Raw genomic sequence first — 223,648 nt, forward strand, 5'->3', positions numbered from 1 at the left:
GTTCTGCGCAGCGGCACTCGGCCACCGGCTGGCGGCAGTCGGGGCAGAGCGCGCCATGTTCGGTGGAGTAGACGAGACCGCGCAGCTGGTCCTGGAGTGAGGGCATGACAAGGCTCCCTGGCGGGTGGGTGGCGGTGGCTGAACATGTGCAGGGCGATGATAGCGGCCGCGGGCGCTGCCTGCATGTGGGACGCTCGGTGGGGAGCGGCCTCAGCGGCTGGCGCTGCGGCGCGAGGCGGCGGCCTCCAGGGCAAGCCTGGCCACCACGGTGGGCAGCTGGAACATGCTGGTGATCATGATGGCGCCCTCCGGGGTCTCTTCCACATCCGGGTAGCGGTTGAGATGAACCACGATCATGCCCGCCTCCAGGGCGGCGCGAACGCCCACCACCGAGTCCTCGATGGCCAGGCACTGCCCCGGGACATAGCCCATCTGGCTGGCCGCGTGGCGGTAGAGGCCGGGGTCTGGCTTCCAGCAGTTGGCCTCGTAGGCACTGAACAGCCGTTCGCCGAACAGGTCGGCAAGGCCGGTGGCCTGCAGGGAGGTGCGGATCTTGTTCACCGGCCCGTTGGAGACCACGCCCATGGGGTAGGCGTGGAGGGCGGCCAGGGCCTCGGGGGCGCCATCGATGGGGGTGAGCTCGGTGGCCAGCCGCTGGTTGAGGTTGGCCCGCATGGTGGCCTCCAGGGGCTCCAGCGCCTCGGGGTCGACGCTGCCGTGGCGGCACTCGAGGGCGGCGACGATGCGGCGGAAGCGGGCCCCGCGGAATTCGCCGATGTAGTCGGTGGGCTGGAAGGGCAGGCCCACGGCGTTGAGCGCGGTGGCCATCTCGTCGGCGAGCAGCGGCTCGCTGTCGACCAGGGTGCCGTCGCAATCGAAGAGCAGACAGAGGGGGCCGGCCATCACCTAACCTCGCGGAGAGTACAGGGCGTGATCACCCTTATATTAAAGCCCAGTTTCACGACTTTGTGAACAGTGTTTCCGTTGGCGGCCTCCGGGGCCTCCCGAAAGGTGTCGCCCGGCTGTGTCGGCGGGCCCCATGTGCCAGATTTCACCATGCCCGGCGAGGGTCATGGCATGCATCCGGCACGCCGCGATTTTTTGCAGTCCATTGATATTGAATATCTTTTTTAAAAGTTGGCCGGGTGTTGGCCCGCCGCCTGCACTGCTCAGGGTGAGCAGGAAGCGACGGCGCCACGCACTATCCGGCCCGTCGATATGGAGGCCACAGGCTTCCTCAAGGATGGAGGCCGCAGGCTTCCTCACAGGAAAACTCAAGTTCAGACCCCATAGGAGGCGCGAACATGATGTCCAAGGAATTCCTCAAGAAACTCGGTATCGTCGGTATCACCTTCGGCCTGGCCGCCAGCCCGCTGGCCTTCGCCGACTTCCACGACGAAGAGCCGCAGGATCCGGTGCCGCAAGAGGAGCCGGCTCCCGATGAGAACTACGGCAGCGCCGGTGCCGACGACACCTTCGAGAGCACCGACTTCGAAGCCTCCGAGTACGAGGAAGAGGAGGAAGAAGAGGAGTGGACCTTCGACGAGGAGGAGGAAGAAGAGGAGGAGTGGGAGACCCCTGACGAGGACGACGAGGAATCCACCTGGTAATCGCCTCGCACCCACCTCCGAGGAAGCTGCTTCCTCGCTGCCGCCCCCGGCCCTGGCCGGGGGCGGCGTCGTTGGTGGGTGCGGAAACGATGGGTACGGAAACGACAAGGGGCGGCCCCTGGGCCGCCCCTGCTGTCGCCTGCCTGATGGGCAGGCGTCAGTGCCTTACTTGACCTTGGGCGCCAGCTCGCCGCTCTCGTAGCGGGCGACCATGGCCTCGAGGCTGATCGGCTTGATCTTCGAGGCGTGGCCGGCGGTGCCGAAGGCCTCGTAGCGGGCGATGCAGATGTCGCGCATGGCGGAGACGGTCTCCTTGAGGAACTTGCGCGGGTCGAACTCGCTGGGGTGCTCGGCCAGGAAGCGACGTACCGCGCCGGTGGAGGCCAGGCGCAGGTCGGTGTCGATGTTGACCTTGCGCACGCCGTGCCGGATGCCCTCGACGATCTCCTCGACCGGCACGCCGTAGGTCTCGGGGATCTCGCCGCCGAAGCGGTTGATCACCTCGAGCCACTCCTGGGGCACCGAGGAGGAGCCGTGCATCACCAGGTGGGTGTCGGGGATGCGGGCGTGGATCTCCTTGATGCGCTGGATGGAGAGGGTGTCACCGGTGGGTGGCTTGGTGAACTTGTAGGCACCGTGGCTGGTGCCGATGGCGATGGCCAGGGCGTCCACGCCGGTGGCCTTGACGAAGTCGGCGGCCTCCTCCGGGTCGGTGAGCAGCTGCTCCATCTCCAGCTTGCCCTCGGCGCCGATGCCGTCTTCCTCGCCGGCCATGCCGGTTTCCAGGGAGCCCAGGCAGCCCAGCTCGCCCTCCACGGAGACGCCACAGGCGTGGGCCATCTCCACGGTGCGACGGGTGACGTCGACGTTGTAGTCATAGTCCATCGGGGTCTTGCCGTCCTCGCCCAGCGAGCCGTCCATCATCACCGAGGAGAAGCCGAGCTGGATGGAGCGCTGGCACACCGCGGGGCTGGTGCCGTGGTCCTGGTGCATGCACACCGGGATATGCGGGAACTCCTCCACCGCGGCCAGGATCAGGTGGCGCAGGAAGGGGGCGCCGGCGTACTTGCGGGCACCGGCGGAGGCCTGGACGATCACCGGCGAGTCGGTGCGGTCGGCCGCTTCCATGATGGCGCGCATCTGCTCGAGGTTGTTGACGTTGAAGGCCGGAACGCCGTAGCCGTACTCGGCGGCGTGGTCCAGCATCTGGCGCATGCTGATCAGTGCCATGGGGTCACCTTTTGCGTGGTCGCGGCGCCTGGCGGCGCCGCGAGTCGGTCGTGGGGGAGATGGGGTAATGAGTGCCTGGAGTCTATCAGGCCCGCTCGGCGGCTGCCTCGAGGGCGGCCACCGCCGGCAGGGTCTTGCCCTCCACGTACTCGAGGAAGGCGCCGCCGCCGGTGGAGATGTAGGAGACTCGCTCGGCGATGCCGTACTTGTCGATGGCGGCCAGGGTGTCGCCGCCGCCGGCGATGGAGAAGGCGGGGCTCTCGGCGATGGCCCGCGAGATCACCTCGGTGCCGCGGCCGAACTGGTCGATCTCGAACACGCCCACCGGGCCGTTCCAGAGGATGGTGCCGGCGTCCTTGAGCATGGCGGCCAGGCGTGCGGCGGTCTCGGGGCCGATGTCGAGGATCATCTCGTCATCCGCGACCTGGTCCACCGGCTTGACGGTGGCGGTGGCGGACTCGGAGAACTCGGTGGCCACCACGACATCGGTGGGCAGCGGAATCTCGACCTTCGCCATCAGGGCCTTCGCCTGGTCGATCAGGTCGGCCTCGTGCAGCGACTTGCCGACGTTGTGGCCCGCCGCGGCGATGAAGGTGTTGGCGATGCCGCCGCCGACGATCAGCTGGTCGCACTTCTCGGAGAGGGCGTTGAGCACGTCGAGCTTGGTGGAGACCTTGGAGCCGCCGACGATGGCGGTCATGGGGCGCGCCGGGGTGGCCAGCGCCTTCTGCAGGGCGTCGAGCTCGGCGGCCAGCAGCGGGCCCGCGCAGGCCAGCGGGGCGAAGCGCGCCACCCCGTGGGTGGAGGCCTGGGCGCGGTGGGCGGTGCCGAAGGCGTCCATCACGAAGATGTCGCACAGGGCGGCGTACTGCTGGGCGAGGGTCTCGTCGTCCTTCTTCTCGCCGCTGTTGAAGCGCACGTTCTCGAGCAGCACCACCTCGCCATCGGCCAGGTCCAGGGCGGCGTCCAGATAGTCGCTGATCAGGGTGACCGGGCGGCCCAGCAGCTCGCCCAGGTGCTCGGCCACCGGCGCCAGGGAGAACTCCTCGGCGGGCTCGCCCTCGGTGGGGCGGCCCAGGTGGCTCATCAGCATCACCTTGGCGCCGGCATCGCGGGCGGCCTGGATGGTGGGCAGGGCGGCGCGCAGGCGGGCATCGCTGGTCACCTTGCCGTGCTTGACGGGCACGTTCAGATCCTCGCGGATCAGCACGCGCTGGCCACTGAGGTCGAGGTCGGTCATCTTGCGCACGTTCATCGGGGCGTGGTCCTCATCTGGAAACCGGAAGGGGTCAGGGGGTCTCGAGGGGCATCGCGGCCAGGCGCCGGCCGACGTCGAGCATGCGGTTGGCGAAGCCCCACTCGTTGTCGAACCAGCACAGCAGCTTGATCAGGCGGCCGCCGGCCACCCGGGTCTGGGTGGCGTCCACGATACCGGAGCGCGGATCGTGGTTGAAGTCGACCGAGGCCACCGGCTCCTCGGTGTAGCCGAGCAGCCCAGCCAGGCGCCCGCGGCTCGCCTCGGCGAGCAGGGCGTTGACCTCGGCGGCGCTGGTGTCGCGGTTCACCGTGATGGCGAGATCCATGGCCGAGACGTTGATGGTCGGCACCCGCACATGGAGGCACTCGAAGCGCCCGGCCAGGTGGGGCATCAGGCGGTTGATGCCCAGCGCCAGGCCGGTGTCCACCGGCACGATGGAGTGCATCGCCGAGCGGGTCAGGCGCAGGTCGGTCTGGTGGTAGGCGTCGATCACCGGCTGGTCGTTCATCGCCGAATGGATGGTGGTGGTGACGCCATGGGCGATGCCCAGCGCCTCGTCCAGCACGGTGAGCACCGGCACGAGACAGTTGGTGGTGCAGGAGGCCGCGGAGACGATGCGCTGCCCGGGGGCGAGCTCATGGTCGTTGATGCCGGTGACGATGGTGGCATCCACGTCACTCTCCGCCGGCTGCGAGAAGAGCAGGCGGCCGGCGCCGGCGGCCAGGTGGCGTTCGGCGGTGGCGCGGTCCTTGAAGCTGCCGGAGCACTCCAGCACCAGGTCGATGCCGAGCTCCCGCCAGGGCAGGCGGTCGGGGTCGGGTTCGCTGAGCACCCGGATCTCGCGCCCGTCGATGACCAGCCCCGCGTCACCCTGCGCCACCGCCGCGGGGAAGCGGCCGTGGGTGGTGTCGTAGCGGGTCAGGTAGGCGATGGTGGCGAGGTCGGAGAGCTCGTTGATGGCGACGATCTCCAGCGCCGGCCCGCTCCCCTGCTCGGCTCTCTGTTGCTCAATCAGAGCGCGCAGCACGCACTGGCCGATGCGGCCGTAACCGTTGATGGCGATGCGGTGGGCCATGGCGGTGGCAGGGGCTCCTGGTCGCGAGGGTGGCGAAGGAAATCAAGGCCGCGATTCTAGCGCACTTCAGCCGACGAGTCCCGGCAGCCGCCAGGCCAGCGGCAGCAGCAGGGCGGTGAGGATACCGGTGAGGCTCATGCCCAGGGAGGCGAAGGCGCCGGCGGTGGGGCCGATCTCGAAGGCGCGCACCGTGCCCAGCGCATGGCCGTTGATGCCCAGGGTGAGCCCGAGCAGGCGCTCGTCACGGATGCCCAGCCAGCGCGAAAGCAGTTCCACCCCGGCGATGGCCACCACGCCGGTCAGCAGCAGGCCGCCCATCATCAGCGCCACCGAGCCGCCGAGCTGCTCGGTGATCCCGATGGCGATGGGCGCGGTGACCGACTTCGGCGCCAGCGAGGCGAGCACCTCCGGCGAGGCCCCCAGCAGCCAGGCGATGGCCACTGCGTAGAGCGCGGCCATGCCGGCGGCCACCGGCAGGCAGACCAGCAGCGGGCGCCACAGGTCGCGGATATGGCCCATCTGCTGATAGAGGGGCAGCCCCAGCGCCACGGTGGCCGGGCCCAGCAGCAGCATCAGCCAGCCGGCGCCCTCCCGGTAGTCGGCGTAGTCGATGCCGGCCAGTGCCAGCACGCCGGCCAGCAGCAGGGCGGCCACCAGGATCGGCGGGCACCAGCTCGGCGCGCCGATCAGGCGGAACAGCCGGTCGCCGGCGAAGTAGGCGGCAAGGGTCAGAGCGATGGCTAGCAGTGGGGTGTCCAGCAGGTGGTCGAGGAGCTCACTCATGGTCGAGGCCCTCCCTGCCCATCAGGCGGCGCATCAGCCACAGGGTGGTGAAGACGCTGAGCAGGGTGCCCCCCACCAGGGCGCCGAGGATCGCCGCCCACTGCCCGCCGAGGGTGTCGAGGATGAAGAAGACGCCGACGACCCCGGGCATGATCAGCATGGCCAGCACGCCGATCAGTGGCCGGGCGGCGGCGGCGATATCGCTGGATACCGTGCCGCGCAGCATCAGCCAGGCGGTGAGCAGCAGCATGCCGGCCACCCCGGCGGAGACCGGCAGGCCGGCGAGGGTGACCAGCACATCGCCGAGCAGCAGGAAGCCCAGCAGCCAGAGAAAACCGCGCAGAACGGCCATCGATGATCCTCGAGAGTGACAACGGCAGAGATCGAGCATGTTAGCACGCTAGCGGTGTGTCGGCCGCGATCCGCCGTCGCACCTGCGGCCGAGGCACCGGCCGGGAGCGGTCGCTAACCGCGGGGCCCTTGTCCTCTGCTGGCGACAGGTTGCAAGGCCCGACCCGCGGTGGGTACGGTCATCCACTACGCTGGGAAGAGCGACGTCAACCCGACCAAGGAGAGGAACGCCATGACCGATATCGCCAACTGGCTCGGCGACGAGGCCGAGTCCCTGCTGACCCACCAGTGCCGGGGCATCCCTCGGGAGAGCCTCTATCTGCCGGGGCCCGACTTCGTCGGCCGGGTGGTGGCCGACAGCGACCGCGGCCCCGCAGTGATGCGCAACCTGCAGGCGCTGTTCGACCACGGCCGCCTGGCGGGCACCGGCTACCTCAGCCTGCTACCGGTGGACCAGGGCATCGAGCACTCCGCCGGGGCCTCCTTTGCGCCCAACCCCGCCTACTTCGATCCGGCCAATATCGTCGAGCTGGCCATCGAGGGGGGCTGCAACGGCGTGGCCTCGACGCTGGGCGTGCTGGCCTCGGTGGCGCGGCGCTACGCCCACCGCATCCCGATGATGCTCAAGCTCAACCACAACGAGACCCTGAGCCATCCGGCGATCTACGACCAGACGCTCTTCGCCCAGGTCGAGCAGGCCTTCGACATGGGCTGCGTGGCGGTGGGGGCGACCATCTACTTCGGCTCCCACGAGAGCCGCCGCCAGATCATGGAGATCAGCGAGGCCTTCGCCCGGGCCCACGAGCTGGGCATGGTCACGGTGCTGTGGGCCTACCTGCGCAACCCGGCCTTCAAGCACGAGGGCACCGACTACCACGTGGCGGCGGACCTCACCGGTCAGGCCAACCATCTGGCGGCCACCCTCAAGGCCGATATCGTCAAGCAGAAGCTGCCCGAGACCAACGGCGGCTACCGGGCCGTCGGCTTCGGCCACACCCACGATCGGGTCTACGACGCCCTGACCACGGATCACCCCATCGACCTGGCCCGCTACCAGGTGGCCAACTGCTACATGGGGCGCGCCGGGCTGATCAACTCCGGCGGCGGCTCCAAGGGGGCCTCCGACCTGGCCGAGGCGGTGCGCACCGCGGTGATCAACAAGCGCGCCGGTGGCATGGGGCTGATCTCCGGGCGCAAGGCCTTCCAGAAGCCCATGGATGAGGGCGTGGCCCTGCTGCACGCCATCCAGGACGTCTACCTGGATCCGACCGTCACCGTCGCCTGAGCGCCGCCTCGACCCCACGGGCATGAAAAAGGGCACGGCCTCTCGGCCGTGCCCTTGATGTTGCGTGCCTCGCGACGCTCAGCCCTCGAGCAGCTCGCTCGCCTGCTTGACCACGTTCTCGACGGTGAAGCCGAAGTGCTTGAAGAGATCGCCGGCCGGGGCGGATTCGCCGTAGGTGCTCATGCCGATGATGCGCCCCTCCAGGCCCACGTACTTGTGCCAGTAGTCGCGGTGGCCCGCCTCGATGGCGAGGCGCTTGGTCACGGCCCTGGGCAGCACGCTCTCGCGGTACTCGGCCTCCTGGCCGTTGAAGCGGTAGGTGGAGGGCATGGAGACCACGCGCACAGCGCGGCCCTTGGCCGCCAGCTCGGCGGCGGCGTCCATGGCCAGGCCGACCTCGGAGCCGGTGGCGATCAGGATCAGCTCCGGGGTGCCCTCGCAGTCCTTGAGCACATAGCCGCCGCGCTGGATGTTGGCCAGCTGCTGTTTGGTGCGCGCCTGGTGGGGCAGGTTCTGGCGCGACAGCACCAGGGCGGTGGGGCCGGAGTTGCGCTTGAGGGCGGCATCCCAGGCCGCGGCGGTCTCGGCGGCGTCGCAGGGGCGCCAGGTCGAGAGGTTCGGCGTGGAGCGCAGGCTGGTCAGCTGCTCGATGGGCTGGTGGGTCGGGCCATCCTCACCCAGGCCGATGGAGTCGTGGGTGAAGACGTAGATGGCGCGCTTGCCCATCAGCGCCGCCATGCGCACGGCGTTGCGCATGTACTCCATGAAGATCAGGAAGGTGGCGCCGTAGGGGATGAAGCCGCCGTGCAGCACGATGCCGTTCATGATGGCGCCCATGCCGAACTCGCGCACCCCGTAGTGCAGGTAGTTGCCGTCCGGGGTCTCCGGGGTGATCGCCTTCGCGCCGTCCCAGAAGGTCAGGTTGGAGGGGGCCAGGTCGGCGCTGCCGCCGAGCAGCTCGGGCAGCTGCGGGCCCAGCTCGTTGAGGCAGTTGAAGGAGGCCTTGCGGCTGGCGATGGTCTCGCCCTTCTGCTGGGCCTGCTCGATCAGCGCCTCGCTCTTGAGCTCGGCGGGCAGCTTGCACTGCATGCGGCGCAGGAACTCGCGAGCCAGCTCCGGATGCTCCGCGCGGTAGCGCTCGAAGCGTGCCTGCCACTCGCTCTGGGCGGCGCGGCCCGGCTCGCGAGCGTCCCACCCCTGATAGATGGGCTCGGGGATATGGAAGGGCGCGTGGGGCCAGTCGAGCTGCTTGCGGGCCAGGGCCACCTCGTCCTCGCCCAGCGGGGCGCCGTGACACTCCTCCTTGCCCTGCTTGTTGGGAGAGCCGAAGCCGATGATGGTCTTGCAGATGATCAGGCTCGGCCGGTCGTCGTGGCTCTTCGCCAGCTCGATGGCGGCCTTGATCTCCTCGGGCTTGTGGCCGTCGACGTTGGGCACCACGTGCCAGCCGTAGGCCTCGAAGCGCTTGGCGGTGTCGTCGGTGAACCAGCCCTCGACCTCGCCGTCGATGGAGATGCCGTTGTCGTCGTAGAAGGCGATCAGCTTGCCCAACTGCTGGGTGCCGGCCAGGGAGCACACCTCGTGGGAGATCCCCTCCATCAGGCAGCCGTCGCCGAGGAAGCACCAGGTGGTGTGGTCGACGATGGTGTGGCCCGGGCGGTTGAACTGGGCGGCCAGGGTCTTCTCGGCGATGGCCATGCCCACGGCGTTGGCCAGGCCCTGGCCCAGGGGGCCGGTGGTGGTCTCGACGCCCGGCGCATAGCCGAACTCCGGGTGGCCGGCGGTCTTGGCGTGGAGCTGGCGGAAGCTCTGCAGCTCCTCGAGGCTCAGGTCGTAGCCGGTCAGGTGCAGCAGCGAGTAGAGCAGCATGGAGCCGTGGCCGTTGGAGAGCACGAAGCGGTCACGATCGGCCCACTTGGGGTCTTCCGGGTTGTGCTTGAGGTAGTCGTTCCACAGCACCTCGGCGATGTCGGCCATGCCCATGGGCGCGCCGGGGTGGCCGGACTTGGCCTTCTGGACGGCATCCATGGAGAGAGCGCGAATGGCGTTGGCCAGTTCGAATCGTGACGGCATTGGAGAGCTCCTCGCCTGCGGCAGAATAAGGGTAATGGCCACCGCCGGCGGACAGCGGGGCATGCAGTCTGGCTGGGTGAGTCGCCGCGGGACGCGTGCGGCGCGATGGAATTCGGTGTCATATTGTCGCCGACTTGACGCCCGGCATCAAATCGTGGATGCCCCGCCAGGCCCCAGCGTGTAGACTCTTGCCCCCTAAAGACTGCTTCACACTCGGTCGAGGACGCCATGAGCGAATACTCCCTGTTTACCTCCGAATCCGTCTCCGAGGGTCATCCCGACAAGATCGCGGACCAGATCTCCGACGCGGTGCTCGACGCCATCATCGCTCGCGACAAGCAGGCCCGGGTGGCCTGCGAGACGCTGGTCAAGACCGGCGTGGCCATCGTCGCCGGCGAGATCAGCACCTCGGCCTGGGTCGACCTCGAGGCGATCGTGCGCGAGGTGATCACCGGCATCGGCTACACCTCCTCGGACGTGGGGTTCGACGGCGAGACCTGCGGCGTGCTCAACCTGATCGGCAAGCAGAGCCTGGACATCGCCCAGGGGGTCGACCGCAGCAAGCCCGAGGATCAGGGCGCCGGTGACCAGGGGCTGATGTTCGGCTACGCCACCAACGAAACCGACTCCTTCATGCCGGCGCCGATCCACTATGCCCATCGCCTGGTGGAGCGCCAGGCCGAGCTGCGCAAGCACGGCCTGCTGCCCTGGCTGCGCCCCGACGCCAAGAGCCAGGTCACCTTCCGCTATGACGACCGGGGCAAGCCCTGCGCCGTGGACGCCGTGGTGCTCTCCACCCAGCACGATCCGGGCATCGACCAGGACGAGCTGCGCAAGATGGTCAAGCGCGAGATCATCGAGCAGGTGATCCCCGCCGAGTGGCTCTCCGAGCACACCCGCTACCACATCAACCCCACCGGCAAGTTCGTGATCGGCGGCCCCGTGGGCGACTGCGGCCTGACCGGGCGCAAGATCATCGTCGACACCTATGGCGGCATGGCGCGCCACGGCGGCGGTGCCTTCTCCGGCAAGGATCCCTCCAAGGTGGACCGCAGCGCCGCCTATGCCGGCCGCTACGTGGCCAAGAACATCGTCGCCGCGGGCCTGGCCGACAAGTGCGAGATCCAGGTCTCCTACGCCATCGGCGTTGCCGAGCCCACCTCGGTCTCGGTCAACACCTTCGGCACCGGCAAGGTGGATGACGAGCGCATCATCGCGCTGGTGCGCGAGCACTTCGACCTGCGCCCCCATGCCATCACCCGCATGCTCGACCTGCTGCATCCCATGTACCAGCTCACCGCGGCCTACGGCCACTTCGGTCGCGAGCCCTTCGAGACCTCCTACCGCTGGACCGACCCCCAGGGCCAGGAGCACATCGAGACCTTCACCGCCTTCCCGTGGGAGAAGACCGACCGCGCCAGCGCCCTGCGCCAGGCCGCCGGCCTCTGAGCCTGGCGACGTGCTTCGACCCCCTCTGACGCCCGGCCTGCGCCGGGCGTCGTCGTTGTGGCTATAGTGAAGATCACCCCATTCCCTGCGAAGAGGTGATCCATGAACCAGCCCGCCGTGACCACGCCCGCCCGCCAGGACTTCAGGGTGGCCGACCTCGCCCTGGCCGAGTGGGGGCGTCGCGAGATCCGTATCGCCGAGACCGAGATGCCGGCGCTGATGGCGATCCGCGCCAAGTATCACGATGCCCGGCCGCTGGCGGGGGCGCGCATCGCCGGCTGCATCCACATGACCATCCAGACCGCGGTGCTGATCGAGACCCTCATCGACCTGGGCGCCAGCGTGCGCTGGTCGTCGTGCAACATCTTCTCCACCCAGGACCACGCCGCCGCGGCCATCGCCGCCGCCGGCATCCCGGTGTTCGCCTGGAAGGGGGAGACGGAGGCGGAGTTCTGGTGGTGCATCGAGCAGACCGTGGCGGGCCCCGAGGGCTGGACCCCCAATCTGGTGCTGGACGACGGCGGCGACCTCACCGCCCTCTTGCATGACAAGCGCCCGGACCTGCTCGACGCCATCCACGGCATCAGCGAGGAGACCACCACCGGGGTGCATCGGCTCGAGGAGATGCTGCGCGACGGCCTGCTGCGGGTGCCGGCCATCAACGTCAATGACGCCGTCACCAAGTCGAAGAACGACAACAAGTACGGCTGTCGCCACTCGCTCAGTGACGCCATCAAGCGCGGCACCGACCACCTGTTGGCCGGCAAGCAGGCGCTGGTGGTGGGCTATGGCGACGTGGGCAAGGGCTCGGCGGCTTCGCTGCGCCAGGAGGGGATGATCGTCAAGGTGGCGGAAGTCGACCCCATCTGCGCCATGCAGGCCTGCATGGACGGCTTCGAGGTGGTCTCGCCCTACCGGGAGGGCGTCAACCGCGGTCGCGAGAGCATCGACCGGGCGCTGCTCGGCCGCATCGACCTGGTGGTCACCGCCACCGGGAACATCGACGCCTGCGATGCCCCCATGCTCGAGGCGCTCAAGCCGGGGGCGGTGGTGTGCAACATCGGCCACTTCGACAGCGAGATCGATACCGCCTTCATGCGCCGCCAGTGGCACTGGGAGGAGGTCAAGCCCCAGGTGCACAAGGTCTATCGCGACAGCACGCCGGGGGATTTCGACCCCGAGAGCCGCGACTACCTGATCCTGCTCGCCGAGGGGCGGCTGGTGAACCTGGGCAACGCCACCGGCCACCCGTCTCGGGTGATGGATGGCTCCTTCGCCAACCAGGTGCTGGCGCAGATGCACCTCTACCAGGGGCGCTTCGCCGACCTGCCCGAGGAGGAGAAGCCCGAGGCGCTGGCGGTCACGGTGCTGCCGCGCCACCTCGACGAGGAGGTGGCCCGCTACATGGTGGAGGGCTTCGGCGGGGTGATCACCCGCCTGACCCCGGCCCAGGAGACCTACAGCGGCGTGCCGGCCGAGGGCCCCTACAAGCCCGACAGCTATCGCTACTGATCACAACCCGGCCAGGCGCATCATCAGCGTCAGGTAGAGCGGTATCAGCAGCGGCGCGGCCAGGGTGGTGGCCAGTACGGCCAGCGCCCCCTTGGCCGGGGCAATGCCGAGCTCCATGGCCACCACCACCACGTTGGCGGCCATGGGCACCACCCCCAGCAGCAGGATCGCCAGCGCCAGCTCCGGCGACAGCGGTGCAAGCGCCTGCAGCCCCAGCACCGCGGCCAGCGCCAGCAGCGGCCAGGCCACGCAGCGCACCGCCACGCAGGCCCCGATAAAGCGCGGATCAATCTCGCGGATGGTCACGCGGCCGAGGGTCATGCCGATGATCATCATCCCCAGCAGGGTGTAGGTGGCGGGGAAGACCGCCAGTCCCTCCATGGCCGCCGCCGGTACCGCAAGGCCCAGGCCGCTGACCAGCAGGGCCGCCAGGAAGGCGTAGACCAGCGGCAGCCGCAGGATCTTGGCCAGGCTCTCGCCTACCGAGAACTGGCCGCGGGCGGAGAGGTAGAAGCCCACGGTGAACTCGTAGAGGGTGATGCCCAGCACGCAGAAGAGGTAGAGGGTCACCCCCTCGGGGGGCAGCAGCACCATGGCCACCGGCAGGCCGAAGTACCCCGTGTTGCCGGTGCCGGCCGAGAAGGCCAGCAGGGCGCTCTCCTGGGGGGCGAAGGCGCGGCGCGTCAGGCGGTGCACGATCACCGCCAGCAGGCTGGCGGTGGCGAAGGCGGCCAGGGTCAGCAGCAGGTATCCGGGCGTGGGGCCGCCCAGCACCAGGCCGCGGAAGAAGGTCAGCGGCGCCACCAGGTAGATGAGCAGGGTCGCGATGGGGCGCGGATCCACCGAGAGGCGGCGGGCGGCCAGCCAGCCCAGCAGGATGTAGGCCAGCAGGGTCCAGAGCGGGCCCATCAGCGTGGTGGGATCGAGCGCGGTCATCGGGCCTCCCTATCGGTTGTCGGCATCCCTGTCAGAGCGCATCATGCCTGCCGATGGCGTCGCTGTCAGCGACCCAACATGAATGAAATTGATACAGGCCCGCCGGAACTTTCATTGGCCGACGGCGCCGGCGCTCGTCAGAATGGTGGCCAATCACGACCTACGACACAGAGGTGGCATCATGAGCGCGCAGGAACATCCGCTGGGTATCAGCTTCGAGTTCTTTCCCCCCAATACCGAGGCGGGGCGCGAGAAGCTGGCCGGCGTGCGCGATGCCCTGGCGGCCCGCGGGCCGCGCTTCTTCTCGGTCACCTATGGCGCCGGTGGCTCCACCCAGGACCGCACCCTGACTACCGTGCGCCAGGTGCGCGAGAGCGGCATCTCCACCGCGCCGCACCTCTCCTGCATCGGCAGCGAGAAGCAGCCGCTGCGCGAGCTGCTGGCCCGCTACCGCGAGGAGGGCATCGATAGCCTGGTGGCCCTGCGCGGCGACCTCCCCTCGGGCATGGGGGGCATCGGCGAGCTGCGCTATGCCAACGAGCTGGTGGAGTTCATCCGCGAGGAGACCGGGGACCACTTCGAGATCGCCGTGGCCGCCTACCCGGAGTCTCATCCCCAGGCGCCGAGCTTCGAGCGGGACCTGGAGAACTTCGCCCGCAAGATGCAGGCCGGCGCGAACCTCGCCATCACCCAGTACTTCTTCAACGCCGACGCCTACTTCCACTTCGTCGAGCGGGCCCGCGCGCTGGGGGTCGAAGCCCCCATCGTGCCGGGCATCATGCCGATCACCAACTACGCCAAGCTGGCGCGCTTCTCCGACGCCTGCGGCGCCGAGATCCCGCGCTGGATCCGCAAGCAGCTCGAGGCCTACGGCGACGACAGCGCCTCCATCGCGGCCTTCGGCGAGGAGGTGATCTCGCGCCTCTGCCAGCGCCTGCTCGACGGCGGCGCCCCGGGCCTGCACTTCTACACGCTGAACCAGGCCGAGCCGAGCCTGAAGATCCTCGACAATATCGTCGGCTGAGCCTCGGCTCGTCGGCTGCCAACGCAACGGGGCCCCGCCATGGCGGGGCCCCGTTGCGTTTCCGGCAGGGTTGGCGGAAGGCCGCCCCGCAGGGCGGCAGCAGGGTCAGCCGCTTTCGGCCGCCTGCGGTGCGCCACTGCCGTGCAGCTTGCGCTGCATCATGAACAGCGCGGCGCCGATGGCGAGGCCGGCCACATCCGTGTAGATGCCGCCATAGATCATGAACATGGCGCCCACGAACATCACCAGGCGCTGCCACAGCTTCACCGGCCCGAAGAACCACGCCTGCACCACGCCCGCCAGCAGCACGATGCCCAGGGTGGCGGTGATGCCGACCCGCAGGATCTGCGGCCAGGTGCCTTCCATCAGCATCGCCGGGCTGTAGAAGAACATGAAGGGCACGATGAAGGCGGCCAGGCCGATCTTGAAGGAGGCCACCGAGGTGCCCATGGCGTTGTCGCCGGAGATGCCTGCCGCGGCGTAGGAGGCCAGCGCCACCGGCGGGGTGATCGCCGAGACCACCGCGAAGTAGAACACGAAGAAGTGCGCCACCAGCGGCTGGATGCCGATGTTGATCAGGCCCGGGGCGACCACCGAGGCGGCCACCGCATAGGCCGCCGTGGTCGGCATGCCCATGCCCAGCAGGATCGAGATCAGCATGGCGAAGATCAGCGCCAGCAGCTGGCTGACCCCGGCCAGGCCCAGCAGCAGCGAGGAGAAGCGCGCCCCGACGCCGGTCAGCGAGATCACGCCGACGATGATGCCCGCACAGGCGCACACGGCGATGATCTGGATCGACATGGTGCCGGCCAGCTGCAGCGCCTTGAGGATCTCGCGGATGCCCATCTTGTTGGGGGAGATCCAGCTCACCACGGCGGCCGCGGCGGTGGCCAGGGTGCCGGCGCGGATCACCGAGTAGCCCATGAAGAGGGCGGCGATCAGGATGATGATCGGCGCGAACAGGTAGACCTGCTTGACCAGCTTCGAGAACAGCGGGATCTCGTCCTTGCGCATGCCGCGCATGCCCTTGCGGGCCGCCTCGAAGTCCACCATGCAGTAGACCGAGAGGAAGTAGAGGATGGCGGGGATCAGCGCCGCGACGGCGATCTCGGTGTAGGGGATGCCGGTGATCTCGGCCATGATGAAGGCGCCGGCGCCCATGATCGGCGGCATGATCTGCCCGCCGGTGGAGGCGGCGGCCTCGATGGCCCCGGCGCTACGGCCCGGATAGCCCACCTTCTTCATCAGCGGGATGGTCAGCGAGCCGGTGGAGACCACGTTGCCGGCGCTGGTGCCGTTGATCATGCCCATCAGGCCGGAGGCGAAGATGGAGACCTTGGCGGGGCCGCCCCGGGCGCGGCCGGCCGCGGCGAAGGCGAAGTTGACGAAGTAGTCACCCACCTTGGAGGCCTGCAGGAAGGCCGCGAAGATGATGAAGAGGATGATGTAAGTCGACGAGACCGCGGTGGTCGGCCCCAGTATACCGGTGTCGGTGTAGAGCTGGCTGAAGAAGCGGTTGAACGACAGCCCCGGGTAGCCCAGGAAGCCCGGCAGGTAGGGGCCGGCCCACACATAGGCCAGGAACAGCGCGGAGATCACCACCAGCGCCATGCCGGCGACGCGGCGGGTCAGCTCGAGGATCAGCAGCGAGCCGGCCAGGGCCGCATAGGAGATGCCGATGGGGGCGAAGGAGGTGCCGGTGGAGGCGCGCAGCGGCGTGCCGAAGATCAGGATCAGGTAGCCCGCAACGCCCATGGCGCAGAGCATCAGCACCAGGTCAGGGGGGGAGAGGCGCTGGCGCACCTGGCGGTAGGTCCAGGAGAGCAGGATGGCGGCGCTGGTGGCGAAGATCAGCGGATAGCCGTAGTGCCAGGCCTCGATCGCCGGGTCGATGCGCATGGCGCCGCCCGCGATCATCTGGTTCATGCGCCAGACCTGGAAGAGTGCATAGCCGGCGGGTATCAGCAGCGCGTAGCTGATCCAGCCGAGCCAGACCGGCGACTGCTTGACGCTGCCCTCGCCGGCGAAGCGGGTGCCGGTGTAGAGCGCGAAGCCGAGGATCAGCGCACCGGCGATGTGCACGATGCGGAACGACCAGGTCTCCATCGGATAGACGTTGAGCGAGACCAGGTGGAAGGAGGCGTAGATGATGGCCAGGGCGCCGAACAGCAGCCACTGCCAGCCGACGTAGAGGCGCCGGTTGGACTCGACGATTTCCTCGTCGATGCCCTCGGCGATCGTCTCGGGCGCGTGAGCGGCGGGGTCCTCGTCGCCGTGGCGCGGGTCGGGAGTATGGTTCATGGGACGTTTACCCTTGGATGGGGACGGCTTGGGGACGACAAGCCCCGCGCCGGCACTGCCGGGGCGGGGCGGGATGTGCCAGTGGGCGGGCTTAGTTGATCAGCGACTCGTCGATCTCGTAGCCGTTCTCCTGGTACCAGCGCGCCGCACCCGGATGGAAGGGCAGCACGGTGTTGTGCACGACGTTCTCCGGGATGGAGGTCTCGGCGGAGCGGTGCACGTTACGCATCTTGTCGTTGTTCTCCATGGTCACCTTGGTGACTTCATAGATGAAGTCCTCCGGCAGATCGCAGCGGGAGATGGCGAAGTTCCACATGGAGACGGCGCGGGCATCCTCCTCCAGGGTGCTGTAGGTGCTGGCGGGAATCCAGAACTCGGAGACCGGGAAGTTCTCCAGCACGGTGTCCATCTCCTCCTCGGTGAACTCGATGATGTTCACGTTGGTCTGCACCTCGAGCTGGCTGACGGCCGGGATCGGGATGCCGGCGGCAAAGGCGATCACGTCCAGCAGGCCGTCCTGGAGCTGGCCGCCCAGGTCGGACCAGCCGCCGTTGCGGCGCTGGAAGTCGACGCCCAGGGTCTCGAGGATGGCCGGGAAGTAGGTGTCGGAGGTGGAGGCCGAGGGGCCGAAGCCGATGCGGGCGCCATCCGGGATGTCGGAGATGCTGGTGATGCCGGTGCTGGACAGCGCGGTGATGGAGAACGGGGTCTCGTACATCGGGAAGAGCGCGCAGACGTTGTCCATGGGCACGCCGGGGGCCAGCGGGCTCTCGCCCTTCACCGCGTCGGAGGCGGGGCCCATGGTGGTCAGGCCGAAGGAGATGTCGCCGGTATGCACCAGTGCCAGGTTCTGGGTCGGGCCGCCGGTCACCTCGCCGCCGCCGGAGATGCCCAGCTCGTCGGCGACCAGGTTGGCCCAGCCGGAGCCGTAGACGTAGTAGGTGCCGCCTTGGCTGGCGGTGCCCACGGTGAAGTTGGAGGGCCAGTCGCTGCGGTCGGCCTGGGCGGCCGCGGCGGCGACCAGCAGGGAACCGGCGACGGTGCCGGCGAGAAGCTTGGTGGAGAGGTGACGCATGGCGTGACTCCGTTGCATGTTGTCGTTGGTAAACCTGGCCCCGGGGCCCGGAAGGGTGCCTGTAGTCTGGCAGCTCCTCCGGTACCCGCCGGTGCCGGGCGGGGTGTTCATTCAACGATATTCATGGCAAGCGGTGGGCCATTGGCTGGAAAGAATTTCTATTTCAATTACTTGAAATCTTCGCCTTCGACCATGGTCGAAGCGCCGCGGAGGTGCCCAGGCTGGAAAACCGCACGCCGGGCGGGGTGAGCATGTGCGGAAATCCGCACAGCGGGTTCAGGCGGGGGCCAGGGCCCCCATCAGGCGCGTGGCCTGGTGCAGGTCGTTCATCAGCGAGGAGGCCAGCCAGGGGTCGAGGCGGTGCTGGCGCAGGCGCTCGGCCAGGGCCTGCTGCCAGTGCTGGCGAACCTCGTCGATGGGCGAGGTGACATCCGCCGAGTCGGGGGCGGCGGCCAGGCGGTTGAGGCCCTGGGCCAGGGCCATTCGGATATCGTCATGGGCCTCGCGCAGGGGGCTGGCCGGGGCGGCATGCCGCATCAGGCTGCGCTGCAGCACCTCGCCGAAGCGCACCGCCTCCACCATGCGCAGGGTGCGGGCATAGAGGCTCTCGAGCCTGGCCTGCTGCGCCTCGGTGAGCGGCATGTCGAGCCGTGCGTAGAAGTCGAGGATCTCCGCCATCAGCGGCTTGATCTGCTCATGGTAGCGGGCGTTGACCATCGGCCAGGCGGTGGTGTCGATCCGCGCCTTGACCACCTCCCGAGAGGGCGGATGGCCGATCACCTCGGCGCTGGGCATCAGGATCGCCGAGCAGAGCAGGTGGTAGGCGCGGCGGTTGAGCCGCTGGCACTCCTGCTCCATGGCGGCCAGTGCCGTGTCGGCGTGCTCCAGGGCGTTGGTGTTCAGGTAGCGGGCCTGGGCGGGAGGGATCCGCGAGGGCTCGGGGAAGAATCGCTCCAGGCGTGCGGCGAGCCGTGGGATCAGCGGCAGCATCAGCACGATGCCGAGCAGGTTGAAGAGGGTGTGGAAGAGGGCGAGCTTGAGCGGCCAGGCATCCGTGGCCAGGCCGATCAGCTCGCCGAGCTCGTCCACCAGCCAGGCCAGCGGCACCAGCAGTGCCAGGGCCACGGCGGCGGTGGCCAGGTTGAACACCACGTGGGCCCCGGCCAGCCGTCGCGCCGCGGCACCGGCGCCCAGCGCCCCCAGCACCGCGGTGACGGTAGTGCCGACGTTGGCGCCGATGGCGATGGCCAGGGCCGGCAGGTAGGGCAGCTGTCCTCCCGCCAGGGCCGCCAGGGTGATCAGCAGGGTGGCGTGGCTCGACTGCATCACCACCGTGGCCACCACCCCGAACAGCACGAAGAGCGGCCAGTGCCAGGCGCTGTCGCCGGCCAGGCCGTCCAGGGAGAGGCCGTCCTGCCACGCCTCGAAGCCCAGCTTCATGAAGTCGATGCCCAGAAACAGCAGGCCGATGCCCAGCAGCACCCCGGCCGCTGCGGCGCGGCCATCCTTGAGCACCCGGGAGCCGAGCAGCCCGAGGGCCAGGAAGGGCATGGCGAACTGAGCGAGATCGAAGCGCAGGCCGAAGCCGGCGATCAGCCAGGCCCCGGTGGTGGTGCCGAGGTTGGCCCCGAACAGCAGGGCGATGGCGCCGGGCAGGGCGACGAGGCCCGCCCCGACGAAGGAGAGCGAGAGCAGGGTGACCAGGGAGCTCGACTGCACCAGCGCCGTGGCGGCGGCCCCCACCCCGATGGCGCGAAGCGGGTGACGGGTGGCGGTGTGCAGCCAGCGGTCCAGGGTGCCGCCGGAGAGGCGCTTGATGGCGTCGCCCAGGTGGGTCATGCCCCACAGGAAGAGGCCCAGGCCGGCGGCCAGGGTGGCGAGATCCAGCCGTGCCAGCAGCAGCGCCGCGGCCGCGGCCAGCCCGAGCAGCTCGAGATGATGGCGCCGCGACAGCAGCGCCTGTGCCACTCCCTGGCGGGTCAACTCAGTGGCCCTTGGGGTCGAGGATCTTCACCGGCTGGAAGTCCTGGCGGCTCTGATCCTCGCGGGCCTGGTTGACGCGGGTGGCCAGCTCCGGGGCGGCCTCGTCCTCGATGGGCAGCTGCTCGAAGAAGTCGCAGCTCACGCACTCCCGGTAGCGGATGCCGTGCTGCTCCCAGCTGCGGATGCGGTCCAGCTCGGCACAGCGCGGGCAGATCGCACCGGCGATGAAGCGTTTGGCTTGGGCCATGTTCTCTCCAGGGGGTCAGGAAGCCAGGTGTCAAAAAACCAGAGTATCAGGAAGCGGTGCCGCCGAGCCCGGCTCGGCGGCAGGGGGCGGCTCAGGCCGCGCGGATGCCGCTGTGGCGCAGCAGCGGTTCGACGCTGGGCTCGCGGCCGCGGAAGGCGCGGAACAGCTCCGCGGCATCCCGGGCGCCGCCCTGCTCGAGGATCTCGGTGCGAAAGCGCCGGCCGGTCTCCGGGTCGAAGATACCCGCTTCCTCGAAGGCGCTCCAGGCATCGGCGGAGAGCACCTCGGCCCACTTGTAGCTGTAGTAGCCCGCCGCATAGCCGCCGGCGAAGATATGGCCGAAGCCGTTCTGGAAGCGGTTGAACTCGGCCCGCGGCACCACCGAGACGGCGTCGTGCACCGCGTCGAGCAGCGCCTGGATCTCCGCCGCCGAGGGCGCGGCCAGCTGGTGGTGCAGGCGCAGGTCGAAGATCGAGAACTCCAGCTGGCGCACCATGCCCATGGCGGACTGGAAGTTCTTGGCCGCCTGCAGCTTCGCCAGCAGCTCGGCGGGCAGCGGCTCGCCGCTCTCGACGTGGCCGGCGATCAGGTTGAGGCCCTCGCGCTCCCAGCAGTAGTTCTCCATGAACTGGCTGGGCAGCTCCACGGCGTCCCAGGCCACCCCGTTGATGCCGGAGATGTCGGCGACGGTCTGGCGGGTCAGCATATGGTGCAGGCCGTGGCCGAACTCGTGGAACAGGGTGGTGACCTCGTCGTGGGTCAGCAACGCCGGCTTGTCGCCCACCGGGCGGGTGAAGTTGCAGGTCAGGTAGGCCACCGGCAGCTGCAGGGCCTCGCCCTCCAGGCGGCGCACCCGGCACTCGTCCATCCAGGCGCCGCCGCGCTTGCCTTCGCGGGCGTAGAGGTCGAGGTAGAAGCCGGCGATGGGCTCGCCCTGCTCGAGGATGCGGAAGAAGCGCACGTCCTTGTGGTAGCGCGGCGCCTGGTCGTCCTCGGCGAAGGTGACGCCGAACAGGCGCTCCACCACCTGGAAGAGGCCGTCCACCACCCGGGGGGCGGGGAAGTAGGGGCGCAGCTGCTCCTGGGAGATGGCGTGGCGCGCCTCGCGCAGCTTCTCGCTGGCGAAACCCACGTCCCAGGGGGCGAGCTCGCCCATGGCCAGTTCGTCCCGGGCGTAGGCCTCGAGCTCGGCGAACTCCTCCTTCGCCTGGGGCACGGCGCGGCGCGCCAGGTCCTCGAGGAACTCGAGCACCTGGGCCGGGGACTCGGCCATCTTGGTGGCCAGCGAATAGTCGGCGTAGGTGGCGAAGCCCAGCAGCTCGGCGAGCTCCCGGCGCAGCGCCAGGGTCTCCTCCATCACCGGGGCGTTGTCGTACTGGTCGGCCAGGGGCCCCTGGTCGGAGGCGCGGGTGACGAAGGCGGTATAGACCTCGCGGCGCAGCTCGCGATCCTCGGCGTAGGTCATCACCGGGAAGAAGCTCGGGAAGTCCAGGGTGATGCGGTAGCCGGCCTGGCCCTTGGCCTCGGCGTTGGCGCGCAGGGCGGCCAGTGCGCTCTCCGGCAGGCCGGCCAGGCGGGACTCGTCGGCCAGGTCGAGGTGCCAGCCCTGGGTGGCGTCGAGCAGCTGGTTGGAGAAGGTGTTGCCGAGCTCGGAGAGGCGCGCCTTGATCTCGCCGTAGCGCTGCTTCTTCTCCGCCGGGAGGTCGACCCCGGCCAGGCGGAAGTCGCGCAGGGTATTGTCCACGGCGCGGCGCTGGGCATCGTCGAGCGCCGCCCAGGCGGGGCCCTCCTTCAGGGCCCGCCAGGCGCGGAACAGCCCCTCGTGCTGGCCCAGCCAGGTGCTGTACTCGGAGAGCTTGCCCAGGCAGGCCTGGTAGGCCTCGCGCAGCTCGGGGCTGTTCATGGTGCCGTTGAGGTGGGAGACCGGCGACCAGGCCCGGGAGAGTCGGTCGTTGAGGGACTCCAGCGGTGCGGCCAGGCTCGCCCAGCTGGGTGCCTCGTCCCCGGCGCGGGCCACCAGCGCCTCGATGGCGGTGCGGTTCTCGGCCAGCAGTTCCTCGATGGCCGGCACCACGTGCTCGGGACGGATCGCATCGAAGGGGGGAAGCTCATGGGGTTCGAGCAGCGGGTTGCGGGACATGCGCACCTCGGGGGTCGGGGGAGTGTAATGACGCTTAGATGCGGGCGCCGGGCCCGGGTTTCAATGCGGGCGTTTGGCCGGCAGGGGCGGGCCTGCTAGGCTTGCCGCCTTTCACGATGGCCCGGCAGGAGGGCAGACCATGAACGAGACCCTGGAGCGCTGGAGCACGCGGCGCGCCTTTATCCTGGCGGTGACCGGTGCCGCCGTGGGGCTGGGCAACATCTGGCGGTTTCCCTACATCACCGGCGAGAACGGCGGCGCCGCCTTCCTGCTGCTCTATATCGGCTTCGTGCTGCTGCTGGGCCTGCCGGTGATGATGGCAGAGATCATGGTCGGCCGCGCGGGCCGGCGCAGCCCGGTGCAGTCACTGGGCCACCTGGCCGCCCAGGCCGGGGCCAGCCGCCACTGGCGGCTGCTGGGGCTGTTCGGCGCCTTCACGGTGTTCTGCATCCTCTCCTTCTACTCGGTGGTCTCCGGCTGGTCCATCGAATTCCTGGTTACCTCCATCAACGGAGGCTTCGTCGGCGCCGCCCCCGCCGAGATCGGCGCCGGCTTCGACGCCTTCCTGGCCGACCCCGCCAGGATGACCTTCAACCACACCCTGTTCCTGGCCATGACCATGCTGGTGGTGGCCGCCGGTGTGGCCAAGGGGCTGGAGCGCCTCAACAACCTGCTGATGCCGCTGCTCTACCTGCTGCTGCTGCTGCTGGCCGGCTACGCCGCCACCACCGAGGGCTTCGGCCCCGCCCTGGCCTGGCTGTTCATGCCGGATCTCTCGGCGGTGACCCCGCTGGTGGTGATGCACGCCATGGGCCACGCCTTCTTCACCCTGGCGGTGGGGGCCTGCGCGCTGATGGCCTATGGCGCCTACATGCCGGACCACCAGAGCCTGCCGCGGGCCGCCGGCGCCGTGGCGGTGCTGGACGTCTCGGTGGCGCTGCTGGCCGGCATCGCCATCTTCTCGGTGGTCTTCGCCCAGGGCATGGACCCGGGCGAGGGGCCGGGGCTGATGTTCGTCACCCTGCCCATCGCCTTCGCCCAGCTGCCCTGGGGGGCGCTGTGGCTGAGCATCTTCTTCCTGCTGCTGCTGCTGGCCACCTGGACCTCGTCGATCAACCTGGCCGAGCCCATGGTGGCGACCCTCCAGGGCATCGGCCTCAAGCGCGGCCATGCGGCGGCCCTGGTGGGGCTCGCCGTCTGGCTGGTGGGCCTGCTCACGGTGCTCTCCTTCTCGACCCTGGCGGAGTGGCGCCCGCTGTTCGGCATGAACGCCTTCGAGCTGGTCAGCACCATTCCGCCGGAGATCTTCCTGCCCCTCGGGGGCCTGTTGATCGGCATCTTCGCCGCCTGGGTGATGCCCGAGGCGGCGGCCCGCCGGGCGCTGGGGGTGGGGCACGGGGGCTTCACCCTGTGGCGTGGCCTGGTGCGCTGGGTCGCGATTCCGCTGACGCTGGTAGTATTGGTGGCCGGCCTGGTCTGAACCGACACGAGGATTTCACGATGAGCGAGACGACGGCGATCCGCCCCTGGAAGGGCACCACCCCCACCCTGGGCGAGCGGGTCTATGTGGACCCCGCCAGCCTGGTGCTGGGCGACGTGACCCTAGGCGACGACAGCTCGGTGTGGCCCATGGCGGTGGTGCGCGGCGACATGCACCGCATCCGCATCGGCGCGCGTACCAGCGTGCAGGACGGCAGCGTGCTGCACATCACCCACGCCAGCGACTTCAACCCCGGCGGCTTCCCGCTGACCATCGGCGACGATGTCACCATCGGCCACAAGGCGATCCTCCACGGGGCCACCCTGGGCAGCCGCATCCTGGTGGGCATGGGCGCTATCGTCATGGACGGTGCGGTGGTGGAGGATGAGGTGATCATCGCCGCCGGGGCCGTGGTGACCCCGGGCAAGCGCCTGGAGAGCGGCTACGTCTACGCCGGCAACCCGGCCAAGGCGCTGCGCCCGCTCAAGGAGAAGGAGCGTGCCTTCTTCCCCTATACCGCCGGCAACTATGTCCGGCTCAAGGAGGAGTACCTGGCGGCGATGGGCGCTTAGCGGGCCTAACCCGGCCCGAGGGGCGGTTACGACGCCGAAATACCTTCCTAACCCATTGTTTCGCCATGCCGTGACGCGCGATAATCTGGTGATTTATCCAGTGCATGTTTCTCCAGTACATCGAGGGCTCGCCCCGGCATGGCCGACTTCCGCACCCATCTTGGCGTGGCCGCCGCCGGCGGTGCCGTGGTCGCCCATGGCGGCTGGCAGGCGGGCCTGTGGACGGCCTGGGAGGCCCTGCCGATGCTGGCGCTGGTGACCTTCGGCGGCATCCTGCCCGATATCGACGCCGACCGTTCCAAGGCGATCCGGCTGATCTTCAACCTGCTGGCGGTGCCCGGGGTGGTGGCCGGCGCCCTGCTGCTGCAGGGGCGGCTCGACGCCGGCGGCCTGCTGCTGGCGTGCGGGGCGATCTATCTCGGCGTGCGCTACCTGGCCGGGGCCCTCTTCTCGCGTTTCACGGTGCATCGTGGCCTGTGGCACTCGCTGCTGGCGGCCGCCCTGTGCGGCCTGATCAGCGTGGCGCTCAGCCAGCGGCTCTTCGCCCAGCCCGATACCCTGGCCTGGGCCCACGGGCTGGCGGTGGCGCTGGGCTTCGTCATCCACCTGCTGCTCGACGAGCTCTACAGCGTCGACCTCACCGGGGCGCGCATCAAGCGCTCCTTTGGCACCGCCCTCAAGCCCTTCGACTGGCGCTCGCCGGGCAACTCCCTGGTGATGCTGCTGGCGGCGGTCAACCTGCTGCCCTGGCTACCCCCGCTGGCGCCGCTGTGGGCGCTGCTGGCTCAGGGTGCTGCGCTCTGGCGGTAGTCCTCGGCCTTGAGGCCGTACTTCCTGAGCTTGTCGTAGAGGGTCTTGCGGGGCAGGCCGAGCTGCTCGGCCACCTCGGTGACCCGGCCGCGCTGACGCGCCAGGGCCTGGTCGATCAGGCTCTTCTCGAACAGTTCCACCTGCTGGGGCAGGGGCAGCTCGCCGGCCTCGCTCTCGGCGCCCTCGAGCAGCGCCTGCAGCCGGTAGTCGAAGGCGGCGCCGAGCAGCACGTAGCGCTCGGCGAGGTTGCGCAGCTCGCGCACGTTGCCCGGCCAGTCGTGGGCCAGCAGGGCGCTGATGCCGGCGGCGTCCAGGGGCGGCGCCTCGAGGCCGCTGCGGTTGGCGGCCACCACCGCGAAGTGCTGGAAGAGCAGCGGGATGTCCTCACGGCGCTCGCGCAGCGGCGGGATCGGCAGGGTCACCACGTTGAGCCGGTAGTAGAGGTCCTCGCGGAACTCGCCCGCCTCGGCGGCGGCCTTGAGGTCGACCTTGGTGGCGGCAATCACCCGGATGTCCAGGGGCACCGGGACGTTGGAGCCGAGCCGCTCCACGCTGCGCTCCTGCAGCACCCGCAGCAGCTTGACCTGCAGCGAGAGCGGCATCGACTCGATCTCGTCCAGGAAGACGGTGCCACCGTCGGCGTGTTCGAACTTACCGATCCGCCGCTCCACCGCGCCGGTGAAGGCGCCCTTCTCGTGGCCGAACAGCTCCGACTCGATGGTGCTCTCGGGCACCGCGCCGCAGTTGATGGCCACGAAGGGCCGCGGCGCGCGGCGGCTGCGCTCGTGGATGGCGCGGGCCACCAGATCCTTGCCGGCACCGGTCTCGCCGAAGAGCAGAACGTCGGCCTCCACCTGGCTGATGCGCTGCACCATGGAGGCGAGCCGCTGGATGGCCGGGGTGCGCCCCACCAGCCGCGGGCCCAGGGCCGACTGCTGGGCCTCCAGCTCCGCCTTGAGCTCGCGGTTCTCCAGGCTGAGCCGACGCTTCTCCACGCCGCGGCGCACCACCTCCACCAGCCGCTCGGCGGCGAAGGGCTTCTCGAGGAAGTCCCAGGCCCCCTCGCGCATCGCCTCCACCGCGGTGGAGATGTCGCCGTGGCCGGTGATCAGGATCACCGGCAGGTCCGGGTCGCGCAGCCGGACCTCGCGCAGCAGCGCCATGCCGTCCATGCCGGGCATGCGGATGTCGCTGACCACCACGCCGGGAAAGTCCGGGGCCAGCTGCTCAAGGGCCGCTTCGGCGCTGGCATGGGGCTCGGGGGCATAGCCGGCAAGCTCCAGGGTCTGGCCGGCGGTGATCCGCAGATGGGGTTCGTCATCGATGATCATCACCGGGATGGCGGCCGGGTCATGCATGGGGGAGGGTCTCCTGATCGGGCTGGGCGTTCACGGTGCGCCGGCCTTCGTCGCGGGGCAGCCGAATGGTGAAGAGGGCGCCGCCCTCGGGGCGGTTGGCGGCACTCAGGCGCCCGCCAAGGTCGTCGACGATCCGCGAGGAGATCGACAGGCCTAGCCCGAGCCCCTTGCCGGATGACCTGGTGGTGAAGAAGGGTTCGAAGATGCGGGTCAGGTTCTCCTCGGCGATCCCCGGCCCGTTGTCGGCCACCCCCAGCACCACCCGGTCGTCCCACACCTCGACGCTCAGCTCGAGGCGCGGGGCAGGGGTGTCGGCCATGGCCTGCAGGGCGTTGCCGATCAGATTGACCAGCACCTGCTCGAGGCGCACCAGGTCGGCGCGCACCCAGGCCTCCTGGTCGGGCCAGCGGCGGATCACCTCCAAGTCGCTGTCGCGCAGCCGGGTCTGGAACAGTCGCAGGGCGTAGTCGAAGCAGGCGACGGGGGAGACGGCGGTGAGCGTCTCGCCGCTCTTGCGCGAGAACTGGCGCAGCTGGGCGCTGATCTCCGACATTCGTGCGGTCAGTTCGACGATCTGCTCGAGGTTGAGGTCGACGCTCTCCAGGCGCTGGCGGGCCAGGAAGGTGCGGGCGTTCTCGGCATAGGCGCGGATCGCCGCCAGGGGCTGGTTGAGCTCGTGATTGATGCCGGCGGCCAGCTGGCCGAGCACGGCGAGCTTGGCGGCCTGGATCAGCTCGTCGCGGGTCTGGCGCAGGCTCTCCTCGGCGCGCCGGCGCTCGTCGATCTCGGCGGAGAGTCGGCGGTTGGTCTCCAGCAGGTCCCGGGTGCGGCGCTCGACGTTGCGCTCCAGCTCGTCCCGGGCGCGGGCCAGGGTCTGGCGCTCGCGCTCGGCGAACTGCTCGCGTTCGCGGCGCAGGCGCAGGCGCTGCCAGCCGATGCCGCCGCCCAGCAGCACGATGCCGTAGAGCCCGCCGGCCAGCAGCGCCGAGACCCATTGGGCCTGGATCACCGGGCTCACCGACTTGAGGATATGCATCTCCCAGCCGAACTCCTCCAGGGGGCGGGAGACGGCCAGATAGCGGGGGCCGGACAGGGGCCCTCCGCGGAAGCCCACCAGGCGGGTGCGCTCGCCGCGGCGCTCGAGCAGCTCGACCCCGGAGTGGGTCAGGGGCTCATCCGCGTAGCGACGAGTGGCCAGCAGCGCCTGGCGCTCCTCCTCGGAGAGCGGGTGCAGGGAGGTCATGCGCAGCTCTTCCCGGCTGGCCATGAAGATGATCTCGTCCTTGTCGGTGACCAGCAGCTCGGCGTCCTGGTCGGCCCAGCTCTCCTCGACTTCATCCAGCAGCACCTTGACCACCATCACGCCGTCGGGGCTCGAGTCGGGCTGGGTGTCATCCAGCCAGACCGGCGCGGAGAAGTAGTAGCCGCGCTCCAGCGACTGCACGCCGAGGCCATAGAAGCGCCCCTGGCCGCCGGCGATGGCGTCGGTGTAGTAGCTGCGAAAGGCGTAGTTCTGGCCGATGAAGGTGTTGGGCAGGTGCCAGTTGCTGGCGGCCAGGGTGTCGGCGTGGCGGTCGAGCAGGTAGACGTCCGAGACGTCGGCGGTGGCTCGGAAGCGGTCCAGCAGCAGGTTGAGGGGCATGGCGTCCTGGCTGTGGGGGGAGGCCAGGAAGCGCTGCACTCCTTCGCGGGTGGCGAGCAGCCGGGGCAGGTAGTCGTGGCGGGAGAGGTGGCCGATCAGGCCCGCCGCCGAGAGGCGCAGCTCGTTCTCGGCGTCCTGCTCGAGGGTCTGCAGCGCCTGGTCCCGGGCCACCTGGGCCGCCTGCCACATCACCAGAGCCAGCCCCAGGGGGGCGGCCAGCAGCAGCAGGGCCCGCCAGCGTCGAGGCCGTCTCACGAGGCGGCTTCTCGCCGCGTCGCGGGCATCGCCTGGGCGCGGCGCAGGGCGCGCTGGGCGCGGGTCTCGGCCCGGGCCAGTTCCAGCAGCCCCTCCTCCACGTAGACCAGGTGCTCATGGGCACGGTCTCGGGCGTCCTCGGCGCGTCCCTCGAGGATGGCGTCGAGCAGGGCGCGGTGCTGGGCCATCAGCTTCGGGCGCGACTCGGGGTTCTCGAAGAGGTGGGCCAGGTTGTCGACGATGCTGCGCTCCAGAAGGTGGAAGATGCCGCGTATGGTATGCAGCAGCAGCACGTTGTGGGCGGCCTCGGCGATGGCCAGGTGGAAGGCGGCATCGGCCTTGGCCTCGCGCACCGGGTCCTTGCCCTGGAAGCAGGCGTCCAGCTCCTCGAAGCGCTTGATCAGCAGCGCCCGGTCGGTGGGGGTGGAGCGCAGCGCCGCGTAGTAGGCGGAGATGCCCTCCATGGCGTCGCGAAACTCGAGCAGGTCGAGATGGAACTCTCCGTGGCGAGAGAGCATCTCCAGAATGGGGTCGCTGTAGCCGCTGGTGAGCGCCTCGGAGACGAAGGTGCCGCCGCCCTGGCGACTGATCAGCAGCCCGCGGGCGGAGAGCTTCTGGATCGCCTCGCGCAGCGAGGGGCGGGAGACGCCGAACTGCTCGGCCAGCTCCCGCTCCGGGGGCAGGCGCTGCCCGGGCTTGAGGCTGCCCTCGAGGATCATCGCCTCGATCCGCTCGGTGAGCACGTCGGCGAGGCGGGGTTGGCGTACGGGGTGATAGGCCATGGGGGGAACTCCGGATCGATGGTGCCGGTGTCAGGGTACGACATTGAATTGGTAATACCAATATCTCCGCCGTGGCGCCGCACGGGGGCGTGTCATTGTGCGCCAGGCATGGCGCGTAGCACCGATAGGTGCTGTTCCCGAGGGTGGTGCCTCGGGATGACTTGGGGGTGAAAGTCCCCTGCGGACCCTGATAGCGGGAACCGCTAGCCGAACAGCAAGGGTGTCCGCCGCGAGGCGGAATCTGAAGGAAGCTGAAGGCAAACTCCCGGCCTGACGAACAGGAATCGCATATGAGGCAGCCACATCTGGGCGAGAGGGCAATGACACTCGAAGCCCAATAGCTATCCGGAAGATGTGGAGGTAAATGCGGCGGGTAGATGGGAGGAAGGTCGCGCGTCTTACCCTGGGAGGTCTGGTGGTCTGCCACGGTGCTACCGGCGCCGAGAGGCGACGGGATGGGCCACCAGACGTCAGCAGAGGCCATAGTAAGTGCTGGTTCACCGCGGCACCAAGGGCCGAACATGAAGAACCGCGAGTAGGCGATGATGTCTCGAGGATCGATCATGAAGGCAGAAAGTGGCGCTGATACCGCCACCCACCCAGAGGGGCAGGGGCGGAACCCCGAGTCCCAGCCGGTGGGCGTCGAGACGATCCCGGCGTCGTCATCGTGGACGAAAGCGGAGCCCGCCCCGCTCATGGAGGCCGTGGTAGATAAGGCCAACATGGAGCGGGCTTACCGAAGGGTGGTCGCCAACAAGGGGGCGCCGGGTGCCGACGGCATGACGGTCCACCAGCTGGCCGACCACCTGAAGGAATGCTGGCCAACGCTGCGCGAGCGGTTGCTGGCCGGTGAGTACCACCCCAGTCCAGTCCGAGCCGTCGAGATCCCCAAGCCCAAGGGCGGGACGCGACAGCTCGGCATCCCCACGGTCACTGACCGGCTGATCCAGCAGGCGCTGCTGCAGGTGCTGACGCCGATCTTCGATCCGGGGTTCTCCGCATCGAGTTATGGCTATCGGCCCGGGCGCAGTGCCCAGCAGGCCGTCTCGGCGATGAAGGCCCATGTCACCGCCGGCCACCGCTGGGTGGTCGACCTCGACCTGAAAGCCTTCTTCGACCGGGTGAATCACGACCTGCTGATGGCGCGGGTCGCGCGCCGCGTCCGCGACAAGCGAGCGTTGCGCTTGATCCGGCGCTATCTGGAAGCCGGGATGTTCCAGGACGGCCTGGTCGCGCCACGCCGGCAGGGCACGCCCCAGGGCGGACCACTCAGCCCGCTGCTGGCCAATATCCTGCTGGATGACGTGGACAAGGAACTGGAACGCCGCGGCCACCGCTTTTGCCGCTATGCCGACGACCTGCAGGTGTATGTCAGGAGTCGGCGAGCGGGCGAGCGCGTCATGGCCAGTCTGAGTGATTTTCTCGAGAGCTCACTCAGGCTGACGGTCAATCGCAACAAGAGTGCGGTGGATCGACCCTGGCACCGGGGGTATCTGGGCTACACGCTGACCCGGCACAAGCGGCCGAAGCTGACGCTGGCCAAGACCAGCCTGCAGCGCCTGATGCAGCGTGTCCGCGAGATCCTCAAGCGTGGCAGGGGGCGCAACATACGGCGCGTTATCGAAGAGTTGACCCCGGTCCTGCGGGGCTGGGCCAACTACTTCTCCTTCGTCGACGTAAAGCGCCCGCTGGAAGTGCTGGAGGGTTGGATACGTCGCCGACTGCGTTGCGTGATCTGGCGGCAATGGAAACGCCCGCGGACACGGCGCCGCAAGCTACGGGCGCTGGGTCTGGACGACCATCGGGCGTGGAAGTCAGCGGGAAACGGGCGAGGCCCTTGGTGGAACGCCGGCGCCTCGCACATGAATCAGGCCTTGCCACGGAAATGGTTCGAGCAGCAGGGCCTGATCTCGGTACTCGATACGGTCAAGAGGGCTTAGTCGTTCTTCGTGAACCGCCGTGGTACGGAACCGTATGCCCGGTGGTGTGAGAGGACGGGGGAGGCGACTCCCCCTCCTACTCGATTTCTTTCCGGCTTTCAGTAGGTTGCCGTGGAGGGCAAATGCCCCACTACCAAAGTATAGCGCTGTGGGGCAGGAAAAAGGCCCGTCCAGGTTTGACACTGTCGGGGTGCCCCTCCTAAGGTGCGCCCATTCGCCTGCTGTAAATTGGTTTGACCAATTCATTCAGCGCCGCCGTCCTGTCTGACGAGGATTCTGCCGATGACGCCAGTCAAGTGCTACCCGCCCAGGCCGGAGAAGGTCTACTTCTTCGGTACCTGCCTGATCGACCTCTTCTATCCTGAAGCCGGCCTGGACGGGATTCGCCTGCTGGAGCGGGAGGGCATCGAGGTGCTCTTTCCCCAGGACCAGACCTGCTGCGGCCAGCCGGCCTACACCTCCGGCTACCAGGAGGAGGCGCGGGCGGTGGCGGCGGCACAGCTTGGTCTCTTCCCCGAGCCCTGGCCGATCATCGTACCCTCCGGCTCCTGCGGCGGCATGATGCGCACCCACTACCCACAGCTCTTCGCCGGCACCCCTCAGGAGGCAAAGGCCAACGAGGTGGCCGGACGCATCTTTGAACTGACCGAGTTCCTGGTGCATGTCTGCCACCTGAAGCTGGAGGATCGCGGTGCGCCCGAGAAGGTGGCCATGCACACCTCCTGCAGCGCACGCCGCGAGATGGGCCTGGCCGAAACCGGCCCGGCGCTGCTGGCCCAGCTCGGCCAGGTGGAGCTGGTCGAGCAGGCGCGTGCCGCCGAGTGCTGCGGCTTCGGCGGCACCTTCGCCGTGCGCCACCCGGAGGTCTCCGCCGCCATGGTGGAGGACAAGACCCTGGCCATCGAGGCGGCCGGGGCCGAGCGCTTCGTCAGCTCCGACTGCGGCTGCCTGATGAACATCGGCGGGCGCTTCGCGCATCAGAAGAAGGCCGTGAAGGGCGAGCACATCGCCAGCTACCTGTGGCGGAGAACCTCATGAGCGTACAGACTTTCACCCCCCGGGAGTTCCACCGCCAAGCCCATGACGCCCTCGGCAATCCGCAGATTCGCGGCAACTTCCGTCGCGCCATGGACGGTCTGATGGCCAAGCGCCGCGACGCCTTCGCGGACTGGGACCTCGAGACCCTGCGCGAGCTGGGTGCCAACATCCGCCTGCGGGCGCTGGCCAGGCTGCCCGACCTGCTGGAGCAGCTGGAGGCCAACTGCCAGGCCAACGGCATCCGGGTGCACTGGGCCGAGAATGGTGAGGAGGCGTGCCGCATCATCCGCGAGATCTGCGAGTCCCACGGTGCCAGGTCGGTGATCAAGGGCAAGTCCATGGTCTCCGAGGAGATGCACCTCAACGCCCACCTCGAGGCGGCGGGCATCGAGGCGCTGGAGTCGGACCTCGGCGAGTACCTGGTGCAGCTCAACGAGCAGACTCCCTCCCATATCATCATGCCGGCGATCCATCTCAACACCGATGAGATCTCCGAGATCATGCACGAGAAGACCGGCACCGAGCGCACCCGGGACGTCGACTACATGACCGCGGCGGCACGCCAGCAGCTGCGCGAGCGCTTCATGGCCGCCGATGTGGGCATCTCCGGGGTCAACTTCGCGGTGGCCGAGACCGGCACCCTTTGCCTGGTGGAGAACGAGGGCAACGGGCGCATGACCACCACGGTGCCGCCGGTGCACATCGCCGTGACCGGCATCGAGAAGGTGGTCGAGCACCTGCGCGATGTGCCGCCTCTCTATGCGCTGCTGACCCGCTCCGCCACCGGCCAGCACGTCACCACCTACTTCAACATGATCAGCTCGCCGCGGAAGGCGGGCGAGCACGATGGGCCGAAGGAGGTGCATCTGGTGCTGGTGGACAGCGGCCGTTCCCGTATCTATCAGGACGACGAGCTGCTCGACACCCTGCGCTGCATCCGCTGCGGCGCCTGCATGAACCACTGCCCGGTCTACACCCGGGTGGGCGGCCACACCTACGGCACCACCTACCCGGGCCCCATCGGCAGTATCCTCTCCCCGCACATGATGGGGCTGGAGGAGACGAAGGACCTGCCCACGGCGTCGAGCCTGTGTGGCGCCTGCGGCGAGGTCTGCCCGGTGAAGATCCCGATCCCCGACCTGCTGGTGCGCCTGCGCCGCGAGGCGGTGGGCGAGGGGCGCGGCAACGTGCCCGGCGCCGGCATCAAGCGCACGAAGAAGGAGGCCGCCGCCTGGAAGGGCTTCCAGTGGCTGGCCACCCATCCCGGCGCCTGGCGCAGCGGCACCGCCCTGGCCGGCAGGCTCAAGGCGCTGATGCCCTCGAAGCTGGGCGCCTGGAGCGACTACCGTGTCGCCCCGACGCCCGCCCGCAGCTCCCTGCATGCGCTGATGAAGCAGCACCAGGCCATCAGGTCCTCGGCCGACCCGTCCCGCACCGAGTCCACCCACGAGGAGGAGCGCCGATGAGTGCCCGCGATGCCATTCTCAAGCGCCTGCGCGAGCGCACCGATGGCCCCCTGAGCGCTCCCGGGAGCGATTTCTCCGTGGTCACCCAGCGCGGCTGGAGCCTCGATGAACGCCTGGACCGCTTCGAGCAGTGGATCACCTCGGTCCACGGCGAGGTGATCCATACCGCCCGCGCGAGCTGGACCGAGGCCCTGGCCCGGGTGCTGGTCGACAAGGGCGTGCGCCGGCTGGCGCTGGGCCGCGAGCACCCGGTGGCCGTCGAGGCCCGCCAGGCGCTGGCCGATGCCGAGGTCGAGCTGGTCGACGTCGACCGCGATATCGAGGGCTGGCAGCAGGAGCAGTTCGAGCGCGTCGATGCCGGCCTGACCTCGACCCGCGGTGCCATCGCCGAGACCGGCAGCCTGTGGCTCTGGCCGACTCCCGACGAGCCGCGCCTGATCAGCCTGGTGCCGCCGATCCATATCGCGGTGCTGGATGCCGACACCCTCGAGGACACCTTCTTCGACGTGGTGGAGGCTCACGGCTGGGCCAGCGGCATGCCCACCAATGCGCTGCTGATCTCCGGGCCCAGCAAGACCGCCGATATCGAGCAGACCCTGGCCTATGGGGTCCACGGCCCGCGCGAGCTGGTGGTGATCGTGCGCCATGACCAGGCTTCGGCCCGGGAGGGAGCATGAGCACAGCCCTGGCCGAGCGCATTCAGGTGCTCAAGGCGGCGCTGGCCGAGACCCTTCCCGCCGAGCGGTTGATCGATGACCCGCTGCGCACCCTGGCCTACGGCACCGACGCCAGCTTCTATCGGCTGATACCCAAGCTGGTGGTGCGCCCGGAGAGGGAGGACGAGCTGCAGCGAGTGCTGGCCGAGTGCCGCGCGCGGCGGATTCCGGTGACCTTCCGGGCTGCCGGCACCTCGCTCTCCGGCCAGGCGGTGACCGACTCGGTGCTGATCCAGCTGGGCCGCGGTTGGCGCGGCCACGAGATCCTCGATGCGGGGCGGGCGATCCGCCTGCAGCCCGGGGTGATCGGCGCCCGGGCCAACCAGCTGCTGGCGCCCTTCGGGCGCAAGATCGGGCCGGATCCGGCCTCGATCAACAGCTGCATGATCGGCGGCATCGCCGCCAACAACGCCTCGGGCATGTGCTGCGGCACCGCCCAGAACAGCTATCGCACGGTGCGCGACCTGCGCGTGATCCTGGCCGACGGCACCCTGCTGGATACCGCCGACCCGGCCAGTCGCGAGGCCTTCCGCCGCTCTCACGCCGGGCTGGTCGAGGGCCTCGAGGGCCTCTCGGCCGAGACCCGCGCCAACGAGGCCCTCGCCGAGAAGATTCGCCACAAGTACCGGCTGAAGAACACCACCGGCTATGCCCTCAACAGCCTGGTCGACTTCGAGGATGGCATCGAGATCCTCAAGCACCTGATGATCGGCTCCGAGGGCACCCTGGGCTTTATCAGCACCATCACCTACGACAGCGTGGTGGACGAGCCCTGCAAGGCGGCGGCGCTGGCCTTCTTCCCCGACATGGCCACCACCTGTCGCGCCACCATCGCACTCAAGCCCTCGCCGGTCTCCGCGGTGGAGCTGATGGACCGTGCCGCCCTGCGCTCGGTGCAGGACAAGCCTGGCATGCCGGAGTCCCTGCGCACCCTCCCCGATGGGGCCGCGGCGCTGCTGATCGATGTGCGCGGCCACGACGAGGCGGACCTCGAGTCGCGCATGGCAGAGGTGCAGGCGAGCCTGGAGGGCATCCGCACCCTGGAACCGGTCACCTTCACCCGCGAGCCGGCCACCTACGAGCTCTACTGGAAGATCCGCAAGGGGCTCTTCCCGGCGGTGGGTGCGGTGCGCGATACCGGCACCACGGTGATCATCGAGGACGTGGCCTTTCCCGTTGAGCGCCTCGACGAGGGCGTGCTGGCGCTGACCGATGTCTTCCATCGCCACGGCTACCCGGAGACGATCCTCTTCGGCCACGCCCTGGAGGGCAACCTGCACTTCGTCTTCCCCCAGGGCTTCGAGAAGCCCGGCGAGGTCGAGCGCTACCAGGGGCTGATGGACGAGGTCGCCCAACTGGTGGGCGTCGAGTACGGCGGCTCGCTCAAGGCCGAGCACGGGACCGGGCGCAACATGGCGCCCTACGTGGAGCTGGAGTGGGGCCCCGAGGCCTATGCCCTGATGTGGGAGATCAAGGCGCTCTTCGACCCCGAGAACCTGCTCAATCCCGAGGTGATTCTCAGCCGCAACCCCACCCTGCACCTGGAGAACCTCAAGCCGCTGCCGGCCGCTCACGAGATCGTCTACAAGTGCATCGAGTGCGGCTTCTGTGAACACGTCTGTCCGTCGAAGGATCTCACCCTGACGCCGCGCCAGCGCATCGTCATCGCCCGCGAGATGGCCCGCCTCGAGGCGCTGGGTCAGGCGGCCAGCGGCGAGGAGGCCGAGCGCCTGGTCGCGCTGCGTGCCGATTACGGCTATGCCGGCGACGAGACCTGCGCCGCCGATGGCCTCTGTGCCACCCAGTGCCCGGTGGGCATCAATACCGGCGACCTGGTGCGCGAACTGCGCCACGAGCGGCTGGCGAGCCGTGCCGGCCTCGCCAAGCGGGTGGGGCGTCACTTCTCCGGTGCGACCCGCCTGGCGCGGGGCGCCTTGAACGTCGCCGGGGCGACAAGCCGCGTGCTCGGCGATGACCTGATGGAGAAAGCCAGCGGCGGGGCACGTCGCCTGAGCGGCGGGCGCCTGCCCCAGTGGACGCCGGCGTTGCCCCAGGCCGCGCCGGTCCGCGTGCTCAAGCAGCCGCCTTCGGGCCAGGGTCGCGACAAGGTCGTCTACCTGCCCAGCTGTGCGACCCGGGTATTCGGCGCCAGCCGCCAGGATGACGAGGAGACGCGTTCGGCGATGGAGGTCACCCTGGCGCTGCTCGAACGGGCCGGCTTCGAGGTGATCATTCCCGAGATGGTCGGGCACCTCTGCTGCGGCATGGCCTTCAACTCCAAGGGGCAGTTCGAGGAGGCGACCCACAAGGCGCGGGAGCTCAACCGCGAGCTGCTGGTGGCGAGCCAGAACGGCCGCTATCCGACCCTGATGGATACCAGTCCCTGCGTGCTGCACCTGCAGGCGCGCCTGGACAAGCGGCTGGCGGTCAGCGAGCCGGTGGCCTTTGCCCATGATCACCTGCTGGAGCGCCTCTCCCTGGTCCCGCTGGACGAGAAGGTCGCGGTCCATGTGACCTGTTCGAGTACCCATATGGGGCTCGGCGAGAAGATGGTGGCCCTGGCCCGCGCCTGTGCCCGGGAGGTGGTGGTGCCCGCCGAGATCACCTGCTGCGGCTTCGCCGGCGACAAGGGCTTCACCACGCCGGAGCTGAACGCCTCGGCGCTGGCGGGGCTCGCCGTCCAGGTGAAGGGATGCAGTGCCGGCTACTCCAACTCGCGTACCTGCGAGATCGGGCTGGCGCGACATGGCGAAATCCCCTATCGCTCCATCCTCTCCCTGCTGGATCGGGCGAGCCGACCGGGCTCCTGACACTTTTTTATCAAAAGGGCTTGCCCCGGGCCGGGGGAAGCCGTAAAGTACGCATCCGCTGCCGGTGACCAGCAAGGTTGCAGGCGGTGAAAGGTGGTAGAAGTGGTTGTTCTGCTTGGGATTTTTGAAAGTTTCGAAAATCTTCTCGCTTGACACTCACCGCGGATTCGCTGGAATGCGCACCACTTGTTCTGCAGGGCTCGCTGAGGGCTCTATTCGCAGCGCCTCGGCAAGATGAGGTGAGCAGTCAGCGAAAGTCGGACGGGGTGCCACGCACCGCCAACCGCCGCTTGACACGCTGAAGCGAATCGGTAGAATACGCCTTCCTCGCAGGGCGCTGGCGATAGAGAGTTCACTCTCACCGACAGCAAGCGAGACGCTCCACTCGAATGTCGAGACGGGAGCCGCTCTTTAACAATCGATCAGGTAATTCATGTGGGCGCTTGTCGATGTGTCGGTGACCAGTCACTGAAACATCAAGGCAAGCGACTCGTCAAAGATCCTCGGATCTTTTTGAGAACGTTTGAACCTTGAGCCAAGTTTGGTCCGCTTCCTTCTTCGAAGGGTAAGGACTATATGATCTTAAACTGAAGAGTTTGATCATGGCTCAGATTGAACGCTGGCGGCAGGCCTAACACATGCAAGTCGAGCGGCAGCACGGGAAGCTTGCTTCCTGGTGGCGAGCGGCGGACGGGTGAGTAATGCATAGAAATCTGCCCGGTAGTGGGGGATAACCTGGGGAAACCCAGGCTAATACCGCATACGTCCTACGGGAGAAAGCAGGGGATCTTCGGACCTTGCGCTATCGGATGAGTCTATGTCGGATTAGCTTGTTGGTGAGGTAATGGCTCACCAAGGCGACGATCCGTAGCTGGTCTGAGAGGATGATCAGCCACATCGGGACTGAGACACGGCCCGAACTCCTACGGGAGGCAGCAGTGGGGAATATTGGACAATGGGCGAAAGCCTGATCCAGCCATGCCGCGTGTGTGAAGAAGGCCTTCGGGTTGTAAAGCACTTTCAGTGGGGAAGAAAGCCTTGGGGCTAATACCCTCGAGGAAGGACATCACCCACAGAAGAAGCACCGGCTAACTCCGTGCCAGCAGCCGCGGTAATACGGAGGGTGCGAGCGTTAATCGGAATTACTGGGCGTAAAGCGCGCGTAGGCGGTCTGATAAGCCGGTTGTGAAAGCCCCGGGCTCAACCTGGGAACGGCATCCGGAACTGTCAGGCTAGAGTGCAGGAGAGGAAGGTAGAATTCCCGGTGTAGCGGTGAAATGCGTAGAGATCGGGAGGAATACCAGTGGCGAAGGCGGCCTTCTGGACTGACACTGACGCTGAGGTGCGAAAGCGTGGGTAGCAAACAGGATTAGATACCCTGGTAGTCCACGCCGTAAACGATGTCGACTAGCCGTTGGGCTCCTTGAGAGCTTTGTGGCGCAGTTAACGCGATAAGTCGACCGCCTGGGGAGTACGGCCGCAAGGTTAAAACTCAAATGAATTGACGGGGGCCCGCACAAGCGGTGGAGCATGTGGTTTAATTCGATGCAACGCGAAGAACCTTACCTACCCTTGACATCGTGCGAACTTTCCAGAGATGGATTGGTGCCTTCGGGAACGCACAGACAGGTGCTGCATGGCTGTCGTCAGCTCGTGTTGTGAAATGTTGGGTTAAGTCCCGTAACGAGCGCAACCCTTGTCCTTATTTGCCAGCGAGTCATGTCGGGAACTCTAAGGAGACTGCCGGTGACAAACCGGAGGAAGGTGGGGACGACGTCAAGTCATCATGGCCCTTACGGGTAGGGCTACACACGTGCTACAATGGCCGGTACAAAGGGTTGCGAAGCCGCGAGGTGGAGCTAATCCCGAAAAGCTGGTCTCAGTCCGGATCGGAGTCTGCAACTCGACTCCGTGAAGTCGGAATCGCTAGTAATCGTGAATCAGAATGTCACGGTGAATACGTTCCCGGGCCTTGTACACACCGCCCGTCACACCATGGGAGTGGACTGCACCAGAAGTGGTTAGCCTAACTTCGGAGGGCGATCACCACGGTGTGGTTCATGACTGGGGTGAAGTCGTAACAAGGTAGCCGTAGGGGAACCTGCGGCTGGATCACCTCCTTATCGACGACGTCCCGACACGCGGCAAGTGCTCACAATGAATTACCTGATCGACCAGAGCAAAGACTGTTTGGGTCGCGGACCCAGTGGTTGGAGCCGGGTCTGTAGCTCAGTTGGTTAGAGCGCACCCCTGATAAGGGTGAGGTCGGCAGTTCAAATCTGCCCAGACCCACCATTCTCTGAACGACCGGGCAGCTCAGTTGGTTAGAGCGCACCCCCGGAAGTTCTGTGAAGAGAAGGGTGAGGTCGCGGGGTTTGTTTCAAATCTGCCCAGACCCACCAAATTTTGATCCAGTCCTGCGTTATTTCTGTGACTCGCATAGCAGGCTATGCGTCGCCACGAAAATGCCTTGGTCTGAATAAAATTGCCCAGTGTTGGGTATCAGTGGGGCCATAGCTCAGCTGGGAGAGCGCCTGCCTTGCACGCAGGAGGTCAGCGGTTCGATCCCGCTTGGCTCCACCATCCTCCCCCACCACAGTCATTACCTGATCGGATCCGCAGTCATAAGCCATCCTTGCACTTTTCGCAATGACCGGTTTATGACTGTCGATTGACAGTCTGCTCTTTAACAATGTGAATCATGCTGACAAACGTTCCTTCCTGGAGAGATTCAGGAAGAACATGAGATACGTCTCAAGCGTATCCGGCAATTGTCAAACTGTCATCGCGGATCAGACCCCTTGGGGTTATATGGTCAAGCGATGAAGCGCACACGGTGGATGCCTAGGCAGCCAGAGGCGATGAAAGACGTGGTAGCCTGCGATAAGGCTCGGCGAGGTGGCAAACGACCTGTGACCCGGGCATTTCTGAATGGGGAAACCCACCCTGCATAAGCAGGGTATCCCACACTGAATACATAGGTGTTGGGAGGCGAACCGGGGGAACTGAAACATCTAAGTACCCCGAGGAAAAGAAATCAACCGAGATTCCCCCAGTAGCGGCGAGCGAACGGGGACCAGCCCTTAAGCATGTGACTGATTAGACGAACGCGCTGGGAAGCGCGGCCATAGTGGGTGATAGCCCCGTAGTCGAAAATCTGATCATGTGAAATCGAGTAGGTCGGGGCACGTGAAACCTTGACTGAATATGGGGGGACCATCCTCCAAGGCTAAATACTCCTGGCTGACCGATAGTGAACCAGTACCGTGAGGGAAAGGCGAAAAGAACCCCGGAGAGGGGAGTGAAATAGATCCTGAAACCGTGTGCGTACAAGCAGTGGGAGCAGACTTGTTCTGTGACCGCGTACCTTTTGTATAATGGGTCAGCGACTTATTTTCAGTGGCGAGCTTAACCGTATAGGGGAGGCGTAGGGAAACCGAGTCTTAACTGGGCGACCAGTCGCTGGGAATAGACCCGAAACCGGGCGATCTATCCATGAGCAGGTTGAAGGTTGAGTAACATCAACTGGAGGACCGAACCAGGATCTGTTGAAAAAGATTTGGATGACTTGTGGATCGGAGTGAAAGGCTAATCAAGCCCGGAGATAGCTGGTTCTCCTCGAAAGCTATTTAGGTAGCGCCTCACGTATCACCGCCGGGGGTAGAGCACTGTTTCGGCTAGGGGGTCATCCCGACTTACCAACCCGAGGCAAACTCCGAATACCGGTGAGTGCAGCGTGGGAGACACACAGCGGGTGCTAACGTCCGTTGTGAAAAGGGAAACAACCCAGACCGTCAGCTAAGGCCCCGAAATCCTGGTTAAGTGGGAAACGAGGTGGGAAGGCTCAGACAGCTAGGAGGTTGGCTTAGAAGCAGCCATCCTTTAAAGAAAGCGTAATAGCTCACTAGTCGAGTCGGCCTGCGCGGAAGATGTAACGGGGCTCAAACCAGGTGCCGAAGCTACGGGTTCATCCTCTGGATGAGCGGTAGAGGAGCGTCGTGTAAGCCGATGAAGGTGGATTGAGAAGTCTGCTGGAGGTATCACGAGTGCGAATGCTGACATGAGTAACGACAAGGGGAGTGAAAAACTCCCCCGCCGGAAGACCAAGGGTTTCTGTTCGACGCTAATCGGAGCAGAGTGAGTCGGCCCCTAAGGCGAGGCCGAAAGGCGTAGTCGATGGGAAACGGGTCAATATTCCCGTACCTCACTGTATTGCGATGGGGGGACGAAGAAGGCTAGGTGAGCCAGGCGTTGGTTGTCCTGGTGAAAGCCAGTAGGCTGGGATCTCAGGCAAATCCGGGATCCTAAGGCCGAGAGGCGAGACGAACTGACCACGGTCAGGAAGTCATCGATGCCACGCTTCCAGGAAAAGCCTCTAAGCTTCAGATACAGTGGGACCGTACCCCAAACCGACACAGGTGGTCAGGTAGAGAATACCAAGGCGCTTGAGAGAACTCGGGTGAAGGAACTAGGCAAAATGGTGCCGTAACTTCGGGAGAAGGCACGCCGCGTTAGTGTGAAGGGACTTGCTCCCGGAGCACGAGGCGGTCGAAGATACCAGGTGGCTGCAACTGTTTATTAAAAACACAGCACTCTGCAAACGCGCAAGCGGACGTATAGGGTGTGACGCCTGCCCGGTGCCGGAAGGTTAATTGATGGTGTTAGCGCAAGCGAAGCTCCTGATCGAAGCCCCGGTAAACGGCGGCCGTAACTATAACGGTCCTAAGGTAGCGAAATTCCTTGTCGGGTAAGTTCCGACCTGCACGAATGGCGTAATGATGGCCACGCTGTCTCCACCCGAGACTCAGTGAAATTGAAATCGCAGTGAAGATGCTGTGTACCCGCGGCTAGACGGAAAGACCCCGTGAACCTTTACTATAGCTTCACACTGGACGCTGATGTTGCTTGTGTAGGATAGCTGGGAGGCTTTGAAACCCGGACGCCAGTTCGGGTGGAGCCAACCTTGAAATACCAGCCTGGCATCATTGGCGTTCTAACTCAGGTCCGTTATCCGGATCGAGGACCGTGTGTGGTGGGTAGTTTGACTGGGGCGGTCTCCTCCCAAAGCGTAACGGAGGAGCACGAAGGTACCCTCAGCACGGTTGGAAATCGTGCATTGAGTGCAAGAGCATAAGGGTGCTTGACTGCGAGACAGACACGTCGAGCAGGTACGAAAGTAGGTTCTAGTGATCCGGTGGTTCTGTATGGAAGGGCCATCGCTCAACGGATAAAAGGTACTCCGGGGATAACAGGCTGATACCGCCCAAGAGTTCACATCGACGGCGGTGTTTGGCACCTCGATGTCGGCTCATCACATCCTGGGGCTGAAGTCGGTCCCAAGGGTATGGCTGTTCGCCATTTAAAGTGGTACGCGAGCTGGGTTTAGAACGTCGTGAGACAGTTCGGTCCCTATCTGCCGTGGGCGTTGGAAGTTTGAGAAGAGCTGCTCCTAGTACGAGAGGACCGGAGTGGACGCACCTCTGGTGTTCCGGTTGTCACGCCAGTGGCATTGCCGGGTAGCTATGTGCGGACAGGATAACCGCTGAAAGCATCTAAGCGGGAAGCCCCCTTCAAGATGAGACTTCCCTGAGGCCTTGAGCCTCCTGAAGGGCCCAGCGAGACCAGCTGGTTGATAGGTCGGGTGTGGAAGCGCTGCAAGGCGTTGAGCTAACCGATACTAATTGCCCGTGAGGCTTGACCATATAACACCCAAGTGGTCTGTCGATGACAGATGACAGCGGATACGCAAGAGACGTCTCGACGTCAGCATGATTCACCGTTTTTCGCCTGACGACCATAGCGTGCGTGAACCACCTGATCCCATGCCGAACTCAGCAGTGAAACCGCTCAGCGCCGATGGTAGTGTGGGGTCTCCCCATGTGAGAGTAGGTCATCGTCAGGCACTTATATAGAAAAGCCCCGATCATCACGAGATGGTCGGGGTTTTTCGCATGGCGGCAGCATAGCGAGCCAGGGGTCTCCCCATGGAGAGTCCCGGAGCGCCGGCCGGATCATCGTCAGGCACTTTTAGAGAAAAGCCCCGATCATCGTAAGATGGTCGGGGCTTTTCGCTGCGTGGGCAGAGGCGTTTAACCGCAGAGGGTCTCGAGGGTCTCCACCAGGCTCTCCATCTCATCCTCGGTGCCGATGGTGATGCGCAGGTAGTCGCGCAGCGCCTCGGTGTTGAAGTGGCGTACCAGGATGCCGCGTTCGCGCAGGCCGGCGAACAGCTGGGCGGCGTCATGCGCCGGATGGGTCACCAGCACGAAGTTGGCCTGGGAGGGCAAGACCGTGAAGCCGAGCCTCTCCATGCGGGTCCGGGTGCGCTCCCGGGTGGTGATGACCTTCTCTCGGCACGCCTCGAAGTGCTCGTGGTCCTCCAGGGCGGCGATGGCCACGGCGCTGGCCAGGCTGTCGATGGGGTAGGAGTTGAAGGAGTCCTTGACCCGGGTGAGTCCCTCGATCAGCTCCCGGGAGCCCACCGCATAGCCCAGGCGCAGGCCCGCCAGGCTGCGCGACTTGGAGAAGGTGCCGGTGACCAGCAAATTCGGATGCCCTGCCACCAGGGGGATGGCGCTCTCGCCCCCGAAATCCACGTAGGCCTCGTCCACCAGCACCACGCTGTCAGTGACTCGCCCGAGCAGCTCGGCGATCGCTTCACGGCCGTGGCCATGGCCGGTGGGGGCGTTGGGGTTGGCGAAGATGGCCCCGCCGCTGTCGCTGGAGAAAGCGGCGAGGTCCACCTCGTGGTCGGCGGTCAGCGGCAGGGGGCGTCGCTCCACGCCATACAGCCGGCAGTAGACCGGATAGAAGCTGTAGGTGGTCTCCGGCATCTCCAGCGGCTGCGGCTGGCAGAAGAAGGCCTGGAAGGCCAGCGCCAGCACCTCGTCGGAGCCGTTGCCCACGAAGACCTGATCGACCTCGACGCCGAACTCCCGGGCCAACGCCTCGCGCAGGGCGCGGGACTCAGGGTCCGGATAGAGCCTCAGGTGATCGGTGGGGAAGTCGCGAAGCACGGCGCCCACGCCCGGGGCCGGCGGATAGGGATTCTCGTTGGTATTCAGCTTGATCAGGCGCTCGCGTGGCTGCTCGCCGGGAATGTAGGGCGTCAGCTCGCGTACCCTGGGACTCCAGAACTTGCTCATGGTCACTCGCTTGTTGGCAAGAGTAGGGGACTCGGCTCATGGTGACCTGCCCGGGGCAGCCGCGCAAGCCGCCGCCGTGCTAGTCTGGGGGCACTTCTGCAGATTCGAATTCAATGGGGCCCCCATGACCGCCCAGATCCTCGCCACCCTGCTGCCGGTGTTCCTGATCGCCGGCTGCGGGACCCTCTATGGTCGCTTTCGCACGCCGGATATCCGCAGCATCAACACCCTCAACATGGAGCTGTTCGTGCCCATGCTGGTGTTTGCGGTACTGGCCGATGGCCAGGCACCGCTGGAGGAGTATGTCGGGCTGGCGATCGGAGGGGCGGTGATCGTCGTAGGCTCCGGGGTGCTGCTCTGGCCGCTGGTGAAGTGGCTGAAGCTGAACCCGAAGACCTTCCTGCCGCCGATGATGTTCAACAACTCCGGCAATATGGGAATTCCGCTGCTGCTGCTGGCCTTCGGTGAGGCGGCGCTCCCGGCGGCCATCGTACTGTTCATCGTGGAGATGCTGCTGCACTTCTCGCTGGGGCTCTGGATGCTCAGTCCCGCCACGCCGCTGTGGCGGATCCTGCGCATGCCCATCGTGCTGGCCAGCATCGCCGGCCTGGCGGTCAACCTGGCCGGGGTCGGGCTCCCCGGCTGGCTGCTCGAGGCGCTGCACATGCTCGGCGGCGTCTGCATTCCCCTGCTGCTCTTCGCACTGGGCGTACGGATGCTCGACATCGACTTCGGCGACTGGAAGACCGGCATGCTCGGGGCGCTGCTCTGCCCGCTGTCCGGCCTGGTGCTGGCCGTCCCGCTGATCTGGCTGCTGGGGCTCTCCGGTATCCAGGCGGCGGCGCTATGGGTGTTCGCCGCCTTGCCGCCGGCGGTACTCAACTACCTGGTGGCCGAGCAGTACCGCCAGGAACCCCACAAGGTGGCCTCGCTGGTGCTGATCGGCAACCTGGGGGCGCTGGTGGTGATGCCGGTGGTGCTGGCCCTGGTCTTCGGGTATGTCTACCCTGGCGCGGGCTGAGGAAGATGGCGCGATATGGCAGACTGTCCGCCAGTAGCCTGAGAGGTTATGCTGTCAAACAGGCCGCCGTGAATGACGGTGTCATTGCCCACTGTTCAGGAGGACACACATGCAAATCAGGACCTTGCTTGCGGGATCGGCCATGCTCGCACTGCTGGCCGGCTGTGCCGCTGGCCCGGCTCCGGGGCCCGAGGCGCCCGGCGTCGAGGTCGGGGAGGAGCGCTATCAGGGCACTCTGCCATGCCGCAACTGCGATGGCATCGACCTGGATGTGGTGCTGATGGGAGACGAGCAGAGCCAGCCGGAGGAGCGTACCTTTACCCTGCAGGCCTCCTACCGTGCCCATCCCCAGGATCCGCCCGATGAGAACTATGCCGGCAACTGGGAAGTGCTGGATGGCACCGCCACCGAGCCGGATGCCACCGTCTACGAATTGACGCCAGACGGTGAGGGCCAGATCTACTACTTCCTGCGCCTCGACGAGCAGACCCTGGAGCTGATTGACCCCCAGCGTCGCCGCTTCCAGAACAGCGAGATGCTGCAGCTGCGTCGTCAGTGATCGCGAGCCCGACGCTTGCAGAGGGCGGCCACAGGGCCGCCCTCTGCGTTTGATACCCCCAGAGGCGAGGAGCCATGGCCAAGGCAAAGAGCGCCTTCGTCTGCACCGAGTGCGGTGCCGAATACAGCAAGTGGCAGGGGCAGTGCACCAGCTGCCAGGAGTGGAACACCCTGAGTGAGGTGCGCCTCGCCGCGGCACGTCCCGGTGCCGCCAGTGGTGGCGCCGGCAGCGGCCGCAGCGGCTATGCCGGGGCCCTGACCCGGGAGGTGGTCGATCTCGCCAACGTCGACCTCTCCGAGGTACCTCGGCTCTCCTCCACCTTCGGCGAGTTCGACCGGGTGCTGGGCGGCGGCCTGGTGCCGGGCTCGGCGGTGCTGCTGGGCGGCCATCCGGGGGCCGGCAAGTCGACCCTGCTGCTGCAGACCGCCTGCAAGCTGGCCCAGTCGCGCCGCGTGCTCTACGTCACCGGTGAGGAGTCGCTCTCCCAGGTGGCGATGCGCGCCCACCGCCTGCAGCTGCCGGTCCAGGGGCTGAAGATGCTGGCCGAGACCAGCGTCGAGACGATCCTCGCCGTGGCCGAGCGCGAGCGTCCCGAGATCCTCGTGATCGACTCCATCCAGACCATGCACCTCGAGGATATCGCCTCGGCGCCGGGGGGCGTGGCCCAGGTGCGCGAATCCGCCGCGGCGCTGACCCGCTTCGCCAAGCAGACCAACACGGTGCTGCTGCTGGTCGGCCATGTGACCAAGGACGGCACCCTGGCAGGCCCCAAGGTGCTCGAGCACATGATCGACGCCTCGCTGCTGCTGGAGGGGGGCGCCGACTCCCGCTTCCGCACCCTGCGCGGCCAGAAGAACCGCTTCGGCGCGGTCAACGAGCTGGGGGTCTTCGCCATGCTCGAGCACGGTCTCAAGGAGGTGAAGAACCCCAGCGCCATCTTCCTCTCCCGTACCCAGGAGCAGTCACCGGGCAGCCTGGTCATGGTGGTCTGGGAGGGGACCCGGCCGATCCTGGTCGAGGTGCAGGCGCTGCTCGACGACTCGGCGCTGGGCAACCCGCGCCGGGTCGCCGTGGGCCTCGACCCCAACCGCCTGGCGATGCTGCTGGCCGTGCTGCACCGCCACGGCGGGCTCTTCACCGGGGACCAGGACGTCTTCCTCAACGTGGTGGGGGGGGTGAAGGTGCTGGAGACCAGCGCCGATCTCGCCGTGCTGCTGGCGGTGGTCTCGAGCCTGCAGAGCCGCCCGCTGCCCCGGGAGCTGGTGGTGTTCGGCGAGGTGGGGCTCTCCGGCGAGATCCGCCCGGTGCCCAGCGGTCAGGAGCGCATCGTCGAGGCCGCCAAGCACGGCTTCACCCGTGCCATCGTCCCGCGCGGCAACGCGCCGAAGACCTCGCCACCGGGCATGGAGGTGGTCGCCGTCGACAAGCTGGCCGAGGCCCTGGAGGCGCTCTAGGCCCCTGCCGGCGATGTGGGGCCGAGCCGGGCTACACCACCGTCCTCGGGGCCTGCCGCCTTGAGGTAGAATGCCAGCATCAGATACCGAGGAGACTTCGATGAGTGCCATCCGCCTGACCCAGTACAGCCACGGCGCCGGCTGTGGCTGCAAGATCGCCCCCGACGTGCTCGACGGCATCCTGGCCAAGGCCGGTCCGGGCGCCACCCATTCGCAGCTGATCGTCGGCAACCAGGGGCGCGAGGATGCCGCCGTCTACGACCTGGGCGATGGCCGCGGCATGATCGCCACCACCGATTTCTTCATGCCCATCGTCGACGACCCCTTCGACTTCGGCCGCATCGCCGCCACCAACGCCATCAGCGACGTCTTCGCCATGGGGGGCACCCCGGTGCTGGCCCTGGGCATCCTCGGCTGGCCGCTGGACAAGCTGCCCGCCGAGGTGGCGGGTGACGTGCTCGCCGGCGCCCAGGCCGTATGCCGGGAGCTGGGTCTGGCCCTGGCCGGCGGCCACTCCATCGATGCCCCGGAGCCGATCTTCGGCCTGGCGGTCAACGGCCTGGTGGAGCTCGAGCATCTCAAGCTCAACAAGGGGGCGAAGCCCGGCGACCTGCTGTTCCTGACCAAGCCGCTGGGGGTGGGCATGCTCACCACCGCCGAGAAGAAGGCGCTGCTGGAGCCCGGCCACCAGGGGCTGGCCCGGGAGACCATGCTCAGGTCCAACCGCATCGGCGTGGCCCTGGCGAAGGTGAAGGGGGTCAACGCCATGACCGACGTCACCGGCTTCGGCCTGGCCGGCCACCTGGCCGAGGTGTGCGCGGCCAGCGGCGTGGCGGCGCGGGTCGACTTCCGCCGCCTGCCGCGACTCGCCGAGGCGGAGGCCTACCGCCGCCAGGGCGCGGTGCCCGGCGGCACCCTGCGCAACCGCCAGGCGTTGGGCGAGAGCCTGCCGGAGATGGATGAGGTGCACTGGCAGTGGCTGTGCGACCCCCAGACCTCGGGTGGCCTGCTGCTCTCGGTGGACCCCGCCTGGGAGGACGACGTGGAGCGCATCGGCCGCGAACACGGCATCGTGCTCACCCCCTTCGGCGAGGTAGTCAAGGCTGAGGGTCCCGCGCTGATCGAGGTGAAGGGGTGAGCGAACTGCCGCTGATCGAACCGGATCTCGCCCTGCTGAGCGAGGGGCGTGTGCTGATCGACGTGCGCGCCCCGGTGGAGTTCGCCCAGGGCGCGCTGCCCGGAGCCATCAATCTCCCGCTGATGGACGACGAGGAGCGCCGCCTGGTCGGCATCGAGTACAAGCAGCGCGGCCAGCAGGCGGCCATCGAGCTCGGCCAGCGGCTGGTCAGCGGTGGCATCAAGGCGGCCCGCGTCAGGGCCTGGATGCAGGCCCTGGAGGCTCATCCCGACGCCATCGTCTACTGCTTCCGCGGTGGGCTTCGCTCGCAGATCGCCCAGCAGTGGATCAGCGAGGCGGGCGTCACCCGCCCGCGCATCCGCGGCGGCTGGAAGGCGATGCGCCAGGCGCTCTGTGCGCGCATCGATGCCGCCGCCGAGCGGCCGCTGCTGGTGGTGGGCGGGCTGACCGGCTGTGCCAAGACCGCGCTGATCCAGGCCCTCGACAACGGCCTGGATCTGGAGGGCTGCGCCCGTCACAAGGGCTCGGCCTTCGGGCGCCACCCGCTGCCAGCCCCCAGCCAGATCGACTTCGAGCACGCCATGGGCCGGCGCCTGCTGGCCCTGCCCGGCCCCGTCGTGGTGGAGGACGAGTCGCGTCATATCGGCACCGCCAACCTGCCGCTCACCTTCTGGCGGGCCATGGAGCAGGCGCCACGCCTGCGCGTGGAGATGCCGCTGGACTGGCGCCTGGCGCAGATCCACAAGGACTACATCGACGACCTCTGGGAGGTCTACCGGCAGCAGTGCGGCGAGTGGCTGGGCTGGGCGCTGATGCGCAAGCAGCTGTCGGGTTCGCTGGCCAGGCTGCGCAAGCGACTGGGGCGCGCCCGGCTCGATCGGCTGCAGCGGCTCCAGCAGCTGGCCTTCCGCGAGCACGAGCGGGGCAATCGCCAGGCCCACGAGGCCTGGCTGGCGCCGCTGCTCACCGAGTACTACGACCCCATGTACCGCTACCAGCTGGAGAAGCACCCCGAGCAGCGCTTCCTCCATGTGGGTGACTGGGAGAGCTGTCTGGCCGCGGCCCGGGAGTGGAGCGCCGCCCAGGCCGCTCCCTAGGCGATTTGCAGGCGCTCAGGCCGCCTGCGGGCGCAGCCACTGGCTGAGCAGGCGGTCGAGCAGGGGGGCCAGCCGCACGAAGCGCTGGGGGTCGGCGAGCATCGCCTCCGCGGGCTGGGCGTGGGGGCTCCGGGCAGTGCCGTCGGGGAGCGGGCCCCGTTCGAGCAGCGCCGCCACGCTCTCCGGCGTCACTTCCAGGTGGCAGAGCAGGCCCACCACCCGGCCGGCGTCCCAGCTGAAGCCCTGCAGCGGGCTCGCCTCGCTGCCGCCCAGCGCCACGGCGTCCTCTGGCAGTGCGAACACCTCGCGGTGCCACATGAAGGCATCGAACTGCTCGGGCAGGTCCAGCGGGCTCTCCGGCGCCAGGGTGACCCGATGCCAGCCGGTCTCGGCAAAGGTGCCGCGGGCCGCCACGGCGCCCAGCGCCTCGGCGATCAGGCGCGCGCCGTAGCCGATGCCGAGCAGCGGCTTGTGGCTGTCCAGGGCGCGCTCGATCAGCCGACGCTCGCCCTTGAGCCAGGGCTGGCTGCCCTTGTCCAGCGGGCCGACGGGGCCGTCGAGCACCACCAGGGCATCGCAGTCGGCGAGGCGCGGCGGCGTCTCGCCGGCGTCCAGATGGAACACCGTATGGCTGTGGCCCATGCTGGAGAGCCAGTCGGCCAGGCGCGCCGGCCCCTGGTGGGGGCTGTGCTGGAGCAGGTGAAGGTGCATGGGAACCTCGCCATCGATGGGTAACGACCTGACAGGGGGCGCAAGGGTACATGAAGCCGGCGTTGCGTGAACAGATACTGACGGTGCTGGCGGCCATCCCGGCCGGGCGGGTGACCACCTATGGGCGCATCGCCGCGATGACCGAGGGGGCGACGCCCCGGCTGGTAGCCCGCGCCCTGCGCGAGCTGCCCGAGGATCACGGCCTGCCCTGGTACCGGGTGATCACCGCCTCGCGCAAGCTGGCCGACCATCCCGGTGCGGCGGAGCAGCGCGAGCGGCTCGCCGCGGAGGGCGTGGTGCTGGATGGCCGGGGCCGTGCCCCGGCCGAGCGCCTCTGGCCATGAGACATTGAGATGTCAAGGAGAGTCCATGAGCGGTTTCTTTCAGCGCCTGCAGGAGCTCGAACCCCGCTCCCAGCAGGCCTTCATGGCGGCGCTGTGCGAGCGCCTGCTGCCCAACTACGGGTTCTACTGCCAGGCGCTCGACGCCCAGGGCGCCGGTCACGGCAACCCCCAGGCGCTGCGGGCCATCCTCGACCTGGTGTGGGAGCGGCTCTCGGTGAAGGGCGCGAAGATCGATTTCGCCCTGCAGGCGGAGAAGCTGGCCGAGCAGGCGCCCCCGCCGGACGACGACAGCTTCGGCGCGCGCCGCGCCTCCGAGGCGGTCGCGGCCCTCTCGGCGCTGCTGGATACCCTGCAGGGTGAGGCCCCCGAGGCGGTGCTGGAGGTGAGCCGCGCGTCCCGCGGAGGTGTCAGGGCCTTTATCGAGCTGACCGAGGGCGAGGAGGACGGCGAGCGGCTGGCCGCCCTGGTGCGCGACCACCCGCTGATGGCCGACGAGAACGACTTCCAGGACGCGGTGCTCGAGGCCGTCGAGGGGCCGCTGGGCCGCGACGAGCTCAAGGCGCTGCGTCGCCTGGGGCGCAACGACGGCGTCAGCAACCTTGGTCTTTCCCTCGACTAGCCCTGGCGAGCCGTGCGGGCGCCGGGCTAGAAACGCACCCCGGCGCTCACCATCAGGCCGGCGGCACCGAACACGATCAGGTCGGCCTCGAGGCGCTTCCAGCTGACGCCCAGGGTGGGCAGGATGGCCGGGGCGATCTCGTAGCGGTTGAAGGGAATCTTGTCGCGATACTCGCCGCGGTAGCCGTGCAGGGCCCCGGCGGAGAGCTTGGCGCGGATGCGGGTATCGCCGGACTCCCACATCGGCAGCTCGCGGCCCACGTAGAGGTAGATGGAATCCTGGTTGAAGGAGTTCTTGAAGCGCGCCGCGCCAGTGAACCAGAGATCGGGGTTGTGCAGCTCCACACCGATCAGCCGCTGGTTGTTGGTGTGCTCCGGGTCCGGACTGAAGTGGTCGGTATAGAGGCTGGTCTGCACCAGCACATGGCTGAGCTCCAGGGCCGGCGGCCAGTCGAGCCGCTCCCGCCAGCCGCCGGCCTCCTCCGCCAGGGCGGCGGAGGGGGCCAGCAGCGGCGCGAGCAGCAAGGCCGTGGCGAGTCGATTGCGCAGCGACATCCGGTCGTCCCTCACGGTGTTCAGAGGCGCATCTCGATGCCGCGCTCGGCCATGTAGCGCTTGGCCTCGGGGATGGTGTATTCGCCGAAGTGGAAGATGCTGGCGGCCAGCACCGCATCGGCGCCGCCTTCCAGCACGCCCTCCACCAGGTGGTCGAGGTTGCCGACCCCGCCGGAGGCGATCACCGGCACGCTCACCGCGTCGGCGATGGCGCGGGTCACCCCCAGGTCGAAGCCGACCTTGGTGCCGTCGCGGTCCATGCTGGTGAGCAGCAGCTCGCCGGCACCGTACTCCACCATCTTCTTCGCCCACTCAACGGCGTCAAGCCCGGTGGGGCGGCGCCCGCCGTGGGTGAAGATCTCCCAGCGCGGCGCCTCGCCCTCGGCGGAGACCCGCTTGGCGTCGATGGCCACCACGATGCACTGGCTGCCGAAGCGCTCGGCGGCCTCGCGCACGAACTCGGGGTTGGTCACCGCGGCGGTGTTGATGGAGACCTTGTCGGCGCCGGCGTTGAGCATGGTGCGGATGTCATCGCAGGTGCGGATGCCGCCGCCCACGGTGAGGGGGATGAACACCTCGCCGGCGATGCGCTCGACCATCTCCACCGTGGTGCCGCGATCCTCGTGGCTCGCCGTGATGTCGAGGAAGGTGATCTCGTCGGCGCCCTGCTGGTTGTAGCGCTGGGCGATCTCCACCGGGTCGCCGGCGTCGCGGATACCGATGAAGTTGACGCCCTTGACCACGCGCCCGGCGTCGACGTCGAGGCAGGGGATGATGCGCTTGGCGAGTCCCATGGTCAGCTCCCCCCCTGGCCGGTGAGCTGGTCGCACAGCCGCTGCCCTTCGGCGACATCCAGGCTGCCTTCGTAGATGGCGCGACCGGTAATGGCGCCGAGGATGCCCGGCTCGCCGGCGGCCACCAGGGCGCGCAGGTCGTCGAGGTTGGTCACCCCGCCGGAGGCGATCACCGGCAGGCCGCCGTCCCGGGCAAGCGCCGCGGTAGCCTCCACGTTGACGCCGTTCATCATGCCGTCCCGGGCGATATCGGTGTAGACGATGCTGGAGACGCCGTCGTCGGCGAAGCGCTTGGCGAGATCCACCGCTTTCACCTGGGAGACCTCGGCCCAGCCGTCGGTGGCCACGAAGCCGTCGCGGGCGTCCAGGCCGACGATCACGTGGCCCGGGAAGGCGCGGCACATCTCGCCGACGAAGTCCGGCTCCTTGACCGCCTTGGTGCCGATGATCACGTAGCTGACGCCGGCGGCCAGGTAGTGCTCGATGGTCTCGGCGGAGCGGATGCCGCCGCCGATCTGGATCGGAAGCTCGGGCCAGCGCCGGGCGATGGCGGTGACCGCCTCGCCGTTGACCGGCTTTCCCTCGAAGGCGCCGTTGAGGTCCACCAGGTGGAGACGGCGGGCGCCGGCCTTCACCCAGCGCTCGGCCATGGCCACCGGGTCGTCGCCGTAGGTGGTGGCGTCGTCCATGCGGCCCTGCTTCAGGCGCACGCACTGGCCGTCCTTGAGATCGATGGCGGGAATCACCAGCATGTCCAGCTCCTCTTGGGTGCCTCTGCGGGCCCCGGTTGAAAGTCGTGGGGCGGCGCGGCCGCCCGGTGCGGCGCCAGCGCCTGGGTCTGTGCGAACCTCAGGGGCCCGGGTGACCCGGGCGCGGCTCAGGGCGCCCAGGTGACAAAATTCTCGAGCAGCTTGAGGCCGGCCCGGGAGCTCTTCTCCGGGTGGAACTGCACGGCGAAGGTGGCGTCGCGGCCGATGGCCACGTGGGCTTGGATGCGGCCGTAGTCGGTGGTGCCGAAGACCGTGGCCTCGTCGGCGGCTTCCACGTAGTAGCTGTGCACGAAGTAGAAGTGCTCGTCCTGGTCGATGCCGGCCCACAGCGGGTGTTCGCGCTGCTGGTGCACCAGGTTCCAGCCCATGTGGGGGACCTTGAGGCGCTGACCGCGGTCGTCGTGCATGTCGCCGGGGAAGCGTTTCACCTCACCGCCGAGAAAGCCCAGGCAGCCGATGCCGCCGTTCTCCTCGCTGTGGTCCAGCAGCATCTGCTGGCCCACGCAGATGCCCAGCAGCGGCTTCTCCTGGCTGGCCAGCAGCTCTTCCACCAGGCCGCGCAGCTCGGTCTTCTCCAGCTCGCCCATGCAGTCGCGAATCGCGCCCTGGCCGGGCAGCACCAGGCGGGTGGCGCCCAGGATGCGGCGGGGGTCGCGGGTGACCACCACATTCTCGTGGGTGACGTGCTCCAGTGCCTTGGCGACGGAATGCAGGTTGCCCATTCCGTAGTCGATGACGGCAATGGTCATGGGGCGCTCCTCGTGTGGTCGTGCGGCGGCCTCACAGGCAGCCCTTGGTAGATGGCATCTGGCCGGCCATGCGCTCGTCGGGCTCCAGCGCCATGCGCAGCGCGCGGCCGAAGGCCTTGAAGATGGTCTCTGCCTGATGGTGGGCATTGAAGCCCTTCAGGTTGTCGATGTGCAGGGTCACCATGCCGTGGTTGACGAAGCCTTGGAAGAACTCCCAGAAGAGCTGGGTATCCAGGCGGCCGATGGTGGCACGGGTGAACTCCACGTCCATGAAGAGCCCAGGGCGTCCGGAGAAGTCCACCACCACCCGCGAGAGCGCCTCGTCCAGCGGCACGTAGGCGTGGCCGTAGCGGCGGATGCCACGCTTGTCGCCCACGGCCTTGGCGAAGGCCTGGCCCAGGGTGATGCCCAGGTCCTCGACGGTGTGGTGGTCGTCGATGTGAAGATCGCCTTCGGCCTTGATCTCGAGATCGATCTGGCCGTGGCGTGCCACCTGGTCGAGCATGTGGTCGAGGAAGGGCACGCCGGTCTCGCAGGCCAGCTTGCCGGTGCCGTCCAGGTTGACGGTCACGGTGATCCGGGTTTCCTGGGTGTCACGGCTGACCGTGGCGATACGCTCGGACATCGAAGCCTCTCCAGCGCCTGGGCGCATGTCGAATGGGGCCACCGGCGTGCAGTGACCCGAAAAAACGAGTGGACGGCGGGTCTCGCCCGCGGCCGGAAAGCTGCCATTATAGAGAATCGGCGACCCCATCCGCTACAATGCACCCCACTGCGCGGCGGCGACCCTCGCCGCCCCGGCCCAGGGAGACCCATCAATGCCGGTGACACTCCATCCCGTCGACCGCGCCGCCTGGGAAGCGGATGCCCAGGCGCAGCTCGACCTCGCCCGTATCTACGCCGATGCCCCGACCGAGCGGCTGCCCGCGCCGGTGGACGCCTTCATCCATGATCACCTGGCCGATGGCCATCGCTTCCTCTGCGCCCGCTTCAACGATCGCCTGATCGGTGCGGTGGCCCAGCGCGACGATGGCGAGGCCTGGTGGCTGTCGCACTTCTGCATCCGCAAGCCGACCCGCCGGCGCGGCGTCGGCACCCGGCTGCTGACCCTGGTGGGCCAGGCGGCCCAGGCCGAGGAGAGGGCCCTGCGCGCCGAGCTGGGGCAGCTTCGGCTGGCCGATCAGGTGCTGCTGGTGCGGCTGGGCTTCCGGCTCGAACAGCACGAGAGCTTCCATGAGCTGCTGATGCCCGAGAGGAGCCAGTGATGCGTCGCCTTCTGAGTACCCTGCTGGCCGCGATCGGGATTCTCGCCGTCCTGGCCGTGGCCGCGGTGGTCTATGTGACCACCTTCTTCGACCCCGAGGACCTCAAGCCGCGGCTGATTGAGGTGGTGCGCGAGCAGAGCGGCCTGGAGCTGGCCCTGGAGGGCCCCCTGACCTGGTCCTTCTATCCGCGACTCGGCGTCGGCGTCGAGAAGGCCGAGGCCTGGCTGCCCGAACAGACGGTGAGCGAGGAGACCTCCTTCGTGGCCTTCCGGCGGGCCGAGGTGAGCCTGGCCTTCACCCCCCTGCTGCGCGGCGAGATCGCCATCGACGGCATGACCCTGGATGGCATGCGCCTCAACCTCGAGCGGGACGAGGCGGGGCGCGGCAACTGGGAGGCGCTGATGGAGCGCCTCGCCGAGCGCAGCGAGGCCGCCGAAGAGGTGCTGGCGCCGGCAGGCGCCTCCGCCGGCCCGGTGCCGGATGGTCAGGGCGGCCTGGCCGTGGCGCTCAACATCGCCAACGTGCAGGTGCGTGACGGCGAGGTGAGCTATCGCGACCTGGGCGCCGGTCATGAGCTGCGCCTGGAATCGCTCGGCATCACCGGCAGCAACGTCAACCCGCGCAGCGCCTTCCCGATCCGCACCAGTTTCCGCCTGATCGGCCACGACGACCTGGATCCGGAGGCCCAGGAGAACACTCCCAGGCTGACCAGCGACGTCTCCCTCGAGGGCCGCGTGACCCTGGGGCTGGCGGAGCGCCGCTACCAGCTGGAGAACCTCTCGCTGACGACCACCAGCCGTCTGGCCGCGGTGGAGGGCGAGCAGAAGCTGGTCCTGAAGGGCCGCGAGCTGCACCTCGACGCCATCGAGCGCCGCCTGCACCTGGCGGAGGGCAGCCTGGACGCCACGCTCAACCACCCTGCGCTTGGCGATTCGCCGCTGCCGCTCTCCCTGGCCTTCGCGCTGGAGGCGGATCTCCTCGAGGAGACCGCCCACCTGCGCGACCTGGTGCTGAGCGGCGAGCACGGCCTCAGCCTGAACGGCAACCTCAATGTCGACCACCTGCTGGAGGCGCCGGCCTACGAGGGCCAGCTGCGCCTCGCCGCGTTCTCCCTGCGCCCCTGGCTCGAGCGCTTCGACAGCCTGCCTGCCATGGCCGATGACGAGGCCCTCACCGAGGTGGTGCTGACCACCCCCGTGCGGGGCGACATGTCGCGCCTGGAGCTCGCCGGGCTGACCCTGACGCTGGACGGCAGCACCTTCACCGGCCGGCTCGCGGCGGGGCTCGACGGCGGGCTGCTCGACTTCGACCTGCAGGGGGATCGCCTCGACCTGGATGCCTACCTGCCGCCGGCCGCTCCCCAGGGCGAGGCGGCCTCGCTGGGCGGGCTGCCCGGGATCCGTCGGGCCCATGCCGACGACCCCGGTACCCTGGTGCCGGCCGAGTGGCTGGCCGGATTGCGCCTGGACGGCGAGCTGGGCCTTGGCCGGCTGCGCCTGGCGGGTCTCGACTTCGGCGACGTCGACCTGGCCCTGCAGGGCGCTGACGGGCGCCAGCGCCTGACCCGCTTCGCCTCCGGCTTCTATGAGGGCAGCCTTGCAGCCGAGGGGGAGCTGGATCTGACCCGCGACCCGATCCGCTGGCAGTTGGAGCCTCGCATCGAGCGGGTGCGCACCGACGAGCTGCTCGAGGCCCTGGGCGACGAGCCTGCGCCGTTGCGCGGGCGCCTCTCCGCCGAGGGGGAGCTGACCTCCCGGGGTAATACCTGGCCGGCCCTCAAGCGCCATCTGGATGGCCGCCTGGCCGCCCATATCGATGACGGCGCCATCCTCGACGTCAATGTCTCCCGGGAGCTGTGCACCGCCGTGGCGGCCCTGGAGGGGCGCGAGACCAGCCGCGACTGGCACCCGGATACCCGCTTCGAGCGTGCCGAGGCCACCTTCGTGATCCGCGACGGCACCCTCAACAGCGACGACCTGCTGGTGGCCATCCCGGGCATCGAGCTGGGCGGCGAGGGCTGGCTCGACCTCATCAGCGAGCGCTTCGAACTGCGCGCCGCGGCGCGGGTGGTGGACACCGCCGATGCCGCCTGCCGGGTGAATCCCCGCCTCGAGCGGTTGCCCTTCCCGGTGCGCTGCGAGGGCAGCCTCTCGGGGGATAGCGCCGAATGGTGCCGCTTCGACCGCGAGGCCTTCCAGTCCGCCATCGGCGAGGCGCTGCGCGACGAACTGGGTCGCCGGGTCGGCGAGGAAGCGGAGCGCCGCCTGGAGGGCACCCTGGAGCGTCTCGACGAGCGGCTCGGGGAGGGCAGTGGCCGGGAACTTCGCGATGCCCTGCGCGGTCTCTTGAATTGAGCAACGTCAGTCCCTGCGCCGACATCCGTGTCGGCGCTTTTTTGTGGAGTCGCGATGAGTGAGATGCCCTCACCCGTCCTGTCCGCCGCAGAGTTCCAGCGGCGACTGCTGGCCTGGTTCGATGTCCATGGCCGCCACGACCTGCCCTGGCAGCAGGAGCGCACGCCCTACCGGGTATGGGTCTCCGAGATCATGCTGCAGCAGACCCAGGTGGCCACGGTCATTCCCTACTTCGAGCGCTTTATGGCGCGCTTCCCGACGGTGCGCGAGCTGGCGGTCGCGCATCAGGACGAGGTGCTGCATCTGTGGACGGGGCTTGGCTACTATGCGCGGGGGCGCAACCTGCACAAGGCGGCAGGCGTGCTCCTTGACGAGCACGGCGGTGACTTCCCCATGGACACCGAGGCGCTGGCGGCGCTGCCCGGCATCGGGCGCTCCACCGCGGGGGCGATCATCGCCCAGAGCAGCGGGGAGCGCGCGGTGATCCTCGACGGCAACGTCAAGCGCAGCCTGGCGCGCCTGCATGCCGTTGAGGGATGGCCGGGGCGTCCCGCGGTGGAGCGCCGGCTGTGGGCCCTGGCCGAGCACTACACGCCCCACGAGCGCCTGGTCGATTACACCCAGGCGGTGATGGACCTGGGGGCGACCCTGTGCCGGCGCGGCACGCCCGAGTGCGGACGCTGCCCCTTCGCCGATGTCTGCCTGGCCCATGCCCGGGGCGAGGAGCGCCGCTTCCCGGAGTCGAAGCCGAAGAAGTCGCTGCCCACCCGCACCACCCGCATGCTGCTGCTTCGCGATGCGCGGGGCCGCGTGCTGCTCGAGCAGCGGCCTGCCAGCGGCCTGTGGGGCGGGCTGTGGAGCCTGCCGCAGTTCGATGACGAGGCGGCGCTCACGGCCTGGCTCGACAGCCATGCGCCGGGCAGCGCGATCGAGTCGGCCGGAGCGCCCTTCCTGCACGTGTTCAGCCACTTCCGGCTGGAGATCACGCCCCAGCCGGCCCGCGTCGAGCGCCTCGATGCGGTGGGCGAGACCCGCCGCTGGTACGACCCTGAAAACCCCGATGCCGTGGGCCTGGCGGCACCGGTCAAGTCGCTGCTGACCAGCCTGGCGCCCTTTGCCTTGGATGCCCCGCCGGGACCCTACACCCACGAGGAGATCGACCCATGAGTCAGACCGTCTTCTGTCGCAAGTATCAGCGCGAGCTCGAGGCGCTGCCGTTTCCCCCCCTGCCCGGCAAGAAGGGCCAGGAGCTCCAGGCCAGCGTGTCGAAGCAGGCCTGGACCGAGTGGCAGGCCCTGCAGACCCGCCTGATCAACGAGAAGCACCTCAACATGCTCGACCCCGCCTCTCGGGAGTACCTGATGGACCAGATGGAGCGCTTCCTCGACAATCGCGAGACCGATCAGGCCGAGGGCTATGTGCCTCGGGAATCGTGATGCCGATCCCCCGATCCTTTCCGGCCATCGTTTTGAAACGGAAGGGGTTGACGGCGAAACGCCGCTGAGGTTTAATACGCACCGTTGGCAGCGGCCAGATAGCTCAGTTGGTAGAGCAGGGGATTGAAAATCCCCGTGTCGGGGGTTCGATTCCCTCTCTGGCCACCACACTGCTGGGGTATCGCCAAGTGGTAAGGCACCGGTTTTTGGTATCGGCATTCCCAGGTTCGAATCCTGGTACCCCAGCCATCGCCAACCTTGATTCCGAAAGGCCGTGAACATGGGTTCACGGTCTTTCTCGCTCAGAGGAGGCCACTCCTCCGCGCTGGTCCAGAGCGACGCATTGCCGGCATAGCTCAGTTGGTAGAGCAACTGACTTGTAATCAGTAGGTCCCGGGTTCGACTCCTGGTGCCGGCACCATCAAACAGTACGCGAAATCAGCAGCTTACGAGCAAGAGTGGAACCCCCGCCTGGCGTGTCAGTAGACCTGACAGCTTCGTGAAATAGAGACAGATCATCAGCCTCACACTTGTTTCCATCTGGAACCGAGGTGAGGTTATGCGCGTTGTATCCGTTATTTCGACCAAGGGCGGGGTCGGCAAGACCACCGTCACTGCCAATCTGGGCGGCCTCCTGGCCGATGCGGGCCTCAGGGTCCTGTTCATCGACCTGGACAGTCAGCCGACGCTCTCCAGTTACTACCCCCTCCGCACCGAAGCCCCCGGCGGCACCTATGAGCTGATCGCGCTTAGCGACACGGCTCCCGACCGCGTCATATCGCAGACGGCCCATCCCAATCTGGATGTAGTGATCTCCAACGATCATGCCGGCCAGCTTCCTCAGCTGCTGCTCAACGCCCCGGACGGCCGTTTCCGGCTTGCCCAGCTGCTCTCCAATCTGTCGGGCTATGACCTCATCCTGATCGACACCCAGGGGGCGCGCTCCATCACGCTGGAGATGGCGGTCCTGGCTTCCGATCACGCTCTCTCTCCCATCACTCCCGAGCTGCTCTCTGCCCGTGAGTTCGTGCGTGGCACCGTTGGCCTGCTGCGCGATCTCGAGGCGCTCAGCCAGTTCACCCACCTCTCCGTTCCCCCCGTTTCCGTACTCGTGAATCGCCTGGATGAAACCGCCGATGCGCGGGGCATCCACCAGACGCTGGCAGAGATGTTCGCCGCCGGCGAGCAGGGCGTCACCGTCATGCAGAGCACCATCCGCGCCGGTGTCGCCTTCCGACAGGCGGCCAGCGCGGGGTTGCCGGCTCACCAGTTCGAGCCGCGCAAGCCCGCCGGCCGCAAGTCGCCCGCCGCTGCCGACCAGGTCAAGACGATGGCCTGTGAGCTCAACCCCGACTGGCAGCCGCTGATCGACGCCATGGTCAGCACCACCGCCATGCAGGGAGGCTGCCACGATGAGTGCCATTGAGAACCTGGTCGAGCTTCGGGTGGCCGAGGAGCGCCCGGAAGCCGGTTATCTGCCTCCCCACAGCCTGGAGGCAGAGCAGTCGGTGCTGGGTGGGCTGCTGCTGGATAACGCCATGTGGGACGAGGTCGCCGACCGCCTGGCCCCTGTCATGTTCTATCAGCAGGCCCACCGCCTGGTGTTTCAGGCGATCCGGGAGCTGGCAGATCGCGACCAGCCGATGGATGTGGTGACCGTCTCCGAAGCGCTGGAGGAAGCCCACCAGCTGGAGCAGGTGGGAGGGCTCGCGTTTCTGGCTGAGCTGGCCCGCAATACGCCCAGCGCGGCCAATGTGGCGGCCTATGCCGAGATCGTGAAGGACCGCCATGCGCTGCGGCAGCTGATCCACACCTGCTTCACGCTGAACCAGCAGGCCCTGAACGCTCAGGGCCGCACGGCCGCCGAGCTGATCGAGGAGGCCGAGCAGAAGCTCTTCGCCCTGACGGAGGAGCGCCACGACCGGCTGAGCTCCATGAAGGAGATGCTGGGGGAGGCCATCAACGTCATCGATCAGGCCTTCAATGCGCAGGGTGGGGTGACGGGGATCCCGAGCGGCCTGAGCGAGCTGGACGCCATGACCGCGGGCTGGCAGCCGGGGGATCTCATCATCCTGGCCGGCCGCCCCTCCATGGGCAAGACCGCCATGGGGCTCGGCTTTGCGGAGCATGCCCTGATGGCAGAGGAGGCTGCCGGTCCGGTCTTTATCTTCTCCCTGGAGATGCCCGAGTCGCAGCTGATGCTGCGGCTGATCGCCAGCCTGGGCAATGTCTCCCTGCAGAAGCTGCGCACCGGAAAGATGGAAGACGGGGATTGGCCCAAGGTAACCGCCGCGGTCAGTCGGCTCACCCAGCTGGACGGGAAGCTCTTGATCGATGATGCCTCGGGAATCACCGCTTCCAGCCTGAAGGCCCGCGCTCGCCGCATGACCCGCCGCTTCGGCCGCCCCTCAATGATCCTGGTGGACTACCTGCAGCTGCTTCAGGAGCCGGGCAGCGAAAACCGCACCCTCGAGGTGGGCAAGGTCAGCCGCATCCTCAAGGAAACCGCCAAGGAGCTGCGCACCCCGGTGATTGCCCTGTCGCAGCTCAACCGCTCCTTGGAGACCCGCCCCAACAAGCGCCCCTGCATGGCCGACCTACGTGACAGTGGCGCGCTGGAGCAGGATGCCGACGTCATCGCCTTCATCTACCGCGACGAGGTCTACCACCCCGACAACGAAGACAGCCACGGCCTGGCCGAGTTGATCCTGGGCAAGCAGCGCAATGGGCCCACCGGCACCGTGCACCTGGCGTTCCAGGGGGAGTCGGCGCGCTTCAAGCCGTTGGCCTGGCAGCATCAGGAGGTGACCCCATGAGCCAGTATCGCGTGCGCACACCCGAACCCCGTTCCCGGCTTTCTCAGGCGTTGGCTCAGGTCATGAACGAGACTCGCCAGCGTCAGCTTGAGGCTGAGCAGCAGGGGCTCTCATCTCTCGAGCATCTGATCTGCGTGGCTCAGGGACACAGCGGCCAGTCCCATCACCTGCGCCGCCTACTCCTCGCGCTCTACAACGGCGACAGCTGGCCTTTCGAGATGCAGCGGCTGCGCGGGCTCGACCCTGCCCTGCAGGCAGATGCCCTCGCGGTGATCCAGATGGCCACCTACAGCGGCCACGAGATCCACACCTTCATCGAGGGTGGTGATGCCTTGCTGAAACGCTTCTGGGAGATCGAGGAGGCCAAGGATGAGTAAGTCGCTGTCGGCAGCACGAGGGTGCAAGGGGATGCAGCGTCTGGTGCGCTATGCCGCCACCCGGGGGTGGGAGGTGCAGCGTACCAGCGGTGGGCACCTGCGGTTCAGCAAGCCGGGTTGTGCGCCGGTCTTCACCTCCTTTACCACCAAGGACCGCCGCGCCGAGCTCAATGCACGCTCCCAGCTGCGCCGCGCGGAGGGGCAGCAGAGGGGCCGCCATGAAGAGTGATTCCACTGTCATCAGCACCCAGGCGCCGCATGGCGGTGCCGCCTCCGTCCGCTTCGTCACCGAGGAATACCGCCGATGAAACGCCCGAGCGACCAGCAGCTTCGTGAGCGCCTGATGCAGCCCAGCCCCAAGCGTCAGGGGCAGCCCGTGGATGCCATGACACCGCCCGACCAGGAGATGGCCGTCTGGGTCACCCTGGACATGCTCAAGCCCTACGAGCACAACCCCCGGCAGGTCCAGAACCCCAAGTACGAGGAGATCAAGGCGTCGATCCGTGCAGCGGGCCTCAAGCACAAGCCCCCGGTCACCCAGCGGCCGGGCGAGAAGCACTACACCATCTGCGACGGTGGCAATACCCGCCTGCAGATCCTGCGCGAGCTCTATGAAGAGACCGGTGAGTCGCGCTTCCACGCCTTCTATGCCCTGTACCGACCCTGGCAGTCGGAAGTGAAGATGCTGACGGGGCACCTCAGCGAGAACGACAACCGTGGCCAGCTGCTTTGGATCGAGCGAGCCAAGGGCGTGATGGACGCCAAGGCGATGTACGAGGAGGAGAGCGGCGACACGCTCTCGCAGCGTGAGCTGGTCAAGCGCCTTGCGGAGGACGGCTACCAGGTGGCCCAGAGCCATATCAGCAAGATGCTCTATACCGTCGAGCATCTGCTGCCCACGCTGCCCAATACCCTCTACAGCGGCCTGGGACGGCCGCAGGTCGAGAAGCTGATCAGCTACCGGGAAGCCTGCCGGCTGATCTGGGAGCGCTGCACCCAGGAGGTCGAGCCCCAGGGCTTTGCCGATACCTGGCACCAGACCATGGCCTGGTTCGATGACGAGGGCCAGACCGAGATGAACTGGGGCATCGTGGTGGATCGGCTTTGCGGCATGCTGGCCGACTACACGGGCGTGCACTTCAACGTCTGCGAGCTGACCCTCGACAATATCGTCACCTATCGCAAGCGGCGCTGGGACCTGGAAGAGCATCAGGCCTTCGAGGCCCTGGACGTTGAGTTGCAGCAGATGCGTGACCCCGACGCCCAGCCGCCCTCTCTCTATCCACCGCTGCCCGAGCCCGCCACGGGCGGTGCGCCGGTGGTGAAGGTGCCCGCTTCAGATCCTGGCCGTGAACCTCAATCTCAGCCGCAGACCGACCCTCAGGCCGAGCAGCTACCGTCGCCTCGGACCCTTAGCCGAGACGCGCCTACCGACGATGAGAGAGCAGAGAGCGCCGAGCTGCTTCGGCTGCGTGAGCAAGTAGCCGCGCTGGAGCGCGAAAAACAGCAGCTGAGCGAGTCACCGTCTCCCTCGGTGCCGGTATTCAGCGAGTCGGCATCGGAGGCTGACTCAGGGCCCATGGCGGCACCCGCAGAGGAGGCGGATGACTGGCCAGAGGGTGCAGCGCGGACGGAGGCCGAGCGGGCTGCCCGCCTCGAGGGGCTGACCCAGTCCCGCTGGGAAGAGACTCCAGGGAAGCGCGGCTACCGTCACCATCTGGCCAGCGAGCTCGGCGTGCCCAGCTTCGACTTCGAGCAGCTGGCTCCCCTGGCGGCACCGGTGCTCTCCGGTGAGACCACCCCGCCCATTGCCGACGTCTGGTTTATCGAAGGCGTCGAGGATGAGCCTCGCTCACTGCGTATTCGTATCCGTGAACTGGTGCAGGTCATCGCTCGCTGGGGCGGCTTCGGCGGCAGCGACGTGGTGATCGCCGATGACGACGGCATCGGCTTCGACCTCAACCCACTGCCCGAGGCGGCCGACCGCCGTGCCCGCTTCGCCTGGCAGGCGCTGGCCAGCCTGCGCGGCGAGCTCAATCCCGAGTACCCCGCCGATGCCACCCTGTGGGGAGCGCTGCTGGGCACCCATCGGGAAGAGGGCGCTGAGAACGCCTGGGACGATGCGGTACTGCTTCGTTTCTTCCGTCTGGTGCGGCTGATTCGCCGCCTTCGTGAACACCTGCAGGGACAACAGGAGGCCCAGTCATGAGCTCTTCATCCGCCAACCTGAATCAGGCGCTGCTCAGCCAGGTCATGGGGTTTCTTCGTGAGGGCAACATGCGCCGTGCGCTGGCCCTCGGCTTCAGTGAGGATGAGCTGCGCACCCTGCGGCGACTGAGAGCGAGCGATATCGACTCGCTGGCCTGCGCAGGACCGGTGGTAGCGCGCTTCTCGGTGGATCACGCCGCACTGCGCGGCGTCCTGGCGCGCATCGATCGTGACCAGGACCGTGAGACCTTGATCGACCGCTGCCTGAGGCTGGGGGCCAGCGTCAGCATGATGGGCGCCTTCTTCGGCCTGACCGGCAACGACTGCTCGACGCGCCGTCAGCTGTTGGGCATCGCGCCGCGCCAGGGGCGGCTGGCGATGCCGCCGGAGCAGGCTGAGCACGATGCCTGGGAGCGCTGGCAGCATATCGCCCTGGACCCCAAAGCGACCGATGACCTGCAGGGTATGGTGACCCTCGCCGAGGAGACCGATATCCCGCTGGCGGTGGTGTGGCACCTGGTCAAGCAGTGGGTCGACCCCGGCCAGCCGCGCACGGCGCCGCCGGCCGAAGAGTGGGCGTCACCTGAAGGAGAGCGGTGATGGTGCAGCTTCGTGATGCCACTCGGAAGGGGCTGGATCGCCTGATTGGCCAGGCGGCTTCCGAGCTGACCCAGCGCCGGGGCGAGTCCCCGGCGTCCTCCGTTGTGAACGGTGAGGTTGGGCAGTCTGGAGAAGCCGCATCCTCGGGCCTCGATGGCCTGCTGTTCTTCGGGAACCCCCATGAGACCGTGCCGCGGTCGTTGCTGCTGGATCCGCGCCTCGGGCACGTTGACAAGCTTGGCTGGCAGATGATGCGCATGCTGGTCAATCCGGACCGAACCACCGCGGTGCCGACCTACGACGAACTGCAGCCCTTGCTGCGGGGGGCGCCGGGCCAGAAGGCGTCGCGGGCCACGGTCGCCCGGGTTATCGCTGTGCTTCGCCTGACCCGCTGGGTCAGCCTCGGGCACCGGGCGCGCAACGCGCAGAACGGCCGAATTATCGGCAACGTCTATATCCTGCACGACGAGCCACTTTCGCCCGCAGAAGCTTCGGTGCTGGATGCCGACTACGTTGAGTATGTGTGTCGCTGCCTTGATCACCAGAACAAGGTGGTCAAGGCCGTCGCTGCCATGGTGCTCGAGGAGCTCCAGGAAGCCGGTGCCCTGCATGAGCTGCCGACGCGTCTCGATACCATGGCCTCTCGCTCCCGGCAGGCCCGGAGCCGGTCGCTTGCCAGGCATGACGCTGCCCAGTTCTCTACCGTGACTGACCAGAAGAACCAGGGCAGGCAGCCGAGTTCTCATCGAGAACCCGGCCGAGTGCATCGAGAGAACTCCCCTGGTTTTCAGAGAGAACCAAGCATGAAATCAAAGGCTTATCGGGCTGTCGAGGCAGTTCTCGATGAAAACTCGGGCAGTTCTTCCCGTACAGTACGTACTTCACACTGTGTAAAACCTACAGGTACCTCAGCCGTGAACCTGCACTGGCCGGCATGTCTCGCGATGGATGAGAGCGAACGCCAGGCGACTCAGCTGCTGATGGCGGAGCTGGCCGGCGACACCCAGCAGGCGATTCTCGATGAGGCGGCAGGGCGCGTGAGCAGTGGCTCGGTGCGAAACCCCAAGGGCTTCCTGCGAGGGCTGATCAAGCGAGCCATCGGCGGCGAGTTCGTGGCGACCGGCTATGCCCAGGCTCAGGCGAAGCGCCGGGTGGGGAGGGCGCCACAGGGGGCTTCCGCCGCCGCCGAGCGGCCGGCAGCTCGAAGCGTACCGCCGTCCTCCCCCTGGACAGCGGAGCCGCCGATTGCCGAGCCGAGCACCACCTCGCCCGAGGAAGCCCAAGCCGCCCGAGAGCAGTGTCTGCGCTCGCTGGGGTTGTGGCCATCGGCCGGGAAAAACCCACTCAGCGGCCATTAACGATTCCCCTGTCTTCCCCGCATCAACTGATTGACAGTGCCTGCCGTACCGCGGACACACATCAGCATGAGGGCAACGCGACATGGCCGTTGATCGCCTGGGAGCACTGCGCAGCAAGATCGAGCTGACGCTACACACCCATCACGCAGCACGGATCTGGAAGGGGCGAGGCGTCGAGACAGGGCGTCCGCAGATTATCGGCATGCGGCAGTTTCTGCTGATCTGCGGTGCGATCAAGCAGAACGCCGCCAAGGATGACCCCTATGCGGATCACTGGCTGCTGCAGCTGGATGCCAAGCTCGCCGAGACGCGAGCTCAGCTGGACCAGCGCCTTCAGGAGCTGGATAACCTGCTGGCTCAGCTGCCGCCAGAGCTGGACGTGGAAGAGAATCTCAACCAGCAGCCCCTCAAGATTCCCGTCTATACGGGCGGCCAACACGGCTGGCTCGCTCTGCGCCTGCTGATCGATTTCGACCGCTTCGTCAGGCGCGTCATGCTTGCTCACCATATCGCCCTGATTGGCCGGCGACAGATGGAGGAATACGTCCGGGTGGGGGGGCACCTCCTGCGCAGCCTGTGCGCGAGCACCCAGAAGTACCCCGGCTTCAGCGGTGCCACCCGGGATGACTTTGCCGCCAACAATGCCAAGGCTCGAGACGCCATCGAGAAGTTCGGCGCACTCCCTGACGATGTGCTCTCCGGCAAGCGGCGCAGCGAGTTTGCACCGCCAATTGCCAAGCCAGCTGAGGCCGCGAGGGCCGGCAGCGACGGCGAGTCGAAAGGAGACTCACCGCCTTCCGCTGGGGAGCCAGGAGACGCTCCCTCGACGTGATTCCACTGGAATCACTTGATCGGCGGTGCCGGGGAGAGCTCCGGGGGTGATTCCACTGGAATCACCTGGGCGGCGGTGCCGAAGAGGCCTCCGGGGTGATTCCACTGGAATCATCTGGGCGGTGGTGCCGGAGGAGGCCTCCGGGGTGATTCCACTGGAATCATCTGGGCGGTGGTGCAGGGGAGGCCTCCAGGGTGATGCCAGTGGCATCACTTGGTCGGTGGTGCCGGAGGAAGCCTTGGGGTGATTCCAGTGTAATCACCTGGGCGGTGGTACCGGGGAGGTCTCTGGGGTGATTCCACTGGAATCACTTGGGTGGCGGTGCAGGGGAGGCCTCCAGGGTGATGCCAGTGGCATCACTTGGTCGGTGGTGCCGGGGAGGGCCCCGGGGGTGATTCCACTGGAATCACCTGGGCGGCGGTGCCGAGGAGGCCTCCGGGGTGATTCCACTGGAATCATCTGGGCGGTGGTGCAGGGGAGGCCTCCAGGGTGATGCCAGTGGCATCACTTGGTCGGTGGTGCCGGGGAGGCCTCCAGGGTGATGCCAGTGGCATCACTTGGTCGGTGGTGCCGGGGAGGGCCCCGGGGGTGATTCCACTGGAATCACCTGGGCGGCGGTGCCGGAGGAGGCCTCCGGGGTGATTCCACTGGAATCATCTGGGCGGTGGTGCCGGAGGAAGCCTTGGGGTGATTCCAGTGTAATCACCTGGGCGGTGGTACCGGGGAGGTCTCTGGGGTGATTCCACTGGAATCACTTGGGTGGCGGTGCAGGGGAGGCCTCCAGGGTGATGCCAGTGGCATCACTTGGTCGGTGGTGCCGGGGAGGGCCCCGGGGGTGATTCCACTGGAATCACCTGGGCGGCGGTGCCGAGGAGGCCTCCGGGGTGATTCCACTGGAATCATCTGGGCGGTGGTGCCGAGGAGGTCTTCGAGGTGATTCCAGTGGAATCACGGCAAGTGCATGAGGGGGCAGCTTGGATACCGCATCGAACAGCTATGGCAATGATGCATTCAACAGCTACGCAAAGGGTTTTTTAAAACCCTTTAAGGGTAAGGGGGAGCTGATTCGGCTCCGTGATGAGTTGGAGGAGTCGGCAAGAGCGGCGCGGCAAGAGGCGATCGATATAGCCTCGCAGGCGAATGGGGGGTTGCTGAAGTCGACTGATCTTTGGCTGACCCCATGGGGTAAATCAGGCGTTCCTGCCAGAACGCTGCAGTGGCGCGATAACAGGCAGAGGAGCATGGGGCTTTGGCTGCTGGAAACGTTCCTGTCTCGCGACGACATATCCGAGGCGATGCGGCAGTCCGTCATCGATCTCGAGGTGCAGCGCTGCGTGTTCAATGCCAAGGCGGCCACGATCAACTGGTCGATCAAGCGAATCGGCAAGGCGCTGGCCGATATCGAGCATGCCGTCTCATTTCAGCGATAACGACCAAGGAGGATACCCATGGGCACCCGCTTTTACGGTGAGGGAAATATCGGCAGCGATCCGGAGGTTCGGACATTCCCCGTGCGTGAGAACCAGCCGCCCCGCACGCTGCTCAGGCTAAACGTGCGATTCGATAACCTGGTCCCCAAGGATGGAGAGATCGTGGATCGTGGTGGCTTCTGGGCCGATGTGGAGTGGTGGCACCGTGATGCCGAGCGCTGGTCCCGACTGTACCAGCGGGGCATGCGGATTGTGGTAGTGGGCAAGATGGTTCAGGACAGCTGGGAGCAGAGCGGCGAGACGCGAACGGCGTTCAAGGTGCAGGCAGACCGGGTCGCTATCTTGCCTCACCGGGTGGCTCAGGTAATCATGGATGCCCCCCATAGCCATCAACAGCCGGCTGAGCAAGACAACAGCGGCGCAGAGGCCAGCCAGGAAGGCTACGGGGGCTAGCCGCTGAGTGATCATGGATGAACCAAGGAGAAGAGCGATGAAGGGAGCCAGGGGAGTTCTGTGTTGGGTGAGCCTGGGTGCTGCTGTGACCTTGGCAGCGGGCTGTGCCACACAGGACCATCTCTACTCTCAAGGGCGCTGCCTGACCTGTATCAACAATCCGGTGACCGGGGAACCAGTCAATTACGACCCCGGGCAGCAGCCTGCTATCGAAAAGGATGCTGAGGCAGCCAGCAGCGGCCAGGAAGTATCGGCAAGCAGCCGGCATGGGCGCTTCAGCATGGCATCGCCGCTTGATGTGGATACGGCCTATGCTCGGGTGCGTTCCGAGTTTGGATTCCGCTCCGATGCGGACTTCAATCCGAACAGCAACTCTGACCAGTGGGCGATGATGGACAACGCCTGGCACTTCGATGCTACGCCCGGCGCTTTCTATCAGATGAGTGACTATGCCAGGCAGGCCGTCAACGGGGCCGAGCACTCCCTGGTGCTGAAAACTCAAATACAGCGCGACGGCAGTGGTTCTCGTATCAACGTAGAGTACCTGCCAACGACCAGTGCCGGGTACGATGGGGATGCCATGGGTGAGGCGCTTGAGGAGCGTTTCCGTATGGCGCTCCGTTAGCGCAGACAGGAGGGCATTCGGTGACATCGCCAGCACTGAGAAAAGAGCGGATCGGCATCACTCATGCAGCGCAGCTGCTGGGTGTTCGTGTCACCGAGCTCAAGGATGCCCTTCGGCATGGACGCGACCTTCGCGGCCATGCGCCACCCCAGCCCATTGTCAGAGGTGCCGGCTCGTCCGGCACCCAGATGCTGTTCCTCCTGGGGGACGTGATGGACGTCGCCGAGCTGATGGCCAGCTCTTGAAGGCGTCGGTGCAAAGCCGTTTCGCTGTCGTTCCCTTTCTTGCTTCGCTCCCTCCCACTGCCTTGCCATGCTGCCCTCCACGCTTATGAGGGAGGTGTGCCAATGCGTCTATTCCTGTGCGAGAAGCCTTCGCAGGCCCGAGATATTGCCCGCGTGATTGGTGCCGGCCAGCGCAGCGAGGGCTTCTTGAAGGGCGAGGGGTGTGTCGTGACCTGGGGGTTCGGGCACCTGCTCGAGCAGGCTCCGCCGGAGCAGTACGATCCAGCGCTCAAGCGCTGGTCGCTGGAAGCGCTGCCGATTCTGCCTTCGACCTGGAAGATGGAGGTCAAGAAGAGCGGCCGCAAGCAATTCGGTGTCGTGAAGAAGCTGCTGGGCCAGGCGACCGAGGTGGTAGTGGCCACCGATGCCGACCGGGAAGGGGAAACCATCGCCCGCGAAATCTTGGATCACTGCGGCTATCGGGGGAAGGTCTCCCGCCTGTGGCTCTCGGCCCTGGATGATGCCTCGATCCGCAAGGCCCTGGCCGGCATCAGGCCCGGCGAGGCGACCTACCCGCTATATCTGGCTGGGCTCGGGCGTAGCCGGGCCGATTGGCTGGTCGGGATGAACCTGACCCGGGCCTATACGGTGCTGGCCCAGCGACAGGGCCATCAGGGAGTACTCTCGGTGGGGCGTGTGCAGACGCCTGCGCTGCGCCTGGTTGTGGATCGCGACCGGGAGATTGCCAACTTCGTTCCCCAGCCCTTCTGGGAAGTCGTGGCGCATCTGCAGGCGTCGGGCGGGACCTTTCAGGCGAAGTGGCAACCGAGTGATGCCTCGATCCAGGATGCCGCGGGGCGCTGCGTCAGCGAGGAAGCCGCCCGGTCATTGGCTCAGCGAGTCACCGGGCAGCAGGGGCGTGTCAGCCACCTCGAGACGAGCCGCAAGAAGGAGGCGGCGCCACTGGTGATGGATCTCTCATCGCTGCAGCAGGAGGCGTCGCGCCGCTTTGGTTACGGTGCCCAGCAGGTATTGGATATCGCCCAGGCGCTCTACGAAGTCCACAAGGCGACCAGCTACCCGCGAACCGACTGTCGGTATCTGCCGGAGTCGCAGCGCGATGATGCCGAGCGCATCGTGACGATGCTGCTGCACTCGGATGAGGTGCTGTCACCGCTTCGCCAGCGGCTGGACACGAGCCGCAAGAGCCGTGTCTGGAACGACAGCAAGATTACCGCCCACCACGGCATCATCCCGACCGCGGCCTGCGACCTGGCCAAGTTGAGCGATGACGAGCGCAACGTCTACGACCTGATTCGTCGCCACTACCTGGCCCAGTTTCTGCCGGCTCACGAGTACGATCGGACCGAGGTGCGGGTAGACCTGGAGGGCGAAGCGTTTGTGGCCTCAGGGCGGCAGGTGCGTGTGGAAGGGTGGCGCGAACTCTTTCCCCGGGCGGCGGTTGGAGATGGCGGCGACGAGGAGCGGGAAGCGCCCCCGCTGCCGTCGCTGAGCGAGGGGGAGTGCTGCCAGGCCCGTCAGCTTGAGGTGCTGGCCAAACAAACGACACCGCCCAAGCCCTTCACCGAGGGCACCCTGGTCGCCGCCATGAAGCATGCCGCTCGGTTCGTGACAGACGAGCGCCTGAAGGCGCGTCTCAAGGAGACGGCAGGGATCGGCACCGAGGCAACGCGAGCCGGCATCATCGAGACCCTGCTGAAGCGGGGCTTCATCAAGCGGCAGAAGCGGGCCCTGGTTTCGACGCCGACCGGCCAGAAGCTGATCGATGCGCTGCCTACCGTCATCACCAATCCCGGCATGACGGCGCTCTGGGAACAGGCGTTGGATGACGTCGCGGCAGGGCACCTGGCGTTGCAGGAGTTCATGGGCCGTCAGGCCGGGATGGTAGAGAAGCTGGTGCAGCATGCGCGCGAGTCCACGGTGACGATGCCTCAGTCGAAGAGCAAGACGCCAGGAAAAGGCGCTGGCAGCCGGCGCAAAGCGTCATCATCTTGACCCTAAGAGGGGTAGGCTCAATAATGAGAGCCGTACCCCGTTGGTTGCTGACGGTCATCACGCAACGCCCTTTGAGCGCCAACGCTCAATCCCCCAAAGTATTCGCACCTCGCGAGACGAATACGCCCCATCCCGCCTATACGGCTCACACTGCATCATCAACAGTCGGGGTTCGAGGTTCATTAGTCCCAGGCCAACTTGGTTGGTTGGCCACCTATCTCATACGACGACCGGCCTGCCGGCTACCTTGATCCAGGGTGGCGGCCAGGCCGGTTGACGTTTCCACGCTGGAAACGCCTGCCCTTCTGCGGAGCCCGCCGCATCACCAACGGGAGCCCTTTGTGCAGGGATCTGTGCTTGATCGACCGAATGCGTCCGCGAAGAGATTCGGGTGCCACCGTGAGCGAAGCATGACAACGAGGGACATGCCTTGGCTCCAGTTGCATGGCGGACATCCTGGTACTTGTCGATACGGCGACGACCCTGTTGATGCCCTCTATGGTCTTCAATCCCAAGACGTGGCGTGCCGCGTCTTGCGAGTGGGGATATCGAGGAGACGCTGCCCAAGCAATGAGCAGCCTTCCAGTGGGCAAGTGCCGCCGCTGGCGGCCCGGTGGTCTCGACCGGTTCCAACCGAGACACCCCAGGCACCCAGGCGTTTCAAGGGTGCGCCGCTTGGCGGTACGCCGTCACCCAAGGCCTCGCGCATCCCGAGACGAGGCCGCCCATTCGGGCTGGATGCCACTGCGATTACAACCCATTCGGGGAGATGCCTCCCCAGGGGGGCGGACCCCCTGGAACCTGGAGGAAGACCCCATGGCCACGATTGTCGACGACCATGTCATGGTCTGTGACGACTGCCTGATGATCATCGCCAATGACGATGCCACCGGGCTGGATCACTTCCTGGATGAGGAGAGCGCTGCCGCCCGAGAAAGGGAGGTGCGTGATTCCATCTACGCAGCGCAGCGCGACGGGAACACCCTCGTCGTCGGCGATAGCGAGTACGACGAAGCGTTCTCGACCTCATCCTGCGACTGCTGCCACACCCACCTGGCGGGCGCTCGGCACCACTGCGTGCTGATGGGCTGAGCCAGCGTCTGAAACCACCTATTGCCCACCCGGGAAGCCACTCGACTTCCCAGAGGGGGCGAGTGTCTTCCGGGCGCACACCGCAACCCACCGAGGAGACACTCCATGACGAACTCCACTCACCAGAGTGCCACCACTGGCTTCTTCGATCTGCATATCACCGGCCTTGGCTATCTCAACCGCATCCGAGAGGTCAGGCCGAAGCGTGGAGACGCGTTCTGGGCATGCGATATCGCCGCCCTCAATGGCCCCGCGGACGATGTGGGCTATACCCGCTTCGACTGTCGGATCAGCGGCCGTGAGGCCGAAGCGCTCGTCAAACGCTGCCGCCAGGCGGTGTATCAGGGCCGCAAGGTGCTGGTGGGCTTCAAGCTTGGCGACCTCTGGACGGACACCTTCGTCTACTCCAGAGGCGACAAGGCGGGCCAGACCGGCGTCAGTCTCAAGGCGCGCCTGCTGTTCATCAGCTGGATCAAGGTGAACGGCGAGATGGTTTACCAGGCGCCCCGCCGCGACGAGCAGACTGCCGGCAACGACAGATCCGCTGCCTCAGCGGAGCCGTCTGAAACCGGCAATGGCTACGCCGCTGCCCATGCGGGAGAAGCGGCCGGCTCCTTCGATTCGCCGGCCATGCACTGATCCACAGCGCTTCCATCAACCTACCCAGCCGGGGATTTACCTCCCCGTCGGGGAGGTTCTTCTCGGCGATGACAGTCCGCTGGAGAAGACAATGCGAGTGGAAGTTAACCAACTGCTCTACGATCCGCGAGATCCGATCTGCTTCTACATCCTGAGCGAGAGTGCCGGGAGGCTGTACGCCTTCGTGCAGTGCATCGATCGGGGCATGGATCTCAAGGCTCACTACCGCGCCCGCTATTGGGGCGAGTATAGCCACGACGACCCGGATGGCAGCATCCGTCTCATCCTGACTCACGGGGGTAAATGGCCAGGCCTGCCCCTCGACTAACCACATTGCCCATCACCACCCAGCCGGGGAAATGCCTCCCCGCTGGGAAGGTTCTCCCCGGCGTTGTCATGAACGGGAGAACCACGATGGAACACTTTGTCCCTAATCCCTATGCGGTCGAAGGTGCGCTGATTCGGGAGGCGGTGCTGCGCGAGCAGTTTCGTCTCACGGTGCATGGCACGCGCTGGGAGTATGACGATACCGCTCCCTCGGACCCCTGGTTCGAGGAGACAACCGTCATCGACGCTGGCAGCTTTGCGACGGTCACCGAGATCGTCCATGCAGAGCCCGACCTTCTGGCGCATATCGGCCCGGAGGTCATGCTGTCTCACGCCGAGGTGCGAGACCGGTACGGTCGCCTTGTGGCAGCAGCACGCTTTACGACGGGTGCCTTCGAGTGGCTCATGCCGCCCACCGTTCAGGAAGCGTCTGCGCTACGCGAGCGCGAGCAGGCACTGGAGCAGCGGGCCAGGGAGGAGATTGCCCTGGCAGACAACGTCAGCGCAGCGCGCTGGCTTCGCGAGCAGGCGGCAGGCGTGCGGCTGCAGCTGGCTCTGGACCACTACTATCGACCCTATGTGCGCCGAGAGCTCGAGGCGCTCAGCGTCATGCCAAGGCACTGACGATTCCCAACCTGCGAAAAACGCCCCATTCCGGGGCGTTTTTCCTTTCCCCGCCTGATTACGCTTTCCAATCGACCCGCCCCCGCAAACCCGAGAACCTCCTGCCTCAACGCCATTGAATGGACTCCTTGAGGCAACGCATGCTCAACCTTTCCACCCTCTCGACCGCTGCGCTGATCGCCACCACGCTGCTGGCGGGCTGTGCGCATCAGCCGCAACAAGCTCCTGAACCCTCGAACGCCGACTCTCTGGTGCTTTCGCTGCCGTACTTCGACGTGGACGGCGAGCGGCATCGGGCCGTGGTCACCGGCCCCAACCCGCCGACGACCGAGGCCGTGACTCCGGACATTTACAGCGACGAACTGCCCTCCGTTGAGGTCATTCGCACCGGGCGTTACCAGCTGGTGGCCACTCAGGCCTCGCTGGGTCAGCGCTACCTCCTGGAGCAGACCATCGACGTGCGCATTCCGGCATCCATGACCACCACTGTGGAGGATGCGCTGCATCACACCCTGCGCCATACCGGCTATTCGCTCTGCCCCGCGCCCGGCCCCGCTCAGCGCACGCTCTACCGCAAGCCGCTGCCGGCGGCCCACTACCGGCTGGGCCCGATGCCGCTGCGCGAAGCCCTTCAGGTGCTGGGCGGCGACGCCTGGGAGCTGGAGGTCGACCCTGTCGCCAGAGAGGTCTGCTACCAGGTGCGGGATATCCGCTATGCGCCGGGGCACGGCGACGACAGCCGTGACGAGAGCGCTGCAGCGGTGGCGGAGGTGAGCGATGAGTGAGCCTACCGAGCTGTCGCCCGACCACAAGCCGACGGAGCCGCAGCATCGCCGCAAGCGCGGGGCAGGGAAGGGCAGCAGGAAGACCCTCTACGGCCTGCTGGCGGTCAGCCTGGCCGGTGCCGTGGTGTCGGGGGCTCTGCTGTTGAGGCCGGCGCCTGAGGAGGTGCCGGTGGAATCCCTGGTGCAGTCCCAGGTGCAGCAGGCGTTGGTACCGCTGGAGGAGGCGCTCGCCCGAGTGGAATCGCAGCAGACGGTGCTGGAGCAGCACCTGGCGGAGCTGGACCAGCGTCTCGAGCGAGCCGAGCAGCGTGGGCAGGAGAATGCCGCCAGCATCACCGCCGCACAGGCCCAGCTGGAGCAGCTGGATCCGCTCGAGCCCCGCCTGTCTGAGTTTGCCGAGACGCTGAGCCACCTGGATAGCGAGCTCAACCTGCGCGTCACCGCCCAGAACGAGCAGATCCAGACGCTGGAGAAGCGCCTCGAGCAGAGCCGGCAGGCGGCACCACGCCCGGCACCTTCCCGCCAGGCGCCGCGGCCAGCGGCCCCGCCGTCGCCCCCGTTCCAGGTCACCGGCGTCGAGTCCCGGGGCGGGCGCCCCTACGTTGGCGTTTCGCCCAACGGCCTGTCGAGCCTGCGGGATATCCGGCTGCTGGGCGTCGGGGATCGCCAGGATGGCTGGGAGCTGACCAGTATCCGCGGCACCCGCGCCGTCTTCAGCCGCAACGGCCGCGCCGTCGACGTCCAGATTCCCTGAGCCCACCGGAGATCCTGCGATGACAAACCCGAAACCTGCTGTGCTTTCCGCGATGACCGTTGCCGTGGCGCTGCTGGCCAGCCAGGCCGCGGCCCAGTCCACCCCGGAGCATCGCCCCGATGCCTCCGCCGTGATTCAGGAGGCCCAGCGGCTGCTCGAGAGCGAGCGCACTACCACGCGCATGCAGCGGGCCGAGGCCTGGAGGCTGACCGAGCGCGACTGGGAGCGCTACGAGACGCTGATGGAGGGGCCGCGGGGAATCTGGTCGCCCAATCTCGATCCCATCACCGCCCTGGGCGTGGAGGCGCGCAGCGCCGAGGAGCGCCGCCGCTATGCGGAGCTGCTGGTGGCCGTGGAACGCGAGCGCACCGAGCGGGAGCTGGCGTTTCAGCGAGCCTATGACGAGGCCTGGCAGCGTCTCTATCCCGACGAGATGCCGGTGGATGAGTTCACCTTGCGGCCGCGCAACGCCTTTCACTTCACCGACGAGGGTGCGCTGCAGGCGCGGCTGACGGTGTATGTGGCGGTCGAGGCGTGCGAGCGCTGCGACAGCACTGTCAGCGAGCTGTTGGTCCAGGGCGCTCAGATGGACATCTTTGTGCTCGACAGCGACGGCGACGACGCCGTGATACGCGACTGGGCCAGCCGCGTGGGCGTGCCGGCGGGTCGCGTGCGGGCGCGGGACATCACTCTCAACCACGGCCAGCCGGACCCCGAGCACGGCATCACTATGGGGTCGCTGCCCCAGGTCTACCCGAGGTGAGGAGGGGGCATGAGGCTGACAGCATGCCGACGCTGGGCAATGAGCTGCGCGCTTGCCTGTGGCCTGGCATGGGTATCGTCGCTGGCCAAGGCGAGCGCGGTGCCGCCGGCCTATTTCGATGCGGCAAGCCTGCATCAGGTCCCGCCCGAGGTGCTCTATGCGGTGGCCACGGTGGAGTCAGTGGTCAGCCTGAAGGCGGCTCGCCGGCCCTGGCCCTGGACCCTGAATGTGGCGGGGGAGGGCTTCCACTTTGCGACTCGCCAGGCGGCCTGCGATGCCCTGGTGCTGGCCCTTCAGGAAACCCGCGTCGTGGACGTGGGCATCGCCCAGCTCAACGTGCGCTGGCAGCCGCAGCTGTTCGGCGCCGGCAAACGCTTTCCGCACCCCTGCGATGCCCTGGATCCCTACGCCAACCTGGAGGAGGCGGCGCGCCTGCTGCGCGGCCACTTCGAGGCTACCGGCGACTGGGTGCAGGCGGCCGGGCGTTACCACCGTCCCGCTGGCGGAGAGCCGGCGGCCCGCTACCGCCGCCTCGTCGCCGCGGAGCTCGAACGGCTGCAAACGTCTCGCCAGCGGCAGCTGGCAGCCAACTAAGGAAGAGTCGACCGATGGTGAAACGTGATCGCTGCCGCTGGATGTTACCCGCTCTGGTGGGTGGGCTCCTTGGGCTGTTTGCCGCCATTGCCCAGGCGGAGACGATGCCCCAAATGTCCCTGGCCGAGCGGCCTGCCCTGGAGGTGCTCGCCGATCATGGCGGGGAGCCGGCCCGCCCCTACTTCGTTGCCATCGGCATGGCCGACGTGCCGGAGGAGGAGGGCTATGCCCCGGATACGCGTGCGCCGGTGGCGTTCAGCGAGGCGGATATGCTGCCGGTGACCAGTGAGCGGCTGTCGCCCGGCGAGGTGCGCTTTCGTCCGCTGGATCTGCCGAGCCGCATGACGCCCTTCTTCCTGGTCGGTGACGATGCGCTGTCGCTGCGCTGGCTGGAGGCCCGCGGGGAGACCCTGCGCGAGCTCAACGCGGTGGGGCTGATCGTCGAGGTGGCCACGCCCGAGGGGCTTGAGCGCCTGCGCGAGGCGGCGCCGGGGCTCGAGCTTCGCCCCACGCCGGGGGACGACCTGGCCGGTCGGCTGGGCCTGGCCCACTACCCGGTGCTGGTGACGGCTCAGGGGCTGGAGCAGTAGGAGCGCACGATGAACCAGACACACCCTCTGGAGGCGCTGCTGCGCCCGGCGGTAGAGCTCAACACCGCCCTGGTCTGCCTGGCCTGTGCGGTGCTGTGCGTCATGGCGCCCTGGTCACTGGCCCTGTCGCCCAGCGTGGGCTACGGCATGGCGGCAGGCTTTGCTGCCTTCGGGCTGTGGCGGGCTCGGCAGGCCTGGGTGGTGCTGCGCTACCGCCGCAATATGAAGCGCCTGCCGCGCTTCGCGCTGCGCAGCCGGCAGATCCCGGTCAGTCAGCGGCTGCTGTGGATGGGCAAGGGCTTCAAGTGGGAGGCGCGCCACACCCAGCGGCTGCATGAGAGCCAGCAGCCTCACGTGCAGCGCTATCTGCGCCCGGGGCCCGCCTACCGCCTGGCCCGGGAGCTGGAGAACCGGTTGGAGCGCTATGGGGCCGGTCGGCCGCTGGTGAAGCTGCTCGCCGCGGATGTGCCCTGGAATCCTGTGCGCCCGCTGCCGCCGGTGGGCGGCATGGCGGCACTGCACGCCGTGGAGTGGAAGGAGCGCGACGTCTACCTGCCCCTGGGGGAACGGGTGGGTCACACCCTGGTGGAGGGCACCACCCGGGTCGGCAAGACCCGGCTCGCCGAGATCCTGATCACTCAGGACATCCATCGCGGCGACGTGGTGATCGCCTTCGATCCCAAGGGCGACGCCGACCTGATGATCCGCATGTATGCCGAGGCGCAGCGGGCGGGCCGCGGCGATTCATTCTACGTCTTCCACCTGGGATGGCCGGATATCTCGGCCCGCTACAACGCCGTGGGCCGCTTCGGGCGCATCTCCGAGGTGGCCACCCGGCTCGCCGGTCAGCTCTCCGGGGAGGGCAACAGCGCCGCCTTCCGCGAGTTCGCCTGGCGCTTCGTCAACATCGTGGCCCGGGCCCGTCATGCCCTGGGGCAGCGCCCCACCTACGAGCAGATCCTCTCGGACGTGGTGAACATCGACGGCCTGATGATCGAGTACGCCCAGCAGACCCTGACCCGCCACGACCAGCACGCCTGGGAGCGCATCACCACCATCGAGGGCAAGCTCAACGACAAGAACATCCCCCGCCAGTTTCAGGGCCGCGACAAGCGGGTCGTGGCCATCGAGCAGTACCTGCAGCAGGTCAAGGTGGTGGACGCGGTGCTCGAGGGGCTGCGCAGCGCCGTGCGCTACGACAAGACCTACTTCGACAAGATCGTGGCGAGCCTGCTGCCGCTGCTGGAGAAGCTGACCACCGGGCGCATCGCCGAGCTGCTCTCGCCGGACTACGACGACATCGAAGACCCTCGGCCGATCATCGACTGGCAGCAGATCATTCGTAAGCGCGGCATCGTCTACGTGGGCCTGGATGCCATGTCTGATTTCGAGGTGGCCCAGGCGGTGGGCAACTCCATGTTCGCCGACCTGGTCTCGGTGGCCGGCCATATCTACAAGCACGGCATCGATGACGGCCTGCCGGCGGTGAACGGCAAGCGCATGGGCAAGGTGCCGATCAACCTGCACTGCGACGAGTTCAACGAGCTGATGGGCGACGAGTTCATCCCGCTCATCAACAAGGGGGGCGGCGCCGGCATTCAGGTCACCGCCTACACCCAGACCCTCTCCGACATCGAGGCGCGCATCGGCAACGCCGCCAAGGCCGGCCAGGTGGTCGGCAACTTCAACAACCTGGTGATGCTGCGGGTGCGCGAGGAGAAGACCGCCGAGCTGCTGACCCGGCAGCTGCGCCAGGTCAACGTGGCCACCCGCATGCTGGTGAGCATGGCCTCGGATTCCAGCGACATCGCCAACGATATCGACTTCACCAGCTCCGGCGGCGACCGCATCAGCACCGTGCAGGTGCCGATGATCGAGCCGGCGGACGTGGTCTCGCTGCCCAAGGGGCAGGCCTTCGCCCTGCTCGAGGGCGGCCAGCTCTGGAAGGTGCGCATGCCGCTGCCGCTGCCCGACAGGCACGAGGACATCCCTGGCAGCATCGCCGAGCTCGCCGAGCGCATGAAGCGCGACTACACCACAGGCGAGCAGTGGTGGACCGCGGTGATGCCGCCGCCGGTGAACCTGGAGCTGGGCGAGCTAGGGGCTGAGCTCCCGGTGCGGGCTCGCGATGCCCAGGAGCCGCCGCCTGCGCAGGCAGAAGCCCGAATTGAGGAGCAAGACAAGGACGAGGCCAAGGCGCGCCGGCAAGGGGAGGAGGCCGAGGACCAGCTGCTCGACGAGTGGCCGCTGGCTCAAGAGATGGAGAACCGTGATGAACATCGAGACAACGCCCATGACGCCTGATACCGCGGCAACCGCCATCGTCTCCAGCGTCGCCTTGGAGAGCGGCTCTTTGAGTGAGCTGCCGCCGGCCCTGTACGGGCTGCTCGACTACGTGGTTATCGGCATCGACCGCGTCGAGCTGACCCAGCGCGCCTACCGCAAGGGGCTCTCGCCGGTGTGGGAGCAGGGCGAGCACCCCCATGAGGGGCGGCTGATCCTGCACTACCACGATCGCCGCTGGTCGCTGCTCTGCTCGCTGACGCCAGTCAGGGTGCACTGAGATGGCCACGGCAGAGCGCGCCCAGGAAACCCGACGCGGCTGGTTCTCCACGCTGTTCGGCCTGCCGTTTCAGGTCATGGCGGTGCTGGTGGTCTCGCTGCTGATGTCGGTGCTGATCGAGTGGGCGGGGATCTACTGGCAGTGGTGGAGCCAGCCCGGGGCCCAGCACGCCCTGGAGACCCTGGAAGCGGAGGTGGCCCGGCTGGATACCACCTTTACCCGCTCGCTGCTGGTCTCTGACCCGGTCGCCTTGGCGACGGGGGCGGTCAGTCGCGCCTACGACTGGCTGTTCGTGAAAAGCGGGATCTCGGCTTGGCTCGAGACCAGCGCCCATCACGGCGGCTGGCTCGGCACCCTGCACGTCTATGTGCAGGCGGCGCTCTACGTCACGCTGATGACCCTGACCCGGGTGGTTATCCTGCTGCTGACCTCGCCGCTCTTCGCCCTGGCGGCCCTGGTCGGCTTCGTCGACGGCCTGGTGCGTCGTGACCTGCGCCGCTTTGGCGCGGGGCGCGAGTCCGCCTTCATCTACCACCACGCCAAGAGGGCCATCACGCCGGTCTTCGTGGTGGGCTGGCTGTTCTACCTGAGCGTGCCCTTCGCCATCCATCCTAACGCCTTCCTGCTGCCCTGCGCGGCACTCTTCGGCCTGCTGGTCAGCATCGCCACGGGGAGCTTCAAGAAGTACCTCTGAGGTCTCACGTCGCGGGCCTTCCGCGGCCTCGCGGCTATCGTCCGGAGCCTGTGCGGGCTCCGGCGCTTGCGTGTCCAGGGTATTGAGCGGACACAGATAAACGTCGTGTGCGGCGCTTATGGTTTCCTGCTGCGCTGCACCCCGGCGGGCGACAGGATGACGGCAATGCCAGCCAACGGATGGACTGTCTTGCCATGACGCTTCGCCGCTTGCCACGGGCCCTGTCGCCCCTGCTTCTGATGCTGCTGACCGCCCAGTTCGGTACCGCCTATGCCGCCGAGCGCGACGGCGTGCGCGATGAGATCGCCCGCCAGGACCTTGCCCTTATCCAGGACCAGCTGGCCCAGATTCAGCGCATCGTGGACCGGCTCGAGGGTCGCGTTGGCGAGTTCGACCCCCACACCACCCGCGTCTTTCTGGACGTGCCGCGTCTGCGCCGTGACCTCGAGGCGGTGGCCGAGGGCATCGACGACGTGCTCGAACCGCCTCGCCTGCCGCCCCGCCAGCCGGCGCCGCTCGCCGGCGACTACCTGCGGGAGCGGTACTGATGGAGGCCTTCGCCGCCGGTGCCGGCTTCGAGGCGCCTCCTCTGGGCATCCTGATTGCCGGGGTGGGCTGCACCGTGGTGCTGCTCTGGGCGTGTTGGAGCGCCATCTCCTCCTACCGAGGCTACGCCAAGGGGCGCGTCAGCGGCGACGACTTCGGCTTTGCCGCCCTGCGCGCCGTCTTTCTGGTCGTGGTGATGTTCTGGATTTTCCTCTGAGGCCGCAGGCCTCGCCTTTTCGTCATTCAGCAATTCGACGTTCAGTAATTCGTCATTCAACAAGGAGCTCGTTATGACTGTCGTGCGTTCACTCTTTTCTCGTGCCCGTGCTCATGCCCAACCCTGGGGCTTTGCCGCCCTGGCCGCGGCGGGGCTCTTGCCGGCCCAGGCCATGGCACAGGGGCTGCCCACCATGGAGGCGCCGTCGCGAGGGGAGGGGGAGGGCCTGCTTACCACGCTGCAGAACTATCTGTTCGACTTCGGCGCCCTGGGCGGCCTGATCCTGGCCACGGTGGCCTTCCTGATCGTGGCCATCGCCGCCATCGCCACCTTCAACGAGGCCCGGGTACGCGGTGAGTGGTCGAAGTTCGGCGTGGTGGTCGTGGTCGGAGTGGTGCTGATCATCGCCATCATCTGGCTGGCCACCAAGGCGGCGGAGATTCTCTGATGGCCAACCGTCTCGACTTTCTGCCGACCCGCCTGAACGCCGCGCCGGTGGTGTTTCGGGGGATGACCGGGCATGAGGTTGGGATGATGGCCCTGGGCGGCCTGGCCGCGGGCCTGCTGCCGGGCGCGATCGGCGCCTGGCTGCTGGGGGCCATCGCCATGGTGCCCACTGTGGCCTTCGCCTGTGCCGGCATGGCGCTCTACTTCGGTGGCGCCGTCATGCGGCGGCTGCGTCGCGGCCGTCCCGCCTCCTGGCTCTATCGCAGCCTTCAGTTCCGCCTGGCCCGGCAAGGCATACGCCTGTGGGGCGGCGAGACCCTGATCACCCGCTCCGGCCCCTACTCGCGGCGGCGGATGCGCTACCAGCCGGGAGGACGGCCATGAGTCGCTTTCGTCACGCCCTGAGCGCCCGGGATGCCCATATCACCACCCTGCGCCTGGTCATCGCGGTGCTGGCCCTGCTGAGCGCCGGCCTGTGGTGGGGCTGGAAGTCGGCCCCGGAGAACCTGACCATCCACAATCCGCCCGACCTGCGCTCCGGCAGCACCCGCGCCTGGTGGGAGGTCGACCCGTCGAGCGTCTATGCCTTCGGGTTCTACGTCTGGCAGCAGATCAACCGCTGGCCCGCGGACGGCCAGAGCGACTATCAACGCAACCTACAGGCCTACTCGCCCTTTCTCACCCCCTCCTGCCAGCGCTACCTGGACAACGACTACGAAACCCGCAACCGCCGCCAGGAGCTCTCCGGTCGCGTGCGCGGCATCTACGAGATCCCCGGGCGCGGCTATCGCGCCAGTGCCGTCGAGGTGCTGAGCCGCGATGCCTGGATCGTGACCCTGGATATGGCCATCGACGAGCAGTATGCCGGCACGCCGGTGCGCGACCTGTTCATTCGCTATCCGCTGCGCATCGTGCGCGCCGACGTGGATCCCCAGCGCAACCCCTGGGGCCTGCAGGTGGACTGCTTCGAGGGCACCCCGCAGCGCCTGGCGGTGCCCGGCCGTGAGGAGGAAGGAGACCCGCTATGAAGCGCGTGATACTGGCCTGCCTGGCGAGTGCGATGCTGGCCGGCGACGCCCTGGCGGTGGAGATCATGCACTGGGAGCGCCGTCCCCTGGAGATCCCGCTGCCGGTCGATGAGGAGCGCATCGTCACCCTGGACCGCAACGTGCGGGTGGGGCTGCCGCCGGCCCTGGCCAACCCCGAGGTGCTGCGCGTCCAGAGTGCCGGGGGCGTGCTCTACCTGAAGGCCTTCGAGGCATTCGAGACCCAGCGCGTGCGGGTACAGGACGTGGAGAGCGGGGATGTGCTGCTGCTGGACCTCTCGGCCCGCGAAGGGGCCAGCGGCGAGGAGATCCTGGTAGTGGACAGCCGCGAGGCGTCGCCGGCCAGTGGAAATGCTTCATCGGGTTCGTCCACGGGAAGCAGCGGGGCGCAGGCGTCAGAGGCGTCACGGCCTTCGGCTCAGGCGTCAGGCGGTGACGCTCAGCGGGCCACCGCCACGCCGGTGCCCGTGCTGCTGACCCGGCATGCCGCCCAGTCTCTCTACGCGCCACAGCGGACCATCGAGCCTCTGCGCGGCGTCTCGCGCGTGCCCATGCGGCTGCCCGAGTCGCTCGGCACCCTGCTGCCGTCGCTGCCGGTGACCGCCACGCCCCTGGGCGCCTGGCGGCTCGATGGCTGGACGGTCACCGCGGTGAAGCTCGAGAACAACGACCGGCGACGCGCCTTCGAGCTCGACCCGCGCTGGCTGCAGGGAGACTTCTACTCCGCGACCTTCATGCACCCCTACCTGGCCCCGCGGGGCTCCGTGGAGGACACCACCACGGTCTTCCTGGTCACCCGGCGCGGCGGCCTGGACAGGGCGCTGATCCCGCTGGAGGAGACGGATAAGGCCGAGGAGGGCACCTCATGACTCTGCGCAGCAACACCCTGCTGAAGGTGCTGGTCCCGGCGCTGCTGGTGGTCGTGCTGCTGATCGTGGTGCGCGGCCTGAGCGGCGGCGGTGATGCCGGCACGGACGCCGAGACCGGGGAGGCTGACCCGACGCTGACCCTGAGCGACGACGAGCTGCAGGCGCTCGGCATCGAGGGGGATACCCCGCGGGACACCGTGGCCACCCTGGTGGGCCACGTGCAGGCCATGCGTCGCGACCTGGAGCAGGCCCAGGCGGAAACCCAGGCGCTGCGCGATCAGAACGAGCGGCTGATGACCCGCAACCAGGACATGGACGGCGCCATCGACGAGGCGCTGCGCCGCGAGCGCGAACGGCTGCGTCAGGAGATTGGCCAGTCCCAGCCGGACAGCTCCATGCTGGGCACCCTGCAACGGCAGCTGGATCAGCTGCGCCGCCAGGTGGACGGGCAGCGCGACGACGACCTGCCCATCGGTCTGGGCTTGGAAGGTGGCGGCGGTCCCAGCGGAACGGCCTACTCGGGCTCCGGCTCGGCGCAGGCGCTGACCTGGGTCGAGCCCCTGGACGCCCAGGAGGACGAGCGTGGGCGCGGCGAGACCACCTTCCCGACCCGCTTTGGTGAGGCCGCCGGTGAGCTGAGCGAAGCGGCTCGGCGCGCTTCCAGTGCGGTGGAGAGCCGGGTGACCGGACGCCCCGATGCAGCCAGTGTAGAGCCCGTCTACACCCTGCCGGAGAACTCCACCCTGATGGGCTCGGTGGCCATGACGGCGCTGCTGGGCCGGGTGCCCATCGACGGCACCGTCAACGACCCCTACCCGTTCAAGGTGGTGATCGGCCGCGAGAACCTCACCGCCAACGGCATCACCCTGCCTGAGGTGGAGAGCGCCATTGTCAGCGGCACGGCGACAGGGGATTGGACGCTCTCCTGCGTGCGCGGCCAGGTCAACTCGATGACCTTCGTCTTCGAGGACGGCACCGTGCGCACCCTACCGGCCCCGGAGGACGTCAATTCCGGCGACGGCTCCGGACGCACCACCATCGGTTGGCTCTCCGACCCGCGGGGCCTGCCATGCATCCCCGGAGATCGCAAGACCAATGCCCAGCAGTTCCTGTTGACCAGCTTCATCCTCGGCGCCGCCGAGCAGAGCGCCAATGCCGTCGCCATGGGCGAGGTCACCACCAGCGTCGACAGCGGCGGCGTGGTCAGCGGCCTCACCGGCAGCTCCGGCCGCTATGCGGCCAGCCAGGCCCTGGCCGGCGGCGTCTCCGACGTGCGCCAGTGGGTGCAGGAGCGATTCGGCCAGACCTTCGATGCCGTGTACGTGCCGCCCGGCCAGCCGGTGGCCATCCATATCGAGCGGGAGCTGCCCATCGACTACGAGACACAAGGAAGGAGGGTGCGATATGACCGCACGGGCTCGGATGTCCTCGATCTGCCGTAATGCAGCCAATAGTACCTGGAATAGCGCTGTGAGAAGTGCTGTAAAATGCGCCGCCAGGCCGTTGGTGGCGCTGATGGCCACCCTGCTGGTGGCGGGCTGCGCCACCTCTCAGGAGGAGCTGATGCCGGTGGGCGATACCACCATGATGGAGATCTGGCAGAACCAGGCCGGCCACAGCACCGGCGAACGCCGCCTGCTGGACGTGCGCAGCGAGCTGCGCCGGCCCCTGGAGAGCCCGGAGTTGGTCAGCGAGCAGCTGCGCTACAGCCGCGACGCCAGCAACGAGATCTACAGCCAGTTTCGCCGCCTGCCCAACCCGGACCTGGTGATGTACGTCTTCCCCCATCTGGCCGGGTCCGAGCAGGTACCGGTACCTGGCTACTCCACGGTGTTTCCCCTCTACCAGCGCACCCAGTACGCCATGCCCGGCGAGAGCGCTCGCCCGAACGCGCTGCTGGAGGGTCGGGGTAACGAGGGGAGGGCGCGCTGATGTCCAAGTTCGACGACCTGATGAACCGGCTGTTTGGCAGCGCCCCGGCCGGCGACAGCGATCCGGGCCAGACGCAGGAAGCCGTGCTTTCAGACAGGGATGAGGACGAGCAAGGCGAGACGCAGGCGGCCGAGCCGCAGGCGCTGGCCGCGCTCAACAGCGACGTTCACGGCCGGCCGCTGGCCCTGCCCCGGGGCAAGGCGCCTTCCGTGGCCGAGCTGCGCGCGCACTTCCGCCGGGCGCCCTCGTTCAGCAACTACCTGCCCTGGGTGGAGTACCTGCCCGAGTCGGGCTGCTTTCTGCTGGAAGACGGCGTCTCGGTGGGGGTGGTGGCCGAGGTCTTCCCCATCGCCACCGAGGGCCGCGCCCCGGAGTCTCTGGAGGCGATTCGCGACCAGATCGAGGCCGCCTTTCAGGACAGCCTGCCGGAGTATGAGCAGCACCCCTGGGTGGTACAGCTCTTCGTCAAGGATGAGGTCGACGCCCGCCCCGACCTGGAGCGGATGCGCGACTATGTGCGACCCCGGGCCCGGGAGACCGAGTTCACCCAGGACTGGCTGGCGAGCATGGGCGCCCACCTCAAGGCGATCTCCAAGCCGGGCGGGCTGTTCCAGGATGACGGGGTGACCCAGACCCGCTGGCGGGGCCAGACCCGCCGCACGCGCCTGGTGCTCTACCGCTGGCTCGGCAAGAAGCGCCAGGCGGGAGAGCGTCAGCGGGGGCTCTCCCCCGAGCAGGCCGCCAATCAGGTCTACGACCGGCTGGCCGCCGCGCTGCACGGCGCGGGACTGCGTCTGGAGCGCTACGACGGGCGCGCCTTTCACCGCTGGCTGCTGCCGCGGTTCAACCCGCGGCCGCGGCTGGCCCCCGATGAGCCGGCGCGCTTCTACTCCCTGTGCGACTACCCCGAGGACGCCGGTGACGTGGCCTGGAACTACGATCTGGCCGAGGGAATGCTCTTCAACTCGCCCCGAGGCGATGTGGAAACGGGGCTCTGGTGGTTCGATGGGCTGCCCCAGTGCTGCGTGGTGGTAGAGGAGATGCGCCGGGCGCCGGTGGTGGGTCATCTCACCGGCGAGGTGCGCCGCTCCGATGGCCAGGCCAGCAACGCCCTGATGGACAAGCTGCCCGAGGGCACCGAGGCGGTGCTGACCATCGTGGCGACGCCTCAGGAACCCCTGGAGGACCATATCAACCGCCTGCACAGCAAGGCGGTGGGCGACAGCGTGCTGGCCCGCCAGGTCCGCGAAGACTGCGAGACCGCCCGCCGCTACCTGGGCCAGAACCACAAGCTCTATCAGAGCACCCTGGCTTTCTTCCTGATGGGCGAGAACGAGCAGGACCTCCAGCAGCGCAGCATGGCGCTGGCCACTCAGCTGCTGCAGGTCAACCTCTCGCCGGTGGATCCTGAAGACGAGGTTGCCGGCCTGAACACCTACCTGCGCTGGCTGCCGATGAACTTCGACCCGGAGCAGGATCGCAAGAATCGCTGGTACACCCAGTTCAATTACGTCCACCACCTGGCCAACCTGGCGCCGGTGTTCGGGCGCGGCCGCGGGACCGGTCACCCCGGCATGACCTTCTTCAACCGCGGCGGCGAGACCTTCAGCTTCGACCCGCTGAACCTCGAGGACCGCTCGGCCAACGCCCACATGCTGGTGTTCGGCCCCACCGGGGCCGGCAAGTCGGCCACTCTGAACGGCGTGCTGAGCCAGGTCATGGCCATGCACCGCCCGCGGCTGTTCATTATCGAGGTGGGCAACAGCTTCGGGCTGCTGGGCCAGTATTTCGAGCGCAAGGGGATGAGCGTCAACCAGGTCAAGCTGTCGCCGGGCTGCGGGGCCAGGCTGCCGCCGTTCGCAGCGGCCACGCGGCTGCTGGAGAACGAGGTGGAGGAGCGCCGCCTGGCCCGGGACGCCGCGGACGCTAACCCCTTCGAAGAGGCGCCCCTGGAGGAGGAAGAGGAGCAGCCCGACGAGGAGCGCGACCTGCTGGGCGAGATGGAGATCACCGCCCGGCTGATGATCACCGGCGGCGACCCCAAGGAGGAGCGAGAGTTTCGCCGCGCCGACCGGCGCATGGTGCGCGACGCCATCTACCGGGCGGCGGAGAGCTGTCGGGAAGAGGGCCGCGACTGCATGACCCAGGACGTGCGCGAGGCGCTCTATGCAATCTCCCGCGACACGGAGATCCCCGAGGAGCGGCAGCGTCGCGCCTATGACATGGGCGAGGCCATGGGGCTGTTCTGCGACGGCTTCGACGGCGAGGTGTTCAACCGCCCCGGCACCGCCTGGCCCGAGTGCGACGTAACCATCATCGACCTGGCCCATTTCGCCCGGGAGGGGTACGAAGCCCAGCTCGCCCTGGCGGTGATCAGCGTGACCAACATGATCACCAACCTGGCCGAGCGCGATCAGTACAGCGGGCGGCCCATCGTCCAGGTCATCGACGAGTGCCACCTGCTCACCGTCAACCCGCTGCTCAGCCCCTACCTGGTCAAGGTGGGCAAGATGGGTCGCAAGCTCTCCCACTGGATCTGGATGGCCACCCAGAACCTCGAGGACTTCCCGGACGCGGCCCGCAAGCTGCTCAACATGATCGAGTTCTGGCTGTGCCTCTACATGCCCCCGGACGAGATCGAGCAGGTCAGCCGCTTCAAGGATCTCACCGCCACCCAGCGCAAGCTGATGGCCTCCGCCACCAAGGTCTCCAAGAAATACACCGAGGGGGTGGTGCTGTCAGGGCGCCTGGAAGCGCTGTTTCGGGTGGTGCCCCCCAGCCTCTACCTGGCCCTCGCCGGCACCGAGGGCGAGGAGAAGGCCGAGCGCATGCGAGTGATGCGCGAGCAGGGCTGCTCGGAGCTCGAGGCGGTGCTGCACATCACCCAGCGGTTGGACGAGGCCCGGGGTATGGGGTCGGTGACAGAGATATAGGTTTAGAAAAGTCGTTGAAATTGGCCTAATCTTCCACTTGATGTGTTGAAGTTAAACCATGACGGTTTAATAAAGACATTCAGGTTGGCTGATTGGGCATTCTATGGCGACGAAAGTAAACCGGCTGTGGCGGCAGATCCCCCATGGCGCCGTGGTCACCACAGCGTGGCTGGAGACCCACGGGATCAGCGCCAACCATGCCGCCAAGCTCACGGAGGCAGGCTGGCTGAAGCGCCTTGGGCGCGGCGCTTACTGCCGGGCAGGCGACCCGCTGACCTGGGAGAGCGGGGTCTTTGCGCTGCAGGCGCTCAGCGACCCCGCTGCACCGCCGTTCTGGCCGGGCGGCCAGACCGCCCTGGCCCTGCAGGGCTTTGCCCACTACCTGCCCATGGGGCACGACACCACTCACCTGTACGCGGCGGAGCCCCGCTCGCCGCTGCCACTGTGGCTGGAGAAGGCCGACTGGGCCGGAGCGATCGACCTGCATCAGAACAAGGGGCTGCCGGTGGATCTTTCCGGCAGCCTCATGGACTACAACCCGCCCGGGGTGGGGTTTGCCCTGCGGATCTCGACGCCGGAGCGCGCTATCCTCGAGTGGATCGCCATTACGCCCAACGACCTGCTGTTCAGCAGCGAGCTGGTGGATACCTTCACCGGGCTCAATACGCTGCGCCCGCGCCGGCTACAGTCGCTGCTGGCAGAGTGCCGGTCTGTGAAGACCAAGCGTGCTTTCCTGGTGCTGGCTCGTCATGCCGGCCACGCCTGGTACCATCGACTGGAAACCCACAGCCTCGACCTGGGGAAGGGCAAGCGACAGCTCTGCAGGGGAGGGCGGTTGGACAAGGAATATCAGGTCACGGTCCCGGAGGCGTTCACGGATGAGCATTGAGGCCCGCTATCACGAACAGGTGCGGCTACTGGTCGCGCTGTTGCCCTTTCTGAATGACGAGCCCTGCTTTGCCCTCAAGGGCGGCACGGCCATCAACCTCTTCGTCCAGCCCTTCCCGCGGCTGTCCGTCGATATCGACCTCGCCTACCTGCCGCTGGAGCGCCGTGGCGAGGTCCTTCACCGTTGTCGCTATGCGCTGCAGCGATGACACGACCAGAAGGTCGGTGCAGGAAGCATTGGATAATTTCATTTCAGGAGCTTTGCAATGAGCGCTGTCCCGTTCACTGATCGCGAGTTAACGCATGCCTGGCGAGAGCTTTCAGCTATCGCGACACCAGTGGCAGGTGGCAAACGCAAAAACCCACACCGCTTGCTGTTGTTCTACGCAGTTGAGTGTGGCTTAAAGGCAGTGTGGCTCAAGCGGCAGAACCGCCGCCTTTTCGACCACGAAGACATCGACAGAACCGGTCATAACCTGCGACGAATGCTAAAAGAGTTGAAGGTAGGGGCTGATCTCTCGCTGCCCGAAAATTTGCAGCTTTCGCCATTCAGACAAAGCGGCGCTCTGCAGCCCCGCAACGGCGATATTGGTATCCTGCACCAAGCTTGGCGCTATGGTGGGAAATGCGCGGCCCCCAGCGACAACGATTGCGAACACCAGCTGGAGCAGGTGCTGAACTGGATTCAAGGAGAACTCAAATGAGCCTGCAAACGGATACAGCCGAGCGCTTGCTGACTTGGCTGGATGTCGAACGCATACTTAAGCAGCGTACATTACTGTGGACCTGTTTGCCCACAAGTGTGCTTAGTGTGGACTGCTTTGCCGATGGGATGGAGGTGCGTCATGTCGCAGATGATGAGCCTGTGGATGACTGGCTGAGAAAAATCTTCGGTCATGCATACCAGCGCGACCCACGTTGCATCCGCCTTCGAATCGGCGAAGCCTGCTATCCGGTGGAATTTGTGGAGGACCCTGAGGGTGCGGTACCTGCATTAGGGCAACACTACCCGCTATGGCGCGATGTCACTTACTTATCTACCGATGAGGCAGACTCCGATACCTCCGCTCCACAGCCCCTTAATCGTCCCATGGTAAAGGCGCCGAAGAGTTGGACCACAGGCCCTGACTTAGTTTCCTTCCACTCCTTCAAGGGTGGGGTCGGTCGCACTACCGCACTCATGACCTATGTCGCGGCATGTGTGCAAGACTCTAGCTCAGGACCTAAGAAAATCCTCGTAGTAGACGCGGATTTGGAGGCCCCCGGCGTCAGCTTCTGGCTGGATGAAGCCAACCGGCCTACAGTGTCTTTCGTGCAACTGCTGGAGGCCTTGCACTACCCACCCTTCGGGCTGGATGCCACACTGAATTTCTTTGCGGATGAGTTACGTAAGACCTCACTTAATGTGGGTGGCTTGCAGCGTGAACTGTTTGTTTTGCCAGCCGCCTTGGACTTGACCGACATTCAGGACATGCCCGTGGCGCCCGAACACTTGGCGCGCAACCCGACCAACCCTTGGAAGTTATCGGATCATTTGCATGCGCTGGGTCAGCGTCTAGGTGTGGACGCTGTGTTTATCGATCTTCGAGCAGGCTTGAGTGAGCTTGCCAGCCCTATCTTGTTCGACCCCCGGGTGGATCACTTTTTTGTCAGTACCGTGGCACCTCAATCGGTGCAGGGCATGGCTGAAGTGTTGCGTCGCCTATACGCTTTCAATCGGCAGTTGCCGGCAGAGCAACAAGAGAGTGCTCGGCCCACGGTGGTATTGAGCCTGCTGACCAAGGAGCTACGAGATGCAGGGCATTACGAAGTTGCATTGAAAGTGCTAGGTGCGGCCTACCCTACAGATGATGCATTGACTCCAGGGGTGCAGTGGCTAGAGGCCGAGTTCCTGAGTACCCTGATGTCCATCGGGTCGATGCGTGAGGCGCTGGATGCCTTGCCTCTTTCCAGTCTCTTATTTTCTAGCGCGAGCGAATGGGCTAAAGCTCTTTATGCAGACACTGCAGAAGGTGACGAAAGTCCCAAAGTTTTGTCACGACAGGATAAAGCAAGAAGGTTGTATGAGGTATGCGAAGCAGCGGAATTTGCTGATAGCAGCACTACAAGCGCTATCCTTGCAACGGAGCCGCTGCTCAATCTTGGCAAACATTACTCCAGTGAGCTGCCTAATCTATTAATGATTGGTGCTAAGGGGGCTGGTAAGACTTTTACTTTCCGCCAATTGGTTGGGGCAAGGTCCTGGCGGAATTTTTTGGGGAGGCTTGGTTTTAGACCGCCGAGTATTAAAGATGCCGCTGTTTTCCCCATGCTGTGGTCAGAGAATATTGAAGATTCGCCTGGCGGAGAGATAAAGTTAGTTCAAAAGAGCACGCTTGATTTGATTGAGGGCGACAAAGGCCTCCTGCTTAGTGCTAGCGAGATTCGGCGAAGAATTGATGATGCGCTCAAAACCCCGCCTGAGCACTGGGAGGACTTCTGGGACGACCTTATTGCTTTGCAGTTCGGAGTCTCGTCTGGAGGGTTGCGAGCTCTTAATCAAAAGCTGGCTGTGCATGGGGCGCGAGTTGTTATCATGTTTGATGGGATTGAAGATGCTTTCAAAGATGCTAATGACGGCGATGCGTCTAATGCAATTCATGCCTTGTTGCGGTTACCCAATCGTATCGCTGAGCTGGATAAGCGATGTGTGGGTGCCATGATTTTTGTGCGAGCTGATTATGTGCGAGCCACTATTCGGCAAAATCTGGGTCAGTGGATGCAGCGCTTCCAGCCTTTTCGCCTGCAATGGAACCCAGAGAGCTTCTTGCGCTTAGCCTTTATGCTGAGCTGCCAAGCTGGGGTGTGTTCTAGCGATATGAGATCTGCAGAGTCCCTGCGCATAGAGGAGCTGAAGGGCGAATTAGAAGGTCTTTGGGGGAAAAAGCTAGGTAGAGAAAAGTCCAAAGAGGCACACTCGGCGAGATGGGTGTATTCTGCGTTGTGCGACTTGAAGGGTAATGTGCAAGCCCGTGATTTAGTCCGCTTCCTAAAGTTTGCTGCAAAGTTAGAGTCAATGCAAATAGAGCAGAAGTGGGGTGATCGTTTACTTTCGCCAGAATCCATGCGCAATGCGATTCCAGAGTGTAGTGTCGAGAAAGTTAGCGAAGCCAAGTCGGAGATTGCCCCTCTGAAAAGGTGGATTGAGATTATGGAGCAGCAAGACGTTCGCAACCTCAGAGTGCCGTTCAGTCGAGAGCAGGCACTGCTCGATCCGGATCTTCTTAGCTCCTTGCAGGAAATTGGTGTGATCTATGAGGACGTTGGTGGGAGCTTGGGAGAGGAGCGATTGTTTCTGCCTGAAATCTACCGATACGGTCTAGGCTTCAATACCTCGGCGGCTGGACGTCCGCGCACGCAGGCCTTACTGAAAAAAAATATTGGGTCGATTCCGCTCTGAATATGAACATGGCCATGAGGCTTCAGCGCTCTCCTGCCCCAGAAGAGACTGCGGGCTAAGGAGTTAAACCGAGTCGAACGGCTGGTTTGTAGAGCTGAGGAAAATTCCACGGACGGCTACCCTAGTCGAAAGGTGCCCTGCCTGCCATGTTTTCGGCAGGCAGGGTGAAGAAATTTAGTCCTCAGTTCTCACCAGCCAACCCTCAACCGTCTCGGCACCATATTCATCCTTCCACGCCTTCAGCGTCTTCTGGTTGCCGCCGCGGGTCTCGACGACTTCGCCGGTGTTGGGGTTCTTGTAGATCTTCAGCTTACGCTTGGCGCGGCCGGTGCTCGTGGTGCTGGCGACCTTGGCGGTAGCCTGCTTGGGGTCCAGCAGCTTGATCACGTCGGCAGCTGACTTGTCGAACTCGCGCATCAGGGCTTCGAGCTTGTCCTTGAACTCCAGCTCGGCCTTGAGGCGGTCGTCATTTTTCAACTTGTCGAGCTCTTCCTGGAGCTGCTTGAGCTGCTGTTCCTTCTGCATGTAGGTATTGAGAATGGACATGCGTCTCCTCGCATTGGGTGAGTGTTGGCAGCAAGTATGGTGGCTGCTGTTATTTGAATCAATGCCTCTCTTCAGTTAACCGGGGCTGTGGCAGTTGCCAGCATGATGATGGGTGCTCTGAGATATTGGGCTACTGTCCCAGAAAACACCTCGCGGTCGAGTTAACATTTCCTGATGCAGCGCAAAGTTGACTCCGTAATGCTGTGCCAGTTCCTTTTCTACTGGAGTGGCAAGCATGGAGAGACACCACCCGCGCCGTTGGCTGGCCGCTTTCGTGCTATTCCCTTGCCTCGCAGGCCCTGCACTTGCCGAGCCAGCTATCGAGGTCTTTACCACTGCCGGGGCGCCGGCAGTCAATGTGCCCTCGGGCCTGGCGGTGATCGAACTCGATGCGCCCGGTCGCCTGGATGCCGAGCTGTCGCGTGATCTTCCTGCTGATCCCGACGTTGCGGCGGCCATGATGCGCGAGCGCATGGCGACGCCTGAGTGGCAGGAGACGGCCGACCGCTATGCCGATAGCTATCTCGGGCTGGCCAGGGCCTGGCAGCTGGGTATCGAGAAAGTCCCCGCGGTGGTGATCGATGGCCGCCAGGTGATCTACGGCCAGCCGGACGTGGCCGAGGCGCTGAGAGAAGCCGAGCGGCTAATGGGGCAGGAGGGCCGCCGATGAGGCCCTTCAAGACGGCGGGGATTGTGCTGGGCGCCGTGCTGCTGAGCCTGGGCGTGGTGGAGAAGCCGGCCCAGGCCTTGACGACGCCGCAGATCGTCGCCTCATCGCTCTCCACCCAGTGCCTGGACTACCAGGTCATCGGCATCTGCGTCTGGCTCAACTGCTCCTGGTCGGGCTGCTCGATCCGCACCTCGGTGCAGGTGCGCCACTATATTCCCGAGCTGGTGGTCTCCAGCTACGAGAACACCGGCGACAACCCCTGGTGGGAGGTAGCGGCGCTGTCGCCGCCGCTGGGCGAGGCGCTTGCCGGTGGGCAGAGCACCTCCGATGTCAGCCGGGCTCAACACGAGCACCTGCGCTTCAAGAACGTGGACGCCATCGGCCATCCCGCCGGCGGGGCCTTCAGCAGCTTCGCCAGCGCCTTCGGCATGACCTGCGCCGGGGCAGCGACGCCCTTCCAGCCCTGCCACCTCTCGACCCTGGACGCCCTGGCGTGGCGTAGCGGCATTCCCGAGTCGCTCTACCCCGAGGCGCTGACGCCCGGCATGCGTGAGCTGGGCCAGCCCGGCGACCTGTGGGGCAATATCTATCCGCGCAGCGGCTTCCTGACCCAGGTGCACGACTACAAGACCGCGGCGACCACTGCCCAGCGCTCTGCCGATATCGTCACCCGCACCGGGCAGCCCCATGTCTACACGCCGCTGGTGGCCGCCCGCCGCGACGGCTACTGGCCGCCCGGGCCGGTCAAGGAGGGCGATGCCTCGACCCACCGCTGGCAGCGCCTGACCCCCAACATGAGCAACGCCTGCCGGGTGTGGCCGGACCGCGGCGTCACCGACACCTACGCCGACCGCCTGGACGCGGGCGGTGACTACGCCTGGTCGCTGTGGCGCCCCTATCGCTGCTGCCAGCGCCGCGGCCAGACCCTGCTCTACGCCGTCCCCTGAAGGAGAGAAGTCGATGAAAGGATCTCGCACGCGACGCTTCACCCTCACACCGCTGGCCGGCGCCCTGGTGGTGGGACTGCTGTCTACCCATGCTGCCCAGTCTCAGGCGCAATCCGCCGATGCCCTCTACTACCAGATCGGCGGCGCCTCGCCCTTCAGCGTCTCCGCCGGGCGGGGCTACAATCCCAACGTTCGCGGTATCGGCATCAGCTGGAACATGAATGCCACCTGCGGCAACTTCGATATCGGCGCCACAGTCTCCAACCAGCTCAACGGCGTCACCGACGGCTTCCAGAACCTGATGGGGACGGTGGTTCAGAACGCCCAGGGTGCCGTGGCCTCGCTGCCCGCCATGGTCATCCAGCGGGCCAACCCGGGGCTCTATGACCTGCTGAGCAATGGCGTGCTGCAGGGGCGGGTGGACTTCGACCGCGCCTCCATGTCCTGCCGCCAGATGTCCGAGCGCATGGCCGACATGGTCACCGGGCAGGGGTGGCAGCAGATGGCCGCGGCCGAGAGCTGGCAGAACGCGGCCCAGTCCAACGCCGACGTCGTCGCGGCGCAGGAGCAGGTCGACCAGTCGGGCGGCAACCAGGGCGTGACCTGGGTGGGAGGCCAGCGCCGCGGCGGCCAGGATCAGGCGCCGATTCGCGTGGTGCAGGACACCGCTCGCGCCGGCTACAACCTGCTGCACGGCCGTGATGACACCACCAGCACGGCCCCCATTGCCGGAGGCGGTGGCGGCTGGGGATCGGTGGCCACCAACGAGGGCTCCTGGATTGGCGGCGGTGGGCTGGCCGGCGCTTCCGGTGGGAGCGGTGGCGGCGCAGGGTCAGGCAGCGGGGCAGGGAGCTGCCTGGGCGGCATGTGCACGGTCTGGCAGAGCCCCGAGGAGGCCGCCGAGTGGACCCAGACGGTGATCGGCGAGCAGTCGATTCGTACCTGCGACGGCTGCGAGCGCAGCGAGACTCAGGCCGGCAGTGGCCTGGTGCGCGAGCTGGAGCGTGAGCAGCAGGAGGTCTACGGGCTGCTGCAGGGGCTGGTCGACGGCAGCGAGCCGCTGACCCCGGAGAACCTGCGCCAGGTCTCCGCCGGCGACGGCCTGACCGTCTCCCGAGGGGTGATCGAGTCGCTGCGCAGCGACCCCGAGGCCTCGCTGCTGATCCACCGCCTGAGCGGCGAGATGGCCCTGGCCCGGACTCTGACCAAGGCGCTGTGGGCGCGCCGGCTGCTGCTGGCCGGCAGCAGTGATCCGGGCATCGCCGACAATGAGCAGGGCATGTCGGCGCTGGATCGCAAGCTGGTGGCCCTGGATCGGGATATCGAGTCGCTGCGCTCCGAGATGGAGATCCGCCAGGCGCTGGGCAACAGCGCTGCTGGCATCGCCCTGGAGCGGGCCGCCCGGCGCAGCCAGGGCGCCTCGCAGGGCGAGACCTTCCGTCCGGATGCGGCCCTGGACGGCCGCGGCCGCCCAGCCGGCGAGGAGGGCGGTGACTGATGGCCCCACGTGCTTTCTCCTGGCTGAACCCGGCCCGCTGGCCGTCGCTGCTGGTCGCCATGGCGGTGCTGGTCGTCATGTTCCTGCTGAGCGGCGCCATTCTCGCCGTCAGCGTGCGGCTGCTGGGTGGGCTCGAGGCCCACCATAGCGCCTGGCAGGCCGCCTGGCAGGCCGCCTGGCCTTGGCTGCTGGCCTGGCGGATGAGCCTCTACGCCGCGCTGGCCTTGGTCTGGTGGCGCAAGGTGCGCCATCGGGCGGTGGCGCGGCTGCGCCGAGATCGCGATGACGGGCAGCAGGCGCTCGCCAAGCTCCGCCGGCTCGAGCTGATGGCCTTGGGTATCCTGGTCCTGCTGGAAGTCACCAACCTGATCAACCAGCTGGGAGGTGCCTGATGGGAGGCCTGCTGACCGCGCCGCTGGTGGTGTTCGACTACTTCGCCAACGCCATGACGCTGCTGGGCTGGATCATCAACAACGCCATCTGGAACGTCATGGTCGGCACCGGCATCGCCGCGGTGCCGTTCATTACCCTGGTGCTCTCAGAGTGGTTCAAGGCCCGCCAGGAGGGCGACGAGGCGGGGACCAAGGGCATCCTCACGGTCAACCGCATCGAGACCCGGCTCTACGCCATGATCCTGGCCTACGCCTTCACCTGCCTGCCGCTGCTGCAGGTCCAGCTGGCCACCGCCGATATCGACGAGAGCCGCTCGCTGGAGTGCGGCACTCGCCAGTTTGCCGCGGGCGGCTGGTCCGAGGGGGCGTTCGGCGCGACCGAGAGTTCGATCGGTGGCCAGCAGGCCAGGATCCCGCTGTGGTGGGCGGGGGTGCATGCGGTGTCCCACGGGCTCACCGCCGCGGCGATTCACGCCATTCCCTGCTCGACGGACTTCGAGTCCATCCGCATGGAGCTGGACCTGCACAGCGTCGAAGATCCGGGGCTGCAACAGGAGGTCGGCGAGTTCCAGCGTCAGTGCTTCGGGCCGGCGCGCAACCGGCTGCTGCAGGAGGGCGGCACCATCGAGGCGACCCGCGCCATGGACGTGGACTGGATCGGATCGAACTACTTCCAGACCACGCCCGGCTACTACGACAGCTTCTATGCCGGGCGGCCCATCGCCGGCTTCCCCTATGATGCCGACCGGGACGTCTCCCGGCCCAATACCGGCCCGGGGATGCCGGGCTACCCCTCCTGCCGGGAGTGGTGGTCCGCCGAGAGCGTTGGCCTGCGGGCCCGGCTGCACGAGGAGGTAAGCCCCGGGTTCTGGGACGACTTCCGCAGCGTCTTCACCAGCAGCGACGCCGAGGACTACGTGATCCGTCGCCTGGTCAGCCCTCGCTCGGGTGCGGCCAGCGGCAACCTGGATCAGGCGGTGGTGGGCTTTCGTGGGCTGGACGGCGGTGGCTTCTGGGATGCCACCGTGACAGCCGGCGCGATGGTAGGCGGCACCCTGTCGATCCTTCCCTTCCAGGCCGGAATGGACATGCTCAAGCAGGCGCTACCGATGGTGCAGGGCATCCTGGTGATGGCCATCATCATCTGCCTGCCCTTCGTCATGGTCATCTCCAGCTACAGCTTCAAGGTCGCCGGCATGGCTACCTTCGGGCTCTTCGCCGTGTGGTTCCTGACCTTCTGGTGGGAGCTTGCCCGCTGGATCAACGCCAACCTGGTGGATCTGCTCTACCGCAGCGACGCCGCCAAGCTGAGCTGGCTCTCCGCCGCCAACAACCTCTACGACCGCATGGTGCTGCAGTTCGTGGAGGGGATGATGTTTCTGGTGCTGCCGACGATCTGGGTGGCGGTGCTGGGATGGGCGGGCATGAAGGTCGGCAGCGAGCTCGCAAGAGGCATCGGCGACGGTGGTGGGAAGACTGCTCAGGGAGCAGGGAAGCAGGGAGGGGACAAGGTTCAGTCGAAGTCCTGACCAGTATTGATCCTTCCTTCCCCCTCAGTGCTCCGGGTCGGATGAGTATGGAGACCCACCCGGATCGCTAGAGCTAGGGCCGAAGCGTAGATGATCTGGTACATCGTCATGGTCTTCGCACGCAGAGGTGCGTTGCAGCATCCCCTGAGCCACACCACCAGCCACCACGGCCGCTCCTCCGGCCACCTTGCCGGCTCTCCGAGCGATGCGCTGCCACCCCTCCTGGGTGGTGGCCGTTTGGGCAGTGGACTTGGCCATGCCAGCGGCGGAGTCGCGGAGCACGCGCAGCGACTCTGTCGTGCTCGCCTGGGTGTGCCAGCCATCGGACCAGCCGTCCTGCTGGCTCTGTCGATGTGCCTTATTGCCAGCTGCGACGGCTCGGGCCAGGAGTGATTTCATGGCCATGGGCTTCCCTCCCTGGATACATCAGATCTCTAGCATAGACCCAGCATGGGGGAAGCTCCACTGGGGTCAGCTGAGGGATGCGAGATGCTCGATGGTCTCGGGGTACTTCTGGACCAGCCGGATGAGTGTCTTGGCCTGGGCGTTGGGCTTGGCGCGGCCCTGTTCCCAGTTCTCCAGCGTCCTGGGGTTGGTGCGCAGGTACATGGCAAACACCGGTCGCGACATATGCAGCTTCTCGCGCAGCGCGATGAGCTCATCGGCAGTGACGTCAGGGACCTCATCCAGAGCGACAGGATGCGAGCGCAGCGTGCGCTTGCCTTGGCGCTCCTCCGCCAAAGCGTCGAAGCCCTCGACGAGTTCGTCAAAGATGTTGCGGTCCATGGTCATGTCCTCGCGTTGATCTCAGCATCCAGCATTTGCCTGAGGGTCTTGCGCTGGGCCGGGGTCAGGTCGTCCTGAGCGTCCTTGTCGTACAAGGTGAAGAGCCAGAACTGTGAGCCGTTGAGCCACCAGTAGTAGATGATGCGAACCCCGCTACGCTTGCCCTTCTGTCGTTTGGGGTCACTGAACCGAACCTTTCGAAGTCCGCCCGTGCCCTGAATGACATCACCCGCGGTAGGGTTCTTGAGCAAGAGGTTCTGGAAGGCGCGAAATTCGGCGTCATCAAAATAGGAGGAGCGATGCCGCTCGAACGCGGGCAGCTCGACAAAAATTGCTTTCATAGAAGTGTACGTAGTTTGCGTATAGTTTTGCCGCAGCGAAAGGGAATGTCAAGTGTGCACGCTGACGAGGCTGCTGGCATTACATCAGAAAAAGGTGAAAAGCCCAAAGGCTGGAAGGGAAGGGGACTCAAGGGGAAGGGGCTTGCCCCTAAAGGCCGGGGAGAGTGCGGACGACAAAGGGAAAGGGAAAAGGCAAAGGGTTGCTGCCGGCGCTGGTCGTTTCTCACCCTGTCGTGGCGCCGCTAGCTTGAAGCGGCGCTGCAGAAAGAAACCGCAGCTTTTGCAGAAAGCCTCCTACCTAACTCACTGATTCTGCTGTTTTTGCACTATGCGCTTCCCCTACGTCGGCGCACCTGTGCAGAATGAAGCGCTGTCTGCATCTACCGACAAGGAGGTCGCCGTGGGATTTCGCTTCCAGCGCCGTATCACCCTCGCGCCGGGTATCCGCCTCAATCTGAGCAAGCGGGGCCTCGGGCTTTCGGTGGGCCCGCGGGGCGCGAGCCTCAGCGTGGGGCCAAGGGGCGTGCACGGCCACGCGGGCATTCCCGGCACCGGGCTCGCCTATCGCCAGAAGCTCAACGCCCGGAGCCGTTCGGCTGGGCGGGGAAGCAGCGGCGCCGGCCGCGCAAGCCCCGCGGGGAGCCTGGAGGCGCTGCTGGCGTAGTCTACCCCTCACGTGAAGCTGGCTGCTGTCGTTCATCGTGAAGGCTCAGGCCCCGAGTGTCAGTGTTAACTCCTTTAATGCGGGAAGCTCGCGCGCTTATGGGGGAAGGTTGTGCCCTTGTGAGGGGAGATCCTCTTCTTGTGGGGGGAGTGCAGCGTCTTATGGGGGGAGCATAGTGCTCGTTTAAGGGCAGACCACCGACCAGATGCCTATCACCTCGCTTTCTCAACCAAGCGGGCACCTGCCTAGCAACTGGCGATAGTAAGTCGGCATTTTTGCATCTTTGTGGATGATGCATAAATCCCCTTGACTCATTCGCGCTGCCAGCCTACGCTTCGTTGCATCATGAAGGATGACGCAACAAGGCGGAGCGCGATGACGACCGCAACACCCCATGAGGTGCCCCTGGAGGCCCTCGCCGAGATCAAGCCAGGCTACCCCTTTCGCGGGGCGCTCAAGCACGACCCCAAGGGGAGTGCGCGGGTGGTGCAGTTGCGCCACCTGGACCCGGAGCAGGGCTTTGGGTCCAACTGCCGGGAGGATGCGTTTGATCGGGTCACCCTGGAGGGCAAGCGCAAGCCGGACTACCTGCAGCCCGGTGATCTGCTGTTTATCTCTCGCGGCTCGCGCTTCTTCGCGGCCGTGGTGCCTGACGAGATTCCTGCCGAGACGGTCTGCACGCCACACTTCTTTCTGATTCGCCTGACTGAGAAAGCCAGTAGCAAGGTCTCGCCCGAATTTCTGGCGTGGCAGATCAATCATCACGACGCCCAGGCCTACCTTGCCCGCTGGGGCCAGGGCTCGGCCCAGCACAGCGTGACCAAACAGCAGCTCAAGGCGCTGCCCGTGACCCTTCCCGATCTCGCACGGCAGGCGCTGGTGGTGGCCTATCACCGCGCCGCTCGGGAAGAGGTGACGCAGCTGCAGGCGCTCATCGAAAACCGGGCTCTGCAGATGCAGGCCCTGGGCAGCGCCGTCCTCGCTCAGGCGCGGGCGCCGCAGCCAGCTTCAAACACCATACCGCATGCTTCGGCCGTCGCCGGCCACCACTGATCAGGGAGGATAGCCATGAGCACTGAAATCAACAGCACTGACGCCATCAAGCAGGACCGCATCAACAAGGCGGTCTGGAACGCCTGCGATACCTTCCGCGGCACCGTCGACCCGAGCATCTACAAGGACTACGTCCTGACCATGCTGTTCGTGAAGTACCTGTCGGACGTCTGGCAGGATCACTACGACCAGTACAAGGCCGAGCACGGTGACTTCCCGGCGCTGATCCATGAGCTGATGCAGAACGAGCGTTTCGTGCTGCCGCCGGACGCCAATTTCTACGCCCTGCACGAGGCGCGTCATGAGCCCGGCAACGGCGAGCGCATCGACAAGGCCCTGCATGCCATCGAAGAAGCCAACACCGGCAAGCTGGCCGACGTGTTCCAGGACATCAGCTTCAACTCCGCCAAGCTGGGTGACGAGAAGCAGAAGAACGAGATCCTGAAGTCGCTGCTGGAGGACTTTGCCAAGGACGACCTTAACCTGCGCCCGAGCCGGGTGGGCAAGCTCGACATCATCGGCAACGCCTACGAGTTCCTGATCAAGCAGTTTGCCGCCTCGTCTGGCAAGAAGGCCGGCGAGTTCTATACTCCGCCGGAGGTCTCCGAGCTGATCGCCGAGCTGGTGGCGCCAAGGGAGAACGACGAGATCTGCGACCCGACCTGCGGCTCCGCCTCGCTGCTGCTGAAGTGTGCCAACCAGATCCGCAGCGCCTATGACGGCTCCAAGCGCTTTGCCCTGTATGGCCAGGAGGCCATCGGCAGTACCTGGGCGCTGGCCAAGATGAACATGTTTCTGCACGGCATCGACAACCACAAGATCGAATGGGGCGATACCCTGCGTAACCCCAAGCTGCTGGACGGTGAGGGCAAGCTGAAGCACTTCGACGTGGTGGTGGCCAATCCGCCGTTCTCGCTGGAGAAGTGGGGCCATGAGGGTGCCGGCAGCGACCCCTACGGGCGCTTCCGCCGCGGCGTGCCGCCCAAGACCAAGGGCGACTACGCCTTCATCCTGCATATGATCGAGACGCTCAAGCCACCTGGTGCTGGAAAGAAGGGGGGACGCATGGGCGTGGTGGTCCCCCACGGCGTGCTGTTTCGTGGCTCCAGCGAAGGCAAGATCCGCAAGCAGCTGATCGATGAGGGCATGCTCGATGCGGTGATCGGCCTGCCGGAGAAGCTCTTCTACGGCACCGGCATCCCGGCGGCCATCATGGTGTTCCGCAAGGACAGGACCGACGACAAGGTGCTGTTTATCGACGCCAGCCGCGAGTTCGTTGCCGGCAAGAACCAGAACCAGCTCAGCGACGAGAATGTCGCCAAGGTCGTGCGTACCTATCAGCAGCGCGAAGAGGTCGACAAGTACAGCCACCTGGCCACGCTGGAGGAGATCCAGGAGAACGACTACAACCTCAACATTCCCCGCTACGTCGACACCTTCGAGGAAGAGGAGGAGATCGACCTGATGGCAGTGCGCGCCGAGCGCCACAAGCTGCAGCAGCGGCTCGAGGAGCTGGACCGCGAGATGGAGGGGTATCTCAAGGAGCTGGGCTATGTCTCGTGAGCCCGAGCGGCGGCCTAAGCAAGGATCTCAGCGTTCAGATCTAAGCCCCCAGCTGGTGGAAGAGATCCGCCAGCTGGTTGGCGCCGCCCGGCGTGAGGTGGTGCAGGCCGTCAACAGCACCATGGTACAGACGTATTGGCACATCGGGCGCCTCATCGTTGAAGACGAGCAGCAGGGCGAGGTGCGGGCCGTCTACGGTAAGCAGCAGCTGCAGCGGCTCTCCGAGGAGCTGACACAGGAGTTTGGCAGGGGCTTTGATATCACCAACCTGCGTACCATGAGGCGCTTCTATCAGGCTTTTCCAATTCGAGACGCAGTGCGTCTCGAATTGAGCTGGACGCACTACCGCGTCCTGCTGCGGGTCGAAAGTGAGGCGGCCCGGCGGTGGTATCAGCAAGAGGCCATCGAGCAGGGATGGAGCGCGCGGGCGCTGGAGCGGCAAATCGGCAAGCTCTATTACGAGCGGTTGCTGAGCAGCCGTGACCGAGCCGCGGTGCAGGAAGAGGCGCAGGCGCTCACGCAACCGCTGGCGGAGCAGGATACTCGGCACTACCTGCGCGACCCTTATGTGCTCGACTTCCTGGACCTGCCCAGCGAGCGCTACCTGGAAGCCGACCTGGAGCGGGGGCTGATCGACAACCTCCAGGCGTTCCTTTTGGAACTGGGCAAGGGCTTTGCCTTCGTCGCCCGTCAGCAGCGCATCAGTACCGAGGATCAGGACTTCTATATCGACCTCGTCTTCTACAACTTCAAGCTCAAGTGCTTCCTGCTGGTCGACCTCAAGCTGGGCAAGCTCACCCACCAGGACGTGGGCCAGATGGACAGCTATATCCGCATCTATGACCAGCACCGTAAAGGCAATGACGATAACCCCACGATTGGGCTGATCCTGTGTAGCCAGAAAAGCGAGGCGGTGGTGAAGTACTCGGTGCTCACCGACAGCGAGCAGATGTTCGCGGCCAAGTATTTGCCCTATCTGCCCTCTGAAGAGGAGCTACGGCGTGAACTGGAGCGTGAGCGGGTGCTGGTGCAGCAGCAGATAGCGGCAGCTAGCCCCGGGGAAGGTGACCATGAGTAAACGTTTCGCCCATCTGGACTGGCTGAAGGCGCAGCTGGACCGGCACCGGCCGCTACCGCGCCAGGTGGTGGAGAATCTCCACGACTCCCTGGGGCTGCAGTGGACCTATCACAGCAACGCCATCGAGGGAAACACGCTGACCCTCAAGGAGACCAAGGTCGTCCTGCAAGGCATCGCCGTAGGTGGCAAGACCCTGCGCGAGCACTTCGAGGCGATCAACCACCGGGAAGCGATCCTGATGGTGGAGGAGCTGGTCAGCCAGAACGAGCCGCTTTCAGAGTGGCTGATCAAGTCGCTACACCAGCTGGTGTTCAAGAACATCGACGACGAGCATGCCGGGGGCTACCGCCAGGTCAACGTGATGATCTCGGGGGCTGATCATCGGCCGCCAGAAGCGCATATCGTGCCCCAGGCCATGAGCGATTTTATCGCCTGGTACCGTGACGAAGCTGACCAGCTGCACCCGGTCGAGCGCGCCGCCCGCGTGCACGGCGAGTTCGTGAAGATCCACCCCTTTATGGACGGCAACGGCCGCACCTCGCGGCTGCTGATGAACCTGGAGCTGATGAAGGCCGGCTTCCCGGCGGCGCTGATCCAGATTGAACAGCGCTTGGCTTACTACGAAGCCCTGGATACGGCCCACTGCAGCGGCGACTACGGGCCCTTTATCGAGCTGCTCAGCGATAGCGTGGAACGCAGCTTCCAGCCCTACTGGTGGGCGTTGGGTGTTGAGGAAGAAGTTGTTGGAAAATCGGCCAGGGAGGAGCGAGATGAGTAAACTACCTGAAGGTTGGGAGTATAAAAAGCTGAAAGACCTTGGTGTTTGCATAACAGGCCTGACCTATAAGCCTGAAGATGTGACGGACCAAGGCGGGCTGCTCGTGCTTAGGTCGTCGAATGTGCAATCAGGCAGGATTGATTTCTCTGACTGTGTTTACGTGAACGCTCATGTTAAGAGTGGGTCAAGAACCAGGGAGGGGGATATTCTAATATGTGTGAGGAATGGAAGTAAGAGCTTGATAGGTAAGTCTGCTGTCATTGATAAGGCTTCGGAGGGCGTTGCTCACGGTGCGTTCATGACGCTTTTTAGATCAAGGCATGGTGATTTTGTTAGGCATCTTTTTAACACGGATCACTATCACAGGGAGGTTAATAAAAATCTTGGTGCAACGATAAATTCCATAAATAGTGGTGATCTTTATGGTTTTAAATTTCCTTTTCCGCCCAAGAAGGAAAGGGAGAAAATTTCATTAATATTGTCTACGTGGGACGAGGCAATAAGCACCACTGAGCGTATAGTCGAAATTAGCCAGCGGAAGAGGCATGCCCTGATGCAGCAGCTGCTTACCGGCAAGCGGCGGCTGCCGGGGTTCACTGTTCATCCTGGAGAGCGCCGGGAGAAGTATGGTGATGTACCAAATGATTGGGAATTCATTGAAATCGGTAGCTTCTCCCGACAGTCCTCTGAGAAAAACCGTGAAGCAGAAGAGCTGCCGGTGCTTTCATGCTCGAAGTACGATGGCTTTGTCGACTCTCTTTCCTATTTCAATAAGAGGGTCTACAGCGAAGATCTTTCCGGCTACAAGGTTATCTATAGAGGTGACATCGGGTTCCCATCAAACCACGTCGAAGAAGGCTCGATTGGCCTTCAGAATCTTTATGATAGGGGGCTGGTCAGCCCGATCTACGTAGTCTTTAGGCCTGATGAGGAAAGGGTAGATCCCGAGTTCTTGTTCAGGCTGTTGAAAACAGACCACTATCGTCAGGTCTTTGCTGCCTCTACAAACGCTTCCGTTGACCGTAGAGGCAGCCTGCGCTGGAAGGAATTCAGTGCCATCAAGGTGCCGCTGCCATCATTGGATGAACAAAAGGCCATCGTGCTTGCACTCAAAACCGCAGATGCGGAAATCGAAGCCCAGCAGCAGCGCCTCGACTGCTTGCGCCAGGAGAAAAGGGCCCTGATGCAGCAGTTGCTCACCGGCAAGCGGCGGGTCAAGGTGGAGGCAACCGCTCCCACCGAGGAGGCCGCATGCTGACGCGCATCCTGATCGACCACTTCAAGAGCTACCGGCGGCAGTCGCTGCCGCTAGCACCGTTGACGCTGCTGATCGGGGCCAACGCCTCGGGCAAGAGCAACGCCATCGAGGCGTTCCGCTTCCTCTGCTGGTTGGGGCAGGGGCAGAAGCTTTCGGTGCTCAAGCATCGGGTGGACGACTCCGAGGAGATCCTGCGCGGTCAGGTGCGCGACCTGGGCTACCTCGGTGCCGATACCTTTCGGCTCGGCTGCCGCCGGGCTGAGAGCGACTGGAACCAGCTGGATATCGCGATCGCTCGGCGCGATGGTGAGCTGCATATCACCCAGGAAACCATCAGCTCTCCTAGCGAGGCTTTTCCTCTCTACCAGGTGGAGCAGGTATCCCAGGGGCTCAGTACCGATATTCGCGTGGCCTACAACAACTTCGCCCGGGGCGGGCGCAAGCCACAGGTGACCTGCACCGACCAGATCGCTGTGATGTGCCAGCTCGCCAGTTCGGCGATGTTCCAAGAGGGGCACGACAAGGCGCGCCATGTGATCCCGCCCACTACCCAGGCGTTTCAGGACCAGCTGGTGGCCACGCTGTTTCTGGACCCGGTGCCCGCGCTGATGCGTGACGACAGCCACCCGGATCGCACGCTGCGCGGTGACGGTGCCAACCTTTCGGGTGTGCTCTATCAGCTCTGGCAGGCCGAGGAGAACCGGCCGCGGATTCTCGATTTCATCAAGAGCCTGCCCGAGCAGAACGTGACCGATGTGCGCTTCTTCGAAGACCGCAAGGGTCGCGTTGCGCTCTCCCTGGTAGAGAGCTTTGGCCATCAGGAGCGGGAGTGGTCGGTGGAGCTGCTCTCCGACGGCACCCTGCGGGTGCTGGCCATCGCCGCAGCGATGCTATCCGCCCCGGAGGGGGCCGCCGTGGTCATCGAGGAGGTCGATAACGGCATCCACCCCTCGCGGGCCTTTCAGCTGATGGAGACCATGCGGCGGCTGGCGGAGCAGCGCCACCTGCGCCTGCTGCTCTCCACCCACAACCCGGCGCTGATGGATGCACTGCCTGACGCCTCGTTGGGCGACGTGGTGTTCTGCTACCGCGACCCGGAAGAGGGCGACAGCCGCCTGGTGCGGCTGGCCGACCTGGAGGACTACCCCGGCCTGGTGGCCCAGGGGCCGCTGGGCGAGCTCGTGACCCGCGGCGTGGTCGATCGCTTCGTGAAATCTCCGGTATCGCCCGAACAGAAGAAGGCCAAGGCGCTGGATTGGCTGGCCAGGATGCAGGGAGGCGAGTCGTGAGCTGCGTCTGCCTGATCGATACCAGCGTGCTACTCAACCTGCTCAATGTGCCTGACCGCAATCAACAGCTGGCGGAAGTGACGGCGGACTATCGCCACTACGCCGAGCTGGGAGCGACCTTCATTCTGCCCATGGCGACCATTCTGGAAACGGGCAACCATATCGCCCAGAACGGTAACGGCACCAAGCGCCGAGAGACCGCCGCTCGTTTCTGCGACATGGTCCGCGCTTCATTCACCGAGGACAACCCGCCCTGGCAGCCGAGTGAGTTCCCCAGCATCCAGGAGGTGACGACCTGGCTGGACCGTTTCCCCGACCTGGCCGGTCAGAACAAGTCGCCAACCCGTACCGGCGAGGGCACCAGCTTCAGTGACCTGAGCATCATTGCCGAGTATGAAAAATGCTGCCGGCGCTTTGCCATGTCGGAAGTCTTCATCTGGTCGCTGGATAGCGACCTTGCCTGCTACCACCATCGGCCATAAGGGATGCCATGACCGCTCGCCTCACCCCCAACACCACCGAGCTCTACGCCTCGCATATTCCCGCGCTGGCCACGCTGATCAATGCTGGCTGGAGCTACCTGCCGCCCGCTCAGGTTGGCGAGCTCCGGCGCTCCAACCGGGAAGTGGTGCTCAAGCCGCTGCTGGAGGCGTACCTTCGGCAGCATCGCTTCGAGTACCGCGGCGAGCGCTATCCGCTCTCGGCGGATGGCATTCAGCAGGTGGTCAACGGGGTGCTGTCGCTGGGTCTGGGCGAGGGGCTGATGGTGGCCAACCAGCGCCTTCACGAGCGCCTGACCCTGGGGGTGACCATCACCGAGTTCATGCCCAACGGCCAGAAGCATTCGGTCACGGTGCCGCTGGTAAACTGGCAGGACGTCGAGGCCAACGACTTCCAGATCACCGAGGAGTTCGAGGTGCTGTCGGCTCACGGCACCCATACGCGGCGCCCCGACCTGGTGGGCTTTCTCAACGGCATTCCGGTGGTGGTGATCGAGGCCAAGCAGGCGGCTTCCGGCAACCCCAACAAGTCAATGATCGACGAGGGTGTCAGCCAGACCCTGCGCAACCAGAAGGTCGACGAGATTCCCCTGCTGTTCGCCTACAGCCAGCTGGTGATGGCGATCAGCCTGACCGACGGCCGCTACGCCACCACTGGCACTCCGGCCAAGTTCTGGATGCGCTGGGTAGAGGAGCAGATCCCTGAGGTGACGTTCGAGCGCCTCAAGAACCAGCCGTTACCGGAAACCACTCGGCAGGCGCTGTTCGCCGATAAGCCCCCCGGCGTGCGCACGCACTTCGAGGCGCTATGGAGCAAGCCGGTGCTCCCCACCGAGCAGGACCGCATGCTGATCAGCCTGCTGCGCCCCGACAGGCTGCTGAAGGTCATTCGCTTCTATCTGCTGTTCAGCAAGGGCAAGAAGATCGTCGCTCGCTATCCGCAGTTCTTCGCCATCGAGGCGCTGATCGAGCAGATCACCCAGTTTTCGCCGGACGGCAGCCGTCAGGGCGGGGTGGTATGGCACACCACCGGCTCGGGGAAGTCGTTCACCATGGTGTTCCTCAGCCAGGCGCTGATTCTGCATCAGGCGCTCAAGGCGTGCCGGGTGTTGGTGGTCACCGACCGGGTCGACCTGGAGAAGCAGCTCTCCAATACCTTTGCCGAGGGTGGCGCTCTGGGCCTGCAGAGCGTGGGGGGCGGGCAGATCGCCAACCGGGCGCGGGCCAGCAGCGGGCGCGAGCTGGCCCGGGAGATCGGTCAGGGCAACCAGCGCGTGCTGTTCACCCTGATCGACAAGTTCCGCTCGGCGGTGAAGCATCCGGAGTGCTACAACCCCAGCGAGAACTTCCTGGTGTTGGTGGATGAAGGGCACCGCAGCCACGGCGGCGAGAACCATGTGCGCATGCGCAACGCCCTGCCGCGGGCCTCGTTCATCGCCTTCACCGGCACGCCGCTGATCAAGCGCGACAAGACCACCACGGCGGAGCGCTTCGGCCCCATCGTGCACGCCTATACCATGCGCAAAGCGGTGGATGACGGCACCGTCACGCCGCTGCTCTATGAGGAGCGGCGCCCTGAGCTGGATATCAACGAGGCCTCCATCGATGCCTGGTTCGACAAGATCACCCTGGGGCTCTCCGACGAGCAGAAGGCGGACCTCAAGAAGAAGTACGCCAAGCGGGGCGCCATCTACGGCGCGAAGCGACGGATCCAGCTGATCGCCTGGGACATCTCGCTGCACTTCGAGCGGCATATCAAGCAGTACCGAAACGGCCTCAAGGCCCAGCTGGCCTGCGACAGCAAACTCTCGGCGATTCGCTACAAACAGGAGCTGGACGAGATCGGCAAGGTGACTTCCCGGGTCGTGATCTCCTCGCTGGATACCCGCGAGGGGCATGAGAGTATCGATGAGGCCACGCTGCCCGAGGTGCAGCAGTGGTGGAAGGCTAACGTCCCCGGTGATGCCGAGGCCTATGAGCGCAAGGCCATCGAGGACTTCGGCGCCGATGGCGAGCCCGACCTGCTGATCGTGGTCGACAAGCTGCTGACCGGCTTCGACGAGCCCCGCAACGGGGTGCTCTACATTGACAAGCCGCTCAAGGGGCACAACCTGATCCAGGCCATTGCCCGGGTGAACCGGCTGCACGAGGAGAAGCCCTTCGGGCTGCTGGTCGACTACCGCGGCATCCTCAAGGAGCTGGATACCGCCATTCAGGACTACCAGGACCTGGAAGAGCAGACCCAGGGCGGCTACGACATCGAGGATATCGAGGGCCTCTATCATAACGTCGACACCGAATATAAGCGCCTGCCCGGCCTGCACGAGCGGCTGTGGCGCTTTTTCGCCGAGGTCGAGAACACCGCCGATCAGGAGGCGTTCCGGCGCGTGCTGATGCCCCACTACGAGCAGGACGAGGACGGGCATGACATCGACGTGCGCCAGGCCCTACGCGAGGACTTCTACGCGGCGCTGACCGAGTTCGGCATGTGCCTCAAGCTCGCCCTGTCGTCGCAGAGCTTCTTCCAGGACAAGTCGTTTTCCGAGGCCACCGTCAGCGCCTACAAGCGCGACCTGCGCTGGTTCGTCAAGCTGCGCCAGATCGCTCGCCAGGACGCCCAGGAAACGGTCGACTACTCCACCTATGAGAAGCAGATCCGCAAGCTGGTGGACAGCGACGTGACTGGCCTTGAAGTGCGCAGCGGCCCCGGCCTCTATGCCGTTGAGCAGCTGGGCCAGCAGCCGGAGGAGGAGTGGAGCGACGAGAAGGCCCGCAACGAGGCCGACCGGATCCGCACCCGCACCAAGAAGACCATCGAGCAGGAGCTGGGGGATGACCCCTACGCTCAAAAGGTATTCTCCGAGCTGCTGCGCCAGGCGATCCAGGAGGCCGATGCGCTCTTCGACTTCCCGGGCAAGCAGTATGCCCTGCTCAAGGAGGTCGAGGAGCAGGTGCGCGAGCGCAACCTGCCAAGCATTCCCGCCGCTCTCAAGGACAACCCCCACGCCCGGGCCTACTACGGCGTGTTCCGACTGCAGCTGGGCGATACCGCGTTCGAGACCATGCCGGAGGAGAAGCATCAGGCGCTGGTAGACGAAGCGCTGGCCATCGATGCCCTGGTCGACCAGCAGGTGGCCATGAACACTCTCAACCCCCAGGACATCGAGGCAGGGATCAGACGGGAGCTGCTTCCTTCGCTGTTCAAGCGCTTCGGCCTGGAGCAGGCCAAGGCAATCATCGATGACGTGATCCATATCGTGCGGGTAGGGCGGCAGCGCGGATGAGCGAGATCCACCATGCAAACGGCCATGAGCAGGCGCCGGCGCAGCACGCCGTGCGCTATGGAGCGCGGTCGCTACCTTTTTACTGGACCCAGCTAGATACCGCGGCAACGCCTAGGCCCCGCAAGGCGGTGATTCACGTGCACCCCAACGGCGAGGTCGAGGTGCAGACGCCCAGCGGTACCTCGCTTGCCGAGGCCAAGAGGGCCCTGCTCAAGCGTGCCCGCTGGGTGGTAGAGCACCTGGATGCCATTCATGAGCGTCAGCGTCACGTGCTGCCGCGTGACTATGTCAGCGGCGAGACGCTGTTCTATCTGGGCCGTCGCTATGTACTCAAGTGCGTGCCCAGCGAGGAGGAGCGCCACGTCAAGCTGCTGCGCGGCCAGGTCCGCGTGACGGGCACAGACCTGGCCCGGGAGAGGGTCAGGAGTGAACTGCGCGCCTGGTACCGAAAGCGTGCCAATGACGTCTTCCAGCGGCGCCTGAATCACGTCGCAGAGCGGCTACGCTGGCTGCAGGAGCGACCCGAGTGGCGACTGCTGGAGATGAAGACCCAGTGGGGCAGCTGCTCCCCCGGGGGCAGCATCCTGCTCAACCCGCACCTAGTGAAGGCACCAACCGAGTGCATCGACTACGTCATCCTCCACGAGCTCTGCCACCTGGAAGAGCACAACCACAGCCAGCGCTTCTACGACCTGCTTGGCTACGCCATGCCGCGCTGGGAGGCCGTGAAGCACCGGCTGGATGGGATGTCGGAGCTGCTGTTGAATGAGTGAGGTGTCAGGTTTTGGGCTCCCTGCATTCATCGCATAAGAGCAGGGGTGCAAGCTGTACTGGTTATAAACTGGAAGCCATATCCAGGTTACTATGTCGAATTTCTTTCCTTGTTATGGCTCCCGGAGACACCAAACCGCCCAAAAAGGAGCCCCACCTCGTAAAGAAGATACATGGGCACCGCCAAGAGGCTCTGGGAGATGATGTCCGGCGGGGTCAGCAACATGCCCACCACGAAGCAGCCCAGGAAGATGTAGGGGCGTTTCTTCGCCAGGCTCGTCACCGTGGTGGCGCCGGAGGCGATCAGCAGGAAAGTGGCGATGGGAATCTCGAAGGCTACCCCAAAGGCGAAGAACAGTTTGAGCACGAAGTTGAGGTAGGCGTTGATGTCAGTCATCACCGCCACGTTCTCTGGCCCGGTCTGGGTGAAGAACTGGAATAGCAGGGGGAAGACCGCGTAATAGGCGAAGGCCGCACCGGCATAGAACAGCACCACGCTGGAGGTCAGGATCGGCAGCGCCAGGGCCTTTTCATTTCCGTAGAGCCCTGGGGCGACGAAGGACCAGGCTTGGTGTAGGACATAGGGAATGGCGACAAACAGCGCCGCCACAAGGGTCAGCTTGAAGGGTGCCAGGAATGGCGAGGCAACTTCGGTGGCGATCATCTGCGAGCCGTCAGGCAACAGAGCCATCAGCGGCTGGGCGACAAAGGTATAAAGATCGTTTGCAAAAGGGTATAGAGCCAGGAAAATCAACAGGATCACTATCACCGAGCGCAACAGCCGCGAGCGAAGCTCGATGAGATGCTCAATCAGCGGGGCCTGGCCGGAATCGACAGTGTTAGAAGTATCGTTCATCGGGAAGCAGACTCCGTGGTGTGGTGTGCTGGGCGCATCGCCTCCTTGACCGCCATGCCACTCGGGGCACGCGGTGAGGTTGGCTGCTGCTTCGACGGTCCGGGCAGCTCGGGCTCGCGGTAGTTGTCAAGGAATCTGTCGCCTCTGAGGTCATTCAGGCCACCTGTTTTTCCGGTTCGGCGACGGTGACCTGGAGCTCCCGCTCCGGGTTGAGTGACACGGTACCGATCGGCGTCCAGTTGCGGGTCTTGCCGCTCCATCGCGCAGGGTTGGCGTCACGCGCCGCCTGATTGATGACGTGGCGCTTGGCCAGCACCTCCTTATCTTCGCCCGCATGGCGCTGTGCCGGTGTCACCAAGCGAATGCCGCTGTGCCGGTGCTCGTGGTTGTACCACTGCACGAAGCCAGCCACCCACTCGCGGGCGTTGTCGAGCGTGGCGAACCCGTCAGTGGGGTAGCAGGGGCGGTACTTGCAGGTGCGGAACAGCGCCTCTGAGTAGGGATTGTCGTTGCTGACCCGCGGTCGGCTGAAGGATGGCGTGATGCCGAGCTCGTGAAGCTTCTCCAGCAGCGTCGCACCCTTGAACGGGCTGCCGTTGTCCGCGTGAAGCACCAGCGGCTGGTCAATGATCCGCTCGGCCAGCACGGCCCGCTCCAGTACGGTGCGGGAGTTGTAGGCCGACTCGGCCAGGAACACCTCCCAACTGGTGATCTTGCGGCTGAAGATGTCGACCATCATGACCAGGTAGTAGTGCTGTCCCTTGATCGGGCCGCCCAGCCACGTGCAATCCCACGACCACACCTGATTCGGCGCAGTGGCCTGGTAGGTCGTGGGCTTGGCGCGGCGTTGAGGTGGCTTGGCACGGCCCCGATGCACCATTTCGTGGTGCTTGCGCATCACGCGGTAGAACGACGAGGATGAGGCCAAGTAGCGCTGCTCCTCGTCGAACAGGCGCACCACGATCTGCTCTGGCGGCAGGCTGGCGTACTCGGGGCGGTGGCACACGTCGAGGATCTCCTGTTCTTCGGCCGGTGTTAGCGCGTTAGCCGGCACCGGCCGGCCGACCAAAGGGCGCTGGTCCTCGTGCAGCTCGCCGCCGCGCGTCCAGCGCTGGTACGTCCTGGCGGTGATGCCCAGCTCTCGGCAGGCGGCCTCCAGGCGGGCCCCCTGGGCCCTGGCCTCTTCGATCAGCGCGATGGCGCGTTGGCGATCTGGGGTGCTGATCATGCGTCCTCGTCCCCCCAGATCGCCCTCGCCTTTTTTCTGAGGGCCAGTAACGCTGCGGTCTCCGCCAGGGCCTCGTTCTTGCGGGCGAGCTCCTTTTCCAGCGCCTTGATGCGCTTGCGCTGTTGCTTGGCCTCGTCGGCTTCACGCTGGCGTTCCGAGTGCGAGAGGCTGGCGGCTTGCTCGCAGTCATGCCGCCACCGCCCCAGCTGTTCGGGGAAGATGCCCCGACGGCGGCAGTATTCCGCGGTCTCCTGAGCATTCATCGAGGCGGTTTCAAGCACGGCGTTGAACTTGTCCTTGGACGACCAGCCATCGGTGCCTTTGCCCAGCGCGTCCGGCAGGCAACGTCCCTCGGCGCGGGCTTGCTTGCGCCAGGTGTAGACGGTGCCCAGCGAGATCCCTTCCTGCTCCGCGATCACCTGCGGGGAGAGGTTGTGGGGAGGCAGCAGCTTGGTGACCACGGCTTGCCGGCGCTCCTCTGAGTAACGAGGCATGAGTGTCTCCTTTCGCCCCCTGATCGGTTTATAGGAACAGGGTACCAGAGGGCACGACAGTCATCCTGACACTGGGGGCTCGGTGATACGCTCGATGGCGTGCTTTGCCTGCCGTAGGTTGGTGTCTAGGGTATGCTGTTGTTCCTCAAGTGTTTGACACAACTCTTCAGTTTTCAGTTGGGCAGAGATCTCCTGCTGCATGCTGGACAGAGTACGCTTGATCTGGCCTACCCACAGCCCAAGGCCGTGGGCAGCCTTGGGTAGGCGCTCCGGACCCAGCACGAGAAGGCCGACCAGTCCAAGAATCAGAAGTTCGAGAAAGCCGGTTTCGAACATAATACCCTACTTGTTATTTCCATAGTGCTCGGCATGATATGGGGTATAGGGTGTCTCTGTGCCTTCGTGGTCGACATGCTGAGGGGGCATTGAGCCCTTGCTATCTTGGAGTGTGTCTGCCGTCTGCATGGCTTGCTTAAATCCTTTGACGGCGTCTCCCAAGTCACCACCGAGATTGCGCACTTTCCTGGTGCCGAAGATCAGGATGATGATGCCAAGTACAATCAGCAACTGCCAAATGCTAATTCCGCCTAACATAATGTTTTTCCTCCATAGGGGGTGATGCTTGTCGCCGCTGAGATCGGCGTGAAAGCGCCAAGCGAGAGCCATGCTGCATGACGCTTTCGTGGGCTGTGGAGACGGGTTGTGGCTTAAGAGTAATGCTGAGTCAGCCACTGCGCTTGTCGTGCAAGTGGATAATCCTGCCCGGGGAAGCCCATCAGTTGAAATCCGAATGGCAAGCCGGCGACCTGCATCAGGGGAACGCTGAACGCGGGTGCGCCCATAAAGGTGCTGTACACCAGTAATCGACGAGAGCCGGTGAACTCGAAGCCATGCGGTGCCGGCCCTGAAGAGGCGGGCAGAACCAAGGCGTCATAATAGCCGGCGAGTTCCTGCAGCCGCCCACGCAACTGCTGTTGGATGATAAGTAACTGACGATAGCGGGCACGCTTGACGTGCGTGGCGCTCTCCATAAGGCTATGAATTCGCTCGCCGACCATGTCAGGGTAAGCGGCCACGTAATCTTGGTAAGGCCAACGCATTTCGTAGGCCAGCAGCTCTAGTGAACGCTCTGGCACGTCTTGCAGGTCTTCTACAAGTGCTTGGAGCAGTGGGTCGTCCTCGGGTTCGACGATGGTTACTCCTTCGCGCCGCAGCAAGTCGAGCTGCTGCTCGAAGGCGTTCAGGCTGCTACTGTCCAGATCTTCGAAGCCGTTGGTGCGTAGCACAGCCAGGTTGGCTGGCTTGGCTGGTGTCACGGCACCGTGGAGGGGCCCTGAAAGCCCCGGATGGCCCTGGGCCGGGGCACACTCTGCCACCCAGCGAGCCAGCCACCAGGCATCGTCCACGCTGTCGGCGAGGGTGCCGAGATGGTCGTGGGATTTTGATAGGGGGTGCACTCCATCAAGTGACAGGGCGTTCAACGTTGGCTTGAAGCCCACCACACCACAAAAGGAGGCAGGGCGAATGATGGAACCTTGCGTCTGGGTGCCAAAGCCTGCGGGAAACATTCCTGCTGCGACGCCCGCGGCAGACCCTGATGAAGATCCACCAGGGGTGTGTTCGGGATTGTGGGGGTTGACGGTAGGCCCCGAGCGGCCGATCGCGAATTCGGTGGTCACGGTCTTGCCGATGAGGATGGCACCGCCCTGCTTGATGGCGCGCACGCAAGCGGCTTCGGTCCGGGGGTAGTGTGCGGTAAAGATGTCGCTGTTCATCTCCGTCGGCATATCCCGCGTGTCGATGATGTCCTTGATGCCGATGGGCATGCCATCGATCGGGGACAGAGGCCGCCCTTCAGCATAACGACGGGTAGCGGCATCGGCCTGCATACGGGCCTGCTCGAGATTATGGCAGGTGAAGGCCTTCACTATCGGTTCACGTTCCTCTATGGCTTCGATGCAGGACTCTAAGTATTCCCTGGGTGTCCGGGATCCAGTGCGGAATTCTTCCACCAGGTCGCTGAAGGCGGGTTGTGTCGCGAGCAGGGACGGTGCCATGGGAGCTCCTGTTGTCTGTTATCGGGATACACCCCTGAGCTTAGCGCTACTGTCATCTGTTGACAATATGCATTTATGCTCTAGTCTTTGATGATGAAGCGTAGAGTTCATAGCCATGGCCGTAGGTTTCCCCGAACCGAGGGGGCGATAGCAAATCGGTTACCGGTGACGCTTCTATCGCACTGAATTTATTGACAATTCCAAGCACAGGATTCGACCATGATCGATAACGTCAACACCAGCCGTCGCCGTTTCCTGCAAGGCTCAGTTGCAGCAGCAGCAGGCATTGCATTCGGTGGTAGCCTGCTTACCAAGCCTGCATTTGCCAATGAATTTCCAAGCGGGCGTATTGAAGTGCTGGTCCCCTTCTCTCCCGGAGGGGGAACTGACCGCTCGGTTCGCCTGGTCACGCCGGCCTGGCAAGAAACGCTCGGGATGACCGAGCCCTTCCGTCTCAATCACCAGCCGGGAGCAGGCACCCTGATTGCTCAGAACGCCTTGCGCAGAACTGCACACGATGGCCATACCGTACTCTTTACCCCGGCTCCGCACGTGGCCTGGCTTAGCGTATTGCAGGCGGATGACTTTTCACTGGATCAGGTTGCCTGGCTGGGCTCCTATTTCCAGGACCCTAATGTCTTGTTGGTGCCCAACGACTCTCCCTATCAGACGGTACAAGAGTTGCTGGATGACGCACGAGAGAGTGGCCGCACCCTGACAGCCTCGGTGTCGAGCCCTATGTCAGCCGCCCACGCTGCTACCGTGGTCTTCCGAGAGCGTGCTGGCATCGACATTCGTGTAGTGCCCTTCGCCGGTGGCGCCGAGGCGCGGAATGCCGTAGCTGGTGGCCATGTTGATTTGTGTCTTGCGCCCTACTGGTCGGCAAGCAATGTCTTGGAGCTGACGCGTGCGCTGTGCATCTTCGCTGACAGGGATCCGTCTACCGGTATGTGGGATGCGCCGCCGGCCAACGACGTCTTGGATTTTGAGATGCCCGATCTCCAGGAGCCCTACGGTGCCCTTGTTTCCGCCCAGGTCAAGCAAGACCACCCCGAAGTCTTTGAGCGTCTCGCAGAGACATTCGTGGCGGCGTTGGAAACCGAAACTTTTCACAATGCAGCGGAAGAGCAGGATATCCATTTCTTCGCTGAGGCCTGGGGCCCAGAGCGTATGAAGCAGTTCATTGAAGAGTACATTGCGCTACTTGATGAGTATCGTCCGGCCATGGAACGTGACCTGGACGAGATGTAAGGACTGCTTTAGGGTCATAAGCTTGCCATGGCAGCACCTGGCTTGCCATGGCACTCCTTCTCCTGAAGAACGAGGATGCAAGATGTCATTTCAGGCTTTGTCCCGCGCTTTGCTAGTTCCAAGCTTCATCCTAATCATGACAGCTATTTACTGGGCCAGCATCCAGGATGCACCGAGAGGTGCTCAGCGGGTTCCCAACGTCGTGATGCTGTTCATACTGACGACAGCTTCTGTTGTGGTTGTTCGCGATGTTGCTCTGCTGTTTTCCACGGGTGGTCGGCAGCGTTCTGAGTCCTTTCGTGAACAACTTTCCAGTTGGTTTTCTGATAATCGTCAGCGCTGCCTGTTCGTAGTTATATGCCTGGCGTATTTTCCGATTTTCGTATCGTTGGGGTTTAATATCGCCAACCTGATTTTCTTGTGTCTGGCACTGCCGTTAGCGGGGCTTGGGAGAGGTCGACCTCTCGTCGCCCGCATCGGGTTAATAGTCAGTGTGGCAGCTTTGTGCAGCATGATCTTTCACCTGCTGGCAAGCATCATGGACTTCAATGTCCCGGCTCCATTGGGCATCTAACCCTACCAGAACACCCTTTTCGACAGGACGCAGCAATGTACGACGTCAATGCGATGCTCATGGGCCTTTTGGCTCTATTCCAGGCCCACACCCTGGCCTTTCTTCTGGTTGGTTTTTTTCTTGGCTTTTTCGTAGGTGCTATTCCTGGCTTCAACGATGCCAATATCATGGCGATTCTACTGCCTTTCACGCTGCTGATGGAGCCGGTCGTTGCCATCGTATGCATGGCGGCCATCTATGCTGGCGCTCAAGCGGCGGGATCCATCCCAGCGATCCTGATGAATATTCCCGGGACACCAGGCAATGCTGCCACCACTCTTGAGGGGTATCCCATGTCAAAGGGTGGGCGTTCCGGGTATGCATTGGGGCTATCGCTTGGCGCATCCTCCATAGGTGCACTTCTGGGCGCGGTTCTTACATTGATTTTTGCGCCGGTGTTGGGAGTGTTCGCCCTGCGTTTCGGCCCTGCTGAGATGTTCATGGTGGCGGTTTTGGGACTGACGGTGGTGAGCACCCTATCCGCTGAGAGCATGAGCAAAGGCCTGTTGGTGGTCGGTTTTGGTATCCTGATTTCATTGATCGGTTCCGATGCAATGACTGCCTTTCCACGTGGCACCTATGGTATACCCTTTCTCTATGATGGAATGCCATTAATACCTGTGCTACTTGGGCTATTTGGCTTCTCAGAACTATTGCTGCTGCTGGGCAAGAAAACCATATCCAGCGAGCAGGGAGATAGCAGCAAGGTGTGGGGGGAGATGCTTTCCGGGCTCAAGAAAGGAATTAGTCAAAAGATAAACCTAGTTCGCTCCTCGGTTCTGGGCTTTTTCGTTGGTGTTATTCCCGGTGCTGGCGCCACGATAGGCTCCTTCCTCGCTTATGGCCAGGCTCGGCAGTGGTCGAAGACCCCCCAAAAGTTCGGAACCGGGCATCCCGAGGGTCTAGTGGCTACTGATTCGGCCAATAACGCAACAGCTACTGGCGCCATGGTGCCTATGTTGACCCTTGGGTTGCCGGGCAGTGCTTCGACTCTGGTCATGCTAGCCGCTCTGGTGCTGCATGGGGTCCGTCCAGGACCTCAGTTCTTCAGCAATTTCCAGGTCGAGGCATATACTATTTTGTTTTCACTGTTCTTGGCCTCATTGCTGATCGGGGTGCTAGGGGTGATCCTGTGCCGTGCTGCCCAGCGTGTAGTCTTCATACCCACCTCACTTCTGGTGCCAATCGTCACTGTACTGGTTTTTACCGGCGCTTTTGCTTGGCGCTTCCAGGCCTTTGATATCCTATTAATGATCGTCTTTGGATTGCTCGGTGTGCTGTTGAGGACCTATCGCTACCCAGTTCCAGCATTGATGTTGGCCATCATTCTTGGCCCGATGCTTGAGTCCAACTATCTGCGTGCGACCCGTATCGGCGGGCTGGAGTCGCTGATCGCCAGTCCGATTTCCATGACTCTTATGGCGATGATCATTGTGTCGCTGCTGGCACCTGTCATCGTGTCTCTGTCGCGCAGGGTGCGCAAGACTGCCTGAAGCATCTGAGCGAGTTCACAGTCAGCGCCGATGATTCACAGGCTTGATCTTAAGCCGGAGCCGGTCGCCGTACGAGTCAGCCAGCTGCTTTGGCTGACTCCTTTATTTGTGAATTGCCGGGCGATACGGACTTGAGGGTGAGGCCATGTCCTTGATCTTTGGACTGCTGTTCGTGACGGTGGTTTTTCTGACCTCGGCTTTGTCGGGAATTTTCGGCATGGCGGGGGGGCTGGTACTACTTTGGTTTTTGCTGGTGCTGTTTCCGGCAACCACGGCGATAGCAGTGCATGGGGTCATCCAGCTCACAGCCAATGCTTCCCGGGCATGGCTGTCTAGGAACTTCATTGAATGGCGTATTGTGGCCCTGATGACCTGCGGAGTGGTAGCGGCTGTACTTGGCCTTCTTCTGGTCAGCTATACGCCGAATACCGTGACAGTCTCGCTATTGGTCGGGCTGATGCCGATCCTGGTATGGATGCCTAAAACTTGGTTCCACTTTGATGGTTCACGAACCAGTCATGCATTGGGCTGTGGCTTTGTGGCGGGTGGCTTGACGATTGCCGCCGGCCTGTCGGGGCCGCTAATTGATATCTTCTTCATTCGCACCCGGATGGACCGTCGTCAGGTGGTGGCTACCAAGGCAATGATCCAGGTGGTCTCACACGGCATCAAGATACTTTTCTACCTAGGGGCGGCGCTGACCCTGAGTCAAGGGCAGTGGGCCATGATCCTGCTGGCCGCGCCTTTCGCGATGCTGGGGACCCAGGCTGGTAATCGCATCCTGCAGCGCCTCACTGATGCCAACTTCCGAGCCTGGACGCGCTGGATCGTTACCGTCATCGGCAGCTTCTACTTCCTGCAGGGGGTGGCCATGATGGTGTGAGGCTTGAGCGGCGGCGATTGCTGAGCAACAGAAATCGCAATCAAAATACTGTCAACAGTTGACAAAGTGAGCGTGGCCACCGATAGTCGGGCTTGAGGGAGCTCATTTGGGGGCGGACCTTGCCCCTTTTCTATAACGTCAACGCCGAATCAATCTCAAGGAGCCGGTATGTCAGAGAACAGCAAAGCATCTATTGAGAAGTTCACCCCAGATATCCACTCCAATCATGGTGAGGGTTTGACCCGGGAAGTGGTGCAGTTCATCCGCAACACCGACTACGACTCGCTGCCCGCCGAGCTGATCGAGGTCGGCAAGAAGTCGATCCTCGACGGGATCGGCCTGGCGCTGTCCGGCTCGGTCGCCGAGTCGGGCCGTATCGTGCAGCAGTACCTTAAGGGCCAGGGCGTGTCCGGCGAGGCCACCGTGATTGGCACCAGCATGCGTGTGCCGGAACGATTCGCCGCCTTCGCCAACGGCGTGGGCATCCATGCTGACGACTACGACGACACCCAGCTCGCCGTGGGGCCGGATCGCGTATATGGCCTGCTGACCCACCCCACCGCGCCCTGCCTGCCGGCCGCCCTGGCGATCGCCGAAACTCAGGACATGTGCGGCAAGGAGCTGATGCTGGCTTACCACATCGGGGTCGAGGTCGAGACCAAGGTCGCCGAGGCTATTTCTCCGCGTCACTACCAGCACGGCTTCCACGCCACCGCCACCTGCGGCACCCTGGCCGCAGCTTCCGCCGCCTCTCGCCTGCTGGGCCTAGATGAGGAGACCGCGCTGCGTGCGCTGGCCATCGCCGCCAGCCAATCGGCGGGCCTGCGCGAGAACTTCGGCACCATGACCAAGCCGTTCCACGCTGGCCGCTCGTCCGAGTCGGGCGTGGTTGCCACCGATTTCGCGCGGGCCGGCTGGACCGCCACCGACAAGATCCTGGAATCGCCGCGTGGCTTCTTCCAAGCGCATGGCGGCGGCTACATGCTCGAGGCCATCTCGGGCAAGCTCGGCGCGCCGTGGACCTTCCTCGACCCGGGCGTCTCCATCAAGCCGAATCCCTCCGGCTCGCTGACCCACCCCGGCATGACCAAGATGATGGAGCTGATCCTCGAGCACGACATCCGGCCCGAGCAGGTCGAGCGCGTCGACGTTGGCACCAACCACAACATGCCCAACGCGCTGATCCACCACCGTCCCAAGAACGAGCTGCAGGCCAAGTTCTCCATGGAGTTCTGCATGGCGATCCTGCTGCTCGAGCGCCGGGGCAGCCTGCCGGAGTTCACCGATGAAGTGGTCAACCGCGCCGATGTCCAGGAGATGATCGGTCGCGTGCACTTCGGCGTGCACCCGGAAGCCGAGGCCGCCGGTTACGACAAGATGACCACCATCATCGACATCCAGCTCAAGGATGGCCGCACCATCTCTGGCCGTGCCGATTTCGGCAAGGGCAGCCCGGCCAATCCGATGAGCTACGACGAAGTCGCTGACAAGTTCCGCGGCTGCGCCGAGTTCGCGGGCTGGAGCAAGGAGAAGACTGAAGCGCTGATTGAGGCTGTGCGTAATCTGGAGAACCTCTCTTCGGTACGCGAGCTAACCAAGCTGATGGGTTCCTGAGATCCTTTTTGGTCATGAACCGATCAATCGAGCACTGGCCCGTGGCGCTTGCGCCTCGGGCCAGTGTGTTCCTAGTTATCAGCAAGGAGGGTTGAGCAATGACCTGGAGGATGGATCTACGCGGGCATAGTGCCGTCGTGACAGGAGGTACGCGTAATATCGGCCTGGCGATAGCTGAAGGACTTCGCCATCACGGTGCTCGGGTCTGCATCGTTGGTGGTACTGACCAGGCAGCGCTAGACAGGGCGCTCGAGCGCCTGGGTGGGGAGAGTGATGCAGTCACGGGTCTGCTCGCGTCGGTTGCCTATGAGCACGCCGTGGAAGCAATATTTGACCATGCCGAGGCTCGCCTGGGGCCGGTCACGATCCTCGTCAACGGCGCTGCCAGTCGCCCACATGCACCATTGGTGGATATCACCCGCGTGCAATGGCAAGAGGTAGTCGACGTCATCTTGACAGGGGCTTTCCTGACAGCCCAGCAACTGTTTCGCCGTCTGCCGGCAGATCGGTGTGGGGCGATCATTAACCTCGGTGGGTTGAGCGCCCATGTCCCGAAGGTCGAACGACCCCATGTGATCGCCGCCAAGGCTGGGCTGGTCGGCCTGACTCGAGCCTTGGCAGAAGAGGGAGTAGGTCGTGTGCGCGCTAATTGCGTGGTACCCGGTACCATTGAGACCGAGAGAAAACCAGGGCAGTCCAATCCCACGGCTCAGGAAAAAGGCAGCGGCCGGCCGGTGGGCACCTCGGAAGCTGTGGCGCGGGCAGTACTATCGCTGGCAGATCCTGCTGATGGCTATGTGACTGGCCAGACGTTGCATGTCAACGGTGGCCGGTATATGCCGTGAGGCCCGCTCGCCTCCTTCGTGCTGCCGGCGTGGTGCTCGCTGCCCTGGCGGTTGGCTTTCTGGCATCGCAGGTTGGCATTCCACTGCCATGGATCCTGGGGCCGATGCTTGTCAGTGCCATTGCCGCATTGAGTGGCCATGGGCTACATGATTCCAAACTGGTGCGTCAAGGTGCGCAGGTGATATTGGGGTCCGCGATCGGTCAGAGCTTTACCGCCGGAGTCCTGGTGTCATTGGCTTGGCTGGTGCCTTGGATGGTGCTGTTTGCGCTGTGGTCGCTTTTGATGTCTGCGCTGGGCTCGCTGCTGCTGGTACGCTGGGCACATTTGGATCGGCATACAGCAGTGCTCGCCAATCTGCCAGGCGGCGTCTCGGAGATGGCCTTTCTCGGTGGCAAAGCACAAGGTGCGAGCACCTCCATCGCCCTGGTACAGGCCCTGCGCCTGAGCTCGCTGGTGGTGATGCTGCCTCTGGCCATGGTGTTGCTGCTCGACGATGTGGGTGACTCTTTAGCAGTACCGTTGGCAGGCGGCAGCCTGGGTATCGGCACGTTGCTGATCCTGGGGCTGGGTTTTGCGTTGGGCTGGGGCATCGATCGGCTGGGTGTTCGCAACGCCTTTATTGTCGGCGCACTGGTGGTGTCGGTGATTGCTACCACCACTGCCTGGGTGAGTACCGGGATTCCCGACCTACTGTTTATCGCCGGCCAAGTAGCCATTGGTCTGGCGCTGGGTTCTCGTTTCGAGCGCCGCGATGTGTCACGCATGCCGCGCCTAATCGTGTCAGGCCTGGGCGCGTCACTATTCACCTCGCTGCTGACTATTGTCTCGGCGATGCTCGTGGCTGTGCCGCTGGGTATTGCCATGCCGGTGATGGTTCTAGCCGGTGCACCGGGTGGCGTCGCCGAAATGGTAATCACCGCAGCGGCACTGGGCTTGAGCATCCCTGAGGTGGTGGCCTTCCAGACAGTACGCATCTTTGTCGTCAACCTGCTCGCGGCACCGATCGCGGCACTATGGCTGCGTGTTGCCGGTCGCTTACTACCCGAGCGAGCATCCGGGGCCTGATGCTTCCAGCTCGGTATGCCTTTATCACTACGCACAAGAGAGCCAATGTCATGACGCAATACCTGCAGCTTCCTGATTCCGCGCAGCCCGTCGAAGGGTCCATGTTTCCGGGATTCCAGCGCGCGCGCATCTCAACCTCGGGGGCCGAGATCAATCTGGTGGTTGGTGGTGAAGGGCCTCCACTACTGTTACTCCATGGCAACCCTCTGATGCACGTTAGCTGGCACAAGATCGCCCCGTGGCTAGCGGAGGAATATACTGTGGTTGTCCCAGACCTGCGCGGTTATGGTGATAGCAGCAAGCCCGAGGGGGGGGGGAATCATGCAGCATACTCGTTTCGTGCCATGGCAGAGGACCAGGTTGAGGTGATGGCTGCGCTGGGTTTCTCGCATTTTGAAGTGGCCGGTCACGACCGCGGTGGCCGTGTCGGGCATCGCCTGGCGCTGGATTATCCCGATTGTGTCGATAAGCTCGCGGTTCTTGACATCGTTCCGACCCACCACTTGTTGACAAATATCAGCAAGGGCTGGGCCACTGAGTCCTATCATTGGTTTTTCATGGCTCAGCCTGCACCATTTCCCGAGCGGTTGTTGGGTGCCGACCTCGAGTACTACATTCGCTACAAGCTAGCGAAGAAGGGGGTTGGTCTCGGCCCGTTCACGGAGGAGGCAATGGCCGAGTACATCCGCTGCTGCACACCGGAAAACATCCACGCGGTGTGCGAGGACTACCGTGCCACCCTGACAATCGACTTTGAACTGGATGCTGCCGACTATGGCAAGCGCTTCGTCGAGTGTCCACTGTTGGTGTTATGGGGCGAGAACAGCCATGTCGGACGACACTTCTCGCCACTCGAGGCTTGGCAGGAGTGGGCACGAGATGTCACCGGTGTCGCGCTGGCTTCGGGGCATTATCCCGCCGAGCAGTGTCCCGAGGAAACCTATGCGGCCTTGCACCGCTTCTTGCGTGTCTGAGAAGCGTAGTGCAGCAAGGCGGGCAATCGCAAGGATAAGATATTATAATGTCAACTGATGACTGAAGGTAAACTCCAGAATCTTGATGGTGATGGCAATGCCGACAGAGCTAGACAAGCAGCAAGGACCGGCTGTCAGACCGGACCGGCGTACCCTTCGAGCCCCCTCCCTGACCGATCTGGCCTATCGCGAGATCGAGAGAATGATACTGGCGCGTGAGCTGGAAACCGGGGAGCGACTTAACGACTCCCATCTTGCCAAGCGCTTCGGCATTAGCCGTGGCCCGGTCAGGGAGGCCATTGGCCGTCTGGCGTCTGCGGGACTCGTGGAGATGATCCAGAACAAGGGTGCCTATGTCCGGGTCATCGATATTGACGATGCCCTTGAAATCTATGATATCCGTGCAGCCTTGGAGCGAGCCGGAGTGATGGCGGCAGCGCGCCGTATGACACCAGATCAACTGCTAGGACTGCGTCTGCAGGTAGAGCGTATGGATGCCTGCGAAGGGGCCGGCGACCGCGAAAGCTACTTCGTGGCGAATCTCGAGTTTCATCGCATGATCCATGAAGCATCAGGTAACAAGCGGCTAGTGGAGCTCAGCGAGCGCTTTTCACGGGAGCTGCGGCTGTTCCGACATATATCGCTAATCACGGCGGGTATCCATGAGTCCAATCTTGAGCACCATCGTATCCTTGAGGCGCTGGAGCAGGGCGATGCGGAGCAGGCTGCAGCGGCCATGGAGCGCCATGTGACGCAGGCCAAGGTGCGTCTGATGTCGCTGGCTAGTAGCCTCAAAGGTAAACCGCATGATTTGTTGGCGTCGTCTGTCGACAAGGCCCGATAAGCGAACGGATTGACCTGCAGCCTGGCAGGGTCAGCGCCGATTCGCATCGCCCAGAGTGCGCCGTTGGCCGGAGTTCACATGGCCGGCCATGGCATTGAAAGCGCGCTGTTGATCCCTGGCTGCTAGCGCTTTGACGATCTCGCGGTGCTCGCGATTGGACTCCTTCATGCCGTTTCCTGTGACCAGGCCTCGCGCGCGGAACAGGTGCAGCTGGCGCACGAGATCGTGATAGGTCCTGATCAGACGCTGGTTGCCGGTGGCCGAGACCAGATAGTCATGGAAGGTCAGGTTCGGTGGATAGTAGCGATCAAAATCGTTGGCCTGAGCGGCCCTCTCCATCTGCTCGACCAGTAGATACAGGTAGGCCAGTTGATCGTCGGTGATGCGTGGGGCAAGTAACATACCAGCATAGCCAAAGATCCCTGCCCGCATTTCATATACCTCTACCGCCTCGTCTTCGCTGATGACGCGAATGAAGACGCCTCGATTAGGGATCAGCTGGACCAGCCCCATGGCTGCCAACGCACGGCATGCCTCACGAACGGGCCCTCGGCTGATACCCAGCTGGTTGGCCAGGGCATTTTCGTTGATGCGCTCCCCGGGGGTGAACTCGCCCCCTAGGATCATCTGTTCGATCTCCCTCTGAGCTAAGGACGTCAGCGAGTGGGCCTGCAGATGCCCGATCTGTTGTGCTCTTTCTGGCATGGTCTTCTCGAAAGCTGGTTGATTGACAACTGTTAGCAATCACTTTTCTTAAACTTTAGCATAGTGCGTCTTCTCTTGTCAGCTGTACAGGCAGTACTCGGGGAGGTCTTCAATCTATGGCAACTGTTGACAGTTGACTGTAGGAGTGCTTTGCTGTCTTAGCCAGGCTGGCATTTCACCTGACCATGTCCTTGGCCGATGATCACCTCCTTCTCTTCTCAACATGAAGCAGCGCCATGACAGACAATGCTCCGCGGCAAGAAACGCCAGGCCACTCTGGCTGGACTAGTAGCCTCGCCAGGTTGGGGCTCACTCTGTTGGTGGGCAGCTTGGGCGGAACTGTGGCGGTGTATTGGGGAATACCGCTGCCATGGATGCTTGGCCCCTTTCTGATATGTGCAGCAGCTTCGTTGGCGGGGATATCACTGGCCGGACTTCCTAAGGGGCGTGAAGGGGGGCAGGTGATTGTCGGACTGGCTATCGGTATGCGTATGACTGCAGCAGCCATGGCCACCACAGCAGTGCTGCTGCCGGCGATGCTCGCTGGCACCATTTTCGTGGTGGTAATGACCATGATTGCGGCGTTGCTGCTGATGCCGTTGGCGCGGGTCGATCACCGCACGGCTTTTTTTGCCACGGCAGCGGCGGGCATGGCCGATATGGCCACGGTGGCTCAGCAGCGGGGTGGTGACCCCGACGTGGTGTCGCTGATGCATGCTATCCGGGTGGCGTCGGTGGTGTCGGTGGTGCCGGTGCTAGTGATCGGCTTCGGTGAGCCGGGCGCCCCAGTGCAAGCGGGAGGTGCAATCGAGTCGCTGCCGCTGCTGGTCATGGCACTCGGGTTGGCCTGGCTGACGGCACTGCTGATGCGCCCGCTGCCATTCCCCAACCCTTGGCTGGTGGGCCCCATCCTTCTGGGTGCTGCGCTGAGTGGCTCGGGGCTGCTCATGGTGGCGATTCCGGAATTATTGATCATTCTCGCCCAGTTGTTGATCGGCATCTCGCTGGGGGTGCGGTTCAAGCGCGCTTTATTGTTGCGCCTTCCACGGGTGGTAGCAGCAGCCTTGGTGGTGTCGGCCTACATGATCGGCAGCTCGGCAGGTGCTGCCTGGGTGATGTCTTCGGTCAGTGGCTTGCCTTATATGACCAGCTTTCTGGCGTTGGCACCGGCGGGAGTCACCGAAATGGTCATAACCGCCAAGGTCATGAACCTCGATGCCGAGATCGTCGCGGCCTTTCATGTGATGCGCATTGCAGTAATCGCATCGACGATTCTATTGACCTTTGCGCTGTTCGAACGACTCGAAAAACGCCTGCGTGACAGGCCGGTTTAGCCGGCCACGACGCAGATATCAAGCAGCCAACGCCGGCCGCATTGCATGTTGGCCACGCTGGCAAAACCAATGAGGAACATTAAATGACCCTGCGACCCGATGTGACTAAGGCCTTGGCCGAATGGATTGTTAGCTGTGACCTGGAGGCGATTCCCGCTGAGGTGCAAAAGGAAGGTGTCAGAACCTTCGTCAACTGGTTGGGCTGTGCCGTGGGCGGTGCCCGCCACGAGACCGCCGACCTTGCTCTGGCGGCTGTGGCACCTTTTTCCGGCTCAGCAACCTCCACGGTACTGGGGCGTGGCGAGCGTCTCGATGCCCTGCATGCCGCTTTACTCAATGGCATCACTTCCCATGTTTTGGATTATGACGACACCCACCTCAAGACCATCATTCACCCGGCGGGGCCAGTTGCATCGGCGCTGCTTGCAGTGGCCGAGACACGTTCGGTGTCCGGACGCGACTTTCTCAATGCATTGATTGTTGGCGTCGAGGTCGAATGCCGAATCGGCAATTCGGTCTACCCCGACCACTATGATCGTGGCTGGCATATCACCGGTACCGCCGGAGTGTTCGGCGCGGCGGCGGCGGTGGGGCGCCTGCTCGGCCTCAATGTCCAACAGATGACCTGGGCGTTGGGTATCGCCGCCACCCAGTCATCGGGCTTCCGCGAGATGTTCGGCACCATGTGCAAGAGCTTCCATCCTGGCCGCGCAGCACAGAATGGTGCGCTGGCAGCGTTTCTTGCCGAGGCCAATTTCGACTCATCGGAGCAGGCCATCGAGGCGCCACGTGGGTTTGCAAGTGTGATGTCCGATAAACAGGACTACAACGAGATCCTCGGTGGTCTGGGCGAAACCTGGGAAGCCGGCCTCAACTCCTATAAGCCGTTCGCTTGCGGCATCGTCATTCATCCCACCATCGATGGCTGCATCCAACTGCGTGAAGAACTGGGTGACGGCGTGGAGAAGATCGCACGTGTCGATCTGGTGGCGCATCCGCTGGTGCTCGAGCTGACCGGCAAGCCCGAGCCGAAAACCGGCCTTGAGGGCAAGTTTAGCGTCTTCCACTCGGTGGCTGTGGCACTGCTGCGCGGCGACGGCTCGCCCACCGCCTTTACCGACGAGGCGGTCAATGCCCCCGAGCTGATCGCCATGCGTCGCAAGGTTGAGGTCGTCACCGATAAGGCATGCCACGAGGCGGCGGTGACCATCACCGTGACCCTAGACGATGGGCGCGTCATCGAAAAGCACGTCGAGCGCGCTATCGGCTCGCGGGAGCGCCCGCTCTCCGACGAACAGCTCAATGCCAAGTTCTGCGGTCAGGCAGCGCTGGTGATTGGTGAGGCGGCCAGCGACGAGTTGCTCGAGCAAGCCTGGAGGCTGCCGGAGATGACCAGCGTCGGTGATCTGGCCGCTGCCAGCCTGCCTCGCTGAGTGTCCTGATACTGACACGTACAACCGACAACGGAGGCTCACATGACCCAAGCACATCTGACGCTGGGGGTGCTCAACGGCGATGATATCGGCCACGAGATCGTGCCAGCCGCGGTCGAGGTGGCGCAGGCCGCGGCCGAACGCTGCGGACTCGTGATCGACTGGCGGCACATGCCGCTGGGTCGCAAGGCCCTCGACGAGCTCGGCACCACCATGCCCGATGGTACCCTGGATACGCTGTCAACCTTCGACGGCTTCATCCTCGGGCCCATAGGCCATCGCGAATATCCCAAGGTGGAAGGGGCGATCAATCCGCATCCCATCCTGCGCAAACGCTTCGATCTTTTCGCCAACGTGCGCCCGACCCGCTCCTATCCGGATGTCGGTTGTATCTACGGCGACATCGACCTGGTGATCGTGCGCGAGAATAATGAGGGCTTCCAACCCGATCGCAATGTGGTCGCCGGCTCGGGCGAGTTTCGACCCACCGAGGATGTGACTATCTCGGTGCGGGTAATCACTCGTGAGGGCAGCCGCAAGGTGGCTACTGCAGCGCTGGAGCTGGCCCGGGCCCGCAACAAGCGGCTCACCGTGGTGCACAAGAACACCGTCTATAAGCTGGGCTGTGGCATGTTCGTCGAGGAGTGCCACAAGGCTGCCGAGGCCTATCCCGACGTGACGGTGGATGAGGCCATCGTCGATACCTTCGCCATGCACTTGATCCGCAACCCGCAGCAGTACGATGTGGTGGTGACCACCAACATGTTCGGCGACATCCTCACCGACGAGGCCGCTGGCCTGGTCGGTGGGCTGGGCATGGCGCCGGGGCTGTGCATCGGCCGCGGCAACATGGCTATGGCCCAAGCCACCCATGGCTCGGCACCGGATATCGCCGGTACCGGCTTGGCCAACCCCTACGCCATGATCGAATCGACACGCATGCTGATCGAGTGGCTGGGACGGCGTCACGAACTGGCCGAGGCACAGGCGGCTGCCGTGCTGATGGCCAAGGGCATCCAGGCAGCGTTAGCCGACCCGCAGACCCGCACCCCCGACATCCGTGGCCAGGGGCGGCTCAGTGATATGGTCAATGGCATGCTCGTGGCGATCGAGCGGGCGGCGGTCCATGCGTAACCACAAGGTGGCAGTGATTCCGGCCGATGGCATCGGCCCGGAGGTGATTGGTGCCGGCTGTGAGGTGCTTGAGGCCCTGGCCGGGGTCGATGGCGGCTTTCGCTGCGATTTCCAATGGTTCGACTGGGGTTCTGACTACTACCGCCTACACGGTGAGATGATGCCGGCGGATGGCGTCAATATGCTTCGTGCTTACGATGCCATCTACTTCGGTGCGGTGGGGGATGCCGAGCTGCCCGACGATCTTACTCTCTGGGGGTTGCGCCTGGCGATCTGTCAGGGCCTTGATCAATTTGCCAATGTGCGCCCCACGCGGCTTTTACCCGGGATTGCCGGCCCCCTCAAGCCGGCACTCGGTGAGGGCATCGACTGGCTGATCATTCGTGAGAACTCGGAAGGGGAGTATGCCGGTGTGGGTGGACGAGCGCACCGTGGTCTGCCAATCGAAGTGGGCATGGACGTGGCGGTGTTTACCCGCACCGGCATCGAGCGAGTGGCTCGTTTCGCCTGTGAGGCGGCCATGGCCCGTCCAAGCCGCAAGTTGACCGTGGTCACCAAGTCCAATGCTCAGCGACACGGCATGGTGATGTGGGATCAGGTCTGCGCAGAAGTGATTCGCGACTATCCCGCGCTCGATGTCGACTGGATGTTGGTCGATGCCATGACCACGCGCATGGTACTCGACCCGGCGAGCCTCGATACCGTGCTGGCTACCAACCTGCACGCCGACGTGCTCTCGGACCTGGCTTCGGCATTGGGCGGCAGTCTGGGAATCGGGGCCACCGCCAACATCAACCCGGAGCACAGCGTGCCGTCGATGTTCGAGCCGATTCACGGCTCGGCATTCGATCTGATCGGCAAGGGCGTAGCTAACCCTATCGGTGCCTTCTGGACTGCCTGCATGCTGCTCGATCATCTTGGCGAGGCCCAGGCCGCCGAACGCCTGATGCAGGCCATCGAGAGCGTGACTGGGCATGGCGAGGTGTTGCCTCGGGATCTGGGTGGCACCGCCGGTACCCGTGCGGTAACTGAGGCCGTCATCGCTGCGTTATGACATCGCCGTCCTGGAGACGGTCGCCCTCGGAGGTAATTTTGCTTACTGAAAACTGTTGACAGTTGACTTTGTTGCGGCGTACCTTCTGAAGGGCCTCCAGTTCTAAGAGGGTACGTCAGATCATCGATGTTCTTGGAATGGGTATCGAAGTGCACAACATGAAAAATACGCACTCGCCATAGCCGCTCTGAGTAACCGAAGAAACGACGGTCATAGCTCCGTCGAAAACTCAAAAGGGAGAGGAATAATGACAAACTTCTCACGTCGAAGCGTTCTTAAATTCGCTGCAGCAGGTGCTGCATCCACCCTCTTCGCACCCTCCATGCTAATGGCTCAAGGTGATGCCTGGCCCACTCGCCCGCTGAACATGGTGGTACCTTTCGCTACTGGTGGTTATAACGACCGCTTGGCCCGTGCCTTTATCCCCTTCTTGCAGGAGGAGCTCGGCCAGCCGATAAGCGTGGTCAACCGCGGCGGTGCTGGCACCATGATTGGTAATTCCCATTTCCTGCAGCAACCGCAGGATGGTTATACTATCATGTGCAATTCAGTGTCGCCTTATGTGCCGCTGACGATCCTACTACAGGATGCTCCATACAGTGTCCATGATTTTCAGATGATCAACCTGCCGTCGCGCGACTTTACCTTGGCCGCGGCACCGGCAGATACCGATCTTGAAAGCTTCGAGGAGGTGGTCACACGTCTACGTGAGGATCCGCGCAGTCTCAGCCTGGGCGTGCAGCCCAACTCTGCTGATTATCTCAACCTCATGCTGGTGCTATCGGCTGCTGGCATCGATTCTTCACGGTTGCGCTTGGTTACCTATGATGGCGGTGGTCCGGCACGAAATGCCGCCGCTGGCGGGCACGTGGATATCTCCTTCGTTGGCGGCGAAGGCTTCCTGCCGCTGCGTGATCGTATCAAGCCACTAATGGTATTCGCTAATAACCGAGTTGATGCTTTCCCGGATGTCATGTCGTCCGGTGAGCTTTCTGAGGCAATCGGTGAAGAGGTCGAATCCGTGGAAGGGTCACAACGCGGCTGGGCAGTATCCACTGCTTTCAAGAATGATCACCCTGATCGCTATGAGATCCTTGTCGACGCTGTCGAGCGGGCTTCCAAGAATCCCGAAGCCATCAAGACGCTGGAAGGGCAGCAACTGGCGACTACTTGGTATGGGCCTGAACAGTCGCAGGCTGACTTTCTAGCCAACTATGAGTCACTCGAACGTCATATCGACCTGCTTCGCTAGGGATGATGCCTTCCCCTCGTCCAGTTATTGGGCGAGGGGGATATTCATTGTTTAATGCATCTTGTTCTGGAGTGTCTCATCATGCGAATCGGCAACCATTATTATAGGGTCGATTGGGGGCACCTGTTGGTTATCGCTATGATCGCCTTTATTTGTGCGCTTTATCTTCGCGATACCCTGGCTACTTCGACCCATGTCAATAATATTCTTTTTGTGCTTCCGGTTTCGGTAATTGCGCTAATGCTGTGTGCAATCATTGTGCCGCAGGCAGTCAAGAAAGTTGATAAAATTATTTCATATGAATCAGAGTTGAAGGTCAAAGAGGAGGCGCCCTCGGAGACTTGGAGAGATTTAGGCTGGATTGCACTTTTGGTAATTGTCTTCGGTTTGTATGTCTATTCCGTTGAGCGCATCGGGTTCGATATAGCGTCGTGGTTATTTATCACTTTAGGGCTGTATATTTGCGGTGAGCGGCGCCTCTTGGCTCTGCTTATTTATCCCCCGATAGCGGCAGTTATTATCGTTGTCGGCTTTCTCGCATTGATACCTTACCCCATGTACACACTGATTTTCTGAGGTGCCTAATGATTGATATGATAGCCATAAACGAGGCATTTCAGTTGTTAATGTCGTCGCCTGAGGCCTGGATGTGGGTGATTCCGGGTATCGTGATCGGCCTGGTATTCGGGGCGATGCCGGGTATCTCCATCACCATGGCCATGGCTATTTTTCTGCCGGCGACTCTTTATATGGACTTTCTGCCTGCAATCATTTTCCTAACGGCGATGTATACGGGAGCAGGTTTCGGTGGCTCGGTGCCGGCAATTCTCATGAATATTCCCGGCACTTCGTCCGCAGTGGCGACCACCTTCGATGGTTATCCTATGGCTCGTGATGGGCGACACAATGAGGCCATGGGCGTGGCTTTGACTGCTTCGGTGTTCGGCATGCTGCTGAGCTATACCGTACTGTTTCTGATCATCTCGCCGCTGGCCGATATCGTATTGGGCATCGGACCCTTGGAAATGTTGGTGATTGCCCTTTGGGGGATCCTGCTGCTGGGCTCTCTGGCTGGGAAATATATGTCTCGTGGCATCTTGGCCGGCGTCTTTGGGCTGCTGCTGGGCACTGTAGGCATGAATACCGCTGGTTATATGCGTGGCACAATGGGTGTGCCTTGGCTGCTTGATGGCATTCCGGTTGTGCCGGCGATGATGGGCCTTCTGGCAGCCAGTCAGTTGTTCAACCTCGTTAATGCAAAATTTCTTGTCGAGGACGAGTCCAAGAGAGGCATCAACGGTCGCAAGATTCTCTACGGTTTCAAGCAGGCATTCAAGCACCCGTTTGTGATCCTGCGGGGCTCTTTCATTGGTGTGTTTATCGGTGCCATTCCGGGCGTTGGGTCGTCGATCTCGAATCTGCTCTCCTACGCGACTACGAAGAGGGGTGATGACAATCCGGAGTCGTTCGGCAAGGGGAACCCCAAGGGTGTGGTAGCGGCCGAAAGTGCCAACTCCAGCTCCGAGGGTGGTGCCATGGCTACCATGTTGGCGCTGGGCATCCCTGGTGGTGGTGCTACGGCCATTCTCTTGGCGGCCTTTGCCATGCACAATATTGTCGGAGGGCCGAGCTTTATCGCTAATAACCAAGATATCGTTTATGCGATCCTGTTCGCAAATTTCGCCCAGGGCTTCCTTTTGCTTCTGGCAGGGCTAGGTTTCGTCTTCATTGCCAGCTCTGTTGTACGCGTGCCGTTACGCTATCTGGTGCCAACCGTGTTGGTGGTTGCTTGCTTCGGGGCCTACGCTGTGGACGGTACCATCGCTGGTCCTATCACACTGTTCGTGTTTTCAGTTATCGGTTGGATGATGGCGCGCTATGGCTATCCGGTCGCCGCGGTCGTAGTGGGTCTGCTGCTCGGAAGGCTGGTTGAAACTGAATTACTGCGCACTAATCAGGTGAGTGGTGGTGATTTTGCTTACCTCCTTGAGCGCCCGGCTGCTATTGCCATCATCATGGTGATCGTTGGCTCCATGGCATTCACTGCCTGGGCCAAGCGTCGTCGTAGGCGTCGTACCATGCTAGCCGCGAGTGTGCAGAATGGAAACTGAGCAGGATTTTCTGACCCCGTAAGGGACGATTAAATCTAAAGGAGATTTTAATGAGAAATTCGCGTATCGAACGTGACAGCATGGGTGAGCTGGAAGTCCCCGCCGGTGCTCTGTACGGGGCCCAGACCCAGCGAGCGGTGAACAACTTTTCCGTCAGTGGCCAGCCAATGCCGGCGGACTTTATTCGTGCGGTGGCTCGCATCAAGGCCGCTGCCGCTGAGGTCAACGCAGCACTTGGGTTACTGGACCAGAAACGAGCAGAGGCGATCACCGTTGCAGCCCAATCGATTATCAACGGTGAACACAAGGACCAGTTTCCCATCGATGTGTTTCAGACAGGATCGGGAACCTCGACTAATATGAATGTCAATGAGGTGATCGCTCACTTGGCTTCCCGGGGTGGGATTGAGGTTGGCCCGAACGATCACGTTAATATGGGGCAGTCGAGCAATGACGTCATTCCCACGGCGATCCATCTCTCGGCAGCTCTCGCAGTGCAGGAGCAGCTGCTGCCGGCGCTTGAGCATCTATGCGCGGCAATCGATACCAAAGCTGCCGAGGTCGATGGGGTGGTCAAGACTGGTCGTACCCATCTGATGGATGCAATGCCGGTGCGTATGAGTCAGGAGCTCGGTGGCTGGTCTAGCCAAGTGACTCAGGCCATTGCGCGCTTCAAGGACGGTCAGGTTCGGCTCTCACGGCTGGCCCAAGGCGGTACCGCAGTGGGAACCGGCATTAATGCCCACCCCGAGTTCGCCGACCGCATCGCCAAGGTGCTCAGCAAGCAGACTGATCTTGATCTTTCCCCCAGCGATAGCTTTTTCGCCAGTCTGGCTTCCCAAGATGCTGCTGTGGAACTTTCGGGACATCTGCGCAGCTATGCCTGCGTCGTAATGAAGATCGCCAACGATCTGCGGTGGATGAACTCCGGCCCCCTTGCTGGGCTCGGCGAAATTGAGCTGGAGGCTTTGCAGCCAGGCAGCTCGATCATGCCCGGCAAGGTCAATCCGGTTATTCCTGAGTCCGCCACTCAAGCGGCTGCCCAAGTGATCGGACTTGATAGTGCAGTGACGGTGGCGGGCCAGAGCGGAAATTTCCAACTCAACGTGATGCTTCCTTTGATTGCGCATAACCTGCTTACTTCGATTCGCCTGATGACTAATATCAGCAGATTGCTTGCCGATCGTGCCATTGCTACTTTCACTGTTAGAGAAGACACCATTCAGGCGCCGCTTTCACGCAATCCGATTCTGGTGACGGCACTGAACTCAGCGATTGGCTACAATGCTTCAGCTGCTATTGCCAAGAAGGCTTATCAGGCAGGACGTCCGATTCTCGATGTTGCTGAAGAAGAGACGGAGCTGTCACGTGGAGAACTTGAGGTAATGTTGAACCCTGAAAGATTGACTTTTGGTGGTAATGGATCCTAACTTTGTTAAGTTTTGCCATGGGTCGATTTTAAAAAATGTCTGGTTTGTCGCGCTTTTACGGGAGGCGCGGCAAGAGTCTTCTGCATTGGTGTTATTTGATGATGGGTCTTGATGTATATAATCCTGGGGCAGGATAATCCCCCAAATCAGCTTCCTGTTAGCTGGTAGCAAATAGTTCCTATGTGCGATCTGATTATCTGGTGCTTTATGACTGCAGGCAGTTTGAGCATCTGTGACCCTGGAATCTAAAAATAGGAGAAAAGTAAATGACCTACCGCATAGCTGTTATCCCCGGCGATGGCATTGGCAAGGAGGTGATGCCCGAGGGGGTGCGCGCTCTTGAGAGCGCGGCTCGCCGCTTTGATATCGGGCTATCGCTGGAGCACTTCGATTTCGCCAGCTGCGACTACTACGCCGAGCACGGCAAGATGTTGCCCGACGACTGGTTCGAGACCCTGAAGGACTTCGATGCCATCTTCTACGGCGCGGTGGGCTGGCCGGCCACCGTGCCGGACCATGTCTCGCTGTGGGGCTCGCTGCTGCAGTTCCGCCGCCGCTTCGACCAGTACATCAACCTGCGCCCCTGCCGCCTACTGCCCGGCATCAGGAGCCCGCTGGCCGACCGCAAGCCCGGCGACATCGACTTCTATGTGGTGCGCGAGAACACCGAGGGGGAGTACTCCAGCGTCGGCGGCAGGATGTTCGAGGGCACCGACCGAGAGGTGGTGATCCAGGAGACGGTGATGACCCGCCACGGCACCGACCGGGTGCTGAAGTTCGCCTATGAGCTGGCGGCCTCCCGCCCCCGCAAGAAGCTCACCTCGGCCACCAAGTCCAACGGCATCGCCATCACCATGCCCTGGTGGGACGAGCGAGTGGCCGCCATGGGGGCAAACTACCCCGACGTGGCGGTGGACCAGTTCCATATCGATATCCTCACCGCCAACTTCGTGATGCATCCGGACTGGTTCGACGTGGTGGTGGCCAGCAACCTGTTCGGCGACATCCTCTCGGACCTGGGTCCGGCCTGCACCGGTACCATCGGCGTGGCGCCCTCGGCCAACATCAACCCCGAGGGCACCTTCCCGAGCCTCTTCGAGCCGGTCCACGGCAGCGCCCCGGACATCGCGGGCAAGGGCATCGCCAACCCCATCGGCCAGGTCTGGTCCGGCGCCATGATGCTCGAGCACCTGGGGCACAAGGAGGCCTCGGACGCCATCGTCAGCGCCTTCGAGGGGGTGCTGGCCAAGGGCGATAGAGCAGTGCTCACTCCCGACTTGGGTGGCACCGGCACGACTGAGAGCATAGGGCGGAGCATCGCAGCACGCCTCGAATGCTGATGCGCTTCCAGCTGTTGATGGTTAAGTAAAGTCGCCCAGTAGGTCCTGCTATTTGCCGATGAGGGCACACCACGAAGGCAAGCAAAAGATTGCAAATTCGCTGGACTGTCACGCCACGCAAGAGATAAGAAAGTGTAGTGGCATAGTGAATCTGGCCACCTGATTTTGAGTGTATGATCACTCCCATGGATAGTCAGGTGCAGATGATGACGAAGAAGAGAACATTCAGCCCAGAGTTTCGTTTGGAGGCGGCCCAGCTCGTGGTCGATCAGGGTTACACGCTCAAGGCAGCGTGTGAGGCCATGGGTGTTGGCAAATCCACCATGGAATATTGGGTGCGCAGGTTGCGGGCTGAGCGGAAAGGCAAGGTACCGCTGAAAGGTGAAGCTATGACGCCGGAACAGCGTGAAATTCAGGAGCTGAAACGCAAGCTGCGTCGGGTGGAGGAAGAGAAGGAAATATTAAAAAAGGCTACTGCTCTCTTGATGTCGGACTCCCTGAGCAATTCTCGATAATCGAGCGACTTGAAGAGAGCTATGCGGTGCAGCACCTGTGTCAGGTGTTTGGGGTGCATCGCAGTAGCTACCGGGCCTGGCGTGACCGGGATAAAAGGCCCTGCGAGGCTGAGCAGAAGCTGCTGGACCAAGTTATCGAAGCACATGCCGTCAGTAACGGTTCTGCCGGCGCTCGCAGCATTGCCAAAATGGTCACGCAGGCGGGTACGCCGCTGAGTCGTTACCGGGCCAGCAGGCGGATGAAGCATCTGGGGCTGGTGAGCACGCAGCCGCCAAGCCATGCCTACAAAAAGGCTGATCAGCCGCATTTGGATATCCCGAACCTTCTCGATCGCAAGTTCGATGTCAAGGAGCCAAATCAGGTATGGAGCGGCGACATCACCTACATCTGGACAGGGGCTCGCTGGGCTTATCTTGCTGTGGTCATCGACTTGTATGCGCGTAAACCCGTAGGCTGGGCACTGTCGTTGTCTCCGAATACGGAACTGGTGAAGAAAGCGCTAACCATAGCCTATGAGTCGCGTGGAGAGCCATCGGGGCTCCTATTTCACTCAGACCAGGGCTGTCAGTATACCAGCCTGGCATTCCGACAGATGCTCTGGCGGTACCAGATGACCCAGAGTCTAAGTCGCCGCGGAAATTGCTGGGACAACGCCCCGACAGAGCGCTTCTTCAGGAGCTTCAAGTCGGAGTGGATGCCAGAGATTGGCTACCCTGATGTTGCCATGGCGAAGAAGTCGATCACTGATTATATGCTCGGTTACTACAGTAGCCTAAGGCCGCACAGGCATAACGATGAACTGCCGCCGAATGTGGCAGAAAAGAACTACTGGAATGCTCAAAAATCAGTGGCCAAAAACACTTGACCACTACAAAGGGACCACGGTGACAATGTGCCGTATAGGCGGAGGGCCCTAACTAGTTACTACATTGGCGTGGGTGTTACCCAGCATCCGTCACCAAATTAGGACCAGTCTGTAGAAAAAATGAACAGCCGAGTCAATGTTGTTGAGTTGGTGGTCTACGGGTAAAGAAGTACGGCATACTTCTTCCTGAAGATCCAGGACGCACCTCCCGACTAAATGCTGTAAATCTCGCAGTTTGGCTTGCTTTTGTGTGCTGAATGATTTGCTGATCACTTGGTTGTGCACGACTGATACGCTTGACTCTCCATGCTCGTGTCGTAAGCTCATTGTTGCAAGCGCCGCCCATGGCGGCCCGGTGGCCTCGACCGGCACCAACCGAGGCACCCCAGCACCCAGGCGTTTCGAGGGTGCGCCGCTCGGCGGTACGCCACCACCCAAGGCCTCGCGCATCCCGAGACGAGGCCGCCCGTACGGGCTGGATGCCGCATCTCTTCTTTGGCACTTATGTGCCACCACCCACCAGGGGATCCACATTCCCCGGTGGGGAAGGTGTGTCCCCTGTGTGCACTACCGCAGGAGATCCACCATGAAATCCTACGATATGTCGTTTCTGGCTCGTGACCACGGCTTTGCGGGCAAGGTCCGCGTCAGCGAGCCGGTCATGGACGACTGCATGTATGTCGCAGAGCACGTGGTCTCGGAGCATGGGGTCACTCCCATCGAACGATTCCAAATGCTGCTGCAGAACGTGGCCCGCCAGCTTTCCGGGTACCCGGCAGGGACCCAGGCGGTGCGGCTGACTCACCATCGCATCCCGCCCAGCGGGAATCCCCACCAGCCTCTGGCTCTCGAGCTCGAGGCGTTGGTCGTGCAAGGTGACCGCCAGCATGGTGACTACCTGCTGGTGGCACGCCACGACGAGCTGAACCACGCGCAGCTTTTCTCCGCGTAACCCTTCCTCACTTCCCACCCCGACCGGGACATCGCTCCCGGAGGGGGGCGGTCTCGGTCATGTCCGGAGGTTCTGGTCATGACACACACTTCAGCAGCTGCCCTCCCGGCAGAGTCTCGCTACTCCCCATCCAACGTGCCTCAGCTTTTCGTGCGCGACAGCGACGGCAACTACCTGGCGGCTCCCGATGACCGCGTCATCGATGCGGCGCGACAGGTGGTGGAGCGTTCCGTCTCAAAAGGCATGAAGCTCAACACGCCCAATCGGGTACGTGAGTTCCTGTGGCTCAAGCTGGCCGGCTATGACCATGAGGTGTTCGGTGCCATCTTCCTGGACACCCAGCACCGCGTGATCGAGTTCAGCGAGCTGTTCCACGGCACCCTCGACTCCGCCTCGGTCTATCCGCGGGAGGTGGTGAAGGCGGCGCTGCACCACAACGCCGGAGCGGTGATCTTCACCCACAACCACCCGAGCGGGGAGCCCGATCCGAGCGATGCGGACCGACGCATCACCCAGCGCCTCCAGGAGGCGCTGGGTCTGATCGAGGTTCGCGTGCTCGACCACATCGTGGTGGGCGGTTCGGACTCGGTCTCCTTCGCGGAGCGGGGCTATCTCTGACACCTCGGGCGCTTGCCCGTGACTTCTTGGACGGGTGCCGGCACTGCCGGCCCCGTCCGCTCTTTTTGCATCCTGTCGAACAGGAGTCTGGTGATGATCAAGATCCCCGGGCGGCTCACCGTCCGCACCATTCATGGGCGCAACGGCCCCTTCAACGTTGGCCGGCTGGCGGCCTCGATCGGCGAGTTCGTCATCAAGGATCCTCAGCTGGACCAGTTCAGCGAAGGGGTGTTTGAGGGCGAGTTTCTGCTGCTCGAGATTCGCCCGGCGAGCTACTTCGCCAGTGGCCGGCTGGTGGTGGAGGTCCGCGCCAAGGTCGGCGAGATGCTGCTGACCGAGGACGGCATGCTGGTGAATCAGCACGGCCCGCGCTTCGACTCTGCGGAGATGGACCCGCTGGAGGAGGAGGCCGCCCCTGTGCCACCCGTGCCTCCAGCCCCTCCTGCGCCTGGGTCGGGGGAGCCGATGGCACCGCCTGCGCCGCAGCCTCAGGTTGATGCTGGTGAGGGACCAGGGCCGCAAGCCCCGGATACCCACACCGCTGGCCATGAGGCCAATCCCGACGCCGAGCTCTTCGGACTGCTCTGGCCCCTGGGGCAGAGCGTCAAGCTCGATCCCACCGTGGACCGAGCGCTGTTCCGCCGTCAGGTGAGTCGACTGAAGGAATTGGGCTACCGGTTCCAGGCGCCGACCCAGACCTGGCAAGCCGCTGCCTGAGGCAGCCACTCCCCACCGGGGCATCTCGATGCCCTGGGCTCGGGATGTCCCCATCGATCTTCGCTAACCGATGGAGACCCTCATGCCCGAGCTCTACACCCTCGATGAGTGCCTGGACCTGTACGCCGATGCCTTCTGCATTGGCCGGCAGCGTGAGTGCCTGTTTCTCTCCCTGTGGGGGCGGGATACGGTGCTGCAGGAGCTGCTTGCTAGGCTGACGCTGCCAACGGCAGACAACGGTCTGGATACCCTGCATCTCTGCCAAGGCGACACTCGCCACCCCATGGTCTTTGGCGACATGGACCGCTACTCCAGGCGCTCCGCCCGGCTGCGCCAGACGCGCTTCGGCACCCTAGTGCACGTGTGGCTCTTCGACCAGCGCTGCATCACGCCGGATCGCGCCAACCTTCACAGCATCGTCCTGCTCGACGACGAGGAGGGCGCCTGCCCGGTGGATGACCAGCTGTGGCCCCGCGTGCGGGAGCTCTGCCCGCTGCCTCTGCTGGATCACTGGCAGGGGCCGGTGATGACGCTGCTGCATGCCCAGCAGGCGGTACTGCCGGCCTCGTTTTCACAGGGGCCGATTCAGGCCTGGGAGATCTCACTCGATGAGAACGACCTGGCCCCGCGCCTCAGCGGCATGATTCGCGCCGGCGTACTCACACCCGAGCCCTGAGCTCTCGCTCCACCCTGGTGCGGCCGTTCTGGCCGCGCCTACCACACCCAACCGACAGGAGGTGTCGCATGGCACTGATGTTTCAGCGCATCGCGCGCAACTTCGCCAGGAATGGCTACTTCCCCACGGATGAGGCGTCGCTTGAGCGGGTGCTTCAGGCGCTCCGCCCAGCCAGCACCGGCCGGATGCGGGTGCTCGACCCCTGTGCGGGGGAGGGCGCCGCCATCGCCGAGCTTGCCCACCACCTGGGGCGCGAACGCGTTCAGGCCTGCGGCGTGGAGTATCACGCCGAGCGGGCCGCCTCGATGCATGTCCTGGTGGATAGAGGTCTACAGGGCGACCTGATGGACACGGTGATCTCACCGCGCAGCATGGGCTGCCTGTGGCTCAACCCGCCCTATGGCGACCTGCTGGCCGACCACGCCGGTTACGAGAGCTATCAGGGCAAGGGGCGCAGGCGCCTGGAGAAGCTGTTCTACCAGCGCACCATTGGCACCCTGCAGGTCGGGGGCGTGATGGTGTTGATCGTTCCCGACTACGCCCTGGACAAGGAGCTGACCGGCTGGCTGGTCAACCACTTCACCGAGCTGCGGGTCTTCCGCGCCGCCGTGGATGACTTTCAGCAGGTGATGATCCTGGGCCGCCGGGTGCGACGCCGTGAGGCGCAGCGTAGTCAGGAGGCCAAGGCGATGCGCGCCCAGCTGCTGCGCGTGGGAAGCAAGGAGGTCATACCCGAGGTGATCCCGGAAGTGTGGCCCTTTGAACCCTACGTGGTACCGGCGGCTCAGGGCGAGCTGCGCCACTTCTACCGCGTCTCGCTCGATGCCGAGCAGCTGGCCGATGAGGTCGGGAAGCTGCAGGGGCTCTGGCCCGAGGCGGGCAGCGTGTTCGGGAAGGCCGGCCTTTCGCCGCGTCCCCCGGTGCGCCGGCTCTCCTCCTGGCATCTGGCCCTGTCGCTGGCGGCCGGGGCGATCTCCGGCGTGGTGACCGCGCCCAACGGCCGCTGCCTGGTGGTCAAGGGCAACACCCACAAGGATAAGGTCGCCAAGACCGAGTTCACCGAGCGGGAGGATGGTTCTATCACCGAGACCCGCGTGCTCACCGACCGCTTCGTGCCGGTGATCCGCGCCTGGGAGATGACGCTTGACTCGCCTCGCTGTGGGCAGCTGCTGACCATTACCTCGACCCCGGCGGCCAATGACAGCGAGCCGGAAGAGGATGATCAGACGGCCGATGCCGAGGCAGGCGATGAGCCTGAGCCGCTCAACCGGGTCGCCGAACGTGCCGCGAGGCCGGATCCACGCCGCTTCGACGTAGGGCGCGTGGTGATGACTCGGGCCGTGAACGAGCTGGTGGAGCGAGGCGAGGTCTCGCCCATGGCGCTGCTCCGACGACACGTCACCGGCGACTGGGGTGACGTGCGTGAGGAGGATCGCCAGAGCAACGAGCAGGCCCTGGTTCACGGTGACAGGCTGCTCTCGTCCTACCGGATCGGTGAGTCGCTCACGGTCTGGATCATCACCGAGGCGGACCGCAGCGCCACCACGCTGTTGCTGCCAGACGACTACTGACCGGCGCCCCGGGCGCCATTCCCCACGGCGGGCCTTTCCAACCCGCCAGGGGAGGGGAGTGTCCGCCGTTTTCTTGTGCACAAGGAGACGGACATGAACGACATCACTCAGCTGCCGGCGCCGGCCGGCATGGCGCAGTCTGGCGAGGTCTTCGGGCCTCAGGTGGACCTCAACGCCTTCGTGGAGGAATTTGGCGATGGCCTGCTGGCCTCGCTCAACCGCTCCCATCCCCCGGTCTATGACGGCGAGGCCAACCCTCGTCGCCAGGCCATCATGGATGCCCTCAAGCGGGCGCCTTTCCCAGAGCAGGCCGAGGTGGTTCAGGCCATCTCGGCCCTGCTGCTCGACCGGCACGAGCCGGCGGGCATCATCAACGCCGAGATGGGCACCGGCAAGACCATGATGGCCATCGCCACGGCGGCGGTCTGTCATGCCGAGGGCTATCGGCGTTTCCTGGTGATCGCACCGCCCCACCTGGTCTACAAGTGGCGGCGGGAGATCCTGGAGACCGTCGATCAGGCCAGGGTCTGGGTGCTGAATGGCCCGGATACCCTGGTCAAGCTGCTCAAACTCCGTGAGGCCCTGGGCCAGCCGTCCGATGGGCGGCCGGAGTTCTTCATCCTGGGGCGTGTGCGCATGCGCATGGGCTTCCACTGGCGACCCGTCGCCGCTCGCAAGCGAGTGCCGGGCGGCGAGCTGGCGGCCTGTCCCCAGTGCGGTAGCACGGTGATCGACAGCGACAACGAAGTGGTGTCGCTGTCGCAGTTTCTCCGAGAGGAGAAGCGCCACAAGTGCCGGCACTGTCACAGCCCCCTCTGGACGCTGATGCGACCGCAGCGGGCGACGGGCAGCCTGCAGCGCGACCTGGTACTCAAAGCGCTGCGCAAGCTGCCCACCATCGGCAAGGTCTCGTCGGAGCGCCTGGTGCAGCAGTTTGGCGAGGAATTCCTGGCCACGCTGCTGGGCGACAACATCCACGAGTTCATCAACCTCATGGATGAGAACGGAGAGCTGGTGTTCTCCGACCGGCAGGCGGCCCGCATGGAGCGGGCCATGGCTACGATGGAGTTCGGCTTCGGTGAAGGAGGCTATCAGCCGACCGAGTTCATCAAACGCCAGCTGCCGGATCATACCTTCGATCTGCTGATCGTGGACGAGGGCCATGAATACAAGAACGCCGGATCCGCCCAGGGGCAGGCCATGGGCGTGCTGGCAGCCAAGGCGCGCAAGTCGCTGCTGCTGACCGGCACCCTGATGGGCGGCTACGCCGACGACCTGTTCCACCTGCTGTTCCGCATCCTCACGCCGAAGATGCTCGAGGACGGCTATCGCCCCAACGGGCGCGGATCGATGGGGCCTGCGGCCATGTCGTTCCTGCGCGATCACGGGGTGCTGAAGGACATCTACACCGAGCGCGACGGGGATTCGCACAAGACAGCGCGAGGCAAGAAGCTGTCGGTGCGGACCGTCAAGGCCCCGGGCTTCGGCCCCAAGGGGATCATGCGCTACGTACTGCCCTTCACCGTCTTCCTCAAGCTCAAGGACATCGGTGGCAACGTGTTGCCGCCCTACGATGAAGACTTCATCGAGGTGCCGATGGACGACGAGCAGGCCTTTGCCTACCGGCGGCTCGAGGGGCAACTGACCGCCGAGCTCAGACAGGCGCTGGCACGCAAGGACACCACCCTGCTGGGCGTGGTGCTCAATGCGCTGCTGGCCTGGCCGGACTGCTGCTTCCGACCGGAGACGGTCAAGCATCCGCGCTCGGGCAGCCTGCTGGCGTTCGTGAAGAGCCTCTACGGCGAGCAACAGCCGATGCCCAAGGAGCGCGAGCTGGTGGAGATCTGCCGGCGAGAGAAGGCCGAGGGTCGCAAGGTGCTGGTCTACACGACCTACACCGGCAAGCGCGATACCAGCAGCCGACTCAAGGCGATGCTCACCCAGGCCGGCTTCAGGGTCGCGGTGCTGCGCTCCAGCGTGGAGACCCAGCGACGCGAGGACTGGATTGCCGATCAGGTCGACCGCGGTGTCGACGTGCTGATCACCAATCCGGACCTGGTGAAGACCGGGCTCGACCTGCTGGACTTCCCCACCATCGTCTTCATGCAGACGGGCTGGAACGTCTACACCCTGCAGCAGGCCGCCCGCCGCTCCTGGCGGATCGGCCAGCGGCAGCCAGTGAAGGTGCTCTACCTCGGCTATGCCGGATCGTCACAGATCGCCTGCCTGTCGCTGATGGCCAAGAAGATCGCCGTGGCCCAGAGTACGTCGGGAGACGTGCCCGAATCGGGCCTGGATGCCCTCAATACGGATGGAGACTCCGTGGAGATGGCCCTGGCCAGGCAGCTGGTCAGCTGACCGCTACCCAACCTATGCCCCCTCTTCGGAGGGGGCTTTTCAATGGGGGCATAAAGAGAACTGTTAATGCTCAGCCTGCGGGCCCTTAAGGGTTTGAACTTTGACAGCAAGCAGGGCTTCGTTATTTTCCTTTTTGTTTGTGGTTTTGTAAGGTCAGTTCTTCTTGTAGGCTGCAAGCATAAGGGCTGAGATTATGAAAAATGAACCAAATGCGCGATTCATGATTTTCATTCTTGATGTGGAGTTGATGAATTGCTTTAGCTGGCTAGCCAATGCTGCATAGCAGAGCATTATAATAATATCTACAGCGAGGAGCGTCCCACTCATTATGAAGAGTTGAAGTGTATAAGATGAAGTGCTGTTGTTGGATAGGAATTGAGGGAAAAGAGCTACCAGAAATACCGTGGCTTTAGGATTGGTTAGGTTGACGAAAGCAGATTGCCAGAACTGCTTGATTTTTGTGCTGTCTCTACTATTGATGTGGCCCAAGGAGCCGGATAATCTCCACTTCTGAACGCCTAGCCAAACTAGATATGCAACTCCCATCCACTTGATAAATGAGAACATTGTGGTGGAGGATGCCAAGATTGCCCCGATTCCAATGGCAACGGATAGAATCTGTATGCCATATCCAAGTTGCAAGCCTAAGATGGTTGGGAAGGCAGATTTAATCCCGTTGTTAATTCCGCTGTTCATTGTGTTGATGGCTCCTGCCCCGGGAGATAAGCTCACCAAAAGCGAAGCCATTAGGAAAGTAAGCCAAACGCTAAGGGTCATTGCTCCCATCCTTGTAATAAAAAAGTCATTGATTTCCCAGTCGGGAAATTGGAAGGGTGTTATTGCAAAAGTTTTTACATTGCGGTTTTGAGCTATATTTTTATCGGTTGTTTTTTTGTTTTGGCTCGGAGGCTGTTCGGGGATAAATATATGGAGGTTTGGATTTCTGCCCCTTTTACTTTGACAGTATTCTTAAAAGCTTGTCATGCTGCTCTGGCTTAGCTACGAGAACGCTGTTCCACTCAGCGGGATTTGGGTTGCAAGAAAGGTCGGTGACCTTGCATCCTGCCTCTCGTGCAATGACGATTCCTGCTGCAATGTCCCATAGATCCAGTCGCGCGCCCTGAGACCAAAAAGCGTCAAACCGGCCGAGGCCAGTATATGCAATCTCTAGTGCGGCAGAGCCTGGGCTGCGAATCCCTGCCACGCGGGGCATCAGAGAGGAGAGTTGTCGCTGGCTCATCGCGCAGTCGCCTTTTTCGTGATAAGGCAAGCAGGTGCCGACCAGCATCTCAGTGAGAGGACGTGCTGGTAAAACGGATATCCGCTGCGACCCTTGATAAGCCCCTTGGCCACGAATGGCCCAGAGCATCTCGTCCAGTAGCGGTTGATAGACCACACCGTGGGTCAGGGCCTCACCCTTGCGCACTGCAATAGAGACCGAGAAGTGAGGCACACGGTGCAGAAAGTTGTTGGTGCCGTCGAGCGGGTCGATGATTACAGTGAGGTCGCTGTCGCCAGCCGGAGTAGCGCCGGTTTCCTCTCCGAGAAAGCCCACATCGGGATGGGCACGTCGGATGGTTTCAATGATGGCATGCTCAGCTGCCCGGTCATAGTGGGTCACGAAGTCCGAGGAACCTTTGCACTCAAAGTCGATACTGCCTTCCGCCTGATACCCCTCGTAGAGAATTTCACCAGCTGCTCTTGCAGCTTGATGCAGGGTGTCAATCAGACCAGCTGTGATTGAGGCGGTCATGTTAGAACTCCTGACTCTTGAAAGGTATAGGATTTTACGTGATCCACTTTGCACCATCCTGACGGTTCAGTGTTGCAGGTCTATGACATTCGGTGATGAGATGAGGGAGGCAAGGTGGCAACTATTGCGTTGACTTCAACCGATGCAATGTCTGTACCCAGCCGCCCTGTCGATTCCAAAATGACGCCAGCTTTTTCAATAATTCATTATATGATGGCGTGACGCACCCGGGCGGAGATCCACTCAGATACCAGCACGGTGACGAAGATCATCACGAAGATCACGCTGACCTGGTTCCAGGCCAGGCTGTTGATGGCGGCGTTGAGCTGCAGGCCGATGCCGCCGGCGCCTACCAGCCCCAGCACCGTGGATTCGCGGATGTTGATGTCCCAGCGGTAGACGCTGATGCCGGCGAAGGCGGGCAGCACCTGGGGCAGCACGCCGTAGCTCATCACCTGCAGGCGGCTGGCGCCGGTAGCGCTGATCGCCTCCACGGGGGTGGGGTGGATCTCCTCGATGGCTTCATAGAGCAGCTTGCCGACGAAGCCGATGGAGCGCAGGGCGATGGCGATGATGCCGGCCAGCACCCCCGGCCCCAGGATGGTCACCAGCAGCATCGCCCAGATCAGCGAGTTGATGGAGCGCGAGGAGACGATGATCAGCAGCGCGGCGCTGCGCACCAGCGGGTGGGGCGTGGTGTTGCGTGCCGCCAGGAAGGCCACCGGAAACGCCATCGCGATCCCCAGCACGGTGCCCAGGGTGGCGATATTCATGGTGTCCCACATTGGCTTCCAGAGGCGGTGGGCGTAGGTCCACTCCGGCGGCAGCATGCGGCTGATCAGGTCGCTGCCCTGGCGGCCGGCATCCTCCACGAACACCCACATGGTGTTGTCGGAGATCACCTTCCAGCACAGCAGGAAGAGGCAGGCGGCAGCCAGCCAGGCCAGGTAGCCCAGCCACTGGGCGCGGGGAGTGCGCAGGCGCCAGATCGGCGTGCCCTGCGTCGTCGTCGAAACGGGCATGGGGAGGGTCTCCGAGGCTTACTGGGTCCAGCGCCGCACGTGGCTCGAGCTGTACTCGCAGAGCAGCACGATGGCGATGATGATCAGCAGGATGGCCGCCGAGGTGTCGTACTCGTAGCGGCTGATGGAGGTGTTGAGGGTGGCGCCGATGCCGCCGGCCCCGGCGATGCCGATCACCGCCGATTCGCGGAAGTTGATGTCCAGGCGGTACATCGAGAGCCCTATCAGCCGCGGCATCACTTGGGGCTGGACGGCGTGGTTCATGGTCTGCCACCAGCTCGCCCCGGTGGCGCGCACCGCCTCTACCTGGCGCCAGTCCAGGTCCTCGATGTCCTCGGCGAGCAGCTTGGCCATGAAGCCGATGGTGGCGAAGGCCAGGGTGATCATGCCGGCCAGCGGACCGAAGCCGAACATCACCACGAAGAGGATGGCGATGATGATCTCCTGGAAGGTGCGCGACACGGTGATGATGCCCCGGCACAGGTAGTAGACCGGCCAGGGGGAGATATTGCGCGCGGCGCCCAGGCCCACCGGAATCGCCAGGGCCACGCCGATCACAGTGGAGGTGAGCGTCATGGTCAGGCTCTCGAGGATGCCGTCGAGGATGTCGCCGCGGCGGCTGACGAAGTCGGGCTGGGTGAAGGCGGCCAGGAAGTTCAGCCCGCGGCCGGCGCCCTCGGCGACACGCGCCCAGTTGACCTCCACCGAGGCCAGGGCCAGCACCAGGTAGACGGCCAGGCCCAGGACGAGCCCCCAGCGCAGCCGGGGGTTCTCGATCAACGGAAGGCGACGCCAGCGGCCCGCCTGGGCCAGGGCCTGGCGGCTCATCGGGCACCTCCGGTGGCCAGTGCGAGGGGCGCCGCGGCGGGGGCGCTGGGCGCCTCCTCTTCCTGGACGCGAGTGTCCCACTCCTCCTCGCCGTAGATAGTGGTGAGGGTATCGGCGTCGAGCTCGCCCGGCCGGCCGTCGAAGACGATCTCGCCGGCGCGCAGGCCGACGATGCGGTCGGCGAACTGCTGGGCCAGGGCCACATCGTGGATATTGATGATGGCAGCCAGATCCCGCTCGGCGCACAGCTCGCGGACCAGGCGCATGATCTGCCGTGAGGTCTTGGGATCCAGGCTTGCGGTGGGCTCGTCGACCAGCAGCAGGCGCGGGCTCTGGATCAGCGCCCGGGCGATGCCGACCCGCTGGCGCTGGCCGCCGGAGAGGGCGTCGGCCCGCTTGTCCATGGCGTGGGGCAGGCCCACCCGCTCCAGCAGTCGAAAGGCCTCGGCGACATCCGCCTGCGGGTAGCGGCGCAGGAAGCTGCGCCAGAAGCCCACGTAGCCGAGCCGGCCGGAGAGCACGTTCTCCATCACCGTGAGGCGGTCCACCAGGGCGTACTCCTGGAAGATCATCGCCATGGCCCGGCGCGCTCGGCGCAGGGCATTGCCGGAAAGCCGGGTCAGTTCCGTCTCCTCCAGGCGGATGCTGCCGCTGGTGGGCTCCACCAGGCGATTGACGCAGCGGATCAGGGTGCTCTTGCCGGCCCCGGAGGGGCCGATCAGCGCCATCACCTGGCCCCGTGGCAGGGTCAGGTCGATATCGGTCAGGGCGCGGTCCCCGGTGGGGTAGCGCTTGGTGACCTGGGAAAGCGTCAGCATGGTCAGTCTCCCTTCACGCACACGGGCCCGGAGAGCGAGGCCCTCCTGGCCCGTGCCTGGTCATGGTCGGTGGTATGAGGTGGAGGTCAGTCGCAGTCGTAGGTGACGCCGTTGGCTTCGGCGATGGTGCGGATTATCTCCCAGCGCTCAGCGTAATCGATGGGAATGAACTGGCTCTCACCATTGTTGGAAAACTCCGCTTGCAGTTGCGTGCCTTCCCAGTCGAAGCTAAAGAACGCTTCCTGGACCTTCTTCTGGAGATCAGGATGCAAGTTATGAGTAGTGCCGTAGGGGGTCGTGGGGAATGTGGCGGAGGTGTAAATCACCTCGTAGTCATCTTCGCTGATTACTTCTCTTGCCTTCATCCTTGTGATAACAGAGTTGGCAATTGCTGCAGCCTCGTAATCTTTGTGAATTACGCCTAGAATTGAGTTTTCATGTGTGCCAGCGAAAGGGGTTTCAAAATCCACTCCAGCTTCCAGGCCGAACTCTGACTTTATAATTGCTGAGGGGGCTCTGTAACCAGAGTTTGACGTCTGAGAAGTAAAGGCGAGCTCTCTTCCGGCCAGGTCTGCTACAGAATTGATACCGCTTCCCGGGTAGGTGATGATTTCCATTTCGTAGCCGAAGCTGCCGTCCTCTCCTGCCATCATGGCGAAAGGACGGAACCCTCCACAGTTAACCGCCATAGGTACGCCGCCGGTATTAAATCCTGCTACATGAACTCGCCCAGCGCGCAGCGCCTCCTGCTGAGCAGCGTTTGACTGAACGGGGAAAAAACGAACGTCTTTCCCAGTCACTTGGCCTAGATGATCGAGAAAATCAGACCAAACATCGGCATAGACAGCAGGATCTTCGACAGGAGTGTAGGCGAAAACCAGAGTGTCAGGATCTATCCATTGGGTCTCATCTGAAGGGATATCAGCAATCATGTCGCCATCTGCATCAGAAAATCGCTCAGAAAGATCGGCACTGGCTTGAAAAGAAAGCACAGAAAATATTCCAGCAAGAGCAGTGGCTGCTGTCTTTTGATATATGCTAGACATAAAAGCCTCGGGGCTATAGTTGAAAAGTGATTCTTGGTTGAGGTCAGTATGCTTGCATGCTGTAGGTTGCATTTCCGTTGCATTGTTAATAAGGTTTTCTTTCACTAATTTTGCAGCATTATAAAGTCCTGGTTTGTTTGATGGGTGGAAAAGGGCGGGAAGTGCAAAATCCGGAAAAACCAAGCCTTTGCCGAAACTGTGTTGGTCAGGCTTCGGTATCCTGGGCTACACAGGAAGCTGGCTCCCTAGGCCATTGATGAATGGGCCTCGCGGTGAGGTGGTGGTGCTCAAATTGAATACTCAAGGCCCCTGAAGATCGCTGTGATTCAGAACACGTCGCGAGATATCTCAGAGTCTGGACAGGATGCCCTCAATACGGACGGAGACTCCGTGGAGATGGCCCTGGCCAGACAGCTGGTCAGCTGACCGCTACCCAACCTATGCCCCCTCTTCGGAGGGGGCTTTTTTGTAAATTTCTACTTACAAACTCCACTTTGGTTGTAGGTGGTTTGGGATGTCGATTGAGATATTTCTTAACGAAAAAGCCTGAGATGTCTCCGTGCAATCATTTGAGTCTTAAATAAAATCATTCGCGCTTGGGTTGCATCCCATAGCTATTGCACCGGTGCAAGGAGTGCCCCGGGGTAAACCTCTCACATCGCATTTAACGTTTCTTCTGGTGCCCGTCAGGGACTGCCGCTGTGATGCATGGATTGCATCCAGAGGAGCGAAAATTGCTGATTCGTAAACTACTACGCGGACGCCGCAACGCAGCCGGCACCGACAGCGTTCGGGATGACACCGGCTGGGAGAGCCCGCGCACCGGTGCGCAGCTGCTGGCCACACCCTATCGGCAGCAGTTGCTCCGGGCAATCCAGGAAAGCACCTCGCTGACGGCGCCGGTGTTCGGGGCCTACGTCAAGGAGCCGCTGCAACGATACGCCGAGCGTGTCCAACTGCTGCCGGCTTCTGAATCCCACCATCACAGCTATCCGGGCGGGATGCTGGATCACGGCCTCGAGACCTGCGTGTTCGGTCTCCGGCTCCGACGACAGCACCTGCTTCCGCCGAAGGAGTCACCAGAACGGCAGTCCTCTACCGGGGAGCTGTGGAGCGTGGCGGTCATCTATGCCTGCCTGCTGCACGATATCGCCAAGGTCGTCGTCGATGTCGATATACACCTGAGATCTGGCCGAAGGTGGTGCCTGTGGGAGGGCACGATTCCCGACCAATACCGCGTTCGCTACCTCAAGGGGCGAGACTACTTTCTGCATGCGGCGGCCAACCCGCTCTTGTGCAAGGAAGTGATAGGCAATGCCGGGCTCGAGTGGCTGAGAAGCCAGCCGGAGCTGTTTGGGCTGGTGATGTACGCCATCAGTGGGCACGCGGAGCGCTCCGGGGTGATCGGGGAAATCGTCAGCCAGGCCGACAGGGCCAGCGTCGCCAAGTCGCTGGGCGGCAAGGTCTCGAATATCGACAAGGCGCCCAGGGAATCTCTACAGAGCAAGCTCAAGGGCGCCATCCGCCATATCGTCACAGAAAAGATCCGCCTGAATGAAAAAGGCGCTCAGGGGTTTGTCACCGCTGAGGCGCTGTGGCTGGTGACGCCGCTGGTACCCCGAGAGATCAAGAGCTACCTCCTTTCCCATGGTATCGAAGGCGTGCCATCCAACGAGTCGCGCCTCTATGACGAAATGCAGTCCCATGGCCTGATCATGGAGAATCCGGACGGACGGTCGGTCTGGAAGTGCAGCGTCGAGGTGGGAGAGTGGCGGACCGAACTCTTCATGCTCAAGGTTCACAAATCCCTCGTTTGGAGCGGCGATGAAGAGCCAGAGGTTTTTTCGGGAAGCGTGGAGGTCTTGGGCGCTGACCAAGGTGGCGATAGGAGTGAGAGGGATAGTCAAGAGGCTGCCAGATCGGCTTCCGATGTGAGGCATTCGACTGTGGAAACCGCCGGTGAGGTGAAGGATTCAAATGATGATGAAAAATCTCAAGAGGATCTGGAAGCCTCCATTCTTGACATTGCAACAGGCGGCGATGAGAAAGCAGCGCCAGATTTGGAGCGGAAGCCAAGTCGTAATCCTGATGAGGATGTCGAGAAACTTACGAGTCAGGCATCGCCTGGACAGTCGTCATCCGGGGAAGAATTTCTCGGCTGGCTGCGAGGCGGGTTGAAAACCCACAAGATATTGATGAACGACTCCAAGGCCCTGGTGCATGCCGTGGATGGGATGCTGATGGTGGTCAGCCCCAAGGTGTTCAAGCGCTATTGTCAGGAGGTGAGCGGAGAAGAGAAAGGCTGGAAAGAAGTTCAGGATTCATTCCAGAAGCTGAAGCTTCACAAGAAAAACAAGGATGGCGGAAGTTTTCACAAGGTAATGGTGGTCGGTCCAAACAAGAAGTCGAGCACGCTTTCTGGGTATCTTGTGGGGAAGGATGACCTGATGGAGGAGGGTAAGGAGGTGTTTGATAACCCCTTTATTGACCTGATTGATGGGAAGCCTGAAGAATGAAAACATTTACCTTTGACGACTTGCTGCAATCCTATTTTTCTGAGCGCTGGCTGACCGAAAGAAGCCGGATTTCCTATAGCGTTCCGGTGAAGCTATTCCGGAGATTCGTGGGCCAGGATAAGCTGCCTGCGGAGGTGTCCCGTGATGATGTCAGGGAGTGGAGGGAGTTCTGCTTCTCGGAGGAGGGGAGAAACCTCGCGCACTCAAGCTGGAATAACTACTGCCGGCATAACCGAATCCTCTTCAAGCATGCGATTGATCACGCCTTGATCGACATCTCATTCAACCCTTTTGCCAAGATGGAGGTAAGCTCTCCCAAGAAGCGTAAGAAGACCCTGAGCAAACGGCAGGTCGAGATGGCACGTGAAGCCATCAGCCTGTATAAAAAGATGGAGCTTTACCGAAAAAAACCCTCAGTACTTCACCCTGTCTGGTTTTGGGAGATCGTGTTCGAGACGTTCTACCATACGGGCATCCGTCTGACTCAGCTGTTGCTGATGAAGCCTGAGGATATCAACCTTAAAAGTCGCGTGCTCACCGCTACCTGGCAAGGGGCTAAGAACAACCGCGAACACTTTGTCCCCATCTCCAATGCTCTCTACCCGCACCTGGAGAACTTGATGAACTCGGCCAAGATGGTGGGTATCCAGCGTGGCGAGCAGCTCTTCAATGTGAACCGATTCAGCGTTCGGCACCGAATGGAGACGATGGACTCCTGGCAGGTGGAGAGCTTCTATCAGAAGCTCTCCCAGATTTGCGGCTACCAGATGAGTCCACACCGATTCCGGCATACCCTGGGCACTGAGTTGATGAAGGAACCGGATCGCAACCTGCACATCGTCAAGGCGCTGCTTGGCCACAGCAACATCAGCACGACGCTGGAGTATGTCGAGGTCGATATCGGCAGCCTGCGCAGCGCCATCGAGGGGCGTGTCTAGGGCACTTGACGTCAAGGCCTGTCTTGTACTTTAGCCCAGCCCCTGGTGCTGCCAGGGGCTGGGTGGAAACCTACCGATATGTTGGACGGGAGCTTCTTCTTGTTTCGATGGCTGGCTAGAACGACACAACCTCGCCGTCGGCAGGAATAAGCACGCGATCTGCAATGTCATTATCTTCCACGTACTCACCCAGTTCCTCACGGGTCAGGGTCATGTGATTCACCGCGTCCATATGCACCGCGATGATGGTGGCATTTGGAGCCGCTTGATAGGCGCGCAGAGTGTCTTCCTTGCCCATGATGATCGGGTCGTTCTCGAAGCCGGTGAATTCGGCTGCACCAGCATTCAGCACGATTACCTCGGGCAGGTAGCGCTCTAGCGCCTGGTCGACCTCGTCACGCCAGACCGTATCCCCGACCACATAGGTGGTCTGGCTGTCTGGTGCCTCGAAGACCACGCCCATTATTTCGCCGAGTGCCTCCGCAAGCTCGGGGACGGAATAGATGGCGTCGGAGCCGTGCTGGCCGCCAGTGCGGTGTAGATCGACCCCGCCGAACTCGGCAGTGCCATCCAGGACCCGGACGTCCTCGAAGCCTTGTGAGCGAATCAGTTCGGCATCGGACTGGTGTTGGGCGAACAGCGGGATATCCTTGGGCAGCAGGGCCTGGGCAGCATCATCCCAGTGATCCAGGTGGGTGTGAGTGACGATGACCGCGTCTACGCCATCGATCACCTCCTGCACTGACATCGGCAACTCCACCAGGGGGTTGCGTAGCTCACTGCGATAGGTGCCATCGAAGCCGGGATAGGCACCCTTTTCGGCCAGCATGGGATCGATCAGGAAGGTGGTCTCACCATAAGTGATCTTCACCGTGGCATTGCGGATATGTTGCACCTGCAGGGTTGTGTCTTCTGCTACCGGTGCGGCGTAGGACGCGCCGCTGGCGAGGGCGGCAGCCAGAAGCAGGGGGCTGACAAGCGTCTTGAATGACATCGAGGTTCTCCGCGTATGGTGTTGGATGGAGCACACTGTAGGAGAATCCGCTTGGCCAGATAATCGGCCCAGGAGACAATAATCGAAAGAATTGGGCCAAGAGAGGCATTATGTCGCTTCCCCGCGTGGGGCTGATTCTCTATCCGCACTTCAGCCCCTTCCATTTCTCGGTACCCTATATGGTATTCGGCACGCCGTCCCCCGAGGGCCCCCTGTTCGATCTGTGCATCGTGGCACCGACGGGACAACAGCTAGAAGCCGAGCGAGCCATGACGGTGCGTCCCGATGGTGGCCTTGAGCTGCTGGAGCAGGTGGATATCGCTGTGGTTCCCGGCTGGCACGACCTGGGTGAGCCACCGGCGCCGGAGTTGCTCGAGGCCCTGGTACGCTGCCATGAGAGGGGCGCCCATGTGGTAGGGCTCTGCTATGGGGCCTATGCCCTGGCCTATGCGGGGCTGCTGGATGGTCGGCGGGCCTCGACCCACTGGCTGGCCGAGGAAGATTTCAGCCACCGATTCCCCGCCATCGCGCTGGATACCAATGCCCTCTATGTGGAAGACGATCGCCTGGTGACCTCTGCTGGGACGGCCGCCGGGCTGGACTGCTGCCTGTTCCTGGTGCGCGAGTACCATGGGGCTCGGGTCGCTAACCAACTGGCCCGGCTGCTGGTGGTGCCGCCCCACCGGGAGGGCGGGCAGGCGCAGTTTATCGAGCAGCCGATGGCCGCCTCCACCCAAGACTCCCAGATCAACCTACTGCTCGACTATCTGCGCACACACTTGGCGGAATCGCACAGCATCGATGCACTGGCCGTTCGCACCAACATGAGTCGTCGCTCCTTCACCCGCCACTTTCACCGCGCCACTGGCATGACGGTGGGGGAGTGGTTGATCAACGAGCGCCTGAGGCGAAGCTGTGAGCTGCTGGAAACTACGACCTTACCGATCGATCAGGTGGCAGAGTGCAGCGGTTTTAACACGGCGACCTCACTCAGACAGCACTTCCAGCAACGTTTCCGCGTGAGTCCCAGGGAGTGGCGAAGGGCTTTTGGCATCAGGTAGAGACATCAGGGGTGGCCGCGCAACCCGTCAACTCACCTGCATTATACGATCGTCTGAATTAGTCCGCCCTGATGCAGGTTGACAGCTGGGGCCTCGTCCTCTTCAATAGCTACTCGATGATGCCGTGTGATGCTGGTGGTAATTCCTGATCTCTCAGGCTGTCCCTATACGCATTTCACGAAGCCTTGCGCTAGGCGTAATGCGCTGATTTTTATCGGTTTTTTGGTGGTGTGACTTGTAATCAGTAGGTCCCGGGTTCGACTCCTGGTGCCGGCACCATCAAGCAGCGCAAGATCAGCAGATTAGAGCGAATACTAACCGTCCACTGTGGCGGTTTTTTTGTGCGCGACGTCATGCCTCCCCACTCTTCTCGATCTCCAGGCCAGCGGTAGTGGTACGCGGCGCCTGGTGCGGTAGACTGTATGGCTTGTCGCCGAGATGCGGCACGCATAATGAGAAGGAGAAGACCCGCCATGCGCTTTGTTCCACGTTTTACCGATGGCCAGGAGTTTCCCCACGCGCTCGGCAAGATCGTCTGCGTCGGCCGCAACTATGCCGATCATGCCAGGGAGCTCGACAATCCGGTGCCCAGCGAGCCGCTGCTGTTCATCAAGCCGGCGACCTGTGCCGTGCCGCTGGAGGAGCCCATCGAGGCGCCCTTCTCCCGGGGCGAGGTGCATTACGAGACCGAGCTGGCGCTGCTGGTCGGCGAGGAGCTCTCCCACGCCACTGCCGATGAGGCCGAGCGCGCCATCGTCGGGATCGGCCTTGGGCTGGACCTGACTCTGCGCGACCTGCAGACCCGCCTCAAGGAGAAGGGGCATCCCTGGGAGGTCTCCAAGGCCTTCGACGGGGCCTGCCCGCTCTCCACCTTCCTGCCGCTCTCTCAGGTGCCCAACTGGAGTGCGCTGACCTTCACCCTCGAGATCGACGGTGAGCTGCGCCAGCGCGGGGAGGGGGCCGACATGCTGTTCCCGGTCGCCACCCTGGTGGCGGAGATGAGCCGCCACTTCACCCTGCTGCCGGGCGATGTGGTGCTCACCGGCACCCCGGCCGGCGTGGGCCCGTTGCCCCGCGGCGCCGAGTTGCACTTCACCCTGACCGGCGGCCTGGAGTTCACCACCCGCGTCGTGGAGTGAGCTTGCCGCACCCCCGATAGCGCACGGCTGTCGTGCAAAAGGAAGACGCCCCGCGGCCTGGCCGCGGGGCGTCTTCGTCTGGCGGGGCAGGAGAGCGCGCTACTCGAGGTAGGTATAGCCCGCCAGGCCCTCGGAGAGGTCGTCGAGGAAGCGCTGCTGCTCGGCCTCCTCGAGGCCGCTGGCGGCGAGCTGGTCGGCCAGGTGGCGGCGCAGCACCTCGGCATCGAAGTTGACGTAGCTCAGCACGTCGGCGACTCGGTCGCCCTGCTGGATATGGCTCAGGGTCCAGCTGCCGTCCTCGGCCAGGGTCGCATCCACCGAGTCGGTGTCGCCGAACAGGTTGTGAAGGTCGCCGAGGATCTCCTGATAGGCGCCTACCAGGAAGAACCCCAGCAGCTGCTCCTCGCCCTCCTGCCATTCGGGCAGCGGTAGGGTGGTCTCCACGCCCTGGCCGTCCACGTAGCCGTCGATGCGTCCGTCGGAGTCGCAGGTGATGTCCTGGATCACCCCACGGCGCACCGGCTCCTGGTCGAGGCCGGTCAGCGGCAGCACCGGGAAGATCTGCTGGATGCCCCAGACGTCGGGCACCGACTGGAACAGCGAGAAGTTGACGAACAGCTTGTCGGCCAGTTTCTCGGCCAGCTCGTCGGCGATCTCGCGGTGGGCGCGATTGCGGGTGTCGAGGCGGGCGCGCAGCCTCGCGCAGGCGGCGAAATAGACCGCCTCGCCCTCGGCGCGGGCGTTGATGTCGGTCATGCCGATCACGAAGCGCTCGTGCAGCTCACCCATGGCCTGGACCAGGTCGTGCCAGGCTTCCACCAGGCCGCGTGGCTCGATGTGGGCGTGCAGCAGGTCATGCACTCGCCACAGCTCGTCGACCTGGGGGTCGCCCTCGACGCGGCGTTCGGGGGCCTGCTCGCTGACCCGCTCCTCGCCGATCACGTTGGTGATCAGCACCGCATGGTGGGCGGTCAGGGCGCGGCCGGATTCGCTGATCAGGTGCGGCTCGGGCAGCCCCTGTTCCTGGCAGGCCTGACGGAAGGCGTAGACCACGTTGCGGGCGTACTCGAGCATCGAGTAGTTGGCGGAGCAGAAGCTGCGCGAGCGGGTGCCCTCGTAGTCGACCCCCCAGGCCACCGCCCACGTCCACGGTATCCACCGGGGCGCCCAGCTCCACCAGGCTCTGGTAGAAGCGGGCGCACTCGCGCAGCCCGCCCTGGATGTCGCGGATATTGGCGATCTGGGAGCCCAGGTGGAAGTGCACCAGCTGCAGGCTGGCCAGGGCGTCGGCCTCGCGCAGCTGCTCCACCACGGCCAGGATCTGGCTGGCGGTGAGGCCGAACTTGGACTTCTCGCCGCCGGTATTCTGCCAGCGGCCGCGGCCCACGGTGGCCAGGCGCGCGCGCAGGCCGATGCGCGGCTTGACCCCGAGCTCGGCGGCCTCCTCGAGGATCAGCGGCAGCTCGGAGAGCTTCTCCACCACCAGGTAGACGCGGTGGCCGAGCTTCTCGCCCATCAGCGCCAGGCGAATGTACTCGCGGTCCTTGTAGCCGTTGCAGACGATCAGCGAGGGGCCGTCGCCGGAGAGCGCCAGCACGGCGAGCAGCTCGGGCTTGCTGCCGGCCTCGAGGCCCACCCGGTCGCGACCGCGCTCGGGGGTGGCGAGGATCTCCTCCACCACGCGGCGCTGCTGGTTGACCTTGATCGGGTAGACAGCGGTATAGCCGCCGCCGAACTCCTCCTCGGCCATGGCGGTGTCGAAGGCGGCGCACAGCTGCTCGACCCGGTCGTGGAGGATATCGATGAAGCGCACCAGCACCGGCAGGCGCAGGCCGGCAGTCTTGAGTTCGGCCACCAGGTCGTCCAGCGGCAGGGCCGGGCCCTCGATCTCGCTGCCCAGGGGGCGCACCAGGGCGTGCCCGGAGTCGTCCACGTCATAGTAGCCGCTGCCCCACTGGTCGATGTTCCAGACGCGCCGCGCGCGCTTCGCCGGGCTGCCGGCACTGGCCATGGAGAGACTCATGCATTCACCTCCGGGAGGGGAAGGGCGCCATGTGCCAGGCGCGCCTTGAGGATGGTGCGGAACTGTTCGGGGTCGTGGGGGGTGAGGTCATGGGCCGGCGGATCCACGTAGACCACCAGCAGCCTCGAGAGCCAGTAGCGCAGCGCGGTCATGCGCAGCATCATCGGCCACGCCTCCCGCTCGGCAGCGGTGAGCGGTCGTCGCGCCTGGTAGGCGGTGAGGATGGCGTCGTGGCGCTCGGCGTTCAGGCGGCCGTCGGGCTCGGTGGCCCAGTCGTTGATGACGATGGCCAGGTCGAACAGCAGGTCGCCGGTGCAGCCGTTGTAGAAGTCGATGATGCCGCCCAGGCGGTCACCCTCGTAGAGGGTGTTGTCGCGGAAGAGGTCGCCGTGCAGGGTGCCCTGGGGCAGCTCGGGGCCGCTGCCGAAGGCGTCCTGGTAGATCTCGACCTCATCCTTCATCAGGGCCTGGTCCTCCGGAGAGAGATAGACCATCACCTTGTGGTGCATGGGCAGCAGCCAGTGGAGATCCCGTGGGTTGGGGCGGTGGCCGGGGAAGTGCTTCGACACCCTGTGCATATGGCCCAGGGCGTCGCCCAGGGCGCGGCACTGGGCCAGATTCGGTGCCTTGGGGTGCCGGCCGGGCAGGCGCGGGAAGAGCAGCGCCGGCTTGCCGGCCAGGCGGTGCAGCGCCACGCCCTCCCGGTCGTGCAGCGGGCCCGGCACCGGCAGGCGGTGCTCGTCGAGGTAGTCGAGCAGGTCGACGAAGAAGGGCAGCTCGCCGAACTCGCCCTGCTCGAACAGGGTCAGCACCAGCTCACGCTGGTCGGTGGTGACGAAGAAGGTGCTGTTCTCGGTGCCGGCGGGCACCCCTTCCAGGGAGACCAGCGAGCCAGCGTCGAAGCGTGCCAGAAAGTCCGCGACCTGGGTCTCGGTAAGCGGTGTGAATACGGCCATGTGTCTCTCACCCGGGAATGCCAAGCGGCCTATTGTAGCGACTTGACAGTGTGATGCACGTGTCCGGGCTCGGGCAGGGACGATTGATGGCGTTCGAGAGGCGCCGGCGGGTCAGAAGGTCCTCAGGATCCACTGGGGCACGGCGATGCGGTCGCCCTCCTGGCGCTCGAAGTTGCCGTCGCCGTCGTGGTCCACCAGATAGTAGGCGGGGCCGCGGGAGGGGCGGATCTCGATGGCGTAGAGCTCGCCGTTGATGCGGTACTCGCGGATGGTGCGATCCTCCTCCTGGCGGATGGTGATGTCCGGCTCAAGGTCGGCGGAGGACTGGGCCAGGGCAGGGCCGGTGGCGATCAGCGAAAGCCCCAGCAGCAGGGCGATGAGGGTGCGTGTCACGAGCATGGTGGCCTCCGGGCTGCCTGGGGCAGTGTCGAGGGGAGATACCCGCAGTGTAAGGCGCCCGGCGCACGCTGCCCACTACCCGCGGAAAAACGCTCCGGCAATGCGTATCATGGGTGATCAGGATCACTTTCCGCCCAGCTTGAATGGATGCCTCCATGGCCGATACCCCCATCGTACTCGTCGACGGTTCCTCCTATCTCTACCGCGCCTTTCACGCCCTCCCGCCGCTGACCACCTCCAACGGCCAGCCCACCGGTGCCATCAAGGGTGTGCTCAACATGCTCAAGCGGCTGATCAAGGACTATCCGGACAGCCCCATGGCGGTGGTCTTCGACGCTCCGGGCAAGACCTTCCGGGACGAGCTGTTCGAGGCGTACAAGTCCCATCGTCCGCCCATGCCCGACGACCTGCGCTCCCAGGTGGCGCCGCTGCACGCCTGCGTGAAGGCGCTGGGCCTGCCGCTGCTCTGCATCGAGGGGGTGGAGGCCGACGACGTCATCGGCACCCTGGCCCGCCGGGCCACCGAGGCGGGGCGCGACGCCGTGATCTCCACCGGCGACAAGGACATGGCCCAGCTGGTCAACGCCCATATCACCCTGGTCAACACCATGAAGGACGAGACCCTGGATGTGGAAGGGGTGAAGGCGAAGTTCGGCCTGCCCCCCGAGCTGATCATCGACTTCCTGGCGCTGATGGGCGACAAGGTCGACAACATTCCCGGCGTGCCCGGCGTGGGCGAGAAGACCGCGCTGGGCCTGCTGCAGGGCATGGGCGGTGGCCTCGAGGCGATCTATGCGGACCTGGAGAAGGTCAAGGAGCTCGGCTTCCGCGGTGCCAAGACCCTGCCGAAGAAGCTCGAGGAGCACCGCGACCTGGCGTTCCTCTCCTACCAGCTGGCCACCATCAAGACCGACTGCGAGCTGCCGGTGGGCCTCGACGATCTGGACATCGCTCACCCCGACCGCGAGGCGCTCCGCGAGCTCTACCGCGAGTTCGAGTTCAAGGCCTGGCTCGCCGAGCTGCTGGAGGGCAGTGACGCAGGGGGGGATGACATGGCCGGGGGCAGTGCGGCCACGGAGGCCGTCGAGGAGGCACCAGGCGCCGGCAGCCCTCCCCGCGAGGACCAGGTGATCCTCGAGCGTGACGCGCTGGATGCCTGGCTCGAACGCCTGAAGGCAGCCGAGGCCTTCTGCTTCGACCTGGAGACCACCAGCCTCAACTACATGGAGGCGCGCATCGTCGGTGTGGGGCTCTCGCTCGTGCCGGGGGAAGCGGCCTATATCCCGCTGGCCCACGACTATCTGGACGCGCCGGAGCAGCTCGATCGTGACGCCGTGCTGGCCGCCCTCAAGCCGCTGCTGGAGGATGCCGGGAAGACCAAGATCGGCCAGAACCTCAAGTACGACATCTCGGTGCTGGCGAGCCATGGGATCGCGGTGGCAGGGCCCCTGGAGGACACCATGCTGGAGTCCTATGTGCTGGACTCCACCGCCACCCGCCATGACATGGACTCCCTGGCGCTGAAGTACCTGGGCGAGAAGACCGTCTCCTTCGAGGAGATCGCCGGCAAGGGGGCCAAGCAGCTTACCTTCAACCAGATCGCCCTGGAGCAGGCGGCCCCCTACGCCTGCGAGGATGTGGACATCACCTTGCGCCTGCACGGCGAGCTGCGCCCGCGCCTCGCGGCTACCGGGCGCCTGGCCGAGGTACTGGAAGAGATCGAGCTGCCCCTGGTGCCGGTGCTGTCGCGGATGGAGCGCACCGGGGTGGCGCTGGATCCGGCGCGTCTCCACGCCCAGAGCCAGGAACTGGCGAAGCGCATCGACGAGCTGGAGGCCCGCGCCCACGAGCTTGCCGGGCGCGAGTTCAACCTGGGTTCCCCCAAGCAGCTCGGCCAGATCCTCTTCGAGGAGCAGAAGATCCCGGTGATCAAGAAGACCCCCAAGGGGGCGCCCTCCACCGCGGAAGCCGTGCTGGAGGAGCTGGCGCTGGACTACCCGCTGCCCAAGGTGATCATGGTGCATCGCGGCCTGGCCAAGCTGAAGTCCACCTACACCGACAAGCTGCCGCGGCTGGTCAACAAGGCCACCGGCCGGCTGCACACCAGCTATCACCAGGCGGTCACCGCCACCGGGCGGCTCTCCTCCAGCGACCCCAACCTGCAGAACATCCCGATTCGCACCGAGGAGGGGCGCAAGATCCGCCAGGCCTTCATCGCCCGGCCCGGCTACCGCATCGTCGCCGCCGACTACTCCCAGATCGAGCTGCGCATCATGGCCCACCTCTCCGAGGACAGGGGGCTGCTGGACGCCTTCGCCGAGGGGCGGGACATCCACGCCGCCACCGCGGCGGAGGTATTCGGGGTGCCCCTGGCGAAGGTCACCCCCGACCAGCGGCGCAGCGCCAAGGCGATCAACTTCGGGCTGATCTACGGCATGAGCGCCTGGGGGCTTTCCCGCCAGCTGCATATCGAGCGCAACCAGGCCCAGACCTGGATCGAGCGCTACTTCGACCGCTACCCGGGGGTGGCCCGCTACATGGAGCGCATCCGCGCCCAGGCCGCCGAGGATGGCTTCGTCGAGACGGTGTTCGGCCGGCGCCTCACCCTGCCGGAGATCCACTCCCAGAACCGCGCCCGCCGCCAGGGGGCCGAACGCACGGCGATCAACGCCCCCATGCAGGGCACCGCGGCGGACATCATCAAGCGGGCGATGATCGACGTGGACGCCTGGCTGCAGGCGGGCGAGATGGATGCCTGGATGGTGATGCAGGTGCACGACGAACTGGTGTTCGAGGTGGCCCAAGCGCAGGTGGGGGCCTTCATCGAGCAGGTGAAGGAGCGCATGCAGGCCGCCGCCGAGCTCAGCGTGCCGCTGATCGTCGAGGCGGAGTCAGGTGCGAACTGGGACGAGGCCCACTGAATCAAGAACGCCACCGCGGCTGCGGTGGCGTTTCGGGGTGGGGCGCGGTCCGGAAGGCTCAGCGCCAGCCGACGCGATCGAAGATGCGAATCGCCTCGGGGTTGTTCTCGCCCAGGATGCTGATGTTGAGATCGTCCTTCTTGAAGTCGCCCCAGGACTCCAGCACCGGGTTCTTCTTGACGCCCTCGACCGCCGGGAACTCGTAGTTGCCGTTGGCAAAGATCTCCTGGGCGGTATCGGAGGCCAGGAACTCCAGGAAGCGTACGGCGTTGTCGCGGTTCGGCGCGCCTGCGACCACGCCGGCCCCGCCGACGTTGATGTGGGTGCCGCGATCATCCTGGTTGGGGAAGATCACGCCGACCCGCCGGGCGGCCTCACGATCGGCCTCGCTGTCCGAGTGCAGCAGGCGAACATAGTAGTAGTGGTTGGCCAGCGCGAGGTCGCACTCGCCGCTGGCGACGCCCCGGATCTGATCGGTGTCGCCGCCTTCCGGGTCGCGTGCCAGGTTGGCCACGACGCCCTGGGCCCACTCCTCGGCCCCCTCGGCCCCGTGGTGCTCGATCAGCGAGGCCATCAGGGACTGGTTGTAGATATTGTTGGAGGAGCGGATGCAGACCTGGCCCTCCAGCTCGGGATCGGCGAGATCCTCGTAGCTGGCGACCCGGCTCGGATCGAAGTCCTCGCGATCATAGAAGATGACCCGCGCCCGCTGGCTGAAGCCGAACCACAGCCCCTCCGGGTGGCGCATGGACGACGGCAGGCGCTCGTCCAGCACGGCCGACTCGACGCCCTGGAAGATGCCGTCCTGCTCGGCCCGCCAGAGGTTGCCGGCGTCCACGGTGATCATCACGTCGGCCGGGCTGGCCACGCCTTCGCGCTTGATCCGCTCGATCAGCTGGGCGGAGTCGCCTTCCAGGAGGTTGACCTCGATGCCGGTCTCTTCGGTGAAGGCCTGATAGAGTGCCTCGTCGGAATCGTAGTGACGTGCCGAATAGACATTGAGCGAATCGGCGCTCGCCGCGGTGGCGAAGGCGGAGCCGGCCAGGGCGACGGCCAGCGGGGCAGCAAGACGAACAGGCTTCATCATCGGGACCTCGTGTGCCTCAGGAATAGGAATGATAATGCGTTGCATTAACTCGGGCCATTGAACCCTCTCCGCCGAGATCCGTCAAGTCCGGTGTGGCCGGTTTCTTGCGCTGGCGCAGGGAGTGATCGAAATGCGAGTCTCTTTCATACGCATTAACACTTGGGATCGGTTATGATAGGGCCATGTTGTCCGGCACGATGTCGAGAACGCCCATGAAGCACAATCTCATGCAAGCCTCCGGGCCCCGGGAACTGGCGCTGTCGATGGCAGGGATCCACCATGCCTTCGGCAAGCGCGACGTGGTCAAGGGAGTCGACCTGGAAGTCGCCCCGGGCGAGGTCGTCTGCCTGCTCGGGCCATCCGGCTGCGGCAAGACCACCCTGCTGCGGATCGCGGCCGGCCTGGAGTCCCTGCAGCAGGGGCGAGTGGTCCTGGACGGGCAGGAGGTGGCGCGCCCCGGCGGGAATACCCTGCCCCCCGAGAAACGCAGCGTCGGCCTGGCCTTCCAGGACTCGGCCCTGTTTCCCCACCTGTCGGTGCTCGATAACGTCACCTTCGGCCTCAAGCGCCTGCCCGGCCGTGAGCGTCGCCGTCGGGCCCTGGCGCTGCTCGAGCAGCTGGGCATGGCGGCCCACGCCGAGAGCTACCCGCACATGCTCTCCGGCGGACAGCAGCAGCGCGTGGCCCTGGCCCGTGCCCTGGCGCCGGAGCCGCAGCTGATGCTGCTCGACGAGCCCTTCTCCAGCCTCGATGCGCGCCTTCGCGACCAGATCCGTGATGACACCCTCCACGTGCTCAAGAAGGTCGGGGCCGCCACGCTGCTGGTGACCCACGACCCGGAAGAGGCGATGTTCATGGCCGACCGCATCGCGCTGATGTGCGATGGCCAGATCATCCAGATGGGCACCCCGCGCGAGCTCTACTGCACGCCCAGCGACCCCTTCGTGGTGTCGTTCTTCGGCGAGGTGAACGAGCTATCGGGCGTGGTTCGCGATGGCGTCATCAGCACGCCGGTGGGTGATGTCGAGGCGGGCTGGCTGGCCGATGGCTGCGAGGCGAGGGTGATGGTGCGCCCGGAAGCCCTGCAGGTCGCGGTGCTGGATGCGCCGCGGGAGTCGCACCGGTACAGCCATATCGTCATGGCCAAGCTGCTGGGGCGCACCAGCCTGCTGCACATCTGTGCCCATGGGGCCGACGGGGAAGAGGCCCACGTCCACGCCCGCATGCCCGGCGTCTTCCTGCCCGCCGAGGGGCAGCCGGTGACGCTGCGGCTGGACCCCTCCCAGGTATTCGTCTTTCCCTCACTTGCCGCTGCCGGGCCGGGAGCGGCGCATGGCCAGGCTGAGCAGGATCACCGGGACTATGCCTACGACGACGATGGCCAGTGAGGCCGTGGAGGCCTCGGCGAGTCGTTCGTCGGCCGCCAGGCTGTGAGCCCTCACCGCCAGCGTATCGAAGTTGAAGGGGCGCAGGATGATGGTCGCCGGCAGCTCCTTCATCACGTCGACGAACACCAGGATACAGGCCGCCAGCAGGCTGCCCCGCATGATCGGCGTATGCACGCGCCGCAGCGTGCCGGTAGTGGTCTGCCCCAGGGTGCGTGCCGCGGCATCCATGCTCGGCGTGACCTTGCCCAGGCTTGCCTCCACGGCATTGAACGAGACGGCCAGGAAGCGGACCACGTAGGCGTAGATCAGGATGAACGCCGAGCCGCTGAAGATCAGGCCGATGACCTCCCCGCGATGCTCCAGTAGCCAGGTATTGAGGGTGTTGTCGAGCCAGGCGAAGGGGATCAGGATGCCTACCGCCACCACCGAGCCCGGAATCGCATAGCCCATCGCCGCGATGCGGGCGGCGGTGCTGGTCAGCCGGGTGTCGTTGAGGCGCACCCCGTAGCTCAGCACCACGGCCAGGGCCACCGCGACCAGCGAGGCGACGCTGGCCAGCACCAAGCTGTTGCGGGCGTAGGTCAGGAAGCGGGTGCCGAACAGGGCGTCGCCCTGCTCGATGGCCAGCTGGGTGAGGATGCCGCTGGGGACCAGGAAGCCGCCCAGGATCGGCAGCAGGCAGGCCAGGAAGGCGCCGGCGGCACGCCAGCTCCCCAGGTGGAACTCGGGCAGTTGCTGATAGCGGCTGGAGGTATGGAAGTAGCGCCGCTTGCCCCGGGACCAGCGTTCCAGCAGCACCAGCGCGATGACGAAGGCCAGCAGGCAGGCCGCCAGCTGGGCGGCGGCGACCTGCTCCCCGAGCCCGAACCAGGTGCGATAGATGCCGGTGGTGAAGGTGTCCACGCCGAAGTACTGGACCGCTCCGAACTCGTTGAGCGTCTCCATCAGCACCAGCGACACGCCGCCGATCAGCGCCGGCCGCGCCAGGGGGATCGCCACGCTGCCGAACAGCCGCCAGGGGCCCCTCCCCAGTGAGCGGCCCACGTCGAGCATGCAGACCGACTGCTCCATGAAGGAGGCGCGGGCCAGCAGGTAGACGTAGGGATAGAGCACCAGGGTGATCAGCGTCGCGGCCCCGCCCAGGGAGCGGATGGCGGGAAACCAGTAGTCGCCGTGGCTCCAGCCGAAGAGCTCGCGCAGCCAGCTCTGCAGCGGGCCGGAGAACTGCAGGAAGTCGGTGTAGGCATAGGCGATCACGTAGGTCGGCACGGCCAGCGGCAGCAGCAGCGCCCACTCGAACAGCCGGCGCCCGGGGAAGCGGCACATCACCACCAGCCAGGCGGTGCCGGTCCCGATCACCAGGGTGCCGATCCCCACCGTGATGACCAGGAAGAGGGTGTTGGCCAGGTAGCGCGGCAGGACGGTGCTGGCCAGGTGCTGCCAGACGCCGCCGGTGGGCATGACGATGTGCGCCATGATGGAGAGGATCGGCAGCGCCACGATCAGCGCAATCCCGAGCAGGAGTAGCGTCCAGGGGGTCAGATGGGGGATCAGCCGGCGCTTCGCGGCGGGCAGGCCGCCACTGCTGGATCTAGACAAGCGGGTGACTCCTCGCAGAGCAGTTGCAAATGAGTTGCGTTGACGGTGGGGAATAGTATCAGGTGCGCCGATCGGCTGCAGCCGCGTTCGGCTGACGGGCGTCAAGGCAAAGCGCCCGCCGTGTCGTCACGGCGGGCGCTGTGTGGCGGGAAGGGCGGGGCTCAGCCCAGCAGCATCGCCGGCAAGCCGGTGACCAGGGCCGGGAAGAAGGCCATCAGCACGCAGGCCAGCACGATCAGGGCCACGAAGGGCAGCACCGCCTTGTAGAGATCGACGATCTCCACCCCCTTGGGCGAGACCCCCTTCATGTAGAAGAGCGCATAGCCGAACGGCGGCGTCAGGAAGGAGGTCTGCAGCACCACCGCCACCATCACCACGAACCACAGCACGTCGACGCCCATGTCGGCGACGATCGGCAGCATGATCGGGAAGCTGAGCAGCACGATGCCGGTCCAGTCCAGGAACATCCCCAGCACGAACACCAGGAACAGCATGAAGATCAGCGCCCCCACGGTGCCGCCGGGCATGGCCATCACCAGGTCGTTGATCACCGTCATGCCGCCGCCCCGGGAGAAGACCCCGGTGAAGGCGGTGGCGCCGACCAGCACCAGCATCACCATGGTGGTGGTCTTGCCGGATTCGACCAGGGTCTTGAAGCAGGTGCTCGGCTTGCGGTCGCCGAAGATCACGAAGAGCAGGAAGGCGATGCCCACGCCGATGGCCGAGGCCTCGGTGGCGGTAGCGATGCCGGTGAACAGCGAGCCTAGCACGCCGAGGATCAGCGACATGGGCGGCAGCACATACTTGGCCAGCATGACCAGCAGCTGCCCGGTGGAGACCTCCGCGCGCTCCGCGGCGGGCACCGGCGGGCCGTAGCTCGGCTTGACCAGGCAGATCACCAGCACGTAGAGGGCGTACATGGCGCCCAGCATCACGCCCGGCACCAGGGCGCCGGCGAACAGCGCGCCCACCGAGACCGGCGAGTAGCTGGCCATCAGGATCAGCATGATGCTCGGCGGGATCAGGATGCCCAGGCAGCCGCTGGCCATGATCACCCCGGTGCTGAGCTCCTTGTTGTAGCCGTACTTGAGCATCGGGGCGAGCGCGATCATGCCCATCACCGCGATGGAGGCGCCGACGATGCCGGTGGTGGCGGCCAGCAGCACCGAGACGATGACCACGGTGAGCGCCAGGCCGCCGCGCAGGTTGGCCAGCAGCAGGCGCATCGCCTCGAACATCTTCTCGGTGACCCCCGAGTCGTTGAGGAAGCGCGCCATCAGCACGAAGAGCGGGATGGCCACCAGGACATAGTTGTCCATGGCGTTGCCGTAGATGTTGTTGATGATGCTGCCGAGCACGCGCTCGCCGGGGCCCAGATAGGCGCCGATGACCGCCACGCCGCCCAGCACGAAGGCCAGCGGGTGGCCCATGAACAGGCCGATCAGCAGCCCGCCGAACATCACCAGGGTGAGCAGTTCAGGACTCAGGTTCATGCGGCTTCCTCACGCAGCTGCTGGATGGCACGGATCACGATGGCAACCGCCTGCAGGCAGATCAGGAAGGCCGCCACCACGATCACCCCCTTCACCGGGTAGACCGGGATCGACACCACCCCGTAGGTGGTCTCCAGGCGGCTCCAGGAGCGCATGAAGAAGCTCCAGCCGAGCGTCAGCATCATCCAGATGAAGGGCACGAAGAAGATCAGGTAGCCGAGAATTTCCAGCGCCGCCTGCTTGCGGCGGGAGAGCAGGCGCTTGAGCACGTCGACCTCGACGTGGGCGTGATGGCGCAGGCCGTAGGCGGCCATCAGCATGAAGTGGGCGCCGAACAGCATCTTGGTGATATCGAAGGCCCAGTCGCTGGGGCGCCCGGTAAAGAAGCGCAGGGCGATATCGTAGAGCACCACCAGGGTGATGACGGCGATCAGCGGGGCGATGAGCCGCCCGAACGCCTCGTTGAGCGTATCGATCGCCTTGGCAATCGCATTCATGGGAACAGTCTCCGACGTCGGAACGCAGGCCGCCCCGGGCAGGGCCGGGGCGGCTTCGGCACGCCTTACAGGCAGGCTTCGATCTCTTCCAGGGACGGCAGATTGTCCATGGTGCGGCTCATGTTGAAGGGCGCGGAGATGTCACGCCAGGTGGCGTAGTGCTCCAGGTAGCTGACCATGGAGTGGTAGACCTTGGCGTGGTCCGGGTGCTCGCAGGCGCCGCGCACGATCACCTCGTTGGTGATTTCCTGGATGCGGTCGAGCTCCTCCTCGGAGAGCGGGTGGATCTGCACGCCGGCCTCGATGAAGTTCTCGGTGCCTTCGGTGGAGCCGCGCTCGGACCAGGCCAGGGACCAGGCCATGGTGGCATCGGCGGCGATCTTCAGCTTCTCCTGGGTCTCCTCGGAGAGGGCGTCCCAGGCATCCTTGTTGATCATCACGCCGAACACGCTGGCGGACTGGTGCCAGCCGGGCACCGACCAGTGCTCGACCACCTCGGCGAAGCCGGCGTTGTAGTCGACGCCCGGGGTGGAGAACTCGGCGGCGTCGACCACGCCGCGCTCCACCGCCTGGTAGATCTCGCCGCCGGCCAGGTTGACCTGGGAGCCGCCGAGCTGCTCGAGCACGCGTCCCTGGTCGCGGCCGGAGAGGCGCAGGCGCTTGCCGTCCAGGTCGGCCAGGCTCTCGATGGGCGTGCGGCCCATGAAGCCGGACTCGTTGTTGGTGATGCCGTAGGGCAGGTAGACCATGTTGTACTGGCCGTAGATCTCCTGGTAGAGGTCCCAGCCACCCCACTGCTGGATCCAGTTCAGGTAGTCGACGCCGTTGAAGAGCATGGTGGTGGTGGCCAGCGGCGAGAAGGCCGGGTTGCGGCCCGCCCAGTAGCCGGGCCAGTCGCCGGCGGCCTCGATGCTGCCGGTCTCGGTGGCGTCGAACACCTCGGTGCCGGGCATCAGGGTGCCGCCGGCGCGGAATTCGATCTGCAGCTCGTCGCCGGCCAGCTTGTTGACCAGGTCGGCCCAGTGGCGGTCGATCTGAATCAGGTCCAGGCTGTCGGGCCAGGTGCTGGTCATGGTCCAGCGTTCCTGGGCCTGGGCGGTGGTGGAGAGGGCGGCGAGCGCCACGCCGGCGGCGAGGCCAGTGAGGGCAAACTTGGTCATCTTCTTCATGGAGTGCTCCCTGTGCGGGTTATTGGTGTTGGTCGAGAAGACGTATCGAGTGCCGGAGCCGGCCCCTATTGTGTAACGATGGCGGGGCGGCGGCGCCTGCGGCCCGTGGTTGACCGGACGGGCAGGCTCGGCAGCCATGCCAAGCTAGCACGCTGCCGCTGTCATAATCGATAGCCTGCTGGCGACAGGGGGCGATCTGCCTGGATGGTGGCTGACAGAGGCGATGTTTCAGATTTTTTCTATTACTATTAGTGCTTTATATGTATTTCCTGTTGGCTTTTGCGGGGCCGGCAGCGTTGAATGAAGAGTCGCGGTGCGACCAAGGTCGTAGCCGTCCCGGGAGGAACGGCAAGCCGCACCTCGCGGCAAGCGCGCCGTCGAGAGATCCGGGGGAGACACGCAGTGGAGCAGGCCGTGGAGCAGATCGTGGAGCGGGCCGCCGACCTGGCGCGACGGCGCTGGCGCGGCCTGGTGTGGCTGACCGGTACCGCCGATGCCTGTCGCGAGGCGGCGCTGGCGCTATGGAGGGCCGGGCCCTGGCAAGCGCCGCTGTGGGTGGCCGCCGAGGCCCCTCCGGGGCTGGCCGGAGATGCCTGCCTGGCTCCCGGGCGGGCCAGGAGCCGCCTGGGCGGCGAGCAGGACCTGCTGGTGGTGGATGTGGTGTCCGCAGGCGCGGGCTTCGATCCCGATGCCTTCGGCGCCCTGGCCGGCACCCTGCGCGCCGGCGGGCTGCTGGTGCTGATGACCCCGCCCGACTGGGGGGCTCACCCCGATGCCGACTACGCCCGCCTGGCCGAGCACCCGTTCCTGCCGGAGCGGCTTACCGCCCGCTACCTGGGGCGGCTGGCTCGCCTGCTGGCGGCGGCTCCCGAGCCGATCCGCTGGCGGGCGGGGGAGGCACCGCTGCTGCCGCCCCTTGCCGAGCCGGCCCCGCAAACCTCGGCTCCCGGGCAGAGCAACCAAAGCGCGGATCCCGACTGCCTGACCGACGACCAGGCCGAGGCGGTGGCGCGCCTGGTGCGCCAGCGTCGGCGGCGCCCGCTGGTGATCACCGCCGATCGCGGGCGTGGCAAGAGCGCGGCGCTGGGCATCGCCTGCGCGCGACTGCTGGCCGCCGGCGAAGCGGAGATCCTGGTCACCGCGCCGCGGCCGGCGGCGGTGGAGAGCCTCTTCGAGCGCCTCGCTACGCTCTGCCCGGCAGGCGAGCGCCAGGGCCTCGACTTCCGGCTGGGCGATCGGCGGGTGCGCTTCGTGGCACCGGACGAGCTGACGCGACTGGCCCAGGCGGGGGCGGCCGGCGGGGCCGGGGCTCGGCTGCTGGTGGACGAGGCCGCGGCGATACCCGCCGCCCTGCTCGGCGAGTGGCTGGGTGCCTTCCCGCGCATCGCCTTCGCCACCACGGTGCACGGCTACGAGGGCTCCGGGCGTGGCTTCGCGGTGCGTTTCCTGCCGCGGCTGGCTCGCGAGGCGCCCAACTGGCAGGGCCTGCACCTGGGCGAGCCGATTCGCTGGGCGGCGGATGATCCCCTGGAGGGGCTGGTCAACCGCCTGCTGCTGCTGGGCGCCGAGCCGACGGGGGCCCCGTCTGATGGCGACGTCGTCTGGCAGCGGGTGCTGCCCGCCGAGCTGGCCGAGGACGAGTCCCGGCTGCGCGCCCTGTTCGGCCTGCTGGTGCAGGCCCACTACCGCACCACGCCGGCGGACCTGCGCCGCCTGCTGGATGGTCCCGGCGTCGGCATCGGCGCGCTGATGGTCGACCGCTACCCGCTGGGCGTGGTGCTCACCGGCGACGAGGGGGGCTTCGATGCCGAGCTGGCCGAACGGGTGGCTCGCGGCGAGCGCCGCCCCCGCGGACACCTGATGGCCCAGTCCCTGGCCGCCCACGCCGGCAGCCGCGAGGCGCTCACCGCCCGGCTGCGTCGCGTGGTGCGCATCGCCGTGGCCCAGCCTCAGCGACGCGCCGGGCTGGGCCGGCGGCTGATCGAGGCGGAGGCCGAGCAGGCCCGCCGCGACGGCGTCGATCTGCTGGGCGCAAGCTTCGGTGCCGAGCCTGGGCTGCTCGCCTTCTGGCGCTCGCTCGGCTTCGCCACCCTGCGCCTGGGGCTGACCCGGGAGACCGCCACGGGGGAGCATGCGGTGATGGTGGCGCACCCACTGACCGAGCGGGGCGAGGCGCTGGTGGAAGGGCTCGCCGCACGCTTCCGGCGCGCCCTGCCGGGGCTCTTGGCCTTCGAGCTTTGCGAGCTTGCCCCCGAGATCGCCGCCGCCCTGCTGGCGGAGGGGGAGGGGCCGGCGCTGGACGCCGCCGACCGCCGCGACGTGGAGGATGTGGCCTTCGCGCAGCGCGAGCCGGCCCTGGCCCGTCCGGCACTGCAGGTGCTGGTGCGCCACGCCCTGGCACGGGGCGTGCCGGCCGGTGACGCCTCGCTCTGCCTGCTGGTGGCCTGGGGCTTCCAGGGGGCGAGCAGCGAACGTCTGGCTGCCCTGCTCGGCGTCACCGGGCGCCGCGAGGTCACCGCCCGGCTGCGCCAGGCCGCGGCGGCGCTTATTCAGTGGTGATGCTCCCTGGTGCGTCGACGCTGTTCCGGCGACAGTTCTACGAGGGGGCGCTGTGAATACTTCCCTGTACGCTACCGATGCCATCCCTGGCATAGGACCCCCTCTACGAACTGTCCCCGGCGCGTCGGGGACGACAAGGCTTGCCGAGAGGCCACTTCCCCTGCCAGCACCGGCTGAGTAAGGTAGGCCGGTTATCGCAGAGCAGACACCTCATGAACGAACATCTCGAAAGGCTCGAGCCGCAGCCGCTGTGGCGCCACTTCCGCACCCTGTGCAACACACCGCGCCCCTCCGGGCACGAGGCGGCGCTGGTGGCGGTACTTGAGCAGTGGGCCGAGGCCCGGGGCCTGGCCCACGACCGCGACGCCTTCGGCAACCTGCGCCTGCGCAAGCCGGCCACGCCGGGCTGCGAGGGTGCACCGGGGGTGATCCTCCAGGCCCACCTGGACATGGTGCCCCAGGCCAATGCCGGCTCCTCCCACGACTTCACCCGCGACCCGATCCAGACCCGCATCGGCGACGACGGCTGGCTGCGCGCCACCGACACCACTCTGGGCGCCGACAACGGCCTGGGGGCCGCCGCGGCGCTGGCCATCCTCGAGGATGACACCCTGGCCCACGGCCCGCTGGAGGCGCTCTTCACCCTGGAGGAGGAGACCTCCATGGGCGGGGCGCTCAACCTGGCCGAGGGCTGGCTTGCGGGCCGGCTGCTGCTCAATCTGGACTCCGAGGATCGCGGCGAGGTCTATATCGGCTGCGCCGGCGGGGCCGACGTTGTGGTGGAGGCGCAGCTGCCGACGGCCTCCATCGGCGAGGGCGAGGCGGCGATGCGCCTCTCGCTCACCGGCCTCAGGGGCGGCCACTCGGGCATGGACATCCACAAGGGGCTGGGCAACGCCAATCGGCTGCTGGTGCGGGTGTTGCGCGCTCTGGAGGGTTGCGAGGTGCGCCTCGTGGACTATCACGGCGGCACGCTGCGCAACGCCTTGCCGAGGGAGGCCTTCGCCACCCTGGTCCTGCCTGCCGACCAGCGCGAGGCGTCACTGGCACGGGTAGCGGCGCTGGAGGTGGAGCTGCGTGCCGAGCTTGCCGGGGTCGACGATGGCCTGGTGCTGGCCCTCGAGCCGGCGGAGCCTGCCGCTGGCGAGGCGCTCACCGCCCAGGCCAGCCATCTGCTGGTGGCGGCGCTGCATGCGGCCCCCTGCGGGGTGGAGCGCATGAGCAGCGAGGTGTCCGGCGTGGTCGAGACTTCCAACAACCTGGGCGTGGTCAGCCTCGAGGCCGGGCGCTTCCATCTCTGCGCCCTGGTGCGCTCGCTGCGCGACAGCGCCACCGCCGACCTGGCCGACCGCTTCAAGGCGCTGTTCGAGCTGATTGGCGCCCGGGTGCGGGTGGAGAACGCCTACCCGGGCTGGACGCCCCAGCCGGACAGCGACCTGCTGGTCCGCTTCCGGCGCCTGCATCGCGAGCGGCTGGGCAGCGATCCGGCGGTCAAGGTGATCCATGCGGGGCTGGAGTGCGGCATCCTCGGCGGCAAGTATCCGGCGCTCGAGATGATCTCCTTCGGCCCGCTGATCCGCGGGGCTCACTCCCCGGACGAGCGGGTGGAGATCGCCTCGGTGGCGGAGTTCTGGGACCTGCTGCGGGCCCTGGTCGAGGACCTGGCCCGCGAGGGTCAGTGATTGACCTGGATGCGCACCGCCGGGTAGCCGCCCACGGTCACCAGCGGGATGTCGGTGCTGCCGCGATGGTAGTACCGATGGTCCCGGCGGGGCTCGCGATAGCGGGGCGGCGAGGAGTAGTAGTGGTGCTCCACGACGCGGCTCGGGGTGCGGTGGCGATGCTTGGCACGCTTGGCGGCCTTGTAGCGCTTCTGAGCGTGGTGTCGGCCGCGGTCGGCGCGACGGTCATGGTGATGGTAGTGGTGGTGCACCTGGGGCTGGTAGCCGCCGTGACGGTGGCGGTCGGCCATGGCAGGCAGGCTCATGGCGAGTGCCAGAGCGGCCATCAGGGTGGCCAGCAATAGTCGGTTCATGATGTTTCCTCCATGTCGGGCCGGGGTGGGGCGCGTTCCAGTGCCCATGGAGGCAGTATATCGCCGTGTTCATGGGCGGCCGCCCGCCCGGCGGGCATTGCCCAATCTCTTCATATTCCCCCGGGGGGTGACCGCAAACGCCGACACCGCCCGAAGGCGGTGTCGTCACGTCGCCAGCCGGCGTTCCGGCTGTCGGTCGCGGAAAGGCTCAGCCGAGGTGGGCGTTGAGCATCCAGATGGTCTTCTCCTGCTCGCGGATATAGTCGCCGGCCTGGGCGGCGGTGCCCTCGTCGTCGGCATCGGAGGCCAGGGAGAGGATGTCCCGCTGCAGCTCGATCAGGGTCTGGAAGCCCTTCAGGGTACCGCGTACGCAGGCCTCGCCGTCGGTGACGTTCTTGTCCTCGGCGATGCGCGACATGGTCACGTAGTCGCTGTAGGCGTGCACCGGCTGGTGGCCCAGGGTCAGGATGCGCTCGGCGACCTCGTCCACCTTGGTCAGCAGGTCGGTGTAGAACTCCTCGAACTTCTCGTGCAGCTGGAAGAACTGCGGCCCCTTCACGTTCCAGTGGTAGCCGCGCACGTTCATGTAGAAGATCTGGTAGTTGGCCAGCAGCTCGTTGAGCTTCTCGGCCAGCTGGCTGGCGCTGCCTTCGTGCAGGCCGATGGAGTTGGTGTTGCTCATGCGGATACCTCCTTGATCGCGATGGAGAGAGTGTAACCCGTCGCCATGATGGCGGTGGAGCCACTGGTGAACATGGCCACCATAGCCGATCTTCATGACATGCAGGCGGGCCAGGCGGGTTTCAAGTGAGCTGGATCAACTCCCGGCTGCGGTGAACAGTCGCAGCGTGCTCTCGGCGCGGTCGGCGAGCAGCTCGGCGCATCGCTCGAGTGCCTCGTCCAGCGCCATGGGGCCATCGGCCAGGGCGAAGGCGGCGGTGACGCCCTCCTCCAGGGCGGCCTGCCAGCCCGGCGCCAGGCGGCCGGCCAGCACCACCACGGGGACGCCCCGGGCTCGCGCCGCCCTGGCCACGCCCACCGGGGTCTTGCCGGCGAGGCTCTGGCCGTCCAGCTGGCCTTCGCCGGTGATCACCAGGCCGGTGCCCTCGAGCAGCGTCTCGAAGCCGGCCTGGGCCATCACCAGCTCGATGCCCGGGCGCAGCTCGGCCCCCAGGAAGGCGCGGGCGGCAAAGCCCATGCCGCCGGCCGCCCCGGCGCCGGGCAGTTCACGGTGCTCCTCGCCCAGGACCCCAGCGGTGACGTCGGCGAAGCGGGCCAGGGCGGCGTCCAGCCGGGTCACGTCCTCCGGCGAGGCCCCTTTCTGGGGGCCGAATACTGCGCTGGCGCCGCGCTTCCCCAGCAGCGGGTTGTCGACGTCCACGGCGGCCTCGACCTGCAGCCCGGCCAGCCGTGGGTCAAGCCCGGTGAGGTCGAGCTCGGCCAGTTCGGCCAGGGCGGCGCCGCCCGGGGGCAGGTCCTGTCCAGCGCTGTCCAGCAGCCGGGCGCCCAGGGCCACCAGCATGCCGGCGCCACCATCGTTGGTGGCGCTGCCCCCCAGGGTGAGCAGCAGCCGCTCGGCGCCGGCGTCCAGCGCGGCGCGGATCAGCTCGCCCACGCCATGGGTGGTGCTGTGCAGGGCGGTACGCTCGTCCGGGGCCAGCGCCTGGATGCCGCTGGCCTCGGCCAGCTCCACGAAGGCGGTGCGGCGCTCGGGCAGCCAGCCCCAGTCGGCGCGGGCGGGGCGCCCCAGGGCGTCCTGCACGGTAGCGGTGCGCCGCTCGGCACCGGTGGCGGCCAGCAGGGCGTCCAGGCTGCCCTCGCCGCCGTCGGCCAGGGGGCACTCGATCGGTTCGATCGCCTCCCCCAGGCGGCGGATGCCGCAGGCGATGGCGCGGGCCGCGGCGGCGGCGGGCAGGGCGTCCTTGAAACTATCCGGGCAGATGAGAATCTTCATGGGAGGCTCGCGGCAGGGGGTGGCCCTCAGCTTACCGCCGGGAGGCGACGAGCTGAAGCGGTGGCGTTCCCAGCCGAGGGCCGGCTGTGTACACTGCACGCCAGTGCATTCACGGGAGAGAGACCATGCTGCGGCCCCAGGTATGGAAGAAGGTGCGGGCGAGGGCGCCGGTCATCGGCCTGGCGGCGCTGCTGCTGGCCGGCTGCCAGACCGTCCCCTCCACGCTGCCGGTGGCGGAGCCGCGTCCGGCGGCGGCCTGCTCATGGCCCCTGGGGGAGCAGGCGCCCCGGGCGCTGCTGGGCGATGCGGTGGCGGCCCTGGAGGCGGAGGGCTTCCTGATCCGCCACACCGACCTGGCCCTGGGGCTGGTCAGCGCCGAGCGCACCCGCATCCTGCCGGGCTACGGGGACCGCTACGACCGCTGGGATCGCCGCGGGGTGTTCGGCGGCATCGGCGGCGGCCGCGGCGGGGTGAGCAGCGGCGTGATGATCGGCTTCGGCGGCGTGGGCAGCCTGACCCGGGACGCCACCCAGCTGGAGCGGGTCTCGCTGCTGGCCGGTGAGGGCGAGGTGCGGGTGAGCCGCGATATCCAGGTGATCGACTGGCGCGGCGAGCTGGTCGAGGCGCGCAGCGCCAGCACGACGGAGTTCTGCCGGGGGTTGCGCGACGCCATCGAGGCGGGAGGTCGGCCATGAGTCGCTGGCTTGCCGTGTCGCTGCTGGCCCTGCTGCTGGCGGGCTGTGCCACCTCGCCGGCCCGGGAGCCGCCTCGGGAGCTCGATTTCGCCTATGCCCCGGAGGCGACCCTGCGGGCCTCCGCCCAGGTGCTGATGGCCAACGGCTATGTGGTGCGCCATGCCGACGCCGAGCTGGGCCGCCTGGAGGCGGTCTTCTCCCGCTGGCCGGGCTACCGGGTGCGGGTGGAGGTCTCCGGCGAGGGCGAACGGAGCCGGGTGAGCCTCACGGCCAGCCGCGGCGGCCGACCCCTGCCGCCGCAGACTCTGGACCGCCTGCTGGTGGAGATGCAGGAGCAGCTGGGCATGTGGCGCTGATCACTCCCGGCTCGCGACCACCCCTGAAGAGACAACGCTGTAAACCCGAGAGACACCATGTTCGATGATCTGCGACGACACCTTGGCCTCGCCGCCGCGGCCCTGCTCTGCCTGGCCGCCAGCGGCCTGGCCCAGGCCCACCCCCACGGCTGGATCGACCTGCGCATGCGCCTGGTGGTGGATGACGAGGGCCGGCTCACCGGCCTTCACCAGTCCTGGCGCATGGACCCCTTCTACAGCCTGGTGGTACTGGAGGAGCTGGGCCAGGCCGGTGGCGAAGGCGGTCTCGAGGCCGCCCTCGACCAGCTGGGCGGCGAGATCCGCGACAACCTGGTGCCCCACGGCTACTACACCGAGCTGCGCCTGGGGGATGACAAGCTGACTTTCGATCCGGTCAACGACTACACCGTGCTGGAGCGCGGCGGCCGGGTGGAGTTCATCTTCCTGCTGCCGCTGGCCGACCCCCAGCCCCTGGCCGGCCGCACCCTGAGCTATCAGGTCTTCGATCCCACCTACTACATCGAGATGGTGCATGAGGACGACGACGGTGCGCCGGCGGAGGCGTCCCTGCGGGTCGGCGGCGAGCTGGACTGCGAGACCCGCATCCATCAGCCCAGCCCCGACCCCGAGCTGGTGATGCGCGCCGCCATGCTCGACGTCGACGACGAGGCCGAGCCGGGGCTCGGGCGTCACTTCGCGGAGACCGGGGAGGTGACATGCCGGTAGTGCTCAGGCGACTCCTGTGGCTGGCGGGGGCTCTGCTGCTCGCCCTGCTGGCCTGGCAGCTGGTGCTCCAGGAGGCCCTGCAGGGGCTGAGCCTTCAGCTGGTGGCCTGGCAGCGGGAGTTCCACCGTGCCCTGACCCTGGCCATCAGCGAGTTCTCGGGCACCCCGTCGTCCGCCGCCTGGTGGGGGCTGCTCGGCATCAGCTTCGGCTACGGGGTCTTCCACGCCGCGGGGCCGGGCCACGGCAAGGCGGTGCTGGCGACCTACCTGGTCACCCAGGGCGGGGCCCGGCGGCGGGCGCTGGGGCTCTCCTTCGCGGCGTCGCTGCTGCAGGGGGTGGTGGCCATCGCCCTGGTGGTGGTGCTGGTGCACGGCCTGGGCTGGGTGACCCGCCAGGCCATGGGCAGCGTGGTGTGGGTGGAGCAGGCCAGCTTCGTGATGGTGGCGCTGCTGGGGGTCTGGCTCTGCCTGCGGGCGATCCAACAGCTGCGGCGCCGGCCGGCGCCGATGGGCCACGCCCACGCCAGCGATGCTCATGGCCACTCTCAGGGAGATGGGCATCGCCACGATCATCACCACAACGATCATCATCAACACGATCATCATCAACATCAGGGCCATGACTGCTGCGGCGGCCACCACCATGTGGATCCGCAGCAGGCCGGCGACTGGCGCACCGCCCTGGCCACGGTGGTGGCCATCGGCATCCGGCCCTGCAGCGGGGCGGTGCTGCTGCTGGGGGCCGCGACCCTGCTCGGCCACTTTGCGGTCGGGGTGGCGGCGGTGATGGTGATGTCGCTGGGCACGGCACTGACGGTGTCCGCCCTGGCCCTGGCCAGCGTCTACGCCCGCGGCTGGGCGGAACGGCGCCTGGCCCGCCAGCAGACCCAGCGCGCCGGACGCCTGCTGGGCTGGGCGTCGCTTGCCGGCGGGCTGGCCATCGTGGCGCTGGGGGTATCGCTCAGCGTGACCGGCGCCAGCCAGCCTGCCGGGGTGCCCCTGCTGGGGGATCCCGGGGCACGCAGCGCCCCGGCGGCAAGCCCCTCCAGTGAGGGGGCGCCCTCTCGCCACCCCTTCGGCGGCTAGTCGCCCTCGAGGTCGAGCCCCTCCACCAGGGCCAGCACCCGGTCACGCATGGCGGCGAGCCCGTCCAGGTCGTAGCGGCGCGGCTCGCCCTGGCCCCATACCGGCCCCGGCCAGGCCTCGTCGCCCTGGCGGCGCAGCACCAGATGCACGTGCAGCTGCGGTACCACGTTGCCGAGGCTCGCCACGTTGAGCTTGTCGCCTCCCAGCAGCCCCTTGAAGGCCCGGCCGACCCGGCTGGCCTCACGCCACAGCTGCTGCTGGTCGGCCTCGTTCAGGTCGAATACCTCGCTTGCCCCGCGCCGCCGCGGGATCAGCATCAGCCAGGGGTAGCGAGTGTCATCCATCAGGCGCAGCTGGCACAGCGGCAGCTCGGTCACCGGATAGCTGTCTTCCGCCAGGCGCGCATCGAGCTCGATAGCGTCCATGTCCTCTCCTTTTCCATCACCGGGATTGCCGGTGATCATGATGACACACCACGGCGGCTCGAGTTCTGCCATCGCCCCGGCTAAGCTGGTCGCCCTGCCAGGAAGGTGACATGACAAGGAGGTCCCATGACCCTGCTGGAAGCCCTGGCCCTGCTCTCGATCGGGGTTGTGGCCGGCTTCATCAACGTGCTCTCGGCGGGCGGCTCGATGCTGACCCTGCCGCTGCTGATGTTCCTCGGGCTCTCGCCCCAGGCCGCCAACGGCACCAACCGCGTCTCCATCGTGCTGCAGAGCGTTGCCGCGGTGGCCAGCTTCCTGCGTGCCGGCGCCCGCCATGTGGGGCTTTCGCTGCGGCTGTCGGTGCCGGCGGTGGTGGGGGCGCTGCTGGGGGCCTGGCTGTCGCTGCAGGTCAGCGATGCCCTGTTCGAGGCGGTCCTGATCGCAGTGATGGCGGGCTCCGCGGTGCTGATGCTGCTGCCCCAGCCGCGGCTCGACACGCGCCCGCTGACCGCCGAGCGGCTGACGCCCGCGGTCTACCTGGCGATGTTCGCCATCGGCCTCTACGGCGGCTTTATCCAGGTCGGCGTGGGCATCCTGTTCATCGTGGTGCTCTACCGCATGCTGAAGATCGACCTGGGCCAGGTAAACGCCTTCAAGGTGCTGATCATCCTCGTCTATACCCTGCCGGCGCTGGCGGTGTTCCTGGTCAACGACCAGGTGCGCTGGGGCTACGGGCTGGTGCTGGCGGCCGGCAGCATGCTGGGGGCCTGGCTGGGGGTGAAGGTCAACGTGAGCCCGCGGGGCGCGCTGTGGGTCAAGTGGCTGACCCTTGCGGTGATCGTGGCGATCATGCTGCGCCTGCTGCTGGGTTAGCGAGGCAGAGCGCTGGCGGCGATGCTAGATTGGGTGAGGGTATTCCTGATCCACTGGCAAGGAGGCACGCCAATGAAACGCACTATGGCCATCGTGCTGCTGTCGCTCTTCACCCTCTCGTTGCTCTCCGGCTGCAACACCATTCGCGGTGCCGGCGAGGATATCGAGCGAGGTGGCGAGGCGATCCAGCGCTCGACCGAGTGATACAGCGAACGGACCCGTCACGGGCCGGGCGACCGTCCCGGCCCTTTCATCAAGGAAGAGGAGAAGGCCATGCCCTTCAAGGTACTCCCCCCCGTCATTGCCAGCCTGCTGCTGGTCGGCTGTGCCGGGATGAGCTCACCACCGCCCCATGAGTCGGCGCCGCCGCCCCCCCGGGTGGAGGCCAGCGGCGAATGCGGTGCGGCCCGGGTGCAGGACCGCGTGGGACGCGACTACAGCGAGGCCCTGGGGCAATCGATCCGTGACGAGAGCGGTGCGGCCGCCATGCGGGTGATTCGCCCCGGTGAGGCGGTGACCCTGGATTACCGGCCGGATCGTCTCAATGTGCGACTGGATGACGACGACGTGATCAGCGAGATCGGCTGCGGTTAATCCTCCGCCGCGCCGTGCTCTTCCTGGGTACGGCGCTCCTCCTCCTCGGCCTGCTTGCGCAGCTTCTTGCGCAGCGCCGCCTTGTCGAAGCGCAGCCGCTGCAGCTTCGTGGTCAGCGCCAGCGGCGGCACCCGCGCGGGCTTCCCCTCGTCATCCACGGCCACCATGGTCAGGTAGCAGCTGTTGGTATGGCGAATCAGCTTCTGGCGGATATCCTCCGCCACCACCTTGATGCCGATCTCCATGGACGAGCGCCCCACGTGGTTGACGCTGGCCAGGAAGGTCACCAGTTCGCCCACGTGGATCGGCTGCTTGAACAGCACCTGATCCACCGAGAGGGTGACCACATAGTGGCCGGAGTAGCGGCTGGCACAGGCATAGGCCACCTCGTCGAGCTTCTTCAGGATGGCCCCGCCGTGCACCTTGCCGCTGAAGTTGGCCATGTCGGGGGTCATCAGCACGGTCATCGAGAGCTCGTGCTGGCCGGGCAGGTCGGTGTGTTCCATATCAGTCTCCAGGGCGCTTGCCCTGCTCCTCGTCGTGGCCGTTGGCCAGATGGTTACGGCGCCGCTGGGCCGGGTGGGGCGGCTGCCAGGGCCAGTGACCCTCGACTTCCAAATGCAGCGTGACGCCCAGGAGGGCTCGAGAGGGCGCCCCCGGTAGCGGGGCCAGGGGCGCTGGAGGGTCAGAACCAGGTCAGGCCCACCGAGATGATCACGCCGGTGACGAACAGCTGGATCAGGCAGAAGCCCATGATGTCCTTGGCCTTCAGGCCGGCGATGGCGAGCACCGGCAGCGCCCAGAAGGGCTGCAGCAGGTTGGTCCAGGCGTCGCCCCAGGCCACCGCCATGGAGACCCGGGCCACGTCCACGCCCAGCGCCTCGGCGGCCGGCAGCATCACCGGCGCCTGCACGGCCCACTGGCCGCCGCCGGAGGGCACGAAGAGGTTGACGATGCCGGCGCTGATGAAGGACCAGAAGGGCAGCGAGGTCTCGGTGGCAAAGGAGACAAGCGCCTCGGACATGCTGGCGGCCAGGCCGGACTGCACCATGATCGCCATGATCCCGGCGTAGAAGGGGAACTGGATGACGATGCCGGCACCGCCCTTGATCGCCTCGTTGAGGCTCTCCAGCAGGCTGCGCGGGGTGCGGTGCAGCACGATGGCCAGGAACAGGAACAGGAAGTTGACGATGTTCAGGTTGAGGCCGCCGCCGCGCAGGAAGAAGTGGTCGAGCAGGTAGATCAGGCCGGGGATGCCTACCAGCCAGGCCAGGGTGACGCTGTTCTCGAGACGCTCCGCCGGGCGTGTGATGCGCACCCGGGTTTCCTCGTCATCGCCCAGCAGCTTCGGGTCCACATAGACGCTCTCCTTGTCGTCGGGGAGCATCAGGCGGTTGACCAGCGGGATGGTGATGAACAGGCAGACCACGATGGCCAGGTTGAAGAAGGCGAAGATCGTGGAGCCGGTGCCCACCACGCCGATCTGGTCGGCGCTGAAGTGGCCATCGGTGGCGATGGTCAGCGGGATGGAGCCGGCCAGGCCGCCGTGCCACACCACGAAGCCGGAGTAGGCGCTGGCCACCAGCAGGCGGTAGTCCACCCTGACCAGGCGCGCCAGCTCCTTGGCGAACAGCGCCCCCACCACCAGGCCGAAGCCCCAGTTGATCCAGCTGGCCGCCAGCGACACATAGGTGACCAGCAGGATGGCGCCGCCGGGGCCCTTGGCCAGGGCCGCCAGGCGCTGCAGCAGCTTCTTCACCGGGGGGGAGCTGGCCAGCATGAAGCCGGTGACCAGTACCAGCAGCATCTGCATGGAGAAGGTCAGCAGGCTCCAGAAGCCATCCCCCCACATGCGCATCACCGCGAGCGGCGTCTGGCGCTCCACGGCGATGGCCGCCACGGCAGCGATCACCGTGAGCAGCAGCACGAAGATATAGGGGTCGGGCAGGTAGCGTTCGACCAGCTTGACGGCCGGTCTCGAGAGGGCCTTGAGCATGGGAGTTCCCTTCTTCTGTTATCGATCTTCTTATGGATGGCGTGTCTCACAGAAAGTAGCGCAGCTTCAGGGGCTTGCGCTACCCGGCTGGCCAACGCAGCGGGTTAGCTCAGCGCGCCTCTCCGGCTCAGTCGCGCCAGCGGGTGCGGCGGTAGCGGAGGTAGTAGGCGCCCAGCACTCCCGAGCGCACCACCGCGAACAGGGTGAAGGCGAACCAGAGCCCGTGGTTGGTGAGCGCCTCCGGCAGCAGCGCCTGGGTCAGCCACCAGGCCGGCAGGTAGGCGGCCAGGGCGATGAAGATGCTGTTGCGCATCTCGCGGATCGCCGTGGCGCCGATGAAGACCCCGTCGAGCAGGTAGCTCCACACCGCGACCAGCGGCATCAGCACCATCCAGGGCAGGTAGCTGGACGCGGTGGCGCGCACCTCCGGCAGGCCGGTGAGCAGGGCGATCAGCCACTGGCCGCCGAGGGCGAAGGCCAGGGCCGCGGCCCCGGCGGTGACCAGCGAGAGCCAGGCGGCACTCTTCACCGCCTGGCCGAACTCGTCCCAGCGGCGGCGACCCACGGCGCGCCCGGCGATGGCCTCGGCGGCATGGGCGAAGCCGTCCAGGGCGTAGCTGGTCAGCATGATGAACTGCAGCAGCACGGCGTTGGCGGCCAGCACGGTATCGCCCTGCACCGCGCCCCTGGAGGTGAAGAAGGCCATGGCGAAGAGCAGCCCCAGGGTGCGCACGAAGAGATTGGCGTTGACCGCGAAGAGCTCGCCGTAGGCGGCAAGGGCGAGCAGCCGGCTGCGCAGGAAGCGCCCCTCGAGCAGCTTGAGCTGGCGCGTGACCAGCCACAGGCCGAAGGCCAGGGCCGTGTAGTCGGCGATCACCGTGGCCCAGGCCACGCCGTCGCTGGTCATGCCCAGCCCCACCACGAAGAGCAGGTCCAGGGCGATATTGACGCCGTTGGTGAGCACCAGGATGGCGAGGGTCACCCGGGAGTTCTGCTGGCCCAGGAACCAGCCGAGGATGGCGTAGTTGGCCAGCACCGCCGGGGCCGAGAGGATGCGGATCTCGGCGTACTCCGCGGCCAGCGCCGTGGCCGCCGCGCTGCCGCCCAGCAGCCACAGGCCGAGCGCGATCAGCGGGCGAGAGAAGAGGATCAGCAGGGCGCCGATCACCCCGGCCAGCAGCAGCGACTGGCCCAGCAGGTTGCGCACGTCCGTATCGTTCTCGCGGCCCACCGCCTGGGAGGTGAGCCCGGTGGTGCCCATGCGCAGGAAGCCGAAGCCCCAGTAGAGGAAGCTGAACAGGGTCGCGCCCAGGGTGACGCCGGCCAGGTAGCGGGAGTCCGGCAGGTGGCCCATCACCGCGGTATCCACCAGCCCCAGCATCGGCACGGTGATATTGGAGAGGATGATCGGCCAGGCCAGCAGCCAGAGGCGCCGGCGGGAGGCGTCGGGGGGCGGGGCACTGGCGGGCGTGGAGCGGCTCACGGCTTACCTGCGGAGAATGAGACGGGCCATCCTCGCCTCGCCGCCGCCATAACGCAACCGCCCCGCACGAGGGCGGGGCGGTGGATCGGTGAGCGTCGCCTTAGAAGCGGTAGCCGATGCTGGCGGAGATCAGGTCGATCTCGAAGTCCTCGCCGCTGTCGCTCAGGTCGTAGCGCTCGAACTCGAGACGCATCATCACCTGATTGACCACATACTCGGCGCCGATACCGTAGAAGGGATCGATATCGTCCGCGCTCAGAGAGTAGCTGACACGATTGCCAAGTCCGGTTGTGTATTCTTCATCATAGCTTCCATCCCATGCTATCAGGCCCAGCTTGCCGAAGACGCTGAAGCCCGCATCGATAGGCAGGCGGCCTACCAGGGCAAAACCAAACCCATCGGCACTGGCTTTGGCCCTTGCCGGCTCGCCGTTAATGATGCCAGTCGCAGTGAAGTCCCCGAAGTCCACATAGCTGGCTTCCACGGCGAAGTTGGGGTTGAACTGGTAGCCGGCAAACAGCTTGAACGCCGTGTCCTTGTCGTCGGTGTTGGCACCAATATCGCTATACCAGTCGAGAGTATCGTTCTTGAGCTTGGCCTGGCCGATGGCGGTACCCAGGTAGAAGCCCTCGTCGGGCACACCGGGGTAGCTCTGGGCGAAGGCGGGGGCGGCGACCAGGGTGGTCAGGACGGCAGTGGCGATCAGACGCTTCATCATGCGCTCCATTGCATGCTGGGGCAGGCGGGGCCTGCGGGGTTGGGCAAGCGGGCAAAGCCGTCTACCCTGATGTAAGATCCTGTGAAAGGATGTAACCTCAGGCATTCTAGAAGCTAATGATGATGAGCGCCATGCTCGGCATGATGGCAACTTGGTGCCGGCCAGCATGACAGACGCCGCCGAGACGGCAGGGAGCAGGGGAGTGACACTGATGGGCAAGCGGACCGTTTTCTTCTTCGTACTGGCGCTGGTGGCGATGCTGGGCAGCTCGCCGGCGGTGGCCCAGCAGCAGCGCATGGAGGCCCAGCCCAGCGGCGGCGCCATGGTGGCCGATGCGCTGATCGCCCGGCCGCTGCTGGCGGTGGCCACCGTGGCCGGCACCGCGGTGTTTCTGGTCTCGCTGCCCTTCACCGCCCTGGGGGGCGGGGTGGACACCGCCGCCGAGACGCTGATCAAGACCCCGGCCGAGGCGACCTTCCGGCGCTGCCTGGGGTGCACGGTGAGCCGGCGCGCCGACGAGATGTAGGGCACTCCGGCCGGCAGGCACGAAACGCAGAACGCCCCGCTCGATAGCGGGGCGTTCTGCATTGCGAGGAGGGCAGCGAGACGAGGGCGCGCTGCTCAGGCCGCGGTGATGAGGCGGTACTTGGCCATCAGCTCGTCGCGGCTCTCCTCGTGTGCCGGATCCAGCGGGATGCAGTCCACCGGGCAGACCTGCTGACACTGGGGCTCGTCATAGTGGCCGACGCACTCGGTGCAGAGATTGGGATCGATGACGTAGATCTCTTCCCCCGCCGAGATGGCGCCGTTGGGGCATTCGGGCTCGCAGACGTCGCAGTTGATGCACTCGTCGGTGATCATCAGGGCCATGGGGATACCTCACGGAAGTTCTGTTCGGGCGGCACGGGATTTGTTCCGCCCGCGCAGAGGCGCGGCGGAAGGGAAAGCCCGATGCTGTTGGTCAGGTATTGTAATGGCTCTTCAGCGCCGCGGCGACCCTGGGGTGCACGTGCTGCGATACGTCGCCGCCCAGCTTGGCGATCTCGCGGATCAGGGTGGAGGAGATGAAGGAGTTCTCCACCGCCGGCGTCAGAAAGACGGTCTCGAGTTCCGGCATCTGGGCGCGGTTCATATTGGCCAGCTGCAGCTCGTACTCGAAATCCGAGACCGCCCGCAGGCCGCGCAGCAGGATCCGGGCCTGCTGCTGCTGCATGAATTCGGTCATCAGCCCCGAGAAGCCGACCACCTCGATGTTGTCCAGCTCGGCGACCACCTCGCGGGCCAGGGCGATCCGCGAATCGAGGTCGAGGGCCGGCCCCTTGCCGGGGCTGGTGGCGATGGCGACCACGACCTTGTCGAAGAGCCGCGAGGCGCGTTCGATCAGGTCGAAGTGGCCGTTGGTGATGGGGTCGAAGGTACCGGGGTAGACGGCAATGTTCATCGGTCGGCGTCCGGGAGTCGTCCGTAGGGGTTATCCACCGCCAGGGAGACGGGGCGCGCAAAGCCGGGAATCTCGAGCTCGGCGTCGCTCATGGTGAGCTCGGGACCCTCCAGGACGCCCTCGCCGAAGCGGTAGTGGGCCGTGAACTGACCCTGGTCGGCCCGGCGGCGGTAGTCGGCGGCGGCTGCGCGGGTGGCCTCGCGGCGATCCTGCCAGGCGGCCACGGCGGCCTCGCCGTGACGCGCGGCCAGCAGGCGCTCGGTCACCGCGGGGGAGAGCACCACGCCGGTGGCGTTGTTGCCACCGAAGCCCTTGGCGTTGATGAAGGCGGCGTCCGCCGCGAAGGGCACGGCCTCGCGGGAGAGACGCAGGCGCTCGGCGTGCACGTCGTCGGCCACGGCCTCCAGGGTGCTGATGCCGGGCAGCAGGCCATGGGCGAAGCTGCCCAGGGCGCTGGTGATCTGGTCGCCGGCGGCACTGCCCTGGGAGTGCCCCACGTAGGCCTTGACCGCCACCACCGGCCAGTCATGGATGCCATAGGCCCTGGCTACCAGGTCGAAGACATGAGACTCCGTCACCCGGTTCTTGGGGGTGCTGGTGCCGTGGGCGTGAAGGAAGGTGCGCTGCCGGAGCGCCTCCTCGCCGAGGATCTCGCGCACCAGGGAGGCGGCCTTGCCCAGGGTGATGTAGTTGCCGATGCCGGGGGCGGAGATGGAGCGCTTCCAGCCGTCGGCGTTGACGAAGACGCCGGACACGCTGCCGAGGATCTCGGCGCCCACTTCCATCGCCAGGCTGTCGTCCATCAGCATCACGAACTGGCTGGACTCGGCGATGGTGAAGCCGCAGTTGCGGGCGAAGGGGCGGCAGGCGCGCTGGTAGTCGGCGTCGGTCAGCAGCGTCAGGGCGTCCAGCGCCTTGAGGCTCTCATCGTCGGCCAGCGCTCCCATGGCGCGGAAGCCCTCGATGATCTCCGGGGTCACCGGCGCATCGGCGGTGCCGACCATCACCACCCGGCGGCGGCCGGCCTGGATGTCATCCACGCCCAGGCGCAGGTTGTAGAGGAAGCTGGCGCAGGCGCCCAGCGCCGCCCCGGTGCCACCGACGCTGCCCAGCACATAGGCGTTGAGGAAGTCGGCAGGCATCTGGCCATAGCCCAGCGGCATCTGCTTGGAGGTGGCGCGATTGCCGGAGACGAAGCTCTTGAGCAGGCCGCCCCAGCCCTCGTCATCGAGCTGGCCGATGGAGTTGCCGGCGTAGACGGCCACCTCGTCGGGGTCGAGGCGGTCGCGCAGGCTGTCCCAGGCCAGGCCGCTGTCGCCCAGGCAGTCGCTGGCGGCGAAGATCGCCATGGAGAGCCCCCGCGGGTGATGGACGCTGCGGTAGAGCCGGCTGGGTTCGAAGCCGGTGGGCAGCTGGCCGGCGGCGCGCACCTGGGCCGGGCGATTCTCCGGCAGCATCACCTCCATGCTGCCGGCGGGCACCGTGACCTCCATGCTGTGGCGGTCGAGTTCGCGAATCTGCCAGGCGGGCGGCAGGTCCTCCGGCAGCTGGCGGCGGCGAATGCGGAACACCAGGGGGGCATCCAGTTCGAGGCTGGCCCGGCGATTGGCGGGCAGGCCCGCCTCGTTGAAGCGGGGGTCCTCGATGCGACGGATCAAGGTATGGTCGAGCACCTGCTGTCGGGTCTGAGCGACGATCTCGGCGGGGTCCAGGGAGCGCCCATCGGCGTCCTGCCAGCGGCCATCTTCATCGGCGCTGGCCAGGCGCATCATGGCCGCCAGGCCCAGCAGGGTGCTGGCCTGGTCGTCGTCGGGCAGGGCGTCGAGCACGGTGCGACGAAACGCCTGGTGGCCCGAGGCTCTGCCGGCGGGGTTCACGCCGCCCATGCCGACGATCACCGGTAAATGTGACAAGCCGGGTTCCTCGTTGTGCTGTTGATGTCTTCGAGTCGTTGTAGGTCGCTGATCATGGATCATATCACCCGCCTCACGGCGGCGTCATGGGGCCTCCGTGAGCAAACGCCGGGGCAACGGTGAAACATCTGTTTGAAACCGGGGGAAAGGCAGGCTAGGATGAAACGGCTGTTTGAGTCATACGAGTGGTCGTGGGCGCATCTCTCCGGAGAGCGCCCTTTTTTCGTCCGGGCAGCGGGCCTGTTGCCGCCGGTTACGCGGTGTTGCATCGCGTAGTGGTGACGCCGTCGGGAGTTGGCTAGGGTGAGAGGGTGGTCGCCCTAGCGACTGCCGTTCAAGGAAATGACTCAGGAGGAGACACCCCATGACACACGAGATGCTCAAGAAGCTTGGTCTGGCGCTGCTGGTGGGCATGCTGGCGGCGGGCCTGGTGGGCTGCCAGGATGAGCCCGGCCCCGCCGAAGAGGCCGGCCAGGAGCTCGACGAGGCCATGGAGGATGCCGGCGAGAGCGTCGAGGAGATGGGCGAGTCGATCCAGGATACCGCCGAGGGAAACTGACGAACGATTCGGGGTCCTGACGCAGAAAGGCCGGACGATCTCGTCCGGCCTTTGCGCGTCATGGAAGAGCGTCAGGCTATTCGGCGTGGCTCAGCCGTTCTGCTCGATGCCCTGCACGTACCAGGGGGCGCCGTCACGCAGGTCGCGCACCAGGTGCCAGGTCTCGTTGAACTCGTTGTGCTCGCCGTTCTCGTCGAGGATGCCGTGGAAGATCACGGTCGCCTCGGCCTGCTGGCCAACCTCCTGCACCATGCCCAGCTCGGCGAACAGGCGTACCACCTCGGTGCGGTTGTTGGCCGGATGCCGGTCGCGTTCGGCGCGCAGCAGGTTGTAGAGCTCCGGAGTCACGTACTCCTGGATGCCGGAGAAGTCATTGTTGTCCCAGGCGCGCTGCAGGGTCATGAAGTGCTCCTTGGCGCCACCCAGGAAGCGTTCGCGGTCGAACCACTCGGGCTCGCCGGCGAAGGCGGCGCCGCCGCCTGCCGGCGCGCTGGCCTGGAAGGCCTGGGCGCCGGGGGAGGCGGTGTGCTCGGTGCGTGCCTGGGGCGCCGCGCTGCCGGCACCCGCGCCGGCCATGGCGGCACGGCGGCGCAGGAACCAGATTGCGGCGAAGGCCAGGCCGGCGATCAGCAGGATATCCATCATGCGCAGCTCATCGAAGGCGCCGCCGAAGAAGAGCGCGGCGAGCAGGCCACCGGCGAGCAGGCCGCCCAGCATGCCGGGCATGCGCGAGCCGGCGGCGGCGCCCTGCTGGCCCTGGCGGGCGGGAGCGGCCTGGTTGGGCGCGGCGGCGGGGCGGTCCGCGGAGCGGGAGAAGCTGCCGACGTTGCCGCCGCCGCCCAGGCGGCGGGCCTCGGCGTAGTCCAGGGCCGGGCCGAGGGTGAAGAGTCCGACGACCAGCATGACAAGCAGATGTCGCATCAGGGGTGCCTCCGATCTTGGTCTGGGTAGGGGGTGGGAAGGTCGAGTCGATTCATTCTACCGGCTATGCTGGGGGGCACCATAAAAACCGACAACAACCTCAAGGAGACCCCAGCATGCGTCTGTCACGAGAGGAGAGCCTGCTGTTGATTGTCGACCTGCAGGCCGGGCTGTTGCCGCTGATCGAGCACGGTGACCAGGCGGTCACCGAGGCGGCCTGGCTGGGCGGCCTGGCCGAGTTCCTCGAGGTGCCGGTGTGGGTGACCGAGCAGTACCCGGAAGGGCTCGGCGGCAGCGAGCCGCGGCTGCTGGAGGCGCTGCCAGGCCACCGGCTGTGGCAGAAGCTCACCTTCGACGCCTGCGCCAACCCCGAGTTCAGCGCCGCCCTGGCCGAGAGCGGGCGACGCCAGGTGGTGCTGTGCGGCACCGAGGCGCATATCTGCGTGATGCAGACGGGGCTGGGCCTGCTGGCCGCGGGCCATGAGGTCTACTGGCTCACCGAGGCCTGCGCCAGCCGCCGCGCCGCGGAGGCGCGCCTGGCCCGGGAGCGCATGATGCAGGCGGGGGCGGTGCCGGTCAGCGCCGACATGGTGGCCTACGAGTGGCTGCATCGCTGCGACGACGAGCGCTTCAAGCAGGCCCATCGCCGCTTCCTCAAGGGCCGCTCAGCGCGGCCGCTGGTGTTTGCCTAGCAGGCAGCGTCAGGCGGCGCCCTCGGGGCGGGTGAAGACCAGGGTGTCGCCCTCGCTCATGGCCGCGTTGTAGGCGTAGCCGGCGACGTTGAAGCCCTTGAGCCCCTCCGGGTCGTCCAGCCGCTCGCGGATCATCCAGGCCGCCATCAGGCCGCGCGCCTTCTTGGCGTAGAAGCTGATGATCTTCAGCTTGCCGTTCTTCTCGTCCTTGAAGACCGGGGTGATCACCCGCGCCTTGAGAGCCCTGGCGTCGATGGCCTTGAAGTACTCGTTGGAGGCCAGGTTGACCAGCACCGGGCTGCCGCTCTCGGCCACGGCCCGGTCGAGGGCCTCGGTGAGGGTGCCCTTCCAGAAGGCGTAGAGATCCTTGCCCGCCGGGTTCGCCAGCCGGGTGCTCATCTCCAGGCGGTAGGGCTGGATCAGGTCCAGGGGGCGCAGCAGGCCGTAGAGCCCGGAGAGGATGCGCAGGTGCGCCTGGGCGAAGGCGTTGTCGTCGTCGCTGAAGGTGTCCGCCTCGAGCCCCACGTAGACGTCGCCCTGGAAGGCCTGGGCGGCCGGCTTGGCGTTCTCCGCGGTGAAGGGAGGCTGCCAGTCGGTGAAGCGGGCGGCGTTGAGGGCGGCCAGCTTGTCGCTGATGCCCATCAGTTCGGAGAGCCGCTGGGGGGAGTAATCGCTCAGGATCTCGATCAGCTCGCGGCTGCGGTCGAGGTAGTCCGGCTGGGTGTGCAGGGCAGTGGTGGCCGGGGTCTCGAAGTCCAGCGTCTTGGCGGGCGAGATCACGCTCAGCATGGGGGCGCTCCTGATCCGGTGGAAGTGCTCCGAGTATACCAAGGGCGCCGCGGCGGTTGGGCTATCGCGATGATAGCCCTCGCGCGCGGCGCCCGCTGGCCCGGGCTCAGGGCGCGGGGTTGGGTTGACCCTGGTGGACCGCTTCGATGGCCTCGAGGACCTCGGCATCGAGCTTGAGCGACTCGCTCGCCAGGTTGCTCTCGAGCTGCTCCATGCTGGTGGCGCCGATGATGTTGCTGGTCAGGAAGGAGCGCGAGTTGACGAAGGCCAGCGCCATCTGGGCCGGGTCCAGGCCGGCGTCCTGGGCGATCCGCACATACTCGGCGGTGGCCGCCTCGGCCTGGGGATTGGTGTAGCGCTGGAAGCGCTCGAAGAGGGTCAGCCGCGCCCCCTCGGGCCGCACGCCCTTCAGATACTTGCCGGAGAGCACCCCGAAGGCCAGCGGCGAGTAGGCCAGCAGGCCCACCTGCTCGCGGTGGGCGATCTCGGCCAGGCCCACCTCGAAGGTGCGGTTGAGCAGGTTGTAGGGATTCTGCACCGAGGCGACCCGCGGCAGGCCCAGGGTCTCGGCCAGCTGCAGGGCGCGCATCACCCCCCAGGGGGTCTCGTTGGAGAGGCCGATGGCGCGTACCTTGCCGGCATCCACCAGCTCCTTGAGGGCGGCGAGGGTCTCCTCCAGCGGGGTGGTCTCCTCCTCCTCGTCATGCTCGTAGCCTAGCCGGCCGAAGAAGTTGGTCTTCCGGTCGGGCCAGTGCAGCTGGTAGAGGTCGACGTAGTCGGTCTGCAGGCGGGCCAGGCTCGCGTCGATGGCCTGGTGCAACTGCTCGCGGGTCAGGCGCGGGCCGCCGCGGATGTGATCGAGGCCGGGGCCTGCGGCCTTGGTGGCGATGATCACATCGTCGCGGCTGCCGCGCTGCTTCAGCCAGCTGCCGATATAGGCCTCGGTGCGGCCCTGGGTCTCTGCCTTCGGTGGCACCGGGTACATCTCGGCGGTGTCGATGAAGTTGATGCCGAAGGCCACGGCGCGGTCGAGCTGCTCATGGGCCTCGGCCTCGCTGTTCTGCTCGCCGAAGGTCATGGTGCCAAGGCACAGGCGACTGACTTCGATGCCGGTGGTGCCCAGCGGTCGCGTCTGCATTCTTTCTTCCTCAATGGCCAGGGTCTGCGAAGGGTAAGGGCATGGGGTAAAGGCATGGTAGGGGAGCCCGGCGGGGGCGGCAAATCCCCCCGGGGTTGAGTCCCGGGCGGGGCGGGCGTATGCTGGCCGCCGCTATCGCGCCCCAGGATTCCGGGGCGTTTTGCTTTCGCAGATGACAGACGCCGCGCACAGGGTGGTGCCGGGTGTCTCCTCGTTGCGTCAACAGGACTCGGTTACTGGCCATGACACAGGCATCATCACTGTTCACCCGGCTCGAATACCGCCTGGCGGAGCAGCTGTTCCATACCCGCTGGCTGCCTCGCTCTCCGCGTACTCAGCGGCTGACCATGCACCTCTACCAGCGCTGCGCCGATGCCGGCCATCCGGCGGCGCTCTCCGTCTATGGCCATATGCTCTTCCATCGCGGCCTGACCCCTCAGGACAAGGCCCGCGGGGCCCGCTACGTGATGGAGGCGGCCCAGGCCGGCGACATTCGCGCCCAGTACCAGGCCGCCCAGATCTACGAGCACGGCTGCGTCCTCTACCCGCGCCGCGACGATCGCGCGGTGACCTGGTACGCCCGCGCCGGCGAGTCCGGTCACCCCCTGGCGGCCGCCCGCCTGGCCCGCGCCTATGGCGAGGGCCAGCTGGGCCTGCCGGTGGATCGCGAGCGCGCCGCCGAGTGGCAGCAGCTGGCCGACCAGGCCGCCGGTCTCGCCGAGGCGCTGGACAGCGGCGAAGTCGAGACGCGACACTAGACCGACGCCTAGCCCGGGCGTGACCACGCCCCGGCCCTCTCCATCCCAAGCTTCGGCCTCGAGGACCCGCGCTCCCGTGACGCTACCCACACTGCTCGATATCGAGGCGTCCGGGTTCGGGCGCGGCAGCTACCCCATCGAGGTCGGCCTGGCTCGCCCCGATGGCAGCAGCTGTGCCTTCCTGATCCTTCCCCTGCCGGAGTGGACCCACTGGGACCCCAAGGCGGAGCTCCTGCACGGCATCAGCCGCGCGCGTCTGCAGCGCGAGGGTTACCCGGTGCGCCAGGTGGCACGCTGGCTCAACGACGAGCTCGGCGAGCTTGGCATCGCCTACAGCGACAGCTGGGGCTACGACAACACCTGGCTGTCGCTGCTCTTCCACCATGCCGGCATGCTGCCGGCCTTCCGGCTGGAGGCGCTGCGCAAGCTGCTCAGCGAGGGGCAGCTGGCGCTCTGGAAGCAGACCAAGGAAGCGCTGATCGAGGAGCTGGGCATCCGCCGGCATCGCGCCGGCGAGGATGCCCGCCTGCTGCAGCTTACCTACCAGCGCACCCGCGAGCTGGCCGGCGACGCCTGACGCGCGGGCCCGCGACGTCAGGCCGGCTCGGCAAGCCGCGCCTCGAGGATATCCAGCAGTTCTCCCGGCTCGGCGGCGTCGAACAGCTCGGCCCGGGTACGGGCGTTGAGGAAGCCGTGCTCCACGGTGCTGTCGAGGAAGGCCAGCAGCGGCGTGTAGAAGCCAGCGCTGTCGAGCACGCCGATGGGCTTGTCGTGGAGCCCCAGGTAGTGCCAGGTCCAGGCCTCGAAGAACTCCTCCAGGGTGCCGATGCCGCCCGGCAGCACGATGAAGGCATCGGCGTGGGCGGCCATGCTGGCCTTGCGCTCGTGCATGTTGCGCACCCGGATCAGCTCGGTGAGGCCGCGGTGGGCCTGCTCGCGCTCCACCAGGTGATCGGGCATCACGCCGATCACCTCGCCCCCCTCGGCCATGGCGGCATCCGCCAGGGCGCCCATCAGGCCGATGCGGGCGCCGCCGTAGACCAGCACATGGCCGCGCCGGGCCAGCTCACGGCCCAGCTCGCGGGCGGTCTCGAGGAACTGGGGGTCGTTACCGTCCCTTGACCCCAGATAGACACAGAATCTTGGCATGCTCTTCTCCTTGGCAGAGGCGCGCTGGCCGCCTGTTGGCCGGGGCGCTGTCACCTCGTCACAGGGCCATATGCTGGCGCCGAGGGCCTGTCGCCGCAAGCCCTTTCCCACCCCCGGAAACGACGAAGGGCGCCGAGGTGGCGCCCTTCGCGGGATGTCGCTTGCCGGCGGCTCAGCGCGTGCCCTCGGCGTCACGCTTCATGGCCTGGCGCAGCAGCTTGAGGCCGACGCCGGTGATCACGAACATGCTGGCAATCAGGGCGAGGCTGGCAACGACATGGGTATCGAGGTACATCGGGGGCTCCTTGTTGGGTGTCGAGAGTGAGGCGTTGAGGGTCAGGGGGAATGGGGTCGGGATCCGCCGGGCAGGCAGTCGGCCACGCCGTACTCGGCGTCCATCCACTGGCCGATGACGTTGTCACCGCACAGGTGGTGGGCGTACTGGGTGTGCAGGCAGCGTATCTGGTCCCAGTTGGCGATGCCGCCGATGCCGCGCTCGGTGAGCACGCCATCGTAGCCCAGCCGGATGACGTCCGCCTTTTGTGCCTCGCTCATGTGGCGCCAGCGGGCCGCCACGTAGTCGCGATGGCTGGCGTGGTAGGCGGCGAGGAACTCGGGCTCCTCCTGCAGGCGCGCCTCCAGCTGCTTGATCACGCCGACGGCCTCGATGCGCGAGATCTCCACCTTGAGCCGCTCGGAGCAGAGCCAGTAGAGGGTCGGAAAGGGCTTGCCGTCGACGATCGGCGCCATGCGCAGCACCAGCGGGGTGCCCTCGCTGTCGGTGGCCGCCACGGCCTCGATGCCGCGCGGTGCGCGGCCCAGCTGCGCGGTGATGATCGCCAGCTGGCGCTCGTCAGGAGTCTGATCGGTGCGGATCACCATCGTCGGGGTCCCGTAGAAACTTGTTGGACTGGCCGACGGCCAGGAAGAAGGCGCGGTTGAGCTGCTCGGGGGTGGGCGCATAGCGCCACTCCCGCTCGCAGTAGTCCGCGGCCCGGGCCATCAGCACGTCGTAGAGTCGATTGAACGGGGCATCATAATCGTAGGGGTCGGCGCCGAACAAGCGGATGTGGGGATAGTCGGCGAAGCGCTCGACGAAGTAGCGGATCAGATCCGCCTCAACGGCGCGGTGCCGGGCCACGTTGTCGGGGTCCAGCCAGAGGTCGTAGCGGATGGCCATGATCAGCTCCTGTCGGGGATCGGGTGTCGGCCGAGCCGGCCATGTGATTGGGACAGCATGACACGCCGTTTGGCTCGCCGCGTCAGCCTCTGGCGAGCGGGGCCAGCCTGGCGCCGGTGAGGCGCATCAGGTCGGCGGGGGCCAGGCGGATCTCCAGCCCGCGCCGGCCGCCGCTGACGTGGATCGCCGGCAGCGCCGCGGCGCTTTCGTCCAGGAAGGTGGCCAGGCGGCGCTTCTGCCCCAGCGGGCTGATGCCGCCGACCACGTAGCCGGTGGCACGCTGGGCCGCCTCGGGCTCGGCCATGGCGGCCCGGCGGGCGCCGGCGGCGCGAGCCAGCGCCTTGAGGTCGAGCTGGCCCGCGACCGGCACGATGGCCACCGCCAGGCGGCCGTCGTCGAGCTTGACGAGCAGGGTCTTGAACACCTCGTCGGGGGAGAGCCCCAGGGCGCGCGCCGCCTCCTCGCCGTAGGCGGGGGGGCGCGGGTCGTGCGCGTACTCCGCCAGGGTAAAGGCCACGCCGGCCCGCTCGAGCTGCTTGACGGCGGGGGTCATGCGGCCACCGGCTCCTCCCGCACGTGGGCTTCCAGCGCCGCGCGCAGCGCCCCCTCGATGGGCACGGCCTTCTTGCTCTGGTGGTCGAAATGGACCATCACGGTGCGGCCGATGTTGGTCATCTGGCCCTCCTGGTGGGCCTCCTGGGTCACCGTGAAGGAGCTGTTGCCGAGCCGCGAGACGTAGGTGCGGATCTCGATCTCGCTGCCGTACTGGAGCTCGGCGAGGTACTCCACCTCCATGCGGGCCATGATCAGGCGCCACTGGCGCGGGTCGAGGTCCGGAGTGAAGAGGCGGAAGAGGTCGTTGCGGGCCAGCTCGAACCAGGCCGGCAGCCGGGTGTTGTTGATATGGCCCAGGGCATCGGTGTCGTAGAAGGCGGGCTCGACGGTGCGGGTGAACATGGCGGCGCTCCTTGTTGTCGTTTCGATTGCTGTGATCCGGGCAGGACAGCTTTGCCCCAAGCAAGCGCTCGGTCAAGCCCGGGCGGTGCGCCTGCCCAGTTGCCACGCCTGCAGCCGGGTCCAGCCCAGCAGCCAGAGGGTGGCCACGGCGAAGCCGGCGAGGGTGCCCAGGCCAAGTCCCAGCACCGGGTAGGCCAGGGAGACGCAGAGGGTGTAGCTGAGCAGCGAACCGAGCCCCGCCGGGTAGTGCTTGATCACCGTGGCCACCGGGCCGGGGCCGTGGGTCAGGTGCAGGATCACCAGGAAGGGGAACATGGTGACCGGAAAGGCCGCCATGACGCCTGCCCAGGCCGCCGGCAGGACGTGGGCGAGGCCGGTGATCACGAAGATGATGGCGGCGGCGAGCAGGGCGCGCACGCCCAGCGCCGCCCAGGAGAAGCGTCCGCCGGGGCGCGCGGGACTGTCGGGCACCCGCCGGTAGAGCCAGGTGAAGAGCAGGATGGCCGCCAGGGTGGTGAGGGTGCCGGTGAGGCGATCGAACTCCACCCGGGTGAGCAGCAGGCTCACCGCCAGGAAGGCGGCCAGGCCCGCCGCGGTGCCGGTCAGCACGCCGGGCAGGCCCGGGCGGCGGCCGGCCAGCAGGTAGCCGCCGCCCAGGGCCAGGGTGGCGGTGAAGCCGGCCAGGGTATGCACCGCGCTCTCGGCGGCGAAGCCCGTGGAGAGCTCCAGGCCGATGAAGAACAGGGCGATGGCGGTGCCCAGGGGGTAGCCGGCCAGCAGGCCGGCGACCCGGGGGCTGACGCGCACGGCGATGGCGCCGAGGCCCAGCACCATGCCGATCGAGACCAGAAGCTTGGCAAGCTGCCAGCTCAAGGGGACGTCCATGGGGTTTCCTTGTCGTTATGAAGGGGCCTGGTCGGCTAGATGAGCCGCAGGCCCTGGCGGTCCAGCCAGGCGGCCTTGAGCGGGGCGGCCAGCGGCCCGCGCAGGTGGGCGGGCAGGGCGGCCTCGGCGCTCTCGTGGTCGGTGAAGTCGCGGTTGCGCAACCAGCAGTAGGCCCAGGCGCAGGCCTCGTCGTCGTTCCCGGGCAGCGGCCGGGCGGGCATCTGCATCAGCAGGAAGGCGGCGGTGCGCGCCGCCCACAGCGGGATCTCGTCACCCGCCTCCGGCGCGGTCCAGGCCACCAGGGTGGCCCCGTCCGGCGTGGCTTCCGGCTGGCCCAGTCTGGCGACCCGTGCGGTCTCGGCGAGGATCAGCGCCAGGCGGTCGGCGTCGCCCTGGCCCAGGGTGCGCCACTGGTCGATCAGTGCAGGCAGGCCGCGGCGTACCTTGGCATAGAAGCCGTCCTGGGGCATCGTGCTGGTCATGGCATCGTCCTGGTCATTGCAGGGCCCTGAAGTTAAGGAGTGAGACATGGACTTCGATTTTGCCACGCCGGTGGAGCGGCGGCACCCGTCAGGCGAGCGCCCGTCCGACTGGCCGTCCCAGAAGTGGCACCGTTACGACGACGAGGTGTTGCCGCTGTGGGTCGCCGATATGGACTTCGTCTCGCCCCCGGCGGTGCTCGCGGCGCTGCGCGCCCGGGTCGACCACGGCGTGTTCGGCTATGGCCTGGTACCGGGCTCCCTGCGCGAGACCCTCTGCGCCTGGAGCGAGTGCCACTATGGCTGGTCCATCGAGCCCGACTGGCAGCTGTGGCTGCCCGGGGTGGTGCCGGCGCTTCACCTGGCCAGCCTGGCGCTGACCGAGCCGGGCGACGGGGTGCTGACGGTAACGCCCATCTACCCGCCCTTCCTGCGAGTGGCCGAACGCACCGGCCGTACGCCCCAGCAGGCGGCGATGGCCGAGCCCGCAGCCCCCGGCGCGCCCTGGCGGCTCGATCTCGCGGCGCTGGAGGCGGCGATCACCCCGCGCACCCGGCTGCTGCTCTGGTGCCACCCCCACAACCCCACCGGACGAGTCTGGACCCGCGACGAGCTGGCCGGCCTGGCCGAGCTGGTGATGCGTCACGACCTGTACGTGGTCTCCGACGAGCTGCACTGCGACCTGCTGCTGGACGAGGGCGCCCGGCATGTGCCGCTGGCGGCGGCCTTCCCCGAACTGGCCGCGCGCACCCTGACCCTCTGGGCCCCCTCCAAGACCTTCAACCTGGCGGGCCTGACCACCGCCTGTGCGGTGATCCCCGATGCCGCTCTGCGCCGGCGCTTCGCCGCCGTGGCCAGGGGGCTGACGCCGGACGGCAACGTGCTGGGACTGGTGGCAGCGGAGGCCGCCTACGGCCAGGGCGAGCCCTGGCGCCAGGCGCTGCTCGAGGTGCTGCGCGGCCATCGGCAGGCGCTCGTCGAGCGGGTGGCCCGCTGGCCGGGGGTCACGATGAGCGCCCCCGAGTCCACCTACCTGGCCTGGCTCGACCTGCGCCAGGCGTCGGCCCTGGCGGGCAGCGAGTCGCCCCAGCAGGCGCTGCTCGAGCGCGCCGGGGTGGCGCTCTCGGACGGCGCCGACTTCGGCACGCCGGGGTTCGCACGGCTCAACTTCGGCACCACGGCGACCCAGCTCGAGGCCGCCCTGGCACGCCTGGACGGCGTGCTGGGCGGATGACTCAGTAGAGCAGGGCGAACAGCTTGCGGCGGTAGGTGACCGTCAGCGGGTGGTCGGCGCCCAGGGCATCGAAGACCCGCAGCAGGGTCTTGCGGGCGGCGTCATCGCCCCAGGCGCGGTCGGCCTTCATCAGCGCCAGCAGGGCATCGAGGCCGACCTCGTAGTCGCCGTCGGCCACCCGGCGCAGGGCACGCAGGTACTGGGCCTCGCTGTCGTCGCGCTCGCCCAGGGCGGCCAGCGCCTCGGCGTCGGGGGCCTCCTCGCCGAACTCGATGCTGGCGCGCACACCCCGGGCCGGGGCGGCGTCGCGCTCCTCCGGGGGCAGGTTGTCGAGCAGTGCGCGGGCGTCGGCGGCGCGTCCCTCGGCTACCAGGGCCCGAGCCAGCTCCACCTGGAAGGGATAGTGCTGGGGATTCTGCTGCACCAGCTCCTCGTAGAGGGCGCGGGCGGTGGCGGCATCGCCGGCGGCCAGGGCCTCGGCGGCCTGCTCCTCGGGGCTGGCCGGGGCGTCCTCCGGCGCCGGGAAATAGCGGCCCAGCCATTCGCGGACCTGCTTCTCGGGCAGCGCGCCCTGGAAGTGGTCGACCAGGCCGCCCTGGCTGATCAGCTTGACGTCGGGCACCGAGCGCACGCCGAGCTGGGCGGCGATCTCCTGATTCTCGTCGATGTTGAGCTTGGCCAGGATGAAGGCGCCACGGTATTCACGGGCCAGCTTCTCCAGGATCGGCATCAGGTTCTTGCAGGGCTCGCACCAGGGGGCCCAGCAGTCGAGCAGTACCGGCACCTGCATGGAGAGCTCCAGCAGCTGCTGGATATTGCCGGCGTCGGCGTCGATGATCACCTCGGGGGCGTCGCCGGCGGGGGCGGGGGCGGGGTCGCTGGCGCCGGTGGGCGTGTCGGCGGCGAGGGGCTCGCCGGTGCGCGGGTCGACGATGGGCATGGTTGGGGTTCCCGGGTCAGAGTGGATTTGCACAGAAGATGCGGGTAACCGCGGGCGTATTCAAGGGGAGGGGCGGGATGGGGATCCTGTGGCGGCTGCTGGCCGGGCTGGTGCTGATACTTTCGCTGCTGCTGGCGGGGCCGCTGTGGATGCTGGCCAGCGAGGAGGTGGCAACCGGTCGCCACTGGGCCTCGGCGGGACGCGAGCCGGCGGGGCTGGCGCCTACGCCTGCCGAGGCGCCGGAGGCGGTCGTGCAGCTCTATGCCGCCCGCGCCTGGGGTTGGCGGGGCGCCTTCGGTGTGCATACCTGGATCGCTACCCGGGAGGCCGGTGCCCCGCAGTGGCAGCTGCATCACGTGATGAGCTGGCGGCGCCCGGCGCTGGTCAGCGAGACCACCGCCGCCCCCGACCGTGCCTGGTACGGCAGCACGCCGGCGCTGCTGGCAGACTACCGCGGAGCGCCCGCCGAGGCGCTGATCCCGGCCATCGAGGCGGCGGTGGCGGACTACCCCGCCCCGCAGGCCTATCGCGCCTGGCCGGGGCCCAACAGCAACACCTTCACCGCCTGGGTGGTGCGCGAGGTGCCGGGGTTCGAGGCGGTGCTGCCGGTGACCGCGGTGGGCAAGGACTACCTGCTCGATGGCCCCCTGGCGCCGGCGCCGGGGGGCCGGGGCATGACCGCCTCCCTGGGAGGCGTGCTCGGCCTCACCCTGGGCCTCGACGAGGGGGTGGAGCTGAACCTGCTGGGGCTGGCCCTGGGCCTCGACCTGCGTCGTCCGGCCCTCAAACTGCCCGGCGTGGAGCGCCTGAGCATGGCGCCCCTCGTCAAGGGGACGGACGGCGGCTAACTTGCGGCGGCATGCCGGTCACCCCATGTTTCCCATGGGAAACCCGTTCTCCCGCCTACCGGCAAGCTTTCCCGGAACTTGCTGGAATGTGGCCATGGCGTCGCGAACGCAATTCTCTCCTCGCACCCATTGTTTCCAATAGGAAACATGGTCTACTCTTGACCCATCCGAAACCGAGTCGGTCCGGCACTCAGCGATGGGGGCCGGGTCGAATGCCATGATCGCTTGTAGAGGCCGCCGCGATGAGCCAGCTGAACCGTACCCCCCTCCATGACCTCCATGTGGAACTGGGCGCCAGGATGGTGCCCTTCGCCGGCTACGAGATGCCGGTGCAGTACCCGCTGGGCGTGAAGAAGGAGCACGAGCATACCCGTGCCGCCTGTGGCCTGTTCGACGTCTCCCACATGGGCCAGCTGCTGCTGCGCGGCCCCGCGCCGGCCGAGGCGTTGGAGACCCTGGTGCCGGCGGACCTTCTCGGGCTGCCCGAGGGGATGCAGCGCTATGCGCTGTTCACCAACGAGGCGGGCGGGATCCTCGACGACCTGATGGTGGTCAACGCCGGCGATCACCTCTACCTGGTGGTCAACGCCGCCTGCAAGGCGCAGGACATCGCCCACCTACGCGCGCACCTGCCCCAGGGCCACGAGATCGAGGTGCTGGACCGGGGGCTGATCGCCCTGCAGGGGCCGCAGGCCGCCACGGTCATGCAGCGGCTCTGCCCGGCGGCCTGCGAGATGATCTTCATGCAGCACGGCCACTTCGAGATCGCGGGCATCCCGGTCTGGGTCAGCCGCAGCGGCTACACCGGCGAGGATGGCTTCGAGATCTCGGTCGCCGCCGAGCAGAGCGAGGCGCTGGCCCGCCGCCTGCTGGCGGAGCCTGAGGTGGAGGCGATCGGCCTGGGCGCCCGCGATTCCCTGCGCCTGGAGGCGGGGCTCTGCCTCTATGGCCACGATATCGACACCACCACCACGCCCGTCGAGGCCGGCCTGATCTGGGCCATCGGCAAGCCGCGCCGCCATGGCGGCGAGCGCCCCGGCGGTTTCCCCGGCGCCGAGACGATCCTCCACCAGGTGGAGGCCAAGGACCACAGCCGCAAGCGGGTCGGCCTGCTCGGCGAAGGACGCGCCCCGGTGCGCGAGGGCACCGAGCTCTATGACGCCGAGGGCAACCTGATCGGCATCGTCACCTCCGGCGGCTTCGGCCCCAGCGTGGGCAAGCCGGTGGCCCTGGGCTATGTGCCGGTGGCGCTGGCCGAGGTCGGCACCACGCTCTTCGCCGAGGTGCGCGGCAAGCGTCTGCCGATGGTGGTCAGCCCGACCCCCTTCATCGCGCCGGGCTACTACCGCGGCAAGTGAGGGTGCCTATGCTGTCAGGGTGGGGCGACCCTCGGCGGCTCGATCAGGCGTTCAGTCAACAACTCAGTCAACAACAAGAAGGCGGCTCGGCCCCGCTTCATCGGCCGTTCGATCCATAACATTCGATCCATAACTTTCGATTCATAACAACAGGGCCGCACCGCGGCTCAGGGTGGTACAGCATGTCAATCAGCGTCTTCGACCTGTTCAAGGTCGGCGTCGGGCCCTCGAGCTCCCACACCGTGGGGCCCATGCGGGCCGCCTGTGACTTCCTCGACGAGCTGAAGGCGCGCGAGCTGCTGACGCGGGTGGCGCGCCTCGAGGTGCAGCTGTTTGGCTCGCTCTCCGCCACCGGGATCGGCCACGGCACCGATCGCGCGGTGATCATGGGGCTGATGGGCGAGCGGCCGGACCGCATCGACCCCGCCATCATCGCGCCCTGCATCGAGGAGCTGCAGGAGTCCGAGGCGCTGCTGCTGGATGGCCGCCACAGCGTGCCCTTCCTGTGGGCTCGCGACATGCAGCTGCTCGACGAGAGCCTGCCGCATCACCCCAACGCCATGCGCCTGATCGCCCACGGCCACGCCGGCGAGCTCCACCGCAACACCTACTACTCGGTGGGTGGCGGCTTCGTCATCGATGCGGCCCAGGCCGAGCGGGGCGAGCTCGACAGCGACACCACCGCGCTGCCCTACGACTTCCAGACCGGCGACGACCTGATGCGCATGTGCCGGGAGAGCGGCCTGTGCATCAGCGAGCTGATGCTGGAGAACGAGAAGGCGTGGCGCAGCGAGGAGGAGATCCGCGACGGCCTGCTTGCGATCTGGGCCGCCATGCAGGCCTGCGTCCGGCAGGGCATGGAGGCCGAGGGCGTGCTGCCGGGTGGCTTGAACGTCAAGCGCCGCGCCAAGGTCCTCCATCAGCGCATGCTGGCCAGCGAGGACGACCACTCGCTGATCGCCTCGACCATGTCGGCCATGGACTGGGTCAACCTCTACGCCCTGGCGGTCAACGAGGAGAACGCCGCCGGCGGGCGCATGGTCACCGCCCCCACCAACGGGGCGGCGGGGATCATCCCTGCGGTGCTGCACTACTACATGCAGTTCCGGAAGGGGGCGAGCGAGCGCGACGTGGTGAGCTTCCTGCTCACCGCCGGGGCGGTGGGGATCCTGTGCAAGAAGAACGCCTCGATCTCCGGCGCCGAGGTGGGCTGCCAGGGCGAGGTGGGCTCCGCCTGCGCCATGGCCGCCGCCGGGCTCACCGAGGTGATGGGGGGCAGCGTGGCCCAGGTGGAGAACGCCGCCGAGATCGGCCTGGAGCACAACCTGGGGCTGACCTGCGACCCGGTGGGGGGGGCTCGTTCAGGTGCCCTGCATCGAGCGCAACGCCATCGCCTCGGTGAAGGCGATCAACGCCGCCCAGATGGCGCTGCGCGGCGACGGCGAGCACTTCATCTCCCTGGACAAGGTGATCCGCACCATGCGCGACACCGGGGCCGACATGCAGGCGAAGTACAAGGAGACCTCGAAGGGGGGGCTGGCCGTCAGCGCCATCGAGTGCTGAGGCCGGCGCAGTCACGCCCGCCGCCACGCAGAAAGGCCGCCCCTCGGGGCGGCCTTTCTGCATGGTGGTGTATGAGCGTGGCGTATGAGCGTGCCGTATGAACTGGGCCTCAGCGGGCCAGCCAGGCCAGGGCCCCCGCGGCCATGGCCTCGATGCCGGTGCGCAGGGTCACCGGGTTGCCCGGGAAGTAGTAGGGGGAGTGGGGCATTTCCAGGTGGCGCATCTTCTCGGTCACGCTCGCCCCGGGGGTGTCGGCCCAGCGCGCTGCTGGCGTCGCGCCGATGAACCAGTAGACGCAGGGAATATCCTCGCCGCCGAAGCCGCCCGCTTCGGCGTTGCCGAAGAAGGGGAAGTCCTCGCTGCCGTTGAGCCGCGGCATGGCGTAGAGGCTGGCCTCGCCGAAGTGCTCGGCGTGGGCGCGGCGCACATGCTCCACCGCTACGGCATCGTTGTGCAGGGCGATGGTCTCGTTGAGCACCCGGAACTCCGGCGGCCTGGGCGAGCGCCCCGCCTCGCACTCGGCGCGCACGATGCGCTCGATGCTCGCGACCACCTGGCGGTGCAGGGCGTTGTCGAAGCTGCGCACGTTGATCTCGAGCTCCGCCGAATGCGGGATGATGTTGGCCTGGGTGCCGGCGGCAAGCTTGCCGACGGTGACCACCACGGTCTCCTCCGGCGGCACCTCCCGGGAGACGATCGTCTGCAGGCGGGTCACCACGTGGGCGGCGATTACCACCGGGTCCACCGTCTGGGCCGGCATGGAGCCGTGGCCCCCGGCTCCGTGGATCGTCACCGCCAGGTTGGTGCAGGCCGCCATGGCGCCGCCGGCAATATGGCCGACGGTGCCGGCCAGGGCCGGCATGTTGTGCTGGCCGAGGACCACGTCGGGGCGGCCGAAGCGCGTGTAGAGGCCGTCGTCGAGCATCGCCCTGGCGCCGCCGAAGATCTCCTCGGCGGGCTGGCAGATCAGCATCAGGGTGCCGGACCAGTGCGTCCGAAGCCCGGCCATCACCGCGGCGGCACCCACCACGCAGCTGCTGTGCAGGTCATGGCCGCAGGCGTGCATCAGCGGCACCTCGTTGCCGTCATCGGCGATGGCGGTATCGCGGCTAGCGAAGTCGAGGCCGGTCGCCTCCTTGATCGGCAGGGCGTCCATGTCGCCGCGCAGCATCACCGTGGGGCCCTCGCCGTTTCGGAGCAGCGCCACCACGCCGGTGCCGCCCACGCCACGGGTCACCTCATAGCCGAGCCCCTCCAGGGCCTCGGCGAGCCGTGCGGATGTCTCATGCTCCTGGAAGGGCAGCTCCGGATGCTGGTGCAGCTGGCGATAGAGCGTCTGGATCTGCTCGAGGGTCGCGTCTACCTGGGCGCCGATGGCGCCCTTGAGATCCAGCGTCGGGGATTGGGTTGTCATCATGGCCTCCATGGCGCTCATTGGGTGCGTTGCGGGGTCGAAGCCGCGAGGGCGGGCTTGCCGAGCCACTGCCAGGCCGCCACCACCCCGACGTTGAGCAGCATCGCCCAGACGCCGGCGTGCCAGCCCAGCGGCGAGCTCCAGACGAAGTCCATCAGCAGGTAGGCGAGGCTGCCGACCAGGGCGCCGGCCATCACGCTGGCGCGACGCAGCTGCGGCAGGAACAGAGCGCCGATGACCATCGGGAAGAGCTGGACGATCAGCCCGTAGGCGCCGAGCAGCAGCAACACCAGCGAGGCGGGGTTGGCCAGGGCGAACAGGTAGGCGATCAGCGACAGGCCGAGCACGCTCCAGCGGGTGGCGCGTACCACGCTCTTCTCGCTTGCCCCTTTCATCACGGTGGGGCCGACCACGTCGCGGACCAGCACGATGGCGGCGGTATGGGCCAGGTTGGCGCCGGTGGACATGGCCGCCGCCAGGGCGCCGGAGAGCATCAGGCCGACCACCCAGGGGGAGAAGTTGGCCACGTCCATGACCATGCGCAGCAGCACGGTGTCGGAGCGCGCCAGGGGCTCGTCGGCGAACACCAGGATGCCGGCGAAGCCGATGAACAGCAGCGGCACCAGCAGGTAGGCGTAGAGGGGATAGAAGACGCTGACCTTGCGCAGGGTCTTGCCGCTGTCGGCGGAGTAGAACTTCATGAACAGGTGTGGCCACATGGCGCCGCCGAAGGCGCTGACCAGCACCGCGGTGCTGAAGTAGCCCCAGTTCATGCCGGTGGCCCCGGGCATGGTCAGGTATTCGGGCATGGTCAGCTGGATCTGGCTGAACATCTCGCCGACCCCGCCGTAGAGGCGCTCGGAGATCGACAGGCCCAGGAACCAGGCGATGGCGATCATCATGATGCCCTGGATCAGGTTGGTCCAGCCGATGCCGCTCAGGCCGCTGCAGAAGACGTAGGCGGCGACCACCACGAAGGCCAGCAGCGCGCCGAGCCAGAAGGGGATCAGGCCGTCGGTGGCGGCCTGGAACAGCAGGCCGGCGCCGGCGATCTGGATGGTCAGGTAGGGCACCAGGGCCAGCACCCCGATCACCCCGGCCAGGATGCCGAGCGGCTTGCTCTGGTAGTGGTCGGCGATCATGTCGCCCTGGGTCAGGTAGCCCTTCTCGCGCCCCAGCGCCGCGACCCGCGGCCCCATGGCCCAGATGGTGATCGGCACCAGCGAGAGGTAGGCGAGGATGTAGAAGGCCGGCGCGCCGTGCTGGTAGCTCCAGCCCGGCGCCCCCAGGAAGGCGAAGGCGGAGAAGATCTCGGCGCCGAGGATGAAGAAGAGGATCACCACGCCCACATGGCGGCCACCGGCCACATAGCCCTCGAGGCTCGAGCTCTCCTGGCCGCGGGCGCGCAGGCCGACCCAGAGCACGCCGATGAGGTAGGTGAGGGTGATGCCGACGACGATCAGCGAATCATTCATGGCGGCCACCTCCGTGACGTACCACGAAGGCCACCCACATGCCGGCGAACAGCACCAGCATCCACAGGATGTACCAGAAGAACAGGAAGGGGAGACCGAGCACGGTGGGCTCGATGCGGTTGGCGATCAGGGCGCCGGGCCAGATCATGGCCAGGGTGCACAGCGCGAAGTGCAGTCCCGTCAGCAGGTGGTAGGTCTTGTTCATCGTGAGGGTCCAGCTCGCCCGTGGCGAGACCTGTTGTGGGTTGTCATCTCACTATGAAACGCGCCTTTCGATAGCAAAAATATAGCTTTTGCATAGCTGACATGCTGAAGTGGTATGGGTAGAGTGGAGGCTCCTCGTTTCAGGGCGTCGAGATCCCCATGGAATTTCGCCAACTCGGCTATTTCATTGCGGTTGCGGAGACCGGCTCGATCTCGGCCGCCAGCCGCCGCGTGCACGTGGCCCAGCCCGCGCTGACCCGCCAGATACGACTATTGGAGGAGAGCCTGGAGACCCGGCTGCTGGAGCGGCACGCCCGGGGCGTGCGGCTGACGGTGGCGGGGCAGGTGCTCTTCGAGGAGGCGGTGGCGCTGCTCGACCGCCGCACCCAGATCAAGGCGCGGCTCTCGGCGCTGGGCAGCGGCATGACCGGCAAGCTGAGCCTCGGGGTCACGGTGACCCACCTGTGGATGCCGGAGGTCGCCGGCCTGATGAACCTCTACCGGCAGCGCTTTCCGCAGGTGGGCTTCGAGGTCTTTCCGCTGCTCTCCGGCCCCCAGCTCGAGCGGCTGCGCGAAGGGACCCTGGATGCCGGCATCCTCTACCTCGACAGCGCCGAGCAGCACGGCCTTAAGACCCGGCGGCTGCAGGACGACCACCTGATCCTGGCGGTGCCATCCTCCTCGCGCTGGGCCGGCTCGCCGCCGCAGCGCCTGCACGAGCTCGAACAGGCGGACTTCATCTGGGGCTTTCGCAGCGTCTCGCCGGTCTACTACGACCGGGTGATGACCCACTTCCAGCGCCTCGACTTCCACCCGCGGATCGTCCAGTTCGGCGCCGACAATACCGCCATCCTCAGCATGGTGGCCGCCGGCCTCGGTATCGCCATCGTGCCCGCCGCCAGCGCCTGCCTGCCCATGCCCGGGGTTCACTTCCTTGGGCTTGCCGAGCTCGCCGCCTGCGACATGCCGCTGTGGCTGGCCTGGCGCACGGGCAACGACTCCCCCGCGCTGCATAACCTGGTGACGCTGGCCGGCAGCTGCTTCGCCGGCGAGGAGCAGGGGTAGGCAGTTTTCGGATAGAGCCTAGAGCGGCAGCAGCCCGTAGCGTGTCAGCCCCCAGATCATCAGGCTGATCGTCATGAAGGAGGCCAGGGTGCTGACCATCAGGCCCGCGGCGCTGACGTCGCCTTGACCATACTGCTTGCCGAACAGCGGGTAGACGCTGATCATCGGCGCACAGGCGAACAGCAGGGCCCCGGCGATCAGCAGCGGGTCCGGGTCGGGCAGCAGCAGGAAGGCGGCCACTACCGCGAGGGGGTGGAGCAGCAGCTTGCCGAGCACCACCTGGCTGACGTCCGCTGCCATGCCGCGCGCCTTGAGCCCATGCAGCATGCCGCCGATGGTGAACAGTGCCGCGGGGCCGGCGGCCTCGGCGAGCATGTCGATGGCCTGTGCCAGCGGGCCCGGCAGGCGCAGGCCGCTCAGCGCCAGAATGATGCCGATGAGCAGGCCGACCAGCACCGGGTTGCGGGTCAGGCGGGCGAAGGTCTGGCGCACCACCGCGCCCAGGCCGTTGCCGTTCTGGCGACCCGCCTCGGCCAGGATCAGCGCCAAGGGAATGATGATCAGGGTCTCCACCACCATGTTCAGCGCCATGAAGATGGCCGCCGGCGGCCCGATGGCCATCAGCGCCACGGGGTAGCCGATGAAGCCGCTGTTGGACGCCGACATGCCCAGGGCGTGGATGGCGCCGGCATCCAGGCGCTTGCCGCGCAGCCCCACGGAGAGCGCCAGCCCCAGCAGGAAGGCCGCCAGCGACCCCGCCGTGTAGGCCAGCAGGTAGCCGGGGTTCAGCACCTCGGCCAGGGGGTAGTCGGTCAGGGCGCGGATGATCAGCGAGGGCAGCGCCAGGTACATGACGAAGGTGCCCACGCCCTGCAGGTTGTCGCGGCTCATCAGGCCGGAACGGGCGGCAGTGAAGCCGGCGCAGATCAGCAGGAAGATCGGCAGGGTAATGGCCAGTATCTCCAGCACGGTGTTGCCTTCCTTTCCTTGGAGGGTTGAAGAGGGGGGAGGGCCTCAGCTGATGCTGGTGCGAATGAGCCGTGACTTCTCCTGCAGCAGCTGCAGGTACAGGTCCATCAGGGTCTCGTGGCTGACCCGGGCCGCGTTGGTGCTGATGTTGATGGCGCCGAGCAGCTTGCCGTTGGCATCGAAGGCCGGGACGGCGATGGAACGCAGCCCGGAGTCGAGCTCCTGGTCGGCGATGGCGTAGCCCTGCTGGCGCACCTTCAGGATGCACTTCCTGAGCTCGGCCTTGTCGGTGATGGTCTTCTCGGTATGCTTCTCCAGCACCGCCCGCTCGAGCCAGGCGTCGAGTTCCGCGTCCGGCAGCTGGGCCAGCAGCACGCGCCCCATGGAGGTGTGGGCCGCCGGCAGGCGGGTGCCCACCGAGAGGGTGATGGCCATCAGCCGGTGGCGCGAGGAGGAGCGGGCCACATAGATCACCTCGTCGCCATCCAGCACCCCCAGCGAGGACGATTCGCCGCAGGCCTCGGTGATATCCTCGAGCACCTGCTGGATCACGCTGCGATAGTCGTTGGCGGAGAGAAAGGCGTAGCCCAGCTGCAGGACCCGGGGGGCCAGCTCGAAGACTCGCTGCTGCTTGCGCACGTAGCCCAGGGCATGCAAGGTCAGCAGGAAGCGCCGGGCGCGGGCGCGGTTCATGCCGGTGCGCGCGGCGACCTCGCTGAGCGTCATGCGCGGGTGCGCCTCGTCGAAGGCCAGGATCACCTCCAGGCCGCTGGCCAGGGCGGTGACGAAATCGCGATCGTCGGGGGTCAGGACCTCATCCTGTGCTGCGGTTGCCATCCTTCGTGTCCTTGGTCGTGTTGCTCGAATCCACGCTCCAATCTAGCATAGTGTTCGAATTGCGAACACTTGTACGACTTTTGGCTAGCCCCCTGCTGGCCCCTGCCATCGCCGGAGATCTCCGATGCCTGCCGCCCTGATCCAGCACCCCTTCATGAGCCAGTCGGCCCTGGCCGAATGCAACGCCGAGGCCATGGTCCAGGCCATGCTGGCCTTCGAGCTGGCCCTGGCCGAGGTTCAGGAGGCCCGCGGTGCCGTCCCCGAGCAGATGAGTGCCCAGATGCGCCATCTCCTCGAGGGACACCGCTTCGATATCGATGCCATCGCCGCCGGCATTGCCAGCGGCGGCAACGCGGCGATTCCCTTCGTGAAGCAGGGCAGGGCGGCCCTGCCCGCCGAGCTCAAGCGCTACTTCCACCAAGGGGCCACCAGCCAGGACGTGGTCGACTCCGCCCTGATGCTGCTGCTCAAGCCGCGCCTGGCGGCCCTGGATGCGCTGCTGCGGCGCTGCCGTGCCGCCGCCCTGGCGCTGATGGAGGCCCATGGCGAGACGGTCATGGTGGGGCGCACCCTGATGCAGCAGGCGCTGCCGATCACCTTCGGGGTCAAGGTGGCGCACTGGGCCATCGGCCTGGAGCAGGCGCGCCGCCGGCTGGCCGGTGTCGAGCTGCCGGTGCAGTTCGGCGGTGCCGTGGGGGTGCACTCTGGCTGGGACAACCTTGGGCTCGACTTCATGGACGCCCTGGCCGAGCGGCTGGGGCTGAGTGCACCGGTGCTGCCCTGGCACACCGACCGCCAGCCGGTGCATGCCCTGGGCACGGCGCTGGACGCGGTGGCGGGTGCCGCCGAGAAGCTGGCCCTGGACGTGGCGCTGCTGACCCAGACCGAGGTGGGCGAGGTGGCCGAGCCCTCGGCCCCCGGCATGGGCGAATCCTCCTCCATGCCCCACAAGCGCAACCCGGTGCGCTGCGCGCTGATCCGCGGCGCGGCCCGTCAGGTGCATGGCCATGCCACGGTGCTGCTCAACGCCGCTGCCCAGCCTCTTGAGCGGGGCCTGGGGGAATGGCACGCCGAGTGGGCGCCGCTGGTCGACAGTGCCCTGCTGCTGGAGGGGGCCCTGGAGCAGGCCGCGGTGCTGCTGGAGGGACTGGAGGTGCACCCCGAGGCGATGCAGCGCAACCTGGCCGCTACCGGCGGCGGGATCATGGCCGAGCCGGTGGCGAAGCTGCTGGCGCCGACCCTGGGGCCGGACGCCGCCAAGCGCATCAGCGCCGAGGCCGCCGAGACGGCGCGCCTGCAGGGGGTTGCCTACGCCGCGGCGCTCAATGCCCATCCCGAGGTACAGGGCCGGCTGGACCCGGAGGAGGTGGCCTGTGTCACGGATCCGTCATTATACCTTGGTAGTAGTCGGGCGCAGGTGGCGCGCGCCGCCGAGTGGCTGATGGCCAGTTAACCGACTGTCCGGGAAGACATTGTGGTGTACGAGAGGGGAAGGCCTGGCCTTCCCCTCTCGGCGTTCTGGAGCGTCGACAATTTGACGCTGGCCGACGGTGGGAGTAATTTGTTCGCATCACAAAACATAGTTCGCTATTCGAACTTTTGCGAGAATCAACGCCAGGAGGAGATCCCATGGCCGAGTTCCTGAGCCTGCATGACGCGGTGGCGCGCTACGTCGAGGATGGCGCTACCGTTGCCATGGAGGGCTTCACCCACCTGATTCCCTTCGCCGCGGGTCACGAGGTGATTCGCCAGAAGAAACGCGACCTGACCCTGATCCGCATGACCCCCGACCTGATCTACGATCAGCTGATCGGCGCGGGCTGCGCGAAGAAGGTGATCTTCTCCTGGGGCGGCAACCCCGGCGTGGGCTCCCTGCATCGCCTGCGCGACGCGGTGGAGAAGGGCTGGCCCCACAAGGTCGAGATCCTCGAGCACAGCCATGCCGCCATGGCCTGCGCCTTCGAGGCCGGCGCGGCGGGCCTGCCCCTGGCGGTGCTGCGCGGCTACGTGGGCAGCGAGCTGCCCAGCGTCAACGACCAGATCAAGTTCATCGAGTGCCCCTTCACCGGTGAGCGCCTGGCCGCGGTGCCCTCGGTGCGCCCGGACGTCTCCATCGTCCACGCCCAGAAGGCCGATCGTGCCGGCAACGTGCTGGTGGAAGGCATCGTCGGCGTGCAGAAGGAGGCGGTGCTGGCCGCGAAGAAGAGCATCGTCACCGTCGAGGAGATCGTCGACGACCTGCGCACCGAGCCGGACTACCACCCCAACACCTGCATCATTCCGGGCTGGGCCATCGACGCCATCGCCGTGGCCGAGAAGGGCTCGCTGCCCTCCTATGCCCACGGCTACTACCCGCGCAACAACGCCTTCTACAAGGAGTGGGATGCCATCGCGCGGGATCGCGACACCTTCACGGCCTGGATCGAAGAGAACGTCATGAACGCAGGGGGGAACGCCTGATGAGCCTCGAATACACTTCCTCGGAGATGATGACCGTCACCGCGGCGCGCGCACTGGAGAACGGCACCACCTGCTTCGTCGGCATCGGCCTGCCCTCCGAGGCCGCCAACCTGGCGCGCCTGACCCACGCCCCCGATGTGGTGCTGATCTATGAATCCGGCACCCTGCAGACCAAGCCCGACGTGCTGCCGCTCTCCATCGGTGATGGCGAGCTGGCCGAGACGGCGCTCACCACCGTGGCGGTGCCCGAGATGTTCCGCTACTGGCTGCAGGGCGGAAAGATCGACGTGGGCTTTCTGGGCACCGCCCAGATCGACCGCTACTGCAACCTCAATACCACCCTGATCGGCGACTACCGCGAGCCCAAGGTGCGCCTGCCGGGCGGCGGCGGCGCGCCGGAGATCGCGACGAATGCGGGAGAGGTCTTCATCACCCTGAAGCACTCCAAGCGCGCCTTCGTCGACCGGGTCGACTTCGTCACCACCCTGGGCTTCGGCCGTGACGGCAAGGGGCGCGACGGCGTGCCCAATATCGGCAAGGGCCCGACCCGGGTGATCACCGATCTGTGCGTGATGAAGCCGGACCCCGAGACCAAGGAGTTGGTGGTGGTGTCGCTCCACCCGGGCGTGACCCGCGAGGACGTGATCGAGGCCACCGGCTGGGAGATCCGCTTCGCCGAGCGGCTCGAGACCACCCCGGAGCCTTCGGCCCGCGAGCTCGAGATCCTGCGGGACCTCAAGGACCGCACCGCCCGCGCCCATGCCGGGGCGTGATGCCGCCACCCGCAGCGATTTCAGGAGATAAGGCAATGACCGACGTATTCCTCTGCCATCCGCGGCGCAGCGCCGTGGGCCGTTTCGGCGGCACCCTCTCGAGCGTGCGCCCCGATGACCTGGCGGCCGCCATCTTCAAGGCGGTGCTGGCCGAAGCCCCGGAGCTCGACCCTGCCGCCATCGAAGAGGTTTTCATGGGCTGCGCCAACCAGGCCGGCGAGGACAACCGCAGCGTGGCGCGCATGTCGCTGCTGCTGGCGGGCATGCCGGTATCCGTACCCGGCACTACCCTGAATCGCCTGTGCGGCTCCGGCATGGATGCGGTGGGCACCGCCTTCCGTGCCATCAAGGCCGGCGAGATGGACCTGGCGCTGGCCGGCGGCGTGGAGTCGATGTCCCGGGCCCCCTACGTGATGGGCAAGGCCGACAGCGCCTTCTCGCGGGGCCAGCAGATCGAGGACACCACCATCGGCTGGCGCTTCATCAACCCGCTGATGAAGAAGGCCTATGGCGTCGACTCGATGCCGGAGACCGCCGAGAACGTGGCCGAGCAGTTCAAGATCTCCCGCGAGGACCAGGACGCCTTCGCACTGCGCTCCCAGCAGAAGGCCGCCGCCGCCCAGGCCGCCGGCCGCTTCGCATGTGAGATCACCGCCATCGAGATCCCGCGCCGCAAGCAGGAGCCGCTGCGCTTCGACCAAGACGAGCACCTGCGCGCGACGACGCTCGACAAGCTCGCCGCCCTGCCGACGCCGTTCCGCGAAGGTGGCAGGGTCACCGCCGGCAACGCCTCCGGAGTCAACGACGGCGCCGCCGCCATGCTGGTGGCAAGCGCCGCCGCGGTGGAGAAGCACGGCCTCACCCCCATGGCGAAGATCCTCGGCATGGCCACTGCCGGCGTCGAGCCGCGCATCATGGGCATCGGCCCGGTGCCCGCGGTGCAGAAGCTGCTCGCGCGCACCGGCGTGTCGCTGGACGAGATCGACGTGATCGAGCTCAACGAGGCCTTCGCCGCCCAGGCGCTGGCCTGCCTGCGCGAGCTGGGGATTGCCGACGACGACCCGCGGGTCAACCCCAACGGCGGCGCCATCGCGCTGGGCCACCCGCTGGGCATGTCCGGCGCCCGCCTGCTGCTGACCGCGGCCCACGAGCTGCAGAAGAGCGGCAAGCGCTACGCCCTGTGCACCATGTGCGTAGGCGTGGGGCAGGGCATTGCTACCCTGATAGAGCGGGTATAGGCGCGACCAAGCGAGGAATCGGGGCCGGCCAACCACTGTCGCCGGCCCTTCCCGTTGCACTGCACGGAGAGAGACCATGGCATTTCTGAACATCAACGGGCGCAGCGTCGCCTATCGCCTGCTCGGCAGCGAGGCCAACCCCCTGGTGGTGCTGGCGCACCCCCTGGGGATGAGCCAGGCGGTGTGGGACGACGTCCTGCCGGCGCTGCTGCCGCGCTACCGGGTGCTGACCTGGGACCTGCCCGGCCACGGCGCCAGCCAGGCCTGGGGCGAGGCCCCCATCGCCCCGGCCGACCTGGCCGCCGAGGCCCTGGCCCTGGCCGATCACGCCGGTGCCAAGCGCTTCCACTTCGCCGGCACCTCCATCGGCGGCGTGGTGGGCCAGCAGCTGATCAGCGAGCACGCCGAGCGCCTGCTCTCCGCCACCCTGACCAACACCGGGGCGGTGATCGGCAATGCCGAGCTGTGGAACACCCGCGCCGGCCGCATCCGCGTGGAGGGCCTGGCGGCTATGTCCGAGGAGATCGTGCCGCGCTGGTTCGCCCCGGCCTGCTTCGAGGCGAAGCCCGCCCTCAAGGCGGGCTGGTGCACCCAGATGGGCCGCGGCGACGATGACTCCTACGCCAGGCTCTGCGAGATGCTGGGCAGCCACGCCTTTACCGGCAAGCTCAGCGGCAAGCCGGTGAAGGTACAGCTGCTGGGCGGCAGCGAGGACCTGGCCACCCCGCCGGCGACCCTCGAGGTCCTGGCCGCGGAGCTCGACGGCGCTCCCCTCGAGATCCTCGAGGGCGTGGGTCACGTGCCCTCCGTGGAGGTGCCCGGACTCTTCGCCGAGAAGCTGCTGGCGGTGATGGCGGTGGACCTTGGCGATGTCGGCAACCAGGGCGTCGACTACGCTACGGGCCTTGAGACCCGCAAGCAGGTGCTGGGCGAGGCCCACGTGGCGCGCTCCACCGAGAACGCCACCAGCCTGGACGCCCCCTTCCAGCAGATGATCACCCGGCTGGCCTGGGGCGAGCTGTGGAGCAACGACGACCTGACCCGTCGCGAGCGCAGCATGATCACCACCGGCATCCTGGCCGCCCTGGGCCGCGAGGAGCTGACGCTGCACCTCAAGACCGCGAAGCGCATCGGCCTGACCGAGGCGGAGCTGCGCCAGGTGCTGATGCACGTGGCCATCTACGGCGGCGTGCCGGCGGCCAACCACGCCTTCGCCCTGGCCAAGGAGCTGGGCTGGGGTGATGCCCGCTAAGTGACGATCGCGCCTCGCTTCGGCGGGGGGCTTCGGCGCCCGTGCGGGCGCCGGCAGGAGGTGGACATGCTCAATGCCCGGATCAAGCTGCGTCACCTGCAGGCCTTCCTAGAGGTGGCGCGGCAACGCAGCTTTGCGCGTGCCGCGGAACGCCTGGCGATCACCCAGCCGGGGATCTCCAAGACCATCCGCGAGCTCGAGGAGACGCTGGGTACCAGCCTGTTCGAGCGCACGCCCAAGGGGGTGGCCCTGAACCAGGCGGGCCTGACCCTGCTGCGCCATGCCGGCCCTGCGATTCGCGCCCTGGAGGAGGGCATTGGCGCCATCGGCGAGGCCCGCGACGGCGTGCGCCGGCTGCGGGTGGGGGCGCTCTCCACCGTGGAGAGTCGCCTGCTCCCCGAGGCACTGCGGCACTGGCATGCGCAGGAGGCGGAGCATGCCGACGTCGGTGTGAACGTGGTGACCGGCCCCAGCGCCTTCCTGCTCTCGCGGCTGCGCCGCGGGGAGCTGGATCTGGTGGTGGGGCGCATGACCGAGGCGCGCGAGATCCAGGACCTGGCCTTCGAGCATCTCTATTACGAGCGGCTGCTGCTGATGGTGCGTGCCGGGCACCCCCTGGCCGGTGTGAGCCCGCTGTCGGCCGACGCGCTGGGCGCCTACCCCTGGGTGCTGCCGCCACCCCAGACGACCCTGCGCCAGCAGGTGGACAGCTTCTGCGTGCGCCATTCCCTGATCCTGCCGGCGCGCCGCCTGGAGACGCTGTCGCTGCCGCTGAGTCGCGGCTACACCCTGGGCAGCGATGCGATCTGGGTGGCGCCCGAGGAGGCTGTGGACGGTAGCGTGGCGGCGGGAGAGCTCTACGAGCTGGCCCTGCCGCTGGAGCAGCAGGGCGGCTCGGTGGGGCTCTGCCTGAATGCCACCCTGCGCCCTTCGCTGGCACTGGAGGCCTTCTGCGAGCGCCTCCGGCAGGTAGCGGCGAGCCTGAAGTGAGGGCGGGGCCTTCCCATAACCTGGGGGTTATGTCGAGTGGCCAAGACGTCAATGGTCAGCCGGTGTCAATGCCGCGACACTGACCCAGGTCAATCATCCACCCCCGGAGACGATCGTCATGCAGGAAGAGAACAAGCGCTTCGTCGAGCGCGACCGCAACTGGCATCCGCCGGCCTATGCCCCCGGCTACAAGACCTCCGTGGCCCGCTCCCCGCAGCAGGCCCTGGTCAGCATGCAGAAGCCCACCGTGTCGGAGCTCTCCGGCCCCGATTTCCGGCATCTGCGCATGGGCCCCCATGACAACGACCTGCTGCTCAACTTCACTCAGGGTCAGGGCCTTCCTCAGGGCGAGCGCATCATCATGTTCGGCCGCGTGGTCGACCAGTTCGGCAAGCCGGTGCCCCACACCCTGGTAGAGATGTGGCAGGCCAACGCCGGCGGCCGCTATCGCCACAAGAACGATCGCTACCTGGCGCCGCTGGACCCCCACTTCGGTGGCGTGGGCCGCACCTTGACCGATGAGCAGGGCTGGTACCGCTTCCGCACCATCAAGCCGGGCCCCTACCCCTGGCCCAACGACATGAACAGCTGGCGTCCGTCCCACATCCACGTCTCGGTGATGGGGCCGTCGATCTCCACCCGTCTGATCACCCAGATGTACTTCGAGGGCGATCCGCTGATTCCGCTGTGCCCCATCGTCAACACCATCAAGGATCGCGACGCCGTCGAGACCATGATCGGTCGCCTGGACATGGCCCGCAGCAATCCCATGGACTGCCTGGCCTATCGCTTCGACCTGGTGGTACGCGGCGAACTGCAGACCTACTTCGAGAATCAGTGACAGGGGCAACGAGATGAACCAGCCGAATTCCCGACCCACCAGCGAACTGATGCTTCGCGAGACCGCTTCCCAGACCGCCGGGCCCTACGTGCATATCGGCCTGGCCCTGGCCGCCGCCGGCAACCCGACTCGCGACGAGGAGATCTGGAACGAGATGGCCCGTGACGGGGCAGAGGGCGAGCAGATCGAGATCGTCGGCACCGTCATCGACGGCAACGGTGACCTCGTGCGCGACGCCTTCATCGAGGCCTGGCAGGCCGATGCCAAGGGCGAGTATCAGCGCGAGTTCGACCTGAAGAAGCCGTTCAACAGCTTCGGTCGCACCGCCACCACCTTCGACCACGGCAGCGAGTGGTCGCTCAAGACCATCAAGCCGGGCCCGGTCGCCCACGCCAGCGGCCAGCCCCAGGCGCCGCACATCAACCTGTCGATCTTCGCCCGCGGGGTCAACATCCACCTGCAGACGCGCCTCTACTTCGAGGACGAGGCCGAGGCCAACGGCAAGTGCCCGGTGCTGACCCGCATCGAGTCGCCGACCCGCCGCCAGACCCTGATTGCCAGGCGCGAGGAGGTCGACGGCAAGGTGCGCTATCGCCTTGATATTCGCCTGCAGGGCGAGGGTGAGACGGTCTTCTTCGACTTCTGATTGGGCGCCCTGGTCGTCAGGGTCCCGGTCATCCGCGCCGCCTCCCGGGGCGGCGCTCGGCGTTGCTGACGCCGAGCACCCGCCGCGGGGGGAAGCACCCCCTGACGATAACGAGCCACAGTACCGTGTCGGTACGAAGAGAGAGCACCATGTCCAACCCCTGCATCATCTGTGTCGCCATCACCGGCAGCCTGCCGCGCAAGGAAAACAATCCGGCCGTGCCGATCACCGTCGAGGAGCAGATCGAGAGCACCCAGGCGGCCTTCGAGGCCGGGGCTACCATCGCCCACTGCCACGTGCGCAACGATGACCAGACCCCCAGCTCCGACCCGGAGAAGTTCGCGCGCCTGGTGGAAGGCCTGAAGAAGCACTGCCCGGGCATGATCATCCAGCTCTCCACCGGCGGCCGCTCCGGGGCCGGCGAGGAGCGTGGCGGCATGCTGCCGCTCAGGCCCGACATGGCGAGCCTGTCGGTGGGTTCCAACAACTTCCCCAACCGCGTCTACGAGAACGCCCCCCAGCTGGTCGACTGGCTGGCCGGCGAGATGCTCAAGTACGACATCAAGCCCGAGATCGAGGCCTTCGACCTGTCGCATATCCACCAGGCGGTCAACCTGTCCAAGCAGGGCAAGCTCAAGGCGCCGCTCTACGTGCAGTTCGTGATGGGCGTGAAGAACGCCATGCCGGCCGACAAGCCGACCTTCGACTTCTACATCGAGACCCTCAAGCGGCTGGCGCCGGATGCCCAGTGGTGCGGCGCCGGTGTCGGTTCCAACCAGCTCAAGCTCAACGAGTGGTCCATCGCCGCCGGCGGCCATACCCGCACCGGCCTCGAGGACAACGTGCGCCTCGACCGCGACACCCTGGCCCCCTCCAACGCGGCCCTGGTCGAGCGCGCCGTGGCGCTGTGCGAGAAGTACGAGCGCCCGGTGGCCACCTGGCAGCAGGCCCGCGAGATCCTGGGCCTTGGCCAGCCCGCGTGATTCAGCCGTTCGGGTGACACGCCGCCTGCCGTCTCATGGCAGGCGGCGTTCATGTTGTGGCGATACCAGAAGGAGAAGCGCATGAATACGACAGTCGACGAGCGCACGCCTGACCATGACGAGATCGTCCGCGTGGTGCAGGGCTATGTGGAGGGCTTTCAGGGCCGTCGGGACAGGCTCGAAGCGGCTTTCCACGAGGACGCCTGGATCCTGGCGGTGGACGCCGAGGGCGGCTTCAGCAAGGACCTGATCAGCGACCGCTTCGAGCGCTGGGCGGCCAGCCACCGGCAGGTGCGTGGTCGCGTCATCCAGGTGACCCAGGCCGGCGAGGTGGCCAGCGTGCTGCTGGGCTTCGACAACACCGAGAACCTGGCGGACTCCTGGGTGGACGTGCTGGCGCTGCTCAAGCTCGACGGCCGCTGGCAGATCACCCACAAGAGCGCCGTGCACAGCACCCGGGCGGCCTGGGCGAAGCCACAGTAACCCTGCTGTTCCGCCGGGCTCCGGTGACCCGCCAGCCGGCCGGACTCTATTCCGCAAACATCGCGAAGAGCAGGCCGCGCAGCCAGCGGTTGCCGGCGTCGCGGTGGTAGCGGCGGTGCCAGAAGAGGTTGATGGGGATCTCGGGAAAGGGCAGGGGGTGCTCGTGCACCGCCAGCCCGAAGCGTCTACGGGTCGCCTCGGCGAACTTGTCGGTCACCGTCACCACCAGGTCGCTCTCGCTGATGATGTAGGGCACGGCGGCGAAGTGGGGCAGCTGCAGCCGGATTGGGCGCTCGATGCCCGCCCGGGCGAGCTGCTCCTCGACGATGCCGTGCCCGGTGCCCTTCGCCACCACCACCGCGTGGGTGGCGGCCGTGAAGGCCTCCATGCTGAAGTCGCCCGCCGCCAGCGGGTGGCCCGCCCGCATCAGGCAGACATAGCGCTGCACGAAGAGCCGCTGCTGGTAGAAGCCGGCGCCCAGTTGGGGGATCAGGCCAACGGCCAGGTCGATCCGCCCCTCCTCCATCCCCCGCTTCAGGTCCTCCTGATGGCTGCGCACCGTGCTGAGCCGGATGCCCGGTGCCTCCCTGGCCAGGTGCTCCAGCAGCCGCGGCAGGAAGACGATCTCGCCGATATCGGTCATCGCCAGCTGGAAGGTGCGCTCGCTGCTGGCCGGCTCGAAGTCATCGCCCAGGTTGAGGGTCTCATGCAGCCGGGCCAGCGCCTCGGCGATGCCGGGGTGAAGCTGGTCCGCCCGCGGCGTCGGCGAAAGTCCCCGCGAGGTGCGTTCGAAGAGCTCATCGTCGAGCAGCCGGCGCAGGCGCTTGAGCGCGTGGCTGACGGCGGGCTGGGTCACGCCGAGCCGCTCGGCCACCCGCTGGGTGTTGCCCTCGCGATAGAGCAGGTCGAAGACCACCAGCAGGTTCACATCGATATCCGCCAGC

At 65.8% G+C, this 223,648-nt stretch carries 212 protein-coding genes, 5 tRNA genes, 3 rRNA genes and 2 pseudogenes (2 of these 222 cut by a window edge); 145 read left to right on the forward strand and 77 right to left on the reverse strand.

From position 1 onward, the window contains the following. Together HIR79_RS02655 and HIR79_RS02660 are read right to left on the reverse strand one after the other, a co-directional pair. Positions 1-106, reverse strand: partial view of a translation initiation factor Sui1 gene (locus HIR79_RS02655; protein ID WP_169956611.1) — the start only. Its footprint begins 269 nt before the window's first position; the window shows 106 of its 375 coding nt (coding positions 1-106); the start codon lies at positions 104-106; its stop codon lies off the left edge, out of view. A 104-nt stretch (positions 107-210) separates the two neighbouring features. After that, positions 211-903, reverse strand: a complete 693-nt coding sequence (locus HIR79_RS02660; protein WP_169956613.1) for an HAD family hydrolase — start codon at positions 901-903, stop codon at positions 211-213. Positions 904-1,304: 401 nt separating this feature from the next. On the opposite strand from HIR79_RS02660, the gene HIR79_RS02665 reads away from it, so the two are divergent. Continuing rightward, entirely contained in the window at positions 1,305-1,610 is a 306-nt protein-coding gene (locus HIR79_RS02665) for a hypothetical protein (RefSeq protein WP_169956615.1), read from the forward strand. A 165-nt stretch (positions 1,611-1,775) separates the two neighbouring features. Here the strand turns inward: HIR79_RS02665 and fba are convergent, their stop codons facing one another. The 5 genes from fba to HIR79_RS02690 form a co-directional block, all read right to left on the reverse strand. Beyond that, the gene (gene fba, locus HIR79_RS02670) at positions 1,776-2,840 is read right to left on the reverse strand and encodes a class II fructose-bisphosphate aldolase (RefSeq protein WP_119021378.1); all 1,065 of its coding nucleotides are present in this window, start codon (positions 2,838-2,840) and stop codon (positions 1,776-1,778) included. Between the two features lie 85 nt (positions 2,841-2,925). Further along, positions 2,926-4,095, reverse strand: a complete 1,170-nt coding sequence (locus tag HIR79_RS02675; protein ID WP_169956617.1) for a phosphoglycerate kinase — start codon at positions 4,093-4,095, stop codon at positions 2,926-2,928. Positions 4,096-4,129: 34 nt separating this feature from the next. Further along, a complete protein-coding gene (locus tag HIR79_RS02680; RefSeq protein WP_169956619.1) occupies positions 4,130-5,173 on the reverse strand; it encodes a type I glyceraldehyde-3-phosphate dehydrogenase in 1,044 nt (347 codons plus the stop codon). Between the two features lie 66 nt (positions 5,174-5,239). Beyond that, the gene (locus HIR79_RS02685) at positions 5,240-5,956 is read right to left on the reverse strand and encodes an LrgB family protein (protein WP_169956621.1); all 717 of its coding nucleotides are present in this window, start codon (positions 5,954-5,956) and stop codon (positions 5,240-5,242) included. Next, complete coding sequence (locus HIR79_RS02690; RefSeq protein WP_169956623.1) at positions 5,949-6,308, reverse strand: CidA/LrgA family protein; 360 nt, start codon at positions 6,306-6,308, stop codon at positions 5,949-5,951. The genes HIR79_RS02685 and HIR79_RS02690 overlap by 8 nt, the downstream gene beginning before the upstream one ends. A gap of 231 nt (positions 6,309-6,539) precedes the next feature. Between HIR79_RS02690 and HIR79_RS02695 the strand changes: the two genes are divergently transcribed. Continuing rightward, positions 6,540-7,592 carry a class I fructose-bisphosphate aldolase gene (locus HIR79_RS02695; protein ID WP_169956625.1) on the forward strand — a complete coding sequence of 351 codons (1,053 nt, stop codon included), beginning with the start codon at positions 6,540-6,542 and terminating at the stop codon, positions 7,590-7,592. Positions 7,593-7,670: 78 nt separating this feature from the next. Here HIR79_RS02695 and tkt read toward each other — a convergent pair whose 3' ends face one another. Continuing rightward, positions 7,671-9,665: a transketolase gene (gene tkt / locus HIR79_RS02700; RefSeq protein WP_169956626.1), complete on the reverse strand. Its 1,995-nt coding sequence runs from the start codon at positions 9,663-9,665 to the stop codon at positions 7,671-7,673. Positions 9,666-9,893: 228 nt separating this feature from the next. Between tkt and metK the strand changes: the two genes are divergently transcribed. Together metK and ahcY are read left to right on the forward strand one after the other, a co-directional pair. Further along, positions 9,894-11,114: a methionine adenosyltransferase gene (gene metK, locus HIR79_RS02705; protein WP_169956627.1), complete on the forward strand. Its 1,221-nt coding sequence runs from the start codon at positions 9,894-9,896 to the stop codon at positions 11,112-11,114. A 102-nt stretch (positions 11,115-11,216) separates the two neighbouring features. After that, on the forward strand, positions 11,217-12,626 hold the full coding sequence (gene ahcY, locus HIR79_RS02710) for an adenosylhomocysteinase (protein WP_169956628.1): 1,410 nt from the start codon (positions 11,217-11,219) through the stop codon (positions 12,624-12,626). On the opposite strand, the gene HIR79_RS02715 is transcribed toward ahcY, so the two are convergent. Then, a complete protein-coding gene (locus tag HIR79_RS02715) occupies positions 12,627-13,562 on the reverse strand; it encodes an AEC family transporter (protein WP_169956629.1) in 936 nt (311 codons plus the stop codon). Between the two features lie 181 nt (positions 13,563-13,743). Between HIR79_RS02715 and metF the strand changes: the two genes are divergently transcribed. Continuing rightward, positions 13,744-14,586, forward strand: a complete 843-nt coding sequence (metF, locus tag HIR79_RS02720; RefSeq protein WP_169956630.1) for a methylenetetrahydrofolate reductase [NAD(P)H] — start codon at positions 13,744-13,746, stop codon at positions 14,584-14,586. Positions 14,587-14,691: 105 nt separating this feature from the next. Here metF and HIR79_RS02725 read toward each other — a convergent pair whose 3' ends face one another. The 5 genes from HIR79_RS02725 to prlC all read right to left on the reverse strand — a co-directional run bounded on the left by HIR79_RS02725 (position 14,692) and on the right by prlC (position 22,332). Next, positions 14,692-16,887 (reverse strand): TRAP transporter permease, encoded by a 2,196-nt coding sequence (locus HIR79_RS02725; protein WP_169956631.1) that lies wholly within the window; start codon positions 16,885-16,887, stop codon positions 14,692-14,694. A 91-nt stretch (positions 16,888-16,978) separates the two neighbouring features. Then, entirely contained in the window at positions 16,979-17,962 is a 984-nt protein-coding gene (locus HIR79_RS02730) for a TAXI family TRAP transporter solute-binding subunit (protein WP_169956632.1), read from the reverse strand. A 276-nt stretch (positions 17,963-18,238) separates the two neighbouring features. Further along, on the reverse strand, positions 18,239-19,945 hold the full coding sequence (locus HIR79_RS02735) for a Na/Pi cotransporter family protein (protein ID WP_169956634.1): 1,707 nt from the start codon (positions 19,943-19,945) through the stop codon (positions 18,239-18,241). Position 19,946: 1 nt separating this feature from the next. Beyond that, positions 19,947-20,192 carry a YheV family putative zinc ribbon protein gene (locus HIR79_RS02740; RefSeq protein ID WP_169956636.1) on the reverse strand — a complete coding sequence of 82 codons (246 nt, stop codon included), beginning with the start codon at positions 20,190-20,192 and terminating at the stop codon, positions 19,947-19,949. A 91-nt stretch (positions 20,193-20,283) separates the two neighbouring features. Continuing rightward, positions 20,284-22,332 (reverse strand): oligopeptidase A, encoded by a 2,049-nt coding sequence (gene prlC, locus HIR79_RS02745; RefSeq protein ID WP_169956638.1) that lies wholly within the window; start codon positions 22,330-22,332, stop codon positions 20,284-20,286. Between the two features lie 139 nt (positions 22,333-22,471). Here prlC and HIR79_RS02750 point away from each other — a divergent pair, with 139 nt between their 5' ends. The 3 genes from HIR79_RS02750 (at position 22,472) to HIR79_RS02760 (ending at position 25,194) form a co-directional block, all read left to right on the forward strand. Further along, positions 22,472-23,812 carry a sodium-dependent transporter gene (locus HIR79_RS02750; protein WP_169956640.1) on the forward strand — a complete coding sequence of 447 codons (1,341 nt, stop codon included), beginning with the start codon at positions 22,472-22,474 and terminating at the stop codon, positions 23,810-23,812. A gap of 20 nt (positions 23,813-23,832) precedes the next feature. Continuing rightward, positions 23,833-24,384, forward strand: coding sequence for a gamma carbonic anhydrase family protein (locus tag HIR79_RS02755; protein WP_169956642.1), 552 nt, complete (start codon positions 23,833-23,835; stop codon positions 24,382-24,384). A 138-nt stretch (positions 24,385-24,522) separates the two neighbouring features. Beyond that, positions 24,523-25,194 (forward strand): metal-dependent hydrolase, encoded by a 672-nt coding sequence (locus tag HIR79_RS02760; RefSeq protein ID WP_169956644.1) that lies wholly within the window; start codon positions 24,523-24,525, stop codon positions 25,192-25,194. On the opposite strand, the gene HIR79_RS02765 is transcribed toward HIR79_RS02760, so the two are convergent. The 3 genes from HIR79_RS02765 to HIR79_RS02775 are packed head-to-tail and all read right to left on the reverse strand — an operon-like array spanning position 25,170 to position 29,231. Further along, positions 25,170-26,552, reverse strand: coding sequence for a sigma-54-dependent transcriptional regulator (locus HIR79_RS02765; protein ID WP_169956646.1), 1,383 nt, complete (start codon positions 26,550-26,552; stop codon positions 25,170-25,172). The two genes, HIR79_RS02760 and HIR79_RS02765, sit on opposite strands and share 25 nt — an antisense overlap. Further along, a complete protein-coding gene (locus HIR79_RS02770) occupies positions 26,545-28,449 on the reverse strand; it encodes a sensor histidine kinase (RefSeq protein WP_249322235.1) in 1,905 nt (634 codons plus the stop codon). Before HIR79_RS02770 ends, HIR79_RS02765 begins: the two co-directional genes overlap by 8 nt. After that, complete coding sequence (locus HIR79_RS02775; protein ID WP_169956648.1) at positions 28,446-29,231, reverse strand: GntR family transcriptional regulator; 786 nt, start codon at positions 29,229-29,231, stop codon at positions 28,446-28,448. The genes HIR79_RS02770 and HIR79_RS02775 overlap by 4 nt, the downstream gene beginning before the upstream one ends. A gap of 563 nt (positions 29,232-29,794) precedes the next feature. Between HIR79_RS02775 and ltrA the strand changes: the two genes are divergently transcribed. The 10 genes from ltrA (at position 29,795) to rrf (ending at position 43,103) form a co-directional block, all read left to right on the forward strand. Beyond that, positions 29,795-31,171, forward strand: a complete 1,377-nt coding sequence (gene ltrA / locus HIR79_RS02780; RefSeq protein WP_211620692.1) for a group II intron reverse transcriptase/maturase — start codon at positions 29,795-29,797, stop codon at positions 31,169-31,171. 282 nt (positions 31,172-31,453) lie between these two features. Beyond that, positions 31,454-32,209: a (Fe-S)-binding protein gene (locus HIR79_RS02785; protein WP_169956650.1), complete on the forward strand. Its 756-nt coding sequence runs from the start codon at positions 31,454-31,456 to the stop codon at positions 32,207-32,209. After that, positions 32,206-33,675 carry a LutB/LldF family L-lactate oxidation iron-sulfur protein gene (locus tag HIR79_RS02790; protein ID WP_169956652.1) on the forward strand — a complete coding sequence of 490 codons (1,470 nt, stop codon included), beginning with the start codon at positions 32,206-32,208 and terminating at the stop codon, positions 33,673-33,675. Before HIR79_RS02785 ends, HIR79_RS02790 begins: the two co-directional genes overlap by 4 nt. Then, positions 33,672-34,352, forward strand: coding sequence for a LutC/YkgG family protein (locus tag HIR79_RS02795; RefSeq protein WP_169956654.1), 681 nt, complete (start codon positions 33,672-33,674; stop codon positions 34,350-34,352). The genes HIR79_RS02790 and HIR79_RS02795 overlap by 4 nt, the downstream gene beginning before the upstream one ends. Continuing rightward, positions 34,349-37,201: an FAD-binding and (Fe-S)-binding domain-containing protein gene (locus tag HIR79_RS02800; RefSeq protein ID WP_169956655.1), complete on the forward strand. Its 2,853-nt coding sequence runs from the start codon at positions 34,349-34,351 to the stop codon at positions 37,199-37,201. The genes HIR79_RS02795 and HIR79_RS02800 overlap by 4 nt, the downstream gene beginning before the upstream one ends. A 584-nt stretch (positions 37,202-37,785) precedes the next feature. Beyond that, a 16S ribosomal RNA gene (locus HIR79_RS02805) occupies positions 37,786-39,324 on the forward strand. A 95-nt stretch (positions 39,325-39,419) separates the two neighbouring features. Beyond that, positions 39,420-39,496: transfer RNA gene (locus HIR79_RS02810), tRNA-Ile, on the forward strand. A 212-nt stretch (positions 39,497-39,708) separates the two neighbouring features. Continuing rightward, positions 39,709-39,784, forward strand: a tRNA-Ala gene (locus HIR79_RS02815). Positions 39,785-40,014: 230 nt separating this feature from the next. Next, a 23S ribosomal RNA gene (locus HIR79_RS02820) occupies positions 40,015-42,903 on the forward strand. Positions 42,904-42,987: 84 nt separating this feature from the next. Further along, a 5S ribosomal RNA gene (rrf, locus tag HIR79_RS02825) occupies positions 42,988-43,103 on the forward strand. Together the 16S, 23S and 5S rRNA genes with 2 tRNA genes alongside form the textbook arrangement of a ribosomal RNA operon. 187 nt (positions 43,104-43,290) lie before the next feature. On the opposite strand, the gene hisC is transcribed toward rrf, so the two are convergent. Further along, entirely contained in the window at positions 43,291-44,346 is a 1,056-nt protein-coding gene (gene hisC, locus HIR79_RS02830) for a histidinol-phosphate transaminase (RefSeq protein ID WP_169956656.1), read from the reverse strand. Positions 44,347-44,470: 124 nt separating this feature from the next. Between hisC and HIR79_RS02835 the strand changes: the two genes are divergently transcribed. From HIR79_RS02835 to mnmH, 5 genes are all read left to right on the forward strand, one after another. Then, entirely contained in the window at positions 44,471-45,367 is an 897-nt protein-coding gene (locus tag HIR79_RS02835) for an AEC family transporter (RefSeq protein ID WP_169956657.1), read from the forward strand. Positions 45,368-45,476: 109 nt separating this feature from the next. Beyond that, positions 45,477-45,926, forward strand: a complete 450-nt coding sequence (locus tag HIR79_RS02840; protein WP_169956658.1) for a copper resistance protein NlpE N-terminal domain-containing protein — start codon at positions 45,477-45,479, stop codon at positions 45,924-45,926. A 74-nt stretch (positions 45,927-46,000) separates the two neighbouring features. After that, positions 46,001-47,380, forward strand: coding sequence for a DNA repair protein RadA (gene radA / locus HIR79_RS02845; RefSeq protein ID WP_169956659.1), 1,380 nt, complete (start codon positions 46,001-46,003; stop codon positions 47,378-47,380). Between the two features lie 100 nt (positions 47,381-47,480). Next, entirely contained in the window at positions 47,481-48,518 is a 1,038-nt protein-coding gene (selD, locus tag HIR79_RS02850; RefSeq protein ID WP_169956660.1) for a selenide, water dikinase SelD, read from the forward strand. Then, positions 48,515-49,615 carry a tRNA 2-selenouridine(34) synthase MnmH gene (gene mnmH, locus HIR79_RS02855; protein WP_119023296.1) on the forward strand — a complete coding sequence of 367 codons (1,101 nt, stop codon included), beginning with the start codon at positions 48,515-48,517 and terminating at the stop codon, positions 49,613-49,615. Before selD ends, mnmH begins: the two co-directional genes overlap by 4 nt. Before the next feature lie 15 nt (positions 49,616-49,630). On the opposite strand, the gene HIR79_RS02860 is transcribed toward mnmH, so the two are convergent. After that, positions 49,631-50,326: a type 1 glutamine amidotransferase gene (locus HIR79_RS02860; protein WP_169956661.1), complete on the reverse strand. Its 696-nt coding sequence runs from the start codon at positions 50,324-50,326 to the stop codon at positions 49,631-49,633. A gap of 50 nt (positions 50,327-50,376) precedes the next feature. On the opposite strand from HIR79_RS02860, the gene HIR79_RS02865 reads away from it, so the two are divergent. Both HIR79_RS02865 and HIR79_RS02870 read left to right on the forward strand, forming a co-directional pair. Next, complete coding sequence (locus tag HIR79_RS02865; RefSeq protein ID WP_110070157.1) at positions 50,377-50,670, forward strand: MGMT family protein; 294 nt, start codon at positions 50,377-50,379, stop codon at positions 50,668-50,670. 25 nt (positions 50,671-50,695) lie between these two features. Next, on the forward strand, positions 50,696-51,289 hold the full coding sequence (locus tag HIR79_RS02870; RefSeq protein ID WP_119023298.1) for a YjaG family protein: 594 nt from the start codon (positions 50,696-50,698) through the stop codon (positions 51,287-51,289). 26 nt (positions 51,290-51,315) lie between these two features. Here the strand turns inward: HIR79_RS02870 and HIR79_RS02875 are convergent, their stop codons facing one another. The 5 genes from HIR79_RS02875 to hisB form a co-directional block, all read right to left on the reverse strand. Next, the gene (locus HIR79_RS02875) at positions 51,316-51,843 is read right to left on the reverse strand and encodes a hypothetical protein (RefSeq protein ID WP_119023299.1); all 528 of its coding nucleotides are present in this window, start codon (positions 51,841-51,843) and stop codon (positions 51,316-51,318) included. 20 nt (positions 51,844-51,863) lie between these two features. Next, complete coding sequence (gene hisF, locus HIR79_RS02880; RefSeq protein ID WP_119023300.1) at positions 51,864-52,637, reverse strand: imidazole glycerol phosphate synthase subunit HisF; 774 nt, start codon at positions 52,635-52,637, stop codon at positions 51,864-51,866. Positions 52,638-52,639: 2 nt separating this feature from the next. Beyond that, entirely contained in the window at positions 52,640-53,389 is a 750-nt protein-coding gene (gene hisA, locus HIR79_RS02885) for a 1-(5-phosphoribosyl)-5-[(5-phosphoribosylamino)methylideneamino]imidazole-4-carboxamide isomerase (protein WP_110070161.1), read from the reverse strand. Positions 53,390-53,514: 125 nt separating this feature from the next. Next, positions 53,515-54,156: an imidazole glycerol phosphate synthase subunit HisH gene (hisH, locus tag HIR79_RS02890; protein WP_110070162.1), complete on the reverse strand. Its 642-nt coding sequence runs from the start codon at positions 54,154-54,156 to the stop codon at positions 53,515-53,517. Between the two features lie 31 nt (positions 54,157-54,187). Then, positions 54,188-54,781, reverse strand: a complete 594-nt coding sequence (gene hisB / locus HIR79_RS02895) for an imidazoleglycerol-phosphate dehydratase HisB (protein WP_110070163.1) — start codon at positions 54,779-54,781, stop codon at positions 54,188-54,190. Positions 54,782-54,974: 193 nt separating this feature from the next. Between hisB and HIR79_RS02900 the strand changes: the two genes are divergently transcribed. From HIR79_RS02900 to HIR79_RS03120, 45 genes are all read left to right on the forward strand, one after another. Next, entirely contained in the window at positions 54,975-55,421 is a 447-nt protein-coding gene (locus HIR79_RS02900; RefSeq protein WP_169956662.1) for an acetyl-CoA sensor PanZ family protein, read from the forward strand. After that, a complete protein-coding gene (locus HIR79_RS02905) occupies positions 55,421-57,775 on the forward strand; it encodes an AsmA family protein (RefSeq protein WP_169956664.1) in 2,355 nt (784 codons plus the stop codon). Before HIR79_RS02900 ends, HIR79_RS02905 begins: the two co-directional genes overlap by 1 nt. A gap of 54 nt (positions 57,776-57,829) precedes the next feature. Then, entirely contained in the window at positions 57,830-58,942 is a 1,113-nt protein-coding gene (mutY, locus tag HIR79_RS02910) for an A/G-specific adenine glycosylase (protein WP_169956666.1), read from the forward strand. Continuing rightward, positions 58,939-59,211, forward strand: a complete 273-nt coding sequence (locus tag HIR79_RS02915; RefSeq protein WP_119023307.1) for an oxidative damage protection protein — start codon at positions 58,939-58,941, stop codon at positions 59,209-59,211. Before mutY ends, HIR79_RS02915 begins: the two co-directional genes overlap by 4 nt. A 92-nt stretch (positions 59,212-59,303) precedes the next feature. Further along, a tRNA-Phe gene (locus tag HIR79_RS02920) sits at positions 59,304-59,379 on the forward strand. Between the two features lie 6 nt (positions 59,380-59,385). Continuing rightward, a tRNA-Gln gene (locus HIR79_RS02925) sits at positions 59,386-59,460 on the forward strand. 96 nt (positions 59,461-59,556) lie between these two features. Further along, positions 59,557-59,632 (forward strand) — tRNA-Thr (locus tag HIR79_RS02930). 138 nt (positions 59,633-59,770) lie between these two features. Beyond that, positions 59,771-60,637, forward strand: a complete 867-nt coding sequence (locus HIR79_RS02935) for a ParA family protein (protein WP_110070726.1) — start codon at positions 59,771-59,773, stop codon at positions 60,635-60,637. Further along, entirely contained in the window at positions 60,624-62,027 is a 1,404-nt protein-coding gene (gene dnaB / locus HIR79_RS02940; RefSeq protein ID WP_169956668.1) for a replicative DNA helicase, read from the forward strand. Before HIR79_RS02935 ends, dnaB begins: the two co-directional genes overlap by 14 nt. Next, positions 62,024-62,404, forward strand: coding sequence for a DUF7673 family protein (locus HIR79_RS02945; RefSeq protein ID WP_096654976.1), 381 nt, complete (start codon positions 62,024-62,026; stop codon positions 62,402-62,404). Before dnaB ends, HIR79_RS02945 begins: the two co-directional genes overlap by 4 nt. Further along, positions 62,397-62,633 carry a hypothetical protein gene (locus HIR79_RS02950; protein ID WP_096654978.1) on the forward strand — a complete coding sequence of 79 codons (237 nt, stop codon included), beginning with the start codon at positions 62,397-62,399 and terminating at the stop codon, positions 62,631-62,633. Before HIR79_RS02945 ends, HIR79_RS02950 begins: the two co-directional genes overlap by 8 nt. A 75-nt stretch (positions 62,634-62,708) precedes the next feature. Then, entirely contained in the window at positions 62,709-64,613 is a 1,905-nt protein-coding gene (locus tag HIR79_RS02955) for a ParB family protein (RefSeq protein ID WP_169956670.1), read from the forward strand. Continuing rightward, positions 64,610-65,212, forward strand: a complete 603-nt coding sequence (locus tag HIR79_RS02960) for a DUF2857 domain-containing protein (RefSeq protein WP_096654982.1) — start codon at positions 64,610-64,612, stop codon at positions 65,210-65,212. Before HIR79_RS02955 ends, HIR79_RS02960 begins: the two co-directional genes overlap by 4 nt. Next, positions 65,212-66,570, forward strand: coding sequence for an STY4528 family pathogenicity island replication protein (locus tag HIR79_RS02965; protein ID WP_169956672.1), 1,359 nt, complete (start codon positions 65,212-65,214; stop codon positions 66,568-66,570). Before HIR79_RS02960 ends, HIR79_RS02965 begins: the two co-directional genes overlap by 1 nt. Before the next feature lie 82 nt (positions 66,571-66,652). Next, a complete protein-coding gene (locus tag HIR79_RS02970; protein ID WP_023004985.1) occupies positions 66,653-67,402 on the forward strand; it encodes a PFL_4669 family integrating conjugative element protein in 750 nt (249 codons plus the stop codon). 974 nt (positions 67,403-68,376) lie between these two features. Next, positions 68,377-68,832, forward strand: a complete 456-nt coding sequence (locus HIR79_RS02975) for a DUF3158 family protein (RefSeq protein WP_169956674.1) — start codon at positions 68,377-68,379, stop codon at positions 68,830-68,832. A gap of 18 nt (positions 68,833-68,850) precedes the next feature. Next, positions 68,851-69,285: a single-stranded DNA-binding protein gene (locus HIR79_RS02980; protein ID WP_096654988.1), complete on the forward strand. Its 435-nt coding sequence runs from the start codon at positions 68,851-68,853 to the stop codon at positions 69,283-69,285. A 37-nt stretch (positions 69,286-69,322) separates the two neighbouring features. Next, complete coding sequence (locus HIR79_RS02985; RefSeq protein WP_169956676.1) at positions 69,323-69,910, forward strand: hypothetical protein; 588 nt, start codon at positions 69,323-69,325, stop codon at positions 69,908-69,910. 20 nt (positions 69,911-69,930) lie between these two features. Further along, entirely contained in the window at positions 69,931-70,155 is a 225-nt protein-coding gene (locus HIR79_RS02990) for a hypothetical protein (RefSeq protein ID WP_169956678.1), read from the forward strand. Between the two features lie 102 nt (positions 70,156-70,257). Beyond that, a complete protein-coding gene (locus HIR79_RS02995) occupies positions 70,258-72,150 on the forward strand; it encodes a DNA topoisomerase III (protein ID WP_169956680.1) in 1,893 nt (630 codons plus the stop codon). Between the two features lie 816 nt (positions 72,151-72,966). Continuing rightward, entirely contained in the window at positions 72,967-73,242 is a 276-nt protein-coding gene (locus HIR79_RS03000) for a hypothetical protein (RefSeq protein ID WP_096654996.1), read from the forward strand. Positions 73,243-73,347: 105 nt separating this feature from the next. Then, a complete protein-coding gene (locus tag HIR79_RS03005; RefSeq protein ID WP_169956682.1) occupies positions 73,348-73,881 on the forward strand; it encodes an STY4534 family ICE replication protein in 534 nt (177 codons plus the stop codon). A 91-nt stretch (positions 73,882-73,972) separates the two neighbouring features. After that, positions 73,973-74,209: a hypothetical protein gene (locus HIR79_RS03010; RefSeq protein WP_023005080.1), complete on the forward strand. Its 237-nt coding sequence runs from the start codon at positions 73,973-73,975 to the stop codon at positions 74,207-74,209. Between the two features lie 86 nt (positions 74,210-74,295). After that, complete coding sequence (locus tag HIR79_RS03015) at positions 74,296-74,832, forward strand: hypothetical protein (RefSeq protein WP_096655003.1); 537 nt, start codon at positions 74,296-74,298, stop codon at positions 74,830-74,832. A 140-nt stretch (positions 74,833-74,972) separates the two neighbouring features. Next, the gene (gene pilL2 / locus HIR79_RS03020; protein WP_169956684.1) at positions 74,973-75,617 is read left to right on the forward strand and encodes a PFGI-1 class ICE element type IV pilus protein PilL2; all 645 of its coding nucleotides are present in this window, start codon (positions 74,973-74,975) and stop codon (positions 75,615-75,617) included. After that, positions 75,610-76,371, forward strand: a complete 762-nt coding sequence (locus HIR79_RS03025; protein WP_169956686.1) for a hypothetical protein — start codon at positions 75,610-75,612, stop codon at positions 76,369-76,371. Before pilL2 ends, HIR79_RS03025 begins: the two co-directional genes overlap by 8 nt. 19 nt (positions 76,372-76,390) lie before the next feature. After that, entirely contained in the window at positions 76,391-77,134 is a 744-nt protein-coding gene (locus tag HIR79_RS03030; protein WP_169956688.1) for a TIGR03759 family integrating conjugative element protein, read from the forward strand. Positions 77,135-77,143: 9 nt separating this feature from the next. After that, positions 77,144-77,728 (forward strand): transglycosylase SLT domain-containing protein, encoded by a 585-nt coding sequence (locus HIR79_RS03035; RefSeq protein ID WP_211620913.1) that lies wholly within the window; start codon positions 77,144-77,146, stop codon positions 77,726-77,728. 14 nt (positions 77,729-77,742) lie between these two features. After that, a complete protein-coding gene (locus tag HIR79_RS03040) occupies positions 77,743-78,318 on the forward strand; it encodes an integrating conjugative element protein (RefSeq protein ID WP_249322236.1) in 576 nt (191 codons plus the stop codon). 9 nt (positions 78,319-78,327) lie between these two features. Next, on the forward strand, positions 78,328-80,622 hold the full coding sequence (traD, locus tag HIR79_RS03045) for a type IV conjugative transfer system coupling protein TraD (protein WP_211620916.1): 2,295 nt from the start codon (positions 78,328-78,330) through the stop codon (positions 80,620-80,622). After that, a complete protein-coding gene (locus tag HIR79_RS03050; protein ID WP_152527074.1) occupies positions 80,591-80,881 on the forward strand; it encodes a hypothetical protein in 291 nt (96 codons plus the stop codon). The genes traD and HIR79_RS03050 overlap by 32 nt, the downstream gene beginning before the upstream one ends. 1 nt (position 80,882) lies before the next feature. Then, positions 80,883-81,575 carry a TIGR03747 family integrating conjugative element membrane protein gene (locus HIR79_RS03055; protein ID WP_169956690.1) on the forward strand — a complete coding sequence of 231 codons (693 nt, stop codon included), beginning with the start codon at positions 80,883-80,885 and terminating at the stop codon, positions 81,573-81,575. Between the two features lie 194 nt (positions 81,576-81,769). After that, positions 81,770-82,123, forward strand: a complete 354-nt coding sequence (locus tag HIR79_RS03060) for an integrative conjugative element protein, RAQPRD family (RefSeq protein WP_211620918.1) — start codon at positions 81,770-81,772, stop codon at positions 82,121-82,123. Then, positions 82,123-82,338, forward strand: a complete 216-nt coding sequence (locus tag HIR79_RS03065; RefSeq protein WP_096655021.1) for a TIGR03758 family integrating conjugative element protein — start codon at positions 82,123-82,125, stop codon at positions 82,336-82,338. The genes HIR79_RS03060 and HIR79_RS03065 overlap by 1 nt, the downstream gene beginning before the upstream one ends. Positions 82,339-82,411: 73 nt before the next feature. Then, on the forward strand, positions 82,412-82,786 hold the full coding sequence (locus HIR79_RS03070) for a TIGR03745 family integrating conjugative element membrane protein (RefSeq protein WP_169956693.1): 375 nt from the start codon (positions 82,412-82,414) through the stop codon (positions 82,784-82,786). After that, positions 82,786-83,169 (forward strand): TIGR03750 family conjugal transfer protein, encoded by a 384-nt coding sequence (locus HIR79_RS03075; RefSeq protein WP_163559715.1) that lies wholly within the window; start codon positions 82,786-82,788, stop codon positions 83,167-83,169. Before HIR79_RS03070 ends, HIR79_RS03075 begins: the two co-directional genes overlap by 1 nt. Beyond that, a complete protein-coding gene (locus HIR79_RS03080) occupies positions 83,166-83,813 on the forward strand; it encodes a PFL_4703 family integrating conjugative element protein (protein ID WP_169956695.1) in 648 nt (215 codons plus the stop codon). The genes HIR79_RS03075 and HIR79_RS03080 overlap by 4 nt, the downstream gene beginning before the upstream one ends. Beyond that, positions 83,810-84,700, forward strand: a complete 891-nt coding sequence (locus tag HIR79_RS03085) for a TIGR03749 family integrating conjugative element protein (RefSeq protein WP_169956697.1) — start codon at positions 83,810-83,812, stop codon at positions 84,698-84,700. The genes HIR79_RS03080 and HIR79_RS03085 overlap by 4 nt, the downstream gene beginning before the upstream one ends. Next, on the forward strand, positions 84,697-86,142 hold the full coding sequence (locus tag HIR79_RS03090) for a TIGR03752 family integrating conjugative element protein (RefSeq protein WP_169956699.1): 1,446 nt from the start codon (positions 84,697-84,699) through the stop codon (positions 86,140-86,142). Before HIR79_RS03085 ends, HIR79_RS03090 begins: the two co-directional genes overlap by 4 nt. A gap of 73 nt (positions 86,143-86,215) precedes the next feature. Then, positions 86,216-86,632 (forward strand): TIGR03751 family conjugal transfer lipoprotein, encoded by a 417-nt coding sequence (locus tag HIR79_RS03095; RefSeq protein WP_169956701.1) that lies wholly within the window; start codon positions 86,216-86,218, stop codon positions 86,630-86,632. Then, positions 86,632-89,565: a conjugative transfer ATPase gene (locus HIR79_RS03100; protein WP_169956703.1), complete on the forward strand. Its 2,934-nt coding sequence runs from the start codon at positions 86,632-86,634 to the stop codon at positions 89,563-89,565. Before HIR79_RS03095 ends, HIR79_RS03100 begins: the two co-directional genes overlap by 1 nt. 103 nt (positions 89,566-89,668) lie before the next feature. Continuing rightward, positions 89,669-90,454, forward strand: a complete 786-nt coding sequence (locus HIR79_RS03105) for a type IV toxin-antitoxin system AbiEi family antitoxin domain-containing protein (RefSeq protein WP_169956705.1) — start codon at positions 89,669-89,671, stop codon at positions 90,452-90,454. After that, the gene (locus tag HIR79_RS03110) at positions 90,444-90,662 is read left to right on the forward strand and encodes a nucleotidyl transferase AbiEii/AbiGii toxin family protein (protein WP_502708658.1); all 219 of its coding nucleotides are present in this window, start codon (positions 90,444-90,446) and stop codon (positions 90,660-90,662) included. The genes HIR79_RS03105 and HIR79_RS03110 overlap by 11 nt, the downstream gene beginning before the upstream one ends. Positions 90,663-90,719: 57 nt before the next feature. Further along, a complete protein-coding gene (locus HIR79_RS03115; RefSeq protein ID WP_169956707.1) occupies positions 90,720-91,157 on the forward strand; it encodes a hypothetical protein in 438 nt (145 codons plus the stop codon). Then, a complete protein-coding gene (locus HIR79_RS03120) occupies positions 91,154-93,892 on the forward strand; it encodes a KGGVGR-motif variant AAA ATPase (RefSeq protein WP_169956709.1) in 2,739 nt (912 codons plus the stop codon). Before HIR79_RS03115 ends, HIR79_RS03120 begins: the two co-directional genes overlap by 4 nt. A 174-nt stretch (positions 93,893-94,066) precedes the next feature. Here HIR79_RS03120 and HIR79_RS03125 read toward each other — a convergent pair whose 3' ends face one another. Continuing rightward, on the reverse strand, positions 94,067-94,438 hold the full coding sequence (locus HIR79_RS03125) for a histone-like nucleoid-structuring protein, MvaT/MvaU family (protein ID WP_169956711.1): 372 nt from the start codon (positions 94,436-94,438) through the stop codon (positions 94,067-94,069). Positions 94,439-94,673: 235 nt separating this feature from the next. On the opposite strand from HIR79_RS03125, the gene HIR79_RS03130 reads away from it, so the two are divergent. From HIR79_RS03130 to HIR79_RS03150, 5 genes are read left to right on the forward strand one after another with little or no spacing between them, the layout of a single operon-like run. Continuing rightward, positions 94,674-95,108 (forward strand): TIGR03757 family integrating conjugative element protein, encoded by a 435-nt coding sequence (locus HIR79_RS03130; RefSeq protein ID WP_169956713.1) that lies wholly within the window; start codon positions 94,674-94,676, stop codon positions 95,106-95,108. After that, a complete protein-coding gene (locus HIR79_RS03135; protein ID WP_169956715.1) occupies positions 95,105-96,055 on the forward strand; it encodes a TIGR03756 family integrating conjugative element protein in 951 nt (316 codons plus the stop codon). The genes HIR79_RS03130 and HIR79_RS03135 overlap by 4 nt, the downstream gene beginning before the upstream one ends. Before the next feature lie 13 nt (positions 96,056-96,068). Continuing rightward, positions 96,069-97,553, forward strand: coding sequence for an integrating conjugative element protein (locus HIR79_RS03140; RefSeq protein WP_169956717.1), 1,485 nt, complete (start codon positions 96,069-96,071; stop codon positions 97,551-97,553). After that, entirely contained in the window at positions 97,553-97,945 is a 393-nt protein-coding gene (locus HIR79_RS03145) for a hypothetical protein (protein ID WP_169956718.1), read from the forward strand. Before HIR79_RS03140 ends, HIR79_RS03145 begins: the two co-directional genes overlap by 1 nt. After that, positions 97,945-99,474, forward strand: a complete 1,530-nt coding sequence (locus HIR79_RS03150) for a conjugal transfer protein TraG N-terminal domain-containing protein (RefSeq protein WP_169956720.1) — start codon at positions 97,945-97,947, stop codon at positions 99,472-99,474. Before HIR79_RS03145 ends, HIR79_RS03150 begins: the two co-directional genes overlap by 1 nt. Before the next feature lie 471 nt (positions 99,475-99,945). Here the strand turns inward: HIR79_RS03150 and HIR79_RS03155 are convergent, their stop codons facing one another. Then, positions 99,946-100,260, reverse strand: a complete 315-nt coding sequence (locus tag HIR79_RS03155) for a helix-turn-helix domain-containing protein (protein WP_169956722.1) — start codon at positions 100,258-100,260, stop codon at positions 99,946-99,948. 2 nt (positions 100,261-100,262) lie between these two features. Next, a complete protein-coding gene (locus HIR79_RS03160) occupies positions 100,263-100,601 on the reverse strand; it encodes a toxin (protein WP_169956724.1) in 339 nt (112 codons plus the stop codon). Positions 100,602-101,001: 400 nt separating this feature from the next. Between HIR79_RS03160 and HIR79_RS03165 the strand changes: the two genes are divergently transcribed. The 10 genes from HIR79_RS03165 (at position 101,002) to HIR79_RS03210 (ending at position 112,841) form a co-directional block, all read left to right on the forward strand. Further along, positions 101,002-101,265 carry a DUF4236 domain-containing protein gene (locus tag HIR79_RS03165; RefSeq protein ID WP_169956726.1) on the forward strand — a complete coding sequence of 88 codons (264 nt, stop codon included), beginning with the start codon at positions 101,002-101,004 and terminating at the stop codon, positions 101,263-101,265. A 375-nt stretch (positions 101,266-101,640) separates the two neighbouring features. Then, positions 101,641-102,318, forward strand: coding sequence for a restriction endonuclease subunit S (locus HIR79_RS03170; protein ID WP_169956728.1), 678 nt, complete (start codon positions 101,641-101,643; stop codon positions 102,316-102,318). 15 nt (positions 102,319-102,333) lie between these two features. Next, entirely contained in the window at positions 102,334-103,881 is a 1,548-nt protein-coding gene (locus tag HIR79_RS03175) for a type I restriction-modification system subunit M (RefSeq protein ID WP_169956730.1), read from the forward strand. Beyond that, positions 103,871-104,959, forward strand: coding sequence for a PDDEXK nuclease domain-containing protein (locus tag HIR79_RS03180; protein ID WP_169956732.1), 1,089 nt, complete (start codon positions 103,871-103,873; stop codon positions 104,957-104,959). The genes HIR79_RS03175 and HIR79_RS03180 overlap by 11 nt, the downstream gene beginning before the upstream one ends. Beyond that, a complete protein-coding gene (locus tag HIR79_RS03185; protein WP_169956734.1) occupies positions 104,952-105,737 on the forward strand; it encodes a Fic family protein in 786 nt (261 codons plus the stop codon). Before HIR79_RS03180 ends, HIR79_RS03185 begins: the two co-directional genes overlap by 8 nt. Continuing rightward, a complete protein-coding gene (locus HIR79_RS03190) occupies positions 105,730-106,995 on the forward strand; it encodes a restriction endonuclease subunit S (RefSeq protein ID WP_169956736.1) in 1,266 nt (421 codons plus the stop codon). Before HIR79_RS03185 ends, HIR79_RS03190 begins: the two co-directional genes overlap by 8 nt. Then, on the forward strand, positions 106,989-108,284 hold the full coding sequence (locus tag HIR79_RS03195) for an AAA family ATPase (protein ID WP_169956738.1): 1,296 nt from the start codon (positions 106,989-106,991) through the stop codon (positions 108,282-108,284). Before HIR79_RS03190 ends, HIR79_RS03195 begins: the two co-directional genes overlap by 7 nt. Continuing rightward, on the forward strand, positions 108,281-108,766 hold the full coding sequence (locus tag HIR79_RS03200; RefSeq protein WP_169956740.1) for a type II toxin-antitoxin system VapC family toxin: 486 nt from the start codon (positions 108,281-108,283) through the stop codon (positions 108,764-108,766). The genes HIR79_RS03195 and HIR79_RS03200 overlap by 4 nt, the downstream gene beginning before the upstream one ends. An 8-nt stretch (positions 108,767-108,774) precedes the next feature. Further along, positions 108,775-112,068, forward strand: a complete 3,294-nt coding sequence (locus HIR79_RS03205; RefSeq protein WP_169956742.1) for a type I restriction endonuclease subunit R — start codon at positions 108,775-108,777, stop codon at positions 112,066-112,068. Then, the gene (locus tag HIR79_RS03210) at positions 112,065-112,841 is read left to right on the forward strand and encodes a M48 family metallopeptidase (protein WP_169956744.1); all 777 of its coding nucleotides are present in this window, start codon (positions 112,065-112,067) and stop codon (positions 112,839-112,841) included. Before HIR79_RS03205 ends, HIR79_RS03210 begins: the two co-directional genes overlap by 4 nt. An 89-nt stretch (positions 112,842-112,930) precedes the next feature. Here HIR79_RS03210 and tatC read toward each other — a convergent pair whose 3' ends face one another. From tatC to HIR79_RS03235, 5 genes are all read right to left on the reverse strand, one after another. Beyond that, a complete protein-coding gene (gene tatC / locus HIR79_RS03215; protein WP_169956746.1) occupies positions 112,931-113,695 on the reverse strand; it encodes a twin-arginine translocase subunit TatC in 765 nt (254 codons plus the stop codon). Positions 113,696-113,849: 154 nt separating this feature from the next. Next, positions 113,850-115,417 (reverse strand): IS3 family transposase gene (locus HIR79_RS03220; protein WP_249322131.1). Its coding sequence is split into 2 segments (ribosomal slippage): positions 113,850-114,952 and positions 114,952-115,417, totalling 1,569 coding nucleotides; the frame shifts between segments, so codons are not numbered across the junction. A 60-nt stretch (positions 115,418-115,477) separates the two neighbouring features. Next, entirely contained in the window at positions 115,478-115,753 is a 276-nt protein-coding gene (gene tatB / locus HIR79_RS03225) for a Sec-independent protein translocase protein TatB (protein ID WP_169956748.1), read from the reverse strand. A 6-nt stretch (positions 115,754-115,759) separates the two neighbouring features. Next, positions 115,760-116,011 carry a twin-arginine translocase TatA/TatE family subunit gene (tatA, locus tag HIR79_RS03230; RefSeq protein WP_169959450.1) on the reverse strand — a complete coding sequence of 84 codons (252 nt, stop codon included), beginning with the start codon at positions 116,009-116,011 and terminating at the stop codon, positions 115,760-115,762. Between the two features lie 113 nt (positions 116,012-116,124). Then, a complete protein-coding gene (locus HIR79_RS03235; protein WP_169956750.1) occupies positions 116,125-117,474 on the reverse strand; it encodes an amidase in 1,350 nt (449 codons plus the stop codon). Between the two features lie 219 nt (positions 117,475-117,693). Here HIR79_RS03235 and HIR79_RS03240 point away from each other — a divergent pair, with 219 nt between their 5' ends. The 9 genes from HIR79_RS03240 to HIR79_RS03280 all read left to right on the forward strand — a co-directional run bounded on the left by HIR79_RS03240 (position 117,694) and on the right by HIR79_RS03280 (position 127,058). After that, positions 117,694-118,725, forward strand: coding sequence for a Bug family tripartite tricarboxylate transporter substrate binding protein (locus HIR79_RS03240; RefSeq protein ID WP_169956752.1), 1,032 nt, complete (start codon positions 117,694-117,696; stop codon positions 118,723-118,725). 82 nt (positions 118,726-118,807) lie between these two features. Then, on the forward strand, positions 118,808-119,299 hold the full coding sequence (locus HIR79_RS03245; protein WP_169956753.1) for a hypothetical protein: 492 nt from the start codon (positions 118,808-118,810) through the stop codon (positions 119,297-119,299). A 35-nt stretch (positions 119,300-119,334) separates the two neighbouring features. Continuing rightward, positions 119,335-120,831 carry a tripartite tricarboxylate transporter permease gene (locus HIR79_RS03250; protein ID WP_169956755.1) on the forward strand — a complete coding sequence of 499 codons (1,497 nt, stop codon included), beginning with the start codon at positions 119,335-119,337 and terminating at the stop codon, positions 120,829-120,831. A 145-nt stretch (positions 120,832-120,976) separates the two neighbouring features. Then, a complete protein-coding gene (locus tag HIR79_RS03255; RefSeq protein WP_169956757.1) occupies positions 120,977-121,714 on the forward strand; it encodes a sulfite exporter TauE/SafE family protein in 738 nt (245 codons plus the stop codon). Between the two features lie 168 nt (positions 121,715-121,882). Then, positions 121,883-123,328 carry an MmgE/PrpD family protein gene (locus HIR79_RS03260; protein ID WP_169956759.1) on the forward strand — a complete coding sequence of 482 codons (1,446 nt, stop codon included), beginning with the start codon at positions 121,883-121,885 and terminating at the stop codon, positions 123,326-123,328. A 98-nt stretch (positions 123,329-123,426) separates the two neighbouring features. After that, positions 123,427-124,173, forward strand: a complete 747-nt coding sequence (locus HIR79_RS03265) for an SDR family NAD(P)-dependent oxidoreductase (RefSeq protein ID WP_169956761.1) — start codon at positions 123,427-123,429, stop codon at positions 124,171-124,173. A 29-nt stretch (positions 124,174-124,202) separates the two neighbouring features. Beyond that, positions 124,203-125,240, forward strand: coding sequence for an AbrB family transcriptional regulator (locus HIR79_RS03270; RefSeq protein WP_169956763.1), 1,038 nt, complete (start codon positions 124,203-124,205; stop codon positions 125,238-125,240). Positions 125,241-125,290: 50 nt separating this feature from the next. Then, positions 125,291-126,214: an alpha/beta fold hydrolase gene (locus HIR79_RS03275; protein ID WP_249322238.1), complete on the forward strand. Its 924-nt coding sequence runs from the start codon at positions 125,291-125,293 to the stop codon at positions 126,212-126,214. A gap of 85 nt (positions 126,215-126,299) precedes the next feature. Then, positions 126,300-127,058 carry a GntR family transcriptional regulator gene (locus HIR79_RS03280; protein ID WP_169956765.1) on the forward strand — a complete coding sequence of 253 codons (759 nt, stop codon included), beginning with the start codon at positions 126,300-126,302 and terminating at the stop codon, positions 127,056-127,058. Between the two features lie 30 nt (positions 127,059-127,088). Here the strand turns inward: HIR79_RS03280 and HIR79_RS03285 are convergent, their stop codons facing one another. Further along, on the reverse strand, positions 127,089-127,802 hold the full coding sequence (locus HIR79_RS03285) for an FCD domain-containing protein (RefSeq protein ID WP_169956767.1): 714 nt from the start codon (positions 127,800-127,802) through the stop codon (positions 127,089-127,091). A gap of 197 nt (positions 127,803-127,999) precedes the next feature. Here HIR79_RS03285 and HIR79_RS03290 point away from each other — a divergent pair, with 197 nt between their 5' ends. The 16 genes from HIR79_RS03290 to HIR79_RS03365 all read left to right on the forward strand — a co-directional run bounded on the left by HIR79_RS03290 (position 128,000) and on the right by HIR79_RS03365 (position 147,124). Then, on the forward strand, positions 128,000-129,097 hold the full coding sequence (locus tag HIR79_RS03290) for an AbrB family transcriptional regulator (RefSeq protein ID WP_249322239.1): 1,098 nt from the start codon (positions 128,000-128,002) through the stop codon (positions 129,095-129,097). Between the two features lie 83 nt (positions 129,098-129,180). Next, positions 129,181-130,530 (forward strand): MmgE/PrpD family protein, encoded by a 1,350-nt coding sequence (locus HIR79_RS03295; RefSeq protein ID WP_169956772.1) that lies wholly within the window; start codon positions 129,181-129,183, stop codon positions 130,528-130,530. A 42-nt stretch (positions 130,531-130,572) separates the two neighbouring features. After that, positions 130,573-131,664, forward strand: a complete 1,092-nt coding sequence (locus tag HIR79_RS03300; RefSeq protein WP_169956774.1) for an isocitrate/isopropylmalate dehydrogenase family protein — start codon at positions 130,573-130,575, stop codon at positions 131,662-131,664. Further along, positions 131,657-132,718, forward strand: coding sequence for a tartrate dehydrogenase (locus tag HIR79_RS03305; RefSeq protein ID WP_169956776.1), 1,062 nt, complete (start codon positions 131,657-131,659; stop codon positions 132,716-132,718). The genes HIR79_RS03300 and HIR79_RS03305 overlap by 8 nt, the downstream gene beginning before the upstream one ends. Positions 132,719-132,965: 247 nt before the next feature. Further along, a complete protein-coding gene (locus HIR79_RS03310; RefSeq protein ID WP_169956778.1) occupies positions 132,966-133,970 on the forward strand; it encodes a Bug family tripartite tricarboxylate transporter substrate binding protein in 1,005 nt (334 codons plus the stop codon). 81 nt (positions 133,971-134,051) lie between these two features. Then, a complete protein-coding gene (locus HIR79_RS03315) occupies positions 134,052-134,546 on the forward strand; it encodes a tripartite tricarboxylate transporter TctB family protein (RefSeq protein WP_169956780.1) in 495 nt (164 codons plus the stop codon). Positions 134,547-134,554: 8 nt separating this feature from the next. Beyond that, positions 134,555-136,081, forward strand: coding sequence for a tripartite tricarboxylate transporter permease (locus HIR79_RS03320; protein WP_169956782.1), 1,527 nt, complete (start codon positions 134,555-134,557; stop codon positions 136,079-136,081). A gap of 50 nt (positions 136,082-136,131) precedes the next feature. Next, the gene (locus HIR79_RS03325) at positions 136,132-137,511 is read left to right on the forward strand and encodes a class II fumarate hydratase (RefSeq protein ID WP_169956784.1); all 1,380 of its coding nucleotides are present in this window, start codon (positions 136,132-136,134) and stop codon (positions 137,509-137,511) included. A gap of 266 nt (positions 137,512-137,777) precedes the next feature. Beyond that, positions 137,778-138,851, forward strand: a complete 1,074-nt coding sequence (locus HIR79_RS03330) for a tartrate dehydrogenase (RefSeq protein WP_169956786.1) — start codon at positions 137,778-137,780, stop codon at positions 138,849-138,851. A 206-nt stretch (positions 138,852-139,057) separates the two neighbouring features. Next, a protein-coding gene (locus HIR79_RS03335; protein ID WP_169956788.1) for an IS3 family transposase occupies positions 139,058-140,232 on the forward strand; the annotation gives its coding sequence in 2 pieces (ribosomal slippage) (positions 139,058-139,313 and positions 139,313-140,232; 1,176 coding nt in all). A gap of 586 nt (positions 140,233-140,818) precedes the next feature. Beyond that, positions 140,819-141,184: a hypothetical protein gene (locus HIR79_RS03340; RefSeq protein ID WP_169956790.1), complete on the forward strand. Its 366-nt coding sequence runs from the start codon at positions 140,819-140,821 to the stop codon at positions 141,182-141,184. A gap of 78 nt (positions 141,185-141,262) precedes the next feature. Beyond that, positions 141,263-141,802, forward strand: a complete 540-nt coding sequence (gene radC, locus HIR79_RS03345) for a RadC family protein (protein WP_169956792.1) — start codon at positions 141,263-141,265, stop codon at positions 141,800-141,802. A gap of 93 nt (positions 141,803-141,895) precedes the next feature. Next, entirely contained in the window at positions 141,896-142,519 is a 624-nt protein-coding gene (locus tag HIR79_RS03350) for a DUF3275 family protein (protein WP_169956794.1), read from the forward strand. A gap of 82 nt (positions 142,520-142,601) precedes the next feature. Next, positions 142,602-143,195, forward strand: coding sequence for a hypothetical protein (locus tag HIR79_RS03355; RefSeq protein WP_211620921.1), 594 nt, complete (start codon positions 142,602-142,604; stop codon positions 143,193-143,195). Between the two features lie 17 nt (positions 143,196-143,212). Further along, positions 143,213-144,766, forward strand: coding sequence for a DUF6094 domain-containing protein (locus tag HIR79_RS03360; protein ID WP_502708659.1), 1,554 nt, complete (start codon positions 143,213-143,215; stop codon positions 144,764-144,766). Between the two features lie 93 nt (positions 144,767-144,859). Next, the gene (locus HIR79_RS03365; protein WP_169956800.1) at positions 144,860-147,124 is read left to right on the forward strand and encodes a DEAD/DEAH box helicase family protein; all 2,265 of its coding nucleotides are present in this window, start codon (positions 144,860-144,862) and stop codon (positions 147,122-147,124) included. Positions 147,125-147,277: 153 nt separating this feature from the next. Here HIR79_RS03365 and rhtB read toward each other — a convergent pair whose 3' ends face one another. The 6 genes from rhtB to phnD all read right to left on the reverse strand — a co-directional run bounded on the left by rhtB (position 147,278) and on the right by phnD (position 152,591). Next, positions 147,278-147,901, reverse strand: a complete 624-nt coding sequence (gene rhtB, locus HIR79_RS03370; RefSeq protein WP_169956802.1) for a homoserine/homoserine lactone efflux protein — start codon at positions 147,899-147,901, stop codon at positions 147,278-147,280. Positions 147,902-148,076: 175 nt separating this feature from the next. Next, on the reverse strand, positions 148,077-148,877 hold the full coding sequence (locus HIR79_RS03375) for an inositol monophosphatase family protein (RefSeq protein ID WP_169956805.1): 801 nt from the start codon (positions 148,875-148,877) through the stop codon (positions 148,077-148,079). Between the two features lie 206 nt (positions 148,878-149,083). Continuing rightward, the gene (gene phnE / locus HIR79_RS03380) at positions 149,084-149,899 is read right to left on the reverse strand and encodes a phosphonate ABC transporter, permease protein PhnE (protein ID WP_169956807.1); all 816 of its coding nucleotides are present in this window, start codon (positions 149,897-149,899) and stop codon (positions 149,084-149,086) included. 18 nt (positions 149,900-149,917) lie between these two features. Further along, positions 149,918-150,727: a phosphonate ABC transporter, permease protein PhnE gene (gene phnE / locus HIR79_RS03385; protein WP_169956809.1), complete on the reverse strand. Its 810-nt coding sequence runs from the start codon at positions 150,725-150,727 to the stop codon at positions 149,918-149,920. After that, complete coding sequence (gene phnC, locus HIR79_RS03390) at positions 150,724-151,545, reverse strand: phosphonate ABC transporter ATP-binding protein (protein ID WP_169956811.1); 822 nt, start codon at positions 151,543-151,545, stop codon at positions 150,724-150,726. The genes phnE (HIR79_RS03385) and phnC overlap by 4 nt, the downstream gene beginning before the upstream one ends. Before the next feature lie 86 nt (positions 151,546-151,631). Further along, positions 151,632-152,591, reverse strand: a complete 960-nt coding sequence (phnD, locus tag HIR79_RS03395; RefSeq protein WP_169959452.1) for a phosphate/phosphite/phosphonate ABC transporter substrate-binding protein — start codon at positions 152,589-152,591, stop codon at positions 151,632-151,634. Positions 152,592-153,325: 734 nt separating this feature from the next. On the opposite strand from phnD, the gene mobH reads away from it, so the two are divergent. Both mobH and HIR79_RS03405 read left to right on the forward strand, forming a co-directional pair. Then, complete coding sequence (gene mobH, locus HIR79_RS03400; protein WP_169956813.1) at positions 153,326-155,107, forward strand: MobH family relaxase; 1,782 nt, start codon at positions 153,326-153,328, stop codon at positions 155,105-155,107. Further along, a complete protein-coding gene (locus HIR79_RS03405) occupies positions 155,104-156,045 on the forward strand; it encodes a tyrosine-type recombinase/integrase (protein ID WP_169956815.1) in 942 nt (313 codons plus the stop codon). Before mobH ends, HIR79_RS03405 begins: the two co-directional genes overlap by 4 nt. A 115-nt stretch (positions 156,046-156,160) precedes the next feature. On the opposite strand, the gene HIR79_RS03410 is transcribed toward HIR79_RS03405, so the two are convergent. After that, the gene (locus tag HIR79_RS03410) at positions 156,161-157,039 is read right to left on the reverse strand and encodes an MBL fold metallo-hydrolase (RefSeq protein WP_169956817.1); all 879 of its coding nucleotides are present in this window, start codon (positions 157,037-157,039) and stop codon (positions 156,161-156,163) included. Positions 157,040-157,149: 110 nt separating this feature from the next. Between HIR79_RS03410 and HIR79_RS03415 the strand changes: the two genes are divergently transcribed. Continuing rightward, positions 157,150-158,100 carry a GlxA family transcriptional regulator gene (locus HIR79_RS03415; RefSeq protein ID WP_169956819.1) on the forward strand — a complete coding sequence of 317 codons (951 nt, stop codon included), beginning with the start codon at positions 157,150-157,152 and terminating at the stop codon, positions 158,098-158,100. Between the two features lie 473 nt (positions 158,101-158,573). Further along, the gene (locus tag HIR79_RS03420; protein WP_119023210.1) at positions 158,574-159,239 is read left to right on the forward strand and encodes a fumarylacetoacetate hydrolase family protein; all 666 of its coding nucleotides are present in this window, start codon (positions 158,574-158,576) and stop codon (positions 159,237-159,239) included. Positions 159,240-159,338: 99 nt separating this feature from the next. Here the strand turns inward: HIR79_RS03420 and speA are convergent. From speA to HIR79_RS03435, 3 genes and pseudogenes are all read right to left on the reverse strand, one after another. After that, positions 159,339-161,250 (reverse strand): annotated as a pseudogene (gene speA / locus HIR79_RS03425) (biosynthetic arginine decarboxylase). Between the two features lie 8 nt (positions 161,251-161,258). Then, positions 161,259-162,218: a homoserine kinase gene (locus HIR79_RS03430; RefSeq protein ID WP_169956821.1), complete on the reverse strand. Its 960-nt coding sequence runs from the start codon at positions 162,216-162,218 to the stop codon at positions 161,259-161,261. 111 nt (positions 162,219-162,329) lie between these two features. Beyond that, on the reverse strand, positions 162,330-162,617 hold the full coding sequence (locus HIR79_RS03435; protein ID WP_169956824.1) for a DUF2782 domain-containing protein: 288 nt from the start codon (positions 162,615-162,617) through the stop codon (positions 162,330-162,332). Between the two features lie 155 nt (positions 162,618-162,772). Between HIR79_RS03435 and polA the strand changes: the two genes are divergently transcribed. Next, on the forward strand, positions 162,773-165,538 hold the full coding sequence (polA, locus tag HIR79_RS03440; protein ID WP_169956826.1) for a DNA polymerase I: 2,766 nt from the start codon (positions 162,773-162,775) through the stop codon (positions 165,536-165,538). A 58-nt stretch (positions 165,539-165,596) separates the two neighbouring features. Here the strand turns inward: polA and HIR79_RS03445 are convergent, their stop codons facing one another. Next, positions 165,597-166,622: a Fe(3+) ABC transporter substrate-binding protein gene (locus HIR79_RS03445; RefSeq protein WP_169959453.1), complete on the reverse strand. Its 1,026-nt coding sequence runs from the start codon at positions 166,620-166,622 to the stop codon at positions 165,597-165,599. A gap of 215 nt (positions 166,623-166,837) precedes the next feature. Between HIR79_RS03445 and HIR79_RS03450 the strand changes: the two genes are divergently transcribed. Then, entirely contained in the window at positions 166,838-168,013 is a 1,176-nt protein-coding gene (locus HIR79_RS03450) for an ABC transporter ATP-binding protein (RefSeq protein WP_169956846.1), read from the forward strand. Here the strand turns inward: HIR79_RS03450 and HIR79_RS03455 are convergent. From HIR79_RS03455 to dctP, 4 genes are all read right to left on the reverse strand, one after another. After that, positions 167,927-169,612, reverse strand: a complete 1,686-nt coding sequence (locus HIR79_RS03455; protein WP_169956848.1) for an ABC transporter permease — start codon at positions 169,610-169,612, stop codon at positions 167,927-167,929. The two genes, HIR79_RS03450 and HIR79_RS03455, sit on opposite strands and share 87 nt — an antisense overlap. 161 nt (positions 169,613-169,773) lie before the next feature. Further along, complete coding sequence (locus tag HIR79_RS03460) at positions 169,774-171,105, reverse strand: TRAP transporter large permease (RefSeq protein ID WP_169956853.1); 1,332 nt, start codon at positions 171,103-171,105, stop codon at positions 169,774-169,776. Further along, positions 171,102-171,602 carry a TRAP transporter small permease subunit gene (locus tag HIR79_RS03465; RefSeq protein WP_169956877.1) on the reverse strand — a complete coding sequence of 167 codons (501 nt, stop codon included), beginning with the start codon at positions 171,600-171,602 and terminating at the stop codon, positions 171,102-171,104. The genes HIR79_RS03460 and HIR79_RS03465 overlap by 4 nt, the downstream gene beginning before the upstream one ends. 65 nt (positions 171,603-171,667) lie before the next feature. Beyond that, entirely contained in the window at positions 171,668-172,771 is a 1,104-nt protein-coding gene (gene dctP, locus HIR79_RS03470) for a TRAP transporter substrate-binding protein DctP (RefSeq protein WP_169956880.1), read from the reverse strand. Positions 172,772-173,185: 414 nt separating this feature from the next. Here dctP and HIR79_RS03475 point away from each other — a divergent pair, with 414 nt between their 5' ends. Further along, positions 173,186-175,330 (forward strand): tRNA(Met) cytidine acetyltransferase TmcA, encoded by a 2,145-nt coding sequence (locus HIR79_RS03475; protein ID WP_249322240.1) that lies wholly within the window; start codon positions 173,186-173,188, stop codon positions 175,328-175,330. Positions 175,331-175,542: 212 nt separating this feature from the next. Next, positions 175,543-177,012: an aminoacyl-histidine dipeptidase gene (locus tag HIR79_RS03480; RefSeq protein WP_169956905.1), complete on the forward strand. Its 1,470-nt coding sequence runs from the start codon at positions 175,543-175,545 to the stop codon at positions 177,010-177,012. Here HIR79_RS03480 and HIR79_RS03485 read toward each other — a convergent pair. The 3 genes from HIR79_RS03485 to HIR79_RS03495 form a co-directional block, all read right to left on the reverse strand. Further along, on the reverse strand, positions 177,006-177,365 hold the full coding sequence (locus tag HIR79_RS03485; RefSeq protein ID WP_162899991.1) for a hypothetical protein: 360 nt from the start codon (positions 177,363-177,365) through the stop codon (positions 177,006-177,008). The genes HIR79_RS03480 and HIR79_RS03485 overlap by 7 nt on opposite strands. Before the next feature lie 208 nt (positions 177,366-177,573). Next, positions 177,574-178,047: a Dps family protein gene (locus HIR79_RS03490; protein ID WP_169956906.1), complete on the reverse strand. Its 474-nt coding sequence runs from the start codon at positions 178,045-178,047 to the stop codon at positions 177,574-177,576. 135 nt (positions 178,048-178,182) lie between these two features. After that, positions 178,183-179,319: a glycerate kinase gene (locus tag HIR79_RS03495; protein WP_169956913.1), complete on the reverse strand. Its 1,137-nt coding sequence runs from the start codon at positions 179,317-179,319 to the stop codon at positions 178,183-178,185. Between the two features lie 125 nt (positions 179,320-179,444). Between HIR79_RS03495 and HIR79_RS03500 the strand changes: the two genes are divergently transcribed. From HIR79_RS03500 to HIR79_RS03515, 4 genes are read left to right on the forward strand one after another with little or no spacing between them, the layout of a single operon-like run. Then, entirely contained in the window at positions 179,445-180,014 is a 570-nt protein-coding gene (locus HIR79_RS03500) for a hypothetical protein (RefSeq protein ID WP_249322241.1), read from the forward strand. Continuing rightward, on the forward strand, positions 180,011-180,370 hold the full coding sequence (locus tag HIR79_RS03505; protein ID WP_169956923.1) for a hypothetical protein: 360 nt from the start codon (positions 180,011-180,013) through the stop codon (positions 180,368-180,370). Before HIR79_RS03500 ends, HIR79_RS03505 begins: the two co-directional genes overlap by 4 nt. A gap of 57 nt (positions 180,371-180,427) precedes the next feature. Beyond that, positions 180,428-181,096, forward strand: a complete 669-nt coding sequence (locus HIR79_RS03510) for a DUF1007 family protein (RefSeq protein ID WP_169956960.1) — start codon at positions 180,428-180,430, stop codon at positions 181,094-181,096. Then, positions 181,087-182,181, forward strand: coding sequence for a nickel/cobalt transporter (locus HIR79_RS03515; protein WP_169956970.1), 1,095 nt, complete (start codon positions 181,087-181,089; stop codon positions 182,179-182,181). The genes HIR79_RS03510 and HIR79_RS03515 overlap by 10 nt, the downstream gene beginning before the upstream one ends. Here HIR79_RS03515 and HIR79_RS03520 read toward each other — a convergent pair. Beyond that, positions 182,178-182,606: an HIT domain-containing protein gene (locus HIR79_RS03520; protein ID WP_169956998.1), complete on the reverse strand. Its 429-nt coding sequence runs from the start codon at positions 182,604-182,606 to the stop codon at positions 182,178-182,180. The genes HIR79_RS03515 and HIR79_RS03520 overlap by 4 nt on opposite strands. A 126-nt stretch (positions 182,607-182,732) precedes the next feature. Here HIR79_RS03520 and HIR79_RS03525 point away from each other — a divergent pair, with 126 nt between their 5' ends. The 3 genes from HIR79_RS03525 to HIR79_RS03535 all read left to right on the forward strand — a co-directional run bounded on the left by HIR79_RS03525 (position 182,733) and on the right by HIR79_RS03535 (position 184,073). Then, positions 182,733-183,479 (forward strand): sulfite exporter TauE/SafE family protein, encoded by a 747-nt coding sequence (locus tag HIR79_RS03525; RefSeq protein WP_169957060.1) that lies wholly within the window; start codon positions 182,733-182,735, stop codon positions 183,477-183,479. 72 nt (positions 183,480-183,551) lie between these two features. Beyond that, positions 183,552-183,683: an entericidin A/B family lipoprotein gene (locus HIR79_RS03530; protein WP_169957081.1), complete on the forward strand. Its 132-nt coding sequence runs from the start codon at positions 183,552-183,554 to the stop codon at positions 183,681-183,683. A gap of 69 nt (positions 183,684-183,752) precedes the next feature. Next, positions 183,753-184,073 (forward strand): I78 family peptidase inhibitor, encoded by a 321-nt coding sequence (locus HIR79_RS03535; protein WP_249322242.1) that lies wholly within the window; start codon positions 183,753-183,755, stop codon positions 184,071-184,073. Here HIR79_RS03535 and HIR79_RS03540 read toward each other — a convergent pair. The 4 genes from HIR79_RS03540 to HIR79_RS03555 all read right to left on the reverse strand — a co-directional run bounded on the left by HIR79_RS03540 (position 184,070) and on the right by HIR79_RS03555 (position 188,267). Then, positions 184,070-184,579, reverse strand: coding sequence for an acyl-CoA thioesterase (locus HIR79_RS03540; protein ID WP_169957086.1), 510 nt, complete (start codon positions 184,577-184,579; stop codon positions 184,070-184,072). The two genes, HIR79_RS03535 and HIR79_RS03540, sit on opposite strands and share 4 nt — an antisense overlap. Before the next feature lie 179 nt (positions 184,580-184,758). Next, positions 184,759-186,069, reverse strand: a complete 1,311-nt coding sequence (locus HIR79_RS03545) for a short-chain fatty acid transporter (RefSeq protein ID WP_169957089.1) — start codon at positions 186,067-186,069, stop codon at positions 184,759-184,761. A gap of 127 nt (positions 186,070-186,196) precedes the next feature. Then, complete coding sequence (locus HIR79_RS03550; RefSeq protein ID WP_169957092.1) at positions 186,197-187,552, reverse strand: MATE family efflux transporter; 1,356 nt, start codon at positions 187,550-187,552, stop codon at positions 186,197-186,199. 100 nt (positions 187,553-187,652) lie between these two features. Beyond that, positions 187,653-188,267: a porin family protein gene (locus HIR79_RS03555; RefSeq protein ID WP_169957095.1), complete on the reverse strand. Its 615-nt coding sequence runs from the start codon at positions 188,265-188,267 to the stop codon at positions 187,653-187,655. A 214-nt stretch (positions 188,268-188,481) separates the two neighbouring features. On the opposite strand from HIR79_RS03555, the gene HIR79_RS03560 reads away from it, so the two are divergent. Next, positions 188,482-188,796, forward strand: a complete 315-nt coding sequence (locus tag HIR79_RS03560) for a hypothetical protein (RefSeq protein ID WP_169957098.1) — start codon at positions 188,482-188,484, stop codon at positions 188,794-188,796. Positions 188,797-188,891: 95 nt separating this feature from the next. On the opposite strand, the gene HIR79_RS03565 is transcribed toward HIR79_RS03560, so the two are convergent. The 3 genes from HIR79_RS03565 to HIR79_RS03575 all read right to left on the reverse strand — a co-directional run bounded on the left by HIR79_RS03565 (position 188,892) and on the right by HIR79_RS03575 (position 191,597). Continuing rightward, entirely contained in the window at positions 188,892-189,140 is a 249-nt protein-coding gene (locus HIR79_RS03565; protein WP_110070127.1) for a YfhL family 4Fe-4S dicluster ferredoxin, read from the reverse strand. 91 nt (positions 189,141-189,231) lie between these two features. Beyond that, the gene (coaD, locus tag HIR79_RS03570) at positions 189,232-189,711 is read right to left on the reverse strand and encodes a pantetheine-phosphate adenylyltransferase (protein WP_169957101.1); all 480 of its coding nucleotides are present in this window, start codon (positions 189,709-189,711) and stop codon (positions 189,232-189,234) included. Beyond that, the gene (locus HIR79_RS03575) at positions 189,708-191,597 is read right to left on the reverse strand and encodes a beta-ketoacyl synthase (RefSeq protein ID WP_169959456.1); all 1,890 of its coding nucleotides are present in this window, start codon (positions 191,595-191,597) and stop codon (positions 189,708-189,710) included. The genes coaD and HIR79_RS03575 overlap by 4 nt, the downstream gene beginning before the upstream one ends. Before the next feature lie 391 nt (positions 191,598-191,988). Here HIR79_RS03575 and HIR79_RS03580 point away from each other — a divergent pair, with 391 nt between their 5' ends. After that, positions 191,989-192,183, forward strand: a complete 195-nt coding sequence (locus tag HIR79_RS03580) for a hypothetical protein (RefSeq protein ID WP_169957104.1) — start codon at positions 191,989-191,991, stop codon at positions 192,181-192,183. A 90-nt stretch (positions 192,184-192,273) separates the two neighbouring features. Here HIR79_RS03580 and HIR79_RS03585 read toward each other — a convergent pair whose 3' ends face one another. Continuing rightward, positions 192,274-193,104 (reverse strand): Tim44 domain-containing protein, encoded by an 831-nt coding sequence (locus HIR79_RS03585; protein WP_169957107.1) that lies wholly within the window; start codon positions 193,102-193,104, stop codon positions 192,274-192,276. Positions 193,105-193,220: 116 nt separating this feature from the next. On the opposite strand from HIR79_RS03585, the gene HIR79_RS03590 reads away from it, so the two are divergent. Beyond that, positions 193,221-193,796: an isochorismatase family protein gene (locus tag HIR79_RS03590; RefSeq protein ID WP_169957111.1), complete on the forward strand. Its 576-nt coding sequence runs from the start codon at positions 193,221-193,223 to the stop codon at positions 193,794-193,796. A gap of 9 nt (positions 193,797-193,805) precedes the next feature. On the opposite strand, the gene yaaA is transcribed toward HIR79_RS03590, so the two are convergent. After that, complete coding sequence (gene yaaA / locus HIR79_RS03595; RefSeq protein ID WP_169957115.1) at positions 193,806-194,585, reverse strand: peroxide stress protein YaaA; 780 nt, start codon at positions 194,583-194,585, stop codon at positions 193,806-193,808. A 106-nt stretch (positions 194,586-194,691) separates the two neighbouring features. After that, a complete protein-coding gene (locus tag HIR79_RS03600) occupies positions 194,692-195,723 on the reverse strand; it encodes an NADP(H)-dependent aldo-keto reductase (RefSeq protein ID WP_169957118.1) in 1,032 nt (343 codons plus the stop codon). A 242-nt stretch (positions 195,724-195,965) separates the two neighbouring features. Between HIR79_RS03600 and HIR79_RS03605 the strand changes: the two genes are divergently transcribed. Then, positions 195,966-196,481, forward strand: coding sequence for a tetratricopeptide repeat protein (locus HIR79_RS03605; protein WP_169957123.1), 516 nt, complete (start codon positions 195,966-195,968; stop codon positions 196,479-196,481). A gap of 76 nt (positions 196,482-196,557) precedes the next feature. Next, positions 196,558-197,058, forward strand: a complete 501-nt coding sequence (locus HIR79_RS03610) for a hypothetical protein (protein WP_169957125.1) — start codon at positions 196,558-196,560, stop codon at positions 197,056-197,058. Between the two features lie 17 nt (positions 197,059-197,075). Here the strand turns inward: HIR79_RS03610 and HIR79_RS03615 are convergent, their stop codons facing one another. The 8 genes from HIR79_RS03615 to HIR79_RS03645 all read right to left on the reverse strand — a co-directional run bounded on the left by HIR79_RS03615 (position 197,076) and on the right by HIR79_RS03645 (position 201,122). Then, positions 197,076-197,630: an LOG family protein gene (locus tag HIR79_RS03615; RefSeq protein WP_169957127.1), complete on the reverse strand. Its 555-nt coding sequence runs from the start codon at positions 197,628-197,630 to the stop codon at positions 197,076-197,078. Between the two features lie 172 nt (positions 197,631-197,802). Continuing rightward, complete coding sequence (locus HIR79_RS18615; protein ID WP_258306282.1) at positions 197,803-197,925, reverse strand: hypothetical protein; 123 nt, start codon at positions 197,923-197,925, stop codon at positions 197,803-197,805. Positions 197,926-197,966: 41 nt separating this feature from the next. Next, positions 197,967-198,512: a DUF501 domain-containing protein gene (locus HIR79_RS03620; protein WP_169957130.1), complete on the reverse strand. Its 546-nt coding sequence runs from the start codon at positions 198,510-198,512 to the stop codon at positions 197,967-197,969. Continuing rightward, complete coding sequence (locus HIR79_RS03625; protein WP_119023727.1) at positions 198,484-198,810, reverse strand: hypothetical protein; 327 nt, start codon at positions 198,808-198,810, stop codon at positions 198,484-198,486. Before HIR79_RS03625 ends, HIR79_RS03620 begins: the two co-directional genes overlap by 29 nt. Positions 198,811-198,892: 82 nt before the next feature. Continuing rightward, positions 198,893-199,363, reverse strand: coding sequence for a Cys-tRNA(Pro) deacylase (gene ybaK / locus HIR79_RS03630; protein WP_169957132.1), 471 nt, complete (start codon positions 199,361-199,363; stop codon positions 198,893-198,895). Continuing rightward, positions 199,360-199,767, reverse strand: coding sequence for an acyl-CoA thioesterase (locus tag HIR79_RS03635; protein WP_169957136.1), 408 nt, complete (start codon positions 199,765-199,767; stop codon positions 199,360-199,362). The genes ybaK and HIR79_RS03635 overlap by 4 nt, the downstream gene beginning before the upstream one ends. A gap of 72 nt (positions 199,768-199,839) precedes the next feature. Beyond that, the gene (locus HIR79_RS03640) at positions 199,840-200,652 is read right to left on the reverse strand and encodes a hypothetical protein (protein ID WP_169957138.1); all 813 of its coding nucleotides are present in this window, start codon (positions 200,650-200,652) and stop codon (positions 199,840-199,842) included. A 35-nt stretch (positions 200,653-200,687) separates the two neighbouring features. Beyond that, positions 200,688-201,122, reverse strand: a complete 435-nt coding sequence (locus HIR79_RS03645; RefSeq protein ID WP_169959457.1) for a hypothetical protein — start codon at positions 201,120-201,122, stop codon at positions 200,688-200,690. Between the two features lie 58 nt (positions 201,123-201,180). On the opposite strand from HIR79_RS03645, the gene HIR79_RS03650 reads away from it, so the two are divergent. After that, positions 201,181-202,365 (forward strand): MalY/PatB family protein, encoded by a 1,185-nt coding sequence (locus HIR79_RS03650; protein WP_169957141.1) that lies wholly within the window; start codon positions 201,181-201,183, stop codon positions 202,363-202,365. 1 nt (position 202,366) lies between these two features. On the opposite strand, the gene HIR79_RS03655 is transcribed toward HIR79_RS03650, so the two are convergent. After that, on the reverse strand, positions 202,367-203,305 hold the full coding sequence (locus HIR79_RS03655; RefSeq protein ID WP_169957146.1) for a tetratricopeptide repeat protein: 939 nt from the start codon (positions 203,303-203,305) through the stop codon (positions 202,367-202,369). A gap of 77 nt (positions 203,306-203,382) precedes the next feature. On the opposite strand from HIR79_RS03655, the gene HIR79_RS03660 reads away from it, so the two are divergent. The 3 genes and pseudogenes from HIR79_RS03660 (at position 203,383) to HIR79_RS03670 (ending at position 207,074) form a co-directional block, all read left to right on the forward strand. Beyond that, on the forward strand, positions 203,383-204,153 hold the full coding sequence (locus HIR79_RS03660) for a DUF3750 domain-containing protein (RefSeq protein WP_169957149.1): 771 nt from the start codon (positions 203,383-203,385) through the stop codon (positions 204,151-204,153). 242 nt (positions 204,154-204,395) lie between these two features. Beyond that, the gene (gcvT, locus tag HIR79_RS03665) at positions 204,396-205,511 is read left to right on the forward strand and encodes a glycine cleavage system aminomethyltransferase GcvT (RefSeq protein ID WP_169957151.1); all 1,116 of its coding nucleotides are present in this window, start codon (positions 204,396-204,398) and stop codon (positions 205,509-205,511) included. Positions 205,512-205,693: 182 nt separating this feature from the next. After that, positions 205,694-207,074 (forward strand): annotated as a pseudogene (locus HIR79_RS03670) (L-serine ammonia-lyase). A 109-nt stretch (positions 207,075-207,183) separates the two neighbouring features. Here the strand turns inward: HIR79_RS03670 and HIR79_RS03675 are convergent. The 3 genes from HIR79_RS03675 to HIR79_RS03685 are packed head-to-tail and all read right to left on the reverse strand — an operon-like array spanning position 207,184 to position 210,168. Then, complete coding sequence (locus HIR79_RS03675; protein ID WP_119023729.1) at positions 207,184-208,488, reverse strand: amidohydrolase; 1,305 nt, start codon at positions 208,486-208,488, stop codon at positions 207,184-207,186. Between the two features lie 17 nt (positions 208,489-208,505). Continuing rightward, positions 208,506-209,963, reverse strand: coding sequence for a sodium:solute symporter family protein (locus HIR79_RS03680; RefSeq protein WP_169957155.1), 1,458 nt, complete (start codon positions 209,961-209,963; stop codon positions 208,506-208,508). Further along, complete coding sequence (locus HIR79_RS03685) at positions 209,956-210,168, reverse strand: hypothetical protein (protein WP_169957159.1); 213 nt, start codon at positions 210,166-210,168, stop codon at positions 209,956-209,958. The genes HIR79_RS03680 and HIR79_RS03685 overlap by 8 nt, the downstream gene beginning before the upstream one ends. A 158-nt stretch (positions 210,169-210,326) precedes the next feature. Here HIR79_RS03685 and HIR79_RS03690 point away from each other — a divergent pair, with 158 nt between their 5' ends. Further along, the gene (locus HIR79_RS03690; protein ID WP_169957161.1) at positions 210,327-211,232 is read left to right on the forward strand and encodes a LysR family transcriptional regulator; all 906 of its coding nucleotides are present in this window, start codon (positions 210,327-210,329) and stop codon (positions 211,230-211,232) included. Between the two features lie 18 nt (positions 211,233-211,250). Here HIR79_RS03690 and HIR79_RS03695 read toward each other — a convergent pair whose 3' ends face one another. Beyond that, entirely contained in the window at positions 211,251-212,201 is a 951-nt protein-coding gene (locus HIR79_RS03695; RefSeq protein ID WP_169957164.1) for an AEC family transporter, read from the reverse strand. Positions 212,202-212,246: 45 nt separating this feature from the next. Continuing rightward, complete coding sequence (locus HIR79_RS03700) at positions 212,247-213,038, reverse strand: IclR family transcriptional regulator domain-containing protein (protein WP_169957167.1); 792 nt, start codon at positions 213,036-213,038, stop codon at positions 212,247-212,249. A gap of 124 nt (positions 213,039-213,162) precedes the next feature. On the opposite strand from HIR79_RS03700, the gene HIR79_RS03705 reads away from it, so the two are divergent. The 10 genes from HIR79_RS03705 (at position 213,163) to HIR79_RS03750 (ending at position 222,704) form a co-directional block, all read left to right on the forward strand. Next, positions 213,163-214,491 (forward strand): class-II fumarase/aspartase family protein, encoded by a 1,329-nt coding sequence (locus HIR79_RS03705; protein ID WP_169957170.1) that lies wholly within the window; start codon positions 213,163-213,165, stop codon positions 214,489-214,491. Positions 214,492-214,667: 176 nt separating this feature from the next. Further along, the gene (locus tag HIR79_RS03710) at positions 214,668-215,498 is read left to right on the forward strand and encodes a CoA transferase subunit A (RefSeq protein ID WP_169957173.1); all 831 of its coding nucleotides are present in this window, start codon (positions 214,668-214,670) and stop codon (positions 215,496-215,498) included. Next, entirely contained in the window at positions 215,498-216,271 is a 774-nt protein-coding gene (locus tag HIR79_RS03715) for a CoA-transferase subunit beta (protein WP_169957176.1), read from the forward strand. The genes HIR79_RS03710 and HIR79_RS03715 overlap by 1 nt, the downstream gene beginning before the upstream one ends. Before the next feature lie 35 nt (positions 216,272-216,306). Continuing rightward, entirely contained in the window at positions 216,307-217,509 is a 1,203-nt protein-coding gene (gene pcaF, locus HIR79_RS03720) for a 3-oxoadipyl-CoA thiolase (protein WP_169957179.1), read from the forward strand. 76 nt (positions 217,510-217,585) lie between these two features. Beyond that, a complete protein-coding gene (locus tag HIR79_RS03725) occupies positions 217,586-218,761 on the forward strand; it encodes an alpha/beta fold hydrolase (protein ID WP_169957181.1) in 1,176 nt (391 codons plus the stop codon). Positions 218,762-218,827: 66 nt separating this feature from the next. Continuing rightward, complete coding sequence (gene pcaQ, locus HIR79_RS03730; protein ID WP_169957184.1) at positions 218,828-219,751, forward strand: pca operon transcription factor PcaQ; 924 nt, start codon at positions 218,828-218,830, stop codon at positions 219,749-219,751. A 118-nt stretch (positions 219,752-219,869) separates the two neighbouring features. Further along, entirely contained in the window at positions 219,870-220,592 is a 723-nt protein-coding gene (pcaH, locus tag HIR79_RS03735; protein ID WP_169957186.1) for a protocatechuate 3,4-dioxygenase subunit beta, read from the forward strand. 13 nt (positions 220,593-220,605) lie between these two features. Then, the gene (pcaG, locus tag HIR79_RS03740; RefSeq protein ID WP_169957187.1) at positions 220,606-221,238 is read left to right on the forward strand and encodes a protocatechuate 3,4-dioxygenase subunit alpha; all 633 of its coding nucleotides are present in this window, start codon (positions 220,606-220,608) and stop codon (positions 221,236-221,238) included. Between the two features lie 149 nt (positions 221,239-221,387). Then, positions 221,388-222,221 (forward strand): 3-oxoadipate:acetyl-CoA acetyltransferase, encoded by an 834-nt coding sequence (locus HIR79_RS03745; RefSeq protein WP_169957188.1) that lies wholly within the window; start codon positions 221,388-221,390, stop codon positions 222,219-222,221. Positions 222,222-222,302: 81 nt separating this feature from the next. Next, positions 222,303-222,704 (forward strand): nuclear transport factor 2 family protein, encoded by a 402-nt coding sequence (locus HIR79_RS03750; RefSeq protein WP_169957190.1) that lies wholly within the window; start codon positions 222,303-222,305, stop codon positions 222,702-222,704. 46 nt (positions 222,705-222,750) lie between these two features. Here HIR79_RS03750 and HIR79_RS03755 read toward each other — a convergent pair whose 3' ends face one another. Then, positions 222,751-223,648, reverse strand: the 3' portion of a protein-coding gene (locus HIR79_RS03755) for a LysR family transcriptional regulator (protein ID WP_169957193.1). 8 nt of this gene lie beyond the right edge of the window; the window shows 898 of its 906 coding nt (coding positions 9-906); its start codon lies beyond the right edge, outside the window; the stop codon is at positions 222,751-222,753.

The organism is Halomonas sp. PGE1, assembly GCF_013000985.1.
In the GTDB taxonomy this organism is placed as follows: domain Bacteria; phylum Pseudomonadota; class Gammaproteobacteria; order Pseudomonadales; family Halomonadaceae; genus Halomonas; species Halomonas alkalicola.

Bases quoted from the DNA above. Each gene is read 5' to 3' on its own strand.
- HIR79_RS03645 (WP_169959457.1), bottom strand. From the start codon at position 201,122: ATGCCCCAGGACGGCTTCTATGCCAAGGTACGCCGCGGCCTGCCTGCA.
- HIR79_RS03715 (WP_169957176.1), top strand. From the start codon at position 215,498: ATGAGCCTCGAATACACTTCCTCGGAGATGATGACCGTCACCGCGGCG.
- HIR79_RS03080 (WP_169956695.1), top strand. From the start codon at position 83,166: ATGAGTCGCTTTCGTCACGCCCTGAGCGCCCGGGATGCCCATATCACC.
- HIR79_RS03125 (WP_169956711.1), bottom strand. From the start codon at position 94,438: ATGTCCATTCTCAATACCTACATGCAGAAGGAACAGCAGCTCAAGCAG.
- fba (WP_119021378.1), bottom strand. From the start codon at position 2,840: ATGGCACTGATCAGCATGCGCCAGATGCTGGACCACGCCGCCGAGTAC.
- pcaQ (WP_169957184.1), top strand. From the start codon at position 218,828: ATGCTCAATGCCCGGATCAAGCTGCGTCACCTGCAGGCCTTCCTAGAG.
- HIR79_RS03005 (WP_169956682.1), top strand. From the start codon at position 73,348: ATGACGAACTCCACTCACCAGAGTGCCACCACTGGCTTCTTCGATCTG.
- HIR79_RS03130 (WP_169956713.1), top strand. From the start codon at position 94,674: ATGGAGAGACACCACCCGCGCCGTTGGCTGGCCGCTTTCGTGCTATTC.
- tatB (WP_169956748.1), bottom strand. From the start codon at position 115,753: ATGTTCGAAACCGGCTTTCTCGAACTTCTGATTCTTGGACTGGTCGGC.
- HIR79_RS02960 (WP_096654982.1), top strand. From the start codon at position 64,610: ATGAGCTCTTCATCCGCCAACCTGAATCAGGCGCTGCTCAGCCAGGTC.
- radC (WP_169956792.1), top strand. From the start codon at position 141,263: ATGACACACACTTCAGCAGCTGCCCTCCCGGCAGAGTCTCGCTACTCC.
- HIR79_RS02915 (WP_119023307.1), top strand. From the start codon at position 58,939: ATGAGTCAGACCGTCTTCTGTCGCAAGTATCAGCGCGAGCTCGAGGCG.
- HIR79_RS03235 (WP_169956750.1), bottom strand. From the start codon at position 117,474: ATGGCACCGTCCCTGCTCGCGACACAACCCGCCTTCAGCGACCTGGTG.
- HIR79_RS03255 (WP_169956757.1), top strand. From the start codon at position 120,977: ATGTCCTTGATCTTTGGACTGCTGTTCGTGACGGTGGTTTTTCTGACC.
- HIR79_RS03160 (WP_169956724.1), bottom strand. From the start codon at position 100,601: ATGAAAGCAATTTTTGTCGAGCTGCCCGCGTTCGAGCGGCATCGCTCC.
- HIR79_RS02790 (WP_169956652.1), top strand. From the start codon at position 32,206: ATGAGCGTACAGACTTTCACCCCCCGGGAGTTCCACCGCCAAGCCCAT.
- tatC (WP_169956746.1), bottom strand. From the start codon at position 113,695: ATGAACGATACTTCTAACACTGTCGATTCCGGCCAGGCCCCGCTGATT.
- HIR79_RS03120 (WP_169956709.1), top strand. From the start codon at position 91,154: ATGAGCCTGCAAACGGATACAGCCGAGCGCTTGCTGACTTGGCTGGAT.
- ltrA (WP_211620692.1), top strand. From the start codon at position 29,795: ATGAAGGCAGAAAGTGGCGCTGATACCGCCACCCACCCAGAGGGGCAG.
- dnaB (WP_169956668.1), top strand. From the start codon at position 60,624: ATGAGTGCCATTGAGAACCTGGTCGAGCTTCGGGTGGCCGAGGAGCGC.
- hisB (WP_110070163.1), bottom strand. From the start codon at position 54,781: ATGTCCGAGCGTATCGCCACGGTCAGCCGTGACACCCAGGAAACCCGG.
- HIR79_RS03505 (WP_169956923.1), top strand. From the start codon at position 180,011: ATGAGTCGCTGGCTTGCCGTGTCGCTGCTGGCCCTGCTGCTGGCGGGC.
- HIR79_RS02785 (WP_169956650.1), top strand. From the start codon at position 31,454: ATGACGCCAGTCAAGTGCTACCCGCCCAGGCCGGAGAAGGTCTACTTC.
- hisH (WP_110070162.1), bottom strand. From the start codon at position 54,156: ATGACCATTGCCGTCATCGACTACGGAATGGGCAACCTGCATTCCGTC.
- HIR79_RS03155 (WP_169956722.1), bottom strand. From the start codon at position 100,260: ATGGACCGCAACATCTTTGACGAACTCGTCGAGGGCTTCGACGCTTTG.
- HIR79_RS03680 (WP_169957155.1), bottom strand. From the start codon at position 209,963: ATGAATGATTCGCTGATCGTCGTCGGCATCACCCTCACCTACCTCATC.
- HIR79_RS03745 (WP_169957188.1), top strand. From the start codon at position 221,388: ATGTCCAACCCCTGCATCATCTGTGTCGCCATCACCGGCAGCCTGCCG.
- HIR79_RS03575 (WP_169959456.1), bottom strand. From the start codon at position 191,597: ATGGGCGGCGTGAACCCCGCCGGCAGAGCCTCGGGCCACCAGGCGTTT.
- phnE (WP_169956809.1), bottom strand. From the start codon at position 150,727: ATGAGCCGCCAGGCCCTGGCCCAGGCGGGCCGCTGGCGTCGCCTTCCG.
- HIR79_RS03580 (WP_169957104.1), top strand. From the start codon at position 191,989: ATGACACACGAGATGCTCAAGAAGCTTGGTCTGGCGCTGCTGGTGGGC.
- HIR79_RS03030 (WP_169956688.1), top strand. From the start codon at position 76,391: ATGACAAACCCGAAACCTGCTGTGCTTTCCGCGATGACCGTTGCCGTG.
- HIR79_RS02985 (WP_169956676.1), top strand. From the start codon at position 69,323: ATGAAGGGAGCCAGGGGAGTTCTGTGTTGGGTGAGCCTGGGTGCTGCT.
- HIR79_RS03405 (WP_169956815.1), top strand. From the start codon at position 155,104: ATGAAAACATTTACCTTTGACGACTTGCTGCAATCCTATTTTTCTGAG.
- HIR79_RS03265 (WP_169956761.1), top strand. From the start codon at position 123,427: ATGACCTGGAGGATGGATCTACGCGGGCATAGTGCCGTCGTGACAGGA.
- HIR79_RS03435 (WP_169956824.1), bottom strand. From the start codon at position 162,617: ATGCTCGTGACACGCACCCTCATCGCCCTGCTGCTGGGGCTTTCGCTG.
- HIR79_RS03585 (WP_169957107.1), bottom strand. From the start codon at position 193,104: ATGCGACATCTGCTTGTCATGCTGGTCGTCGGACTCTTCACCCTCGGC.
- selD (WP_169956660.1), top strand. From the start codon at position 47,481: ATGAGTGCCATCCGCCTGACCCAGTACAGCCACGGCGCCGGCTGTGGC.
- HIR79_RS03315 (WP_169956780.1), top strand. From the start codon at position 134,052: ATGCGAATCGGCAACCATTATTATAGGGTCGATTGGGGGCACCTGTTG.
- HIR79_RS03085 (WP_169956697.1), top strand. From the start codon at position 83,810: ATGAAGCGCGTGATACTGGCCTGCCTGGCGAGTGCGATGCTGGCCGGC.
- HIR79_RS03615 (WP_169957127.1), bottom strand. From the start codon at position 197,630: ATGCCAAGATTCTGTGTCTATCTGGGGTCAAGGGACGGTAACGACCCC.
- HIR79_RS03195 (WP_169956738.1), top strand. From the start codon at position 106,989: ATGCTGACGCGCATCCTGATCGACCACTTCAAGAGCTACCGGCGGCAG.
- ybaK (WP_169957132.1), bottom strand. From the start codon at position 199,363: ATGACCCCCGCCGTCAAGCAGCTCGAGCGGGCCGGCGTGGCCTTTACC.
- HIR79_RS03485 (WP_162899991.1), bottom strand. From the start codon at position 177,365: ATGAACCGACTATTGCTGGCCACCCTGATGGCCGCTCTGGCACTCGCC.
- HIR79_RS03180 (WP_169956732.1), top strand. From the start codon at position 103,871: ATGTCTCGTGAGCCCGAGCGGCGGCCTAAGCAAGGATCTCAGCGTTCA.
- HIR79_RS03355 (WP_211620921.1), top strand. From the start codon at position 142,602: ATGCCCGAGCTCTACACCCTCGATGAGTGCCTGGACCTGTACGCCGAT.
- HIR79_RS03495 (WP_169956913.1), bottom strand. From the start codon at position 179,319: ATGAAGATTCTCATCTGCCCGGATAGTTTCAAGGACGCCCTGCCCGCC.
- HIR79_RS02970 (WP_023004985.1), top strand. From the start codon at position 66,653: ATGGCCGTTGATCGCCTGGGAGCACTGCGCAGCAAGATCGAGCTGACG.
- HIR79_RS03535 (WP_249322242.1), top strand. From the start codon at position 183,753: ATGCCCTTCAAGGTACTCCCCCCCGTCATTGCCAGCCTGCTGCTGGTC.
- HIR79_RS03100 (WP_169956703.1), top strand. From the start codon at position 86,632: ATGTCCAAGTTCGACGACCTGATGAACCGGCTGTTTGGCAGCGCCCCG.
- HIR79_RS03605 (WP_169957123.1), top strand. From the start codon at position 195,966: ATGACACAGGCATCATCACTGTTCACCCGGCTCGAATACCGCCTGGCG.
- prlC (WP_169956638.1), bottom strand. From the start codon at position 22,332: ATGTCCCGCAACCCGCTGCTCGAACCCCATGAGCTTCCCCCCTTCGAT.
- HIR79_RS02865 (WP_110070157.1), top strand. From the start codon at position 50,377: ATGAAGCCGGCGTTGCGTGAACAGATACTGACGGTGCTGGCGGCCATC.
- HIR79_RS03650 (WP_169957141.1), top strand. From the start codon at position 201,181: ATGGACTTCGATTTTGCCACGCCGGTGGAGCGGCGGCACCCGTCAGGC.
- HIR79_RS02905 (WP_169956664.1), top strand. From the start codon at position 55,421: ATGCGTCGCCTTCTGAGTACCCTGCTGGCCGCGATCGGGATTCTCGCC.
- HIR79_RS03010 (WP_023005080.1), top strand. From the start codon at position 73,973: ATGCGAGTGGAAGTTAACCAACTGCTCTACGATCCGCGAGATCCGATC.
- HIR79_RS03445 (WP_169959453.1), bottom strand. From the start codon at position 166,622: ATGAAGCCTGTTCGTCTTGCTGCCCCGCTGGCCGTCGCCCTGGCCGGC.
- HIR79_RS03465 (WP_169956877.1), bottom strand. From the start codon at position 171,602: ATGAATGCGATTGCCAAGGCGATCGATACGCTCAACGAGGCGTTCGGG.
- HIR79_RS03685 (WP_169957159.1), bottom strand. From the start codon at position 210,168: ATGAACAAGACCTACCACCTGCTGACGGGACTGCACTTCGCGCTGTGC.
- HIR79_RS03635 (WP_169957136.1), bottom strand. From the start codon at position 199,767: ATGTTCACCCGCACCGTCGAGCCCGCCTTCTACGACACCGATGCCCTG.
- HIR79_RS03415 (WP_169956819.1), top strand. From the start codon at position 157,150: ATGTCGCTTCCCCGCGTGGGGCTGATTCTCTATCCGCACTTCAGCCCC.
- HIR79_RS03310 (WP_169956778.1), top strand. From the start codon at position 132,966: ATGACAAACTTCTCACGTCGAAGCGTTCTTAAATTCGCTGCAGCAGGT.
- coaD (WP_169957101.1), bottom strand. From the start codon at position 189,711: ATGAACATTGCCGTCTACCCCGGTACCTTCGACCCCATCACCAACGGC.
- HIR79_RS02675 (WP_169956617.1), bottom strand. From the start codon at position 4,095: ATGAACGTGCGCAAGATGACCGACCTCGACCTCAGTGGCCAGCGCGTG.
- HIR79_RS02685 (WP_169956621.1), bottom strand. From the start codon at position 5,956: ATGAGTGAGCTCCTCGACCACCTGCTGGACACCCCACTGCTAGCCATC.
- HIR79_RS03490 (WP_169956906.1), bottom strand. From the start codon at position 178,047: ATGAGCAACACCAACTCCATCGGCCTGCACGAAGGCAGCGCCAGCCAG.
- HIR79_RS03260 (WP_169956759.1), top strand. From the start codon at position 121,883: ATGTCAGAGAACAGCAAAGCATCTATTGAGAAGTTCACCCCAGATATC.
- HIR79_RS03075 (WP_163559715.1), top strand. From the start codon at position 82,786: ATGGCCAACCGTCTCGACTTTCTGCCGACCCGCCTGAACGCCGCGCCG.
- HIR79_RS03000 (WP_096654996.1), top strand. From the start codon at position 72,967: ATGGCCACGATTGTCGACGACCATGTCATGGTCTGTGACGACTGCCTG.
- HIR79_RS03700 (WP_169957167.1), bottom strand. From the start codon at position 213,038: ATGGCAACCGCAGCACAGGATGAGGTCCTGACCCCCGACGATCGCGAT.
- HIR79_RS02725 (WP_169956631.1), bottom strand. From the start codon at position 16,887: ATGAACCATACTCCCGACCCGCGCCACGGCGACGAGGACCCCGCCGCT.
- HIR79_RS03305 (WP_169956776.1), top strand. From the start codon at position 131,657: ATGCGTAACCACAAGGTGGCAGTGATTCCGGCCGATGGCATCGGCCCG.
- metF (WP_169956630.1), top strand. From the start codon at position 13,744: ATGAGCGCGCAGGAACATCCGCTGGGTATCAGCTTCGAGTTCTTTCCC.
- gcvT (WP_169957151.1), top strand. From the start codon at position 204,396: ATGAGCCAGCTGAACCGTACCCCCCTCCATGACCTCCATGTGGAACTG.
- ahcY (WP_169956628.1), top strand. From the start codon at position 11,217: ATGAACCAGCCCGCCGTGACCACGCCCGCCCGCCAGGACTTCAGGGTG.
- HIR79_RS02835 (WP_169956657.1), top strand. From the start codon at position 44,471: ATGACCGCCCAGATCCTCGCCACCCTGCTGCCGGTGTTCCTGATCGCC.
- HIR79_RS03015 (WP_096655003.1), top strand. From the start codon at position 74,296: ATGGAACACTTTGTCCCTAATCCCTATGCGGTCGAAGGTGCGCTGATT.
- HIR79_RS03450 (WP_169956846.1), top strand. From the start codon at position 166,838: ATGAAGCACAATCTCATGCAAGCCTCCGGGCCCCGGGAACTGGCGCTG.
- traD (WP_211620916.1), top strand. From the start codon at position 78,328: ATGAACCAGACACACCCTCTGGAGGCGCTGCTGCGCCCGGCGGTAGAG.
- HIR79_RS02695 (WP_169956625.1), top strand. From the start codon at position 6,540: ATGACCGATATCGCCAACTGGCTCGGCGACGAGGCCGAGTCCCTGCTG.
- mutY (WP_169956666.1), top strand. From the start codon at position 57,830: ATGAGTGAGATGCCCTCACCCGTCCTGTCCGCCGCAGAGTTCCAGCGG.
- HIR79_RS03145 (WP_169956718.1), top strand. From the start codon at position 97,553: ATGGCCCCACGTGCTTTCTCCTGGCTGAACCCGGCCCGCTGGCCGTCG.
- HIR79_RS03245 (WP_169956753.1), top strand. From the start codon at position 118,808: ATGTCATTTCAGGCTTTGTCCCGCGCTTTGCTAGTTCCAAGCTTCATC.
- HIR79_RS02755 (WP_169956642.1), top strand. From the start codon at position 23,833: ATGAGCGAGACGACGGCGATCCGCCCCTGGAAGGGCACCACCCCCACC.
- HIR79_RS03300 (WP_169956774.1), top strand. From the start codon at position 130,573: ATGACCCAAGCACATCTGACGCTGGGGGTGCTCAACGGCGATGATATC.
- HIR79_RS03690 (WP_169957161.1), top strand. From the start codon at position 210,327: ATGGAATTTCGCCAACTCGGCTATTTCATTGCGGTTGCGGAGACCGGC.
- HIR79_RS02680 (WP_169956619.1), bottom strand. From the start codon at position 5,173: ATGGCCCACCGCATCGCCATCAACGGTTACGGCCGCATCGGCCAGTGC.
- HIR79_RS03190 (WP_169956736.1), top strand. From the start codon at position 105,730: ATGAGTAAACTACCTGAAGGTTGGGAGTATAAAAAGCTGAAAGACCTT.
- HIR79_RS03655 (WP_169957146.1), bottom strand. From the start codon at position 203,305: ATGCCCATCGTCGACCCGCGCACCGGCGAGCCCCTCGCCGCCGACACG.
- dctP (WP_169956880.1), bottom strand. From the start codon at position 172,771: ATGAAGAAGATGACCAAGTTTGCCCTCACTGGCCTCGCCGCCGGCGTG.
- HIR79_RS03520 (WP_169956998.1), bottom strand. From the start codon at position 182,606: ATGGACGCTATCGAGCTCGATGCGCGCCTGGCGGAAGACAGCTATCCG.
- phnE (WP_169956807.1), bottom strand. From the start codon at position 149,899: ATGCCCGTTTCGACGACGACGCAGGGCACGCCGATCTGGCGCCTGCGC.
- HIR79_RS03460 (WP_169956853.1), bottom strand. From the start codon at position 171,105: ATGAACCTGAGTCCTGAACTGCTCACCCTGGTGATGTTCGGCGGGCTG.
- HIR79_RS03510 (WP_169956960.1), top strand. From the start codon at position 180,428: ATGTTCGATGATCTGCGACGACACCTTGGCCTCGCCGCCGCGGCCCTG.
- HIR79_RS02760 (WP_169956644.1), top strand. From the start codon at position 24,523: ATGGCCGACTTCCGCACCCATCTTGGCGTGGCCGCCGCCGGCGGTGCC.
- HIR79_RS03325 (WP_169956784.1), top strand. From the start codon at position 136,132: ATGAGAAATTCGCGTATCGAACGTGACAGCATGGGTGAGCTGGAAGTC.
- HIR79_RS03340 (WP_169956790.1), top strand. From the start codon at position 140,819: ATGAAATCCTACGATATGTCGTTTCTGGCTCGTGACCACGGCTTTGCG.
- HIR79_RS03240 (WP_169956752.1), top strand. From the start codon at position 117,694: ATGATCGATAACGTCAACACCAGCCGTCGCCGTTTCCTGCAAGGCTCA.
- HIR79_RS03560 (WP_169957098.1), top strand. From the start codon at position 188,482: ATGGGCAAGCGGACCGTTTTCTTCTTCGTACTGGCGCTGGTGGCGATG.
- HIR79_RS03275 (WP_249322238.1), top strand. From the start codon at position 125,291: ATGACGCAATACCTGCAGCTTCCTGATTCCGCGCAGCCCGTCGAAGGG.
- HIR79_RS02765 (WP_169956646.1), bottom strand. From the start codon at position 26,552: ATGCATGACCCGGCCGCCATCCCGGTGATGATCATCGATGACGAACCC.
- HIR79_RS02980 (WP_096654988.1), top strand. From the start codon at position 68,851: ATGGGCACCCGCTTTTACGGTGAGGGAAATATCGGCAGCGATCCGGAG.
- HIR79_RS02740 (WP_169956636.1), bottom strand. From the start codon at position 20,192: ATGGCCCAAGCCAAACGCTTCATCGCCGGTGCGATCTGCCCGCGCTGT.
- HIR79_RS03640 (WP_169957138.1), bottom strand. From the start codon at position 200,652: ATGGACGTCCCCTTGAGCTGGCAGCTTGCCAAGCTTCTGGTCTCGATC.
- pilL2 (WP_169956684.1), top strand. From the start codon at position 74,973: ATGCTCAACCTTTCCACCCTCTCGACCGCTGCGCTGATCGCCACCACG.
- HIR79_RS02935 (WP_110070726.1), top strand. From the start codon at position 59,771: ATGCGCGTTGTATCCGTTATTTCGACCAAGGGCGGGGTCGGCAAGACC.
- HIR79_RS03375 (WP_169956805.1), bottom strand. From the start codon at position 148,877: ATGACCGCCTCAATCACAGCTGGTCTGATTGACACCCTGCATCAAGCT.
- HIR79_RS02840 (WP_169956658.1), top strand. From the start codon at position 45,477: ATGCAAATCAGGACCTTGCTTGCGGGATCGGCCATGCTCGCACTGCTG.
- pcaG (WP_169957187.1), top strand. From the start codon at position 220,606: ATGAACCAGCCGAATTCCCGACCCACCAGCGAACTGATGCTTCGCGAG.
- HIR79_RS02730 (WP_169956632.1), bottom strand. From the start codon at position 17,962: ATGCGTCACCTCTCCACCAAGCTTCTCGCCGGCACCGTCGCCGGTTCC.
- HIR79_RS03320 (WP_169956782.1), top strand. From the start codon at position 134,555: ATGATTGATATGATAGCCATAAACGAGGCATTTCAGTTGTTAATGTCG.
- yaaA (WP_169957115.1), bottom strand. From the start codon at position 194,585: ATGCTGAGCGTGATCTCGCCCGCCAAGACGCTGGACTTCGAGACCCCG.
- HIR79_RS03175 (WP_169956730.1), top strand. From the start codon at position 102,334: ATGAGCACTGAAATCAACAGCACTGACGCCATCAAGCAGGACCGCATC.
- HIR79_RS02775 (WP_169956648.1), bottom strand. From the start codon at position 29,231: ATGGCCTATCACCCCGTACGCCAACCCCGCCTCGCCGACGTGCTCACC.
- HIR79_RS03750 (WP_169957190.1), top strand. From the start codon at position 222,303: ATGAATACGACAGTCGACGAGCGCACGCCTGACCATGACGAGATCGTC.
- tkt (WP_169956626.1), bottom strand. From the start codon at position 9,665: ATGCCGTCACGATTCGAACTGGCCAACGCCATTCGCGCTCTCTCCATG.
- phnD (WP_169959452.1), bottom strand. From the start codon at position 152,591: ATGTCTAGCATATATCAAAAGACAGCAGCCACTGCTCTTGCTGGAATA.
- HIR79_RS03095 (WP_169956701.1), top strand. From the start codon at position 86,216: ATGGCCACCCTGCTGGTGGCGGGCTGCGCCACCTCTCAGGAGGAGCTG.
- HIR79_RS03555 (WP_169957095.1), bottom strand. From the start codon at position 188,267: ATGAAGCGTCTGATCGCCACTGCCGTCCTGACCACCCTGGTCGCCGCC.
- HIR79_RS02965 (WP_169956672.1), top strand. From the start codon at position 65,212: ATGGTGCAGCTTCGTGATGCCACTCGGAAGGGGCTGGATCGCCTGATT.
- HIR79_RS03295 (WP_169956772.1), top strand. From the start codon at position 129,181: ATGACCCTGCGACCCGATGTGACTAAGGCCTTGGCCGAATGGATTGTT.
- HIR79_RS03025 (WP_169956686.1), top strand. From the start codon at position 75,610: ATGAGTGAGCCTACCGAGCTGTCGCCCGACCACAAGCCGACGGAGCCG.
- HIR79_RS02875 (WP_119023299.1), bottom strand. From the start codon at position 51,843: ATGTCGCTGCGCAATCGACTCGCCACGGCCTTGCTGCTCGCGCCGCTG.
- HIR79_RS03070 (WP_169956693.1), top strand. From the start codon at position 82,412: ATGACTGTCGTGCGTTCACTCTTTTCTCGTGCCCGTGCTCATGCCCAA.
- HIR79_RS03620 (WP_169957130.1), bottom strand. From the start codon at position 198,512: ATGGTGATCCGCACCGATCAGACTCCTGACGAGCGCCAGCTGGCGATC.
- HIR79_RS03420 (WP_119023210.1), top strand. From the start codon at position 158,574: ATGCGCTTTGTTCCACGTTTTACCGATGGCCAGGAGTTTCCCCACGCG.
- tatA (WP_169959450.1), bottom strand. From the start codon at position 116,011: ATGTTAGGCGGAATTAGCATTTGGCAGTTGCTGATTGTACTTGGCATC.
- HIR79_RS02860 (WP_169956661.1), bottom strand. From the start codon at position 50,326: ATGCACCTTCACCTGCTCCAGCACAGCCCCCACCAGGGGCCGGCGCGC.
- HIR79_RS03705 (WP_169957170.1), top strand. From the start codon at position 213,163: ATGCCTGCCGCCCTGATCCAGCACCCCTTCATGAGCCAGTCGGCCCTG.
- HIR79_RS03035 (WP_211620913.1), top strand. From the start codon at position 77,144: ATGAGGCTGACAGCATGCCGACGCTGGGCAATGAGCTGCGCGCTTGCC.
- HIR79_RS03115 (WP_169956707.1), top strand. From the start codon at position 90,720: ATGAGCGCTGTCCCGTTCACTGATCGCGAGTTAACGCATGCCTGGCGA.
- HIR79_RS18615 (WP_258306282.1), bottom strand. From the start codon at position 197,925: ATGTACCTCGATACCCATGTCGTTGCCAGCCTCGCCCTGATTGCCAGC.
- HIR79_RS03660 (WP_169957149.1), top strand. From the start codon at position 203,383: ATGGGGATCCTGTGGCGGCTGCTGGCCGGGCTGGTGCTGATACTTTCG.
- HIR79_RS02900 (WP_169956662.1), top strand. From the start codon at position 54,975: ATGCCGGTGACACTCCATCCCGTCGACCGCGCCGCCTGGGAAGCGGAT.
- HIR79_RS03600 (WP_169957118.1), bottom strand. From the start codon at position 195,723: ATGCAGACGCGACCGCTGGGCACCACCGGCATCGAAGTCAGTCGCCTG.
- HIR79_RS03140 (WP_169956717.1), top strand. From the start codon at position 96,069: ATGAAAGGATCTCGCACGCGACGCTTCACCCTCACACCGCTGGCCGGC.
- polA (WP_169956826.1), top strand. From the start codon at position 162,773: ATGGCCGATACCCCCATCGTACTCGTCGACGGTTCCTCCTATCTCTAC.
- HIR79_RS02660 (WP_169956613.1), bottom strand. From the start codon at position 903: ATGGCCGGCCCCCTCTGTCTGCTCTTCGATTGCGACGGCACCCTGGTC.
- HIR79_RS02795 (WP_169956654.1), top strand. From the start codon at position 33,672: ATGAGTGCCCGCGATGCCATTCTCAAGCGCCTGCGCGAGCGCACCGAT.
- hisF (WP_119023300.1), bottom strand. From the start codon at position 52,637: ATGGGACTCGCCAAGCGCATCATCCCCTGCCTCGACGTCGACGCCGGG.
- HIR79_RS02690 (WP_169956623.1), bottom strand. From the start codon at position 6,308: ATGGCCGTTCTGCGCGGTTTTCTCTGGCTGCTGGGCTTCCTGCTGCTC.
- HIR79_RS02870 (WP_119023298.1), top strand. From the start codon at position 50,696: ATGAGCGGTTTCTTTCAGCGCCTGCAGGAGCTCGAACCCCGCTCCCAG.
- hisA (WP_110070161.1), bottom strand. From the start codon at position 53,389: ATGCTGGTGATTCCCGCCATCGATCTCAAGGACGGCCAGTGCGTGCGC.
- HIR79_RS02800 (WP_169956655.1), top strand. From the start codon at position 34,349: ATGAGCACAGCCCTGGCCGAGCGCATTCAGGTGCTCAAGGCGGCGCTG.
- phnC (WP_169956811.1), bottom strand. From the start codon at position 151,545: ATGCTGACGCTTTCCCAGGTCACCAAGCGCTACCCCACCGGGGACCGC.
- HIR79_RS03565 (WP_110070127.1), bottom strand. From the start codon at position 189,140: ATGGCCCTGATGATCACCGACGAGTGCATCAACTGCGACGTCTGCGAG.
- HIR79_RS03150 (WP_169956720.1), top strand. From the start codon at position 97,945: ATGGGAGGCCTGCTGACCGCGCCGCTGGTGGTGTTCGACTACTTCGCC.
- HIR79_RS03430 (WP_169956821.1), bottom strand. From the start codon at position 162,218: ATGGCCGTATTCACACCGCTTACCGAGACCCAGGTCGCGGACTTTCTG.
- rhtB (WP_169956802.1), bottom strand. From the start codon at position 147,901: ATGACCCTTAGCGTTTGGCTTACTTTCCTAATGGCTTCGCTTTTGGTG.
- HIR79_RS02715 (WP_169956629.1), bottom strand. From the start codon at position 13,562: ATGACCGCGCTCGATCCCACCACGCTGATGGGCCCGCTCTGGACCCTG.
- HIR79_RS02945 (WP_096654976.1), top strand. From the start codon at position 62,024: ATGAGCCAGTATCGCGTGCGCACACCCGAACCCCGTTCCCGGCTTTCT.
- HIR79_RS03330 (WP_169956786.1), top strand. From the start codon at position 137,778: ATGACCTACCGCATAGCTGTTATCCCCGGCGATGGCATTGGCAAGGAG.
- pcaH (WP_169957186.1), top strand. From the start codon at position 219,870: ATGCAGGAAGAGAACAAGCGCTTCGTCGAGCGCGACCGCAACTGGCAT.
- HIR79_RS03135 (WP_169956715.1), top strand. From the start codon at position 95,105: ATGAGGCCCTTCAAGACGGCGGGGATTGTGCTGGGCGCCGTGCTGCTG.
- HIR79_RS03590 (WP_169957111.1), top strand. From the start codon at position 193,221: ATGCGTCTGTCACGAGAGGAGAGCCTGCTGTTGATTGTCGACCTGCAG.
- HIR79_RS03545 (WP_169957089.1), bottom strand. From the start codon at position 186,069: ATGCTCAAGGCCCTCTCGAGACCGGCCGTCAAGCTGGTCGAACGCTAC.
- metK (WP_169956627.1), top strand. From the start codon at position 9,894: ATGAGCGAATACTCCCTGTTTACCTCCGAATCCGTCTCCGAGGGTCAT.
- HIR79_RS03170 (WP_169956728.1), top strand. From the start codon at position 101,641: ATGACGACCGCAACACCCCATGAGGTGCCCCTGGAGGCCCTCGCCGAG.
- HIR79_RS03105 (WP_169956705.1), top strand. From the start codon at position 89,669: ATGGCGACGAAAGTAAACCGGCTGTGGCGGCAGATCCCCCATGGCGCC.
- pcaF (WP_169957179.1), top strand. From the start codon at position 216,307: ATGACCGACGTATTCCTCTGCCATCCGCGGCGCAGCGCCGTGGGCCGT.
- HIR79_RS03110 (WP_502708658.1), top strand. From the start codon at position 90,444: ATGAGCATTGAGGCCCGCTATCACGAACAGGTGCGGCTACTGGTCGCG.
- HIR79_RS03540 (WP_169957086.1), bottom strand. From the start codon at position 184,579: ATGGAACACACCGACCTGCCCGGCCAGCACGAGCTCTCGATGACCGTG.
- HIR79_RS03480 (WP_169956905.1), top strand. From the start codon at position 175,543: ATGAACGAACATCTCGAAAGGCTCGAGCCGCAGCCGCTGTGGCGCCAC.
- HIR79_RS03280 (WP_169956765.1), top strand. From the start codon at position 126,300: ATGGTGATGGCAATGCCGACAGAGCTAGACAAGCAGCAAGGACCGGCT.
- HIR79_RS03530 (WP_169957081.1), top strand. From the start codon at position 183,552: ATGAAACGCACTATGGCCATCGTGCTGCTGTCGCTCTTCACCCTCTCG.
- HIR79_RS03050 (WP_152527074.1), top strand. From the start codon at position 80,591: ATGAACATCGAGACAACGCCCATGACGCCTGATACCGCGGCAACCGCC.
- HIR79_RS03625 (WP_119023727.1), bottom strand. From the start codon at position 198,810: ATGGCCATCCGCTACGACCTCTGGCTGGACCCCGACAACGTGGCCCGG.
- HIR79_RS03290 (WP_249322239.1), top strand. From the start codon at position 128,000: ATGACAGACAATGCTCCGCGGCAAGAAACGCCAGGCCACTCTGGCTGG.
- HIR79_RS03365 (WP_169956800.1), top strand. From the start codon at position 144,860: ATGAACGACATCACTCAGCTGCCGGCGCCGGCCGGCATGGCGCAGTCT.
- HIR79_RS03675 (WP_119023729.1), bottom strand. From the start codon at position 208,488: ATGACAACCCAATCCCCGACGCTGGATCTCAAGGGCGCCATCGGCGCC.
- HIR79_RS03500 (WP_249322241.1), top strand. From the start codon at position 179,445: ATGCTGCGGCCCCAGGTATGGAAGAAGGTGCGGGCGAGGGCGCCGGTC.
- radA (WP_169956659.1), top strand. From the start codon at position 46,001: ATGGCCAAGGCAAAGAGCGCCTTCGTCTGCACCGAGTGCGGTGCCGAA.
- HIR79_RS03055 (WP_169956690.1), top strand. From the start codon at position 80,883: ATGGCCACGGCAGAGCGCGCCCAGGAAACCCGACGCGGCTGGTTCTCC.
- HIR79_RS03060 (WP_211620918.1), top strand. From the start codon at position 81,770: ATGACGCTTCGCCGCTTGCCACGGGCCCTGTCGCCCCTGCTTCTGATG.
- HIR79_RS03090 (WP_169956699.1), top strand. From the start codon at position 84,697: ATGACTCTGCGCAGCAACACCCTGCTGAAGGTGCTGGTCCCGGCGCTG.
- HIR79_RS03210 (WP_169956744.1), top strand. From the start codon at position 112,065: ATGAGCGAGATCCACCATGCAAACGGCCATGAGCAGGCGCCGGCGCAG.
- hisC (WP_169956656.1), bottom strand. From the start codon at position 44,346: ATGAGCAAGTTCTGGAGTCCCAGGGTACGCGAGCTGACGCCCTACATT.
- HIR79_RS03515 (WP_169956970.1), top strand. From the start codon at position 181,087: ATGCCGGTAGTGCTCAGGCGACTCCTGTGGCTGGCGGGGGCTCTGCTG.
- HIR79_RS03040 (WP_249322236.1), top strand. From the start codon at position 77,743: ATGGTGAAACGTGATCGCTGCCGCTGGATGTTACCCGCTCTGGTGGGT.
- HIR79_RS03410 (WP_169956817.1), bottom strand. From the start codon at position 157,039: ATGTCATTCAAGACGCTTGTCAGCCCCCTGCTTCTGGCTGCCGCCCTC.
- HIR79_RS03250 (WP_169956755.1), top strand. From the start codon at position 119,335: ATGTACGACGTCAATGCGATGCTCATGGGCCTTTTGGCTCTATTCCAG.
- HIR79_RS02955 (WP_169956670.1), top strand. From the start codon at position 62,709: ATGAAACGCCCGAGCGACCAGCAGCTTCGTGAGCGCCTGATGCAGCCC.
- HIR79_RS02665 (WP_169956615.1), top strand. From the start codon at position 1,305: ATGATGTCCAAGGAATTCCTCAAGAAACTCGGTATCGTCGGTATCACC.
- HIR79_RS03710 (WP_169957173.1), top strand. From the start codon at position 214,668: ATGGCCGAGTTCCTGAGCCTGCATGACGCGGTGGCGCGCTACGTCGAG.
- HIR79_RS03185 (WP_169956734.1), top strand. From the start codon at position 104,952: ATGAGTAAACGTTTCGCCCATCTGGACTGGCTGAAGGCGCAGCTGGAC.
- HIR79_RS02750 (WP_169956640.1), top strand. From the start codon at position 22,472: ATGAACGAGACCCTGGAGCGCTGGAGCACGCGGCGCGCCTTTATCCTG.
- HIR79_RS03525 (WP_169957060.1), top strand. From the start codon at position 182,733: ATGACCCTGCTGGAAGCCCTGGCCCTGCTCTCGATCGGGGTTGTGGCC.
- HIR79_RS03205 (WP_169956742.1), top strand. From the start codon at position 108,775: ATGACCGCTCGCCTCACCCCCAACACCACCGAGCTCTACGCCTCGCAT.
- HIR79_RS03725 (WP_169957181.1), top strand. From the start codon at position 217,586: ATGGCATTTCTGAACATCAACGGGCGCAGCGTCGCCTATCGCCTGCTC.
- HIR79_RS03065 (WP_096655021.1), top strand. From the start codon at position 82,123: ATGGAGGCCTTCGCCGCCGGTGCCGGCTTCGAGGCGCCTCCTCTGGGC.
- HIR79_RS02995 (WP_169956680.1), top strand. From the start codon at position 70,258: ATGCGTCTATTCCTGTGCGAGAAGCCTTCGCAGGCCCGAGATATTGCC.
- HIR79_RS03350 (WP_169956794.1), top strand. From the start codon at position 141,896: ATGATCAAGATCCCCGGGCGGCTCACCGTCCGCACCATTCATGGGCGC.
- HIR79_RS02950 (WP_096654978.1), top strand. From the start codon at position 62,397: ATGAGTAAGTCGCTGTCGGCAGCACGAGGGTGCAAGGGGATGCAGCGT.